Raw genomic sequence first — 199,878 nt, forward strand, 5'->3', positions numbered from 1 at the left:
CGTTAGTTTTTCTAACTTTGCTCCCTCTTCTATCATTTTTTCTATATCAGACAAGTTTCTTTTTATATATCCTAGTTGTTTTTTTGTTCCTTTTCTTCTTTCTTTTTTTGACACACGACGTTTTTTTGCTATGGCTAAGTACTCTTTTCTTGCCACTTCCCTATAAGTCCTCGGCTTTTCTTTCCTTTTCTCTTTTATTTCTTCATACAGCTTATCTATTATTTTTTCTGTTTTTTCTCTGGCATCATTCAATATTCCTATATCCGTTGGATATTTTATATCTGCTGGTGTACAAGTCGCATCTAACAATAACTTTCCTTCATTTTCTTTTTTTTCTGACGCTACACCCGTCGCTTTTTTTCTATTTCTTTATTAATTTTATTTATTAATTCCATTCCTATTTTTTTACGAAAATGAACCATCATTGACGCATTAAATGCTTCTTTGCTACTATAGCTTTCCATTCCTATAAAGTACTGTAAATAAGGGTTCTCTTTTATTTGTTCTACTGTTTCTCTGTCACTTTTTCCTGAAATTTCTTTGATAATTAATGCTCCTAATGCCATTCTAAATGATTTGGCTGGGGCTCCTTTTTTTTCTGTGAAGTTTTTTGCATATTCTTCCTCATATTCTTCCCAGGGAATCATTTTTGACATTTCTATCCAACGATTTTCTTCGTCTAACTGCCCGCCGAACAGATTTTTCAAGTTTTCTGGTGTTTCAATTGAGTACTGTTGCTTTCGGTACATCTGCTTTCTCTCTTCTTAATGCAATGGTTTTGAGGCATTCTACCCTATTTTCGTGCATTCTAGCGGTTCTTAATTCGCCTACTATTTTTCTCCGTAAAGGTTTCAGCTTTTTTCAGCAAGCCCTAAGTAGGGTTGGAACTGTAACCAATTTTGCCAAAATAAAGTATGAGTTTTCTCAAGGGTTGTTTTGTCCTGATGAAATGAAGAAAAGGGACGATTTAAGGAAGTTATAGGAGAAGAATGAAAGAGGGCTAAAGCGTCCAAATTATTTCTCTGCTTAACAAACATTGGATTCCTCCATAATCTAGATCTCGTTCTGAAATACCTAAACAGTCTAGGTCTCTTTAAATTTCATTCTGTCGTTAAAATTCATATAATTCAATACCCAAATATCTGTATTTTTATATGCACTATAGTCTCTAAGTAAATCTACGTTGTTGTCTGATTAAAAGCTGCTGAACATCGAAAAAATATGTTCATTAAATCAATAAAGTCAGGATATTTATCTGTATTTCTAGAATTGTCTAGAAACTTATTAACTTAAGTGCTTCTGAGTTGATGCACTAATTTCTCCGATCAGGTTTATAAACCCTTATCGTATAAAGATTTTTTAAGCTTCACTTACTCTCTAAAGATAATTTTAGAGCATTCAATATTTAAATAAATTATGGTAAGAGTTGGCAAGCAATTATAAAATTTTTTCAGAAATTAGGCGTAGTCATTTAAATATCAGCATAGAATCCAGATATTCGATCATCTCATTTCAGAAATGTATGATTTGAAAGTAAGCTGATTTAGCTTGAGGCTCAGGTTTGTAATGACTTGAAAGATCTGGAAAAATACTTAGATAGCTGGGTTCAAACGCTCTAATTATGTGAGATGAATCTTAAAGTCTTTATTTTCAACAGTTCTAGGCAAACTTTTCTGCTATAGGATCCTGGGGCAACTTTCAGGGATAGACCAGATAGCGAAATTCTCTGGAAACTATAGAGCCTATTCTCAAGTCAACAAACATTAATAATATTCCGATAGATCGATTATTAAGGGTATTTTCATCACTTTGCTAATTATTTTTCTCAAGTATTGTCTAATTTAAGTCCTTTCATGAATTCAAGATTGACCTTTACTTGGGAACAGGCAAAGCAAATGATAGAAGAAGCTATTTTTGCCCATTTTGGTGAATCATTAAAGGAAATTCAATTAAACCTATTACAGGATAGTTGGGATGGCTTAAACTATCAGCAAATCTCTCAAAAACACCATCTTTCTGTTAATTATTTGCGGGGAGATGTTGGGCCAAAGTTATGGCATAAATTGTCAATAGTACTCAAAAAAGACGTTACGAAGACTAATTTTAAAAGTGTCTTAGAACAAATTCATCAAAATCAATTTCAGATAGAAAGTTCTTCTTTCTCAATCGCATCCATCCCATTAACTGATTTTCCCTTTCCTGAAGGTTCTGTTCCGCCCAATTCTCCCTTTTATCAGGAACGTGGAATTGAATCCTTTTGTTATCAGGTTATTCGTCAACCTGGAGCCTTATTACAAGTGCGATCGCCGCAACGGATGGGCAAAACTTCTTTATTAAAAAAAATTCTTGATCAGGCTAAATTAGAATCCTATCAAACCTTATATTTAGATTTGTGGCGTGTTGAACCGCCTATTTTAGTTAACTGGCATCATTTTTTGCAGTGGTTCTGTTTCACCTTAGCCAAAGAATTGCATTTAGAAGATCCTCTATTTTCTGATTGGGATACCAGTATTTGGAGTAGTAGTGATCATTGCAAAAATTACTTTGAAAATTATATTTTACCCAGTTTAGAAGAACCGTTAGTTTTAGCCTTAGATGATTTAGATCAAATTTTCTTAAAAGAAGAAATGATTCATTTTTTTTTAAGGATGATACGAAGTTGGCATGAGGAAGCTAAATCATCAAGCTCTTGGCAGAAATTACGTTTAGTCATTGCTTATTCAACGGCAACGATTCGCTTTTGGCAGATTGATCCTACCCTCTTAAGCCAAGGAGTATTAGTAGAATTAGGGGATTTTCACAAACAACAGATTGAGAATTTAGTTAGGATTCATCAATTATCATTCTCTGACGAAAAAATTAATAGTTTAATGGCAATGCTAGGAGGGCATCCCTATCTCATTAGAATGGCTTTATACCAACTCAAAACTACCGCTCTGAGTTTAGAAGACTTTCTGCAAGAAATTTCTATTTCAGGTGGGATTTATCATCATTATCTGGATCAACAAATACAGATAATCAAGGACTACCCTGAACTGTCGATGGCTTTTAAAAGAATTCTGGCAGCCGATCACCCTATATTACTCAATCAGGCGATCGCCTATCGGTTATGGAGTTTAGGACTAGTTAAAAAACAAGGCCATAAGGTAATGATAAAATATCATTTATATCATCATTATTTTAAGAATCTCAGTTATTTTATCCCGGCCATGACTTAGATTTTATCATTAATTATGGGGCCCATTGCGGACGAATACCAGGTAAGGGCAACTCTTTCAGATCGGGTTGTTTCTGACTTCCTTCTGGTGGTGGAATTAAGAGCCATAATTTACCACTCACCACTGATTCTCCTGAGTCCGTACTTAAACTACTGTTAATTTGATTGCCTCGATTGACTAAAACCTGATCAAATAATAAAGCCAAACTATCTGGGGATAAACTAACTTTAGTGTCTCGATACTCTGGTAAAGCCACTAAGGGGGTGACTTTTTGGCTTTGAAGATCGATTTTAGCGAAATAGGGTCGCTCTTGATAATTTGGCCCTGCCAATAATTCCGTCAGTAAGCAATAGAGTTGACGATTGTTCCCTGTAAACTGACAATTAATAATAGAGCCGTTAGTATTTAATAATTCTTTTTGGACACCACGATTATTGACATAAAATAGCGATCGCTGGTAGCGTTTCTGAGAACTATCGGTATTGTAATTAATCAAAGCTGCCGCCGTGCCATCGGGAGAAAAATTAAGTAATTGACCAAACTTAGGTAAAAAATCGAGCGGTTTAGCATCAGCTTGCAGGGGTAAAATACCAATCCCTTCTCCCCTAGCAACCGCTAAACTTTGACTATCCGGCGCAATTTTAAAATCACCTCCCATCACTTTTAAGGGTGTGGGTTGTTCATCTTCTTTGAGCATCCAAAGATCAAAATCTGCCGGATTCTGACGATTAAGCCGTTGTACAACAATGGTTTTGCCATCAGCCGCAATATCAAATTGATTATTTTGATAATCTTTATTGTCTAAAACCAAAGTTGGTTCAGGGATAGACTGGGAAAGTTGTTCGGGATTAAGCTCTAAACTGTAGAGTTTTAATTGGCGCAAACCTTCAAATCCGAGTGTTTTATCAGCCGCAGAAAATATAACTCGATCGCCCTTGCCATTGAATTTAAAATCGACGACAGTTAAATGACTAGGGGTTAATAATAGCTTTTTTTGTTGGGTTAAATTATAATAAATTAGCCGACCTTGCTCAATGCCTTCTGTACCAATATAGGCAAAGGCGCGATCTCGGCTCCGAAATTCTCCAATGAAAGATTGCATGGTTTTCCCATCGGTGGGACTACCATAAAAATGCTCTTTCGCATCAGTCAATTGTACTTGATATTTTTCACCGTAGGCGATCGGAGCATCTAAGGTATAGGCCAATTTACGGCCAGCCCAACTAAATTTTCCTGCTAGGGGAGGATGAATGACCAAATTTTTTTCTACCGTTTGGTGATCCATGGGCCGATCAAAGGTCAGAATAAAAGCTTTATCGGCTGCCCCTAATTGTCGATCTTGCCAGCTAAAGTCGATCACCTTAGGACGATTTTCTAACCAACAATGATCTTGGTCACGACAAGCTAAATTTCCCCAGACTAACCCTGCCATGACGACACTTAACGCACCGATTAACGTCAGAGCCGCTTTATCAATGGGTTCAGTAATTAGTTTTGAGCTTAGCATTGTCGTCATAAATGGCAGTAGGAGTAGTGAACTAATGTCCATTCAGCTTTAAAGTACATAATACCTGATTATATATTATAGAATACCTCATCGGGAGTTTGATAGTCAAAATTTTTTGAGGTCGATTATTAACTAAATTTACAGCTTTTTTTACCTCTTCTGTCTTAACTATTTTAAAGTTTATCCCTTTGGGAAAAGACTGTCTTAATAGACCATTGTTAGTGTTCCAAATCCGTGGAAATACATCTGAGACAGCCAAATTCAAAGCGGCTGTTAGTCTTGTAAACATCTTTGATAATCTTGTCTCGATCGCCCATGATCAAACGGCTAAAAAGCGTTGAATAACCTCTTGGCTTAATTCTTTGGTCGGGCCTGATGCCACAATTCCACCCTTTTGCATGGCATAGTAGCGATCGGCTTGACGGACAAAGTGCAAATGTTGTTCGACTAAAAGAACGGAAATGCCGGTGGCTTCAATGATACGACGAACAGCCGCCTCAATTTCTAAAATAATGGAAGGTTGAATGCCTTCGGTGGGTTCATCTAAAAGTAATAATTTGGGTTTTCCCATTAAGGCACGGGCGATCGCCAATTGTTGTTGTTGACCCCCACTGAGATCTCCCCCCATACGAGATAACATCGTTTTGAGCACCGGAAACAGATCAAAAATTTCATCAGGAATATCCGCATTTTTAGGACGACCAGAGGGTCTAGCTTCCATGCCTAATAATAAATTTTCCCGAACCGTTAAACGGGGAATGACATCACGACCCTGGGGAACATAGCCAATCCCTAATCTGGCGCGATTATCAGTGGTTTTCGGATTAATATTTGCCCCTTCATAGGTGATTTTTCCAGTACGAGGCTTCAGTAAACCCATAATCGTTTTCAGTAGTGTTGTTTTACCAACTCCATTGCGACCAATTAAACAAACCATCTGGCGATCAGGAATGGTCATATCCACATTTCGTAAAATATGACTTTCACCGTAATAAACATTCAAATCAGAAATTTGTAACATGAACTTTAGGAATTTAATGTTTAATCAGACAAGTGTTGAGAAATAACGAATAAAAGCCTTACATCGCAACTTTTAAGCAGAATAACTTGTTCCTAGCTCTGACTCCAATTTTGTCAGTACCTCTAGCGGGACATTTAAAGCCTTCACTATTGTTTGATAGGCTGTCCATTCTAGATCCTGAGTATCATGACTGCCCAAAATTTGGCGACTTAGACTTAAAATGAGTTGACGTTCTTCTGGATCCGTAATCTCAGCAATCATCACTTCTAGATTGGTGTCAACCCCTTGCAGAAGATAATCCTTCAGTTCTTCCCGTAGTTTAGTCTGTTCTTGGGGATTGTCTGCAAAAACTTGACTTAATTTATCGAGAATAATCTCCATTTCTATTGGCAAAATTTTGCCATCAGCATCGGCAACCGCAGCAATAACGCGAAGCAGTTTAAGTTGATGGGGAGATAAACTGGATTCATGACCTAGATAAACTTCAATGACACGAGCATCATTTTGAACTTCATCCATCGTGCCTTCACATAATACCAAACCTTGATGTAAAACAGTAACTTTTCGCGCAATCTGTCGCACAAATTCCATATCATGTTCAATGACCACAATGGAATGACTTTCCGCTAGTTCTAGCAGTAAGGCTCCCACATTCTCGGTTTCTTCATCAGTTAATCCTGCTACGGGTTCATCTACTAGTAACAGATCAGGGGATTGAGCCACTAACATGCCAATTTCTAAGCGTTGTTTTTCGCCGTGAGACAATAGGGCGGCGGGGAGTTTTGCTTTTGGTGTTAATCCAATGGTTTCTAAGAGACCAACAATACTGCGATGCTCGGCAGCAGAAGCCTTATTAAAGAGGGTTGACCAAACATTTTTGGTTCGATTGACAGCTAGATCTAAGTTTTCACTAACGGTTAAGTTGAGATAGACACGCGGTGTCTGAAACTTACGGCCAATACCTAGACAGGCAATTTTATATTCGGGTGTTTTTCTGATATCTTTGCCTTTAAAAAGTACCCGTCCTTGGGTTGGCTGAACTTTGCCGGTAATAACATCTAGAAAGGTTGTTTTTCCCGCTCCATTAGGGCCAATAATCACCCGTAGTTCGCCAGCATCCATACTAAAGTTAAGCTGGTTGAGGGCTTTAAAACCATCAAAGTTAACGGTTAAATCTTCAATCTCAAGGATCTTAGCTGTCATTTTGTTGATATACAGATAGGGATGGCTTGTCTTTTTTAAGATAGTCTAATCAGAGGATTTTTCGAGGTAATATTAGGGATTAACATACCTCAACTTCCCTGAAAATAAAACTTTTTTCGTTGATACTATCAGATGGGCAGTCATCTTTCTGTGTAAAATGTGGCAGTATTTTGGGACGCGATCGCCGTACTTTCTGAGCGGTACTTTCTGAGCAGTACTTTCTGAATGGCTGGTGATTGAAACCGGTAAACTTCCCAGAACCCCATGATAAAATAGCAAAAGAAGTCAGCAATTCTAAATTTGAAAAATTAGGAAGAGTTAGCCAAGGGAAGTAGGGCTGATTCATTCTCTGGTTTGATTCCTTTTTTGTCTCTCTTCAATCGCTTATGGGGTAAGCAAAGTAAGGTATTTTTAAAAATTTTCAGATATTTATTCTGAGAAATCGCCTTAAAACCTTGCCAGATAAGGATTTGATTGATTGAGATTTGTTAGAATGAATCAGCCCTACCCCCCTCTTGATAATCACGGATATAGCTTGTCACCTTGTTTACTGGAACTCCTGCTAATTTAGCAATTTTTTGATGAGACAATCCCTGACTTTTTAGCCATAAAACTCTACCTGTAAATAATTCGTTGATAGATTATCCTGTTAAACGGTACGATAGGGCTTTCGAGCTCACGTCAGATGTAATCAACGAAAATTTTACAGCAAGATAAAACTTCCATCTTTAGCTGCACTCTAGGATGCGGGTGATTAAACCGACCGTAAGACAACAATCTTTTGTCTTCTTCTGTAAATTCTAACTTAATCATTTCTCAGCCTCTTGACTAATTTTTTTATTTTTATTATATTATCTCTTATTTTTAAAATTCGCAACTTGTGACCGTGTTTAGTATATTTGGATATGTTCCAAGTTTCAGCGCACTTCTTCCGCCGTCGAGGGGCGTAACGGCTATTTATCCGCCCTTCACCATGCCAATCGTGGCTTCACTGAACAGACCTTAACCGTTCTCACCATCATCCCTAATTTTGATCTTCAACGTCACGATGGCACTACTGCTGCCCAACGTCTTTTTGGTAAGCCCTTCCCAAACTTGTTTGCCTCGATTCTTTTAACTATGGGTGACTTACCTCGACCCAGACACTCACGAAAACCTCGGAAGTCCACAACCATTACCCTAACTACTGTCCCTTCTTAAGTTGCTACCCGTTTTTTACTGGCATAGCTTTTCTCCCTTTTTATTTTCATTATATGCTATTTAGATGACTAACAGCTTATTCTCAATAAGTTTTTGCTTAATGACATTAAACTTCTCTACTCTCTAACAAATAACATTTACTGAAACCTTTACTGAGTAAGCTTTTTCCCTTTACGAGAAAAGCATTAAGTTTTGTATGCGGTCGCCCTACTTGTTAATGGCTTATGCTTGACAGCCCACGATCATTCGTCGTTATGATATGCTACCCACATTCAGCACTTTTTAACACTTGATCGATAAGTTCTAGTAATATATCTCTTGTAACCCTTACACTGTAAAGATTAGGACAGAATACCGACCAATTCTTAGTTGTAATAAATTGTAACTAAAATTCTCAGGAAAAACTGATAATTGAAAATCTTTATCAATATGAAGTTCTCAAATGAAGGTTTTTCGTGAAAAGGCTTTTGGGTGGGTTAAAAAATAAAAAGATATATTGAGAAGTGCTGAATGTGGTATGATATTGCTGAACCATAGCGAGGAAAGCCAAGGAGGGTTTAACGGAATGATCAATAAATTTCTTATTCTTATTAAGAGAATTAGTCTCTGCTTTCTATTAATTATCTTATTTTTCACGGTTAACGGACAATCGGCCTGGGCACATAGACCCCACGATGTCGTCACACAATTAGAAATTTCTCCTTCATATAATCAGGATAAAGCCATATTTATTGTCGTCCGCGATAACTTATTTAAATCCACCGATGGTGGAGATAAGTGGACGCGGCTGATTAAGGGATTAGATAATAGTTCTGACTTGGAATCCTTAGCCATCTCTTCCCAAAATCCCAATTTTTTATTAATTTCTTCCTTGGGAAATGGAATTTATAAGTCAGAAAATGGGGGGAGTTCTTGGTTAAAAGTTAACAATGGATTAACTGATTCTAAAGTCGATCTCATCGAAATTTCTCCTCAGTCTGATGCGATTATTTTAGCGGCGGGATATAAAAAAGGACTCTATCGAACCGAGGATGAAGGTAACAATTGGGTTTCGGTTATCAAGGATAATAAAATTACTGCGATCGCCTTTTCTCCTGAGAAGAAAGAACAGGTTTTAGCGGGAGACAATCAAGGAAAATTATCCATTTCTGAGGACGAAGGAAAAACCTGGTCAAACCTTTCGACGCTGAAAAATCAAGGAACAATTACAACCATTGCCATTTCTCCTAACTTCTCAAAAGATAAAACTGTGTTGGTTGGTACGGATAAGGGGGGAGTTTTAAAAAGTGGCGATCGAGGAGTTTCCTTTGTTCCTGTAAATCAAGGTATTACTGATAAAAACATTAGAGATATTGTTATTGTTTCAACGCCGAAAAAAGACTTAGATCTATTTGTTTCTACCTGGAATGAGGCGGTATTTCGCTCAACGGATAGAGGTAAAACTTGGGTTCAAAATAACAAAGGTTTGCTTAAAGAATCTCAAGCGGATGAACTCCATAGTCCTCATTTTGGTAAGATCAGAGTTTCTCCTGCTTTCAACCAAGATCAAACCATTTTCATTGGTGGCTTTAATGGACTTTTTCAATCAACAAATGGTGGTAAAAATTGGCAAGAATTAGAAACCTTATCTAAAGGAACAATTACTAGCTTAGCCATTTCTCCCAACTATCAAAACGACTTATCTTTGGCGTTAGTCACCTACGTAGGAAATATCTATATCAGTCGAGATCAAGGAAAAACCTGGATTTCTCCCCATAAAGGACTAGAAATTCCCCGTTTCACTAACAGTTTTAAGAAACGCAGTCAGGATCCTCGCCGTTTCTTTGATGTTGCTTTTTCTCCTAATTATGAAGCCGATAAAACGCTATTTGCTACGGTTCTCTGGACTAATGTTTTAAAATCAACTAATCAAGGAGAAAATTGGAAAATAATTGCCTTGCCTGATGCTAAGGGTGAGGCATTGCGGGGATTAACAATCGTTGCTTCTCCGAGTTTTGCCTCTGATAAGACGCTTTATACCGGCACTCAATATGGCGGTATTTTTCGTTCGACAGACAGGGGAAAAACTTTTGCCTTCCTTAGCAACGTTGGCAATCAACGAACCAATGAACCTCTCTCTCTAGTAATATCTCCTAATTTTTCCATCGATAAAACCCTATATGCTGCTGGTACTAACGGAGTTTATCAAAGTCTTGATGGAGGAGCAACTTGGAAATCTTTAACTGAAGGAACTCCCCTAAGCCAGAAAAAAAGTATTCAGTTAGCTATCTCGCCAAACTATCAGGCAGACAAAACTCTTCTTGCCGGGACAAATCAAGGTCTTTTTATTACAAAAGATCAGGGAAAAAGCTGGTCAGAAATACAAAGTTCTGCCTATGGTAAAGAAGTTTATGCCAAAGGAGTTGCTATTTCCCCTGATTATAAAAAGGATCAAACCTTTATTATTAGTACCCAAGGCAGGGGATTATTTAAAACTGTCGATGGGGGTCAAAACTTTACGAAAATTGGCGATGATACCATTGAATTAGGTAAGATGAATGCTGTTCCTTCTGCAGGTATTCCCATTCATTTTTCTCCAGCCTACGCTGTTGATAAAACCCTTTATGGCTTTGGTTCAGCAACAACAGATGTTTATAAATCAACTGATAGGGGGAATACTTGGGAGGTGATTTCTCTCCCTCAAGTAAATCATGATAGTTATGATTGGTTGACCTATCTTAGTCTTTGGTTAAAGATTAACCGTCGCCAAGTTACCAAGATTGTGGCAGCTATAGTTGGAGGTTTATTAGCTTATTTCTTGTTTGGCTATCTAAAATTAGAGAAGAAATTACCTATCAGTAAACCCATCGCTAAAGTTGGAGTGGCAATAATTGTATTTGTTGCTATTCTGATTTTATTGTAATTAGGTGCAATGAGGAAATAAAAATGCTTAATCAACTAAGAGACAGAACTTTCGAGAAACTGAACGGCTGGAAATTTTTAATTATTCTATTGTTAACAATAGGGGTATTTTTACGGTTTGCTCATCTCGATGAAAAAGTTTATAGTGCTGATGAAGTCAGAAAGATTTTATGGCTTTCTGGCTATAGTAAGCAAGACTTTATTGAAGAAGTTTTTACAGGAGATATCGTTACTGCTGGAGAGTTAAGAAAATACCAGCACCCTAACTCAGAACGTACTTTCGCTGACTCAATGAAAGTTCTAAAGAGTAATACTGAACACGTTCCCTTACATCATATAGTAACAAGGTTTGGGATGCAATTATTGGGAGGGCATCCATCAGCACGAATTGTCTCAATCTGCGTGAGTTTTTTGTCTTTTCCTTGTCTGTATTGGTTGTGTATTGAGTTATTTGGCTCTCCATTGACAGGATGGATAGCAATTGCTTTGACTGCAATTTCTCCATTCCATATCTTAGTTTCTCAAAATGTAAGTGCCTATACTTTGTGGACAGTAACCACCTTATTATCTAGTGCAGCGTTGCTGAGAGCATTAAGAGTAAAACATAAAAGTAGCTCGCTGATTTATTTTCTTGCTCTAGCTCTGGGATTTTATAGTCATTTATTTTCTTTTATAGTTGCTTTTGGGCAAGGTATTTATGTCTTTGTCATAGAAGGTTTTAAATTATCTAAAACTTTTATTTATTTCCTATTCGCATCTGTACTTGCTTTATTATCTTTTAGTCCTTGGATTATCAATTTTGTTAATAATTTATCTAGAGTCGATGAAGGCACAAGCTACTATAAGCAATTTAAAGTTAGTTTTATTCAGCTTATTATTGCTCTTTACTACAATATTAATAAGGTTTTTATTGACTTTTTTCATCGACAAGGAAAGCTAGAAAATTTACTCCATTTCTTCCTATTTTTGTTAATTATTTATTCACTGTATTTCTTGGTGCGTTATACTGCTAAAAATGTCTGGCTATTTGTCACAATGCTTATCGTCTTAGTTCCAATAGCTCACATTATAGCTAACTTTATTACTCCCTCAGCACTGCATATACAATCCAGATATTATCTCCCTTGTTTTTTAGGTATTCAATTAGCAGTTGCTTACCTCTTAGCTTCCAAAATAGGTTCAAAGTCGCTTCAATTATGGCAGCGCAGTCTTTGGTCTATCATCTTATTGATAATATTCACAATGGGAATTACCTCTGGAACAATTATAATGCAAACCAGAACAGCAGGTCTAGACGACCAGAAAGGAACAGCCAGTGGTCAGAATTTAGAGATCGCTCCTTTGATTAATCAAGCAGAGAAACCTTTGGTTATTAGTGATACAACTCACAGTTTTGTTTTAGCATTAAGTTATCTACTCAAACCTGAAGTTTGCCTTCAGCTATTCCCAAAGAATGATATCCAGCAGTGGCAACAAAGACTAAATTTATCTGAAGATACTCAAGATTTTAGTGATGTCTTTCTTTACTTTCCTAATGATGATTTTCTGAATTTTATCAAGCAAGATAAAAATTTTTACTTGGAATCAGTGCAGGGAAAAATCTATAAAATTGTCAAGAATTAGCTAAGCTAATAGATTCTAATTTTTGTTGTCAGCATAGCTAAAATTGGGTAGCAGCGTAAAGTGGGACACTTTGCTCAGGGTCTTGCCTCGTGAAAATGGCTGTAAGGCTTACTCTGTAGGAGGAAAGCTAAAACCCTTTCAGGGTAAGCTGTCCCGCCTTAAGTTGATACCCCTAAAATTCAATTAATCGACAATATTGAGATAAAATACTTTGACTTTTATTAAAGGCTTGGATCGATTTTTCCGTTAATTCAGGAGAAATTTGGCGATCTAATTGTCTTTCTTTTCTAATAATTTTACCAGCTTTAATATTCTCTGATGAATCGCCAATCCCCCGTATTCCCGTTGTTTTAAGAACTTGATATTTTTCAGAGAAACCTGCCTGAGTTTTTAAGAAACTTTGTAATTCTGCAAAAACTAAATCACTTTTCTTGAGCAGTTGCTCATAAGTAATTAACAGGCTACGCTCTTTACTATTAATAAGTTTGGCATATTGTTCAAGATGGGAGAGACGATTGATATAATAATTAGCTGCTTGCTCCTCAGTTAGATGAGATTTAATATCTAGAATACTTTCCAGAGTCCTTTTTGGTTCTCGCAAAAGAAAAATATTATATAATTTATCTGAGGAAAGAAAATCCTCATTGAGAAATTTATGATCATGTAAGACTTTATCTAAGAGATAGGTATGGTTCATATTCAAGTCACGGAGTCGCCAATAAACCCTGAACATTAACGCTTTGAAATCTTTTTCCGATTCATAATTGAGATGGGTTTCTCCATAGCCGATAATTTCAGGATTAGAATTGAGAATATGAGTCAGGAGGGAAGAGCCAGAACGCATATGACTCAAAACAAAAAGAATTCGATAGGGAGATTCCCTGAATTGGATTCGACAGGGGTTTTTCTGGGTATCAATCCGCAGTTGATAATACTTATAAGTCGCTCTAGTCTGTAAGTCTTTTAGTAATTGATGGAGTCCTGACATTTCCTCGTTCCTCTGAGTTAGGTTGGAAGTATTTTTATATATTAGTATAATAAATTGTCATTAAAAATAAATTTTACGCCTTATGTGAGTTGTCCAAAGGGTTGAACAGGAGTTTGCTCAAAGGTGAGAACATCGATGCCAAAAAGCTGGCGCAACAATATACGTAGCAGGGCAAACGCATCTTATCCGAGTAAAACCTTAAGGAGATAGTCCTCGTCCCAACCAGCGCGTAGCCGTTTATTCTTGATACCAAGTTTCAGAGTATTTTCCTTTGTGAGCAAGTTAAGAGCGATATGGCGTAAGACGGCTAAATTCTCAGGAGCAAAATCCTTACGAATGCGACAAGCATCCTCGTTGAAGGCCAAGTCTAGAACCCAATGTAAAGAGTTTTCTATCAACCAATGACTACGAACAGATTGGGATAATTTTTGAGCATTACTCGGCAGGCTACTGATATAGTAGCGAGTCTCATACTCTGTTTTGTCTTTCAATCGTCTCTCCGCTTTAATCATACAGATGCTCGTCAACTTTGCCCATTTCTCCCCACCCAGCAAAAATTCTGTTTGTTCCATCGTCCAGCAACGGCGAATTTCAATCCGTCCATGTCCCTTGTCTATTGTTTGATGAAAATCATGCTTAATTCCCACAAAATTAACCGATTGAGCATGAGCAAATAATTGTTCAACATCCTCACATAAATTACCTTGATTGCCTTTCAATGCCAAAACATAATCTCCCCCTCGCCCTACTATCTGTTGGGCAATCTTTGTCTGAGTTCCCATGGCATCAATCGTTACGATACAACCTTTGACCTCTAGCATTTTCAGGAGTTTAGGAATCGCCGTGATTTCATTCGATTTGCTTTCCACCTTGCACTGTCCTAGTACTAGACGATTTGCTGTTGCCCATGCACTTACCATCTGAATTGCGCCCTTTCCGTTGGCATTGTCATAGGAGTGGCGAAGGGTTTTGCCGTCAATCGCTATCACTTCTCCTTCACTTACCTCCGCTATACTTTTGACCCAATGCAGAAAACAGTCTTGAAATTGCTCTGGATTCAGACTAGCAAATACACGCGCAAACGTATCGTCGGAGGGGATGCCATTCGGCAATTCCAAAATTTTTTTTAGCCATTGATGTTTAGCCTTGCCGAAACTTTCCATGGCTACCCAACCTTCTGCTCCACAAATGACGGCTAAGATGGCAATCGTTAGAATATCAATGAGTTTATGCCGTTTTGTTCGTTCGATGCGAGGGTCATCTATTTCGGCAAAGTGTTCTACCAGTCTATATTTGGGTCGGAGTTTCATCGCTTTTGTTTTCTATGCACTTTCCCTTATTTTCCCTTATCCATCCCTCTATAATGTTCTTGTATCTGTATCATTTTTAGATGCGTTCGCCCTGACGGTTCCTCCTGACTATGCCAGTCACCCAGAGCATCGCTATCCAGTCATCTACCTGACTGATGGCAACGCGGCTGTTCCGCAAACTGCTCCCTACCAGTTGTTAACCCTGGATCCTATTTATCCAATTCGCTCTTTTATTCAAGTTGGTGTGGGTTATGTTGGTGATGATGCGCCCTACCAACTAGCCCTCAGAGCAAGAGATTTGCTACCACCGGGTGAACCCATCCCCAGAGGAGTCAGCGAGACTTCCATGCAACGTCTGGTGGAACTCGGTATTTTGGACGCTGTGGGTGTGAAACTCTACCTTCACCATCTCCATCATCCAGCGGGCGATCAGTTTTATGCTTTTCTGAGTGAGGAACTGCATCCGCGTCTAGTAGAAACCTATCGAATCGAAACCCACACCGCAGGATTATTTGGCTACTCCTATGGCGGACTTTTCGCTACCTATGTGGCTCTTCGGCGATCGCCTCTGTTCCATCGGATTGGGGTCGGCAGTCCTGGAATCTCGCCCCAGAAATCTAAAATCTTTGAGTTATATCAAGCTGAACTGAACAATGTTACTGATCATACAAACCGATGGCTTCATCTAACCGTTTGTCAATCAGAGTTGATGAACCGCTCCTATTACTACCAATTAGTCGGACAGGGAACGGCAGCGTTACTGCAACTCTTGCGTCAATCGCCCCTTAGAGGGCTGGAGTTTTCCAGTCAGATTATCGAACAGGAATCTCATGCTACGGGCTTTATGCCGTCCTGGTTTAGTTTTCTCCGAACTTGCTATGCCGCCGAGTAATGCTCCTTCATCCCCTCATAATCTTCTCTTCGTTTGGTAATGAATCTGCTTAATTAAAAACGGCGATCGCCCTCAGTGACGTACACAAGTGCCTCAAACCCTTACTAGGACTGGGTTTTATAGATGTGGAAAAAATGCCCCTCTCTAATCCTGAAACCCTTACTGTGTCTAGGTTGCAAGTTAAGTACTGATAAAAGTATTTAAAGAAGTGTCCGTCAGTCAGGCGATCGCCTTCTCAAATCCAACCCTAATAATTCTACTCAAAGAAAAATTCACAGATTGCCTTCTCGAAATCGTCTTATTAGTAGAGAGTCGAAAATCTAAATGCGATCGCTGTTTTGGTTTCGATGTTTCCAGATCAGTTTTTAAAATAAACAATTGTCATTAACCCGCTTTCTTTATCTAAAAGCTCCTGAAAATTATGACAAATTCTAATCTCTCAGAAACCGTAGATAACATTAATATTTTAAATGTAAATATTAGAGAAGTTCTTATCGAAGTTTTACCCGTAGTTTCCCCAGAATTACAACTAGAAATAACTCTTCTATTGCGACAAATTTATCACATTAATTCTTTGATTGAAGAAAAGAATCATTCCTGGGTAATTAATCACTTTAAATTCAATGATAAACGAGCAAAGTTTATTTTATTACTAGAAGACATTAGAAGTATATTAATTGTACTCAAGACAAATAAAGTTAGTGTTGAGTCCATTCGAGAATTTAGGATTAATCTAGAAAAAGAGATTAATTGCGATCGCTATCTTTTTTTGGGAAATATCTTAAATCTATTTATTCATATCTATTACGTTAAGTCAATACCATTCAAAATATTTATAGGCTTATCCGTCACAACCTTGTTTGCGATAATAGCCCTTGTTTTGTCCGCCCAAGAAATTTATAAATTGGACGTTGGTCTTCTGGAAAATCATCTTGAACAGCAGACAAATATTGTAACTTCAGCCCCCCCCTCCGCCTCTCCACTTCCATCCCCTAAGCGTTCTGATAATTTAGTTAGTCCAATTAAAAGAAATAACCCTAGTCGGCGTATTTTGTATTCCTTAGTGTATGCAGCAACAGCAGGAGTATTAGGTAGCGTCGCTAGTATTCTCTTACGAATAATAGACTTTCGAGACCAACAATATGATGATCCCTTTATTCCTTTTTTTATCGGTCTATGCAAGCCTTTAATCGGCCTAATCCTGGGAATTTTCAGCTTTAGTTTAATTAGCTCAAATACGGTTATTAAAATTGATTTTTTAATCACTCAAGATAATAATTCTTCAACCTTGAATGATGATTCTTCAACTTCGATCGAAAACAACATTCGTCATAATTTGTTTATATTTTCCTGTGCCTTTTTAGTTGGTTTTAGCGAAAGATTTGCTTCTGACTTGCTCAAAAAGACAGAATCATCTATTATTGAAAAGAAATCTTAATTGATATTATCTTAGGGAGTAATTACTATGACTACTGCTACAGCTATTCCCACATCTTTAGAGCAAATGGAATCCCAAAATCTGGTGATTTCCCTCGCTGATCTCAAAAAAGATACGGAACTACTTGAAGAAATTCAAACCCGTTTAAAAGCTTTAGGACTTTACTCCAGCAATATTGATGGATTGTGGGGGCCAGGGACAGAACAAGGAGTTGAGCAATTTTGCCAAACCGTTTATCTCAATTCTATGGATACAGGGATTTTTGGAGCTTCTTTTGCAAAAGCTTTATTAGATACCAAGGATATTAATAATCCTGGCCCCTACGGACTCCCAAACTGGTGGCAAAATGGGAATGAAAATGCCCTCGCCCAGGCGATCGCAAAAGAAGCTCATGCCCAGGGAATCACAGACCGAAATCAGATTTGTTACATTATGGCCACCATTCAACATGAAACCGCCGCAACCTATAAACCAATCGCCGAATATGGAGGAGCAAGTCGTCCCTACGCGCCCTATTATGGTCGGGGTTATGTACAGCTAACCTGGAAATATAACTATGCTAAATATAGCGATAAGCTTCATCAAGATTATGTGAGTAATCCTAATGAAGTGATGCAACCTGATGTCTCTTTATTTGTCATTGTTGACGGTATGAAAAATGGTGTTTTCACTGGTAAAACATTGGGGGATTATATCTCTGGAAGTCATGTTGATTTTGTCAATGCTCGACGTATTATTAATGGGACTGACCGCGCTGAATTAATCGCCAGTTACGCTCAACAATGGCAAAAAACAACCTTATTTTAATCTGATTATTATGCTAATTATGCGATCACGCTCTCAAAACCAATGCTGATCATTCTGTAACAACAAATTCAGCAACTTCAGAGGCAATTAGATTGGGACTATCCTTTGCCTCTTGGAGAAACAAGGTAGTGATTTGGTAGCAGTGGTGTTCTAAAAAGACTATAGAAACGCAGGTCACAATCCTGAATAAGAGCTTAAAAATCAAGCTGTCCAATGACGAGCCGTTAAGAATAATCAGGCAAGCAAAGAGCCTCTACAGGTTTACAACACGACTCACAACCCTTAATTATCATAACAACGATAAGTAGTTGTACAAAATTAATTACACAAAAATCAGACTGAAAAGCTTGTATAACATCAAAGTCATGTGTAAATAATTTCGTCTCATTACTTAATATGTCATTGATGATAAACGATTAGTCATTTTACAACACAAGCCCGTGACGAGGATTGAACTCGTGACCTCACCCTTACCAAGGGTGTGCTCTACCACTGAGCCACACGGGCAAAATAGACTATTTAATTGTGGTGGGCCGAGCTGGATTTGAACCAGCGTAGGCATAGCCAGCGGATTTACAGTCCGCCCCCATTAACCACTCGGGCATCGACCCATTTCTGTCACGATTAATAACTATAGCATAAACAAATGACAAGTCAAACACTTTTTTAGGTTGTGAGCAATAAATCTGCCAGGCTCTCTACTTGGGGTCGTAGGCAGTCCAGTTGATCTTGTAAGGGTTGTAGAGCAGCTTCATATAGAGAGACTTTGGTCTGAAGTTGAATAACTTCTCGTTGAAATCCTTGCCAATCCTCTTCTTCCTGGGCGAGGTTTTTCTTTTTATCAGCCTGTTCCACATCCAGATGATGAACCATTTCTTGGATTTGCTGTAGGCTCTGTTGAAGATTGTGAATATCTGCTTCTAGTTTATTGCGCTCTTCGTTCGCCTTACGTTTGACCCCTTCCAAATGATTAATCACTGGATCTAAATTAATGGTCGGCAAATTAGCATCAAAACCGACAATTCCTTGCCGGCGACGTAAAACCCGTAAATGTTGCACCAAAACATCCTGACGCTCTTTTAAATTACGGCGTTGTCCTACAAGGGTTTCATCCAACATGCGTTTGCGCTCTTGTTCCTCATTCATTTCCTCTTCAATGGCAATGCGCTCATAGTCGTTTACCTGAGTGAGTTGGATCTGCAATTCCTCTACAGCTTGGCACTGTAAAGTTAATTCTTCTTCCTGATCATTAACAAAATGAACCAACTTATCAAGATCAGACTGAAGATGTTGAAGGCTTTCTTCTAATTGTCCTAGGGGCATTTTTTCGAGACTGCCGAGATCGATTCTATGTTCAGAGCTACTATCCATACCACCACTAGCTAATCGATAGAGTCGAGTCTGCAAATCTTCAGTCATTTGGAGTTGAATATTTAAACGACGGAGCGTCGTCTGATGATTGCTGAGAACATTTTGCTCAACAGCAAATTGTATTTTGGCCTTTTCCAACGCAATTTGAGTACGCTCTAACTCTTGCCGACAAAGTAGAATAATTTCCCGTTTTTGTCCAAGAGATTGCCCCTGCTGGGCTGCTTGTTGTCGATATTTGCTCAAATCTTGCCAATAGCGGTTAAAGACTTCCTGCTGGGCTTGAGCGGCATTGAGGGCCGTTTGTAACGATTCATTGAGGCTTGCGGCAGCTTCCGGTTGACCGGCAAGACGATTTAGTAAAATTTGGAGTTGTTCACTGTGACTGGGGGCAAGATTCAGCAAATAACCAAAACGATTTTGGAGATCGAGCAGTTGCTGGCGTTCGTACTCTAGCCGATTCCAAGCTAGATCAATTTCTTGTTTTTGTCGCCCCAGTTGCTGTAATTCAGCTTCCTTATCCTCGGCTTCGGCTTCTCGCGTATCCAATTCCATTTCCCGACGGGCCAATTCTTGACTTTGATAGGTCAAGGATTGTTTCCACTGATCGATTTCTTCCTGCTGATCTTTCAGCTTTTCAGAGAGGCGGGACAATTTCTGAAGTTGACGCACCAATTCGGGAGCGGCCGTTTCTGGCGTTCCCTGGAGTTGACGATTGACTAATTGGAGCATCCAGAGAGTTCCCTCATTGACAGATTCCAGACTTTCTGAGGTCAAGAGTTCTTCATTGGGTAGGGCACTCCAGGTCTGATCACTATGTTGGCAGGCAAGAAGTTTGAGTTCCGTCTTCAAACCACCTAAAAAATTCCGTGTTTGCTTTTTAACTTCTGCTAAGTACAGCACGAGAGGCGATCCTAGTTAATGGATTTAGAGGGATGATAGATCGAAGTAGTCGCTCACTCTTTACATTAACTCAATTTTCGGTCAGTGTAGATCTCTTGGCTTCGGAATCCCTAGGACGGTTTTATCGGTCATCTAAAGAAGTTGTCAAGTTAAACTATAGAAAAAGCATCAGACTGATTATGCAGGGAAACCTAGGGGAAATTGATATTCGTAGTATCCTGCAACTGATTGAGCTGGGTCAGCGTACAGGGGAATTGTTTGTTGAAGCCTATCAATCACCCTCCCAAACTTTAGTGCCAGGGGAGAATGCTTGCTGGTTTGTGTTTTTTGTCAATGGTCAAATCGTCTATGCGGTGGATAAAAGTTATGGCCAGCTTAAACGGTTGCGAGATTATCTACGTCGTTTCAATTTAGCTGATCAGATTCAACTCGTGAGTTCGGATCATGGGGTGATCTCGACAACAAACGATCCAGAGTATGGCTATCTGTGGTTACTGCTAGAGAAAAATATTTTGACACCAGTGCAGGCCCGAAACATTATTCAGGGCATGGTGCAAGAGGTTCTTTTTGATCTCCTTAGTTTACGACAGGGAACCTTTATTTTTGAGATGGGAACAGCCCTGGATCCCCCGCTCACTGCCTTTGAAATCTCGCCATTTATTTTACAAATGACGAAGCAGGTACAGGAATGGAAACAGTTTCATCCCTTTGTTCAATCGCCAGACCAAATGATTGCGATCGCCGATCAACCGAAATTGGCCAGCGTCCTCTCGGAAAAACTATATCAACGCTTAATCACCTGGGCTAAAAATAAATCCTCTCTGCGGCAATTATCTCGCTATCTCCATCGGGATCTACCTATGGTCGCTCGCAGTTTAGCTCCTTACATTGAAAGAGGTTTACTTTCTATGATTGATCCTCCTCGACCCGTTAGTCAGCCCAAACCCATTTCTCCCTGGGACACCTATCCCAGCATTACCTTACCCCAGGTGGTCTGTATTGACGATGAGCGGACAGTGGGCAAACAAACAGAGCTGATTCTCAGTCGTCAAGGCTATGTCGTTAGTTATTTTAATGATCCCCTGGAAGCCTTACAGCAACTCTTCCAGCTTAAGCCAGATTTGATTCTGTGTGATATTTCTATGCCCAAGCTAGATGGCTATGAAATTTGTGCCATGCTTCGTCACTCTATCGTGTTTCGCCAAACCCCAATTATTATGCTAACGGGCAAAGATGCTTTTATGGACAGAGTCAGGGCCCACCTAGTGGGAGCAACAGATTATTTGACTAAACCCTTCAGTGAGGGAGAATTACTGCTACTTCTAGAGTCCTATCTTCCGGTACAACACTTGTAAATTGACATCCTCTCCGCCTTAGAACGGCGAAGATTCCTAAACCTCACGATTTAGGTTTCTGCTTCATAGCAACTGCCTCCACCCCCAAGGAGTTTTATTGTCTTATGTTCGCTCCACAGACTATCCCCGCAAGCCCTGCGGTTCCTATGTATTGAAGTCTCAAACCGAGAATTCTTGTCTTTGGTTTTGATTCTAGGGGTGGACTGCCCATTGCCCTATCCTCTTATCCCAGTCTGCCGATTTTTCTTCGCCATTGCCGTTTAAAGCAAGCTTTGGTGTTAGGCTTTATGTCTCCATCGTCTGGGTGGGTCAGTGACCACTAGTATCCTACCAGATAAAGCCGTCCTAGAACGACGGAGTTTCAGACCCAAATTTTTGATGACGAAGAAAAGTTTTTACTAAGTAATTAGGATGTCAATGTAACTACTATTATGGTAGAGAAACAGTTTCAATCCCTTGGCATCGCCCCTGGATCCCTCGCAAGCCGAGCAATAGGAAATTTATGAGCGAAGTTTTGCTTGTCGAAGATAGTCCCGTTCAACGGGAGATGATCGCCGGCATCCTCAAAGATCACGGATGGAAAGTTACCATTGCTTGTGATGGCGTTGAAGCCCTAGAGCAGTTGCAACAATTTAGTCCCGACCTAGTGGTTTTAGACATTGTGATGCCCCGGATGAATGGCTATGAAGTGTGTCGGCGTATTAAGTCTGATCCTAAAACCAAGAATGTTCCAGTGGTGATGTGTTCTTCTAAAGGTGAAGAGTTTGATCGTTATTGGGGAATGCGGCAGGGGGCGGATGCTTATATTGCCAAGCCTTTTCAACCCCTTGAACTGATTGGAACTATTAAGCAACTCCTTCGGGGTTGATCGGACGTGTTTTATCGATCAGGGCAGAGGTAAACAATGGTAGAAGAGCCAGATTTTTTGATCAAAGATCAGTCAGATATTGGGGCTGAATTTCAAACATTGCAGGCCCTAGAGGGGGAATTACATCTGCGCTTTTGTGTGCCCTCCCAGGAAGAATTTGCTTTACCGGCGATCGCCATTCGCGAGGTTATGCAGCAAGCACCGGATCGAATTACACCTATTCCCAATGCTTCACCGTTATTATTGGGCACAATTAACCTACGGGGTCAGATCATTTGGGTGGCAGATCTTGGTCAATTTTTAGGGAATCCTACCCTTTTAAATACGGATCGAGTTGAAATTCCTGTGATTGCCGTCGAAGATCAAGACACGATTCTAGGACTGGCGATCGAATCCCTCGGCGAAATGGAATGGCTCGATACTGAGAAGTTACAAGCCTCCAATAATGTACCTGATCATATTTCTCCCTACGTTCAAGGGGAATGGATACTTAACACTGAAACCCATCAAGTTTTGCGACTGTTAGACTATGTGGCGATTCTGCGCTCGGCTCGCTGGGCTACTTAATCCTTCCTTTGACGCTTCGGCTCACGATACCCCCTTCCCATGTGATAAACCAGACGCGATCCAACCATTGACAACCGACTACTGATTAGGAGACAGGCAAAATGGCATCAGGGAAAGACTATTCCAACCTCTACGGACAAGCTTATGTGGCCTATGGCCAGGGCAATTATGAAGAAGCTGCGTCCTATATCGAAGAAATGGGGGAAGCTTACCCCGATGATCCCAATGTTCTACTCCTTCAAGGTCATATTTATCTGGGCCTAGAACGCTATGATATTGCTCAACAAAAATATGAAAAAGTTCTACAAATCTCTGAACGTCAGGACTTGAGAGACTGTGCGGTGCAATCTCTAGAACAAGTTCAAAGCATTACAGGGGTCGTCATTAAAACAGAAAGTAGAACGGTAGAATCGTCAAAAAACATCGTTAGGACAGGAGAAGAGGAAAAGACCTTATTGCCAGGAATGGGGGAATCGACCTTTGTTGTCTCTTCTGATGTGGCAGCTCAACAATTCCAATTCGGAGAAGTCTTTCCCGCTTTTTCTGATACTAGAGGAGAGAACAATCCCAATATTCCTACCTATCAACCCTGGTTAGGAGAAACCGATCCCGCTCATTTAGACTCGCTCTTGGATCGGGATGCAATTCCGACAGTACAAATCTCTCCTTCCCAACAGAGAGAAAGGGGAGAGGATCTGATGCCGAATCTAGATGAGTTTAATGATGCCTCTTTAGATAATCTTGCTGATTTTGACTTAACCGATATCGCGCCCGAACTACCGGATTCTTCCCTTTTTATGCAAACGGGAGATCTCGGTATGGGGATATCAGCAAGATTAAAAGAAGCTTTTGCGGCTGAGGGATCTCCTACGGTGGCCGCTAGCAGCCCTCCTCCAGGGATGGTCACCTGGTTAAAACCCGATGATAGTCTTGCAGGAGAGATGACAGGCGCTTCTAGTCGCTACGTCAAACCGACGGTAGAAGTGGATCCTGGCTTTTTAGGCTGGTTTGTCAATGCTCCTTTAAAACGAAAACAACTTTATATTGCGATCGCGGCTGGCGTAACTTCTGCTTTAACGGTGTTAGTGGTCAATGGTGTTTCAGGAATGCTTTCTCCTCATCCAGCCACTCCGGCCCCTGTCAGTTCTGAAAAATCGTCCTCAGGGAAAAATACACCGAAAAGCCCCAATGCGATAAAAACAGACGCAAAAACAGGCGGAAATAAGTCTAAAGCCTCAACAGGTTCCTCTTCCCAGGCTCCCCTGCTTCTGGTTGCTCTCTTAACAGGAGTTGCGGCAGCCGGAGTGACTTGGTTAATTAGCAATCTCCTGATTCGTCAAATTAAACGCACCATTGATGATCTTCAAAATCAATTTGACGCTATTTACGAGGGGAATTTTAATGTTCGCGCCCGAATCTATTCAGAGGATGAATTGGGTCAGTTAGCCCAAAGTTTTAACTACATTTCCCAGGTGATTCTGACTGCTACCAGTGAAGCCCAGGAACGGGCCTCTGCGACGGAAAAAGCACGGGAAAAATTACAACGTCAGGTTATTCGTTTACTAGATGATGTAGAAGGGGCCTCACGAGGCGATCTAACGGTTCAGGCGGAGGTAACGGCCGATGAGTTGGGAGCCGTGGCCGATGCTTTTAACTTGACTATCCAAAATTTACGCGAAATTGTTTCCCAGGTAAAACAAGCGGCAAAACAGGTTAACCGCAATTCCACCGATAGTGAATCCTTTGCTCGTAATAATTCCAGCGACGCACTACGAATGGCGGAAGAGTTAGCCGTTACCCTGAATTCCGTCCAGTTGATGACAGAATCGATTCAACGGGTTGCAGAAAATGCACGGGAAGCGGAGGAAGTAGCCCATACCTCCTCTCTCACCGCCTTGAAAGGGGGAGAATCGGTTGAACGAACGGTGGCGGGTATCTTGCAAATTAGAGAAACCGTTTCGGAAACGGCTCGCAAGGTAAAACGGTTAGCCGAAGCATCCCAGGAAATTTCTAAAATTGTGGCGGTGATTTCCCAAATTGCATCTCGTACTAACTTATTGGCGTTAAATGCGTCGATTCAAGCCGCTAGGGCGGGGGATGCGGGTCGAGGCTTTGCGATCGTTGCGGATGAAGTGCGACAGTTGGCCGATCGCTCGGCTAAGTCTTTGAAAGAAATTGAACAGATCGTGTTACAAATCCAAAGTGAAACGGGGTCAGTAATGACGGCGATGGAAGAGGGCATTCAACAGGTTATCGATGTAACCGATAAGTCAGAACAATCTAAACGCGCCCTAGAAGACATTATTGAAGTGTCTAATCGCATTAACACCCTAGTGCGATCAATCACGGCAGATACGGTTAGACAACAGGAAAACTCTAGTGCGGTTGCTCAGGTTATGCAGTCTATTGAGTTAACGGCCCAGGAAACATCCCAGGAATCCCAACGGGTAGCAGGTTCCTTACAATCTCTCGTCTCCATTTCCAGGGATTTACTGACTTCCGTAGAACGTTTCCGCTTAGATCAAGGAACAAAATAAGGCGATATGCCATGAACGACTATCAGCCTTTTAACGGTAATTTACAGATCTGGCTTGAACGATTGGCGGCAGCATTTTTTCTGGGAGGTCAGGTTTTTCTGCATATCCTTCAGGGCAGAATTCATCGTCGCAATACCCTCGAACAAATGAGTATGGTTGGCCCTGCTTCTACCACGATCGCTCTGGTAACGGCGGGTTTTGTAGGAATGGTCTTTACCATTCAGGTTGCCAGGGAGTTCATTCATTTTGGCGCGACAACAACGGTGGGTGGAGTATTAGCGATCGCTCTGGCAAGGGAACTGGCCCCGGTCTTAACCGCAGTGGTAGTGGCGGGAAGAGTTGGCTCGGCTTTTGCCGCAGAAATCGGCACGATGCGGGTAACGGAACAAATTGACGCACTCTATATGCTAAAAACTGACCCAATTGATTATTTAGTTGTCCCCAGGGTCTTAGCTTGTGCCTTGATGTTGCCGATTTTAACCCTGTTAGCCTTGTTAATCGGGATGACAGGAGGCTTGTTTATTTCCTATAGTCTCTATGATATTAATCCCACCGTCTTTTTAAAGTCAGTTCAAAATTTTCTTCAACTGTGGGATGTATTTAGTGCTCTGATTAAATCCCTCATTTTTGGAGCCGTGATTGCCGTGATCGGTTGTAGTTGGGGCTTAACCACGACGGGGGGTGCAAAAGGGGTCGGCCAATCAACGACCACCGCCGTTGTTACTTCTTTATTAGCCGTCTTTATCGTTAATTTTTTCCTGTCCTGGCTGATGTTTCAAGGAACGGGGAATGCCAATGTGGGAGAGGGGTAAAGGCGCGAGAGAAAGGCAATAGACCATTGTTTGCTAGGATTTTGTAGGGGAATGGGTAGCGTTCGGAGTCACCCAAAGTTAAATTGTGTTGAGTGAATCTCAAGTTTTACAACAGATAAGATGCTTAGATCCCAAAACCAACAGGGATCAACGCTGTGATATTTGGATTAGGGATGGTCGGATTCAGTCCTTGGATTTAACTACTATTGCCTTAGACCAATTACCGAGCAACACAGTTTGGATTGATGGTTCTAACTTAATTTTGGCCCCTGGTCTGGTCGATCTTTACAGCTATAGTGGCGAACCTGGTCTGGAAGATCGAGAAACCTTAGCAAGTTTAATGGCCGCAGCCTGGGCGGGAGGATTTACCCAGATCGGCATTTTGCCCCATACCCAACCCGTCCTTGATCAGCCCGCGATCCTGGCCTTATTACAGGATAAATTGGCTCAGTTAAATCAAAAGACCTTGCCTCAAGTTCAGTTTTGGGGAAGTTTAACGTTAGGGGAAAAAGGAGAACAACTGAGTGAATTAGGGGAATTGGCCCAGGCGGGGGTTCAGGGTTTTATGACCCATAAACCGTTAGAAAATTTGGCTCTGTTACGTCGTGCCTTGGAATATTTACAGCCCTTGGGAAAACCCTTGGCTCTGGTTCCTATCAATAGCAGTTTGCAAGACAACGGAGTGATGAGAGAAGGCCCGGCGGCCATTCGCTTAGGGTTGCCCAGTGAACCCGATATGGCCGAAACCACGGCGATCGCCACCATCCTAGAAATGGTAGGAGAATACCGAACCCCTGTACATTTTATGCGGCTATCAACTGCCAGAGGGGTCGATTTAGTCGCCCAGGGCAAGGCCCAACAATTACCAATTACCGCCAGCGTTAACTGGATGCACCTATTATGGAACACTGATCAGCTTGAAAGTTATGATCCCAACTTACGACTGGCTCCTCCCCTTGGCAATGAAACGGATCGTTTGGCCTTAATTCAAGGCCTGAAATCTGGGATCATTGATGCGATCGCCGTTGACCATCGGGCCTACACCTACGAAGAAAAAACCCTCGCTTTTGCTGAAGCTCCTCCAGGGGCGATCGGGCTAGAATTGGCCTTACCCTGTCTTTGGCGAGGATTAGTCACGACGGGAATGCTAACAGCCTTGGAACTGTGGCAAGCCTTGAGTCTTCATTCCTGCCATTGTTGGGGACTAAACAGCGATGAACCAACCGCTAGATATGTATTATTTGATCCCCAAGCCGTTTGGACAGTGGATGGAACAAACCTCAAAACCCTAGGACGTAATACCCCTTATTTAGGACAAACTCTTCAAGGTAAAGTGCAAAATATTTTCCTGGCTCCTCAACCAGAGCGTGTTATCAATCAGCAATTCTAAATTTGCGCTGTAGCAAGGGTTTCAGCCCATATTCCGTACTGATTAAGAGGAAGTAAAAAATAAACTCAGAAATAGCGACGGAATAGACAGGGCTTGCTGAAAAAAAGCTAAAACCCTTATAGAGAAAAGAGTGTAGCCATAAAAACAACGTCAAAGATGCAGGAAAATAAGCTAGAATGAGTCGGAAACCTTGCATCCCTCCCCTCAACAGTATGTATCGCAAAGAACAGTACACAGAAAAAACACTGGAAAACTTCAAAAACCTGTTTGAGGGGAAATTGGACGAAGAAAATCGTTGGATAAAAATGTCAAAAATGATTCCCTGGGAGGAATTTGAAGGAGAATATGCTAAAAATTTCAAAGAAAAAAAAGGAGCACCAGCAAAGTCATTTAGAATAGCATTAGGGGCATTAATCATTAAAGAAATGTTAGGAATAAGTGATAGAGAAACAGTAGGGTGCATCCCACTTAAGATAATACATTGACACTCAAAAGAGGAGAGTGATTGAGATAAGCACATCGTAGCCGAAGAATACGAGAAACATTATGAAGATGCCAACGTGCTCCCGACAATTTAACCCTAGCTCCCACCTGTTTAATCTTAGACTCCACATCACCAGAACCAATCACAATACCAAGCTGTTGATAGTATTGGTAATCAGGGATACGCTGATAATGCTTCGTCAAATAGGCTTGAAAATTCTTTGCCCTCTTGCTTTTGACTCCATCAAACGCATCTATTGCCCTGACTTTTCCCGTTAAGTCCAAAATCCAGCAATGCAAACTTCTAGAGGCTTTATCTGGCAAGGGTTTGAGTAATGATTCTCTTGACAGGAAAAAAATATTCTGAAGCCATCATCCCGCTTATCGTTCAAATTTCAAAAACAAAGGATGAAGGGAGTATGAGACTGTAAAATGGAGAAAATCTTAAAGGGCAGGTCAAAAAATGTTGGAATGGTGGACAAAAAACTTTGCCAGTTGTGAATTGGGAGACGAGAGGCTAAACAATCGTGCCTTCTCGATTGGGAAAAAGTTAAGTGAGGGGTTTGGAAAAGCCTTATCAGAAGTGTTTAAGGGAGGAAACGAGTTAAAGAGGGCCTATGAATTTTTGGGAATCCGAAAACAGACTTTGTCAAGATAATAGAGCCGCACTGTGAAATGACAACTGCCGCCGTAGAAGAATATAAGATAATGCTATCAGTCGGAGATACGACCTTCTTAGATTATCGCAATATCAAGGAAAAAAGGGAAGGGTATGGGCCGACTGGAAAAGGAGGGAATGGATTAATACTGCATAGTGCTTTAGCAATTGAGCCAGAAAAAGGACAAGTATTAGGTTTATTATGGCAAAAACTGTGGAATAGGGAGGTAAAAGAAAAGCCCCCAACAGATGAAACGGCGAAGCAGAAAAAAGAAAGACAGAAAGAACAAAGAAAAGCAGCTCGTCAAAGACCATTTGAGGAAAAAGAATCCTACAAATGGGTAGAGGCTCTAAACACCTGTGAGAAACAGGTAGAAAGTTCAACGAGGGTAATTCATGTATTTGACAGAGAAGGAGATGTTTCAGAAGTCTTTGACTCAGTGCGTCAACTCAAGCATACAGGAGTGCTGGTCAGAGCGTCTCATAATCGTAGTTTAGACAAAAATAGTGAACGACTTTGGCAACATTTGGAATCAGAACCGATTCGTTTTCATCAAGAAATCGAGATTCCGAGTACAGGAAAAAGAAAAGCACGGAAGGTTAAGCTTGCCGTCCGATTTTGCTCAGTTAATCTACGAACTCCCTATCGTTTTGATAATCGTGACCCGTTGAATGTCTATGCTGTTTATGCGACAGAAATCGATTGTCCCGAAGGCGAAACTCCTTTATCTTGGATGCTTCTGACTACAGAAGTTGTTGAGACTATTGAGATGGCTGTCACTATTCTTCGTTGGTACACCTACCGATGGCGGGTTGAAGAATTTCATAAAGTCCTTAAGTCTGGTTGTCAGAGTGAGCGTTATCGACTTGCCTCTGATGGAATGAAAACTCTTTTGGGTTTTTTAAGTGTCATTGCTGTTGAACTTTTACACGTTACTTATCTTCATCGTACCCAGCCCGATGCTCTCGCGATTGAAATTCTTAATCCTCTTCAACTTCAGGTGTTAAAAGCAGCCGCCTCTCAAAAACTTCCCCCTATTTTGACTGTTGCTTGGGCTGTCGAGTCTGTTGCTTTTCTTGGTGGTTATCTTGAACATCGTCGTAAAACTCCTCTCGGTATCCAAGTCCTTTGGCGCGGTTGGTTGAAGTTGCATGACCTTTGCCAAGGCTGGCAGCTTGCAATCCGCACTTAACGGGAAAAGTCAGATCTATTGCCTTGTTCACAAAACCCCGCCACAGTAAATGCTCCACTGCTTCTAGCCGTTTGAGAGAGCCACCCACTTTGAACAGATTCTCCTTGAGATGATACCAATCCAACACCTCTCGTCGTATCAGCCACGATTGAGTGGCGAAACTCTCTACCGCATTCCAGATTGCGGGATGACCATCTCCCAAAAAGGTCACTATTGGGGACAAAGGTTGAACATTGCTCCAATTCTTTAAGCCCTCTGGGTCTTGGAAAAAGGCTTCACAGACATTGCCATGAAGACTCACCAGTTTATAATCTCGCCACTGTCCCCCTTCCTTCTCCTCGCCCCGCAGACAAATCTTTCCCCCATCTATACTGACCCCCGCACTCTCTGACTGAGCTTGAGCTAAGGGCAGTTCTGTCCGTTCTACCAAGCGATGTAAACTGCTATGTCCTACTTTTATCCCCATCAACTCCTCTATATCTTCTTCTGCTTGTTGGTAGGATGTTTTCGCACTGGCTCTTAGACAGCATTTCTCTAAACCTGGACTTAAGACGATTTTTGGCGACACCTTTAGTTTTCTGGCTTGTTTTTGGCTTATTTCCACTTCTCCGACTAGGGTTTTGATTTTTCGCTTGTTTCCAGACCGTTTTTTTCCCCCTTCTGAAAAAAAAACTCCCCCATTGTTGGCCCCACAATTTCTAACATCTGGGTTCTGACTTCTACTTCGATGCTTCCAAAGTCCTTCTGTTTCTCTGGTTCCGTATATTTGCGCAGGATACGGGCTGATTCGGTGAGATGCTGTTTTAACAGTGCTTTTTCTTCTGGGGGAATCGGTAACATACTTTTTTCGCTCATCAGTTTTTTTCCATTTTACCCCAGATTCTATGTACTACTTTATCCGGGATGTACCCAACAGTAGAGCAAATAAAAGAAAATCCGTATTTACAATACTTTATCGAAATAGGGCTTGCTGAAAAAGTCAAAAAACGAAAGAAATGTGGGTTAGGGAAGTATGGACTGAAAAAGCATAGATAACTTATCCTTATGGAAACAAATCAAAATACAGATTTTGTTTAATCTATTGTTCCTTTCTGTCTAAAAAGGTCAACACAAATCACTCCTCACAAAAGAGAGGAAAATTAACACCATTTTTCACAAGAAAAACGACTCTACAACTTTTTACTTTTTGTCTTCTGAACTGGACAGTGGGAAGTTTATGGATGCCAGATAAGGTAATGACTATGCGACGAAAGTAAGCATATCAGGGCTTGGGGAAGAGGCAAGTTTAGCGGTAAGGAATTTAGGCAAAAGCAGACTGGGTGGACTTTGAGGAAAAATCATTTGGGCTTGATGTTGAAGGGCTAGTTGAGCAATCCGTTCACTAGGGTAGGGCTTGCTGAATAAGTATAGAACCCTTGCCAGATAATGCTTTCAAGCATTTTAAAAACGATCAGGTGCAAGGTTATGGCCTTTGGAGGCTCAAAGCCCATGCACGTCGTTGGAAAACTGGGGGTTGAAATTGGAAACTACTCTCTGAAGTCACCATTTTTCGCCTCCTGTGGCATCTAGGTTCGTTTTGTGGACTTTTTCAGCAGACCCTATTTAGGTTATTCATTTTTACTGTTGATTCTATCTAAGACAAGACTCCATTTTAGAACTTTATTGACATTTTTTATCCTTGCCCGAAATCAATGCACAAGTACCGATACTAGCTCGCGTGAACTAGTGCTCCTCTTCGACAACCTGCGGAATGTGGGTTGTATGACGATTTATCAGTTTTTCTAGATGTTCTCGTTCTTTTGCTTCCAACTTTAACTCTTTGGGGGCTAATCGGGGCATGACTTTTTCTCCTATATACCTATATTTATCTTTTTATCGGTTGCCTAATAATAGTATCTTAACTTACGCCTTAGACTACTAGGAAGAATTCGAGACAGCGAGAGAAACTGAGTCGTCAAGAATAAAATCTAAAAGATGATGCCAGCTTTCAAAGAACAGATATTTGGTCAAAGAATATCTTGAAAGAATCCCTTACGAGTGCCGCGTTGGACGCGAATTCTCTGGTAACGTTCATCAACCAAACCTAAAACCGTGTGCAAGAGAAAAGCCAGCAAATTCAGGGTAAGCAAAACAGAGGCGAGGTGTTGTTTACCATGCCCAAAATTATGCTCTAAGTGATAGCCTCGATTTTTGAGAATATTGTGATTCTCGTTCTCAGTACGCCAACGAGTCCGTCCAGCACGACAGACATCAAGAAAGATGTGAGGGGTCAGGGCGAACGCATCTAAAAATGATACAGATGCAAGAACATTATAGAGGGATGGATAAGGGAAAATAAGGAAAAGTGCATAGAAAACAAAAGCGATGAAACTCCGACCCAAATATAGACTGGTAGAACACTTTGCCGAAATAGATGACCCTCGCATCGAACGAACAAAACGGCATAAACTCATTGATATTCTAACGATTGCCATCTTAGCCGTCATTTGTGGAGCAGAAGGTTGGGTAGCCATGGAAAGTTTCGGCAAGGCTAAACATCAATGGCTAAAAAAAATTTTGGAATTGCCGAATGGCATCCCCTCCGACGATACGTTTGCGCGTGTATTTGCTAGTCTGAATCCAGAGCAATTTCAAGACTGTTTTCTGCATTGGGTCAAAAGTATAGCGGAGGTAAGTGAAGGGGAAGTGATAGCGATTGACGGCAAAACCCTTCGCCACTCCTATGATAATGCCAACGGAAAGGGCGCAATTCAGATGGTAAGTGCATGGGCAACAGCAAATCGTCTAGTACTAGGACAGTGCAAGGTGGAAAGCAAATCGAATGAAATCACGGCGATACCCAAACTCCTGAAAATGCTAGAGGTCAAAGGTTGTATCGTAACGATTGATGCCATGGGAACTCAGACAAAGATTGCCCAACAGATAGTAGGGCGAGGGGGAGATTATGTTTTGGCATTGAAAGGCAATCAAGGTAATCTATGTGAGGATGTTGAACAATTATTTGCTCATGCTCAATCGGTTAATTTTGCGGGAATTAAGCATGATTTTCATCAAACAATAGACAAGGGACATGGACGGATTGAAATTCGCCGTTGCTGGACGATGGAACAAACAGAATTTTTGCTGGGTGGGGAAAAATGGGCAAAGTTGACGAGCATCTGTATGATTAAAGCGGAGAGACGATTGAAAGACAAAACAGAGTATGAGACTCGCTACTATATCAGTAGCCTGCCGAGTAATGCTCAAAAATTATCCCAATCTGTTCGTAGTCATTGGTTGATAGAAAACTCTTTACATTGGGTTCTAGACTTGGCCTTCAACGAGGATGCTTGTCGCATTCGTAAGGATTTTGCTCCTGAGAATTTAGCCGTCTTACGCCATATCGCTCTTAACTTGCTCACAAAGGAAAATACTCTGAAACTTGGTATCAAGAATAAACGGCTACGCGCTGGTTGGGACGAGGACTATCTCCTTAAGGTTTTACTCGGATAAGATGCGTTTGCCCTGTAATTGACAGGAACTGACAATCCCTGCCCGTCGGTCTAATATAGGGTAACCAGCAATTCTAAATTTGCGCTGTAACAAGGGTTTCAGGTTTTAGTTCGCGTAATATGGGGTAAAGTTCAACGGGATTAACAAGTTCATTTTACGAGTCTTCCGGCTTTTAGGCACAGTAGTACGTGTAGAATTGCCCCCAAAACCCCCTTTGAAATGTTCTTTAAATCCCTAAAAGCCTTGCTGTGTCTAAAACTGAGAATTGCTGTAGGATAACCGCGTTTATACCCTTGACTACCTTTTTGTGTTTACCTGAGTAAAAGTAATCGATTAACTCAGCCTTGGGAACTGGTATCGTCTGATCAAAGTTGGAAAAAGTTAAGTAGTCATGCAAAATTAATTACCTATACAGACAAGTGCTATAATAGCCTAAATCAAAAGTAATGATACCATATAAAAAATCAAAAAGGAGATGACTATGAAGTTTATTTGTGATTTAAGTTGGGACACAAAGAAAATGCTAGAACGCATTTACAAGCAAAGTAAGCATCATCAAACAAGACAACGTGCAAAGTGCCTTCTATTGAGCTTAAAAGGAACGCCAATAAAAGAGCTAATGAAAATATTTGAAGTAACAAGAAAGACAATTTACAATTGGTTTAGTTCTTGGGAAGAAAATAAATTGTTAGGGCGGTATGAGCGTGCGGGTCGAGGCAGAAAGCCAAAGTTAACAAAAGAACAAGAAAAACAAGTAAAAGAGTGGGTAAAAGAGGATCCTAAAAATCTAAAGAATGTCCAAATTAAAACAGAGAAAGAATGGGACTATAAAATCAGTAAAGATAAAATTAAAAGAACTATAAAAAAGTTTGATATGAGATGGAAAAGAATGAAGAGTGGTCTGAGCAAAAGTGCTGCGGCATAGGAGTTAGAGGTGAAATTACCTAAAATAAAAGAGCTAAAAGAACAAGATGAAAAAGGAGAAATTGATCTGAGATACTTTGATGAAGCAGGCTGGGGAATGAGAGCTTGTATTTCTTATGGGTGGCAAGAAAAAGATGAGTCAGTAATATTAAAAGATGTAGAAGGAAAAAGAATTGATGTAATAGGTGTAATGAACGTAAGAAATGAGTTATATTATGAGCAGCATGAAAAAAATATTAACAGTGAAATGATAATTAGTTTTATTGATAGATTTTAGTGAAAAGATAGAGAAGAAAACAGTATTGTTGATGGATCAAGCAACAATACACACAAGTGACAAAATAATGGAAAAAATAGAAGAGTGGAAAAAGAAAAATCTAGAAATATTTTGGTTGCCAGCTTATTCACCAAAGTTAAATTTAATTGAAATACTATGGAAATTCATAAAATATGAATGGGTAGAAGTAAGTGCGTATGAAAGCAAAAAGAGTTTACGCAATTACCTCACAAAAGTGCTTGAAGGCTTCGGGACTGACTATGTAATTAATTTTGCATGATCACTTATGGTGTAAGGCTTTGAGAAAATAGAAAAATAGTTTAAGACTAGACATCGGCCCGTTTTTATTATACTATTATTATTGTCATTATATCAAAGAAGAAGGAAACAGAAAACAATGTCAATAATCAAAATTTCCCCGCCGCAAGCGGACGGGGTATGGAAAATGTTTTGCTCGCAAACCGACGGTTTTCATTGCAACTTTAATTTTTTCGCTGCGAGCAGCGGGGAATTTACCCGATAGAGATTAAAGAAAAGCTCTATGGAAATCCTGAATGATGTTGGCTTGTGCCAAGAGAAAGAGGATGCCTTATTCAAGACAGCAATTCCAAATTCAGAATGTAGTCCAAGATACAAAAGCCTTGAAGTGCTTACGGTCAAGGGGTTTTGTATCAATATGTGGAATCAGCGTAATGCTCTATTTAGGGCTTGCTGAAAAAAGCTGAAACCTTTACGGAGAAAAATAGTAGGCGAATTAAGAACCGCTAGAATGCACGAAAATAGGGTAGAATGCCTCAAAACCATTGCATTAAGAAGAGAGAAAGCAGATGTACCGAAAGCAACAGTACTCAATTGAAACACCAGAAAACTTGAAAAATCTGTTCGGCGGGCAGTTAGACGAAGAAAATCGTTGGATAGAAATGTCAAAAATGATTCCCTGGGAAGAATATGAGGAAGAATATGCAAAAAACTTCACAGAAAAAAAAGGAGCCCCAGCCAAATCATTTAGAATGGCATTAGGAGCATTAATTATCAAAGAAATTTCAGGAAAAAGTGACAGAGAAACAGTAGAACAAATAAAAGAGAACCCTTATTTACAGTACTTTATAGGAATGGAAAGCTATAGTAGCAAAGAAGCATTTAATGCGTCAATGATGGTTCATTTTCGTAAAAAAATAGGAATGGAATTAATAAATAAAATTAATAAAGAAATAGAAAAAAAGCGACGGGTGTAGCGTCAGGAAAAAAAAGAAAATGAAGGAAAGTTACTGTTAGATGCGACTTGTACACCAGCAGATATAAAATATCCAACGGATATAGGAATATTGAATGATGCCAGAGAAAAAACAGAAAAAATAATAGATAAGCTGTACTGACTTTTCCCGTTAAGTGCGGATTGCAAGCTGCCAGCCTTGGCAAAGGTCATGCAACTTCAACCAACCGCGCCAAAGGACTTGGATACCGAGAGGAGTTTTACGACGATGTTCAAGATAACCACCAAGAAAAGCAACAGACTCGACAGCCCAAGCAACAGTCAAAATAGGGGGAAGTTTTTGAGAGGCGGCTGCTTTTAACACCTGAAGTTGAAGAGGATTAAGAATTTCAATCGCGAGAGCATCGGGCTGGGTACGATGAAGATAAGTAACGTGTAAAAGTTCAACAGCAATGACACTTAAAAAACCCAAAAGAGTTTTCATTCCATCAGAGGCAAGTCGATAACGCTCACTCTGACAACCAGACTTAAGGACTTTATGAAATTCTTCAACCCGCCATCGGTAGGTGTACCAACGAAGAATAGTGACAGCCATCTCAATAGTCTCAACAACTTCTGTAGTCAGAAGCATCCAAGATAAAGGAGTTTCGCCTTCGGGACAATCGATTTCTGTCGCATAAACAGCATAGACATTCAACGGGTCACGATTATCAAAACGATAGGGAGTTCGTAGATTAACTGAGCAAAATCGGACGGCAAGCTTAACCTTCCGTGCTTTTCTTTTTCCTGTACTCGGAATCTCGATTTCTTGATGAAAACGAATCGGTTCTGATTCCAAATGTTGCCAAAGTCGTTCACTATTTTTGTCTAAACTACGATTATGAGACGCTCTGACCAGCACTCCTGTATGCTTGAGTTGACGCACTGAGTCAAAGACTTCTGAAACATCTCCTTCTCTGTCAAATACATGAATTACCCTCGTTGAACTTTCTACCTGTTTCTCACAGGTGTTTAGAGCCTCTACCCATTTGTAGGATTCTTTTTCCTCAAATGGTCTTTGACGAGCTGCTTTTCTTTGTTCTTTCTGTCTTTCTTTTTTCTGCTTCGCCGTTTCATCTGTTGGGGGCTTTTCTTTTACCTCCCTATTCCACAGTTTTTGCCATAATAAACCTAATACTTGTCCTTTTTCTGGCTCAATTGCTAAAGCACTATGCAGTATTAATCCATTCCCTCCTTTTCCAGTCGGCCCATACCCTTCCCTTTTTTCCTTGATATTGCGATAATCTAAGAAGGTCGTATCTCCGACTGATAGCATTATCTTATATTCTTCTACGGCGGCAGTTGTCATTTCACAGTGCGGCTCTATTATCTTGACAAAGTCTGTTTTCGGATTCCCAAAAATTCATAGGCCCTCTTTAACTCGTTTCCTCCCTTAAACACTTCTGATAAGGCTTTTCCAAACCCCTCACTTAACTTTTTCCCAATCGAGAAGGCACGATTGTTTAGCCTCTCGTCTCCCAATTCACAACTGGCAAAGTTTTTTGTCCACCATTCCAACATTTTTTGACCTGCCCTTTAAGATTTTCTCCATTTTACAGTCTCATACTCCCTTCATCCTTTGTTTTTGAAATTTGAACGATAAGCGGGATGATGGCTTCAGAATATTTTTTTCCTGTCAAGAGAATCATTACTCAAACCCTTGCCAGATAAAGCCTCTAGAAGTTTGCATTGCTGGATTTTGGACTTAACGGGAAAAGTCAGATAAGCTGTATGAAGAAATAAAAGAGAAAAGGAAAGAAAAGCCGAGGACTTATAGGGAAGTGGCAAGAAAAGAGTACTTAGCCATAGCAAAAAAACGTCGTGTGTCAAAAAAAGAAAGAAGAAAAGGAACAAAAAAACAACTAGGATATATAAAAAGAAACTTGTCTGATATAGAAAAAATGATAGAAGAGGGAGCAAAGTTAGAAAAACTAACGAAAAAAGAGCAAGAAGAGCTTGTAACGATAGGAAAAGTGTATGAGCAACAGTTAGAAATGTATGAAAAAAAGACAAATAAAGTAGAAAACAGAATTGTGAGTGTAAGCCAACCTCACGTGCGTCCAATAGTGCGTGGAAAAGCGGGAAAAGCAGTAGAGTTTGGAGCTAAAATATCGGCAAGTAATGTGAATGGCTTTGTCTTCTTAGACAAATTAAGTTGGGATAATTACAACGAATCGGGTTCTTCTGGCTTTGCGGTAGAAGATGTATAATAAGATACACTATATGAGGATGGCATCAATGTTATTTTTTCTAGAAAATCTGGTAGATTTGCCAAAGGTAAACATAAGAAATGTGATTCAAGAGGGAAAACAAGCGTTTTTAATACTGAGTTGTCAAGAGGAAGAAGTCAAATGTAATTATTGTGGTAGCTTAACGGATGAATTACATCAGACGAACAGTGTATTAGTAAGGGACTTGTCTATCTCTGGTCAAATGGTATATCTGAAAGTCCCTCGTCGTAAATTTTACTGTAAAGATTGTCAAAGGTTTTTTACAGAAAATCTAGAATTTATGGAAGCCCGTAGGAAATACACAGTGAGGTATGAAGAATATATTTATGGACGAGTAAATGTGAGCAGTGTGGAACAAGTAGGTAGAGAGGAATCTCTATCATGGGATCAAGTGAATGGAATTTACCAACGTCAATGTGAAGCTAAAAAAAAAGATTGGCAAGGAGTAAAACACCTCGGGATGGATGAAATAGCGAAACGAAAAGGTCATCAGAATTTTGTAACAGTGTTAGGAGATATAGAGAAAGGAGAATTAATAGAAGTGATAGATAGTCATCAACAAGATAAAATCATCGAAGTGCTGATGGAGAAAGAATTAGAGGTGAGGGAAGGAGTAGAACAAGTGAGTGTAGATATGTGGGGAGGATTTCCTAAAGTAATAGAAAAAGTATTTCCGAATGCAGTAATTGTAACAGATAGATTTCATGTAATGAAGGCGTTGAATGAAGAATTGAATAAAATCCGTAAACAGACAAAATTGAATGTAAAAATCAAGGGAGAAAAGTGGCTATTATTAAAAAATAAAGAAGACCTAAAAGAGGAAGAGTTAGAAAAACTAGAATTGGTGTTAAAGCAATCTGCTCGTTTGCGTAAAGCGTATGAATATAAAGAGTCATTTAGAGAGATATATGAAAAAGTAAATGATAAGGAAGAAGGAAGATTAAAATTTACAGAATGGTTAGAGAATGCAAAGAGCATTTATACAGATGTAATTAGCACAATTCGTAGGAATTTGGACTCTATTTGTAACTACTTTTTGAGTCGAACGACGAATGGGGCAATGGAAGGCATCAATAATCGTCTTAAACTAATCAAGCGTCAAGCTTATGGATTTATGAACTTTGATAATATGCGAAATCGTTTTTTAGCTTGCTTTTCATGATAAGCTTTAATTATCACTCTTTGTTCAGGAGAACCCGAATCGGGAGATTTACAAGCGCGAATAGAAGAATATAAAAGGGAAACAGGATGTTATCCGGAATCGGTTCATGTGGATAAAATCTATCGAACAAAAGCGAATCGAGCTTATTGTAAAGAAAGGGATATAAGAATGAGTGGTCCCCGATTGGGAAGACCGCCGAAAGAGGTGAGCAAAGAAAAAAAGAAAGAGGCACGCTCAGATGAAAGAGTGCGTAATGCCATTGAGGGTAAATTCGGACAGGGAAAGAGGAAATTTAGTCTTGGTCGAGTGATGGCCAAACTACCTGAGACCTCGGAAACGGTAATTGCGATGAACTTTTTGGTAATGAATCTTTCTACTCTACTTCAGAAGACAAAAAAGAAAACAAAAAGTAAAAAGTTGTAGAGTCGTTTTTCTTGTGAAAAATGGTGTTAATTTTCCTCTCTTTTGTGAGGAGTCAGGGCAAACGCATCTTATCCGAGTAAAACCTTAAGGAGATAGTCCTCGTCCCAACCAGCGCGTAGCCGTTTATTCTTGATACCAAGTTTCAGAGTATTTTCCTTTGTGAGCAAGTTAAGAGCGATATGGCGTAAGACGGCTAAATTCTCAGGAGCAAAATCCTTACGAATGCGACAAGCATCCTCGTTGAAGGCCAAGTCTAGAACCCAATGTAAAGAGTTTTCTATCAACCAATGACTACGAACAGATTGGGATAATTTTTGAGCATTACTCGGCAGGCTACTGATATAGTAGCGAGTCTCATACTCTGTTTTGTCTTTCAATCGTCTCTCCGCTTTAATCATACAGATGCTCGTCAACTTTGCCCATTTTTCCCCACCCAGCAAAAATTCTGTTTGTTCCATCGTCCAGCAACGGCGAATTTCAATCCGTCCATGTCCCTTGTCTATTGTTTGATGAAAATCATGCTTAATTCCCGCAAAATTAACCGATTGAGCATGAGCAAATAATTGTTCAACATCCTCACATAGATTACCTTGATTGCCTTTCAATGCCAAAACATAATCTCCCCCTCGCCCTACTATCTGTTGGGCAATCTTTGTCTGAGTTCCCATGGCATCAATCGTTACGATACAACCTTTGACCTCTAGCATTTTCAGGAGTTTGGGTATCGCCGTGATTTCATTCGATTTGCTTTCCACCTTGCACTGTCCTAGTACTAGACGATTTGCTGTTGCCCATGCACTTACCATCTGAATTGCGCCCTTTCCGTTGGCATTATCATAGGAGTGGCGAAGGGTTTTGCCGTCAATCGCTATCACTTCCCCTTCACTTACCTCCGCTATACTTTTGACCCAATGCAGAAAACAGTCTTGAAATTGCTCTGGATTCAGACTAGCAAATACACGCGCAAACGTATCGTCGGAGGGGATGCCATTCGGCAATTCCAAAATTTTTTTTAGCCATTGATGTTTAGCCTTGCCGAAACTTTCCATGGCTACCCAACCTTCTGCTCCACAAATGACGGCTAAGATGGCAATCGTTAGAATATCAATGAGTTTATGCCGTTTTGTTCGTTCGATGCGAGGGTCATCTATTTCGGCAAAGTGTTCTACCAGTCTATATTTGGGTCGGAGTTTCATCGCTTTTGTTTTCTATGCACTTTCCCTTATTTTCCCTTATCCATCCCTCTATAATGTTCTTGTATCTGTATCATTTTTAGATGCGTTCGCCCTGTGTGAGGAGTGATTTGTGTTGACCTTTTTAGGCAGAAAGGAACAATAGATTAAACAAAATCTGTATTTTGATTTGTTTCCATAAGGATAAGTTATCTATGCTTTTTCAGTCCATACTTCCCTAACCCACATTTCTTTCGTTTTTTGACTTTTTCAGCAAGCCCTATTTAGTGATTGATCAAGTTTGTTTGCAGGTTGCTGACTCTCCAAGAGGCTAAGATTCGAGGAGGAAGTACGAAAAACGTCAGAAATCAGCGAAATCTCTTTTAACTCATAAAAGCGAGATAACGTCTGTATCTTATGTTACTGTTTGAATTTGGAATTGCTGTATTCAAGAAAAACTGTCCTCATTGCTATAGTGAAAAAGTAAAAATACATTCTCATTATCAAACGAAAAGTAACGGGGAACGTAAAATGTTCATTTGTCAAGAATGTAGTTCTTGTTTTGCTGAGACTTATGGTAGCGTAATCGCTGGCTTAGAAACCCCATTAAGTGAAATTGTAAAAGTATTAAAAGCCAGAATGGAAGGAATAGGATTAAATGCAGCAGCCCGAGTATTGGCACTGGTATCGTCTAGCTAGAAGCTACAAACGTTGCAATACGAGAGGTTCAAGAAATCAGGCGAATTTGGAGTAAGTCCTCCCAAGTTAACCCTTTTTCAATTATACCGAGAGCTACAGCAGGAACTTCTCTAGTCGTAAAATGGCTGCGAACAAAGTTATGAACCATCCAGAAAATATCTAGGACTCGCTGTAATCCCACAACAGATTTAGCATAAGTATTTGTACGACGACGAAAGGCGGATAAATAGCGTCGGATAGCACTATTCAATGCCTCAACGTGATTAGCATGAACATCCTTTTCTTCTGGTTTTTCTGTTGTCTCAGGATGCTCAGGTTTCGGAGTTTCTACTTTCTCTAGTTTACCCGCAGAATCTCGACGTTTACTACTCTTATTTTTTAGTCTTACCACAAGACCCTTCGGTAATACTTTGGTGGGACGACCTCGCTTTCCAGTCCTTAATACCCATATTCCGTACCAATTAGAAGAAAATAAATAGGGCTTGCTGAAAAAAGCTGAAACCCTTACGGAGAAAAATAGTAGGCGAATTAAGAACCGCTAGAATGCACGAAAATAGGGTAGAATGCCTCAAAACCATTGCATTAAGAAGAGAGAAAGCAGATGTACCGAAAGCAACAGTACTCAATTGAAACACCAGAAAACTTGAAAAATCTGTTCGGCGGGCAGTTAGATGAAGAAAATCGTTGGATAGAAATGTCAAAAATGATTCCCTGGGAAGAATATGCAAAAAACTTCACAGAAAAAAAAGGAGCCCCAGCCAAATCATTTAGAATGGCATTAGGAGCATTAATTATCAAAGAAATTTCAGGAAAAAGTGACAGAGAAACAGTAGAACAAATAAAAGAGAACCCTTATTTACAGTACTTTATAGGAATGGAAAGCTATAGTAGCAAAGAAGCATTTAATGCGTCAATGATGGTTCATTTTCGTAAAAAAATAGGAATGGAATTAATAAATAAAATTAATAAAGAAATAGAAAAAAAGCGACGGGTGTAGCGTCAGGAAAAAAAGAAAATGAAGGAAAGTTACTGTTAGATGCGACTTGTACACCAGCAGATATAAAATATCCAACGGATATAGGAATATTGAATGATGCCAGAGAAAAAACAGAAAAAATAATAGATAAGCGATATGAAGAAATAAAAGAGAAAAGGAAAGAAAAGCCGAGGACTTATAGGGAAGTGGCAAGAAAAGAGTACTTAGCCATAGAAAAAAAACGTCGTGTGTCAAAAAAAGAAAGAAGAAAAGGAACAAAAAAACAACTAGGATATATAAAAAGAAACTTGTCTCATATAGAAAAAATGATAGAAGAGGGAGCAAAGTTAGAAAAACTAACGAAAAAAGAGCAAGAAGAGCTTGTAACGATAGGAAAAGTGTATGAGCAACAGTTAGAAATGTATGAAAAAAAGACAAATAAAGTAGAAAACAGAATCGTGAGTGTAAGCCAACCTCACGTGCGTCCAATAGTGCGTGGAAAAGCGGGAAAAGCAGTAGAGTTTGGAGCTAAAATATCGGCAAGTAATGTGAATGGCTTTGTCTTCTTAGACAAATTAAGTTGGGATAATTACAACGAATCGGGAGATTTACAAGCGCGAATAGAAGAATATAAAAGGGAAACAGGATGTTATCCGGAATCGGTTCATGTGGATAAAATCTATCGAACAAAAGCGAATCGAGCTTATTGTAAAGAAAGGGATATAAGAATGAGTGGTCCCCGATTGGGAAGACCGCCGAAAGAGGTGAGCAAAGAAAAAAAGAAAGAGGCACGCTCAGATGAAAGAGTGCGTAATGCCATTGAGGGTAAATTCGGACAGGGAAAGAGGAAATTTAGTCTTGGTCGAGTGATGGCCAAACTACCTGAGACCTCGGAAACGGTAATTGCGATGAACTTTTTGGTAATGAATCTTTCTACTCTACTTCAGAAGACAAAAAAGAAAACAAAAAGTAAAAAGTTGTAGAGTCGTTTTTCTTGTGAAAAATGGTGTTAATTTTCCTCTCTTTTGTGAGGAGTGATTGGGTACATCCCGGATAAAGTAGTACATAGAATCTGGGGTAAAATGGAAAAAAACTGATGAGCGAAAAAAGTATGTTACCGATTCCCCCAGAAGAAAAAGCACTGTTAAAACAGCATCTCACCGAATCAGCCCGTATCCTGCGCAAATATACGGAACCAGAGAAACAGAAGGACTTTGGAAGCATCGAAGTAGAAGTCAGAACCCAGATGTTAGAAATTGTGGGGCCAACAATGGGGGAGTTTTTTTTTCAGAAGGGGGAAAAAAACGGTCTGGAAACAAGCGAAAAATCAAAACCCTAGTCGGAGAAGTGGAAATAAGCCAAAAACAAGCCAGAAAACTAAAGGTGTCGCCAAAAATCGTCTTAAGTCCAGGTTTAGAGAAATGCTGTCTAAGAGCCAGTGCGAAAACATCCTACCAACAAGCAGAAGAAGATATAGAGGAGTTGATGGGGATAAAAGTAGGACATAGCAGTTTACATCGCTTGGTAGAACGGACAGAACTGCCCTTAGCTCAAGCTCAGTCAGAGAGTGCGGGGGTCAGTATAGATGGGGGAAAGATTTGTCTGCGGGGCGAGGAGAAGGAAGGGGGACAGTGGCGAGATTATAAACTGGTGAGTCTTCATGGCAATGTCTGTGAAGCCTTTTTCCAAGACCCAGAGGGCTTAAAGAATTGGAGCAATGTTCAACCTTTGTCCCCAATAGTGACCTTTTTGGGAGATGGTCATCCCGGAATCTGGAATGCGGTAGAGAGTTTCGCCACTCAATCGTGGCTGATACGACGAGAGGTGTTGGATTGGTATCATCTCAAGGAGAATCTGTTCAAAGTGGGTGGCTCTCTCAAACGGCTAGAAGCAGTGGAGCATTTACTGTGGCGGGGTTTTGTGAACAAGGCAATAGATGCGTTTGATGGAGTCAAAAGCAAGAGGGCAAAGAATTTTCAAGCCTATTTGACGAAGCATTATCAGCGTATCCCTGATTACCAATACTATCAACAGCTTGGTATTGTGATTGGTTCTGGTGATGTGGAGTCTAAGATTAAACAGGTGGGAGCTAGGGTTAAATTGTCGGGAGCACGTTGGCATCTTCATAATGTTTCTCGTATTCTTCGGCTACGATGTGCTTATCTCAATCACTCTCCTCTTTTGAGTGTCAATGTATTATCTTAAGTGGGATGCACCCGGAGTGATTTGTGTTGACCTTTTTAGACAGAAAGGAACAATAGATTAAACAAAATCTGTATTTTGACTTGTTTCTATAAGGATAAGTTATCTATGCTTTTTCAGTCCATACTTCCCTAACCCACATTTCTTTCGTTTTTTGACTTTTTCAGCAAGCCCTAAATAATTTAAAATTTACACGCTATATGCAGGCATCATTAGCCATCACAACACTAGATAGGGCTTGCTGAAAAAGTCAAAAAACGAAAGAAATGTGGGTTAGGGAAGTATGGACTGAAAAAGCATAGATAACTTATCCTTATGGAAACAAATCAAAATACAGATTTTGTTTAATATATTGTTCCTTTCTGTCTAAAAAGGTCAACACAAATCACTCCTCACAAAAGAGAGGAAAATTAACACCATTTTTCACAAGAAAAACGACTCTACAACTTTTTACTTTTTGTCTTCTGAAGTAGAGTAGAAAGATTCATTACCAAAAAGTTCATCGCAATTACCGTTTCCGAGGTCTCAGGTAGTTTGGCCATCACTCGACCAAGACTAAATTTCCTCTTTCCCTGTCCGAATTTACCCTCAATGGCATTACGCACTCTTTCATCTGAGCGTGCCTCTTTCTTTTTTTCTTTGCTCACCTCTTTCGGCGGTCTTCCCAATCGGGGACCACTCATTCTTATATCCCTTTCTTTACAATAAGCTCGATTCGCTTTTGTTCGATAGATTTTATCTACATGAACCGATTCCGGATAACATCCTGTTTCCCTTTTATATTCTTCTATTCGCGCTTGTAAATCTCCCGATTCGTTGTAATTATCCCAACTTAATTTGTCTAAGAAGACAAAGCCATTCACATTACTTGCCGATATTTTAGCTCCAAACTCTACTGCTTTTCCCGCTTTTCCACGCACTATTGGACGCACGTGAGGTTGGCTTACACTCACAATTCTGTTTTCTACTTTATTTGTCTTTTTTTCATACATTTCTAACTGTTGCTCATACACTTTTCCTATCGTTACAAGCTCTTCTTGCTCTTTTTTCGTTAGTTTTTCTAACTTTGCTCCCTCTTCTATCATTTTTTCTATATCAGACAAGTTTCTTTTTATATATCCTAGTTGTTTTTTTGTTCCTTTTCTTCTTTCTTTTTTTGACACACGACGTTTTTTTGCTATGGCTAAGTACTCTTTTCTTGCCACTTCCCTATAAGTCCTCGGCTTTTCTTTCCTTTTCTCTTTTATTTCTTCATACAGCTTATCTATTATTTTTTCTGTTTTTTCTCTGGCATCATTCAATATTCCTATATCCGTTGGATATTTTATATCTGCTGGTGTACAAGTCGCATCTAACAATAACTTTCCTTCATTTTCTTTTTTTTCTGACGCTACACCCGTCGCTTTTTTTCTATTTCTTTATTAATTTTATTTATTAATTCCATTCCTATTTTTTTACGAAAATGAACCATCATTGACGCATTAAATGCTTCTTTGCTACTATAGCTTTCCATTCCTATAAAGTACTGTAAATAAGGGTTCTCTTTTATTTGTTCTACTGTTTCTCTGTCACTTTTTCCTGAAATTTCTTTGATAATTAATGCTCCTAATGCCATTCTAAATGATTTGGCTGGGGCTCCTTTTTTTTCTGTGAAGTTTTTTGCATATTCTTCCTCATATTCTTCCCAGGGAATCATTTTTGACATTTCTATCCAACGATTTTCTTCGTCTAACTGCCCGCCGAACAGATTTTTCAAGTTTTCTGGTGTTTCAATTGAGTACTGTTGCTTTCGGTACATCTGCTTTCTCTCTTCTTAATGCAATGGTTTTGAGGCATTCTACCCTATTTTCGTGCATTCTAGCGGTTCTTAATTCGCCTACTATTTTTCTCCGTAAAGGTTTCAGCTTTTTTCAGCAAGCCCTAGATATAGACGGAGAAGGAAAGACTATAGTAGTGCGTTTATCAGTGCTTTTGTGCTGCATAAAGAGGCGTACTTTTGTTGATCAGCAGATTGTGATTCCTGAAACCTTTGTGGGGAAGCACTTCTGCTAATCTAGACTTGTTCGTATTAATTAAAATTCTTGTTGCCAAGTACGGAATGTGGGTTAAAAGAAACTTATTGTATGTAAAAAAAATGTTAGATGAGGGAGCAAAATTGGAAAAACTAACAAAAAAGGAGAAGGAAATGATTATAACCATAAAAAAAGTGTATGAACAACAACTAGAAATGTATGAGAATAAGACGAATACAGTAGAAAATAGAATTGTGAGTGTAACGCAACCTCATATCCGTCCAATAGTGCGTGGAAAAGCGGGAAAAGCAGTAGAATTTGGAGCCAAAATATCAGCGAGTAATGTGAATGGCTATGTTTACTTAACTAAATTAAGTTGGGATAATTATAACGAATCAGGAGATTTAAAAGAGCAAATAGAAGAATATAAAAGGGAAACAGGATGTTATCCGGAATCGGTTCATGTGGATAAAATCTATCGAACAAAAGCGAATCGAGCTTATTGTAAAGAAAGGGGTATAAGAATGAGTGGTCCCCCATTGGGAAGACCGCCGAAAGAGGTGAGCAAAGAAAAAAAGCAAGAGGCACGCTCAGATGAAAGAGTGCGTAATGCCATTGAGGGTAAATTCGGACAGGGAAAGAGGAGATTTAGTCTTGGTCGAGTGATGGCTAAACTTCCTGAGACCTCGGAAACTGTGATTGCAATGAACTTTTTGGTAATGAATCTTTCTACTCTACTTCAGAAGACAAAGAAGAAAACAAAAAGTAAGAAGTTATAGAGTCGTTGTTCTTCTAAAAATGGCGGTAATTTTCCTCTTTTTGACGGGGAGTGACTTTTTTTGACCTTTTTAGAACTAAAAGTACAATAGATTAAATAAAACCTGTATTTTGACTTCTTTCTATAAGGATAAGTTATCTGTGCTTTTTCAGTCCATACTTCCCTAACCCACATTTCCTTCGTTTTTTGACTTTTTCAGCAAGCCCTAAATAGAGCATTACATTGATTCTAAATATTGGCATTAAACCCCTTGACCGTAAGCACTTCAGGGATTTTGTATCTTTAGCTACATTCTGAATTTGGAATTGCTGCACGCCCAGTTAAACTTTCGTAGAATCAAAAATTGCTTTTAATGTCTGGGCATAATTTTCGGGATTGTGAAAAGCTTGAAAATCGGCTTGCATGGTTAAGATTTTAGCCTGAATCCCTGAATTATTTGCCACTTCCCAAATTTGGTCAACAATTTCCTGGAGACTTTCCCCTGTCAGAATTAAAGCTTCTAAGTGATATTTTTGCAGAGCCTTAGCCATCCAGGTTGCTGAGGTCACGAGGGGAATTTTACCGGCAATAATGGCCTCGGTGAAGATGCCAGACGTTCTTTCTCGATAGGCTTCGGCATCATAGGGAAGTAAAATAATATGACTTAGGGCCAACCAATGATTATATTGTTCTCGACTGAGGCGATCAGGAATAGTTTTTATGAGAATACTGGATTGCGAAGGATTAGACGTTTGTAACTCTGCACTTTCAGCGGCGACTAAACAAATTTTATTACAGATTTTGTCTCTGTCATGAATAGAGGCTTGATTGAGCCGTTTAATAATTTCCCATCCCTTTTCAGAACGAGGAGAACCGGGCCACCAACAGAGAATTTTATCTGTTACCTCTTCTTGTTTTTCCACAGCATCTTCTCGCCAATCTGTGTGGGGAATGGGCATGACGGTCATGGGAATTTGAAAATATTGGCATAAGGCCGTTTGTAACGGTTCACTATCGGTTAAAAATTGCAAATGTTGAGAGGGTAAACGTTGCTTGATGAAAAAATGGAGAAATTTGTAGAAAGGGCGGGTTTTATCTTGATGCACATCACGCCGATAGAGTAGCCAAACCTGTAGATGCTGACAGGGCATTAACCAAAGGGCGATCGCCAGGGAGAAAAGTTGTAAATGAATAAATCGTTCTAAAAAAATAATCGTCGGGCGATCGCGGTCTAACCCTGGTTGTTGAAAATATTGGGCAATACTGATTCCTAATTTAATCGCTTCTGTAAGTCTCCCTAATTTAGCGATCGCGCTTCCTTCTGCTTCTAAATCCGTTGGCAATAAACAGGGCTGCCAATGACAGGGTAAATGATCGATTTTGGGCGTTTGCGGAGAGATTGCAGGAATCAAAGCTTGGTGTTCCCAGCCTAAAGTTTGCACAGCCTGACAAACCGCTTCATGGTAAGGAATAATATGACCTTCACCTCCCATAAGATTAGGAATCAGAGAGACAAATCGAGGTTGCCCATTATCTTGTTGAGTCATGGTTGAGGAGGCTAACAGTATCACTAATCTGATCAAATACAGGAATGGGGCTGGGATATTGATTTAGACTTGCTAAGGTCTTTTTCCCTCGTCCTGTTAACACTAATAAGGGTTGACAACCTGCTTGCAATGCTGCTTCTAGATCGCTGGGTGCATCACCTAAAAAATAGGAATTGGGGAGGGAAATGTCATATTTTTTGGCCGCCTCAATTAACATTTGGGGGGACGGTTTACGACAATCACAACCCGCTTCAGGATGGTGAGGACAGAGAAAAATATCAGCAAAGGTGACACCAAACGGTTCATAAACTTCTCGAATACGATGGTGAACAGCTTCCACGTCCTCTAGGTTAAAATAACCGCGACCTACTCCCGATTGATTGGTAATTAAAATTAAGTAATAACCGTGATCTTGCCATTGTTTCAGAGCTTGACCGCTCCTAGGGGGAATCTTGACCTGCTCAGGCCGACTTAAATAGGGGACATAATCAATGACCACACCATCCCGATCTAAAAAGAGGGCTTTGTGAGACGAGACGTTGGCAACCATAGCAAGGGACAGTGGGGAAAAACAACCGTTTATTAAACCACTAATTGGGCTTCCCTGGTCTGGGATTTGGCAAAGAGTTGGGCTTCTACCTGTTCACAGATCTGATGATAGGTAATGAGATGAATTTCTTGAATATAGGGAGTATTTTTTTCAGCGACAAAGAGAGGATAATCGACAAATTCCTGGAATAAACCACCGTTATGGCCTGCCATGCCAATGGTAATTAAGTCCATATCTTTAGCTCGTTTGAGTGCGTGAAGAACATTAGAGGATTTGCCAGAGGTGGATAGACCCCAGAGAATATCCCCAGGTTGACCGAGGGCTTCTACCTGTCGAGAAAAGACAATATCAAAACTATAGTCATTGCTCACTGCCGTTAAGATAGAGGCATTGGTTGAAAGGGCGATCGCGGGTAATGCCTGACGGTTGAATTGGAAACGACCCACAAATTCCGCCGCAACGTGTTGAGCATCGGCTGCCGAACCACCATTTCCACAGATCAATAATTTTTTGCCCTTCTTAAATTGTTGGGTAATGATCTCCGTTACTTCGGTGATCGCATGACAGTAAAAGGGGTTGAAAGCATTTTCTAGGCATTGTAGCCGCGTTTGAATCCACTCAGACATTTTAACTCCTCACAAAAAACGGAGAAAGGCAGAACCTTTCCGACTCATCACCACAAAATTTTGACACGATGCCAAATGAATAGTCCTCATTCTAGTCGAGATGGACAAAATTTGACGTAGGTTGCCTGGAATTGACGTTCTAGGGTTTGGGAAAGTTCTCACCTTGATTAGCATACAAAACAGTATTGGGCTAATAATCCCAAAGTGTTTTTTCCCAGTTGGGTGCGCGAATAATGCTCTAATTCATCCCCTTGACATCTTCAACGCCCTAGAAGGAAAGGGTTTTGATCCACATCTTCGATGAGTTGAGCAATAATGTTAGATTAGGCATTGAGTATTGGTTTTCAAAAACTAGGTACTTAACCCTTTGCAAAAAATCAGGAGAATAACAATGTTCTTCCATGCTTCCTACCTTATATTACTTCCTGGTATGGCCTTGATGATGTGGGCTCAATTCCATATTCGCAATACTTACCAAAAATATGCCGCAATTTCCTCTAGTTTAGGCATGACAGGAGCGCAGGTAGCCGACACCATTTTACAGCGCATGGGAGTTCAGGATGTGCGAGTAGAACCCATTGAGGGAGAACTCACAGACCATTATGATCCCAGTGCCAAGGCCGTTCGGCTATCGTCTGGAGTTTATGGTTCCACATCTTTAGCAGCAGCCGCGATCGCGGCCCATGAATGCGGCCATGTGTTGCAGGATGTCCAGGGCTATACACCGATGAACCTGCGGGCGGCCCTGGTTCCGGCAGCCAATTTGGGTTCTAATATTGGCCCGTTGCTAGTGGTTGTGGGACTATTTCTGGGCAGTGGCGGCATCATTTTAAGTAATATTGGTATTGTCGTTTTTCTGGCAGTGATTCTATTTCACCTTGTCACCCTGCCGGTTGAGTTTGATGCCTCTCAACGGGCATTACGCTTGATTAATGATTTCGGTATTTTACAGGGAGAAGAAAATCGGGGTGCTCGTCAAGTTCTCAGTGCGGCGGCCCTAACCTATGTGGCAACGACTTTTTATGCCGTTTTACAACTGCTGCAATTGCTCCTAATGCGCAGAAATTAATCATCATTAACCATGACCTTGAATTCACCTTCCCCCATTATTTTGGATCAAGAACCCTGGATTGATCTGCGTCAATATGATCAGTCCTGGTTCGAGCGGGGGCGGCCTAATGGGTTGATTCTCCTCTGGTGGTTTGTGCAGGCGATCGCTTTTCCCCTGAGCCTGCATTTTGGTCATGGGGTCAGAAATGGCTTGTTGCGCTTATTTGGAGCCAAGATTGGTAAAAGGGTTAAAATTCGTCCTACGGCTCGTTTCACCTATCCTTGGAAGGTCGAAATTGGTGACGATAGTTGGATTGGCGATGATGTCGTTATTTATAGCCTGGACTGGATTCGCATTGGTCGTCAGTGTGTGATTTCACAGAAATCCTACCTCTGTTCCGCTAGTCACGATTTTTCTGACCCCGCTTTTGGTCTTAAACTGGCCGCAATCACCATTGGTAATGGGGTTTGGATTGCTGCGGACTGTTTTATTGGGCCAGGAGTTGAGATTGGGGCCAATACGGTCATTGGGGTGAGAAGTACGGTTTTAAAGAGTATTGATTCTGCTCAAGTTGCCTGGGGCCATCCCTGTCAAGTGCGCTATCCCCGTCAACAGCCCTCAAGGTCTGGTTAAATCCGTCTCAATTATGATAAAACTTCTGATCCTTAGTAATGGCCACGGAGAAGATGCGATCGCCGCTCGGATTGTCGAACAGTTGCTGGCCGCCAATCAGTCATCACCAGCAAGCTGGGAATTAGCCGTTTTGCCCTTAGTGGGAGAAGGTCATGCCTACGCTCATTTGCCGGTATCAATTCTGGGAGCAACTCAAGTCATGCCCTCAGGAGGCTTCATTTATATGGATAGTCGTCAACTCTGGCGCGATCTGCAAGGGGGCTTAATCTCATTAACCGGCAAACAATATAATCTGATTCGCGATTGGGCCAAGTCGGGCGGGAAGATTTTGGCAGTGGGAGATATTGTGCCTTTATTTTTCGCCTGGTTAAGCGGTGCAGAATACACATTTGTGGGCACAGCCAAATCGGAATACTATGTACGGGACGAAAAGGGTTGGTTAGCCCCAAGCTCCTGGTTAACACGACAGTTTGGCTCGGTTTATTTTCCCTGGGAACGGTGGTTAATGAATCGTCCCCATTGTCGGGCCGTTTTTCCGAGGGATGAGTTAACTAGTCAAATTTTGCAATCCTTTTCTATTCCTGCTTTGGCCCTGGGCAATCCCATGATGGATGGTTTGGATCTACCGACATGGCTCCCCTCTGTCACCGAACCCCCTCAACCTCAGAAGATTCTTCTCTTGCCCGGTTCCCGTCCCCCGGAAGCTTTTCACAATTGGGAACTGATTCTCCAGGCCGTTCAAGAGCTTATCGTGTCCCACCAGAATCAAGCATGGTGTTTTTTAGCTGCGATCGCCCCCCATTTATCCCTTGATCCCTTTCAAGATCGTTTATATTCCCAGGGTTGGCAGTGTTTATCCCAGCCTGAATTGCCCGTGCATGATCCCCAGGCTTTAGGTTTTCAACGGGGAGTTAATAAACTTGTTCTTTGCCAAGGGGCCTACGCCGATTGTTTGCATCAATCCCAAACGGCGATCGCCATGGCTGGAACGGCAACTGAACAATTCGTCGGTTTAGGCAAGCCTGTTTTTAGTTTTCCTGGCATTGGGCCCCAATTTACCCCCCACTTTGCTCGTCAACAAAGCTATCTTTTAGGCCCCTCAGTCATTCTGTTAGAAACCCCCCAACAAATTGCTGCCATACTGCCCAAAATCCTAAGCAATTCTACTCAGCTAAAACAAATTCAGGAAAATGGCTTTCACCGGCTAGGTAAACCAGGGGCCGCCGCTCGTATTACCCATCAGCTTGCAAAAATCTGGACTTAATTGCTTAACGTATCTTATTCAAACTATTTCAACCATTCCCAGAGATTTGTATGCTATAGTGAAAGCCGAGACAATTCTGTATCGGTAGCAAATTTGGTTCCACGCATTGACAGGTCTTTCCCGGTCAGCCTTGGCAAGATTCTCTCCGAACGTTCGCTCTCTACATTCCCTACTCTCAACGGAGACAATCTATGTCGATTTATATAGGCAACCTTTCCTACGAGGTCACTGAAGATGACCTCAAATCCGTATTCACTGATTACGGTTCCGTTAAACGGGTTCACCTACCCACGGATCGTGAAACTGGCCGCTTGCGGGGTTTTGCATTTGTCGAAATGAACTCTCTCACTGAAGAAGATTCTGCTATCTCAGCCTTAGATGGGGCTGAATGGATGGGTCGTTCCTTAAAAGTTAACAAAGCTAAAGAACGTGAAGATCGCGGTGGCGGCGGCGGCGGTGGCGGTGGCCGTCGGAACAATCGTTACTAAGTCTTAGTAGTAGTTGATTGTAACATTTTAAAGAATCAAGCTTTATTGGCGTTTGAGTTATTACTCGGCGTAAGAAGCATTATTTAAGGTCTGGTAGTAGAGAAGATTAAAAGTTCTCTCTTTACCTGGCCTTTTATTTTTAAAGATCGCAATCACTTTCTGTTAGTCAATCTCGAACTCAGATAGGGTATTCTGTCTAGAGAAACTAAAAATTAAGAGCAGCAAAAAATTAGGATGGCTAAAGCTTGTATTATCGGTTTGGGGCGTTCAGGAATGGCGGCGGCCAGAGTCTTAAAACGGGATGGATGGGATGTTAGTCTCAGCGATCGCGCTAATCATGAAAACTTACAAACCTTAGGTCAACCCCTAGCGGCCGAAGGGATTACACTCAACTTAGGCCATGCCTTTACCCTCGAAACTGATGATTTGCCTAAGCTGATTGTGGTTAGCCCTGGTGTTCCCTGGGATTTACCGATCCTAGTTCAAGCGAGAGCACAAGGGGTTGAAGTAATTGGCGAATTAGAATTGGCCTGGCGATATTTGCAGGGAACCCCCTGGATCGGCATTACCGGAACCAATGGTAAAACAACCACAACAGCCCTCATAAATGCGATTTTTCAAGCCGCAGGATACAATGCTCCGGCCTGCGGTAATATTGGCTACGCGGCCTGCGAACTTGTGCTGCAAAATCAACGCTTTGACTGGATTATTGCAGAAATTAGCAGTTATCAAATTGAATCTTCCTATCAGTTAGCTCCCAAAATCGGACTCTGGACAACCTTTACTCCCGATCATCTCAATCGGCATAAAACCTTAGAAAATTACTACAATATCAAGGCTTCTTTACTGAAACGTTCCGAGCTTCAGGTTTTTAATGGTGACGATCCCCATTTATTTCAGGTCGGACGAAATCATTGGCCCGAAGCCCATTGGACAAGTGTCAAAGGCAAAGAAGGTCTGCTCTGTGAACCGAGAAAAGGCGTTTATCTAGAAGATAATTGGGTATCGGCTCTGGGGGAATTAATTCTCCCTATTAATTTATTTAAAATGCCAGGCAGCCATAACCAACAAAACTTATTGGTGGCAGTGGCAGCGGCTCGATTGGCCGGTATTGAGAAAAAAGCGATTACTAACGCGCTCCTCAATTTTACTGGTGTTCCCCACCGTTTAGAGCCGGTCTGTACAATTAATGGAATTGAGTTTATTAATGATAGCAAAGCGACTAATTACGATGCCGCAGAAGTGGGTTTAGCATCCGTTAAAGCTCCGGCTATCTTAATTGCGGGAGGGGAAGCCAAAGAGGGAGATGATCATCAGTGGATTGCCCAAATTCGTAAGAAAGCAGCGACGGTTTTATTAATTGGAGAAGCGGCTCCTTTGTTTGCTGAACGTTTGCAATTTCATGGTTATTCAGATTACGAGATCGTTGAAACGATGGCACGGGCCGTTAAGCGAGGGTTGGAATTAGCTCCTCAAAAAGCGGCTAAAGTCGTTCTTTTATCCCCAGCCTGTGCCAGTTTCGATCAGTATCAAAGTTTTGAACATCGGGGAGATGATTTTCGGCAGTTATGTTTGGCTTTAAGGAATTAGACTGGGGTGCAAGTCCAACTTAAGTGAATAGTTGTACCTTTGTGTGGCGTACTGGTGATCGCGAAATTGCCGCTATAGAGTTGGGTAATCCGTTTTGCCAGTATCAGACCCAACCCCGCTCCCTGTTGTTCGTAGAGTTTACGGTCAAATTGCATATAGGCTCCAATCTCATCAATCTGTTGAGAAGTCATCCCGCGTCCTTGATCCTGAATCTCTAGGCAAAAGCGATCGCCCTGACAATAGCTCCGAATCTTGACAGGTGTGCCATCTGAAGAAAATTTAAAGGCGTTATCAATCATCTCCTCTACGACTTTACGGAAGTCCTGATCTGCCATATCAATGGTGGTATTTTCAATGTCTAGAGGCAAATCGATTAGGCGATTTCCTTGTTCTGCAAGCTCTTGGGCAAGCTCTTGGATAATTTCGCTGGTTTCGGTTTTTTGAGCAAGGCGGTATTTCCAAACCTGAATCCGTTCAGGATTCTCCTCTAATAGTTGTAATTCTGCAAAAAGGAGGAAATTTTGGACAAGGCGATAGAGTCTTTTGCCCGAATCCTGAATATCCTTGATTGAAGATAGGATTTCCGCCTTGTTCATCGAATCGTAAAAATCTCTCAAAATTTCTGTTGTGCCCAGAATGCCGTTGAGAGGGGTTAGGAGTTCGTGAGGTAAAGCCCGTGTAATATTTTGGCGGAGTTGATCCATCTCTTGGTGGGCAGCCTGATTAACCGTAACCTGTCTAGCTAGACGAACCGCGATCGCATTGAGCAATTCTTCCAGAGTGAAAGGTTTTGTCAAGTAATCATCGGCTCCTGATTCCATGCCGTGACGGAGATCGGTGCGATCGGCCTTGGCTGTCAAAAAAATAAAGGGAATGCTGCCCGTAGCAGGTAATTGACGCAGTTCTTTTAAAACTCCAAAACCATCTAATCGTGGCATCATCACATCACAAAGAATGAGATCCGGCAAAAACTGTTGGGCTAACTCCACACCAATGAGGCCATCAGCCGCAGTCAAAGTTTCGTAGTCTTCCAGATCGAGAATTGCCTGAATATTTTCCCGAACATCAGGTTGGTCTTCGATAATAAGAATTTTGGTCATCGTATTTTTCGTTTTATTTTTCGGGCATTGCATTATTGAATCAGAGAATAAGTTTGCCCTAATCAAAATCATGTAGCTCTCTCTATTATTATCATCCCATCGGCTTAGAAACGTCAGCGATGAGAACAGATTGGGTAATGTCCTCCGTCAAGCATCTACTGTGTACACACAAGTCGAGTGTAAACTAGAAAAAGGGAAAAACCACTAAAAAGAGGACTGAAAAATGACCAACCCGATACTCATTCACGCTGAACAGGCAAAAGGAAAAGCATTTGGAGACCCACGCTTAGTAAAAAGGGGGCGGAATTGTATGAAGCAATCAGAACAGCAATTCCAAATTCAGAATGTAGCTAAAGATACAAAATCCCTGAAGTGCTTACGGTCAAGGGGTTTAATGCCAATATTTAGAATCAATGTAATGCTCTATTTAGTGATTGATCAAGTTTGTTTGCAGGTTATTGACTCTCTAAGAGACCGAGATTCGAGGAGGGAATGCAAAAAAACTCAGAGATTAGGTCAATATCTCTTGTATCCATAAAAACAAGATCGTGTCTGTATCCTATGTTACCGTTTGAATTTAGAATTGCTGCTCTCAGAACCAGCAATTCTAAATTTAAGGATGGGTAAGGGTTGTAGAAAAAAAGGATAATGGGAAAGGACAACAAGGTAGCCAGAGAGGAAGAAAAGATGCAAGGAACAATCAGTATGACTGGTCTGATAGCGTACTTGGTAGCAAGTATAGAGAAAATGAAAGACCCTCGCCAACCCAGTCCAAATACAACCTACAGCCTAAAAGATGCGGTACTAGGTGGTTTCAGCCTGTTTCTAATGCAATGTGAATCATTCCTAGAACATCAGAGACAACTGCATAGTCGCAACGGTAGGGATAATCTTCAAACTCTATTCGGTGCCATCAAAATACCTAGTGACAATCAAATCCGCAATATCCTGGATAAAATCAAAGCCAATTCGTTATTTGTGGTGTTTAGTGACATTTATCAACTATACTTCAAACGTTCATAATCTGAGATTTATCAAAGCGTTGAAATCGTAAGGTGAGCAAAGAATCAAGCTCCTCCTTATATTTTACGTTAGCATCTTCAAGACATCCTGAAATTGCTGCAGAAAACTGCGTAAAATCTTCATAATATTTTGCGTATAAACACTTCTTTTTCACAAACTTCCACAGTCTTTCAATTAAATTCAAGTTAGGAGAATAAGGAGGTAAGTACAGTAACTCTATTCCTAATGATTCTGCCAACTCCTGCACAATTCGGCATTTTTGATAACGAGCATTGTCTAATACCAATGTAATCGGTATTAATAGTCCTAATTCTGCTATCTTTTCTAGGAGTTCACAAACCTGAGTTCCCGTAATATAAGAACTGTTCGTTACCATAATTACTTCATGGGTAATTGCATTTAATGCTCCTAACACATTAAAACGTTTTCTCCCTGATGGTGACTTAATAAAAATCCTCTTGAAGCACCATATAAAATTTACAAATGCTCCCATTACAAAATCAGAGGCATCTACAAAGAAAACTGCCCTTTTTCCTGCTTTTGCCTCTTCTAGCCTTGGTTCTAGCTCTTTTTCTCTATAGCTATCCTGAGCTTCTACATCTGCTTTTGATGGAATTGTTCCCACCTTTAGACACCTCATTCCTATTGACTTTAAAAATTTTCTGACTTGCGTTGGACTTCTTTTTATTCCCGTTAATTCTTCTATTCTTTTTACTGCTTCATTTATTGTTGCTGGTGGATTTGACTCAAAATATGCCTCAATTGTCCCTTGATGCTCTGTTAACTCGCTTTTCGGGCGATTAAATTTTATTTCTTTTAGTTTTTCTATCCCGCCCTCTTGATAATCACGGATATAGCTTGTCACCGTATTTACTGAAACTCCTGCGAATTGAGCAATTTTTTGATGAGATAATCCCTGACTTTTTAACCATAAAACTTCCATCTTTAGCTGTACTCTAGGATGCGGGTGATTAAACCGACCGTAAGACAACAGTCTTTTGTCTTCTTCCGTAAATTCTAACTTAATCATTTCTCAGCCTCTTGACTACTTTTTCTATTTTTACTATATTATCTCTTATTTTTAAAATTCGCAACTTGTGACCGTGTTCAGTATACTAAAGACCAGAGGAATATTGACTCGGTATGAGGTGTTAGACAAGCAATTACTAATTCCGCTAGATGGCACAGAGTATTTCTCCTCTCAAAATATTCACTGTGAGCAATGTTCCCATCGAACCCATAAAAACGGGACAGTGACTTACTTTCATTCGGCAATCTTACCGGTAATTGTCTCACCTCAGCAAAAAGCGGTAATTAGTCTTGACCCTGAATTTATTACCCCTCAAGATGGTCACGAGAAACAAGACTGTGAGGTAGCAGCGGCAAAACGTTGGCTCCACAGACATCGAGAATTTTTTGACCCGTTCAGCGTTACTATGATTGGGGGATGACCTCTATAGTCGTCAACCGATGTGCGAAGAGGCTCTTCAAAACCACTTTCACTATCTCTTTGTCTGTTTGCCTGAATCTCACCCCACTCTTTATGAGTTTTTGGACTATGCCGAGAAGATTGGAGAGGTTTACTCTTTCCATGAGCGTCGTCGTCATGGTCGCGATTGGCATGATTATCATTATCGTTGGACTTATCACTTGCCCCTAAGAGATGGTTCCGCCGCCCTCAATACTCATTGGTTCGAGGTTACTGTTACTCGCCGTTCTGATGGTCAGGTTCTCTTTCACAACGATTGGATTACCGACCTTTTTCCCCAAGCCGATAACATTGTTGAGTTAGTCAGTGTCGCTCGCTCTCGTTGGAAAACCGAAAATGAGAACCATAATACTCTTAAGACTCAGGGCTACCATCTAGAACACAATTTTGGACATGGTGACCACCATCTTGCTACCTTTTTGCTCACCTTAAATTTACTGGCTTTCTTGTTTCACACCGTTTTACAGCTTTTAGATGAGTCCTACCAACGTATCCGACTACTTTTAGGGGCTCGAAGATGCTTTTTTTCCCATTTACGCACTCTTACTACCTATTTTGTCTTTGATAGCTGGCAACACCTTCTTGATTTTATGCTTGAGCCATTTGACCCTCTACCCGCCACTAATTCCTCCTGATTTTTCAAATTTAGAATTGCTGGATTTGGAGCAATATTTGGGTGAGGGTACAGTCCGACCAAAAGCGATTTCCCCAAGGGACTGTATATTCTGAGTCTTTCTCTGAACTCTTTTAAATTGTCTAGATTCTAGCTTGATTCTAGCTTGTCTAGGATCACTATTTAACCAACCATGTCATCAAGCGGCGATCGCGGCTGTCTTCTAGATTTTTGTAGTAATTTGGATAGGAAAGCAAGGGAAATTCTGCTATTCAATGATTCTTGACCATCTAATTTAACTAAATGAATACAAAGCTCTTACAAACTCCTCTTTTAACCCGCTTACAGTGGTTCATTCTCAGTTTACCGATCGCCGTTTTAGTCCTTTTCATCCTCTTTGCAGCCAGTTGGCAAATTCATCAATGGGGTTTAAGTTGGCTCTGGGCAATTTTTACTATCATTCTGGTTGGCTGGCGTTGGTTATTGGTAAAATGGACGCGATCGCTTCCTGATTCCCTCGCCGAGGCGGTTACAGAATTAGAGCAAACAACGCTAGTTCCCTTAACGGATAATCAGAAGGAAGATCAACGCTTATTAGTCTTAGAAAATAACTTACAAACGATTCTCAAAAACAGTCAACAGGATAAACCTTTTTGGGAAGATTGGCCTACCTTTGGCCAACGTTGTCAGGAAGTTGTAATAGCCGTGGCCCATTGCTATCATCCAGAAGTTAAATATCCTCTGCTCAATATTTATATTCCCCAAGCCTACGGACTGATTCGAGGAACAGTGGATGCTCTTGATCTTTGGTTGCAAAAATTAGCTCCTGTCCTGAACCAAGTTACCCTCGCTCAAGCCTATCAATCCTACGAAATTTATCAAAAAGTTGAACCCTCTCTTCGCAAAGCTTGGCAATTGTGGAATTGGGCCCAATGGTTATTAAATCCTGCTGTTGCCTTGGCTCGTCAATTAAGTCAGAATTCTAGTGATCAGGCAACCCAACAATTAGTCGGTAATTTGAGCCAATTACTGCGAGAAGCAGCCCTCAAAAATCTTAGTCGGCAAGCGATCGCGCTCTATAGTGGGAATCAACTACCCGCCGCTATTTTTCAATCTTCTCCTTTTCAATCTTCCACTCCGACTATTGCCAAAGCTTCGACCCAAACTTTACGGGAACTACTATTAGAGGCTGAATCGCCTGAAACCCTAGAGATTAAACCGGTCAATTTGCTTTTAGTCGGACGAACGGGAGCCGGCAAAAGTAGTTTAATTAATACGCTTTTTCAATCCCAATTTATTCAAACCGATCTTTTACCGAATACAGAAGATTTACAGAAATATCAGTGGCAAATAGCAACAGGAGAAAGTCTCACTATTTGGGATAGTCCTGGTTATGAACAAACTCAGCGTTCTGATCTGCGACAACGCCTTTTAGATTATGCTCAAACTGCCGATCTATTATTGTTATTAAATCCTGCTCTTGACCCTGCTTTACAAATGGATGCGGATTTTCTCAATGATATCTATCAACAAATACCCGATTTACCTGTTTTTGTTCTTGTTAGTCAAGTGGATAAACTACGGCCATTTCGAGAGTGGCAACCTCCCTACGATTGGCAATGGGGCATGAAGACTAAGGAACAATCGATTCGAGAAGCTGTTCAGTATCGTGTTGAACAGTTAGGGAATGTTTGTGAACGAGTTTTACCGATTGTTACTCGTGATCCTGATTTAGGACGACAGGAATGGGGCATTGATGATCTTTCTCTTGCTCTTTTGGCCGCGATCGCTCCTGCTAAACAGATTCGATTAGCCCGCTTTTTAGACAATTTAGAAGCCCGAACCATCGCCGCCGCCCAGATTATTGATCATTATAGTTTTCAGATGACGACAACCCAGGGATTAACCGCCTTGTTAAAAAGTCCGGTTCTACAGTTTATCTCTAGTCTAACTACTGGTTCCCCTACTTTAGCCTATTTACTGGCTGAAAAAATTCCGATTGAGCAACTGCCTTTAGTGATTGGCAAACTTCAGATGGCCTATGATCTTTTCAATTTACTTAATGATCAGACGACAACTTCTTTAAGCTTTAATCTGCTTTCTCTTTGGCCATTACTTCTCGATAATGTTGCTACGCCTGATCGCAATGCCTACGCTTTTGGTCATGCTTTAGTCGAATACTGGACGCGATCGCTGAATCCATCTCAACTGGAAAATCAATACAAAAGTTATTTACCACAATCATGACTCAACTGTAGCTCTATCATGGTTGACAGGGGGTTGACTGTTGAGAGTTTTGTAAAGAATTGTATATGCTTGTACCTTAATACCAAGTATTTAGTGATATGATTTTTGGAGATTAGGCTTTTCCTTGAATGGATTAGTCCGGCGATCGCTCTCATTTGGAGCGTTGTGTGGAAACTTTCTGGCGATCATGATATATGGAAACTTTGCGTATAATACATAGTTATATCGCTCAGGTTAACGATGATGTCGGTTGTTTGTAGCTTGTTATTAATTGAGTATTATGCAAGAGACTAAAACTTTGGTTGGATTGGTTGTAGATGTATCTGGATCAATGGAAACCAGTATTCGTAACGAAGCAGATGGAGAGCTTTCTAGGTTTGAGAGCTTTCAAAGGGCGCTGAATCGTCTTCTTGATGAGGCTCGTAGTGTCCTAAGATCTAGACCAGACAGAGAAAAAAATAGTGCATTAATTGATCTGTTTGTTTATTGCTTTGGGCTTAAGGACAAAGTTATAGAGGTTGCCGATCTACTTGCTCTAATGAAGATGGGAGATACAGGTATACAAGAATCTAAACATCAAGAGCATCAAGAGGAGCAAAATCGAGCTTCTGAATCACGTCGCAGTCTTTCTCAAGATCCATTTCGAGATCTAGAACTTATTGCAAGAGGTTATGGCAGGGACGGATGGGGTGAATGGGCTAGAGATATCTTTACCTATGAACAGGCTCAAGCCTTGGTAGATCAGTTGCGTAATTCTGACAATGCGTCAAAAATGGCAAGTTATCTTCCTGGAGGTTTAGCTGCTCAATTAGCACAAGGAGCTTCAAATGCTGCACAAGGAGTTTCAAAGGTTTTGAATAATATAGGTTTAGGAGGAGCAGCTAGTTTTATTAGTAATACACCTGCGTTCGTTGGTGAGGTAACTGGTATATCATCCTGACTTTTCCCGTTAAGTGCGGATTGCAAGCTGCCAGCCTTGGCAAAGGTCATGCAACTTCAACCAACCGCGCCAAAGGACTTGGATACCGAGAGGAGTTTTACGACGATGTTCAAGATAACCACCAAGAAAAGCAACAGACTCGACAGCCCAAGCAACAGTCAAAATAGGGGGAAGTTTTTGAGAGGCGGCTGCTTTTAACACCTGAAGTTGAAGAGGATTAAGAATTTCAATCGCGAGAGCATCGGGCTGGGTACGATGAAGATAAGTAACGTGTAAAAGTTCAACAGCAATGACACTTAAAAAACCCAAAAGAGTTTTCATTCCATCAGAGGCAAGTCGATAACGCTCACTCTGACAACCAGACTTAAGGACTTTATGAAATTCTTCAACCCGCCATCGGTAGGTGTACCAACGAAGAATAGTGACAGCCATCTCAATAGTCTCAACAACTTCTGTAGTCAGAAGCATCCAAGATAAAGGAGTTTCGCCTTCGGGACAATCGATTTCTGTCGCATAAACAGCATAGACATTCAACGGGTCACGATTATCAAAACGATAGGGAGTTCGTAGATTAACTGAGCAAAATCGGACGGCAAGCTTAACCTTCCGTGCTTTTCTTTTTCCTGTACTCGGAATCTCGATTTCTTGATGAAAACGAATCGGTTCTGATTCCAAATGTTGCCAAAGTCGTTCACTATTTTTGTCTAAACTACGATTATGAGACGCTCTGACCAGCACTCCTGTATGCTTGAGTTGACGCACTGAGTCAAAGACTTCTGAAACATCTCCTTCTCTGTCAAATACATGAATTACCCTCGTTGAACTTTCTACCTGTTTCTCACAGGTGTTTAGAGCCTCTACCCATTTGTAGGATTCTTTTTCCTCAAATGGTCTTTGACGAGCTGCTTTTCTTTGTTCTTTCTGTCTTTCTTTTTTCTGCTTCGCCGTTTCATCTGTTGGGGGCTTTTCTTTTACCTCCCTATTCCACAGTTTTTGCCATAATAAACCTAATACTTGTCCTTTTTCTGGCTCAATTGCTAAAGCACTATGCAGTATTAATCCATTCCCTCCTTTTCCAGTCGGCCCATACCCTTCCCTTTTTTCCTTGATATTGCGATAATCTAAGAAGGTCGTATCTCCGACTGATAGCATTATCTTATATTCTTCTACGGCGGCAGTTGTCATTTCACAGTGCGGCTCTATTATCTTGACAAAGTCTGTTTTCGGATTCCCAAAAATTCATAGGCCCTCTTTAACTCGTTTCCTCCCTTAAACACTTCTGATAAGGCTTTTCCAAACCCCTCACTTAACTTTTTCCCAATCGAGAAGGCACGATTGTTTAGCCTCTCGTCTCCCAATTCACAACTGGCAAAGTTTTTTGTCCACCATTCCAACATTTTTTGACCTGCCCTTTAAGATTTTCTCCATTTTACAGTCTCATACTCCCTTCATCCTTTGTTTTTGAAATTTGAACGATAAGCGGGATGATGGCTTCAGAATATTTTTTTCCTGTCAAGAGAATCATTACTCAAACCCTTGCCAGATAAAGCCTCTAGAAGTTTGCATTGCTGGATTTTGGACTTAACGGGAAAAGTCAGGTATATCATCAGGTATAACAGCACAGTTAAAAAAAGCTGAAGGTTTTGCAGTAGAACTAATAAGGCAGCGTGGTGTAAAAGCTAAGATTTCTACACAAGAAGAAATTCGTCAGAGGGTTAGTCAACGCATAAGACAAAAACTTGATTCTATTGGAAATACAACACTCTCAATCGGTGAAGTTGCAGATACTTGGAGCCAAAGCGATATTTTCCTCCAAAATTTTGAGGACATGATTTATGGTGGCACACCAATGTGTCAAGCACTCAAGGTCGTGAAAGAGCGATTTAGGAAAGAGTTGTTAGGACATAAGGATAAACGAGATTTGGTTTTATTTCTACTATCTGATGGCGAACCGACAGATGGAAATCCTCTCTTGATTGCTAGGGAGATTAAGGCAATGGGTGTGAGTATTATCTGCTGTCTAATTGACAACAAAGATATTATTGATCCACAAATACTATTCAATCAACCAAATCCAAGTTGGAATAATAATGCTTGCTTGATGTTTGAGATGGCATCCGAGATTGAAGAAAAATCACATTTTTCTAGATTTCTGTTAAAAAAAGGGTGGGTTATTAACTCACAAGCCAAAATGTTTGTTCAGTTGAACCACTCCAGGGTTCTAGAGGAATTTATTCAAATCATCCTCAGCCCGTTAAATCAAGATCAAGAAATTTTAGAGCCTACACCACGAGGTCAATAATGAATACATCACAGATCAATGTCTTAGTCGTCTTTGCTAATCCTCGTGGTACAAGCCCCCTAAGACTTAGTACAGAAGATAGGGTAATTCGTGAATCTATTCGCCTTAGTCGATATCGTAACGATATATCTTTAACTATTAGGCACGCTACGACAGTTCATGATCTACGTCGATCTTTGCTAGATGAAGATTTTCAGATCGTCCACATATCTGGGCATGGAACTGGCTCTGGACTGGTGTTAGAGGATGACGCTGGTGGAATATATGTACCTCCACAGCAAGCTCTTGCAGATTTATTTCAAGCATATAAATCTATTCAATGTGTAATTTTAAATGCCTGTTATTCAATTTCTCAAGGCGAGCTTATGTCTCTTGGGATACCCTTCACAATCGGAATGGAGGGTTCAATTGGGTGCGACCTTTAGTTGATAAAAGCTGTTGTAATCAGGGTTCTACAGGGAACCCATATTGATCAAGTTTTGCCCAAAATTGACTCCATCGTTCCTTGGTCAATACCAAAGCTCGTAGGCTCAAAATAATTCCTGCTCCTTTTTCCTTCCATCGCATCCCTGAACAACATAATCGTTGTTTGACCAACGTCTTACAAGCTGCTTCCGTAACACCTGAACCAATCGGATACTTTTTCTCTAAGTATTCAGCATAATCCATTTGATGCTGATGATTCTCGTAATAAGTAATCGCCGCTTGTAGTTTCTCGGTAAGATTCTTAGAATGACTTTTTTCTTCTTTGACTTCTTTCATCAGATTTAGCAGTTCTCCTGCTTTTCCTTTTTCATGCTTGAGTTCTCGACAATTTTCAGTCAACCATTCTTTTTGTTTTGACACGGTATTCGGATGCAACGCTTCTGCCAAGGCACCTAAGTAACCAGAGGCATGATAGAAATCTAATATCTGTTCTTCCGTTTGCTTTTCTAAAAACTTCCAATTTGATTCTGCCCCGTCTGCTATCCCGACCAATGTTGCCTCTGGATAACGGTTTTTCGCTCGCTCAATTTCTCTTTCTAATCTTTCTAGAAAACTCTTTTTTCCATACTCTGGTGCCGCACCTAGATAGATTGTAGGTTGACGTTCGCCTTCACTATCGTATAGGGAAACGGTTCCCACCATTGCTTCACGGTAGCCATCCTCACACATCAGCATACAGGTTCCATCTAATCCTATTCCCACTGTTGCAATTTGGCTATCCTCCTTGGGCGGGGCATAACTCCACGCTTCTTCTTTTGCCTGTACCACACTTCCTACTGCTTCACTCAATCTTTGGATATAGGATAGCGCTACTTTTCTACCATGATTTTCTAATAAATCATTTTTCACCTCTTTGCCTGCCATCCCTGACATTTTTGAGGATACCTGTTTTGCCAATAATGGCGTTGATGTTATGATTATCCTTGCTTCTCTTTCTAAGGGGCAATACGTTTTTCCTCAAAGGTGAACGCTGATATACATGACGATTCACTATAACCTCACCATAAGGTGTTTGATATTCTTTCGGTTGCTCTCCCTTACTCTTCCAGATTTCTTCACCGATTTTTAAGGGTGAACCATCTGTATCTAAATATTTCAAGGCTTCTTTGCTGGCGATGCAACCTACTTCGTTTAAGCCTTTTTGAATATTTATTTCTGTATCCAACATTGAACGACTGAGTTCTAATGTTAGTTCTATTTTTATCTTTGAACCCTCTACATTAATTAGTTTTGCTGTCATCATTGTTTCCTCTTTGTCACTTTTCATCCCATGTTAACACTTTTCTTTTCCTTCATCAACTAAAGGTCACACCCGTTCAATTAGTGATGAGGCTGCTATAGAGTTTTCTAGAGGATTCTATGACGCAATTGGTGCAAAGCGTGGGATAGATTTTGCCTATAATGAAGGTTGTCGGACTGTCAACTTAGCCGCCAAAAACACACAGTTTGTTTCTAAAATCCTAAAAAAAGGCAGAACTTATAGTGCCAATGACCCTAGGGATTCTGAAATTGTATCACTTCCTCCCAGTGGGTCTGTACATTTTAGTGAAGCTAAGGCACTTGTTGGACTAGCTATTGATCTATCGGGTTCAATGGCTGGTAGTATAAGGAATAATACTGGTGGTCAACTAAGCAGATTAGAGAGTTTCAGGCAATCACTTGACAATTTGTTGGCTGAAGCCAAAAATCGTGTTGATGGAAGCCGTGCAAAAGAAATACAGACATCTATTGATTTATTCTCATACGGTTTTGGGCTTCGTACGATAAGCGTTTGTGATTTGTTCTCGCTTATAAAAGCAGGACAAAATGTAATTACGAAAGAAGAGATAGAAGAAATTAAACAGAGATATATTCGTTCTTCACAGGAAAAATATAGTGGCTATGAGGGATTAGGTGATTTGGCTAGACAGTATGGTTTTGGTGGCTTAGTCAATCAAGTTTCTAGTACTGTTCAAGCCAGTGCCGAGACTGAAATACGAAGAAAAATTTTGCTTGAAGTCAAGTCTCGTCTCGAAAAAGAAATTGACAATGTAGGTGATACGACTTTATCTATTGAAGAGGTTACTCACCTTTGGAAAGATAGCGAAAATGCTTTTGAGAATGCCGAGGAGCTAATTTTTGGCAGCACTCCCATGAAAGAAGGTTTGACTGAAGTTTCTAAACGCTTTGAACGGGAGTTGGCAATTCGAGATAAAAATACTACTCCAATTTTATTTATTCTTTCGGATGGAGAACCAACAGACGGTAATCCATTACCCGTTATAGAATCATTGAAGTCTTTGGGTGTAGTTGTAATATCATGCTTTGTAACAGATCAAAATATAGCTAATCCAAGAGTTCTTTTTGGTCAAGCAGAACCTCATTGGAATCAAGGAGCTAGCTTGATGTTTGAAATGTCCTCAACTGTGGAGGATGATTCTACTTTTGCTAAGTTTTTGCTCCGTAAGAATTGGGTTGTGCATCCTAATTCAAAATTGTTTGTACAGGCAAATCATTCAGTTATTCTAGAAGAGTTTATCCGTGTTGCTTTAAGCCCGTTTGAGTGGGTGCGACCTTTAGTTGATAAAAGCTGTTGTAATCAGGGTTCTACAGGGAACCCATATTGATCAAGTTTTGCCCAAAATTGACTCCATCGTTCCTTGGTCAATACCAAAGCTCGTAGGCTCAAAATAATTCCTGCTCCTTTTTCCTTCCATCGCATCCCTGAACAACATAATCGTTGTTTGACCAACGTCTTACAAGCTGCTTCCGTAACACCTGAACCAATCGGATACTTTTTCTCTATGTATTCAGCATAATCCATTTGATGCTGATGATTCTCGTAATAAGTAATCGCCGCTTGTAGTTTCTCGGTAAGATTCTTAGAATGACTTTTTTCTTCTTTGACTTCTTTCATCAGATTTAGCAGTTCTCCTGCTTTTCCTTTTTCATGCTTGAGTTCTCGACAATTTTCAGTCAACCATTCTTTTTGTTTTGACACGGTATTCGGATGCAACGCTTCTGCCAAGGCACCTAAGTAACCAGAGGCATGATAGAAATCTAATATCTGTTCTTCCGTTTGCTTTTCTAAAAACTTCCAATTTGATTCTGCCCCGTCTGCTATCCCGACCAATGTTGCCTCTGGATAACGGTTTTTCGCTCGCTCAATTTCTCTTTCTAATCTTTCTAGAAAACTCTTTTTTCCATACTCTGGTGCCGCACCTAGATAGATTGTAGGTTGACGTTCGCCTTCACTATCGTATAGGGAAACGGTTCCCACCATTGCTTCACGGTAGCCATCCTCACACATCAGCATACAGGTTCCATCTAATCCTATTCCCACTGTTGCAATTTGGCTATCCTCCTTGGGCGGGGCATAACTCCACGCTTCTTCTTTTGCCTGTACCACACTTCCTACTGCTTCACTCAATCTTTGGATATAGGATAGCGCTACTTTTCTACCATGATTTTCTAATAAATCATTTTTCACCTCTTTGCCTGCCATCCCTGACATTTTTGAGGATACCTGTTTTGCCAATAATGGCGTTGATGTTATGATTATCCTTGCTTCTCTTTCTAAGGGGCAATACGTTTTTCCTCCTACTGAACGCTGATATACATGACGATTCACTATAACCTCACCATAAGGTGTTTGATATTCTTTCGGTTGCTCTCCCTTACTCTTCCAGATTTCTTCACCGATTTTTAAGGGTGAACCATCTGTATCTAAATATTTCAAGGCTTCTTTGCTGGCGATGCAACCTACTTCGTTTAAGCCTTTTTGAATATTTATTTCTGTATCCAACATTGAACGACTGAGTTCTAATGTTAGTTCTATTTTATCTTTGAACCCTCTACATTAATTAGTTTTGCTGTCATCATTGTTTCCTCTTTGTCACTTTTCATCTCATGTTAACACTTTTCTTTTCCTTCATCAACTAAAGGTCACACCCGTCTATATATTCTACCTTATATCCACTTAGAGTGATGACAGCTTATCTCCTCGACCAGCAATTCTAAATTTAAGGCGAGGTAAGGGTTGTAGAAAAAAAGGATAATGGGAAAGGACAACAAGGTAGCCAGAGAGGAAGAAAAGATGCAAGGAATAATCAGTATGACTGGTCTGATAGCGTACTTGGTAGCAAGTATAGAGAAAATGAAAGACCCTCGCCAACCCAGTCCAAATACAACCTACAGCCTAAAAGATGCGGTACTAGGTGGTTTCAGCCTGTTTCTAATGCAATGTGAATCATTCCTAGAACATCAAAGACAACTGCATAGTCGCAACGGTAGGGATAATCTTCAAACTCTATTCGGTGCCATCAAAATACCTAGTGACAATCAAATCCGCAATATCCTGGATAAAATCAAAGCCAATTCGTTATTTGTGGTGTTTAGTGACATTTATCAACTACTAAAGACCAGAGGAATATTGACTCGGTATGAGGTGTTAGACAAGCAATTACTAATTCCGCTAGATGGCACAGAGTATTTCTCGGTACTGGTATCGTGTGATCAAAGCTAGAAAAAGTTATGGTGTAAGAGTTTGAGAAAATAGAAAATAACTTACGACTGGACATATTCCCGTTTTTGTTATACTATTATTATTGTCATTATATTAAAGAAAGGGAAAACGGAAAGCAATGTCAACATTGAATAAAAGCTCAATTGACCTCCTAAGTGATATTGGCTTACCTCAAGAGAAAGAGGAAGCCTTATTTCAGAAAAACTGCCCTCATTGCTATAGTGAAAAAGTAAAAATACATTCTCATTACCAAACGAAAGGTAACGGGGAACGTAAAATGTTCATCTGTCAAGAATGTGGTTCTTGTTTTGCTGAGACTTATGGTAGCGTAATCGCTGGCTTAGAAACCCCATTAAGTGAAATTGTAAAAGTATTAAAAGCCAGAATGGAAGGAATAGGATTAAATGCAGCAGCCCGAGTATTCGGCTACGCAAAAACAACAATATTGAATTGGGAAAAGAAATTATCAGGATTACAAGAGACATTATTTTTATACGCCTTAGTGAATGAATTTGTTAAATTAGTAATAGAAGGGGATGAACTATACACAAAAGTTGGAAAAAATAAAGAAGCAAGTGCCTCTGAGGGGTGGACAATCGTGCTCATGGACAGGGCTAGCCGCTTTATTTGGCATTTAAAATGTGGTAAAAAAGAGCAGAAATTATTTCTAGAAGCAATGATGACGGTAGCGGAATTATTTGAAAGGAGTGCAGAATCTCTCCAGTTATTTACAGATGGAGAAAAGCGATATAGTCAACTGCTATTTAATATTTGTCACGAAGTATTAAGGACTGGGAAGCGAGGTCGTCCCACCAAAGTATTACCGAAGGGTATGGTGGTAAGATTAAAAAATAAGAGTAGTAAACGTCGAGATTCTGAGGGTAAACTAGAGAAAGTAGAAACTCCGAAAACTGAACATCCTGAGACAACAGAAAAACCAGAAGACAAGGATGTTCATGCCAACCACGTTGAGGCATTTAATAGTTCTCTACGACGCTATTTAGCCGCCTTTCGTCGTCGAACAAATACTTATGCTAAATCTGTTGTGGGATTACAGCGAGTGCTAGATATTTTCTGGATGGTTCATAACTTTGTTCGCAGCCATTTTACGACGAAAAAAGTTCCTGCGGTAGCTCTCGGTATAATTCAAAAAGGGTTAACTTGGGAGGACTTACTCCAAATTCGCCTGATTTGTTGAACCTCTTGTATTGCAACGTTTATAGCTTCTAGCTAGACGATACCAGTGCCTATTTCTCCTCCCAAAATATTCACTGTGAGCAATGTTCCCATCGAACCCATAAAAACGGGACAGTGACTTACTTTCATTCGGCAATCTTACCGGTAATTGTCTCACCTCAGCAAAAAGCAGTGATTAGTCTTGACCCTGAATTTATTACTCCTCAAGATGGTCACGAGAAACAGGACTGTGAGGTAGCGGCGGCAAAACGTTGGCTCCACAGACATCGAGAATTCTTTGACCCGTTTAGCGTTACTATGATTGGGGGATGACCTCTATAGTCGTCAACCGATGTGCGAAGAGGCTCTTCAAAACCACTTTCACTATCTTTTTGTCTGTTTGCCTGAATCTCACCCTACTCTCTATGAGTTTTTGGACTATGCCGAGAAGATTGGGGAAGTTTACTCTTTCCATGAGCGTCGTCGTCATGGTCGCGATTGGCATGACTATCATTATCGTTGGACTTATCACTTGCCCCTAAGAGATGGTTCCGCCGCCCTCAATACTCATTGGTTTGAGGTCACTGTTACTCGCCGTTCTGACGGTCAGGTTCTCTTTCACAACGATTGGATTACCGACCTTTTTCCCCAAGCCGATAACATTGTTGAGTTAGTCAGTGTCGCTCGCTCTCGTTGGAAAACCGAAAATGAGAACCATAATACTCTTAAGACTCAGGGCTACCATCTAGAACACAATTTTGGACATGGTGACCACCATCTTGCTACCTTTTTGCTCACCTTAAATTTACTGGCTTTCTTGTTTCACACCGTTTTACAGCTTTTAGATGAGTCCTACCAACGTATCCGACTACTTTTAGGGACTCGAAGATGCTTTTTTTCCCATTTACGCACTCTTACTACCTATTTTGTCTTTGATAGCTGGCAACACCTTCTTGATTTTATGCTTGAGCCATTTGACTCTCTGCCCGCCACTAATTCCTCCTGATTTTTCAAATTTAGAATTGCTGATCTCACATCAGCCGTATTTTATACAAACGAGTATAATGGATTACAATTAGAAGCAAAATTTATCAAACGAGAGGTAACTTTGACAGAAATTCCCCGTTGCTCCCTCTGGATTTTGGTGGCACGAACAGATATTCCTTTTCTGATGCACACGATTCCTCATCTGGTGAGGATGAGCAATTTTCCTTTTGAGGAGCGAGTTTTAGCCGTAGACACTGCCCCCTTGACGGGAGAAAAAATCAACCGCCCAGGGATTGGCAGTATGGAGGATTTACGCCAACGTACAGCAGAACTTTTACAGGCAGGGGTAGTAAATCGAGTTGTTGATATTAATTACGACTCGGTTTATCATCAGCGAGTTTATCGCAAACATTTTGGTACTTTCCTGCCTTTTACTCATAATTATAAAGGCTATCCGATTCTAGGGTCAATTTTTACCATAGAAGACTGCAAAAGTGATTATATGTTACATTTTGACAGTGATATGCTGCTATATCAACAAGCGGGTTACTCCTGGATTGAGGAAGGGATGAAACTCATGGCAAATCATCCTGAATTGATGTCAATTCAACCTTTGCCGGGTTCATCGAAGGAGGATGGCACTATCTATCAAAGTGTTCCCTATATAAAAGATGGGGAGGGATTTTGTAAATTCAAATTTTTTGGTAGTCGTACCTATCTCATTAACCGTAAACGATTTGATGAATTATTACCCTTACCCATAGTTTTGCGCCCTTATCGCAATCAGTTGCTCAATCAGTTACCGATAAGTCTGAAAGCTTTCTATAGTAATTTAACTGGCAAGGGAGCTTTTGATTCGTGGGAAATTATGGTTTCTAGAAAGTTAGAGCAATCCCATTATTTTCGAGGAGCATTAAGCAATCCCAAGGCATGGACATTGCATCCAAAAGATCGTAGTATCGAGTTTATTCAGGCATTGCCTCAAATTATTGCCAGAATTGAAGTAGGAGATTTCCCCCCAGAACAAGCTGGTCATTATGATTTAATTTCGGAGCTATGGTATTAAATTAAGGTTCTGTTGACTGAATATCTAAGTACAGGATAAAAAGCTTGAAAAGTATACGAGAAAGGGGTTTCATGGAAGATGAACGTAATGCAAAAAAAACATGAACCAGTAAGTAGCTATGCAAAATGAATTACCCTTTAGATAAAGCTGAAAGCCTTGCTACACAAGGATCGCTACATATAAATAATTTTGTCTAAGCACTTATAACGCCTTGAAACAAGCTCTAAAAACCTATTTGGGATGGCATGGTGCCAGACTCTCCTTCCTAGCCGTGTTCTTACTCGCCCTCCTCAAAGTGAAAACGGTTAACCTTAAAGAATTGGCCCTGGGTTTTGAAGGTCGGGCATTGGTGGATTCTCATAAGTAATGAGACGAAATTATTTACACATGACTTTGATGTTATACAAGCTTTTCAGTCTGATTGGGAGCATCTCACTTATGCCATAAGTATTAATACTTATGGGGCAGAAAAATAAGACTTTGAACTTTATCGAACTTTATCAAAAAAAGAAATGAGAGTATAATAGTCGAGACCCACTTTCCAAAATCTATCCCAATTGAGGAACAATCTCATGTTATCAGTGTTATCAGAAAATGAAAAAAGGATTCAAGAGTTATGTCAAGAGTTGGGAGAATGTCTCTATCAACAATCTCAAGTTAAAACATTTAATAATTTGGGCGAAATAGAGGAGACTGTCAGAGACTTAATGATTCAGTATGTCAACCCAGAAATAGGTATTTTTTTGTCAAAACAAGTACCGAGGAAACCACCGGTCGGATACGAACAGTAAAAAGTATTTTGGGGGAATTGCCCATTACAGAAAAACAAGCGAAGAAATTAGAACTAAAGCCTCGAACTCAGATGAGTCCAATGTTAGAGAAGAACTGTTTGCTACTGAGTGGCGATGAGTCTTATAAAAAAGCAGCTAAGAAAATCCAATCATTGACGGGAATTGCTGTTTCTCACAGTACGCAACAACGCCTTGTACATCCAGGGCAAACGCATCTTATCCGAGTAAAACCTTAAGGAGATAGTCCTCGTCCCAACCAGCGCGTAGCCGTTTATTCTTGATACCAAGTTTCAGAGTATTTTCCTTTGTGAGCAAGTTAAGAGCGATATGGCGTAAGACGGCTAAATTCTCAGGAGCAAAATCCTTACGAATGCGACAAGCATCCTCGTTGAAGGCCAAGTCTAGAACCCAATGTAAAGAGTTTTCTATCAACCAATGACTACGAACAGATTGGGATAATTTTTGAGCATTACTCGGCAGGCTACTGATATAGTAGCGAGTCTCATACTCTGTTTTGTCTTTCAATCGTCTCTCCGCTTTAATCATACAGATGCTCGTCAACTTTGCCCATTTCTCCGCACCCAGCAAAAATTCTGTTTGTTCCATCGTCCAGCAACGGCGAATTTCAATCCGTCCATGTCCCTTGTCTATTGTTTGATGAAAATCATGCTTAATTCCCACAAAATTAACCGATTGAGCATGAGCAAATAATTGTTCAACATCCTCACATAAATTACCTTGATTGCCTTTCAATGCCAAAACATAATCTCCCCCTCGCCCTACTATCTGTTGGGCAATCTTTGTCTGAGTTCCCATGGCATCAATCGTTACGATACAACCTTTGACCTCTAGCATTTTCAGGAGTTTAGGAATCGCCGTGATTTCATTCGATTTGCTTTCCACCTTGCACTGTCCTAGTACTAGACGATTTGCTGTTGCCCATGCACTTACCATCTGAATTGCGCCCTTTCCGTTGGCATTGTCATAGGAGTGGCGAAGGGTTTTGCCGTCAATCGCTATCACTTCTCCTTCACTTACCTCCGCTATACTTTTGACCCAATGCAGAAAACAGTCTTGAAATTGCTCTGGATTCAGACTAGCAAATACACGCGCAAACGTATCGTCGGAGGGGATGCCATTCGGCAATTCCAAAATTTTTTTTAGCCATTGATGTTTAGCCTTGCCGAAACTTTCCATGGCTACCCAACCTTCTGCTCCACAAATGACGGCTAAGATGGCAATCGTTAGAATATCAATAGACATCTCCAAAAACTGGAAAGCCTAGTCTAGCAAGCAGTGTAGCTAAATCTAGACTCAGTAGACTTCTTGGTACATAGACGAGTTTACAGGGCTTTCAGACCTCCAAATTCAATTCTGGCAAAAAACAATGACTCATCTTTACCTCAATTACCTGCCCTGATTCGCTACATTTTATAATGCTTAATATCAGCGCATTTATCCTTAGTCTCACCAATCCACATACTGTTGAGATTAATGACTTATATCTTCCCTTTCTTAGTCTAAATTTTTCTTGCATCACTTTGAATACTTTGAGCAATCGAATCATATGTTCAACCACTACTCGTCGAGACGATAACCAACTATTTCTTTCTTTTTCTTCTTTGCTTAATTCTCGCCCCTTTGGTTTCTTTTTTGGTGTTGTTAATTGGAATTCTCCCTCGTAGGCTTTATCACCTAGAAAGCCTTGTTCTTGATGGAATTTAGCCAATCTTTGACGTAATATTTGTACATCGCTCTTTGAACCTATTTCTCCTATCACAACATCCACAATCTCCTTGATTTTTGGGCAAATGATTATTTGGCTTTTTGAGGTATGCCTTTTTTGTTTACCTGAGTAGTATGGTTTTTGTGCCTCCTGCCCTAAAGGTCTTTCTACTGGTTGTTCTGTCGCATCCACTATTAGTTCATGTTGGATTAGCTCCTCTTTAACTTTTTCTATTTCTTCTGGCAACTTTTTTAGTTGTTCAAATAGACTTGCTGGTAAATTTTCTCCGAATAGTGACTGCCAATAATTGAATATATTATGGGCAGACGATTCACTTATTTCAAACATTATTCCTAGTAGCTGAAAGGTCGGATAATGCCTTAAGTAAACTAGCATTAAAACTATTTGCTCCTCCTCTGATAATTTCGGTTTATTTCCACCACCTGCTTTAATCAGTGTGGTTTTGCTTTCTTCAAATTCTTTTTTAAGTAATTTGCCATAGGTTATAAGCTCTAATAATTTTGGGTACTCTATTCCTAACAACCTCTTTGTTTCTTGAGGCTGTTTTTGAATATAAGCCCACATATAGATGTATTCAGGCATAGTTACTCCTGTCTAAATTTCTATGATTATAGCATATTTGTCGATTTTATAGTATTATGGAGATGTCTAATGAGTTTATGCCGTTTTGTTCGTTCGATGCGAGGGTCATCTATTTCGGCAAAGTGTTCTACCAGTCTATATTTGGGTCGGAGTTTCATCGCTTTTGTTTTCTATGCACTTTCCCTTATTTTCCCTTATCCATCCCTCTATAATGTTCTTGTATCTGTATCATTTTTAGATGCGTTCGCCCTGCTTGTACATCGCTATCATTTTGAAGAATTACCCTCTAACACAGAAGTCGAAGAAATTAGCATAGATGGTGGGAAGGTACGACTCAGAACTCCCAAGGGAGAACCCTTAATTTGGCGTGATTATAAAGGAGTCAGTTTTCATCAATTGGGGGTAGCTGCCTTTTTTCAAGATAACTCGGCTTTATTAGATTTGGTTAATTCTCAAATTTTGGCTAAGCCTTTAATTTGTTTGGGAGATGGACATGATGGTATCTGGAACTTATTTCGTGAGATAGGACAGAAACATGAGCGAATTGAAATTTTGGACTGGTATCACTTAATTGAAAACCTCTATAAAGTTGGGGGGTCATTCCAGCGAATTGAGGAGGTCAAGTCTTTTCTTTGGACGGGTGAAGTGGATGCCGCTATCTCCTGTTTTGAGGGATGGTCAGAGCCTCAAGCTGAGAATTTTATCATTTATTTAAACAAGCATAAACATCGGATTGTCAATTATGGTTATTTGCAGGCAGAGGGCATTTCTATTGGCTCTGGCTCTGTCGAATCTCAAGTTAAACAAATTGGTCATCGTCTTAAAATTACTGGTGCGAGTTGGAATTCTGACAATGTACCACAAGTCCTTCGTCATCGCTGTTCCTATTTAAATGATTACCTTTTTTGACTCTTTCATTTACCTCGTTAAGTATTTCTACTTATTGCAAAGGTGAGATGCTCCCCAAAAGCTCAAGCTATTCGTAGCATAATCACAACTAAATACTTTAAAGAGGGCGGGCTTGATATCCCCCTTGAAGCAGCTAAGGGTATTCGCATTATTGGGCCCTCTAATAAGGAAGATCTTTGGGATCCAGTTTCGTTTGCGTTAGGAGACTACAAAAACTCCATTGTTCGTCCGGTGCTTAGTTGGTTAAATAGTATAAATTGGCAGGCTATCTTTGGCTGGTTTGTGGGGGGAGTGCAATTCCTGTTCACGTTTAACTGGCAAACGTCTGATGAGGAATTTGAGCAGGCGATCGCGGCGGCGGAGCTTTCCTGGTATGGACAACTAGGTGAAACATTAGGAGTTGCGGCGGGGTGGTTTCTTTGCGGAGTAGTGCCTAGCTTGCTCATTGGGACGGTCAATGAGGCGATGATGCTCCATGTCTTACAAGATGTAAGTGGGGCTTGCTGAAAAAAGCTGAAACCTTTACGGAGAAAAATAGTAGGCGAATTAAGAACCGCTAGAATGCACGAAAATAGGGTAGAATGCCTCAAAACCATTGCATTAAGAAGAGAGAAAGCAGATGTACCGAAAACAACAGTACTCAATTGAAACACCAGAAAACTTGAAAAATCTGTTCGGCGGGCAGTTAGACGAAGAAAATCGTTGGATAGAAATGTCAAAAATGATTCTTTGGGAAGAATATGAGGAAGAATATGCAAAAAACTTCACAGAAAAAAAAGGAGCCCCAGCCAAATCATTTAGAATGGCATTAGGAGCATTAATTATCAAAGAAATTTCAGGAAAAAGTGACAGAGAAACAGTAGAACAAATAAAAGAGAACCCTTATTTACAGTACTTTATAGGAATGGAAAGCTATAGTAGCAAAGAAGCATTTAATGCGTCAATGATGGTTCATTTTCGTAAAAAAATAGGAATGGAATTAATAAATAAAATTAATAAAGAAATAGAAAAAAAGCGACGGGTGTAGCGTCAGAAAAAAAAGAAAATGAAGGAAAGTTATTGTTAGATGCGACTTGTACACCAGCAGATATAAAATATCCAACGGATATAGGAATATTGAATGATGCCAGAGAAAAAACAGAAAAAATAATAGATAAGCTGTATGAAGAAATAAAAGAGAAAAGGAAAGAAAAGCCGAGGACTTATAGGGAAGTGGCAAGAAAAGAGTACTTAGCCATAGAAAAAAAACGTCGTGTGTCAAAAAAAGAAAGAAGAAAAGGAACAAAAAAACAACTAGGATATATAAAAAGAAACTTGTCTGATATAGAAAAAATGATAGAAGAGGGAGCAAAGTTAGAAAAACTAACGAAAAAAGAGCAAGAAGAGCTTGTAACGATAGGAAAAGTGTATGAGCAACAGTTAGAAATGTATGAAAAAAAGACAAATAAAGTAGAAAACAGAATTGTGAGTGTAAGCCAACCTCACGTGCGTCCAATAGTGCGTGGAAAAGCGGGAAAAGCAGTAGAGTTTGGAGCTAAAATATCGGCAAGTAATGTGAATGGCTTTGTCTTCTTAGACAAATTAAGTTGGGATAATTACAACGAATCGGGAGATTTACAAGCGCGAATAGAAGAATATAAAAGGGAAACAGGATGTTATCCGGAATCGGTTCATGTGGATAAAATCTATCGAACAAAAGCGAATCGAGCTTATTGTAAAGAAAGGGATATAAGAATCTGACTTTTCCCGTTAAGTCCAAAATCCAGCAATGCAAACTTCTAGAGGCTTTATCTGGCAAGGGTTTGAGTAATGATTCTCTTGACAGGAAAAAAATATTCTGAAGCCATCATCCCGCTTATCGTTCAAATTTCAAAAACAAAGGATGAAGGGAGTATGAGACTGTAAAATGGAGAAAATCTTAAAGGGCAGGTCAAAAAATGTTGGAATGGTGGACAAAAAACTTTGCCAGTTGTGAATTGGGAGACGAGAGGCTAAACAATCGTGCCTTCTCGATTGGGAAAAAGTTAAGTGAGGGGTTTGGAAAAGCCTTATCAGAAGTGTTTAAGGGAGGAAACGAGTTAAAGAGGGCCTATGAATTTTTGGGAATCCGAAAACAGACTTTGTCAAGATAATAGAGCCGCACTGTGAAATGACAACTGCCGCCGTAGAAGAATATAAGATAATGCTATCAGTCGGAGATACGACCTTCTTAGATTATCGCAATATCAAGGAAAAAAGGGAAGGGTATGGGCCGACTGGAAAAGGAGGGAATGGATTAATACTGCATAGTGCTTTAGCAATTGAGCCAGAAAAAGGACAAGTATTAGGTTTATTATGGCAAAAACTGTGGAATAGGGAGGTAAAAGAAAAGCCCCCAACAGATGAAACGGCGAAGCAGAAAAAAGAAAGACAGAAAGAACAAAGAAAAGCAGCTCGTCAAAGACCATTTGAGGAAAAAGAATCCTACAAATGGGTAGAGGCTCTAAACACCTGTGAGAAACAGGTAGAAAGTTCAACGAGGGTAATTCATGTATTTGACAGAGAAGGAGATGTTTCAGAAGTCTTTGACTCAGTGCGTCAACTCAAGCATACAGGAGTGCTGGTCAGAGCGTCTCATAATCGTAGTTTAGACAAAAATAGTGAACGACTTTGGCAACATTTGGAATCAGAACCGATTCGTTTTCATCAAGAAATCGAGATTCCGAGTACAGGAAAAAGAAAAGCACGGAAGGTTAAGCTTGCCGTCCGATTTTGCTCAGTTAATCTACGAACTCCCTATCGTTTTGATAATCGTGACCCGTTGAATGTCTATGCTGTTTATGCGACAGAAATCGATTGTCCCGAAGGCGAAACTCCTTTATCTTGGATGCTTCTGACTACAGAAGTTGTTGAGACTATTGAGATGGCTGTCACTATTCTTCGTTGGTACACCTACCGATGGCGGGTTGAAGAATTTCATAAAGTCCTTAAGTCTGGTTGTCAGAGTGAGCGTTATCGACTTGCCTCTGATGGAATGAAAACTCTTTTGGGTTTTTTAAGTGTCATTGCTGTTGAACTTTTACACGTTACTTATCTTCATCGTACCCAGCCCGATGCTCTCGCGATTGAAATTCTTAATCCTCTTCAACTTCAGGTGTTAAAAGCAGCCGCCTCTCAAAAACTTCCCCCTATTTTGACTGTTGCTTGGGCTGTCGAGTCTGTTGCTTTTCTTGGTGGTTATCTTGAACATCGTCGTAAAACTCCTCTCGGTATCCAAGTCCTTTGGCGCGGTTGGTTGAAGTTGCATGACCTTTGCCAAGGCTGGCAGCTTGCAATCCGCACTTAACGGGAAAAGTCAGATATAAGAATGAGTGGTCCCCGATTGGGAAGACCGCCGAAAGAGGTGAGCAAAGAAAAAAAGAAAGAGGCACGCTCAGATGAAAGAGTGCGTAATGCCATTGAGGGTAAATTCGGACAGGGAAAGAGGAAATTTAGTCTTGGTCGAGTGATGGCCAAACTACCTGAGACCTCGGAAACGGTAATTGCGATGAACTTTTTGGTAATGAATCTTTCTACTCTACTTCAGAAGACAAAAAGTAAAAAGTTGTAGAGTCGTTTTTCTTGTGAAAAATGGTGTTAATTTTCCTCTCTTTTGTGAGGAGTGATTTGTGTTGACCTTTTTAGACAGAAAGGAACAATAGATTAAACAAAATCTATATTTTGATTTGTTTCTATAAGGATAAGTTATCTATGCTTTTTCAGTCCATACTTCCCTAACCCACATTTCTTTCGTTTTTTGACTTTTTCAGCAAGCCCTAAGTGAGGAAGCTTTTGACGAGATCACAGGAGAATTAAGCGCACTATTGCAGATGGGAGCCAGGCAACAAATGAACAAAGCGGCGGCTCATTTATTTATGGGAATAAGAGCTTTAATTAAAAGGGCTGCTAATGGCGATGCTGACACCTTGTTAGGGAGGGGCTATTGATTTAGTTTTTAAGGCTTTTCCCAATGTGAGAGAAGCAGCCAAGACTTGGGGGAATAAGGGGAATAAGCCTTGGACAATTGCCGGAGCTATTCAAGATAGTATAGAATCGTTACCTGAGGGGAATTTAAAGGAATTTGTAGAAGAATTTGTAGATGCTTTAGGAGAATCTTGTATTAATGCTGGTTATGTAGTCGCTGGCGGTGTTGATAACTTTATAATGGAACAAAAACTAGCAAAAAGGCAGCAATTAGGACAAGAAAGGGTAGTAGAAGTTTTGTTAAATAGAAACGATCCAAGCTCTAAAATTATTGTCGCGGGTCCAGAGGAATTTATTAAGCAAAGTCTGATTACACAGAAAAATAATTATCAAATGCTAAAAGAAAAAGACTTGGGTTTACTAGTGGGCGGTGAACCCATTGCTAACACCATTACGACTCCTGGTTTGCCCTACATGAAGTTTATCTTCTCAAGTGACAAGAATAAAAAGAAAGACCCAACATATATCAATATCTATAACATTGACCGCACAAAAGTAGATAATTGGAACACGCTTAAAATGGCAGTCGGGGGCGAAAATGGCTATTATTGGGGGCCTTATTTGGTAGAGGCAATTTTACCAGACAATAATCCTATAAGATGTTATGCCCGAACTGAGGATGAAGGCATAGATTTAATTGAAGGCTTACTGCAATTTTCCAAGGCTGAACAGGATTATGAGAAAAATATTTGGAACTCTAAACACGAAATTAAAAAAGGAAGTCGAAAAAAATATGATAAAAAAAGCTACAAAACCCCTAGACAAGCTTTTCCTTGGGAAGTTGTGATTGTCAACCAAATGGCGATCTTAAATGAAGAGAACGGCATTGCAACTCGATCAGGGATTTATACAAGCAATGAAGCTAAGATTCCCCTTTACCGTGAAACAAAACCAGATAACTTTGAGAAGACCATACAGGAACTATTTACAACCCCAGGGCCAAACGGCTAATAATACTGGGGATATTTTAATAGATACTCCCTCAAGTCGTTGAGTTGATCCAGAACATCGTCTTTAGAAATATTTAACTGTTTAGATAATCGTCGCACTAGATTAGCGTTAGGCGCGTACTGGAAGGTTTTACCTAATCGCCACTTTTTTCTAGCCAGTCGCTTGCGTGTTTTTCCTTGCAGTAGGTTGTAGAGAGTGGACTGCTTTTGATTCATTTCAGTACGCACTTAATTTCTGGGCGTACGCCCATTCATTGGTGTCAACTTAAGCCAAAATGCCTACTCACAAAAGATTAGCCTAAAAGCAGGCGGAAGTAAGAGTAGGCTGAAAAAAAGGTTAGTATATAAAAAAGTGAGCAAAAAACAAATGGCAAGACAACATCCTCGGAGAAAAGGAAACCCAGACTTACGTCGTAAGATAAATCAGCCAGGGGTAGAAATCCCTGAAATAACAAAAGAGTTGTTTGAATTACTAGAACCCACAATGTTTACACCATTAAAATATTTACAGGGAACTCATGAGAAAATGATGAGAGATAGGGTATTAAATTTACCAGTAATGGTGGCATTAGTGTTAAGTATAGTGTATCGTCAAATAGCGGGTATAAGTGAAGCGGTAAGACTGTTAGAGGAAGAGGGATTGCTATGGGTAGCATCATTAAAAGTAAGCAAACAGGCAGTATCAAAAAGAATGATGAATGTGCCAGCCGAAATATTTGCAATATTACTAAAAGGAGTGTTAGAAAAAGCAGCCGAAAAAGGGAAGAAGCTCCAAGTAGGAGAAAAATGGGAAAAAATAAGAGAAAAGTTTAGTGCAGTGTGGATAGCAGATGGCTCAACGCTAGAGCAGATAAGGAAAAATATGAAAATAAGTAAAGAAGAAAAGAGTAAATTGGGGGGTAAAATAATGATGGTAGTGGAAGCCTTTACCCAAAGACCCGTTACTTTATGGTACACAGAAAATGATAAATCAAATGATAAAATATGGTGTGAAGAATTGGCAGCTAAATTACCAGAAAATGGTTTAATTCTCGTAGATATGGGATTTTTTAGCTTTGTGTGGTTTGATTTGTTAACAGAAGCTAAAAAGTTTTTTCTAACCAGATTTAGAGCGGGTACATCTTACAAAACCAAACAAGTATTGTCTCAAGGTAGTCATTACAGAGATGAGATTATCATTATGGGAAATTACCGTTCTAATCCTTGCAAGCATCCGGTGAGATTAGTCTCAGTATTATGGGGAACAATCTGGTATCAGTATTTAACAAATGTGTTGTCTCCCGAACAACTGTCCGCCGAAGAGGTCTGTGATTTATATCGAAGACGATGGACAATCGAAGAAGCCTTTTTATTAACGAAAAGACTTTTAGGACTAGCCTATTTATGGGTAGGTAATAAGAATGGTGTCCAAATCCAGATTATTTGCACTTTGATTTTCTATACGGTCTTAAATCAATTGGTAGGGGAAGTGGCGATTGCTCTAAATCAACCGAAAGAAAAAATCTCAGTAGAGATGGTGTTTCGGAGTCTATACTATGTAGCGAAGGCTATTGCTAGAGGAGAAAAGCCTGATACAGTAACCTATCTGGCTGAACGTGCTAAGTTATTTGGTTTGGTCAAAGCTGAGAGAAAGCGACATCGAGAAAAGGCCGCTCTCAATCAACAAATTTGGGAACCCATTCCTTTAAGTTGACACGGATGACGCCCATTATACCCCTAATAGTGTTCTAGTGGTTGCTTTTTGGGGGTTGCAAGTGTCATGATTTTTAGAAGAATCACAGACTAATCAAGTTCTTCTTAAGGAGATTTTTATCATGGCTAAAATTACGAATTTAACCTTTGAACAGCTTAATGATGAATCAGCAACCCCCGTCTTTGCTTACGCCTCTGGTAATGTAACTGTCAGCTTAACCGCATTAACAGGAGAAACCTATACCGGATTAACTGACCCCAAGGTTGTTAAAGCCGTTTGGAATTTAATGGAACTTGGGGAAAAAGCTCAAACCACCGTTAATTTAACGGCTGCTGATGGCGACGAATTAGCAGCCTTTAGTGCACAAGGAATGGGGACTTTTGACCCTGCGACCTATCAACTCCCATTATCTCGCTCCCTTCGTGCTCAAATCGAAGCTGATCCAACAAATCTTCAAGGTCAATAACCCACCTTCGTCTTTTTTTGACATCAAATCTAATAACTAATTCAATCCTCAAGGGATAAAATAATGGCTAAAACTACTGTTCCTAATAGCGTTAAATGCTACGTTACCCTACAACATGGGCCGGGATCGCTACTTTATGGCTATCGTACTCGTCACAAAATTTTTACTACGTTAAAAGTAGAGCTTGGAATTACTGAGTCAAAAACAACTGTAGGGGTTATTTACGGTATTAACTCTCCCAAACCCCACAAGGTAACTAAAATTAATACGGCTGGCGGTTATTCCACAATGTCAAGCTGGGCAAGCGACGCGCAGGCCAAAGCACTACGAGCCAATGACGATTATATGGTACGTCCACCCCAAATTGCAACAAGGGGGATTAGCAGTTCAGCGAACTTTAAAACTGTTTACGTTGAACTCCCTGGGGTTGGTGGTACAACCATTAAATATGCGTGGAATATGCAAAAAGACTTATTTAATGACACAACGGCTGCCGTTACTACAAATTTAGGCATCAAGGCTGTTTCAGCAAATGACATTCCTGAGTTAATTTGGGGGGCCAACGACCCTAAACCTCCCAGGGCAAGCAAACGAATTAATGGAAGGGTTCGTGCAACCTTTATTAGTCCTAAACTCTCCATTATTGAAAAAGCACAAAATGCCGGTTGGAGTGTAATGCTTGGGGCTTGGGAAACAATTGATGATACAGCACCTTAAAACTTAACATGAGCAATCTTATTCTTCCAGATGCAAATCATCCAGATTTTTTCCCTGTTTATTATGACATCTTAAATAAGGGAAAATCTGATGGTGAACGATATAATTTCATCGTTCCTGCCAATAATAACGGGCTGGCTATTCCTGTCACTGATAAAATTTTAGATGAGTATTTTGGTGATCAAGAGTATGAAGCACGTCAAGCTGAAATTATTAGGGAAGAACAAGATTTGCTTTTAGTTCTTCCAGGTATTTTATGGGATGACTAATCATGCCTCAATGGGTTGAAAATAGCCTGATTATAGCCTCTAAAGATTGGCAATTCTCCCAAACAATTCAAGGGGATTATGTTCGCATCACTCATGAAATTTATAATCCCCCCGATCCTTCCGATCCAACTTGGCTTCCTTATCCTTGGTATGGTTTGATTGCCCAGGCTGAATACAATCCCTTTACGTTAATGGGGGTTCGTCGTCTTTACCCTAGTTTTAATCGCGGTGGTCAAATATTCTTTTGGGTACATCCCGGATAAAGTAGTACATAGGGCTTGCTGAAAAAAGCTGAGACCTTTACGGAGAAAAATAGTAGGCGAATTAAGAACCGCTAGAATGCACGAAAATAGGGTAGAATGCCTCAAAACCATTGCATTAAGAAGAGAGAAAGCAGATGTACCGAAAACAACAGTACTCAATTGAAACACCAGAAAACTTGAAAAATCTGTTCGGCGGGCAGTTAGACGAAGAAAATCGTTGGATAGAAATGTCAAAAATGATTCTTTGGGAAGAATATGAGGAAGAATATGCAAAAAACTTCACAGAAAAAAAAGGAGCCCCAGCCAAATCATTTAGAATGGCATTAGGAGCATTAATTATCAAAGAAATTTCAGGAAAAAGTGACAGAGAAACAGTAGAACAAATAAAAGAGAACCCTTATTTACAGTACTTTATGGGAATGGAAAGCTATAGTAGCAAAGAAGCATTTAATGCGTCAATGATGGTTCATTTTCGTAAAAAAATAGGAATGGAATTAATAAATAAAATTAATAAAGAAATAGAAAAAAAGCGACGGGTGTAGCGTCAGAAAAAAAAGAAAATGAAGGAAAGTTATTGTTAGATGCGACTTGTACACCAGCAGATATAAAATATCCAACGGATATAGGAATATTGAATGATGCCAGAGAAAAAACAGAAAAAATAATAGATAAGCTGTATGAAGAAATAAAAGAGAAAAGGAAAGAAAAGCCGAGGACTTATAGGGAAGTGGCAAGAAAAGAGTACTTAGCCATAGCAAAAAAACGTCGTGTGTCAAAAAAAGAAAGAAGAAAAGGAACAAAAAAACAACTAGGATATATAAAAAGAAACTTGTCTGATATAGAAAAAATGATAGAAGAGGGAGCAAAGTTAGAAAAACTAACGAAAAAAGAGCAAGAAGAGCTTGTAACGATAGGAAAAGTGTATGAGCAACAGTTAGAAATGTATGAAAAAAAGACAAATAAAGTAGAAAACAGAATTGTGAGTGTAAGCCAACCTCACGTGCGTCCAATAGTGCGTGGAAAAGCGGGAAAAGCAGTAGAGTTTGGAGCTAAAATATCGGCAAGTAATGTGAATGGCTTTGTCTTCTTAGACAAATTAAGTTGGGATAATTACAACGAATCGGGAGATTTACAAGCGCGAATAGAAGAATATAAAAGGGAAACAGGATGTTATCCGGAATCGGTTCATGTGGATAAAATCTATCGAACAAAAGCGAATCGAGCTTATTGTAAAGAAAGGGATATAAGAATGAGTGGTCCCCGATTGGGAAGACCGCCGAAAGAGGTGAGCAAAGAAAAAAAGAAAGAGGCACGCTCAGATGAAAGAGTGCGTAATGCCATTGAGGGTAAATTCGGACAGGGAAAGAGGAAATTTAGTCTTGGTCGAGTGATGGCCAAACTACCTGAGACCTCGGAAACGGTAATTGCGATGAACTTTTTGGTAATGAATCTTTCTACTCTACTTCAGAAGACAAAAAAGAAAACAAAAAGTAAAAAGTTGTAGAGTCGTTTTTCTTGTGAAAAATGGTGTTAATTTTCCTCTCTTTTGTGAGGAGTGATTTGTGTTGACCTTTTTAGACAGAAAGGAACAATAGATTAAACAAAATCTGTATTTTGATTTGTTTCCATAAGGATAAGTTATCTATGCTTTTTCAGTCCATACTTCCCTAACCCACATTTCTTTCGTTTTTTGACTTTTTCAGCAAGCCCTACATAGAATCTGGGGTAAAATGGAAAAAAACTGATGAGCGAAAAAAGTATGTTACCGATTCCCCCAGAAGAAAAAGCACTGTTAAAACAGCATCTCACCGAATCAGCCCGTATCCTGCGCAAATATACGGAACCAGAGAAACAGAAGGACTTTGGAAGCATCGAAGTAGAAGTCAGAACCCAGATGTTAGAAATTGTGGGGCCAACAATGGGGGAGTTTTTTTTTCAGAAGGGGGAAAAAAACGGTCTGGAAACAAGCGAAAAATCAAAACCCTAGTCGGAGAAGTGGAAATAAGCCAAAAACAAGCCAGAAAACTAAAGGTGTCGCCAAAAATCGTCTTAAGTCCAGGTTTAGAGAAATGCTGTCTAAGAGCCAGTGCGAAAACATCCTACCAACAAGCAGAAGAAGATATAGAGGAGTTGATGGGGATAAAAGTAGGACATAGCAGTTTACATCGCTTGGTAGAACGGACAGAACTGCCCTTAGCTCAAGCTCAGTCAGAGAGTGCGGGGGTCAGTATAGATGGGGGAAAGATTTGTCTGCGGGGCGAGGAGAAGGAAGGGGGACAGTGGCGAGATTATAAACTGGTGAGTCTTCATGGCAATGTCTGTGAAGCCTTTTTCCAAGACCCAGAGGGCTTAAAGAATTGGAGCAATGTTCAACCTTTGTCTCCAATAGTGACCTTTTTGGGAGATGGTCATCCCGCAATCTGGAATGCGGTAGAGAGTTTCGCCACTCAATCGTGGCTGATACGACGAGAGGTGTTGGATTGGTATCATCTCAAGGAGAATCTGTTCAAAGTGGGTGGCTCTCTCAAACGGCTAGAAGCAGTGGAGCATTTACTGTGGCGGGGTTTTGTGAACAAGGCAATAGATGCGTTTGATGGAGTCAAAAGCAAGAGGGCAAAGAATTTTCAAGCCTATTTGACGAAGCATTATCAGCGTATCCCTGATTACCAATACTATCAACAGCTTGGTATTGTGATTGGTTCTGGTGATGTGGAGTCTAAGATTAAACAGGTGGGAGCTAGGGTTAAATTGTCGGGAGCACGTTGGCATCTTCATAATGTTTCTCGTATTCTTCGGCTACGATGTGCTTATCTCAATGGGTGTGACCTTTAGTTGATGAAGGAAAAGAAAAGTGTTAACATGGGATGAAAAGTGACAAAGAGGAAACAATGATGACAGCAAAACTAATTAATGTAGAGGGTTCAAAGATAAAAATAGAACTAACATTAGAACTAAGTCGTTCAATGTTGGATACAGAAATAAATATTCAAAAAGGCTTAAACGAAGTAGGTTGCATCGCCAGCAAAGAAGCCTTGAAATATTTAGATACAGATGGTTCACCCTTAAAAATCGGTGAAGAAATCTGGAAGAGTAAGGGAGAGCAACCGAAAGAATATCAAACACCTTATGGTGAGGTTATAGTGAATCGTCATGTATATCAGCGTTCACCTTTGAGGAAAAACGTATTGCCCCTTAGAAAGAGAAGCAAGGATAATCATAACATCAACGCCATTATTGGCAAAACAGGTATCCTCAAAAATGTCAGGGATGGCAGGCAAAGAGGTGAAAAATGATTTATTAGAAAATCATGGTAGAAAAGTAGCGCTATCCTATATCCAAAGATTGAGTGAAGCAGTAGGAAGTGTGGTACAGGCAAAAGAAGAAGCGTGGAGTTATGCCCCGCCCAAGGAGGATAGCCAAATTGCAACAGTGGGAATAGGATTAGATGGAACCTGTATGCTGATGTGTGAGGATGGCTACCGTGAAGCAATGGTGGGAACCGTTTCCCTATACGATAGTGAAGGCGAACGTCAACCTACAATCTATCTAGGTGCGGCACCAGAGTATGGAAAAAAGAGTTTTCTAGAAAGATTAGAAAGAGAAATTGAGCGAGCGAAAAACCGTTATCCAGAGGCAACATTGGTCGGGATAGCAGACGGGGCAGAATCAAATTGGAAGTTTTTAGAAAAGCAAACGGAAGAACAGATATTAGATTTCTATCATGCCTCTGGTTACTTAGGTGCCTTGGCAGAAGCGTTGCATCCGAATACCGTGTCAAAACAAAAAGAATGGTTGACTGAAAATTGTCGAGAACTCAAGCATGAAAAAGGAAAAGCAGGAGAACTGCTAAATCTGATGAAAGAAGTCAAAGAAGAAAAAAGTCATTCTAAGAATCTTACCGAGAAACTACAAGCGGCGATTACTTATTACGAGAATCATCAGCATCAAATGGATTATGCTGAATACATAGAGAAAAAGTATCCGATTGGTTCAGGTGTTACGGAAGCAGCTTGTAAGACGTTGGTCAAACAACGATTATGTTGTTCAGGGATGCGATGGAAGGAAAAAGGAGCAGGAATTATTTTGAGCCTACGAGCTTTGGTATTGACCAAGGAACGATGGAGTCAATTTTGGGCAAAACTTGATCAATATGGGTTCCCTGTAGAACCCTGATTACAACAGCTTTTATCAACTAAAGGTCGCACCCATCTCAATCACTCTCCTCTTTTGAGTGTCAATGTATTATCTTAAGTGGGATGCACCCTATTCTTTTTCCCGTCTAACTTATACCTCGCACGGCGATAATTTGCGTTTTTTAGTTTAGCCCCCCTAGCCCCCAACTTTGGGGGGAAACATTCTCTATTTATGGGTTTCAAAGTCCCCCAGTATTGGGGGATTCAGGGGGCGAAAATCTATAATCTATGACCGTGCCAAGTATAGCAATTAATGACAGAAGAATTGCAATCAAAGGACAGACTAAATGGGGCTTGCTGAAAAAGTCAAAAAACGAAAGAAATGTGGGTTAGGGAAGTATGGACTGAAAAAGCATAGATAACTTATCCTTATGGAAACAAATCAAAATACAGATTTTGTTTAATCTATTGTTCCTTTCTGTCTAAAAAGGTCAACACAAATCACTCCTCACAAAAGAGAGGAAAATTAACACCATTTTTCACAAGAAAAACGACTCTACAACTTTTTACTTTTTGTCTTCTGAAGTAGAGTAGAAAGATTCATTACCAAAAAGTTCATCGCAATTACCGTTTCCGAGGTCTCAGGTAGTTTGGCCATCACTCGACCAAGACTAAATTTCCTCTTTCCCTGTCCGAATTTACCCTCAATGGCATTACGCACTCTTTCATCTGAGCGTGCCTCTTTCTTTTTTTCTTTGCTCACCTCTTTCGGCGGTCTTCCCAATCGGGGACCACTCATTCTTATATCCCTTTCTTTACAATAAGCTCGATTCGCTTTTGTTCGATAGATTTTATCCACATGAACCGATTCCGGATAACATCCTGTTTCCCTTTTATATTCTTCTATTCGCGCTTGTAAATCTCCCGATTCGTTGTAATTATCCCAACTTAATTTGTCTAAGAAGACAAAGCCATTCACATTACTTGCCGATATTTTAGCTCCAAACTCTACTGCTTTTCCCGCTTTTCCACGCACTATTGGACGCACGTGAGGTTGGCTTACACTCACGATTCTGTTTTCTACTTTATTTGTCTTTTTTTCATACATTTCTAACTGTTGCTCATACACTTTTCCTATCGTTACAAGCTCTTCTTGCTCTTTTTTCGTTAGTTTTTCTAACTTTGCTCCCTCTTCTATCATTTTTTCTATATCAGACAAGTTTCTTTTTATATATCCTAGTTGTTTTTTTGTTCCTTTTCTTCTTTCTTTTTTTGACACACGACGTTTTTTTGCTATGGCTAAGTACTCTTTTCTTGCCACTTCCCTATAAGTCCTCGGCTTTTCTTTCCTTTTCTCTTTTATTTCTTCATACAGCTTATCTATTATTTTTTCTGTTTTTTCTCTGGCATCATTCAATATTCCTATATCCGTTGGATATTTTATATCTGCTGGTGTACAAGTCGCATCTAACAATAACTTTCCTTCATTTTCTTTTTTTTCTGACGCTACACCCGTCGCTTTTTTTCTATTTCTTTATTAATTTTATTTATTAATTCCATTCCTATTTTTTTACGAAAATGAACCATCATTGACGCATTAAATGCTTCTTTGCTACTATAGCTTTCCATTCCTATAAAGTACTGTAAATAAGGGTTCTCTTTTATTTGTTCTACTGTTTCTCTGTCACTTTTTCCTGAAATTTCTTTGATAATTAATGCTCCTAATGCCATTCTAAATGATTTGGCTGGGGCTCCTTTTTTTTCTGTGAAGTTTTTTGCATATTCTTCCTCATATTCTTCCCAAAGAATCATTTTTGACATTTCTATCCAACGATTTTCTTCGTCTAACTGCCCGCCGAACAGATTTTTCAAGTTTTCTGGTGTTTCAATTGAGTACTGTTGCTTTCGGTACATCTGCTTTCTCTCTTCTTAATGCAATGGTTTTGAGGCATTCTACCCTATTTTCGTGCATTCTAGCGGTTCTTAATTCGCCTACTATTTTTCTCCGTAAAGGTTTCAGCTTTTTTCAGCAAGCCCTAAATGGGAAACCAACACAGAATGGCATGTCACCGTTTGGACTCCCTTTACTCCTATTGATGCCACTCTTAGCCTTGAAGCAGGACAGCAGCTTGAACTCACCCCAGCCACTATTGACGCGATCGCCACAAAAGTTTTTGAACTTTCATCAGGAGGTTAAATAGCAATTTGCAACTTTTATGACTCAGCTGTAACAGCCGGATCAGGCAATGGAGTTCCCCAAGGAATTTTTATTCCCCCGTCCGATCTTCCAGGGTTTAATGGTAGTGAATTTACGGATACTTCTGAAATCACGAAAGAAGGAAAAGCTATCTATGCTTTACTCAATGCAGTGTATAAAAATACAGCAACTACGCCCCCCTTGGGGTTTGCATCTATAGTAAAAAGCAATCCGCAAGGCACAGGAGTCAACCAGTCAACTGAATCTATTAGTCTTACCTTTCAATGGATTCAGGACTTATCAAATAAAACGACTTATGCCCCTCCTTTGCCGACTATTGGCACTAATGCAGGGCTTGGGGGTTGCTCACTTGAACAGATTTTTCCTGATTGCTTAAAAATCGCTAATGAAGGGGCTATTCCTGGGGCTGGCATTCTATTACTTGCCTCTGACATTGCCCTCTATGGCGGCTCTCACCCCTCAACAATTAGCGTTGATGCTAGAGATTGGATAGCAGGATTATTTGGTTTGCTGATCGCAAATGCAACCCTAAGAACTACCAGTATAGCTAGTGCAATTACGAACAAAACCAACGCCCTAACAACCAAGGTGAACGGCTTGCAATTTCCGGCTAGTTGGTATGATGCAAATAGCCCGTTAACTGGTCTTTTAGCAGGGGATATTCCCCATTACAGGATTATCCAGGATAGTTTTTCTATCACCTATGAGTATATTAACGATCCCATTGCTCAAACGTTTGAAGTTCGAGTCGCAACGGCTTGAGGATTAATTCTTATGCAAGAAAATGAATCAATTACCGCCATCGTTTATGCCATAAGATCGGACGTTCAATTAATCTCGCACCAACTAAAAAGCCTTGCCGGTGATATTGATTCTTTAAAAGCATCGACTAAAGTTGATGAAGAGGAGACCAAAAAAAAATTTGCTCAAATTTTAACGGATTATACTCGATTAGAAACCCAGTTTGGGATAGCGCGACTTATTATAACTGGACTAACGCTGTCCATACTAGCGATAGTCGGTACCCGCTTATGGACTGTAATGACTATCGATTTTTCAACTTACAATCAAACCCGTCATCAAGTAAAATAATAAGAGGTTTTATGGATTATTTCTTCATTTTTTCGCTTCATTTTGACCGTGACAAAGGATTAGATCAGGGACGATTATCTATTAATTCTTTGTCTAAAGGAACAGTGCAAATCTTTGTTGCCACAAGCTCTCAGGAAAATTCTCAACAGCCAGAAAGCTTTCACAAGAAAGGGGGCTTGCTTCCCCCTCAATATCGTTGTGGGCTTCCATTCTGGAAGGTTAATTTGATTCCTATAGCCATGAATGCAGTCAAGGGAGTAGAAGGGGCTTTTTACGTTATTTCACCCCATACCGTGACAACAGACAAGGGTGGTGTAAGGGGTGATTTTGGGATTCATCGTGATGCCAATGCCCCAGGTTCTCTCGGCTGTATTGTGCTTTCCGGCGATCGCTTCTCTGCTTTTGAGGCGGCGGTCAAAAAATTGGTTGCTCAGGGAATTAAAGAGGTTCCCTTGTTCGTTCAGTATTCTTAAAGTTTTTAATTTTAGGCCAGATTTAGGCCACTTTAGGCCGTAGGCCAATTTAGACAACTTCTATCGGTAGCGTTTTGGGGCTGAACCCCTCACTACATATAGGTCTTAGTAATGCCAGGAGGCGGAATTGAACCGCCGACACGAGGATTTTCAGTCCTCTGCTCTACCAACTGAGCTATCCCGGCTTATTTTCACTGCTTTATTAGCGTAGCAAAAAAATTTATCCCTGGCAAGTCTTAGCTTGAAAATTTTTCTAAACGGAGCTAAGGGGGTGATCCTTGAGGTTGCAATAGGGACGGGCAAAGCTTAGAGGCGATTCTAGGGCATGGCGTGCTAAAAAAGCGTGATCAGCCATCAATGGCCAGATGGAACCGTCATAGACGAGATGGCCTCGACTCAGTACCAAACTGCGATCGCAGAGTTCAAGGGCCAGATCTAAATCATGGGTAGCAATCAATTGGGTAACAGGCAACTGAGCTAAAAGTTCAATTAACTGCCGTCGGGAACGGGGATCGAGTTGGGCAGAGGGTTCGTCTAAAACCAAAATTTGGGGCTGCATGGCCAATACACCCGCGATCGCCACCCGCTTTTTTTCACCACCGGAGAGGTGTTCAGGATTACGGTGAAGATAGTGATCCGGATCGAGATTAACGGCTTCTAGAGAGTCTCGAACAAGGCGATTGAGGATGGCCCCCTTTACCCCTAAATTTTTGGGGCCAAAGGCAATATCCTCCTCGACCGTTGGCATAAACAACTGATCATCGGGATTTTGAAAGACTAAGCCAATCCAAGCACGAATACGGGTAAAATTGGCTGGAATCACCGCAGATTGGTTCACCCAAACCTTGCCACTCTGGGCTTGCAATAAACCATTGAGATGAAATTGTAGGGTCGATTTGCCGGAACCATTCGCTCCGATCAAAGCAACCTTTTCACCCTCGTTAATGCGGATATTGATATCCATGAGAGCTTGAGTGCCATCAGGATAGGTATAGTTTAGGTTTTCAACGCAAAGACAACTCGTCATTCTGATTAAGAGATTTCCCGTTATCCCTAAGAGGACGCGGTTTCCGCTTCTTGAATTTCTGATGCCTGAACTTCCTCTGGCAAATGTAGATCATTTAATAAATGCAAAATGCGATCGCCCCGTTCGAGGGAAGTATCTTCTAAAAAGGCAATTTCTGGGGTTCTGCGTAGTCGCATTCTTTGTCCCAATTCTCGACGAACAAAGGGGGCTGAGGAACGCAAACCCTCCATGGTTTCGGTTTTAGCTTCGGGCGTGCCGTAAATACTGACAAAGATTTTGGCGTGTTGCAGATCACCAGAAACCTCCACCTCAGTCACGCTTACCATACCGGCTCCAACCCGATCATCTTTGATATCGTAGAGCAACATTTGACTGACTTCCCGCTTAATCAGTGAAGAGACACGGGAAACGCGACGACCTGTAGCCATAGTATTTTGCTCCCTACTGTTTATGTAAATTTTAGGTAAATTTTAGGTAAATTCTGAGGGCTAGTTTGATAATTTTTGACCCTACACTGTTGTTAATCCTAACATGGCTTTCAGGGTAAAAAAGAGAAAGAGGAAGACACCGACTAAAATGCCGACCAGGGCGATCGCTGAAATAGGATTTTTGAGTAGCGGTTTTAACCAACCAAAAAAAGAAAAGAAAATTCCTAGGCTAAAACTAATCAAATAACGGGGATAACGGGCAATGTTGTCTAAAAATTCTCCCATGAGGGCTTTCCCTTGGCTCCACAGCTACATAGAACATCATTAGTGTTAACATTTATTGAGCCATTCGACAAGGGGCAGTGTTGATCAGATCGCACCTTCGATAAACACAGCAACCCTTCCTGAGCAGAGCATTTTGGAAACCATGAAAGATGATCGATAGTAATTGGATTTTACTTTTCGGGGGTTTGATTTCAGGCTTATTAGCAGGTTTGTTGGGCATTGGGGGAGGAACCATGCTAGTTCCTCTTTTAGTTGCCCTTCATTATTCGCCGTTACATGCTGTCGCCACCAGTAGTTTATCGGTGTTAATAACGTCGCTGTCCGGTAGTCTGCAAAATTGGCGTATGGGCTATTTTGATCGAAATCGTGTTTTAGGATTAGGCTTACCAGCATTAGTGACTTCCCAACTAGGGGTTTATTTAGCTGGTCGTTTTTCTGCGGCTCTATTGCTTTATGGTTTTGGTTTGCTATTAATGGTCAATCTATTTCTGATTCGTCTGCGTCAAGGATTAGAAAAACAAGCTAATTCCCCATCTCCTCCAACCTCCGCATCTCCCCCAGTCTCCGCATCTCCCCAATTTCTAACCCTAGCTCGTATCGGAACAGGTGGTATAGCAGGACTATTAGCCGGTTTATTTGGGGTTGGCGGTGGAGTTATTATGGTTCCGTTGCAAATGTTACTTTTGGGTGAACTGATTAAGGTAGCTATTCAAACCAGTTTAGGGGTGATTATTATTACCGCGATCGCCGCCGTTTTAGGCCACACCGTTCAGGGCAATGTTTTATATTATCCAGGCTTTTTGTTGGGAATTGGTGGCTTAATCGGGGCCCAAATTAGCACTCGTTATTTACCGAAATTACCCAATCAGTTGATTGCTTTTAGTTTTAATGGCTTGCTAATTATCTTAGCAATTTACACTTTTTGGCAAGCTTGGCAACGCTCTCAATAGGTGGCAATATGCGATCGAAATCATTGTAATGTACTGTTTTTGGATTGGTAGGCGATCGCCTTCAAAAATTGTCACGAGCATTTCCGCCTGAGTAGCGCAAGAAAGCCGGTTAGCTAGTTCGATGGGAAGCCCCACGCTCTACCGACAGGTGAGCGATGGGATGAAAGTCGAGTTAATCGAGTGGCTCAATGCCGCGAAGATTAACAAGAAGTGTTATTATTTGGACAAGGCAATAAAGAACCTGATTGCCATAAGGGTTGATTTCCTTCCCGTAAGATGTCTGATAAGCCTCTGATTGTTGGCACTTCTTCAATGAAGAAGATTCGATCAATAACAAGCGACTCCTTTGCATGGTTCAAATAGGATGAAAAAGAAATTTCAAAAAGTGGGGTTGGGCATCGTCTCACTATAAAACGCTCCAGTCCAGTTCCATCGTAGAACGACTTTCTGGTGGGAGAAGCCCCCAATGTACCGCCTAAGCGGTTAGTGCTGGGAGTATGTCACGTTTTTATCCTCGTTAAAACAAATATTCTATGGCAACTACGACAATTTTTTCTAATGCGCCTGAGATCCAGCCCGATGATTATTGCGTACTTGGATTAGCAACCTGTTACCTGAAAGAAGATGGTGAGTTTCATGCCGTTGATGTCATTGAACCTATTCCTTCCGCAGCCCTAGAAGCAATTTTAAAAGGGGTTCCTACGTCCTTTCGTTGGGCCAGGGCGATACCTGTCAAAGCGGCGATCGCGGTAGATACCCCCCAGAAATTGGCTGAATTTCCTGAAACGGCTCAATTTTGCGATGATTTTGTTCCTAGAGTTTTGGCAACGGTTCGTACCTATAAAACCCGTCCCCAGGCCCAGAGCCATATTCCCATCGGTAGCCAACGCGAGGATTTCAACTATTCCCTGGAAAGGAAGCGGGTTTTAAATGCAACCCATGTTGTCCGTACCGAAGATAATGTTAAACAGCATCCCCATACCCATCAAACGCTCTAGGAGGTTAATATGCTAAAGCTTTACGGTGCTCCCTTTAGTCGAGCCGCAATTGTGCAATGGTATCTGGAAGAATGCGAGATTGCCTATGAGTATGTCCTGATCGATCTCAAAAATGGAGAACATTTACAGCCAGCCTATCTTCAGATCAATCCTTTTGGTAAGGTTCCAGCGATTGTCGATGAAGAAGTCACCCTTTGGGAATCTGGGGCAATTTTACTTTATCTCTGGGAAAAGTACAGTCCCGCGGCCCCAACCCTAACAGAAAAGGCGATCATTGAGCAGTGGGTCTTATTTGCCAATTCAACCCTGGGCAATGGTCTCTTTTTAGAACAGAACCGCGCCAAGGAAATGCCCCGTTTGTTAACCGCACTCAATAGTCTCTGGGAAAAGCAACCCTTTTTGCTCGGCGATCGCTTTACGGTGGCAGATGTGGCCGTCGGTTCTATTTTGGCCTATGTACCGATCATGCTCAAAATTGGGTTTGAAGACTATCCGGCTGTCGCTGATTATGTCAAACGTCTAGCAGAACGCCCAGCTTTCCAAAAGACAATCGGTAATCGCCCTGGTTAATCGAACTCCACTCCATAAGGCAAGGGGGAAATCTGCGCCAATCTCAAGCAGCAATTCCAAATTCAAATGGTATAAATAGGGCTTGCTGAAAAAGTCAAAAAACGAAAGAAATGTGGGTTAGGGAAGTATGGACTGAAAAAGCATAGATAACTTATCCTTATGGAAACAAATCAAAATACAGATTTTGTTTAATCTATTGTTCCTTTCTGTCTAAAAAGGTCAACACAAATCACTCCTCACAAAAGAGAGGAAAATTAACACCATTTTTCACAAGAAAAACGACTCTACAACTTTTTACTTTTTGTCTTCTGAAGTAGAGTAGAAAGATTCATTACCAAAAAGTTCATCGCAATTACCGTTTCCGAGGTCTCAGGTAGTTTGGCCATCACTCGACCAAGACTAAATTTCCTCTTTCCCTGTCCGAATTTACCCTCAATGGCATTACGCACTCTTTCATCTGAGCGTGCCTCTTTCTTTTTTTCTTTGCTCACCTCTTTCGGCGGTCTTCCCAATCGGGGACCACTCATTCTTATATCCCTTTCTTTACAATAAGCTCGATTCGCTTTTGTTCGATAGATTTTATCCACATGAACCGATTCCGGATAACATCCTGTTTCCCTTTTATATTCTTCTATTCGCGCTTGTAAATCTCCCGATTCGTTGTAATTAGGGCTTGCTGAAAAAAGCTGAAACCTTTACGGAGAAAAATAGTAGGCGAATTAAGAACCGCTAGAATGCACGAAAATAGGGTAGAATGCCTCAAAACCATTGCATTAAGAAGAGAGAAAGCAGATGTACCGAAAGCAACAGTACTCAATTGAAACACCAGAAAACTTGAAAAATCTGTTCGGCGGGCAGTTAGACGAAGAAAATCGTTGGATAGAAATGTCAAAAATGATTCCCTGGGAAGAATATGAGGAAGAATATGCAAAAAACTTCACAGAAAAAAAAGGAGCCCCAGCCAAATCATTTAGAATGGCATTAGGAGCATTAATTATCAAAGAAATTTCAGGAAAAAGTGACAGAGAAACAGTAGAACAAATAAAAGAGAACCCTTATTTACAGTACTTTATAGGAATGGAAAGCTATAGTAGCAAAGAAGCATTTAGTGCGTCAATGATGGTTCATTTTCGTAAAAAAATAGGAATGGAATTAATAAATAAAATTAATAAAGAAATAGAAAAAAAAGCGACGGGTGTAGCGTCAGAAAAAAAAGAAAATGAAGGAAAGTTATTGTTAGATGCGACTTGTACACCAGCAGATATAAAATATCCAACGGATATAGGAATATTGAATGATGCCAGAGAAAAAACAGAAAAAATAATAGATAAGCTGTATGAAGAAATAAAAGAGAAAAGGAAAGAAAAGCCGAGGACTTATAGGGAAGTGGCAAGAAAAGAGTACTTAGCCATAGCAAAAAAACGTCGTGTGTCAAAAAAAGAAAGAAGAAAAGGAACAAAAAAACAACTAGGATATATAAAAAGAAACTTGTCTCATATAGAAAAAATGATAGAAGAGGGAGCAAAGTTAGAAAAACTAACGAAAAAAGAGCAAGAAGAGCTTGTAACGATAGGAAAAGTGTATGAGCAACAGTTAGAAATGTATGAAAAAAAGACAAATAAAGTAGAAAACAGAATCGTGAGTGTAAGCCAACCTCACGTGCGTCCAATAGTGCGTGGAAAAGCGGGAAAAGCAGTAGAGTTTGGAGCTAAAATATCGGCAAGTAATGTGAATGGCTTTGTCTTCTTAGACAAATTAAGTTGGGATAATTACAACGAATCGGGAGATTTACAAGCGCGAATAGAAGAATATAAAAGGGAAACAGGATGTTATCCGGAATCGGTTCATGTGGATAAAATCTATCGAACAAAAGCGAATCGAGCTTATTGTAAAGAAAGGGATATAAGAATGAGTGGTCCCCGATTGGGAAGACCGCCGAAAGAGGTGAGCAAAGAAAAAAAGAAAGAGGCACGCTCAGATGAAAGAGTGCGTAATGCCATTGAGGGTAAATTCGGACAGGGAAAGAGGAAATTTAGTCTTGGTCGAGTGATGGCCAAACTACCTGAGACCTCGGAAACGGTAATTGCGATGAACTTTTTGGTAATGAATCTTTCTACTCTACTTCAGAAGACAAAAAGTAAAAAGTTGTAGAGTCGTTTTTCTTGTGAAAAATGGTGTTAATTTTCCTCTCTTTTGTGAGGAGTGATTTGTGTTGACCTTTTTAGACAGAAAGGAACAATAGATTAAACAAAATCTGTATTTTGATTTGTTTCCATAAGGATAAGTTATCTATGCTTTTTCAGTCCATACTTCCCTAACCCACATTTCTTTCGTTTTTTGACTTTTTCAGCAAGCCCTATTTAATTTATTCACTTAGGAGAGTAAATCTATGTCACTAGTAAAACCTACGATAACGATGTATCAGGTTTTTGATGAAGCAGGCGATTGGATAGGGTTTCTCCCCCGCTCTTTCTCTAAGCCCTTGCAAATGGGAGAGGAGATGTTTGATGAGTTTAGCCCTCGGATCTGGCAAGTTGTCAGCGTTAAGGGCGTAAAAGTTTTAGTTTCTCCTTGCTAAATCGCCCATTTATTTAATTTATTCACTTAGGAGATACGAAAATGTCTAATCAATTAAAATACGGCGACAAAATAACCGTAACAATGACCCCAGGACTAGAGCTTGATATTGCCGAAATACTGAAAAAATGGGTCGTTCACCTCTCACAACAAAAAGATATTGACTTAGACCGTGAACAATTCCAGACAATGAAAGAAATTATTCGTACCTTAGCCATATCAGGGGATGTTCAATCAGGAACATAAGCGCGATCAAATTATCCTTGGAGTAAAACAATGCCTTTAATCACCATTCAAATTGATACCGACAAAATCACGAATGAGAGCAATGATGATGAGGAGTCCGAGGCGGAAAAAGTCTGTGTAATCATTGGACAACTCACCCTCCTTCTGAATGATTTTGTTGATTTTGATTATCGAAACAACCGCAAATTAGTTGATAGCTATTCGGCTGTATTTGGGACTTACACTTACACAGAAAATGAAACGGATTAATCGCCCATTTATTTAATTTATTCACTTAGGAGATAACAATGCTCAAAAAAACAAAAATTATATCCAGCCAAGGATACAATTCGGCCTCTCAACGTCTAGTCTTTGTCAATTTCTCTGATGATCTGGGCTGTTATTTTGTGACTTTAATTGAGGCATCTCAAGGGGACAAAGTAAAATTATGTATGACCATGCGGGAATCAAGGGAGATTGCTGAATCTTGGTTAACTCAATCAGGGACATAGGCGCGATCACTGCCCAAATATCGTCTGAAGATCGTAGTAGTCGAATTGCCGACATATTTAGCCACATTTACCGGCGAATCCTTCGCTAGAATCCTCTCAGTGATGAAAGTGTGTCTCATCTGCTTAGGGTTGCGATATTCAATCTCTGGCAAGCTATTTAAGACCTTTCGCCATACCCGATTAGCAAAATTATGCCAGTCTAAAAATTTTCCTTTTGGAGACGGGAAAATTAAATTATTAGATTTTTCTGGTAAAGCCGCGATCGCCCGATCATTAAGGGTGATCGTTCTCTTTTTCTGGGTTTTGAGCTTGCTCCCAAATTCACCATCCGAAAAAGTGGAATGAAAGGTTAAACGCTTTCCCCTTAAATCTTTCCACTCCACCGCGATCGCTTCCGATGGACGACAGCCCGTAAAAAAACAAAATTTAACCAACGGCGCATAAAACGGAAAATCCCGCTCAAACGCCTCAATAATCAAGTCTCTCTCCGTGACTGTAAACGGGTTAATCTCGCTATCCTCATCAGTCTTTACCTTGACCTGTTGGGGCATTTTGGCAAAGGGATTGACCTCAATCAGCCCAGAAATTAAAGCCCACTCACAGCAAGCATTAATTTGGGTCAAAATTTTATGAGCTTGTGGCTGTGGTTTCCTTGCATTAATCCAGTCCCTGATACTGGCAGCCTCGCTTAATTGGGTAGTCGGTAAATTTTCCAGAAATTTCATCCGCCGCCCAAAATCGATTTTTAGGGTAGTAGGGGCAATCATGGGAGTTTTAAAAGTTTTGTACTTTTCCCATAAATCCTTAAGGTCATGGCCTGATTGCTTGTCTCGCAATTCCTTCAAAGCCTGGTTAGCCGCATCAATGCCCTTCTGAATAGAAGCAGTGGGGCCATACTTCGCTAAAGTCGGGTCAAAATTTCCCGTTCGCAGATCCCCTTCAATTTGAGCGGCGATCGCCTGGGCAGCCTTAAGGTCATCAGGGTTATCGAATTTCCCCCCAGGGATAGGAGTGAAATTAAAAGTCGAACCACTCACCCGAAACCTAATACGAATGCTTCCATTATTGTTGAATGGCTTAATTTCCTTCATGGCACTTTGTCTAAACGTCCTCTGCTCAGATCATGCCCTATCCCACTCCAAAAGTGGCCTAAAATTAGCCTAAAATAAAAAACTCTCAGAATCTAAAATCCTGAAAGCCTTGTAAAATCTATATTTCTGTGATTTTTGAGCGAGTCCTGAAAATCCTCGTGCGTTCGGGCCAAGGAGGATGTCAATAAGGGCACAATAAACACACCTATTTTATGAATTTACACCGAATAGATAAACCCTTGATTGTTTGTGTCAGAACTGTTAAAAGTGTTCTTTGAGAGCATATACGACTTGGATTTGTTCTGCGACTGTCATATCTGGAAAGAGGGGTAAGGATAAAACTTCTTTAGCGACCTGTTCCGTATGGGGTAAAGATCCGACTTGATAACCTAAAGGCAGATAAATGGGTTGGAGATGAAGGGGAATGGGATAATAAACCATTGAGATCACCCCGTCTGCTTGCAGCTTCTCCCTCAGCCTGTCTCGTTTTGAGCGTGTCTCCGTGCCATCATCTACAACGCGAATCGTATATTGATTCCAAACGTGCTTACCGCCGCTAATTTCCCCCGGCAAAATGAGATTGGGGAGGGGCTGAAGTAGCTCGGTATAGTGTTGAGCTAAGTCGCGGCGTTGTTGGTTCCAGTCTTCTAAGTGTTTAAGTTTAATTTTTAAAATGGCAGCTTGTAGGGCATCCAATCGACTATTAATGCCGATCGCCTCATGGTAATAGCGTTGACGACTGCCATGTTCTTTGAGCATCCGAATGTTGGCGGCCAGATCGGGATCTTGACAGGTTACGGCCCCACCATCGCCACAGCCACCTAGATTTTTGGTGGGAAAAAAGCTAAAGGCCCCAGTTTTTCCCCAGCTACCGACCCTTTTTCCTTGCCATTCGGCCCCCGTTGCCTGGGCACAGTCTTCAACAACGGCAAGATTATATTTTTCGGCGATCGCCATGACCTCGGTCATATTCACCGGCTGTCCAAAGAGATGAACAGGAATAATTGCTTTCGTTTGGGGTGTAATAGCTGCTTCGATTAATTGGGGATCTAGATTAAATGTGGCAGGGTCAATATCAACAAAAACAGGTTTCGCCCCCGTCAAGGTAATGACTTCCGCCGTTGCAAAGAAGGTAAAGGAAGCGGTAATAACCTCATCATTTGGCCCAAGATTGAGGGCTAAGAGCGACAAATAGAGCGCGTCAGTGCCAGAATTACAACCGATCCCATGCTCTGTCCCCACATAATCAGCAAATTGTTGCTCAAAGTCACTAACGACAGTGCCACCGATATAGTATCCAGAGCGAAGTACTGCCAGTGCGGCCAGGTTAGCTTCGGCTTCAATGGACTGATACTGACGGGCTAGATCGACAGGGGGGATCTTATTCACGCGATTTTATAGGTCTCTGGTTGTAAAAAAACTGATCTGAATTAATTAATTCATCAAAACAAATTTTTGACCAAATGGGAAGACGGGAGAGAGGGGATGGGGAGAAGGGGATGGGGAGAAGAGGAGGGGGGGATGGGGAGAAGAGGAGATGGGGAGGAAACAGGCAGTTTAGTCGTTGGCTTTTTTTGGAACTAGGCTTTGAATGACGAGTTGAATGGCTAAGAGGATTAGACCGATCGCCACAAAGCCAAAAATAAAGGTGGCCATGGAGGCAACACCTAAAACTAAAGTTCTGACGGCTGAACCGATGCGTTGTACGATTTGATTTTGGGAAAGAATGGGTTTCGTGGCAAAGGTAATGGCGATCGCACTGGTCAGGGAATAAAGTCCCCAAGCCAGGGCAGCCGAGATGCTGGATCCCAGTAAACAACGCAAGGGGGTGACATCTTTTTTGGGATCGGTGGTTGGAGGGGCGGGTTCGGTCATGGTGGGAGAGAGATGGGGGGACTGGGAAGATGGGGAAGACTTGGGAGATTAGGGGGTTACTTGGATGCCGGTACTGGTTAAGCGGGCGATCCAAAAGTCTAGGTCGGGGTCAGCTAGGTTGGTCTGGGCAATATCTCGTACCTGTTGTGCTTCCACGAGAGAAGAACAGAGGGTAAAAACCGTTGGCCCTGAACCGGACATCATGGTTCCCAATCCTCCGGCGGCGGCGAGGGTTTTTCGCAATTGGGCAACGGGTTCATAATGGGGCAACACCACTTTCTCCAGGTCATTGTGCATGAGTTGGGCAATTTTAGGGCCATTTTTGTGGAGGATAGCTTGTACTAAATCCCCTGAATGGATTTGATGGGTACGAGACTGACGGACTTCGTTTTGAGGGAGATAATGTTGGCCATATTGTTGACGATAGGTTTGGTAGGCCCAGGGGGTCGAAACGCTAATGCTTTTGGATTTGGCTAATACCACCCACAAATTATCAAGATCCGGCAGAGGATCTAATTGTTCACCCCGACCTGTGGCGATCGCCGTTCCCCCCGCAATACAGAAGGGTAAATCTGAGCCAAGTTGAGCGGCCAAAGATTGCAATTCAGGCAAGGTCAGTCCCAATTCCCAGAGCAAATTGATCCCCACTAACACGGCGGCTCCATCGGTTGATCCTCCAGCTAATCCGGCAGCAATCGGAATATGCTTATCGAGATAAATATCCACCCCGCCATAGTTCGCAAAAACCTTGGGAAAACTTTTTATCATCAGGTTAGCGGCTCGATAGGCTAAATTTTCTTGATCCAGGGGAACCTCAGGATGTTGACAGGAAAGGCGAATATTATCCGTCCCATTGGAGCGAATTTGTAATTGATCATTGAGGTCAATACTTTGTAAAATCATGACCAATTCATGATAACCATCAGGGCGATCGCCAAGAATTTCTAGATAAAGATTAATTTTGGCCGGAGCTAATAAGGTATGGGTGTGCATTTTAGTAAAATGGATTAGGAACTGGACAGTGCGAAGTTTATGGATGCCAGATAAGGTAATGACTATGAGGACAAAGTAAGCATATCAGGGCTTGGGGAAGAGGCAAGTTTAGCGGCAAGGAATTTAGGCAAAAGCAGACTGGGTGGACTTTGGAGAAAAATCATTTGGGCTTGATGTTGGAGGGCTAGTAGTCAGTCAAGGTAGAACTGATGGATAAAGCCGCTTGAGTTTGATGCGAGCATCATCAGTGGTAAATTGCCAATCAATGGTACGCAATTGTTCATTTCGGTGTTTTTCCCAAGCAGCAATTTCATTGTTGAGAGTTGAGAGTTGAGAGTTGAGAGTTGAGAGTTGAGAGTTGAGAGTTGAGAGTTGAGAGTTGAGAGTTGAGAGTTGAGAGTTGAGAGTTGAGAGTTGAGAGTTGAGAGTTGAGAGTTGAGAGTTGAGAGTTGAGAGTTGAGAGTTGAGAGTTGAGAGTTGAGAGTTGAGAGTTGAGAGTTGAGAGTTGAGAGTTGAGAGTTGAGAGTTGAGAGTTGAGAGTTGAGAGTTGAGAGTTGAGAGTTGAGAGTTGAGAGTTGAGAGTTGAGAGTTGAGAGTTGAGAGTTGAGAGTTGAGAGTTGAGAGTTGAGAGTTGAGAGTTGAGAGTTGAGAGTTGAGAGTTGAGAGTTGAGAGTTGAGAGTTGAGAGTTGAGAGTTGAGAGTTGAGAGTTGAGAGTTGAGAGTTGAGAGTTGAGAGTTGAGAGTTGAGAGTTGAGAGTTGAGAGTTGAGAGTTGAGAGTTGAGAGTTGAGAGTTGAGAGTTGAGAGTTGAGAGTTGAGAGTTGAGAGTTGAGAGTTGAGAGTTGAGAGTTGAGAGTTGAGAGTTGAGAGTTGAGAGTTGAGAGTTGAGAGTTGAGAGTTGAGAGTTGAGAGTTGAGAGTTGAGAGTTGAGAGTTGAGAGTTGAGAGTTGAGAGTTGAGAGTTGAGAGTTGAGAGTTGAGAGTTGAGAGTTGAGAGTTGAGAGTTGAGAGTTGAGAGTTGAGAGTTGAGAGTTGAGAGTTGAGAGTTGAGAGTTGAGAGTTGAGAGTTGAGAGTTGAGAGTTGAGAGTTGAGAGTTGAGAGTTGAGAGTTGAGAGTTGAGAGTTGAGAGTTGAGAGTTGAGAGTTGAGAGTTGAGAGTTGAGAGTTGAGAGTTGAGAGTTGAGAGTTGAGAGTTGAGAGTTGAGAGTTGAGAGTTGAGAGTTGAGAGTTGAGAGTTGAGAGTTGAGAGTTGAGAGTTGAGAGTTGAGAGTTGAGAGTTGAGAGTTGAGAGTTGAGAGTTGAGAGTTGAGAGTTGAGAGTTGAGAGTTGAGAGTTGAGAGTTGAGAGTTGAGAGTTGAGAGTTGAGAGTTGAGAGTTGAGAGTTGAGAGTTGAGAGTTGAGAGTTGAGAGTTGAGAGTTGAGAGTTGAGAGTTGAGAGTTGAGAGTTGAGAGTTGAGAGTTGAGAGTTGAGAGTTGAGAGTTGAGAGTTGAGAGTTGAGAGTTGAGAGTTGAGAGTTGAGAGTTGAGAGTTGAGAGTTGAGAGTTGAGAGTTGAGAGTTGAGAGTTGAGAGTTGAGAGTTGAGAGTTGAGAGTTGAGAGTTGAGAGTTGAGAGTTGAGAGTTGAGAGTTGAGAGTTGAGAGTTGAGAGTTGAGAGTTGAGAGTTGAGAGTTGAGAGTTGAGAGTTGAGAGTTGAGAGTTGAGAGTTGAGAGTTTCCTTGTCAGGAATACGACGGCAGGGCAAACGCATCTTATCCAAGTAAAACCTTAAGGAGATAGTCCTCGTCCCAACCAGCGCGTAGCCGTTTATTCTTGATACCAAGTTTCAGAGTATTTTCCTTTGTGAGCAAGTTAAGAGCGATATGGCGTAAGACGGCTAAATTCTCAGGAGCAAAATCCTTACGAATGCGACAAGCATCCTCGTTGAAGGCCAAGTCTAGAACCCAATGTAAAGAGTTTTCTATCAACCAATGACTACGAACAGATTGGGATAATTTTTGAGCATTACTCGGCAGGCTACTGATATAGTAGCGGGTCTCATACTCGGAACTGGTATCGTCTGATCAAAGTTGGAAAAATTTATGGTGTAAGGCTTTGAGAAAATAGAAAAATAGTTTAAGACTAGACATCGGCCCGTTTTTATTATACTATTATTATTGTCATTATATCAAAGAAGAAGGAAACAGAAAACAATGTCAATAATATTAAAGAAAAGCTCTATGGAAATCCTGAATGATATTGGCTTGTGCCACAGCAATTCCAAATTCAGAATGTAGCTAAAAATACAAAATCCCTGAAGTGCTTACGGTCAAGGGGTTTAATGCCAATATTTAGAATCAATGTAATGCTCTATTTAGTGATTGATCAAGTTTGTTTGCAGGTTACTGACTCTCTAAGAGACCGAGATTCGAGGAGGGAATGCAAAAAAACTCAGAGATTAGGTCAATATCTCTTGTATCCATAAAAACAAGATCGTGTCTGTATCCTATGTTACCGTTTGAATTTGGAATTGCTGCTTGTGCCAAGAGAAAGAGGATGCCTTATTCAAGAAAAACTGTCCTCATTGCTATAGTGAAAAAGTAAAAATACATTCTCATTATCAAACGAAAGGTAACGGGGAACGTAAAATGTTCATTTGTCAAGAATGTAGTTCTTGTTTTGCTGAGACTTATGGTAGCGTAATCGCTGGCTTAGAAACCCCATTAAGTGAAATTGTAAAAGTATTAAAAGCCAGAATGGAAGGAATAGGATTAAATGCAGCAGCCCGAGTATTCGGCTACGCGAAAACAACAATATTGAATTGGGAAAAGAAATTATCAGGATTACAAGAGACATTATTTTTATACGCCTTAGTGAATGAATTTGTTAAATTAGTAATAGAAGGGGATGAACTATACACAAAAGTTAGAAAAAATGAAGAAGCAAGTGCCTCTGAGGGGTGGACAATCGTTCTCATAGAAAGGGCTAGCCGCTTTATTTGGCATTTAAAATGTGGTCGAAAAGAGCAGAAATTATTTCTAGAGGCAATGATGACGGTAGCGGAATTATTTGAAAGGAGTGCAGAATCTCTCCAGTTATTTACAGATGGAGAAAAGCGATATAGTCAACTGCTATTTAATATTTGTCACGAAGTATTAAGGACTGGAAAGCGAGGTCGTCCCACCAAAGTATTACCGAAGGGTCTTGTAGTAAGACTAAAAAATAAAAGTAGTAAACGTCGAGATTCTGAGGGTAAACTAAAGAAAGTAGAAACTCCGAAACCAGAACATCCTGAGACAACAGAAAAACCAGAAGAAAAGGACGTCCATGCCAACCACGTTGAGGCATTTAATAGTGCTATCCGACGCTATTTAGCCGCCTTTCGTCGTCGTACAAATACTTACGCTAAATCTGTTGTGGGATTACAGCCCACATTCCGTACATAAAAAAAGAACAAAGAAAATAAGAAAAGTCATTATGACAAAAGATAATACTGACAAGTAGTAGCCCCAAAAAAGCGCAAAATCCTCTCTCGCTCAAGCGTTAGATTGATTATTTGGGGACAATTATCCAGTACAACCCAATGAACTCCTCTCAACATCTGAAAAATCCAACGCAGTGTCGGACGCTGAGTCGGCTTTCCCAACTGATTAGGCACAGTCTCCTCCTGCTCTGCCAGAGCCAGTCTCAGTTTACGTTGTCCCAAGCTGTACACCAGTAAACACAACACCATGATGAAACTCAATGCCATAATCCGCTCAGGGGTTTTGAGAAAAACACTGGACGCCAAAAACAGAGGGTCTTTAAGGAAGCGAAAACCTCGCTCTACCCCTTGCTGTTGCTTGTAGTGGACAAGCAGTTGCTCATCGCTCAAAGAGTCTCCATCTAGCTGATTCGTCGCCAAGACAAAACGTCCTGCTGCCCGCTCTGAAGCTTGAACTTTCGCACTATTGAGGCTGAAAGTGGCTTGGGCATGATAGCTACGACGAATGGGCTGTTCATGGGGACGGGGTTTACCTCGATGACCGTAATGACATTTTTCGACGACAGTTAGGTCTTGAAGAAGATGCCATTCTAAACTCTTCTCCCATCGGCTCAGGGCGGTTAAAGCATCCTCCCGACAAGCAAATTCCTGACGCTGTAATTGTTCTAATTGTCTTTGAGCTTGAGCCGTTGCTTTCTCTGTCTTCTTCGTCAGTTGTTTGAGGTCTAAAGCTTTTTTTTGCTCGCTATCTACCACTATCCAACGTTGTTTGACTCCCCCATATTCACTTTCTAAGGAGGTAAGACGATAGCCCTCTAAATCAGTTGTGATGAATTGCTCCGAGGCTAATTGACTGACCGCATCCTGCACTTCTCTAATCGTTTTCGGCACAGAACATAACCAGTATATGCCGGTTAACTTTTGCAAGTTATCGGCACTGTATAAGGCTGAATCTGCTATATACAAACCATCGAATTGCCACTGCTCATTGAACTTTTTCAAGAGTTTAGCAAACTCTTTTTTATCACTTTGATTGCCATCTCCTAATTCGAGAAAAGCGGGAATGTCGCCATCCCCCCAACAGACTAGATTCAAGACAAATTGTTTCAAGTCTGGTCGCTTATCCTTTGAATAGCCATGAGTGATATGGATTATTTGGCTTTCTTTGTCTTCTCTCTCCACCGATAATTTATATTCCCCTTGTACCGATAATGAACTGGAGTCTAAATGGGAACTTTTCATCACTATTTTGAAGATTTCTACGGCTTTTAGACAAATTCCGAGAAACAAACGGCTGATGCCGGCCATAAAGATTAAATCTAAGACTCTCCCTAAACGGTCATCATTCAGGTCGCTGGCTTTTATTCCTTTTCCTAAAAGATGTTCTACTGGTTTATCTTCAAAAAAACGACTGAACAAATATAAAGGAGAGTTGATAAAGCCTAAGCCATTGAGAATCATCGCTTTCACTACCAGACCCGCACTGATTTTAGCACGGTCATTTTCTCCTAGTTGTTCATTGATATAATCCACGGGTGCGACCTTTAGTTGATGAAGGAAAAGAAAAGTGTTAACATGAGATGAAAAGTGACAAAGAGGAAACAATGATGACAGCAAAACTAATTAATGTAGAGGGTTCAAAGATAAAAATAGAACTAACATTAGAACTCAGTCGTTCAATGTTGGATACAGAAATAAATATTCAAAAAGGCTTAAACGAAGTAGGTTGCATCGCCAGCAAAGAAGCCTTGAAATATTTAGATACAGATGGTTCACCCTTAAAAATCGGTGAAGAAATCTGGAAGAGTAAGGGAGAGCAACCGAAAGAATATCAAACACCTTATGGTGAGGTTATAGTGAATCGTCATGTATATCAGCGTTCACCTTTGAGGAAAAACGTATTGCCCCTTAGAAAGAGAAGCAAGGATAATCATAACATCAACGCCATTATTGGCAAAACAGGTATCCTCAAAAATGTCAGGGATGGCAGGCAAAGAGGTGAAAAATGATTTATTAGAAAATCATGGTAGAAAAGTAGCGCTATCCTATATCCAAAGATTGAGTGAAGCAGTAGGAAGTGTGGTACAGGCAAAAGAAGAAGCGTGGAGTTATGCCCCGCCCAAGGAGGATAGCCAAATTGCAACAGTGGGAATAGGATTAGATGGAACCTGTATGCTGATGTGTGAGGATGGCTACCGTGAAGCAATGGTGGGAACCGTTTCCCTATACGATAGTGAAGGCGAACGTCAACCTACAATCTATCTAGGTGCGGCACCAGAGTATGGAAAAAAGAGTTTTCTAGAAAGATTAGAAAGAGAAATTGAGCGAGCGAAAAACCGTTATCCAGAGGCAACATTGGTCGGGATAGCAGACGGGGCAGAATCAAATTGGAAGTTTTTAGAAAAGCAAACGGAAGAACAGATATTAGATTTCTATCATGCCTCTGGTTACTTAGGTGCCTTGGCAGAAGCGTTGCATCCGAATACCGTGTCAAAACAAAAAGAATGGTTGACTGAAAATTGTCGAGAACTCAAGCATGAAAAAGGAAAAGCAGGAGAACTGCTAAATCTGATGAAAGAAGTCAAAGAAGAAAAAAGTCATTCTAAGAATCTTACCGAGAAACTACAAGCGGCGATTACTTATTACGAGAATCATCAGCATCAAATGGATTATGCTGAATACTTAGAGAAAAAGTATCCGATTGGTTCAGGTGTTACGGAAGCAGCTTGTAAGACGTTGGTCAAACAACGATTATGTTGTTCAGGGATGCGATGGAAGGAAAAAGGAGCAGGAATTATTTTGAGCCTACGAGCTTTGGTATTGACCAAGGAACGATGGAGTCAATTTTGGGCAAAACTTGATCAATATGGGTTCCCTGTAGAACCCTGATTACAACAGCTTTTATCAACTAAAGGTCGCACCCTAATCCACTAGACCTAGTTCATCAACTATCGCCGCGATTATTCCTAAATGGTCGAGATTTTTAACGTTTAATTGGGTCATTTTCTCTTGGGTTTATTAGCTTTTTTATTTTAACTATTCTGTAGCCATTTTTGAATCTATTTTTATTTTTTCAAGACTAGTACGGAATACGGGCTCTAACACAGAAGTCGAAGAAATTAGCATAGATGGTGGGAAGGTACGACTCAGAACTCCCAAGGGAGAACCCTTAATTTGGCGTGATTATAAAGGAGTCAGTTTTCATCAATTGGGGGTAGCTGCCTTTTTTCAAGATAACTCGGCTTTATTAGATTTGGTTAATTCTCAAATTTTGGCTAAGCCTTTAATTTGTTTGGGAGATGGACATGATGGTATCTGGAACTTATTTCGTGAGATAGGACAGAAACATGAGCGAATTGAAATTTTGGACTGGTATCACTTAATTGAAAACCTCTATAAAGTTGGGGGGTCATTCCAGCGAATTGAGGAGGTCAAGTCTTTTCTTTGGACGGGTGAAGTGGATGCCGCTATCTCCTGTTTTGAGGGATGGTCAGAGCCTCAAGCTGAGAATTTTATCATTTATTTAAACAAGCATAAACATCGGATTGTCAATTATGGTTATTTGCAGGCAGAGGGCATTTCCATTGGCTCTGGCTCTGTCGAATCTCAAGTTAAACAAATTGGTCATCGTCTTAAAATTACTGGTGCGAGTTGGAATTCTGACAATGTACCACAAGTCCTTCGTCATCGCTGTTCCTATTTAAATGATTACCTTTTTTGACTCTTTCATTTACCTCGTTAAGTATTTCTACTTATTGCAGAGGTGAGATGCTCCCTGAATAAATACAAGGGAGAATTAATAAATCCTAAGCCATTGAGAATCATGGCTTTAACCACCAGACCCGCACTGATTTTCGCACGGTCATTTTCTTGTAACTGTTCATTGATATAATCCACTAGACCTAGTTCATCAACTACGGCCGCGATTATTCCTAAATGGTCGAGATTTTTAACGTTTAATTGGGTCATTTTCTCCTCGGTTTGTTAGCTTTTTTATTTTAACTATTCTGTTGCTATTTTTGAATCTATTTTTATTTTTTCAAAATTAGTACGGGATATGGGTTACAGCGAGTCCTAGATATTTTCTGGATGGTTCATAACTTTGTTCGCAGCCATTTTACGACTAGAGAAGTTCCTGCTGTAGCTCTCGGTATAATTGAAAAAGGGTTAACTTGGGAGGACTTACTCCAAATTCGCCTGATTTCTTGAACCTCTCGTATTGCAACGTTTGTAGCTTCTAGCTAGACGATACCAGTGCCTTTGCGAGAGCCCAGTCATAAAATTGTCTTCCACTTCACCCCCAAGCATTGCTCTTGGCTCAATCAAATTGAGATGTGGTTCAGTATGCTGATGAGTAAGTTACTCAGACGAGGCAATTTCATGAGCAGAGAACAGCTCAAAACTCGCATCCTTGACTTCATTGATTACTTTAATCGCACTATGGCTAAACCCTTCAAATGGACTTATCAAGGCAAGGCATTAAAGCAATGATAAACGGTCGCTCTATTCCCGCCCAAGCCTACTAGTAGTCAGTCATCCTTGATTTGATGGGTAAAAAGTGTGAGAATGGGGAAGACCTAAACATTCAAGAGAAATCATGGCTAAAAAAATACATAGTTGCTCTGGAGCAAGAAGAAAGAAAAGAATTGGAAAGTATAACAACCAAGAGAACACCAGAAAAAAGATGATCCAATGATTATAGCGGTTTGGCAAAGATTTCCACAAACCATTTTTTGAGGCTAGTGGTCTGTCAAGCTAAAGATTGTGAATTTGAAGGAAAATGGAGAGGCTATTCATTACCTCAACAGATATCGTAATAAGTAACCATGCTCAAGACCTATATTGTCCGATTAAGTCAAGAAGAACGTCAGACCCTAAAAGATTTGGTATCCATCGGGAAAGGAGCGGCTTACAAAATTAAGCACGCCAATATTCTGTTAAACATTGATGTGAATGGACAAGGATGGACGGATGAGGAAGCTGCCGCCGCCTTTAGTTGTCACCGTAACACAGTCGCCAATCTCAGGGAGCGATTGGTCAATGAAGGTGTGGAGTCAGCATTAAGCCGCAAGCCCCGCAAAACGCCGCCTCGTCAACCGATTATTGATGCTGACTTTTCCCGTTAAGTCCAAAATCCAGCAATGCAAACTTCTAGAGGCTTTATCTGGCAAGGGTTTGAGTAATGATTCTCTTGACAGGAAAAAAATATTCTGAAGCCATCATCCCGCTTATCGTTCAAATTTCAAAAACAAAGGATGAAGGGAGTATGAGACTGTAAAATGGAGAAAATCTTAAAGGGCAGGTCAAAAAATGTTGGAATGGTGGACAAAAAACTTTGCCAGTTGTGAATTGGGAGACGAGAGGCTAAACAATCGTGCCTTCTCGATTGGGAAAAAGTTAAGTGAGGGGTTTGGAAAAGCCTTATCAGAAGTGTTTAAGGGAGGAAACGAGTTAAAGAGGGCCTATGAATTTTTGGGAATCCGAAAACAGACTTTGTCAAGATAATAGAGCCGCACTGTGAAATGACAACTGCCGCCGTAGAAGAATATAAGATAATGCTATCAGTCGGAGATACGACCTTCTTAGATTATCGCAATATCAAGGAAAAAAGGGAAGGGTATGGGCCGACTGGAAAAGGAGGGAATGGATTAATACTGCATAGTGCTTTAGCAATTGAGCCAGAAAAAGGACAAGTATTAGGTTTATTATGGCAAAAACTGTGGAATAGGGAGGTAAAAGAAAAGCCCCCAACAGATGAAACGGCGAAGCAGAAAAAAGAAAGACAGAAAGAACAAAGAAAAGCAGCTCGTCAAAGACCATTTGAGGAAAAAGAATCCTACAAATGGGTAGAGGCTCTAAACACCTGTGAGAAACAGGTAGAAAGTTCAACGAGGGTAATTCATGTATTTGACAGAGAAGGAGATGTTTCAGAAGTCTTTGACTCAGTGCGTCAACTCAAGCATACAGGAGTGCTGGTCAGAGCGTCTCATAATCGTAGTTTAGACAAAAATAGTGAACGACTTTGGCAACATTTGGAATCAGAACCGATTCGTTTTCATCAAGAAATCGAGATTCCGAGTACAGGAAAAAGAAAAGCACGGAAGGTTAAGCTTGCCGTCCGATTTTGCTCAGTTAATCTACGAACTCCCTATCGTTTTGATAATCGTGACCCGTTGAATGTCTATGCTGTTTATGCGACAGAAATCGATTGTCCCGAAGGCGAAACTCCTTTATCTTGGATGCTTCTGACTACAGAAGTTGTTGAGACTATTGAGATGGCTGTCACTATTCTTCGTTGGTACACCTACCGATGGCGGGTTGAAGAATTTCATAAAGTCCTTAAGTCTGGTTGTCAGAGTGAGCGTTATCGACTTGCCTCTGATGGAATGAAAACTCTTTTGGGTTTTTTAAGTGTCATTGCTGTTGAACTTTTACACGTTACTTAGGGCTTGCTGAATAAGTATAGAACCCTTGCCAGATAATGCTTTCAAGCATTTTAAAAACGATCAGGTGCAAGGTTATGGCCTTTGGAGGCTCAAAGCCCATGCACGTCGTTGGAAAACTGGGGGTTGAAATTGGAAACTACTCTCTGAAGTCACCATTTTTCGCCTCCTGTGGCATCTAGGTTCGTTTTGTGGACTTTTTCAGCAGACCCTACTTATCTTCATCGTACCCAGCCCGATGCTCTCGCGATTGAAATTCTTAATCCTCTTCAACTTCAGGTGTTAAAAGCAGCCGCCTCTCAAAAACTTCCCCCTATTTTGACTGTTGCTTGGGCTGTCGAGTCTGTTGCTTTTCTTGGTGGTTATCTTGAACATCGTCGTAAAACTCCTCTCGGTATCCAAGTCCTTTGGCGCGGGGGTGCGACCTTTAGTTGATAAAAGCTGTTGTAATCAGGGTTCTACAGGGAACCCATATTGATCAAGTTTTGCCCAAAATTGACTCCATCGTTCCTTGGTCAATACCAAAGCTCGTAGGCTCAAAATAATTCCTGCTCCTTTTTCCTTCCATCGCATCCCTGAACAACATAATCGTTGTTTGACCAACGTCTTACAAGCTGCTTCCGTAACACCTGAACCAATCGGATACTTTTTCTCTATGTATTCAGCATAATCCATTTGATGCTGATGATTCTCGTAATAAGTAATCGCCGCTTGTAGTTTCTCGGTAAGATTCTTAGAATGACTTTTTTCTTCTTTGACTTCTTTCATCAGATTTAGCAGTTCTCCTGCTTTTCCTTTTTCATGCTTGAGTTCTCGACAATTTTCAGTCAACCATTCTTTTTGTTTTGACACGGTATTCGGATGCAACGCTTCTGCCAAGGCACCTAAGTAACCAGAGGCATGATAGAAATCTAATATCTGTTCTTCCGTTTGCTTTTCTAAAAACTTCCAATTTGATTCTGCCCCGTCTGCTATCCCGACCAATGTTGCCTCTGGATAACGGTTTTTCGCTCGCTCAATTTCTCTTTCTAATCTTTCTAGAAAACTCTTTTTTCCATACTCTGGTGCCGCACCTAGATAGATTGTAGGTTGACGTTCGCCTTCACTATCGTATAGGGAAACGGTTCCCACCATTGCTTCACGGTAGCCATCCTCACACATCAGCATACAGGTTCCATCTAATCCTATTCCCACTGTTGCAATTTGGCTATCCTCCTTGGGCGGGGCATAACTCCACGCTTCTTCTTTTGCCTGTACCACACTTCCTACTGCTTCACTCAATCTTTGGATATAGGATAGCGCTACTTTTCTACCATGATTTTCTAATAAATCATTTTTCACCTCTTTGCCTGCCATCCCTGACATTTTTGAGGATACCTGTTTTGCCAATAATGGCGTTGATGTTATGATTATCCTTGCTTCTCTTTCTAAGGGGCAATACGTTTTTCCTCAAAGGTGAACGCTGATATACATGACGATTCACTATAACCTCACCATAAGGTGTTTGATATTCTTTCGGTTGCTCTCCCTTACTCTTCCAGATTTCTTCACCGATTTTTAAGGGTGAACCATCTGTATCTAAATATTTCAAGGCTTCTTTGCTGGCGATGCAACCTACTTCGTTTAAGCCTTTTTGAATATTTATTTCTGTATCCAATATTGAACGACTTAGTTCTAATGTTAGTTCTATTTTTATCTTTGAACCCTCTACATTAATTAGTTTTGCTGTCATCATTGTTTCCTCTTTGTCACTTTTCATCTCATGTTAACACTTTTCTTTTCCTTCATCAACTAAAGGTCACACCCTGGCGCGGTTGGTTGAAGTTGCATGACCTTTGCCAAGGCTGGCAGCTTGCAATCCGCACTTAACGGGAAAAGTCAGATTATTGATGGAGAGGTAGAAGCAAAACTAATCGCCTTACGTTGTGGAGAACCGCCTGCTGGTCAAGCCCGTTGGACATTGAGGTTACTAGCCGACAAGGCGGTCGAGTTAGAAATTGTGCCAGCAATTAGTCACGAAACCGTGCGTCAAGTGTTAAAAAAAACGAACTAAAACCTCATCTGCGACAGATGTACGTGATTCCACCAGAAAAGAGTGCCGAATTTGTGTCTAACATGGAAGATGTTCTAGAAATTTATCACCGACCCTATGACCCCAATTGTCCAGTGATTTGCATGGATGAGCAACCTATACAATTGGTCAAAGAAACCCGCCTTCCTCTACCAGCCAAACCTGGACAGCCAGAGGCGCATGATTACGAATATGAACGCAATGGAACAGCCAATATCTTTATGTTTACAGAACCCTTGTCTGGGTGGCGAAAGACAGTTGTCAGTGAACGTAGAACATCGGTTGACTGGGCAACAGAAATTAAGAATTTACTCGATAACGACTATGCTGATAACGACAAAGTCATTTTAGTATGTGATCAGCTAAATACTCACAAACTTGCCTCACTATATGAAGCATTTGAGCCTTCCACGGCTCGTCGTCTAGTCGAACGGTTGGAAATTCACCATACCCCAAAACATGGCAGTTGGCTTAATATTGCTGAAAACGAGCTGTCCGCAATGACTCGGCAATGCCTAGCTCGTCGAATTCCAGATCGGGAAACTTTAGAGCAAGAAACAACGGCTTGGTACACTCAGCGCAATCATTACCCAAAAGTCGGTAGATTGGCAATTCACGACGGCTGAGGCTCGTATCCGTCTCCATTGGTGTCAACTTAAGCCAAAATGCCTACTCACAAAAGATTAGCCTAAAAGCAGGCGGAAGTAAGAGTAGGCTGAAAAAAAGGTTAGTATATAAAAAAGTGAGCAAAAAACAAATGGCAAGACAACATCCTCGGAGAAAAGGAAACCCAGACTTACGTCGTAAGACAAATCAGCCAGGGGTAGAAATCCCTGAAATAACAAAAGAGTTGTTTGAATTACTAGAACCCACAATGTTTACACCATTAAAATATTTACAGGGAACTCATGAGAAAATGATGAGAGATAGGGTATTAAATTTACCAGTAATGGTGGCATTAGTGTTAAGTATAGTGTATCGTCAAATAGCGGGTATAAGTGAAGCGGTAAGACTGTTAGAGGAAGAGGGATTGCTATGGGTAGCATCATTAAAAGTAAGCAAACAGGCAGTATCAAAAAGAATGATGAATGTGCCAGCCGAAATATTTGCAATATTACTAAAAGAAGTGTTAGAAAAAGCAGCCGAAAAAGGGAAGAAGCTCCAAGTAGGAGAAAAATGGGAAAAAATAAGAGAAAAGTTTAGTGCAGTGTGGATAGCAGATGGCTAAACGCTAGAGCAGATAAGGAAAAATATGAAAATAAGTAAAGAAGAAAAGAGTAAATTGGGGGGTAAAATAATGATGGTAGTGGAAGCCTTTACCCAAAGACCCGTTACTTTATGGTACACAGAAAATGATAAATCAAATGATAAAATATGGTGTGAAGAATTGGCAGCTAAATTACCAGAAAATGGTTTAATTCTCGTAGATATGGGATTTTTTAGCTTTGTGTGGTTTGATTTGTTAACAGAAGCTAAAAAGTTTTTTCTAACCAGATTTAGAGCGGGTACATCTTACAAAACCAAACAAGTATTGTCTCAAGGTAGTCATTACAGAGATGAGATTATCATTATGGGAAATTACCGTTCTAATCCTTGCAAGCATCCGGTGAGATTAGTCTCAGTATTATGGGGAACAATCTGGTATCAGTATTTAACAAATGTGTTGTCTCCCGAACAACTGTCCGCCGAAGAGGTCTGTGATTTATATCGAAGACGATGGACAATCGAAGAAGCCTTTTTATTAACGAAAAGACTTTTAGGACTAGCCTATTTATGGGTAGGGAATAAGAATGGTGTCCAAATCCAGATTATTTGCACTTTGATTTTCTATACGGTCTTAAATCAATTGGTAGGGGAAGTGGCGATTGCTCTAAATCAACCGAAAGAAAAAATCTCAGTAGAGATGGTGTTTCGGAGTCTATACTATGTAGCGAAGGCTATTGCTAGAGGAGAAAAGCAGGGCAAACGCATCTAAATTCTAGACTCCTTATCTGATAAGCCTTTCAGCGTTTCATAAAAAATCAATCATGATCTCGAAAACCCTTATCCAGCCTACCTTTCAAAAATAAGATGCGTTCGCCCTGAGGAGAAAAGCCTGATACAGTAACCTATCTGGCTGAACGTGCTAAGTTATTTGGTTTGGTCAAAGCTGAGAGAAAGCGACATCGAGAAAAGGCCGCTCTCAATCAACAAATTTGGGAACCCATTCCTTTAAGTTGACACGGATGACTATTAAATGCCTCAACGTGGTTGGCATGGACGTCCTTTTCTTCTGGTTTTTCTGTTGTCTCTGGATGTTCTGGTTTCGGAGTTTCTACTTTCTTTAGTTTACCCTCAGAATCTCGACGTTTACTACTCTTATTTTTTAGTCTTACCACCATACCCTTCGGTAATACTTTGGTGGGACGACCTCGCTTTCCAGTCCTTAATACTTCGTGACAAATATTAAATAGCAGTTGACTATATCGCTTTTCTCCATCTGTAAATAACTGGAGAGATTCTGCACTCCTTTCAAATAATTCCGCTACCGTCATCATTGCTTCTAGAAATAATTTGGTTCTCCTGAACAAAGAGTGATAATTAGAACTTATCATGAAAAGCAAGCTAAAAAACGGTTTCGCATATTATCAAAGTTCATAAATCCATAAGCTTGACGCTTGATTAGTTTAAGACGATTATTAATTCCTTCCATTGCCCCATTCGTCGTTCGACTCAAAAAGTAGTTACAAATAGAGTCTAAATTCCTACGAATTGTGCTAATTACATCTGTATAAATGCTCTTAGCATTCTCTAACCATTCTGTAAATTTTAATCGCCCTTCTTCCTTCTCATTTACTTTTTCATATATTTCTCTAAATGACTCTTTATACTCATACGCCTTACGCAGACGAGCAGATTGCTTTAACACCAATTCTAATTTTTCTAACTCCTCCTCTTTTAGGTCTTCTTTATTTTTTAATAATAGCCATTTTTCTCCCTTAATTTTTACATTCAACCTTGTCTGTTTACGGATTTTATTTAATTCTTCATTCACCGCCTTCATTACATGAAATCTATCCGTTACAATTACTGCATTCGGAAATACTTTTTCTATCACCTTCGGAAATCCTACCCACATATCTACACTCACTTGTTCTACTCCTTCCCTCACCTCTAACGGTTTCTCCATCAGCACTTCTATTATTTTATCTTGTTGATGACTATCAATTACTTCTATTAATTCTCCTTTTTCTAGGTCTCCTACCACTGTTACAAAATTCTGATGACCTTTTCGTTTCGCTATTTCATCCATCCCCACGTATTTTACCCCTTGCCAATCCTTTTTTTACTTCACATTGACGTTGATAAATTCCATTTACTTGATCCCATGATAGAGATTCCTCTCTGCTTACTTGTTCCACACTGCTCACATTTACTCGTCCATAAATATATTCTTCATACCGCACCGTATATTTCCTACGGGCTTCCATGAATTCCAGATTTTCTGTAAAAAACCTTTGACAATTTTTACAGTAAAATTTACGACGAGGCACTTTCAGGTATACCATTTGACCAGATATAGACAAATCCCTTACCAGTACATTGTTCGTCTGATGTAATTCATCTGTTAAGCTACCACAATAATTACATTTGACTTCTTCCTCTTGACAACTCAGTATTAAAAATGCCTGTTTCCCTTCTTGAATAACATTTCTTATGCTTACCTTTGGCAAATTCAGGAGATTTTCCAGAAAAAATAACATTGATGTCATCCTCATATACTGTATCTTATTATACATCTTTTACCGCAAAGCCAGAAGAACCAATAATTTCTGCTCTTTTCGACCACATTTTAAATGCCAAATAAAGCGGCTAGCCCTGTCCATGAGCACGATTGTCCACCCCTCAGAGGCACTTGCTTCTTCATTTTTTCCAACTTTTGTGTATAGTTCATCCCCTTCTATTACTAATTTAACAAATTCATTCACTAAGGCGTATAAAAATAATGTCTCTTGTAATCCTGATAATTTCTTTTCCCAATTCAATATTGTTATTTTCGCGTAGCCAAATACTCGGGCTGCTGCATTTAATCCTATTCCTTCCATTCTGGCTTTTAATACTTTTACAATTTCACTTAATGGGGTTTCTAAGCCAGCGATTACGCTACCATAAGTCTCAGCAAAACAAGAACTACATTCTTGACAAATGAACATTTTACGTTCCCCGTTACCTTTCGTTTGATAATAAGAATGTATTTTTACTTTTTCACTATAGCAATGAGGACAGTTTTTCTTGAATAAGGCATCCTCTTTATCTTGGCACAAGCCAACATCATTCAGGATTTCCATAGAGCTTTTCTTTAATATTGACATCGTTTTCTGTTTCCTTCTTCTTTGATATAATGACAATAATAATAGTATAATAAAAACGGGCCGATGTCTAGTCTTAAACTATTTTTCTATTTTCTCAAAGCCTTACACCATAAATTTTTCCAACTTTGATCAGACGATACCAGTTCCTCCCCTTCACTTACCTCCGCTATACTTTTGACCCAATCGAGAAAACAGTCTTGAAATTGCTCTGGGTTCAGACTAGCAAATACACGCGCAAACGTATCGTCGGAGGGGATGCCATTCGACAATTCCAAAATTTTTTTTAGCCATTGATGTTTAGCCTTGCCGAAACTTTCCATGGCTACCCAACCTTCTGCTCCACAAATGACGGCTAAGATGGCAATCGTTAGAATATCAATGAGTTTATGCCGTTTTGTTCGTTCGATGCGAGGGTCATCTATTTCGGCAAAGTGTTCTACCAGTCTATATTTGGGTCGGAGTTTCATCGCTTTTGTTTTCTATGCACTTTTCCTTATTTTCCCTTATCCATCCCTCTATAATGTTCTTGTATCTGTATCATTTTTAGATGCGTTCGCCCTGCCTTATTCAGCCTACCTTTCAAAAATAAGATGCGTTCGCCCTAATTGATGACACGCTCTAGGAACATTACCGAAAGGGTAACTCATTTAAAATCCCCATAAAGTTGAGTATAATAAGATAAAATTTCCTCTAAATAAATCTTTTCCTGAGCAGGTAAATTTTGAGGATAGTGAATTTCTAATGCCTCCACCTGACTTTGGCTATAGTCAAAATGGGGCGAAGATTGACTCATTAGCTGAACTTCGACTGCTGATACCTGTTGGAGATGGGCTGTAATTTCTCGATAAACGGCTAGGGGTAAATTGTTAAAACTTACCTTTTTTTTACATATTACTAAGGCATTTAGATTAACAGACATCATTGAAATAATATTATGATTTAAGGGCTGGGTTGAAGCTCTCTAAAACGTTGATAAGTGGATGGTTGGGTTGTTGGCTGGTCAATAACTTCGGGCGATGAAGGTGAATTATTAGGAGGACTTGAAGTAATAGGGTTAGTCCCAGGGGGGGTAGGGAAGAATTAGACGGTAGATTATTCTGCGTGGGTAGATTAGAAGATTTTGCAGGTGGGTTTTGAGTCGTTATCGGTAGGAGTACTTGAACGGGTGGAATATTATCTTGATTAATTGCAGGCTGACAAAGTTTGTCCAGACTATAGGATTTTAACCAATAGGTCTGAATAATGCAAGCAGGTGAACCTAAATAGTTTCCTGTTTCCGTAATTAATGGAAAATTTCTATTAAAAAAGGAAGCATTTTGTGCTGAACTTAGTGACACTGGCAAACTACCAAGGATTAGAGTCATCAAAAATAGATTCCACTTCATTAATGTTACCTCCAATTCATAAACTTAACATAGATATCTTTCGCCTCTCTTCCGCGAAGTTTGGGTACTTCAAAATCAAATTCAATTCTTTGACCTGGCTCCAGGGTAGCGTCAGATTCATTAATTTTATTCCAGTTTACGTCTAAAATATTGTTAGTTTTAGCGTCTTGAATTTGAACTTTAACTTCATTGAAGCTAATTGCCTTTTTACTATCATTGCAGAGGGTTCCAAATAGTCGCCTTGAAGTACTGTCATCTTTTTCTCCAACTTTTACCTTGTCAAGACTAACTTTATCCAGCATTAACCCTCGAACTAGACCAAAACCGTCGGGGCCTTGAGGACGAGTAACAATTTCTCGATCAGAAGCACTTTCTGACTTAATAACAACAGGTTTATCTCCAATTTTTCGAGATACTATTTTTCCATATTGTTGAAGGACAACTGACTCATTTAAGGTATCAATAGCGACGACTTTAACTTTTCCTTGAGATAGCATTGCCCCTGGCTGAACTGTAATTTCTAGAGATTCTCCGTGAGGTAAAAGGATCGCAGCAGGAGTATTCCGAAATTTAATAATCCCAGACACTACAACCCCCTGAGCATCCTCAGGCTGAATGTTATTAAACCCAGAGATTTTTTGAACAATCTGTTGATCTGGCGATTGACCACTACAAAAAGTTCCAACTCTCTGTTCTTTAGGTTTAACTTGAGGTTTAGAAGCTACTAAAACACCAGTTTTGGAGAAATTTGAGCCTTTTTGTATTGTTGAGTTAGAGAGTTGATTTCCCGCCCCCTCTTTAATTCCTCTTCTATCCACAGAGCCAAGATTTGCAGAAGTTTCTGCTTTACCAGATTCTCCTGACGGTGAAGTGGATGGCAATGTGTCGGGCTTGACTAAGACGTTGATCCCTATGAGAGCAAAGGGGTTAGTGCGTCCTGACAGAATTTCTTGACGGCGTCTAGTGGGATTGGTAGAGGGAATAAGACCTATCACTTTCGGATTGGAAGGTGAGGCTTTGGGCGATGGTGAAGCGGCCGCTTGAGGACTGGGAGGCGAAGGAATAGGGGGGGGAGCGGTGGTATTGGGACTCATACTCGGACTGAGCGAAGGAGGAGCTTGATTTTCACTAGGAGATCCACACCCTCCGTTCAGGAGCGTTAATGTACTGATCAAAATAATTAACGAAGGTCTTTTCTTCATAGGGGATTGGAGGCATTAACCAAAGAAGAGCGGCAGGGTGAGGAGTGGGGGAAAGGGCGATCGCTGGAGATGGCGGTGATTCCCATTACGATCTTAAAGCCAGACTTCCTACTGGCCAAATTTTTGTCATTATTTTTCTACCTGTAAATAATTCGTTGATAGTTTATTCCGTGAAACGGCACGATAAGACTTCCACAATCGAATTAGACATAAATCAACGAAAAATTTACAGCAAGAAATTATCTCTCCGATCGCCGATCAGTATGTCTCCGTCTCAAACGCGATCACATCACTAATTTTAATTCTGTTCTCAAGAGCGATCATTTTTATCTTTAAAATGTTGTTTTGCCTATTGTCAATCCAACCGACGAAGCGGCGATCACCTACAATGAACCTACAATAAAAATTATTGTCCTGTTAATCTGCTATGACGACGACACCGAAAACCACTATCACCTATAGCCTCGAAGACATCCTCGAACGTATTGAGGACAAGATAGAAGCACGTTTCGAGAAGATGGATGCACGTTTCGAGAAAGTTGATCGTCAATTAACGGAGATGAATCAACGGTTAACGAAACTGGAAGTGGGACAGGCTGAGTTGTCGGGGAAAATTAAAGCCTTAGAGGGAAAAGTGGATGGACTTGGTAAACGCTTGGATAATCAAGAGTTTTTGAATCGTGGGGTAGTGGTGGCAGTTTTAGCGGCTTTAATTGCGGGGGCAGCAAAGGTGTTTGGATTCTTACCCAAGGGTTGATTTTTGAGTTGAAGGACTTGAACGGCGATCGCCAATCAGTATGTCTCTGTCTCAAACGAGATCGCCGCCTCATAGTTTAGGTTGTCTTTGTAAAGGATAAAATGGAGGAGCAACATTGAAATCAAGCCTATGACAATTCGACAGCCCCGCTATAGCAAAGAAGAATTTGCCCAACGAGGTAACGCAATTTATGAAGCCCAAGTGCGATCGCAGGTCGAAGCAGGAAATCATGGCAAAATAGTTGCTATTGATATTGAGACTGGAGATTTTGAGGTAGCAAATTCGCCGATGTTAGCTGTTGATCAACTTTATGAACGTAAACCTGATGCTCAACCTTGGGTGATTCGCATTGGACATAGAGCCGTCTTCCGTTTTGGCAGTCGTACACTGAAGAAACCCTTATGATGTTCGGTATCGTCAATAATAATTGTGAAGCAGTTATCAAGGTTGTAGTCGGTCGTATCGGCTCATCTAAAATAGCAGTTGATGCTGTCATTGATACAGGATTTACCAGCTTTTTGTCTTTACCGCATTCTGTCATCGCCGCTCTTGCCTTACCTTGGCATTATCGAGATATTGGTACATTAGGCGACGGGAGCGAAGTTGTTTTTGAAATATACAAAGCTTCTGTGATTTGGGATGGTCAGGAGCAAATTATTGACGTGGTGGCTTCTGATGCAGAACCGTTAGTGGGGATGGGTTTGTTGTATGGTTTTAAGCTTCAGATTGAGGCAATTGAAAGCGGGTGTGTTACCATTGAAGTCTTGAATTAGTGCGATCGCCACTCTTGTACATCAATTTTAAGGAGGCTAACTATGTCAGTAACTTACGTTTCACAGAAGATTAAGTCTAAAACTTTGGAGACAATTACAGAGATAATAATTGAGGGTAAAAAACTGGAAATTCTCACGGACAACCAATTAGGGATTCAGGAAATAAAGGTTATTAATGATGGAGAAGTCATTAATGTTATGACTGATGCTGTTCAGTTATCTGATTATGAAAATAAGATTTTCGATGCAGTTATTCAGTCTGGGATTCCTGAAAATCTAATTCAATTGGCTAATTCTTTGAAGTTTCAGTCTACGGTTGATAGTGTAGATAATTCTTCTTCTATTCAGGCTATTGTGAGTACGATAGATGGAACAAGGGTATTGGAGATTGCTCTGTTTATTGAGAATGATGAGAGTCGAAATGTTGAAGTTTCATTTAATGATAGTAAATGGAATATAGCGGTTAATCAGGACGATAAAAATTTGGTCAAGTATGCTCGAATTTTGAAATATAAATTGTCAGCAATTCCAGAAAAAGTATTCTCTATTAATTTTGAGCAGTTATTGTTAGTTTCTGAGTTGGGTAAACCGATTATGGAAACACCGCTTAAGGATATGATCGAGTCTTATGTTGAATATCCTAATTTTCCACCCTTAACTCCTGATGATGGCGAATATAGAGAATGGAGATATGATTATGATATACCCTCTAAATGGCCAAAAGAAAGAAAATATCTATACGAAAAGAAACAAAAAGAGCTTTTCTTTAAAATAAGACATTCCAAGTGTGACAAGTCTACTTATGGGTATTATGTGCATTAGAGAACACCAGAAAAAAGATGATCCAATGATTATAGCGGTTTGGCAAAGATTTCCACAAACCATTTTTTGAGGCTAGGAAGGCGATTAATCCGTGCTTCAACCTTTTCCATCCCAGCCTTGCTCAGCTTCACTCCTGTCTCATAAACTTTTTCTATCAGTTTCACTACAGGATTTTGACCCCTGAATGTTAGCGTTTTAGCAAAATTAAGCACGGTTTCAACCGTATCCAGTAAACTTCCATTCCAATGTTTTTCTAACCAACCAAAACAACGCTCTATCGGATTATACTTGCTGTGATACGGCGGATAATAAGCCAATTGTATATCTAGCTTTGACGGGGTGTGACCTTTAGTTGATGAAGGAAAAGAAAAGTGTTAACATGAGATGAAAAGTGACAAAGAGGAAACAATGATGACAGCAAAACTAATTAATGTAGAGGGTTCAAAGATAAAAATAGAACTAACATTAGAACTCAGTCGTTCAATGTTGGATACAGAAATAAATATTCAAAAAGGCTTAAACGAAGTAGGTTGCATCGCCAGCAAAGAAGCCTTGAAATATTTAGATACAGATGGTTCACCCTTAAAAATCGGTGAAGAAATCTGGAAGAGTAAGGGAGAGCAACCGAAAGAATATCAAACACCTTATGGTGAGGTTATAGTGAATCGTCATGTATATCAGCGTTCACCTTTGAGGAAAAACGTATTGCCCCTTAGAAAGAGAAGCAAGGATAATCATAACATCAACGCCATTATTGGCAAAACAGGTATCCTCAAAAATGTCAGGGATGGCAGGCAAAGAGGTGAAAAATGATTTATTAGAAAATCATGGTAGAAAAGTAGCGCTATCCTATATCCAAAGATTGAGTGAAGCAGTAGGAAGTGTGGTACAGGCAAAAGAAGAAGCGTGGAGTTATGCCCCGCCCAAGGAGGATAGCCAAATTGCAACAGTGGGAATAGGATTAGATGGAACCTGTATGCTGATGTGTGAGGATGGCGACCGTGAAGCAATGGTGGGAACCGTTTCCCTATACGATAGTGAAGGCGAACGTCAACATACAATCTATCTAGGTGCGGCACCAGAGTATGGAAAAAAGAGTTTTCTAGAAAGATTAGAAAGAGAAATTGAGCGAGCGAAAAACCGTTATCCAGAGGCAACATTGGTCGGGATAGCAGACGGGGCAGAATCAAATTGGAAGTTTTTAGAAAAGCAAACGGAAGAACAGATATTAGATTTCTATCATGCCTCTGGTTACTTAGGTGCCTTGGCAGAAGCGTTGCATCCGAATACCGTGTCAAAACAAAAAGAATGGTTGACTGAAAATTGTCGAGAACTCAAGCATGAAAAAGGAAAAGCAGGAGAACTGCTAAATCTGATGAAAGAAGTCAAAGAAGAAAAAAGTCATTCTAAGAATCTTACCGAGAAACTACAAGCGGCGATTACTTAGGGCTTGCTGAAAAAAGCTGAAACCTTTACGGAGAAAAATAGTAGGCGAATTAAGAACCGCTAGAATGCACGAAAATAGGGTAGAATGCCTCAAAACCATTGCATTAAGAAGAGAGAAAGCAGATGTACCGAAAGCAACAGTACTCAATTGAAACACCAGAAAACTTGAAAAATCTGTTCGGCGGGCAGTTAGACGAAGAAAATCGTTGGATAGAAATGTCAAAAATGATTCCCTGGGAAGAATATGAGGAAGAATATGCAAAAAACTTCACAGAAAAAAAAGGAGCCCCAGCCAAATCATTTAGAATGGCATTAGGAGCATTAATTATCAAAGAAATTTCAGGAAAAAGTGACAGAGAAACAGTAGAACAAATAAAAGAGAACCCTTATTTACAGTACTTTATAGGAATGGAAAGCTATAGTAGCAAAGAAGCATTTAATGCGTCAATGATGGTTCATTTTCGTAAAAAAATAGGAATGGAATTAATAAATAAAATTAATAAAGAAATAGAAAAAAAAGCGACGGGTGTAGCGTCAGAAAAAAAAGAAAATGAAGGAAAGTTATTGTTAGATGCGACTTGTACACCAGCAGATATAAAATATCCAACGGATATAGGAATATTGAATGATGCAAGAGAAAAAACAGAAAAAATAATAGATAAGCTGTATGAAGAAATAAAAGAGAAAAGGAAAGAAAAGCCGAGGACTTATAGGGAAGTGGCAAGAAAAGAGTACTTAGCCATAGCAAAAAAACGTCGTGTGTCAAAAAAAGAAAGAAGAAAAGGAACAAAAAAACAACTAGGATATATAAAAAGAAACTTGTCTCATATAGAAAAAATGATAGAAGAGGGAGCAAAGTTAGAAAAACTAACGAAAAAAGAGCAAGAAGAGCTTGTAACGATAGGAAAAGTGTATGAGCAACAGTTAGAAATGTATGAAAAAAAGACAAATAAAGTAGAAAACAGAATTGTGAGTGTAAGCCAACCTCACGTGCGTCCAATAGTGCGTGGAAAAGCGGGAAAAGCAGTAGAGTTTGGAGCTAAAATATCGGCAAGTAATGTGAATGGCTTTGTCTTCTTAGACAAATTAAGTTGGGATAATTACAACGAATCGGGAGATTTACAAGCGCGAATAGAAGAATATAAAAGGGAAACAGGATGTTATCCGGAATCGGTTCATGTGGATAAAATCTATCGAACAAAAGCGAATCGAGCTTATTGTAAAGAAAGGGATATAAGAATGAGTGGTCCCCGATTGGGAAGACCGCCGAAAGAGGTGAGCAAAGAAAAAAAGAAAGAGGCACGCTCAGATGAAAGAGTGCGTAATGCCATTGAGGGTAAATTCGGACAGGGAAAGAGGAAATTTAGTCTTGGTCGAGTGATGGCCAAACTACCTGAGACCTCGGAAACGGTAATTGCGATGAACTTTTTGGTAATGAATCTTTCTACTCTACTTCAGAAGACAAAAAGTAAAAAGTTGTAGAGTCGTTTTTCTTGTGAAAAATGGTGTTAATTTTCCTCTCTTTTGTGAGGAGTGATTTGTGTTGACCTTTTTAGACAGAAAGGAACAATAGATTAAACAAAATCTGTATTTTGATTTGTTTCCATAAGGATAAGTTATCTATGCTTTTTCAGTCCATACTTCCCTAACCCACATTTCTTTCGTTTTTTGACTTTTTCAGCAAGCCCTAATTACCGGATTGTGTTGTATTGCCACTAGGGCTGACATATACAGCACGGCACGCACCCTTGCTCGTCCACCGATAATACGTCGTTTTCCTCGCATTTACCCACTGTCACAGTTCATGGGAGCAATTCCCACTAGACTCGACAGTTTCTTCAATGGTAGCTCTCCTAATTCTGGCAACATTGATAGCAAGGTCACGGCCGTTACTCTGCCCACTCCAGGTACACTGGTTAATAGCTCATACTGCTTTTTACTCTCTTCGTTGTCTTGCCGCAGTTGGTCTATCTGCTCATCCATTCCTTTTATCCTTTGTTTGAGCCATTGAATATTAGTCTCAATGTCAGCTTTCGCCGTGCTACTACGAACACTGTGCGCTCGTTTTTGTTCACTGTTTAGCATTTCCACTAACTGACTACGACGATTGACCAAATCGGATAAAGCTACTTGAGATTCTGATGCTAACGGTTTTGGGCTTGGTTGCAAGGCTTCTCCAAAATGGGCTAATACCTCGGCATCTATTTTGTCCGTTTTCGCTAGACGACCTGATGCCTTGGCAAAATCTCTGGCTCTTTTGGGATTAATCACTGCTACCTTGAATTCCTCTTTTTGCAGCTTGTGAGCCACTCCTCTTTCCATTCCTCCTGTTGATTCGATGATGATTAACTCAATTTTGTATTTTTTGAGTTGTTCGCTTAATTCCTGCCAGCCTGACTCTTGATTGGTTACTTGCAAAACCTTATTCGCTGGACGTAAAGCTATGTCCAACTTGGCTTTGCTGACATCTATACCAACCCATTGGCTTGCTACTTGAGTTTCCATGCTTTTACCCCTTTACTTTGAGTTTTTATCTTCATTACTCGACCTTGTTCACTACGGGTTCGAGACCCTCTCGATTTTTCGAGTTTTTGAAGGATTGATGAGTGGCGACCTAGACTAAATCTCGGCTTTTATAACCAAGGGGGAATCGGTCTACCACTCTTCCTTTAAGATACAAGGGGGCTCAAACCTCAAAGCGTGTCTTTTTTCAAGATGTGTGTACACAGTAGCCTTGATAAAGTGGGTGTCCGTAGGACGGGGGGAGCTTATTGATTTTAAGAACCATCTACCTTTGACACTCTCAGGTCTGAAGACACTGAGATTCTTGAATAGCCCAAAGTTTGAGCCTCAAAGGTGTAGTCAAAGCACCTCTATCACTCAAAACAACTACCTCGCGGTGCTGCCATTGTGTTTACCTTTCTTTTTTTGCTTGTTTTCAGAGTCCATCACTCAGCCAGTTTGGTACGCTCCCCCACCTGCCATTGCTTGCCATTGTCTGTGTCACCTCTCAATAGGCTTACTCGATTAGCTGGGATTTCACCACACTAGGAGGGTTCAATGCGTAGATAGTTGGGGTGCGACCTTTAGTTGATAAAAGCTGTTGTAATCAGGGTTCTACAGGGAACCCATATTGATCAAGTTTTGCCCAAAATTGACTCCATCGTTCCTTGGTCAATACCAAAGCTCGTAGGCTCAAAATAATTCCTGCTCCTTTTTCCTTCCATCGCATCCCTGAACAACATAATCGTTGTTTGACCAACGTCTTACAAGCTGCTTCCGTAACACCTGAACCAATCGGATACTTTTTCTCTATGTATTCAGCATAATCCATTTGATGCTGATGATTCTCGTAATAAGTAATCGCCGCTTGTAGTTTCTCGGTAAGATTCTTAGAATGACTTTTTTCTTCTTTGACTTCTTTCATCAGATTTAGCAGTTCTCCTGCTTTTCCTTTTTCATGCTTGAGTTCTCGACAATTTTCAGTCAACCATTCTTTTTGTTTTGACACGGTATTCGGATGCAACGCTTCTGCCAAGGCACCTAAGTAACCAGAGGCATGATAGAAATCTAATATCTGTTCTTCCGTTTGCTTTTCTAAAAACTTCCAATTTGATTCTGCCCCGTCTGCTATCCCGACCAATGTTGCCTCTGGATAACGGTTTTTCGCTCGCTCAATTTCTCTTTCTAATCTTTCTAGAAAACTCTTTTTTCCATACTCTGGTGCCGCACCTAGATAGATTGTAGGTTGACGTTCGCCTTCACTATCGTATAGGGAAACGTTTCCCACCATTGCTTCACGGTAGCCATCCTCACACATCAGCATACAGGTTCCATCTAATCCTATTCCCACTGTTGCAATTTGGCTATCCTCCTTGGGCGGGGCATAACTCCACGCTTCTTCTTTTGCCTGTACCACACTTCCTACTGCTTCACTCAATCTTTGGATATAGGATAGCGCTACTTTTCTACCATGATTTTCTAATAAATCATTTTTCGCCTCTTTGCCTGCCATCCCTGACATTTTTGAGGATACCTGTTTTGCCAATAATGGCGTTGATGTTATGATTATCCTTGCTTCTCTTTCTAAGGGGCAATACGTTTTTCCTCAAAGGTGAACGCTGATATACATGACGATTCACTATAACCTCACCATAAGGTGTTTGATATTCTTTCGGTTGCTCTCCCTTACTCTTCCAGATTTCTTCACCGATTTTTAAGGGTGAACCATCTGTATCTAAATATTTCAAGGCTTCTTTGCTGGCGATGCAACCTACTTCGTTTAAGCCTTTTTGAATATTTATTTCTGTATCCAACATTGAACGACTTAGTTCTAATGTTAGTTCTATTTTTATCTTTGAACCCTCTACATTAATTAGTTTTGCTGTCATCATTGTTTCCTCTTTGTCACTTTTCATCTCATGTTAACACTTTTCTTTTCCTTCATCAACTAAAGGTCACACCCGATAGTTGTTCCTACTCACACCTAAATTATAGCGCAAGGGGAATTTATTCCCCTGAGTCGTTTTTCCTCTCAGGTCTAAAGACGCTGAGTTTCCAAACTCCCATCCTTTTCTTATGACTATTAACTATGATGATCTGCAAGAACCCTTTAATAAGTTCTCAACCCTAGTTGAATTACTCCGTTATCGGGCAAGCACTCAACCTGAACGCATCGCCTATATTTTCCTGCGCGACGGAGAGACCGAAGAAGCTTGTTTAACCTATGGGGAACTGGATCAAAAGGCTAGGGCGATCGCTGCTCATTTACAATCCTTTGAAGCACAAGGAGAAAGGGGTTTATTGCTCTATCCCCCAGGACTGGAATTTATTTCAGCCTTTTTTGGTTGTTTGTATGCAGGAGTCGTCGCCATTCCCGCCTATCCACCCCGACGCAATCAAAACCTATTACGTTTACAGGCGATTATTGCTGATTCTCAAGCTCGATTTACTTTTACCAATGCTGCCCTCTTTTCCAGTTTGGAAAACCAATTGACTAAAGACCCTGAATTAGCAGCGATGAAATGGGTCGTTACCGATGAAATTGACCATCGCCTCAGTGAAGATTGGCAAGAACCGACCCTAGAAAAAAACAGTCTAGCTTTTCTACAGTACACCTCTGGTTCAACGGGAACACCGAAAGGAGTGATGGTCAGTCACTATAACTTATTGATTAATTCAGCCGATCTAGATCGCGGTTGGGGCCATGATCAAGACAGTGCGATCGTGACTTGGCTACCGACGTTCCATGATATGGGTCTGATTTATGGGGTTATTCAGCCTTTGTATAAAGGATTTCTCTGTTACATGATCTCGCCTGCCAGCTTTATGGAACGCCCCTTACGTTGGTTACAAGCCATTTCCGATAAAAAAGCCACCCACAGTGCCGCCCCTAACTTTGCCTATGATCTTTGTGTACGGAAAATTCCCCCTGAAAAACGGGCCACGTTAGACCTGAGCCGTTGGCGGATGGCTTTAAATGGGGCTGAACCCGTCAGAGCGGAGGTACTGGAAAAATTTGCGGAGGCTTTTCAAGTTTCTGGTTTCAAGGCAACGGCCCTTTGTCCTGGCTACGGTTTAGCAGAAGCTACCCTCAAAGTTACCGCCGTTGCGTATAATAGTCCCCCTTACTTTTATCGAGTTCAGGCCAATGCCCTAGAAAAAAATCAAATTATTGCGGCCACTGAAACAGATACCAATGTGCAAACCCTAGTGGGCTGCGGCTGGACAACGATTGATACCAAAATTGTTATTGTTGATCCCGAAACCTTAAAGCCTTCTTTACCTGAAATTGTCGGCGAAATTTGGGTGTCAGGGGCAACGATCGCCCAGGGTTATTGGGGAAAACCCCAGGAGACCCAGGAGACCTTTCAAGCCTACTTAGCCGATACAGGAGCAGGCCCTTTTCTACGGACAGGAGACCTGGGTTTTATCAAAGACGGTGAATTGTTTGTCACAGGTCGGCTTAAGGAAGTTATTCTCATTCGAGGCCGCAATAATTATCCCCAGGATATTGAATTAACCGTACAAAATAGTCATCCTGCCCTGCGTCCCAGTTGTGGAGCTGCCTTTACCGTTGAAGTCAAGGAGGAAGAACGGCTCGTGGTGGTTCAGGAAGTTGAGCGCACCTGGCTACGCAAGATAGATACAGATGAGGTAAAAAGAGCCATTCGTAAAGCCGTCGTCCAGGAATATGATTTACAGGTTTATGCGATCGCGCTGATCAGGACTGGCAGTTTACCGAAAACCTCTAGCGGTAAAATTCAGCGTCGTAGCTGTCGGGCCAAATTTTTAGAGGGAAGTCTGGAGATTGTGGGCCAAGAAAATTCCTCAACGGGAACTTAATGTGTTAAGTTTTTATGTTAGTTAAATCCCCGACGATTTTTTTGTATTCACTTAAATCTAAAGTTCTTTGGTTTTAGAACACCTGGAAAGTTAGTTTCATTTCAAATAAAGTAAATCGAGTTTAATGTCCAAAGACACCCCAAACGAGAAAGAACAACCGACCCTAACTGAAATTCAAAACTGGTTAGTGGCTTACATGACAGAAATGATGGAAGTGGACGAAGATGAGATTGATCTGAGCGTTCCTTTTGATGAGTATGGTCTGGATTCTTCTATGGTAGTTGCCTTGATCGCCGATCTAGAGGATTGGTTAGGACGAGATTTAGATCGTACTTTGATCTACGATTATCCAACCCTAGAAAAGTTAGCTAAACAAGTCAGTCAATCCTAACATTTTTGCCGATTTATGCTAGAAAATTTTGATTTTCTGAAATAAATAGTTTAAATTTAGAGTGTGTTTATTTGAGCAGAAATTCTGCACTCACAGAAAGGTCAAAGTTAATTATTCTCTGGAACAATAAAAGCTATGAATACCATTCAAGACTCCAAGACCATGCAGGAAAATTCTCCCATCTTAAATCAGTCAACTCCAAGACCTCTCAAACTGAATAATACTAATTATCGTCACAATCTCGAATCTGACTATACCGAAAAAATTGAAGCCCTTGAAAAAAGCTTTGATTATGCCAGTAATAGTGAGCATCTATGGGGAGATCCCGAACTGTCAATTTTGTACGGAACGCCTCTTTATGAGCAAGCTTCCGATTCTCAAAAGTTAGCTCTCAATCATTTATATTGGGGGGCGCAGTATGATTACACTGCTGCTAGTGAAGCAAGTACAATTAACTACAATCAGGTGACGGCTGGTGTCTTTGCGAAAGTCGGTGGCTATGATTCCCTTTGCTCAACCTTAGAGCATGAAAGCGATCAAGAAAAGTACCATATTCATGCCTTTCAAAATATTGGTAGTAAAACAAAAATTGCTCTGTTAGGAAAACAAGCTTTAAAACTGAAACCTAATAAAAATGCTGCTGGCAAGGCTGGTAAAAGTAAAAAAATAACCTCGAAAGTGGGAGAACAAATTTTAAACCTTAGTTCGGTTTCCTCCTACTCGGAATTACAATATAAGAGTTTACGTTCTTTAAGTAAAACTCTGATCAAAAACTCATCAGAGTATTATTCTTCCCATTTACTAGAATTAGAAGAAAAAGGTATATTTCTAAATGCTTCTAATAAAGGTTATTTTGGGGTGGCAAATCCTCAGTTTTTGCTCCAGTTTTTTGCCTTCCATTGGGGTAGTTCTCCCTTTTTAGCCTGTCAACACTATACCTATCGTTTAACGGGTAATATGAGCTTAAAAAGTCACGAACATAAATATTCTCGTTATTTCAGAGAATTGGAAAGAAAGGAAGCATTTATTCCCGTTCCTACGGCAGTTTCTCATTATCATCTTTTAGATGAGGCGTTTCATACCACGACTTCCCAATTGATCGGTCGTGATTTGTATAAGGAGTTTTCTAAGCCGACAGCCTATGAGCAGTTTATTGGAAATTTGGTTTTCTATAGGATGCAAAGAGGATTTTTAGGAAATTTATCAATGGGAATGGTTTCTATTTTTCGAGAAGATGCTTCTTTCCTGTCCTATTACGATAAAATTCTGCGATCGCCTTTATTTGGAATGTCAGAAGAAGAGTCCCTCTATTGGCTAGAGAAATGTTTGTGCCAAGAGCATGACGGCTTTGATGTGCAAGTTAAGTATCATCAAAAAATGCTTAAGAATATGCTACGTTTAACCGATAATTTGGATTACCTATGGCCCGTTAACCGTGAAATGCAAATAATGAAAGCGGGGGGTTCCATTGACCGAGCGATCGCCAATAATGTTAAGGCTTTTCGTCAATTCAAAGAAACGGTAAATGCTTAAATTAGGACAATCGCAGTAAGGACTCTTTTCTATGGAACCCATCGCAATTATTGGTATTGGTTGTCGTTTTCCAGGGGCTGACAATCCAGAGGCTTTCTGGCGACTCATGCGAGATGGGGTGGATGCGATCGCCGATATTCCCCGTGAACGTTGGGATATTGACAATTTTTATGATTCTACACCCGCTACCGCGAAAAAAATGTATAGTCGCCAGGGTGGTTTTTTGAAAAACGTAGATCAATTTGATCCGCAATTTTTCCGAATTTCTCCCCTAGAGGCCAACTATCTAGACCCTCAGCAAAGACTACTACTAGAAGTCGCTTGGGAAGCCTTAGAAAATGCGGCGATTGTACCTGAAACCCTAGCGGGTAGTAAATCAGGGGTTTTTATTGGTATTAGTGATGTGGATTATCATCGCCTGGCTTACCAAAACTCTGCTAATTTAACGGCCTATGTGGGTACAGGCAACAGCACCAGTATTGCGGCTAACCGTTTGTCCTATGTATTTGATCTGCGTGGCCCCAGTTTGTCCCTAGATACGGCTTGCTCTTCTTCCCTCGTCGCCGTTCATCTGGCCTGTCAGAGTTTACAAAATCAAGAATCCAACCTCTGCTTAGTGGGAGGAGTTAACCTCATTTTGTCGCCAGAGACAACCGTTGTTTTTTCTCAAGCCAGAATGATGGCTCCCGATAGTCGCTGCAAAACCTTTGATGCTAGTGCCGATGGTTATGTGCGCTCTGAAGGCTGTGGGGTGGTGATCCTTAAACGCCTAGAGGATGCCATTAAGGATGGCGATCGCGTTTTAGCGGTGATTAAAGGTTCGGCAGTGAATCAGGATGGTCTGAGTAATGGACTGACTGCACCCAATGGGCCTGCTCAACAGGCGGTCATTCGTCAGGCTTTGGAAAATGCCCAGGTAGAACCCTCCAAAATTAGCTATATCGAAGCTCATGGCACGGGGACAGAATTAGGCGATCCGATCGAAGTTAAATCCCTCAAAGCAGTTCTCGGAGAAGGGCGATCGCTCGATCAAACCTGTTGGCTGGGTTCCGTTAAAACCAACATCGGTCATTTAGAAGCGGCGGCAGGAATTGCAGGTCTGATTAAGGTCGTTCTCTCCTTACAGCACCAAGAAATCCCTCCTAATCTCCACTTTAAAACCCTTAATCCCTATATTTCCCTAGCTGAAACAGCCTTTGCCATTCCCACTCAGTCCCAACCCTGGCAGATCAAACCCAATTCTTCGGGTGAGAACGGTGTCGAACGACGTTTAGCAGGGATTAGTTCCTTTGGTTTTGGGGGGACAAATTCCCATGTTATTGTCAGTGAAGCTCCTGTTATTGCTCAGAAAGATCAAGAAATTGAGCAGAAACCCCTTGAACGTCCCTGGCATTTATTAACTTTATCCGCCAAGAATGAAGAAGCCTTAAAAGCGTCAGCCGACCGCTATCAACAGTATTTAGCGAATCATCCTGATATTCCCCTGGCTGATATTTGTTTTACCGCTAATAGTCGGCGATCGCATTTTAATCATCGTTTAGCTTTAGTGGCTAAAAATACCCTAGAAATGGGACAGAAGTTAGAGAATTTTTGCAGTCTAGAAAAGAAAACAGAAACTAAGAATTCTAAAAAAAGAAAAAGCCCTAAAATTGTCTTTTTATTCGCAGGTCAGGGTTGCCAATATGTGGGCATGGGTCGTCAACTGTACGAAACCCAACCAACTTTTCGGAAAACCCTAGATCGCTGTGCTGAAATTTTGCAACCCCATTTAGATAAACCCCTCTTAGACATTTTTTATCCCTCTGACCTAGACCCTGAAAAAGCGAGTTTTTATTTAGAGCAGACTGCCTATACCCAACCTGCTTTATTCGCTCTGGAGTATGCCCTAGCAGAGTTATGGCGTTCCTGGGGAATTGAACCAGCAGTGGTAATGGGTCACAGTGTGGGGGAATATGTCGCGGCTACTGTGGGAGGAGCCTTAAGCCTGGAAGACGGACTAACGCTAATTGCCAAGCGGGGAAAACTGATGCAGTCTCTCCCCAAGGAAGGTGCAATGGCCGCAGTCTTTGCCTCGGAAGATCGGGTTAAAGCCGCCATTCAGTCATATAAGACGGACGTGAGTATTGCCGCTATCAATAGCCCAGAAAATATCGTTATTTCAGGAAAAGCGACGGCGATCGCCCAAATTATTGTTCATTTAACCGCAGAAGACATAGAAGTCCGTCCTCTGAAAGTTTCCCATGCCTTTCACTCGCCTTTAATGGAACCGATTTTGGATTCCTTAGAACAGGCGGCCAATCAAGTTTCCTACCAACCTTTACAAATTCCCTTAGTAACCAATTTAACGGGGGAGATACTAGCAGAGGGAGAAACACTAGATGCTCGTTACTGGCGCAATCAAGCAGAAAAGCCTGTACAATTCCTAGCGGGCATTCAAACCCTGATAGAGCAGAAATTTAATCTCTTTTTGGAAGTCAGTCCCAAACCGACTTTATCTCGATTAGGTCAACAATCTAGCCAAGAAAAATCAGCTACCTGGCTATTTTCCCTAGCTCCTCCCCAGGAAAACTGGCAAAGCTTGCTAAATAGTTTGGCGATTCTCTACGATTCCCAGGGAGCCAAAATTAACTGGGAAGGCTTTAATCGAGATTATCCACAAAACTTACTGACTCTACCGACCTATCCTTTCCAACGCCAACGCTATTGGCTTGCAATTGTAAAACCGACCTCGCAGGAAATAAACATGACCCTCAATGCCCTTGACTCTCAAGCCGTCCTCGCCGATCAACGACAACAAGAAATTCTGGTCACGTTACAAACCTTAGTTGGGACTTTACTGCAAATGGCCCCTGCTGATGTTAATGTGCATACGCCTTTTTTGGAGATTGGGGCAGATTCCATTGTCATGGTTGAGGCAGTCAGACGGATTGAAAATACCTACGGCGTTAAAATTGCCATTCGTCAGTTATTTGAGGAGTTATCAACCTTAGAGGCTTTAGCAATTTATTTGGCTCAGAATCTGGCTACTGATGTTCAGACTGCTCCAGCTAATACCGAGATAGCTTCTGCCTGCTCCAATAACCGATCGCCCAATGGGTTGGTGAGTCCTAACAGCAACGGCTTTCACAGCCAGACGGCTTCGACCGTCTTTTCAGCAGTGGCCCCGCGTGAGAGTGTGGGAGGAGTAGGGGGCATGGGAGGAATGGGAGGAGTTGAAGTTCCTCAAGTTTTCGTACCACAGCCAAATAATGTACCCGCAACGACATCACAGATGGCTAGTTCTGCTTTGGAAAGCATTATGAGTCAACAGTTGCAATTGATGGCCAAACAGCTAGAAGTTTTGCAAACAGCCAATTTTACTCCTGCGATCGCCGCAAGCCCAGAAAATAGCCCATCTCCCATCACTCCAGTTAAAGTCAACACACTTCTCACTCCTCCTACTCCCCCAACACCTCCCCCTCTCCCCCTCTCCCCCTCTCCCCAACCTAAAATTACCGCCACTCCCTGGGGGCCGAAAAAACCACCGACGGGAGGATTAACAAGCCAACAACAGCAACATCTGGACGAATTAATTACCCGCTTTACTGAGCGTACAAAAACTTCTAAGCAAATTGTGCAACGCGATCGCTCTGTTGTGGCGGATAGTCGAGCTTCTGTTGGGTTCCGTATGTCCATTAAAGAAATGCTCTATCCCATTGTGGCCCAACGTTCTCAAGGATCAAGAATTTGGGATGTAGATGGCAATGAATATATTGATATGACGATGGGGCAAGGGGTAACGTTGTTTGGCCATCAACCCGATTTCATTATGTCGGCCATACAAAGCCAACTCAGCGAAGGGATTCACCTTAGTCCGCGATCGCCGATCGTAGGAGAAGTGGCCGCCCTAATTTGTGAACTCACGGGAGCCGAACGAGCTTGTTTTTGCAACTCTGGAACCGAAGCAGTGATGGCCGCTATCCGTATCGCCAGGGCCACAACCGGTCGCAGTAAAATTGCCCTCTTTGAAGGCTCCTATCACGGTCATGCGGACGGAACTCTAGTCAGAAAGCAAATAATTGACAACGAATCCCGTTTCTTTCCCCTGGCTTTAGGCGTTCCCCAAAGTATTTGCTCAGATGTAGTGGTATTGGACTATGGCAGCACCGAGGCTCTGGATTATTTACAAAACTATGGACAGGATTTAGCCGCCGTATTGGTAGAACCAATCCAAAGTAATAATCCCCTGTTACAACCAACACAATTTCTCCAAAGTCTGCGACAAATTACCAGTCAAACGGGAATAGCCCTGATTTTTGATGAAATGATTACGGGTTTTCGATCGCACCCAGGAGGAGCGCAAGCTTTATTTGGAGTACAGGCGGATATTGCCACCTATGGCAAGGTGATTGCGGGAGGAATGCCCATTGGAGTCGTCGCGGGTAAGGCCCGTTATCTAGACAGTATTGACGGGGGAATGTGGAATTATGGCGATAAATCCTATCCTGGGGTGGACAGAACCTTTTTTGGGGGAACCTTTAATCAGCATCCTTTAGCAATGGTGGCGGCTAGGGCTGTCCTTACCCATTTGAAGGAGCAGGGGCCAGGTCTGCAACAACAATTAAATGAACGCACCAAGTCCTTAGCTGATACTCTCAACCAGTATTTTCAAGCAGAAGAAGTTCCCATTAAAATTGAACAGTTTAGTTCCTTCTTCCGTTTTGCCCTGGCAGGCAATTTAGATTTACTTTTCTATCACATGGTAGAAAAAGGCATTTATGTCTGGGAATGGCGTAAACATTTCCTTTCGACAGCCCATAGTTCAGCGGATCTTGCTCAATTTGTCCAAACGGTTAAGGATAGCGTCGCGGAATTGCGTCAAGGAGGTTTTCTCCCCGCAAAAAAGCCTTCCTGGTCAGTTCAAACGCCTCAATTAAGCACCAACCTCGTTGAACCAATTGCCATTAATAATAGCCTTGTCTCTAACCCTGTTTCTACTAATGCTATTCGGGCAACGACCAGGCAAGGATTGGTTGATCCCCCCCTAACCCCCCTTGATAAGGTAGGAGAGTATTGTTCTGTTGACAGTAAGTTAGGGCAAAAAAGTGGTTCTCAAGCCCGAAAAACCATGCAGCTCAGTCTGTACTATTTCGGTAGCTATGAAGCAGAATTTAACCCAAATAAATACAACTTGCTGTTTGAAGGGGCTAAATTTGGCGATCGCGCTGGTTTTACGGCTATTTGGATTCCTGAACGTCATTTCCATGCTTTTGGCGGATTTTCTCCCAATCCTTCAGTTTTGGCTGCCGCTTTAGCTAGGGAAACTAAACAGATTCAACTGCGATCGGGCAGTGTGGTTTTACCCCTACACCATTCGATCCGAGTGGCTGAAGAATGGGCCGTAGTGGATAATCTTTCCCAGGGTCGCGTCGGTATTGCCTTTGCATCGGGTTGGCATTCCCAGGATTTTGTGTTGGCTCCCCAGTCCTTTGGTCAGCATCGAGAACTGATGTTCCAAGAAATTGAAACCGTCCAGAAACTTTGGCGGGGAGAAGCGATCGCCGTGCTAGACGGTAAGGGTCAAATGGTAGAGGTAAAAACCTATCCCCAACCGATGCAGTCCCAATTACCGACTTGGATCACCATTGTTAATAATCCCGATACCTATGTCAGAGCAGGGGCGATCGGAGCAGGTATTTTAACGAATCTCATGGGACAAAGCGTTGAAGATTTAGCCCGCAATATTGCCCTTTATCGTCAATCTTTGACAGAGCATGGTTATGATCCCGCATCGGGAACGGTGACAGTCTTATTGCATACCTTTGTTGGGAATGATTTAGAACAAGTTCGAGAACAGGCGCGTCAACCCTTTGGCCATTACCTCACCTCTTCCGTCGGACTCTTACAAAATATGGTCAAGAGCCAGGGCATGGAAGTGGATTTTGAACGCTTAAAAGAAGAAGATCGGGAATTTCTCCTGGCTTCTGCCTATAAACGCTATGTAGAAACCAGTGCTTTAATCGGCACACCTGAATCTTGTTGTCAGATCATTGATCATTTGCAGTCCGTCGGTGTGGATGAAGTGGCTTGTTTTATTGACTTTGGAGTAGATGAACAGACGGTTTTGGCTAATTTACCCCATCTCCAGACCCTGAAGGAATTATATCAACCTCATATCCGCCCTTATCCAGGAAAATTAGAGGGTGATCAAAATCTCCCCCCTTATCAAGGGAAATTAGAGGGTGATCAAAATCTCCCCCCTTATCAAGGGAAATTAGAAGGTGATCAAAATCTCCCCCCTTATCAAGGGAAATTAGAAGGTGATCAAAATCTCCCCCCTTATCAAGGGGGGTTAGGGGGGGATCACATCCCTCTCACTGAAGCCCAACGACAACTTTGGATTTTGGCCCAATTAGGAGAAAACGGCTCTGTTGCCTATAACCAATCGGTGACTTTGCAATTACGCGGCCCTTTAAATCCAGTCGCTATGACCCAGGCGATTCAACAAATCAGCGATCGCCACGAAGCATTAAGAACCAAGATTAATGCCCAGGGAGATAGCCAAGAAATTCTGCCCCAGGTAGAGATTAACTGTCCCATATTAGACCTCGGCACCGACCAACAACAGCAATGGTTAAAAGCAGAAAGCCAAAAACCCTTTGATTTGAGCCAAGGTTCTCTCGTGCGTTGGCATCTACTCAAACTAGAACCAGAATTACATTTATTAGTATTAACAACCCATCACATTATTGCCGACGGTTGGTCAATGGGGGTAATCCTTCGAGAATTGGGAGAGTTATATTCGGCTAAATGTCAGGGTGTTAGTGCCGCTCTTAAAACCCCTAAACAGTTTCGGGAATTAATCGCCTGGCAAACCCAGCCTAGCCAACGGCAAGAACTGAAAAAACAGGAAGCTTATTGGTTAGCGACTCTCACTAATCCCCCAGTTTTGAATTTACCCACTGACCAACCGCGTCCAGCTTTACCCAGTTACCAAGCTAATCGTCAAAGTCTGATCCTAGATAGTCAATTTACGGAAAAATTAAAGCAATTTAGTCGAAAAAATGGCTGTACCTTACTGATGACCCTGTTATCGGTTTATAACCTTCTTATTCATCGTTTGACGGGACAGGATGACATTTTAGTGGGTTTGCCTGCTTCTGGACGCGCCCTTTTAGACAGTGAAGGCATGGTGGGTTACTGCACCCATTTTTTACCCATTCGCAGTCAATTAGCAGGTAATCCCAGTTTTGCCGATTATCTCAAACAAATGCGCGGGGTTTTGTTATCGGCCTACGAACATCAGGACTATCCTTTTGCCTTATTACTGAGTCAACTTAATTTGCCCCACAATACCAGTCGCTCTCCTTTAATTGATGTCAGTTTCAATTTAGAGCCAGCGATTAGCCTACCCAAAATGAGGGGATTAGAGGTTAGCTTACTGCCTCAACCGATTAGTTTTAAGGATCGGGATTTGCATTTAAATGTGACAGAAATGGGCGGAGAAGCTCTGATTGACTGTGACTACAATACGGATTTATTTAAGGATGAAACAATTCAGCGTTGGTTAGGTCATTTCCAAACCTTACTTGAGTTAGTGGTTAATGATCCCCAACAAAATCTGCGGCAATTGTCCTTATTAAGTCCTGCTCAACGACAACAGTTATTAGTGGATTGGAATAATACCAAGACCGATTATCCTCAAGATCAGTGCATTCATCAATTGTTTGAAGCGCAAGTTGAACGGACTCCTGATGCGATCGCGGTGGTATTTGAAAACCAACAGTTAACATACACTGAGTTACATGGTCGAGCAAATCAGTTAGCCCAGTATTTACAAACGTTAGGAGTTGGGCCAGAAGTTTTAGTTGGCATTGCGGTAGAACGTTCTTTAGAAATGATTGTCGGATTATTGGGGATTCTTAAGGCGGGAGGAGCTTATGTGCCTCTCGATCCAGACTATCCCCCTGAACGGCTTCAGTTTATGTTAGAAGACGCTCAAGCTCCTTTTTTGATTACCCAACGATCTTTATTAGCAATATTACCTCCCTCTCAAGCGACTCTAATTTGTTTAGATGACATTCAAGCTGAGGTTTCTCAATATTCTCAAGATAATCTTCAAAACAGATTAACTGGTTCTAAGTTAGCGAATGTGATTTATACTTCTGGCTCTACGGGGAAACCCAAAGGGGTGATGGTTGAACATCGCGGCTTGCTTAATTTAGCGATCGCTCAAATTCAAACTTTTGCAGTTCATAATCACAGCCGTGTGTTGCAATTTGCTTCCTTTAGTTTTGATGCTTGCATTTCAGAAATTTTAATGACCTTTGGTTCTGGAGCGACTCTTTATCTTGCTTCCAAAGATTCTTTATTGCCAGGTCAACCGTTAATTGAATGCTTACAAAAGAATGGAATTACCCATGTTACTTTACCACCTTCGGCCTTAGGGGTTTTACCGAAAGAACCGTTACCCGCTTTGCAAACTTTAATTGTGGCGGGTGAAGCTTGTTCTCCTGATTTGGTTAAACAATGGTCAGTCGGTAGAAACTTTTTTAATGCTTATGGCCCGACAGAAGCGAGTGTTTGTGCATCTATTGGACAATGTAGCAAAGCGGATTGGAATCAGATCAAGACCGATTATGCCCAGGATTTCTGTATTCATCAATTGTTTGAAGCGCAAGTTGAACGGACTCCCGATGCTGTGGCAGTGATATTTGAAACCCAACAATTAACATACGGGGAATTAAATCAGCGAGCTAATCAGTTAGCCCATTATTTACAAAGTTTAGGAGTTGGGCCAGAGGTTTTAGTTGGCATTGCTGTAGAACGTTCTTTAGAAATGATTGTCGGATTATTGGGGATTCTTAAGGCGGGAGGAGTTTATGTCCCTATTGATCCAGACTATCCCCCTGAACGGCTTCAGTTTATGTTAGAGGATAGTCAAGTTTCTCTGCTCTTAACACAACAGCATTTACTGCCATCTTTTTCTCAGTCTTCAGAGACGGCTACTGCCAAGATTATTTGTTTGGATAGCGATGACCAAACTATTGCCCAGACCAAGAATGTCAATCCCGAAAATTCAGTTACAACGAATAATCTTTCCTATATCATTTATACTTCTGGTTCGACAGGTAAACCGAAAGGGGCGATGAATACTCATCAGGGCATTAGTAATCGCTTGTTATGGATGCAAGAAGCTTATCAATTAACCGCAGAAGATTGTGTTTTACAAAAGACTCCTTTTAGCTTTGATGTTTCAGTGTGGGAATTGTTCTGGCCCCTATTAAACGGAGCGCGTTTAGTTTTTGCCAAGCCGAATGGTCATAAAGATGCCAGTTACTTAGTCAAGCTTATCCAAGAGCAACAAGTAACAACATTACACTTTGTTCCTTCCATGCTACAGGTTTTTCTAACAGAAAAAGACGTAGAAAATTGTACTAGCATCAAGCGAGTAATTTGTAGCGGTGAAGCTCTCTCCTTAGAACTTCAAGAACGTTTTTTTGCCCGTTTAACCTGTGAATTACACAATCTCTATGGCCCAACCGAAGCCGCGATTGATGTCACGTTTTGGCAATGTCAATCCGATAGTAATTTGAAAACAGTACCTATTGGTCGGCCGATCGCCAATACCCAAATTTACATTTTAGATGCTTATCTTCAGCCAGTGCCTATCGGGGTGATAGGAGAATTACATATTGGTGGAGTTGGCTTGGCACGAGGTTATTTAAACAAACCTGAGTTAACGGCTGAAAAATTTATTCCTAATCCGTTTGATCCCCCCCTAACCCCCCTTAAAAAGGGGGGAGATGAGAGCAATAAAACTCTTAAAAAGGGGGGAGATGAGAGCGATGAAACTCTTAAAAAATGGAGAGATCAACTATCAAAACTCTATAAAACGGGAGATTTGGCTCGTTATTTACCCGATGGCAACATTGAATATGTAGGACGCATAGATAATCAGGTCAAAATTCGCGGTTTTCGGATTGAATTGGGGGAAATCGAAGCGGTTTTGCTTTCCCATCCCCAGGTACGAGAAGCGGTGGTTTTGGTGAGTGACAATGATCAGCCTGAAAATCGGGCTTTGGTAGCCTATGTTGTGGTTACTGATCCTGCTTTTACGACTCAATCATTACGAGAATTTGTTAAACAGCAAGTTCCCAACTATATGGTTCCAGACCATTGGCTGATCCTCGAAAATTTACCGTTAACCAGCAATGGCAAAATTGATCGCCGTGCTTTACCGTTGCCCAATCCAGAGTTACATCGTTCGGTAGATTATGTGGCTCCAGATAATCCTACCCAAGAGGCGATCGCGACTATTTTTGGTCAAGTTTTAAAACTAGAAAAAGTAGGAATTTATGATAACTTTTTTGAGATCGGCGGTAATTCTTTGCAAGCCACTCAAGTTATTTCACGATTACGAGAAAGTTTTTCCCTAGAGTTGCCCCTACGTCGCCTATTTGAACAACCGACTGTGGCGGATTTGGCTTCGGCTGTAATAGAAATTCAGACTACTTTACAAAAATTACAAACCCCTATTGATCATTTATCAGGCGATCGCGAGGAGATTGAACTATGAAATCCATTGAAACGTTTTTGTCAGATTTAGCCAATCAAGATATTAAACTCTGGATGGACGGCGATCGCTTGCGTTGTAATGCGCCCCAGGGCGTAATGACCCCAGACATTCAGACAGAACTCAAAAACCGTAAAGCAGAAATCATTCAATTTCTTGAGCAACTGGGTTCAGAGGAGCAAATTAACCCTAGAACCATTCTTCCGATTGCCCGTGATACCAAATTACCCCTATCCTTTGCCCAGGCGCGACTTTGGTTTCTGTATCAACTAGAAGGAGCAACGGGAACCTATAACATGACGGGGGCCTTGAGTTTAAGCGGTTCTCTCCAGGTAGAAGCTCTCAAACAAGCTCTAGGAGCGATAATCCAACGTCATGAGCCATTGCGTACCAGTTTCCAACCAATTGACGGTGTTCCAGTTCAGGTGATTGATCCCAATCCGATTTGGGAATTATCGATCGTTAATTTGGAAGGAAAGGAAGCCGAGGCAGAAAAATTAGCCCAGGCAGAAGCCCAAACGCCTTTCGATTTAACCAAGAGTCCTTTACTGAGGGTAACGCTCTTAAAGTTACAGCCTGAAAAGCATATTTTATTAATTAATATGCACCATATTATTTCCGATGGCTGGTCAATCGGTGTTTTTGTTCGTGAATTTTCCCATCTCTATAGGGCTTTTGCTATGGGAGAAGCACCGACTTTGCCTGATTTACCAATTCAGTATGCAGATTTTGCCGTTTGGCAGCGACAGTGGTTACAGGGTAAGGTTTTAGCGGCTCAATTGGAATATTGGAAGCGACAATTAGCGGATGCTCCTCCCCTATTAGAACTGCCCACAGATCGCCCTCGTCCTGCCATCCAAACCTTTCAAGGCAAAACAGAAAGATTTCAGCTAGATATTAAGCTGACGCAACAATTAAAAGCCTTAAGTCAACAGTCGGGTTGCACTTTGTTTATGACTTTGTTGGCTGCTTTTGGGGTAGTTTTATCCCGTTATAGTGGCCAGACTGATATCGTGATTGGTTCAGCGATCGCCAACCGTAATCGTCGAGAAATTGAGGGATTAATAGGCTTTTTTGTCAATACCCTGGCGTTGAGATTAGATTTATCAGAAAAACCGAGCTTTGCGGCTTTCTTAAAACAAGTACAGACGGTTACTCAGGATGCCTATGAGCATCAAGATTTGCCCTTTGAAATGTTAGTGGAAGAATTGCAGCTAGAGCGCAAATTAGACCGTAATCCCCTTGTACAGGTGATGTTTGCCCTACAAAATGCGACTAATGAAGCCTGGAATTTACCTGGTTTGACCATTGCAGAAATGTCTTGGGAACTTGATCCTGCTCGTTTTGACCTAGAGGTTCATCTGTCAGAGGTTAACGACGGCATAGCTGGATTTTGCTGCTACAACATTGACCTATTTGATGGGACAACGATCGCCCGTCTATTAGAACATTTTCAGAATATACTCAAGGCGATTATTGCTAATCCTCAACAATCGGTGGGCTTATTACCTTTGTTGTCGGAACAGGAACAAAAGCAACTTTTAGTGAATTGGAATCAAACTCAGGCCGATTATCCCCAAGATAAGCTTGTTCATCAGTTATTTGAAGTTCAAGCGGCAAGTCAACCAGAGGCGATCTCGGAGAGATCCGCTACGCGGTGCGCCCTCATTTTTGAAGATCAAGTTTTAACCTACGGAGAATTAAACCATCGTGCTAATCAATTAGCTCATTATCTTCAATCGTTAGGGGTGATTAAGGAACAAATCGTCGGGGTTTATCTTGAACGTTCCCTAGAGATGGCGATCGCATTTTTAGCTATTCTTAAAACAGGAGCCGCCTATCTCCCCATTGATCCTGAATATCCCCCAGTACGCACCCAATTCATTCTCGAAGATACTCAAATTTCAATCCTATTAACCCAAGCAGAACTGGCAGAAAAATTTCCCAAAAATCAGGCGAAAGTTATTTACTTAGACCGAGACTGGTCACAAATTGCTTACCAACCACAAACCAACCCAGACCTCAAGGTACAAACTAGCGATCTAGCCTATTGCATCTATACCTCTGGTTCCACAGGGCAACCCAAAGGGGTACTGATTTCCCATCAAGCTCTACTTAACTTGATTTTCTGGCATCAACAAGCGTTTAAGATTAGTTCCTTAGATAAAGCCACCCAAATGGCGGGTATTGCTTTCGATGCAACGGTTTGGGAATTGTGGCCCTATCTCACCGTAGGAGCCTCTATTAATCTGGTTCCCCAAAATATTCTGCTCTCACCGACAAATTTACGGGATTGGTTGCTGAATCAAGAAATTACCATTAGTTTTGTGCCAACGCCTGTCGCTGAAAAATTACTAGTCTTAGATTGGCCGAATCATTCTTGCCTAAAAACCCTGTTACTGGGGGGTGACAAACTTCATTTTTATCCTGCTGCGTCCCTTCCCTTTCAGGTGGTTAACAACTATGGCCCAACGGAAAATACAGTGGTTGCCACCTCTGGACTGGTCAAATCACCAACGTTTGATCGCTTTTCGGCCCCGACTATTGGTAAGGCGATCGCCAATGTCCAAATCTATTTATTAGACCAAAACTTACAACCTGTCCCCATTGGTGTACCAGGAGAACTACACTTAGGCGGGGCGGGTTTAGCACGGGGCTATCTCAATCGTCCTGAGTTAACGGCTGAAAAATTTATTGCCAATCCTTTTGATCCCCCCCTAGCCCCCCTTAATAAGGGGGGAGAAGAACCATCAAAACTCTATAAAACGGGAGATTTAGCGCGTTATCTGCCCGATGGCAGCCTGGAATTTTTGGGACGCATTGACAATCAGGTAAAAATTCGCGGTTTTCGTATCGAAACAGGGGAAATCGAAGCAGTTTTAAGTCAATATTTCCTATTAGCTGGCAATGTTGTCGTTACCAGGGAGGATAGTGCGGGGGATAAACGCCTTGTGGCTTACCTGGTTCCCGCCCTGCAAAATGAGGCCCTACCAGAGCAATTAGCTCAATGGCAAAGTGAATACATTAGTGATTGGCAAAGTCTCTACGAAAGAACCTATAGTCAAGGGCAAGACAGCCTAGCCGACCTAACTTTTAATATCACGGGTTGGAATAGCAGTTATACTCGCCAACCGATTCCTGCTCCAGAAATGCGAGAGTGGGTAGAAAACACTGTCAGCCGTATTTTGGCTTTCCGACCAGAGCAAGCCTTAGAAATTGGCTGTGGTACGGGCTTATTGCTCTCCAGGGTGGCCAAGCATTGTTTGGAATATTGGGCAACGGATTATTCCCAGATGGCGATTCAGTATGTTGAACGGGTGTGCAGTGCCGTTGAAGGTTTAGAAAAGGTTAAGTTACGCTGTCAAACAGCAGATAATTTTGAGGGCATTGCCCAGCATACCTTTGATACCATCGTCTTAAATTCGATTATTCAATATTTTCCCAGTGTGGACTATCTATTGGAGGTACTGAAAGGAGCGATTAATGTCATTGGCGATCGCGGTCAGATTTTTGTCGGGGATGTGCGTAGTTTACCTTTATTGGAGCCGTATCACGCTGCTGTCCAGTTAGCCCAAGTCTCTGACTCCAAAACCGTTGAACAATGGCAACAACAGGTGCGCCAAAGTGTGGCAGGCGAAGAAGAACTGGTTATTGATCCGACTTTTTTCCTGGCTTTAAAACAACATTTTCCCCAAATTGCCTGGGTAGAAATTCAACCTAAACGGGGTTTGGCTAATAATGAGTTAACCCAATTTCGCTATGATGTCACTCTCCATCTAGAATCTATTAATAATCAACCATTACCAATCAGCGAACCAACAGTAATTACCTGGTTTAATTGGCAACTTGATCAGCTTTCTTTGGCTCAAATTCAAGATCAATTGTTGACCAAAAAACCTGAATTATTGGGGATTCGTGGTATTCCTAATCAGCGAGTCGAACAGGCTCTAAAAATTTGGGAATGGGTAGAAAATACGCCTGAAGTCGAAACGGTTGAGCAACTCAAAAAAATCCTAGCCCAACAAGTAGATACAGGTATTAATCCTGAACAGGTTTGGCAATTAGCCGAATCTCTCGGTTATACTGCTCATCTGAGTTGGTGGGAAAGTGGTCAAGACGGTTCCTTTGATGTCATTTTTCAGCGCGATTCAGAGTCAGAAGCGGAGAAGGTCTCAAAAGATTGGACAGTTTCAAAGCTTGCTTTCTGGGATGACAAACCTATTAAAACAAAACCCTGGAGTGATTACACCAATAATCCTCTGCGCGGTAAATTAGTCCAAAAGTTAGTGCCTAAAGTACGGGAATTTCTGCAACAAAAGCTACCCAGTTACATGATTCCCCAGGCGTTTGTTTTGCTTGATTTCCTTCCCTTAACTCCTAATGGTAAGGTGGATCGTAAAGCTTTACCTTCTCCTGATGCGGCGACCCGTAATCTGGCTAACAGTTTTGTTTTACCCCGAAATCCCATTGAAGCTCAACTCACTCACATTTGGAGTGAGGTTTTAGGATTGGAACGCATTGGCATTAAGGACAACTTTTTTGAATTGGGAGGTCATTCTCTGTTAGCTACTCAGGTGTTATCGCGGATTAATTCAGCCTTTGAACTTGATCTTTCCGTACAAATTATGTTTGAATCGCCCACGATCGCGGGTATTGCAGGCTATATTCAAGCGGTAGATTGGGTCGCCCAGGATAGAACCGATAGCTCCTTAAATAATGAAAATACTGAGGTAGTGGAGTTCTAAATTATGACGAAAACGATTGTTGAATTTGTCTGTCATCTGAGCAGTTTAGGTATTACTTTAGAAGAGAATGAAAACCGCCTACGCTGTCAGGCTCCTGAAGGTATTTTAACTGCTACCCTCCGTCAAGAAATTGGCGATCGCAAGCCTGAATTACTACAATTTTTACAACAGGCTAAACAGTCCAAAACAGCCTATCAGTTACCGATTCAACCTGTCGCTAGGGACGGCCATTTACCCCTCTCTTTTGCTCAACAGCGTCTATGGTTTTTACACCATCTTTCCCCTGATAGTCGTTCCTACAATACCCTGGAAATATTGCAAATCCAGGAGCATCTCAATCTAACGGTGTTAGAGCAGAGTTTGGGAGAATTAATTAACCGCCATGAAATTTTTAGGACAACATTTCCCACTGTTTCAGGAGAACCTATTCAGGCGATTAGTCCTCCTGGTTCTTTTCGTTTAATAATTGAGAATTATCAAGATTTATCCCCCAATGAACAATCGGCCAAAATTCAACAAGTAGCAGAATGGGAAGCAGGACAAACTTTTGATTTAGCGGTAGGGCCACTCATACAGTTTAAGTTATTACAATTGAGTCTCCAGAAGTCGGTACTGTTGTTGAAAATGCACCATATTATCTATGACGGCTGGTCTTTTGGTATTTTAATTCGAGAGTTATCGGCTCTATACGAAGCCTTCCTAAAAAACTTAGCAAATCCTCTGGCCGCGTTGTCTATTCAGTATGCAGATTTTGCGGTTTGGCAACGTCAATATCTCTCAGGTGAGGTCTTAGATAAACAACTTAATTATTGGCAAGAACAGTTAGCAACAGTCCCTCATATTCTCACTTTGCCAACGGATCGGTCTCGTCCTGCGATGCAAAGCTTTCGGGGGGGAGTTGAACATTTTCAACTGGATCAAAATACCACTCAAGGTCTCAAACAGTTAGGTCAAGAACGTGGGGCGACTCTCTTTATGACTTTGTTAGCTGCTTTTGGAGTCTTGCTATCTCGTTACAGTCATCAATCCGATCTACTGATCGGTTCACCGATTGCTAATCGTAATCAAGCGGCGATCGAACCCTTAATTGGTTTTTTTGCTAATACTTTAGCCCTAAGAATTAATTTATCTGAAAACCCTAATTTTTTAGAGTTATTAGAGCAAGTTAAACAAACTACTTTAGCAGGTTATGTTCACCAAGACCTCCCCTTTGAGATGTTGGTAGAAAAGTTGCAACCAGACCGTGATTTAAGCAGAAATCCCCTGGTACAGATAATGTTTGCTCTCCAAAATACACCCCAAGATACCTGGAATCTGTCTGGCTTAAGTATTGAAAGCTTACCATTATTAGTAGAAGAAATCGTCAAATTTGATCTAGAAGTAAACTGCTGGGAAACTTCAGAAGGCTTGGCAATGGACTGGGCTTATAGTAGAGATTTATTTGATACTTCGACGATTGTAAGAATGGGAGAACATTTTCAAAACCTACTTCAAGCGATCATACTTAATCCAAAAACCAGAGTTGAAGAATTTTCTTTCTTAACGGACAAAGAACTTCATCAATTATTAGCATCTTGGCATAATACTAAGATTGATTATCCTCAAGCTCAGTGCATTCATCAATTATTTGAAGCGCAAGTTGAACGGACTCCCGATGCTGTGGCGGTCGTATTTGAAAACCAACAGTTAACATACACTGAGTTAAATTGTCGAGCCAATCATTTAGCCCATTATTTACAAGCTTTAGGAGTTGGGCCAGAAGTTTTAGTTGGTATTTCGGTAGAACGTTCTTTAGAAATGATCGTCGGCTTATTAGCCATTCTCAAGGCGGGAGGAGCTTATCTTCCTCTTGATCCAGACTATCCCACTGAACGTCTTCAGTTTATGTTAGAAGACAGTCAAGTTCGTTTTTTGATTACGCAACCTTCTTTATTAGAAAAATTGCCTTCCTCTCAGGCTACTCTTATTTGTTTAGATGACATTCAATCTCAGGTTTCTCAATATTCTCAAGATAATCTTCAAAACGGATTACATGTCTCTAATTTAGCTAATGTTATTTACACCTCTGGTTCTACAGGTAAGCCTAAAGGAGTAATGGTTGAACATCGCGGCTTGGTTAATTTAGCGATCGCTCAAATTCAATCTTTTGCAGTCCAGAATAACAGTCGTGTCCTACAATTTGCTTCCTTTAGTTTTGATGCTTGTATTTCAGAAATTTTGATGACCTTTGGCTCTGGAGCGACGCTTTATCTTGCTCCAAAAGATGCTTTGTTACCAGGTCAACCTTTAGTTGAACGGTTAGAAAAGGATGAAATTACCCATGTTACTTTACCGCCTTCGGCCTTAGCGGTTTTACCGAAGGAACCGTTACCAAACTTACAAACGTTAATTGTGGCGGGTGAGGCTTGTTCTCTGGATTTGATTAAACAATGGTCAGTTGGTAGAAACTTTTTTAATGCCTATGGGCCAACGGAAGCGAGTGTTTGTGCCTCGATTGGACAATGTTATCAAGATGATTTAAAGGTGACTATTGGTAAGCCTATCAGTAATGTCCAGATTTATATTTTAGATTCCCATTTACAGCCCGTTCCTATCGGAGTACCAGGAGAGTTATACATTGGCGGAATAGGAGTTGCGAGGGGTTATTTAAACAGACCTGAGTTAACTGCTGAAAGGTTTATTCCCAATCTGTTTGATCCCCCCCTAACCCCCCTTGATAATGGGGGAGATAAATTTGGAGAAAACTTTGATAAGGCTGAAAAACTATCATCAAAACTCTATAAAACGGGAGATTTAGCTCGTTTTCTCAATGATGGCAATATTGAATATTTAGGACGCATTGATAATCAAGTAAAATTTCGGGGTTTTCGCATTGAATTAGGGGAAATTGAAGCCGTTCTTAGTCAATGTTCTGAGGTTCAATCCACTGCGGTGATTGTGCGGGAAGATACTCCAGGTGACAAACGCTTAGTTGCCTATGTAGTTCTTGCTCCCAATTCCCAGGCAACTATTGGTGAACTCCGTCAATTCTTGGCTAATCAATTACCTGCCTATCTCGTTCCTAATACCTTTGTTATTTTAGATAGTTTACCGTTAACTCCTAATGGAAAATGCGATCGCCGTTCCTTGCCTGCGCCGAATGATCAAGCCAGAAAAAATATTCAAAAAATTGCCCCCCGTAACTTAGTGGAATTGCAATTAACTCAAATCTGGTCAGAGGTTTTAGGCATTAATGATCTTAGTGTTGAGGAAAACTTTTTTGAATTGGGAGGTCATTCTTTATTAGCGGTTCGTCTAATCAGTTGCATTGAACAAAAGTTAAGCAAAAAGTTACCTTTAACCAGTCTTTTTCAAAATGGAACGATCGCCAGTCTAGCCCAATTACTAACTCAGGAAACGACTCAGCTAACCTATTCACCCTTGATCCCTATTCAATCTCAAGGAAATAAAGCACCATTTTTTGCCGTTCATCCCATTGGCGGTAATGTGCTTTGTTATGCAAACTTAGCTCATTATTTAGGAACGGAACGGCCTTTCTATGGATTGCAAGCATTAGGACTACAGGAAACCGAAAAACCTCTAAGCTCGATTGAAGAAATGGCGACGGTTTATGTTAAAGAAATACAAACTATTCAAGCCTCTGGCCCCTATTATCTAGGAGGATGGTCAATGGGAGGCGTGATAGCCTTTGAAATGGCACAACAATTATCGTCACAAGGTCAAACAGTGGCTTTATTAAGCTTAATAGATAGCTATTCTCCTATTTTGCTTAATTCAGTTAATACTGAAGAAAATTACTCTGAGTCACGGCTAGAAGAGATTAATGAAAATCTAAATATTGTCTATTCTTTTGTCAGGGATTTAACGGGAATGTTTAATCAGCCAATTCCTTTCTCTGAAGATGAACTCTCTCACCTTACACCCGACGAATTACTAGCTCATTTTCTAACTTGGAGTAAACAGACGAATTTTTTACCGCCAGAACTCGGAGAGGATCAAATTAAAAATTGGTCTGTAGTTTTTCAGACCAACCGACAAGCTCTGTTCAACTATTCCCCTAAAACTTACCCAGGCAAAACCATTTTCTTCGGTGCAGAGGAAAGTTCTCTTAAAAATCCTGGTTGGCATGAGGTAATTAATGACTTAGAATCTCAATGGATTAGTGGAGATCACTACAGTTTGATTAAAAATCCAATCCTTGCTGAAAAATTGAATAGCTACTTACAGCAAGTTGCGCTGTGATAACCGACAAATCTCCGTAGGGACATAATATATTATGTCCTTACCCCGTAAGGTATTTAACCCCAAATTGCTGTAACTTAAAATTTTCTGAAAATACCTGATTATCCTTTAAAATAATCCATAGAATCCTGTAACAGAACAAACATGACAACTCAAGCAGCTTCTAGTCCTAATGCACTTGCTTCTTTTAACCAGTTTTTAAGAGATGTAAAGGCGATCGCCCAACCCTATTGGTATCCGACTGTCTCGAATAAAAGAAGTTTTTCTGAGGTTATTCGTTCCTGGGGAATGCTATCACTGCTCATCTTTTTAATTGTGGGATTGGTTGGTGTAACAGCTTTTAATAGTTTTGTGAATCGTCGTTTAATTGATGTCATTATTCAAGAGAAAGATGCGTCTCAGTTTGCTAGTACATTAATTGTGTATGCGATCGGCTTGATTTGTGTAACACTGTTGGCAGGATTTACAAAAGACATTCGTAAGAAAATTGCCCTAGACTGGTATCAATGGCTAAACACTCAGATTTTAGAGAAATATTTTAGTAATCGTGCCTATTATAAAATCAATTTTCAATCTGACATTGATAACCCCGATCAACGTCTAGCCCAGGAAATTGAACCGATCGCCACTAACGCCATTAGTCTCTCCGCTACTTTCCTAGAAAAAAGCCTGGAAATGCTAACTTTTTTAGCGGTGGTTTGGTCAATTTCCCGACAGATTGCCATTCCTTTACTTTTTTATACTATTATTGGTAATTTTATTGCTGCCTATCTAAATCAAGAATTAAGTAAGATCAATCAGGCGCAACTGGAATCAAAAGCGGATTATAATTATGCCTTAACTCACGTTCGGACTCATGCAGAATCTATCGCTTTTTTTCGAGGAGAAAAAGAAGAACTAAATATTATTCAGAGACGCTTTAAAGAAGTCGTAAATGATACGAAAAACAAAATTAATTGGGAAAAGGGCAACGAAATTTTTAGTCGGGGTTATCGTTCCGTCATTCAATTTTTTCCCTTCTTAGTGCTCGGGCCTTTATATATCAAAGGTGAAATTGATTATGGGCAAGTCGAGCAAGCTTCGTTAGCTAGTTTTATGTTTGCATCAGCCCTCGGAGAACTGATCACAGAATTTGGGACTTCGGGACGATTTTCGAGTTATGTAGAACGTTTAAATGAATTCTCAAATGCTCTAGAAACTGTCACTAAACAAGCCGATAATGCCAACACAATTAAAACGATAGAAGAAGATCATTTTGCCTTTGAACACGTTACCTTAGAAACCCCTAACTATGAACAGGTCATTGTTGAGGATTTATCTCTTACGGTTCAAAAGGGTGAAGGCTTACTAATTATTGGTCCCAGTGGTCGGGGCAAAAGTTCTTTATTAAGGGCGATCGCTGGTTTATGGAATGCTGGTACTGGACGTTTAGTGCGGCCTCCCTTGGAAGAAATTCTCTTTTTACCCCAACGTCCCTACATTATTTTGGGAACCTTACGTGAACAATTGCTGTATCCTCTAACCAATCGTGAGATGACCAATACCGAACTTCAAGAAGTATTACAACAGGTCAATTTACAAAATGTGCTCAATCGGGTGGATGATTTTGACTCTGAAAAACCCTGGGAAAATATTCTTTCGCTAGGTGAACAACAACGCCTAGCCTTTGCCCGACTATTAGTTAATCCTCCCAGTTTTACCATTTTAGATGAGGCGACCAGTGCTTTAGATCTAACCAACGAGGGTATTTTATATGAGCAATTAAAAACTCGCAATACAACTTTTATTAGTGTGGGCCACCGAGAAAGTTTATTCAATTACCATCAATGGGTTTTAGAACTCTCTGCCGATTCTAGTTGGCAACTCTTAAGCGTTCAGGACTATCGCCTTAAAAAAGCGCAAGAGATGTTTACTAATGCTCCTAATAGCAATTCGATCAAGTCCGATATTACTATCAATAATAAGTCGGAAGATCAAGAAATAGTCCATCCTCTTGAAGGACTTTCTCATCAGGAAATGAAACTGTTAACAGACTTATCGCTCTCTAGCATTCGTAGCAAAGCTAGTCGAGGAAATCCGATTACAGCCAAAGATGGTTTTAATTACCGTTATGACAAAAATCCTCAGATATTAAAGTGGCTCAGAACCTCACCTTAAGAGATTCTAACGAAGGGGCGATCGCTTGACAAGGTTGATTTTAGGTTCTGGAAAGGTTTTTTGTGTCATATTTTTGGACGGCTAAACACCTGAATTTATTATACTCTGCTAAATTGCATCAAAACACCTCGTAATTGCATAGGAATTTTCGCTACTGCAATGTTCGCTGTCGTAATTTATTTCTGTCTAAGACGGTGAACATTCCTATCAAAGTCAAATCTTGCTCGTTAAGTAAACGTTTGAGATGCTGATAGGGTTCTTCGGGAGTAAGCGGTTGATAACGGAAGTAAATAACTCCCATAGGTTTTGGTAATAATCGCCGAAAAATTAATTCTCCATAATCTCGATCAAAGGTCAGAATAATTCTATTTTCTCGAACGGCTCTGGCAAGGACTTCAATATCTGGTATTCCAGGAGAGTCTTCCATAATAGAAGTAATATCTAAACCAATATGACGCAATTTTCTAACACTTAATAAAGGAAAATTCTCATTTGCTAAAAACTGCATTAACTGGCCTCACGAGAGATGGGTAGTGGATATAAAGTCAGATCTCGTATGGATTCGCTGGCAAATGCAAAAATAGCTTTTAGGGAATCAGGAGTGAGGGTAGGATAGTTTTCTAAAATTTGTTGTTCTGTCCAACCGACGGCGAATAATCCTAAGATAAATTCTACGGAAAGTCGGGTTCCTTTAATGACGGGTTTACCGACTAATATGTTTGGATCAGAGTGAATATAAGTTTCCCAATTCATTATTGATGGCTCCTTATTTAGGGGACTTAGGGACGATAGTTTGGTTTTTTAAGTTCAGGAAAAGGCTAATTCTTTTTGCTCAATCGGATGGTGATATAAAACCATTAACTGATTTTGATTTAAGGTCTCTAGGGCATAGGCGCGTCCATTGAGGTCACTAAATTCGACTTCAAAAACATCGGGTTCATAAACTTCGACAATGGTTCCAACTTGACCGCGATAAAGTTGGCAATGGGGAATATTTTCTAAGAGGGCAACAACATCTAATAGTTTCATAATTATATTTTCCCTTTTTGGGGAACGATATAATACCAAATCCGTTCTGTGAAACATCATTAATATTTTGTAGGGGTTTGGTTTCCAAATCCATAGAGTGTAAGACTTGGAGACCAAGCCTCTACCTTAAATTAAAACGGAAAGTCGGGTTCCTTTAATGATAGGTTTGCCGACTAATATATTTGGATCGGAGTGAATATAACTTTCCCAATTCATTTTAACCGTCTTTAAATTGCAGTAATCCCATTAATAAATTGCGGTTATAAATTTTACTTTGCCATCTTTAAGATCGATGCGCTTTAGTAGCTCTGCGGATGAGCTTGCATCGGCGAGGAGACGATCGCCTTGTAATGCGACCCAGCGACCTTGATATTGTTTGCGATTTGCTTTGATCCAGTTTTGGCTTAGTGCTGTGTTGGGATCGGGCGATCGCTTGACAAGGTTGATTTTAGTTTCTGGAACGGTTTTTTGTGTCATGGTTTTGGACGGCTAAACACCTGATTTTATTATACTCTGCTAAATTGCATCAAAAAGCCTCGTAATTGCATTAGGTATTTTCGCTACTGTTCAGAGTGGATAGGGTGCGACTTTTAGTTGATGAAGGAAAAGAAAAGTGTTAACATGAGATGAAAAGTGACAAAGAGGAAACAATGATGACAGCAAAACTAATTAATGTAGAGGGTTCAAAGATAAAAATAGAACTAACATTAGAACTAAGTCGTTCAATGTTGGATACAGAAATAAATATTCAAAAAGGCTTAAACGAAGTAGGTTGCATCGCCAGCAAAGAAGCCTTGAAATATTTAGATACAGATGGTTCACCCTTAAAAATCGGTGAAGAAATCTGGAAGAGTAAGGGAGAGCAACCGAAAGAATATCAAACACCTTATGGTGAGGTTATAGTGAATCGTCATGTATATCAGCGTTCACCTTTGAGGAAAAACGTATTGCCCCTTAGAAAGAGAAGCAAGGATAATCATAACATCAACGCCATTATTGGCAAAACAGGTATCCTCAAAAATGTCAGGGATGGCAGGCAAAGAGGTGAAAAATGATTTATTAGAAAATCATGGTAGAAAAGTAGCGCTATCCTATATCCAAAGATTGAGTGAAGCAGTAGGAAGTGTGGTACAGGCAAAAGAAGAAGCGTGGAGTTATGCCCCGCCCAAGGAGGATAGCCAAATTGCAACAGTGGGAATAGGATTAGATGGAACCTGTATGCTGATGTGTGAGGATGGCTACCGTGAAGCAATGGTGGGAACCGTTTCCCTATACGATAGTGAGGGAGAACGTCAACATACAATCTATCTAGGTGCGGCACCAGAGTATGGAAAAAAGAGTTTTCTAGAAAGATTAGAAAGAGAAATTGAGCGAGCGAAAAAACGTTATCCAGAGGCAACATTGGTCGGGATAGCAGACGGGGCAGAATCAAATTGGAAGTTTTTAGAAAAGCAAACGGAAGAACAGATATTAGATTTCTATCATGCCTCTGGTTACTTAGGTGCCTTGGCAGAAGCGTTGCATCCGAATACAGTGTCAAAACAAAAAGAATGGTTGACTGAAAATTGTCGAGAACTCAAGCATGAAAAAGGAAAAGCAGGAGAACTGCTAAATCTGATGAAAGAAGTCAAAGAAGAAAAAAGTCATTCTAAGAATCTTACCGAGAAACTACAAGCGGCGATTACTTATTACGAGAATCATCAGCATCAAATGGATTATGCTGAATACTTAGAGAAAAAGTATCCGATTGGTTCAGGTGTTACGGAAGCAGCTTGTAAGACGTTGGTCAAACAACGATTATGTTGTTCAGGGATGCGATGGAAGGAAAAAGGAGCAGGAATTATTTTGAGCCTACGAGCTTTGGTATTGACCAAGGAACGATGGAGTCAATTTTGGGCAAAACTTGATCAATATGGGTTCCCTGTAGAACCCTGATTACAACAGCTTTTATCAACTAAAGGTCGCACCCAGTGGATATAAGTTTCCCAATTCATTTTAATTCTCCTTAAAAAGTTATGATCCTCCCAATCCTCCTCATCACCCCCATCCTCCCCATCCTCCCCATCCTCCCCAATCTCCCCCTCACCCCGTCCCCAAAGCCTCCAAAACTTCGTCAACGGTTATGCCGAAAAGTTGGGCTAGAGCTTCTAAAATGCTGGGGTCTTGGGTAGTTTGATAAAGGCGAATTAAGGCTGGAATAGAAAAGGTTTCTAGGTTATATTGATCGTTAAATTCAGCCAAAATAGATAAGGCTTGCAGGAAGTTTGTTTTTGCTTCTGGAAACTCCTCTAATTCTTCAGCAACCCTGCCCAACTGGTGATAGGTCATTGCTTGGTTATAGCGATCGCCGAATTCAACAAAGATAGCGATCGCCTGTTGATAGTTTTTTCTCGCTTCTGCATACTCTCTCAATTCCTGGGCAACCCTGCCCAACTGGTGATAGGTCATTGCTTGGTTATAGCGATCGCCGAATTCAACAAAGATAGCGAGAGCCTGTTGATAGTTTTTTCTTGCTTCTTCATACTCTCTCAATTCCAACGCTACAGTTCCCAACTGGCCATAGGTTCCTGCTTGGTTATAGCGATCGCCGAATTCAACTTTGATAGCGAGAGCCTGTTGATAGTTTTTTCTCGCTTCTTCATACTCTCTCAATTCCTGAGCAATAGCACCCAAATTGTGATAGGTTCTTGCTTGGGAATGGCGATCGCCGAATTCAACAAAGATAGCGAGAGCCTGTTGATAGTTTTTTCTTGCTTCTTCATACTCTCTCAATTCCAACGCTACAGTTCCCAACTGGCCATAGGTTCCTGCTTGGTTATAGCGATCGCCGAATTCAACTTTGATAGCGAGAGCCTGTTGATAGTTTTTTCTCGCTTCTTCATACTCTCTCAAGAAATATTCAACATTGCCCAACTGGTGATAGGTTCCTGCTTGCTCATAGCGAAACGCTTCGCTACTGGGTAAACCCAGACCGCCGAATTCAACTTTGATAGCGAGAGCCTGTTGATAGTTTTTTCTCGCTTCTTCATACTCTCTCAAATGCTCAGCAACCATGCCCAACTGGTGATAGGTACTAGCACTCCATATTTTCTTATCTCGTTCTTCTGTTTTGCTTAGAACTTGATAGGATTCTAAAGTTATCTCAAAATAGTGCTTGGCCTGTTCATATTGCGTTAGGTCTTGATAACTTGTAGCGAGACGATGTAAAGCAAAGCCAATTTGATAACCTAATTCTCCTTGTTTAAATTCTTGAGAATAGTTTTCAAGACTATTACATACTGATTGAGCAGAAACATTTTTACTTTGAACATCATTAATCAACTCAAAATATTTATACAAACAAAAGAAAACATCAATACTTTCTTGATTGGCCAAACAAATTTGCAACGCCTGATAAAGATTTTCATACTCCAACCGACAAAAGAAAATTCCTAACTGTCGTTCCTGTGGCTCCTTCGATTCCATTAACTGATTATAGATATCTGCTAAACCTTGATAATAATTCTTAAAACCCGCTTGCAGAGCCTCACGAGTTGCTTTATCTAATGCGTTGAGTTTTGTCTTCAAAAAATAGGGAAAAACAGGTTGAATCGTTAATAATTCCTGTTCTTCGTCCATTGGTTCCAGTAAACCCCAATGAATCGCTTCTTGAATGGCCTCATCAAACAACGAAAAATCGTAAGCCTGAAACGGCTCTAATTTCCGTAATTCTTCAGCATAACCCGCAATTCCAAACCGAACAATAAACCCACTAAAAGGAGCCAAACACAACAACAACCGTTGCGCCTCCTGGGACAAATTACTGTGGGAATACTCCACACATTTCAAAATACTCCTGGTGCGATCCTCACTGCCCGTATCCAAATCCACATCCGCCGCTTGCAATGCCGTCAACACCTCCCCAGGCGACTGACGCGACAAATTCGGCAACACCACCTCCATCGCCAAGGGATAACCCGCTAACACCTTTAACAAACGCCCAAAATCAGCATCTTTCAACAAATCCTCCGCCCGACTCCTCGCATGACGCGCCAAAATCTCTTTCGCCAAATCCGTCCGCGCCTCTGGATCTAAACCCCGCAAACCATAAACATTACCCCGAATCACCAGACCTAGCCAACCCTCATCACTGCGCGACCCCAACAAAACCCGCGACTTACCGCCCACCAAGCGCGACAGAAAATCCCGTAACTTTTCCTGCTCCGTAGCATTTAACGTATTGGGAATCGCCAGAGGTTCCCCCGTCACCGACTCCAAATTATCCAAAATCAAAACACCATTGGCAGAACGCAACCAGGTCACCAACTTTTGCATCTGGGCCAAACCATTCATCGCCTGAAAACGACCCATCTCAAAACGGTCATAAACCTGTGATCCAATCGCAAACAAAATTTGATCCAACGTCCAAGCCCGCTCATCATAGCCAAAATAGAAAATATGATCCGCAAAATGGGTTTTCTGCCACCATTCCCGCAAAAAATTCAGCAACGTCGTTTTACCCGTACCGCCCATCCCCTGCAATAACAAGACATTGTGACGATATAACCCCTTCTCAATGCGAAGAATATCCAAATCCCGTCCCACAAAACTATATTCAGGCGGATTAAATCGAAATTCCCTTGCTAACGACTCAAAATAATCTTCTTCTTCTTTTTGATCCTTAAAGTCTCGCAAATTAAAATTCACTGGCTGATTGCTATAAACTACTGGCAAAAGCCAATCTTCTAACTTAATAGACTGATTAAAATAGGCCCGCCGTTCCTTGACATTAAACAATTCCAATCGTCCTAAGCGAATCGCTTTTTCTATGGTTTCACCACCAAACAACGCCTGATAGAGATCACGGATCAACATCGCCGCCGCCGTCACCGTGACGCTGTAGCCCATCGCCACCACCATCTGCATCCCCGCCGCCATCAAACGACTCCCCAAACTCGTTTCCCGATAATCCTCTGCTTGCTCTGCCTGACTGCCCAACTGCTTACCCGACTGACAAGCATTGAGAATACAAACAGGAATGCGCTTACCCGTCAACAAATTGGCCAATTCCGTCGCTTCCACTAAATCCGCCTGATCTTCTTCCTCCCCTTCCATCGCTAAAAACGCTTTAACCCCTGCATAGGGAGAAATGGCCTTGCGTCCGTAGCGTTGCTTAAAAACCAGCCGATTTTCTGCCCCTGACTCTGACCGATTAAACTGCTCATAGCTCAACAAAGCCCCATGCGCGTCAAAATGAATGAGGTGATAATAACCCGCTCCTTTTGCCTCTAAATGTTTCGATAACGCTTCAAAGGTCGCAGGCCGCAACAAATCCACCTTGACCCGTAAGTTTCCCTGTTCCAAAGCCTCTAACAAAGGACGAGAAATGGTGCGATAGGCCACATCATTACGGGAAGGCCGCGCCGTTACCAACAATAAATTAATCGTCGGAGAAACTGCCACTTCTGCCGCGATCGCTGTCGGTTGAGAACTTTTGCGAATCATCACCGCTTCCACTGCCAAGGGTTTCGGCAAATCTGGATCGCGTAAGGCTTCCCAATGAAGGGCCTGAAAGGCTGGATTAAGGCTTTCGATCTCAATGCGTAACGTCCCTAAATTTCCCCGTAATTTCTCATATTCTGTATAAGCTTTGCGATTACCAAAAACCTGCTCAAATAAGGCTTCACCGTAATTTTTAATACTTTCAGAAACCTGATTGGCCTTGACCGTATCCAACATCGGAAACCGTAACCACTCCTCAAAGTACCATTCCCAACGTTGTTCATCCACCGCCGCTAGAGGATCATGAATGGCGATCGGAAAATTTACCCGATGGTCAAAACTCAGAGTCGCAGTAAACCCCGCTTCAGTGGGCTGTTCTTCGCGGATAGTGATGATCGGCATGGTTTTGTGTTATCAATATTGAAATCGCCAACATTTCAGTTATTCTAACGTTTTGTCGGATTAGTGAGAATGGGTAAAAATAAAGAAAGTCGCAAAAAACTGGCAGGACAGCATCAAGCTTTAGAAGAACATCTAGAGAAACTGGCAAAAGAAAAATTGAAGCCAATTGAAAGCCAGGATCAAGGTTTAATTGCCCATTGGGAAAAAACGGTGGCAAATTGTCGCCAAAATATTGCAAAGTTAGAAAGGAGATTAAGTCAATGACTACAATCTACAAAAAACCCTTTGACCGATTAGAAATCTTTCTGGATGAATATCAACCCCAGTTAGAAAAAGCTCTCGATGCTATCAAAATTATTAAAAATACCGATCCTGATTCAGAAGAATTTTCCCAGGCGATCGCCGATCTTCATGTTTGCTCTACAATTTTGGAACCCTATTCAGAAGGAATGGTAGAAGCCTTGGATCAATTTACCGAAGATAGACCCGATCAGTAAACCAAAGTCAGCAATTTTTATTGTAGGGACATAACACTGTTATGTCCTGAGCGTGACACGGATAATTCCTGACCATTACACAGAATCAGGTTTAATATATTCACAAAAAATATTGATGCCAACTTTGAGAATATACAACACAATCACAGTCGCGATCGCGGGATCAGTCGGCAGGCCAGCAGAACTTACAACCGCCACAATTAAACCCGTTAAAAGCGGCGCACTGGTGGGGTTTTTACTGTATTCCTTGACCTGATTTTAAAAACCTTCATCCCCACACAATTCTTGCCGAAGCACTGTTAGATTGCCAAATAGACCTACTGCCAAAAGCCTGTTTGCCATACTTTTCTGTCCAAAGTTGTTCAAAACTGATTTCAAAATTGCCCTGATTGCTATCCAAAGTTTAAAATAGCATTGCTAATTTTGATTATACCAAACCGCGATCGCCGCCTGATGGATCGTTTGCCAGGGCTGATGATGTTGACGGGCTAATTGAGCACAATCTTCAAATTCGGGTTGAATATTGAGAAGATTGCCAACCTGATCGTAGGCGACTTTGAGGGAAACGACACCGTAGGGAGTCTGAATAGAGTGAAATTGTCGGTTTAGAATCGAGCGCGTTTGTTGAGAGAGACGAATGCCTAATGTTGTAGTTTCTCGAAAAATTAGATTTTGGCAGGGAATTACTTTGTCGGGATGGCAAATGACCGTTAATAAAACGCCAGGACGAGATTTTTTCATCGCGATCGCTGTTGTAAAAACATCCAAGGCCCCCAATTCAAATAATCTGCTAAACAAATAACCGATCGCCTGGGGATTGAGATCATCACATTGAGTTTCCAACACCGCAATCGTTTCCTGTTTGCCTAAGGATGCTTCTAGATTCTCTGGAAAAATTGTCTCCGATTCCCCTAACCAAAGTCGTAAAATATTAGCCGTTGAAAAATCTTTGCTACCGGCTCCCAATCCCATGGTTTTTAACTGCATAGGAGGAACTGGGCCAAAAGATTCGGCCAACGTCACTAAAATGGCTGCTCCGGTTGGTGTGACTAGCTCTTGCTCAATACCATTGCTATAGATTGGAACGGGCCGGGTTTCCCACAGTTTTAAAACGGCTGGAACCGGAACCGGTAAACGACCATGAGCCGCCCAAACCGTTCCCCCTCCGGTGGGTAAAGCCGAGCTATAAATTTTGTCGAGGTTTAAATAATCCAAACCCAAACAAGTTCCCACAATATCAACGATCGCATCTACGGCTCCCACTTCATGAAAATGTACTTTTTCTGGCGCAATACCATGCACTTTGCCCTCAGCGATCGCCAACTGTTCAAAAATCTGCAAACTCCACTGCTTGGCCCGTTGGGGAATATGAGCCGCTTGAATTAAATGGATAATGTCAGGTAAGTGACGATGTTCGGCATGGTGGTGATGGTGGTGGTGTTCAGATTTCTCAGGCTCCTGCCGCAAATCAACATGAACCTGGGTTGCCGCTTGCCCTTGACGTTGTACTGTTTCAGACCAAAGATGATATTCATCCCCCAGTCCTAATTTCTGCAATTGTTCTTTCAGATAGGATAATGGTACACCGGCATGAACTAAGGCACCGAGGCACATATCCCCAGAAATGCCAGTGGGGCAATCAAAATAAGCTATGCTAGTCATATTATGGTGACTTTTTATTCTCTCCATCATCAAACCCCCCAATCCCGTAGTGTCAGCAGCATTTGTGAGGCCCTACAGCGCGGGGCTGTCATGCTTTATCCCACTGATACGGTCTATGCCATTGGCTGTGACTTGAATAACAAGACCGCGATCGCCAAGGTACGACAATTGAAGCAGTTATCTAATGATAAACCCTTGACCTTCCTTTGTTCTTCCCTCTCCAATATTTCTGAATACGCGATCGTCCAGGATCAAGCCTATCGTCTTATGCGACGGTTAATTCCCGGCCCCTATACTTTTTTACTGCCAGCTACCAAATTGGTTCCCAAGCTGGTGATGAGTCCTAAACGGAAAACCACCGGCATCCGTGTACCAGATAATCCCATTTGTCAGGCCATTTTAGAGAATTTGGGTAATCCGATCATTTCAACCTCAGCCCATCTGCCGGAACAAGACGAACTAAGTAAATTAGAGAAAGCGGAGTTATTTGATATTTTTGAGAAGTTAGTTGATATTATTATTGATGATGATCAGGATACGGGCTATCAGGTTTCCAGCATTTTAGATCTAACCAACGATGAACCACAACTGGTTCGTAAAGGATTAGGTGCAGAAGAACTTGATAATCTTTTGGTTTTTAGTTAATGCTCAATCAATCATGAATATTATTTCTACAAAAATTCCTGATGTTTTTATTATTGAACCTCGTATTTTTGGCGATGAGCGTGGTCTCTTTTTTGAGAGTTACAGTGAAAGAGTTTTTGCTGAAAAAACAGGTATCTCTCCCCACTTTGTTCAAGACAATCATTCGTTGTCCTTAAAAAATGTTTTGCGTGGCTTACATTATCAGATCCAAAAGCCTCAAGGGAAGCTGGTTCGGGTTATTGCTGGAGAAGTGCTAGATATTGCAGTGGATATTCGCCGCAGTTCTCCCACCTTTGGCCAATGGGAAAGTTGCCTATTAAGTGGGGAAAATAAACGACAGTTTTGGGTTCCCGAAGGTTTTGCTCATGGTTTTGTCGTTTTATCCGATCAGGCTGAATTTCTCTATAAAACCACTAATTACTATGCACCCCAATATGATCGCACTATTCGTTGGAACGATCCTGATTTAGGGATTGATTGGCAATTACGAGAAGAGCCTATTTTATCGGCAAAGGATCAAGCCGGTTGTTTTTTTAAGGAAGCTGAAGTATTTGACTAAAAATCATCTTTCAGGCTCCCATCCCAGAATATTGTTTTAAGCCTTTATGCCATAGCCAACGATTAATCACAAACACAATCAAGAGCCATCCTCCTACCACCAATAGACTCTTACCAAGATTAATGGGTAAACCGACGAGCACTGCGGCGGGGAAGTAAACACCATAGGGAAAAGGCGTTAATAGTACCCATTCTTTAACCGCAGGTGGAAAGGTTTCTAGGGGAGCAATCATACCTGACAAAAAAATATAAAACAAAAACCAAAGATCTTGAATCGCACTGGCCCGTTCTGTCCAAAAAGCAAACATGGCAAAGGTATATTGAATCAGGAAATATAAACTAAAGGACAGCATAATTCCCAAAATCCCTAAGAACATTTGTCCGAGGCTGGGAATCCAAAAAGCTTGGGGATAGAGATTGAAGAAAAGGACGGTTAAAATAATAATTAAGGGGAAGCGGGTTACTTTTTCCGCTAGGTGACGGCCCACATAATGCCAAACTGGATCAAGGGGTTGTAGGAGTTTAAAAGATAAAATACCTTGAAGTACTTCTTTTTCAAATTCCCAAATCACCCAAATATTAGTAAATTGTCTGACGATAAAAACAGCAAAAAAATAGCGAGCAAACTCAGTACTACTTAAATTAAAGTTACCGCTATTGGCTGCCTGTATCCATACTCCCATTAAAATAATCGGTAAAGAGCCGGATAATATCCAGAAAAGAATTTCTGCCCGATATTCGAGCATTTGGGCATAGTAAACAACCAGAAGCGTGCTAACTTTAGAGAAAAACCATTGCATGGGATAAATAGGGAATTTGATTGCCAGTCAATTTGTCGTTAGTGTTAGCTAAGTAGTGAAGACATAGTCTGTCAACCCTAATAGCTCGTTATAATCCTTTTTCAGAATCTGAGTTGAAGAACAGTTTGGACAAGAGAGACGTTTTGATTTAAATTCTTGTGTCATAAAGCTAGAATTATAAATCATAGACCAAAATATAACTTGCTGTAAATTTTTCGTTGATTATGTCTGATGTTATCACGGAAGTCTTATCATCCCTTTTGACAGGAAAAGCTATCAACGAATTATTTACAGGTAGATTTTTTTTGATGATAGTCTCCTTTTGCTTTTCCACTGACGCACCACATTTTGGGCATTTTTCCATCCTTAAATCTACTATTTCATCTACCCGACCAAACCCGTTTCTGGTTTTACCCACATGGTCGTACTTTGGACCTCTTTTTTTTCCTTTTTGACCGAAGGTTTTGGCGACTTTCTTTTTGTAACCGTCACTGCTTGGGGGCTGAGAGCTATTTTCACTCGTTCTTTGGTTAAGCTTTTTCAGCTTTTCTTTCAACTTTTCTATCTCTTTCTTTAACTCTACCAATTCTTTTCTCAGCTTTTCGTTCTCTTCTTTTTCTTTCTGATAATCTTCATACCAATCTTTTGCCACTTCTTTTTGCCATGGCATTTTCACTTCTTCTTGGTTTAAGTCTGGAATTGGGTCTAGTTTTTTCATAGTCTCCCTATTCTAACCTGTCTTTTTAACCGCCTTTCCTTTCTTCATTATTCTTTACTTTTTTTATTTGCTTCTCATTCTCAATAATTTCCCTCTTTATTGCAGTGACTAATTACAAATCGTTTTAATCCAATTTCCCTTTTTTAAGTTTAAAAACAGCTATGGGAGTGAGCATATTTTCAGGTAAGGATTCTGACTCGTGGTGATGATGATGGTGTCCGTGAGTATGATCGTGGTGATGGGAATGATTGTGATCATCTTCCCTTTCTCGATAGGCATTTTCGATCGCTAAAGGAACACCGTGAGGCGTATTTAAAACTGCTTGATGCCAGAGTTCTAATTGTTTTTGATAGGTTTCCCAATCCGTTAACCCCCGTTCCATACATAATCTTTCTAGGGCATTTAACCAGTGACTATAGTAAGTATCGCCGCGATCGCGATCGCCCTTTGCCTGGGCATTTTTAATTTCCTGACTAAAAATTTCTACCCATTCAGAGCAACTTAAAAAGCCTTGTTTAATCAGTAAATTCCCGATCGCAAAGGCTTCGGCTTCCCAGGAATCTTTAAAAATGGGTTGGCCATCATCTTTAAGTAAAGGGGGAATCGGTTCTTGGGTTAAATCTTCCAGAATGGGATCGAAAGTAGTCATAATTTTAAAAAAGAACTTGATTGGTTAATTCTGTAGGGGCGTAAGGCTTACGCCCAATCACTTATATTATTAACAATTAAGCTAATTTAATATAGGGTTCAAACACATCCGCATAGACAACCGTACGTTTATCTACAAAGTCTTCACCCCAAATATCTTTCCCTTCAAACCGCACACTATAAAGAGGTGTATAAAACTTTTGTAAACCACGACAAGCAATATCAGGATAGGGGCCGTAATATACCCCTTGAAATTCAATTTGCCCTTTATCATTACGTTTTTCTTCTGCTAAACCGTAGTAAGCAACCACCGTTCCCACCTTGCCACGAAAGTAGGGATATTCCCGCGTATGGCCTGTGGATAATTGATTAATACATTGCACGAGATCGCCGACTTTAAATTTAGTTTTAGCTCCAATTGCACTAATGGAACCGACCTTAGCGGGATCATATTGTTCAGATTGATATAACCCTTTTGCATCGGGACGACCAGCACCAGGCACAGCTTCTTTAAAGGCTTGATCACGAATGGTTTTGGCACGTTTTTGAGCAGCAGCAGTGGTAATTTTTCGAGCTTCCATTTCGGTTAAAGAAACCCCTAATTTATCTCCATATACGGTGATTAAAAGACATAACGTTTCCAGCCACAAAGCATCGTAAGTGCTATTCATATAGTCACGGGGATTCATGGTTTCTCGACCCCAACGAGCCGCATCCAAGCCCCAAAAAGGAACAGGTTGCCCTGGTTTTAATCCTTTTTCAAAAATGGTACTGAGGGTAGCAAAGATTGCGCCAAGTTGACCTTCCCATTCTTCTAGCCAGGCTTGATCATCGGGTTGATCTTTAAAGGGAATTTTGCCGTAGCCCGTCCAGCCTGCGTTGTAATGTGGCCCTTCCATAATTGTTACTCCTGCATTAAAGATTAAAAGTTCGACTTAGGATTCATCGGCTAAAAGTTCATTAAGAATTTCTTCTGTTAAGCCATTTTCTTGTGCTTTTTTACCGATCCGTGCCATTAAACTGAGTAAATCATCTTCCAACGATAGCACCTCCTCAAACCAGGCGTTATTCATACAAAATTTCTGCTCCTAACATGGCATTGCGCGTTACCCGTTTCCGTAATTCGTTTTCACTTAAATTTGCCCAAGCTTTCGGCATTTCAGGAATCACAAAAAAACGTACCTCTGAGTTAGAATCCCAAACCCGTAATTCATCAATTTTAGCAGTGTAATCTTTAAACTGTTTCAAATGATCCGATTTTCCTTTGTGGGCATCTTCCGCAAATTCTACTAACACCCCAAAAGGATCAGAGACGCTACGGGCGCGATATTGTTGAGATTTGTACCACATGGGTTGAGTTCCCAAAAGAGCTTGGGGATAACAGGAACAGACCGTACAGGTGACAAGATTATGAACAAAAATGGTTTTGCCATTTTCCTGTTGTTCTCCGTTGGCAAAAATACGGATATATTCGCCTTCGGGGCCAATGGTTAAACCAAAGGTAATTTGATCACTGAGATAGGGTTTTCCTGTGTCGGGATTAATGGTATTAAAGAAGAAATCTCGAATCAAAATGGCTGCTTGAAAAGGTTTTTCCTCTGGGGGAGCTAATAACTTGGCTTTCCATTCGGGATTTTTCCAGGCATGGGCAACAACGGCGGCTCCGAAATGAGGGCCAACCACTTTTTCATAGTAGTTAACAAAGCCTTGCACTCCTTCTTCACTGACAATTTTTTTCTCAATGAGCAATTGTTTAATTGCCAGCACTCGCTCTTTTAAGGGGGGAAGTACGACTTCTGTATCACCATCAGGCGTTTTAAAGGTCGTGTCTGCAATAGGAGAACCGCCGTGCATGGCCCTTGAGTCGTCAGGAGTTACTCCCTCTTTACCAGGAGTTTCGGCACTGACATCTTCTAAAAGCCCTTGACCAGCTACCGTTGCGGCTCCTGCGGACAATCCTGCTAATCCGACATTTTGTAAGAATTTACGGCGAGAAGCATTGTTTTTTTGTTCGTTATTTTGTTGGTCAGGGGAGAGATTTTGAGTCATAGTGAATAATTAATAGTTGATAGTGGATAATTGATAATTAATAGAAATTCAAAAATGGAGGCTTTGAAGATCAATTTGGGCAAAATTTTTAGTAGGGGCGAATTGCGTTCGCCCATTGAGTGACGAAAAGAAAATCAAATTGCGATCGCCCGTTGGTCAACTAAAAGAAATAAGAGGTTTTTAATTGCCAAATCCAGATTGGGGCATTGCTATTATTATTTTCGGGATGAATAACAACTAAAAAGCCTGGTTGCAGCGAAATGTTATTGTTAACATTGTATTTATAAGCGGCTTCAATATGCCAAGCTGTGTCACCTTCTGGCTGTAATCCAGGGCTAGTTTGGGCAATGACTCGATAGGGATTTCCGACCATCAAAGAACCGATATTTCCTTCCCCAAATAGATCAATTAAGGACAGACCAAAATTCCATTCAAAAATGGTGGCACTGTCTCCCCGATTGACGTTAAAACTTGGGTTTGGTTGTTCCGCATGGGCAAAGGCAAAACCTATATCTCCCGTAAAGGCCAATTCCGGCATGGCTCGCCAGCCAAACCCAAAGGTGGTGTGATCGGCAGAGGTGGCGATGGAAGCAGGGGCAGGGCCTGGATTACCAAAGGCCCCAGGCGGGATAAAATTGGTTCCAAAAGGCTGATCGGCATACAAACTACCCGTTTGACCGGATACCGCAACCCCTGGCCCCGCAGGATTATAGGAACGGACATAAACCAAGGTCATACCCAGGTTATCGGTCGGAAAGTAGCTCAACTGAGCGATCGCCGCATTACCGCCATTAAAAAAGCCTGTTTGGGGATCACCGCTATTAAAATCACCGTAGAAGCCTGCGCCTAAAGATAATTGATCACTAAATTTATAGTTAGCCGCAACCCCTGGACGAGCTAAGGTTTGATAATAAATGGGGTCAAAACGGCCAAAACGACTAATGGAAACCGTATAGGGGGCAAAAATGGCAAAAGGTTGAGTTGAAGTTAATAATTCCCCTGAAACTTCTCCGCCAACGGCATCAATAAAAACGGAAAGATTCTCAAAGGGACGGAATTTATAAATTAAATCGGCGATCGCTAAACTATTATTGTAGGGCGGGGCATCAAAGGACAAGCGACTCATATAGGTTCCTGTCACATTCGTGGTAAAACCGGCGATCGAAGAACTAAAGGGCGTTAAATTACTTGTCCATAAATCCACCGATAAACTATCAGTTCCACTAAAACTAGTAGTTAAAGATAATAAACTAGAATATTGCAAGGTTGCTTGACGTTGTAATGGGGCCGCCGGTCGTAGGGTTTTAATTCCTTGATCAGTAATAATGTTACTCGTTGCTGCTTCTGCTCCCGTTGCTCCTGCCACATACATGGTAGTCGCGCCAAATAATTTAGTCGTCGTAGAAAATTGATGATCTTCGAGATAGGAAACCCGACTTTCCAGGTTATCAACCCTTGTTCCCATTGCCGCTAATTCTGCTTCAAAGTCTTGGGCTAATCGTTTTAATTTATCTAAATCTTCGCGTAATACTGCCACATTTTCCTGAAGTAATCGCTCCATTGTATTCATACAGGCATTTAGCCCCGCCGCAAATTCCCAACGGGACAGGGCGCGGTCACGAAGTGTGCCTTCGGCAACGCCTCTAAAGGTACGATCAGGATAACCGACAATACAGCCATAGCGTTCCACTAAACTTTTAAGAGCTTCATAGGCCCAAGCAGTGGGTTCCACATCCCTTAATTCGTTGACATTGGTAACTTGAGATAGGTCATTGTTACTGACTTGAAAGCCTTTGGGTTGTCTAGTTTTTTGGATTTGTTGTAAAAGTTGCTGACGGTCGGGATCAAGACTATTGCTTGCAGGTTTACTTGATTCCGACGCGGTAAGATTTGACGGCGTTGTTTCCGAAATAATAGGAGAAAGATCATCGGCGATCGCTAATTCTGTCTGTAACATCGCGGCAGATAAGCTCATGCCCAGGCAACCGAACATCAGGGGAAATATTTTTACCGTCTTAATTACTAAATTTTTCATAAACTTGCTCCTCACACAATCTAAATAAAAAAAGGGATGAGTTTATGATAATGCTCTTCCCAGTAAAATTTTCTTAGCTTAAATAATCGGGCCGTTTACTGTTTAAATTCAGTAACATTTCCTTTGCCATCGGTATTACAATAGCCATCCGTTTTTTTGCCATCTCTTGTGACCACCCAATTAAAAGATAAGCCATTTTTTTTGATATCCTTTAAATCAATGTCTCCCTTGTCAATGGATTCCTTAAAAGTTTCTCCCAAGGAAACGCTTACGTCCGACATGGGAACACTAAATTGCTCCACCGCTTTCATTTTGCAATTTTGTCCCCCTTTTTGTATTAATCCGTTCATGGTTTGGGCAAAGGCGGCTTGAGGAGCGAGACCCAAGCCTAGGGAAAGCAGTACAAAAGCCGTGATCGTGCCTGGCATTAAATTTTTCATGATGTTACACATCCTAACGGTTGCGAATTGGATTAGGGAAAAAACCGTTGAAGGCTCTATCAACCGTATAGTAACTAGTCTATAGTGGCTGTCTGTTCGGGGCTATCCTCTTTACGACAATGAAACTTAAGTTTTGTCGTATTTTGGACAAAAGACGATATAAAGTGTTTACGGGCTTTTTTACTATCTTTCTTCTTTTCTTCAATGAATACTGAGTTATTGCCTCCTTTAGATCGAACTCCCCTGCTTGAAAGTGATAATTATGAAGAAGCGGAAATGATGTTGACACAGTTAATTGGCCCTTGTAAAAGTGAATTTTTAGAGCCTCATTCCTATTTTTTAACTCGTTATTATTATGCCTCATTTTATCAGTCATCAATGGTTTATTTGCAGTGGCAGGGAGCGCAAAAACTAACTCGAAATCAACCGGATGAAATCTATGTTTTTTATTTGCCTATAGAGGGTATTATTAGAGAAAAAATTAACCAATTGGAACCAATATTATCTTCTGAAAAAGTGGTCCATTTTTTTACTCCTCAACAAAATTTAGTCGGTGAGATTAGTTCTCAAGGTCAAGGTATTTCTGTCTGTATTCCTCGTCAAAGATTACAACAAGAAATGGCTAAATTATTAAATAATTCGGTCAATTCATTAATTTCTTTTCAGCCCGAAGTTGATCTAACTACTGTCTTTGGTAACAGTCTCAAGGAACTTATTTTATTTTCTTGGCAAGCTACGGCCCAAAATTCTCTTTTTTTACCACAATTAGAACAAACTTTATTGACAGGATTACTGCAATATCATTCCCATAATTATTCTGCGGTTCTTCAAAGAAAGGAGGGAATACTAGGCGATCGCCAAGTCTATTTAGCCAAAGAATTTATGAGAGCGAATTTACAAAAACCGATTAGTTTAGGCGATATTGCTTTAGCGATCGGAGTGAGTGGGCGATCGTTACAGCGATCTTTTGCTAAATATTGTGGTTGTTCTCCCATTGAATTTCTGCGACAGGCACGCCTGGACAGTTTACATCAGGAATTAAGTCAAGGAATACCCCTACTAGGAATTAGCGATTTAATGCTCAAATATCAGTTTAGTCATTTGGGGCGATGTAGCCAAAGTTATCACCAACGCTTCGGAGAATTACCTTCAGAAACTGTTCATAAAAATAGGGTCGATTCTGATTCCGCATGAGTTTGTGTCTTTCCTTTGTTTCTGAAGACTTCTCACCCAAGGATCTCGTCAACGAAAGGTCTTAAGTATTGTCTTCTGTCTCTTGTCCATGAATTTTGAAAGGGGGATAAAGCAAACTTTTTTTAATCAAGATTTAATCAAAATTTAACCATGTCTCAATACAATCAAATACATAATAAATCTGTCGTGGTCAGGTCTCTAATTAATTAGGAGTCCACTAATTTTGCTATTGTACTCAAAATGTGATCGATCCTAACTTATTGCTCTTATTTCAAAAATTAAGATGTGTTAGGTTAACTGAAAACAGCCAGTAAGATAAGTCATTAAAATCATGAAAAAATATTCCTATCGTGCAATCAGTTTTGCGTTCATCCTGGCGATCGCGCTTGGCTTAAATAGTTGTGGCGGCGACAACCAAAAAGCGACGGAAAACACTGTCGGCATTACCCTTCCTTTTAAGGACACCATTCGGCCTGTTGGTGCAGGGGCATCTTTTCCAGCCACTTTGTATAAAAACTGGTTTGTACTGTTAAATCGCGCGGTTCCTCAACTCCAATTTGATTATCAATCTGTGGGCAGTGGAGCTGGAATAGAACGTTTTACCAGTAATATTATCGATTTTGGCGCAAGTGACATCGCGATGACAGATGAACAAATTGCTAGGGTCAAGCGAGGCGTTTTGATGTTACCGATGACGGCAGGAAGCATTGTTCTCGCCTACAATTTGCCAGAGGTAAAGAACCTAAAATTATCCAGGGAAGTTTATGTGGATATTTTCCTAGGCAATATTACCAATTGGAATGATCCTAAAATTGCCAAGATAAATCCTGGAGTGACTTTCCCTGATCGACTTATTGCTGTAATACACCGTTCTGATGGAAGTGGCACAACGGCAGTTTTCACTAAACATTTAAATGAGATTAGTCCCGCTTGGGCAAAAGCGATCGGGACAGGAACAGCAGTACAGTGGCCAACGAGGAAAGGACGATTTATTGGGGGGCGGGGAAATGAAGGAGTTGCGGCTTTAGTGGGACAAACTCAAGGGTCAATCGGTTTTATGGAATATGGCTTTGCTACCAAAGGTAATTTAAGCATGGTATCCTTAGAAAACAAAGCGGGTAAATTTGTTGCTCCTTCTAATGAATCGGGTTCGGCAACTCTTTCCCAAGTCGAATTACCCCCTAATTTACGGGCATTTATTACCGATCCTCCTGGAGAAGCATCCTATCCCCTTGTTACCTATAGTTGGATGTTGTTATATAAAAAATACGACAATCCTAATTTGGCGATCGCAATGGAAGCAATGATTCAATTTGGCCTAACCGAAGGACAAAAACAAGCGGCACAATTAGGTTTTATTGAATTACCCCAGAACGTCAAAGAACGAATTGCGGCGGCGGCGGATGAAATTACCCCTGATTTTAAAATCACGCTTCCTCCTAAATAACAGAAACTTGGCGTTAAAGTCCCCCTTTTTAAGGGGGATTTAGGGGGATCAATCCTCACTTACATAATGCTTTGTAGGGACATAATATATTATGTCCTTACTCTATACGCAATTGAGCGATAAAATGCGGTATAAAATATAAACCAAAAAATGATTAGAGGGGGCTTTTCTCCCTCTATTTTTAACTTCATATTGAGACTCATTTATGTTTGAAACGGTTTTTTGGAATGCTTTTATCGCTGGGATTATTAGTGCTTGTTCCATGCCCCTCGGAGCCGTGACTGCCCTGACTTTTCCCGTTAAGTCCAAAATCCAGCAATGCAAACTTCTAGAGGCTTTATCTGGCAAGGGTTTGAGTAATGATTCTCTTGACAGGAAAAAAATATTCTGAAGCCATCATCCCGCTTATCGTTCAAATTTCAAAAACAAAGGATGAAGGGAGTATGAGACTGTAAAATGGAGAAAATCTTAAAGGGCAGGTCAAAAAATGTTGGAATGGTGGACAAAAAACTTTGCCAGTTGTGAATTGGGAGACGAGAGGCTAAACAATCGTGCCTTCTCGATTGGGAAAAAGTTAAGTGAGGGGTTTGGAAAAGCCTTATCAGAAGTGTTTAAGGGAGGAAACGAGTTAAAGAGGGCCTATGAATTTTTGGGAATCCGAAAACAGACTTTGTCAAGATAATAGAGCCGCACTGTGAAATGACAACTGCCGCCGTAGAAGAATATAAGATAATGCTATCAGTCGGAGATACGACCTTCTTAGATTATCGCAATATCAAGGAAAAAAGGGAAGGGTATGGGCCGACTGGAAAAGGAGGGAATGGATTAATACTGCATAGTGCTTTAGCAATTGAGCCAGAAAAAGGACAAGTATTAGGTTTATTATGGCAAAAACTGTGGAATAGGGAGGTAAAAGAAAAGCCCCCAACAGATGAAACGGCGAAGCAGAAAAAAGAAAGACAGAAAGAACAAAGAAAAGCAGCTCGTCAAAGACCATTTGAGGAAAAAGAATCCTACAAATGGGTAGAGGCTCTAAACACCTGTGAGAAACAGGTAGAAAGTTCAACGAGGGTAATTCATGTATTTGACAGAGAAGGAGATGTTTCAGAAGTCTTTGACTCAGTGCGTCAACTCAAGCATACAGGAGTGCTGGTCAGAGCGTCTCATAATCGTAGTTTAGACAAAAATAGTGAACGACTTTGGCAACATTTGGAATCAGAACCGATTCGTTTTCATCAAGAAATCGAGATTCCGAGTACAGGAAAAAGAAAAGCACGGAAGGTTAAGCTTGCCGTCCGATTTTGCTCAGTTAATCTACGAACTCCCTATCGTTTTGATAATCGTGACCCGTTGAATGTCTATGCTGTTTATGCGACAGAAATCGATTGTCCCGAAGGCGAAACTCCTTTATCTTGGATGCTTCTGACTACAGAAGTTGTTGAGACTATTGAGATGGCTGTCACTATTCTTCGTTGGTACACCTACCGATGGCGGGTTGAAGAATTTCATAAAGTCCTTAAGTCTGGTTGTCAGAGTGAGCGTTATCGACTTGCCTCTGATGGAATGAAAACTCTTTTGGGTTTTTTAAGTGTCATTGCTGTTGAACTTTTACACGTTACTTATCTTCATCGTACCCAGCCCGATGCTCTCGCGATTGAAATTCTTAATCCTCTTCAACTTCAGGTGTTAAAAGCAGCCGCCTCTCAAAAACTTCCCCCTATTTTGACTGTTGCTTGGGCTGTCGAGTCTGTTGCTTTTCTTGGTGGTTATCTTGAACATCGTCGTAAAACTCCTCTCGGTATCCAAGTCCTTTGGCGCGGTTGGTTGAAGTTGCATGACCTTTGCCAAGGCTGGCAGCTTGCAATCCGCACTTAACGGGAAAAGTCAGGTGACTGCCCTATTCTGGAAGCCTAAAAATCGAGTTCTGGCTTTTTTGATTGCCTTTGGAGGAGGAGCATTATTGGGGGCTGTGACCATCGATTTAATCGGAAGTGCAAAAGAAAAGGGACATCTTTTAGAATTAATTATTGGATCAATTATTGGTAGTTTATTCTTTACTTTTGTGAATCAAATGGTGAATAACTCAGGTGGATTTTTACGCAAACCCTCGACCACATTAGCCTATCTCACGCAACAAGAAAGTCGTCGCTTTGAAGAAAAAATTAGTCAATTAAAACGCCTAGAAATTTTTCAAGATTTACCCCAACAATGGCGACAAAAATTAGCTGAATGTCTGCGATTTGCCCATTATGCAAAAGGCACTACTTTATATCGTCAAGGTGATCCCAGCGAAAGTCTTTATATTATTGATCAAGGCAAAATAGATCTATTAGACCCCCAAGCGGGCTTGACTCCCTTTAAACATTTGGTAACGAATGATATTTTCGGTAAATTAGCTTTTTTTACGGGATCTCCCCACCAAACCGTTGCTGTCGTTGTGGAAGATACTCAATTAGCGGTTTTGTCTCGTTCAGATTTTGAAGAATTATTAGAAACTTCTCCCTATTTATTGGAAATAACTAAGAAAATGATTGAAGGTGAAGAAATCGCTGATTATCTGCAAAAATATCAAGGATTAGACAAAAATCAAATTCAAACCTGGGTCAATTTAGCCAGGGAAAAAATTCATCAAGACAGAAAAATTCCTAGCGCAGTCAAAATAGAGCAGAAAGAAGCAGAATTTCTGAAATTAGCCCGTCAAATTCGTCGATTCCCTGTTTTTAGCTATCTACCCCAGGAAGATCTAGAGGATATTGCCGCTCGTTTAATCTATCGGCACCAAGCAACGGGTCATATTTTTTTCCAACCGAGTGAGGTTGCCGATTACCTCTATTTTGTTGAGCAGGGAGAAGTTGAAGTTTTCTATCCCAGTCATCTCAATCAGCCTTCTTTGCTGTTAACATCTGGGGATGCTTTTGGGGAATTAGCCTTTATTACGGGTTTAACTCATACAGTGACGGCGATCGCCAAAACAGAGGTAACGGTTTGGATTTTAAAAAAACAAGACTTTGAAGAGATGTTGCAACAGTCGGAAAGTTTAGAAAAGAGCATCAAGATCTTTTTAGAAGATCCCCGTCTCCAGAATTATCTCCAAAAAAGACAGGGTTTCGAGCCGACTAAAGTGACAGATTGGGTAAAACAAGCCCTCGAAAGTATGAATGCCGGTCGGTTAATTCCTTCAGCGACAATGATGACAGAAATCGTTAAGGAACATCAGAATGCACCCATGTCGATTTGGCTAGGCTTGCTGATGGATGGTATTCCCGAAGCTCTAACCATTGGGGCGCATTTGGCAACTCAGCCCTTGAGTAATTCACTTTTAGCAGGACTATTTATCGCCAACTATCCCGAAGCATTATCCAGTTCCAAAGGCATGAAAGAACAAGGTTTTTCGATTCCCAAAATTTTGGTCATGTGGACATCGATCATGCTATTAACAGGGATTTTGTCGGCGGTGGGTAGCGTGGTGTTTGCTGATGTGCCAGAATCAGTTATTTCCTTATTGGAATCGATGGCGGCGGGAGCGATGTTAACCGTGATTGCAGAGACGATGGTGCCAGAAGCCTATGGTAAGGGAGGTTCCATTGTGGGATTATCGAATTTACTGGGCTTTCTTGCCATTATTGTGATAAAAAGCCTGGAATAATTGTAGAAATTAGTGGTTAGTATTAATGTCCATCAAGCTCGATTTTAGTTACTGTGAATTCCAAAAAAAAGCAAAGGGAATCGCCCTTTTTTTATTAACATTGGCTTTGGTCGTTTGTTGGGAAATGTCATCACCTGCCCAGCCTTCTCTTTCTCCTTCAACAACCCGTTTTACTTTGGGGCAATCCAGTCCCCGAATTTTTTCCGTAGGGGACATTGAATTTGCCTCTGTGCATTTAGATGGATTTGCTTTATTTCAGATTGCTTCTCCACACTTTTCTCCCTCAGAAGCAGAGCTAAATGATAATTTATCGCCCATTCAAAGACGAGTTCAACGGATTGAAGCGAATCTCTATCATTTGGTTAATCTAGGCTTCGATCCCAAGACCCTAGATGTTAGGCCGTCTATTCTGAATAACTTAACGGTGATTGTTGCTTCTGATAACGCGGATTTAGCCCAGCAGGTTATTCTCACGGTGACTGAAATCGATGCCCAAATTGATCCGTCTTCGGTGGAGGAGTTGGCGCAAAGATGGAGTCAAATTATTCATACCGCCTTGATTGAAGCTCAACAAACTCGTCAGCCCGAAGCTCGCAAACGTCAAATTCTTACGGTGACAGCGATCGCCTTGGGCATGGTTTTACTCAGTGTATTATTAATGCGATCGCAAAAGTTCTTGAAAAAACGTTTTCGTACTTTTCAAAAAAAACTAAAGGAAGAAATTGCATCGGTATCAGATCGTCCATCCCAGGGAGAAAGCTTGAATGGCAATCTATTCCCCCAACCCCAGACTCTTTTGGCCGCTTTTCGCAAACAAGCCAACCTCCAGCAAAAGTTAACACTGAATATTTGGCTCAGAAGACTCGAACGCATAGGGCTATTGTCCATTTGGTTTGGGGGAATAACGATGATTTTGTATGTATTTCCCGAAACTCGCTTAGGAGGACGGAGTTTATTATTGATTCCGTTACGAATTTTTATTATTTGGCTAGTTTTAACTTTTATGAGCCTTTTAGTCAATTTTTATGTCAATTACAAATTGCAAGAATGGGTTGAAGAAGCCGATCTTTTTTCCGAGAACTACCAACGACGACTCCTGCGAGTTCCTACCCTATTAGACGTTTCACGAGGAATGATTAGCTTTTCGTGCTGGTGTCTCGGAATTATCTGGTTTTTGGCTTGGAAGGGGGCTTTTCCCAGTTCTTTGCTGACAGGAGCGGGTTTAATTGGTGCGGCTCTGACTTTCGCATTTCAGAATTTATTAAAAGATTGGATCAATGGCATTCTCATTATTACGGAAGATCAATATGCGGTCGGTGATATGTTGGAATTTCAAGGATTCATAGGAATAGTGGAGAATATGAGTCTGCGAGCGACCCAAATTCGCCTTGGCACGGACGGACGCTTGATTACGATTCCCCACAACCAAATACTTGTCGCCCACAATCTCAGTAAAGATTGGTCGCGGGTCAATTTCATGATTGAAGTTGCCTATGATACCGAAGTCAATTCTGCGATCGCGTTAATGGGAGAAGTTGCCCAAAAAATGGCAGTTGATCCCCAATGGCAAGAAGATATTTTAGAACCCGTTAGCGTTATTGGGGTAAACCAGGTTTCCCATGCAGGGATTGAATTAATGATGCGAATTACGGTTAAAAGACTGCGCCAATGGGACGTAGAAAGAGAATTCCGCCGTCGTCTTAAGTTAACCTTTGATGAGCAGGGGATTCAAATCGGTATTCCCAAACAAACGCTTTCTTTCTCCGATCCCGACCTGAAAGAGAAATTTCCCCCAACGGATGCGATCGCGGATTAATTGATAATTGATAGTGAATAATGGATAATTATCCATTGTCAATTGTCCGTTAAAAATGCGATCGCTAAAGAAAAATTTGATTTCCAACTAGATTTTTATTGTTTTTATATTTACAATATTCGGTAATAATTTTTTGATGGCTTAAGCTATTTATCTCTCCTATGAAACAATCTTCTCCCCCCCCCCCCCCCCCGACTATCGCTAAAACCCTTGCCCTGAATGGGTTTGCGACTTTATCTTTGTTAGTTGTAACCCCTGCCCAAGCCATTACCGTGATTGATACAACCTCCAGTTGGAATGGTACGAGTACTATTCAGCCTTTCGGTGGTAATGGTGCAACCGCGACCTATGGTCAAACCTTTACAACCCCTACCGTTGAGAATGTTTTGAATTCCTTTTCCTTTATTTTAGGGAATACTCTGAACGGAAACCCAATCACCTTTCAGGGCTATGTGGCCCAGTGGGACGGAGCGAAGGCAACAGGCCCCATCCTTTATCAGAGTGCGGATCAGACTTATAGTGGAGGCGGGTTTCAAACCTACACTTTTAATACGGGTTCCCTCGCTCTCACCCCAGACCAAAAATACGTTCTTTTCCTGAATGCGTCTAGCTCCTTTGCTACGTCAGGTAACACACAACAAGCTTTGATCTTTGGTAGTGGAACCTATTCGGGCGGTGATTTTGTGTTTTACAACAATGGTGCTAATTTTGGGGCATTGACAACCACAAACTGGGACGGTCAAGAAGGTTCTCGTGGCGATGCAGCCTTTACAGCTTCCTTTAGCTCGTCTGTCGCCGTACCTTGGGAAACGGATGCTCTACCCGTTTTTGGTAGTACGGTTCTCTTTGGTTTAGGCATTTGGGGTAAACGCAAACTTGCCCAAAAGAAAACCAACAAAAAAGACTAAAATCCTAACCACTGCAAAATTTACACCAAAATACCCCAACAAGCTCCTAATCGGTCAATTTTTCCTGAAGGAGCTTTTTTGCATTTTCAGAAATCCTTATTTTTTAAGCAGTTTATACTGACACATACTCCCAGCTTAATCGGAAATTGTAGCATTTTTCTTCGGATTCTAAAATAATCTACAGTGTGGACACATTGGAATAAAAATTAAAACTGTGATCGCCCTTAAAAACTTAATTTTCTTCCCAAAAATCTTCATTTAAAGTTGTTTCTACACTCTGAGAATAGGGACAGTGATCGGGAAAAGAAACCTGACGATATTCTTTGCGAACTGTTTTTAATGCTATTTCCCAAGCAACAATAAAGCTATCGTCCCATCTTGTTTTCAGACTCGGTGCCTCTCTGAGTAAAAGTTCTAAAGCATTACGTTGGTTGCGAATAGTACGTTCCCAACCATTATAGTCATCGGGAAGATCAACATAAAGACGTTTTAATAAATGCTCTAACAAAACCATTAGACGAGATATTAATTCCTTTTTTTGAGAAATCCCCAAGGATTCTACCTCCTCAATTAAATTGTCAATATCTAGGTTTTTAAAGTCACCGTTTTTGAGTTTGTTGACGGTATCTTCTACCCACAGTAAGATGTCTTGCTCATAGAGTGAAGTTGTCATAGTGATTCCTTAAAAAGACTATATAGATCACTGAAAACCCTTATAACTTCAACGCAGACGAAACGCGATCGCTTTTTTGAGGTAAATAGTGGATTTATGGGCCAATCGCCCAATTACCAATTTCTAGGCTCAAAATCGGGATTATTTAAAATCGAAACAGCCTCCCCCGCCTGAGCTAAAACAAATAAACCTTGACGATAGGCATATTTATCTGCTCCTTCTTCAATCTCAATGCCTGCAACGGCTCCATATAGTTGCTTCTGGGCATATTCAGGGAAAAATTCTCGAAATCGCCTGAGATCATCCATTAAATCTTTGACATCATTAACGCCCAAACTACTTTTCACTTCCACCACTAAAACATGATTTTCATTGGTTACAAGCACATCAATTTCTAGGGTTTGTCCATTCAAGCGTTTTTTCATCCGTTGACTGACTTGATGAACGGGAATTCCTCGCTTTAAAAAGAGAGTCTCACAGGCAGGAGCAACCATATTTTCCACAAAACGCCCCCATTTGCCTCCGAGATCGCCAATTTGTTTGTTAACCTCGCGGATTCTGCGATCTGTTTCCTGGGATTGTTCCCTGAGTAGGCGGTCAGTTTCTTGAGATTGTTCCTTTAATAGACGTTCTGTTTCTTGAAAACGTCGTTCTGTTTCTTTTTGGGCGGTGGTTAATTCGGCGAGTAATCGCCACACATCATCAGCAGTTGTTGTCATAATCTAAATTTCCATCAATTTTTCTACTTACAATTTTATCTTGTTAAAATGCGATCGCCCTTCCCTCTCTCACTTAGAACAAAAGCGATCGCCCTTCCCAAAAGAGAAAAAACGCGATCGCCCCCTTTCCGCCTCAAGCAGGTTAAAGATATCGTTACCAGAAAAATGGGTAAAAGCCTCGCCCTTCTAGAGCGACTTCCAGAGCAACTCAATGTTTTATCTGCAATCTTTTGTGATAAACTAGGGGAATGATAGTCAGAGAAGCCAAACTACTGAACGGAGCAAAAGAGCAATACCAATCTCTTGATGAAGCTATCCGTACCGCGCAATTTATCAGGAATAAAGCGGTCAGGTATTGGATGGATAATCAAGGGGTAGGTAAAGCCGATTTGTATGTGCTATGCAAAGAATTAGCCAAGGAATTTCCTTTTGCGAAAAAGTTAAATTCGGCGGCTCGTCAAGCTAGTGCGGAACGTGCTTGGGCTTCTATCTCTAGCTTCTACAGTCGTTGTAGAAAAGGAGAAAAGAAAAAAGGCTATCCCCAGTTTAAAAAACATTGTCGCTCTGTAGAATATAAAGTCTCAGGATGGAAACTATCTGATGATTGCATGAAAATTGCTTTCACTGATGGTTTTAATGCTGGCTCCTTTTCCCTATATTGCAACAAAGAAACGAGAGAAGACCTGTTTCGGCTAAAGATTAATCGGGTTCGAGTGGTGAGAAGAGCAGATGGGTATTATGCTCAGTTCTGCTTTGACGCTGACCGCAAAGAACAAGGGGAATATACCGGTAATGTTGTTGGTTTGGATTTGGGATTAAAATATTTCACCAAAGACCAAAACGATAATGCCGTAATCTATCCCCAGTTCTTAAGAAAATCTGAGCGTAAACTAAAAAAGGCTCAGAAACGATTAAGCAAAAAATTCGTGAAAGGGGCTAAACCCCAATCCAATAACTACGATAAAGCACGAAAAAGACTGGGTAAAACCCATCTTAAAATTCAACGCCAACGGAAAGATTGGGCAATTAAGCAAGCCCGAAACGTGGTGGCATCTAACGATGTCGTGGTGTATGAAGATTTAAAGGTGTCGAATATGGTCAAGAATCATCACTTGGCTAAGTCAATTTCTGATGCTAGTTGGTATCAATTCACCCAGTGGTTAGACTACTACGGGAAAATCTGGGACAAGGCAGTGGTGGCGGTTTCACCTCACTACACTTCTCAAGATTGTTCTAATTGTGGGCATCGGGCGAGAAAGTCGTTAAGTACCAGAACTCATTCTTGTCCCAATTGTGGAATAGAAATTTGTCGTGATACAAATGCGGCAATTAACATCCTTAAAAAGGGAATGGGAATTCTGGGAATGGAATGGCAAAACAGTACCTTTGGGCAAAAGGAATCTGCCTCGGAAGAGGGAAAGCATAGGGAGAGAACCATCTCTATCATTGAAGGGAAACCAACAATCGTAAGTGGATCTCTGTGAACTATGAATAAGAATCCCCGTCGTTCACGCAGGGGAGTATGTCAAAATCTTTAATTATTCTAACGATGGGTTCAATCCCTTGTTACACTAGAATTTTAGTCTCGTTTTTAATGGCGAGCGGTCTGCATCAAGAAAAAATAAAGATAAACAAGCTATGGTAACAACGCTCCAAAAGCCTGAATATGACGAAATCCGTCAGGGTGTAAAGGTTCCTGCCAAGGAAACCATCCTAACCCCCCGTTTCTACACCACCGACTTTGACGCGATGGCGAAAATGGATATCTCGATCAATGAAGACGAGCTAGATGCCATCATTCAAGAGTTTCGAGTTGATTACAATCGCCATCATTTCGTGCGAGACGAGCAATTTCAGCAATCCTGGGATCATATTGATGGCAAAACCCGCAGCTTGTTCATCGAATTTCTTGAACGTTCCTGTACGGCTGAATTTTCGGGCTTTCTCCTCTACAAGGAATTGAGCCGCAAACTCAAAGACATCAATCCTGTCTTAGCAGAGGGATTCCAACTCATGTCCCGCGATGAAGCCCGTCATGCTGGGTTTCTCAATAAAGCCATGACCGATTTTGATCTCTCTTTAGATCTCGGCTTTTTAACTCGCTCGCGTAGCTATACCTATTTTGAGCCTGAATTTATTTTCTACGCCACCTACCTGTCTGAGAAAATTGGCTACTGGCGTTATATCACCATTTATCGTCATCTTGAAGCCCATCCTGAAGATCGGGTCTATCCCATCTTTAACTTTTTTGAGAATTGGTGTCAAGACGAAAATCGTCATGGAGATTTCTTTGATGCCGTCATGCGGGCCAAGCCTCAAATGCTGGATCAACCGCAAACCTGGTGGCAAAAGTTAACTGCTTTTCCCCGTTCCTTTTCGCAAAAGGCTTGGAGTCGTTATTTGATGGTGACGCTGGTTTCGCCAGTACTCTGGTGTCGTTTCTTTTTACTGTCAGTTTTTGCCACCATGTATCTCAATGATACACAACGGGCTGATTTTTATGCGTCTATTGGCTTAGAAGCACGACAGTACGACAAAGAGGTGATTGCCAAAACTAATGAAACGGCCGGTCGGGTATTTCCGGTTATTCTAGATGTTGATCATCCTGAATTTTATGCTCGCTTGGAAACCTGTGTGAGCAATAATGAGAAATTACGGGCGATCGATGCGTCTAATCAACCTACCTGGCTAAAAGGATTACAGAAATTTCCCATTTTTCTATCTAATGGCTGGCAATTCTTGAAACTTTACTGGATTAAGCCCATTCCTTCTGAGGAGTTAGCTCGTTCCTTTGGTTTCTAAGATCATCACCACAACCCTAATGAATTTGATGGCTTCCGTTGCTGAATGAGTGGCGGAAGTTTTTTCTTTAAACAGGAGTGCGATCGCCGACAGACAGACGAGTCCGGGTTGAACGAGGTTTGCTGGCTTCCGGTTGATCTTCTGATTGTTCTAAGCAAAGAAGGGGAATCGGTTTACTATTTTCATCCCAGCTAAGGTTCACTAAACTGCCTTGAATGGAAGGATGCCAACGATGCTGCTGAATACTATGGGCTAAAAACACTTCAATACATTCCACAATTTGCTTCACCGTTGCCGAACTAGATTGAATCGGCAGTTTGCTCAGTTTAAGTTGAAAGCGAAATAAAACGCCGGAATGCCATTGTTCTTCTACGCCTTCAATGTCGTAAATAATCTCAAATGTCTCATCAACTTGTAGATTACTATTACTCACTTTTCCTCCTAAGGTGGGTCGTAGAGAAGCACTAATTAAGTTCGTTACCTTGTTTTGAATCTGGTTAATCACAATATAGTGAAAAACCTCTTCATCCATTCTCATGCGAATATAGTCTAGACCAATACGACGGGCATAAAGCAGATCGGGAAGACTTTCCCAACGCTGACAACCTTCAATCGCTAGATCGAGTTGTTGCTGAAGTGCCTGATTCCGGGCGATCGCCGACTCTAAGGCCTGTTGTTTTTTCTGACACTGTAATTTGCACCAAAGACCGACAACAATTAATATTCCCCCCAATCCCAAAGAAGAAAACATCCAGGGGGAAGGCGGCACGGCAGGGTTGGCAGTAACAGGAGAGTCTGAAAAAGAAGGATCGAGGGTTTCCGCTAAAATAGGCGTAGAGGAGACAAGGTGAGTAGCCATAGGCTAAGAAACAAGGTGAGAGTTCTCAATTTCAATATGCCCAGATTTTTTAAGAAAATGATTACATACTCCAGATTTTTTTTATTGTCAAGGTATTTGCGCTCAATATCCCGTATGTTTACGGACAATTCTCAGAACAGTTTTCCTGGTTTAGTCGCCAATCAACTCTTGGATAAAACTAGACTTCAGCCTTTAGGCCTATTGCTTGCCCTGATCATCGCGATCGCCCTGCCCACTGCTGATGGCCAAGCCGCACCCGTGAATCCCTCTCGCTCTCCTAATCTGACCCCTGTGGCTCAACCCTCTCCTCCCCCTGCCCTGCTACAAGCCACCATTCAAGATCTGGCTCGACGCACTAAAATCCCTGTCAAGCAAATTCAAGTTAAATCAGCCACTACCAAAACCTGGCCCAATGGTTGTCTGGGACTGGCTCGTAAGGAGGAGATGTGTACTCAGATGTTAGTTTCTGGTTGGCAAATTATTTTGGGACATGGCCAACATACCTGGCGTTATCGGACTGATCAAACGGGTAAAAATTTAAGGTTAGAATCTTAGTCTTGAAACCTTCTGTTCTTTTCACTTTTTTCAATTTGTTTTAACCGTTCTTCATAAAAATAATAATGCTGCATAGCTTTATTCCAGCCCATCGTTTTTTTCCCTATTTAACCTGGACAGAAATTCGAGATTTACCCGATAAAACCAATACCGTCATCATTCAACCCCTGGGAGCGATCGAACAACATGGCCCTCACCTGCCATTGGTCGTGGATGCAGCCCTTAATTTAGGGGTATTAGGTAAAGCTTTGGAAGACTTAGATCAACACATTCCGGCCTATAGTCTTCCTTGTTTATACTATGGCAAGTCTAATGAACATTGGGGTTTTCCCGGTACGATCGCCCTTTCCGCGCAAACAATGTTGTCAATGTTAGGGGAAATAGCCGATAGTCTCTACGTGGCTGGCTTTCGGAAATGGATTTTGTTGAATGGTCACGGTGGTCAGCCCCAGGTCTTGGAAATTGCAGCACGAGACATACACCAAAAATACCCCGATTTTCTGGTTTTTCCTCTCTTTCTCTGGCGGGTTCCTAACCTGGCAGCGGAATTATTAACGCCCATGGAATTAGAATTGGGTATCCATGCTGGTGATGCTGAAACCAGTTTGATGCTTTCCCTGTTACCCGATCAGGTCAAAATGGAGAAAGCGATCAGGGAATATCCTCAGAATTTGCCCTCCCATAGTTGCTTATCAATGGAAGGAAAGTTGCCCTTTGCCTGGTTAACTCAAGAACTGAGTCAAAGTGGTGTTATGGGGGATGCGACCACTGCAACCAAAGAAAAAGGCGATCGCCTCCTAGCGTCCCTGGCTCAGAGTTGGCAACAAGTGATCAAGGATGTCTATGAATTTCAGCAACCGACTTTATCCTAAAAGTTAGGATTAGAAGACATTATCTGGCAAGTATCACTTCGGCTCACCGTCTCTGTTGACTCAACTTAATCTAGCTATTCAGGGCTTAGAAAATGGCAATCTTCATATTCTCCTCAGACAATTGGCGATCGCTTTCTGATTTCAACATTAAGAGTTAATTCGTGATCAAATTCCTGTTCAATGTCTATAATAAGCTTACAAACTATACTATAAGAGGTTCAAATGGTTGTTGCACTGCCAGAGGCGCACTCCGTAACCGCTAAGCCCATCACGGCTGAAGAATACCTTGCCAAGGAAGAATTGGCCGAGGAAAAAAGTGAATTTATTAATGGAGAGATTATCCAAATGGCGGGAGCATCGGCAAATCATAATCTTCTAACGGGGAAAGTTCATGCTCGTTTATTGTTGGCATTAGAAGACTTAGGTTATACCGTTTTTATGAGTGATATGAAGCTCTTGCCGCCTCATTTTAAGAACTATTTTTACCCTGATGTGATGGTGATTAAGGATGAACCTTATTTTACCGATGCGAAACAAACGGCAGTTACCAATCCTTGTTTCATTGCAGAGATATTATCAGCTTCAACGGAAGGATTTGATAAGAATCAGAAATTTAGTTTTTATCGTACTATTCCAGAATTACAAGAATATCTCTTAATTGATCAGTCAGCTTATCGCGTGGAATTGTATCGTAAAGTCGGCGATCGCCAATGGTTATTAACAGAATTATGCGGTCAAGCAGAAGTCATTAGGTTAGAATCTGTAGCAGTAGAAATTACCCTAGCTGATTTGTATAAACGGGTAAATTTTATTGAAACTTTTCAGCCTTAAATTTTAGCATGGCTACCTATCACTGGAATTGGTTAATTTTCTTTGAAGAGGTCGCAACGGGCGGCGAAAAATATTATCAATGGCTCCTGGCGGGGCTGGGTTGGACTGTCGCCACTTCTCTCAGTGCCTGGCTTTTGGCTCTGATCCTAGGAACCGCGATCGGGATTATTCGCACCACTCCGCTCAAAGGATTGCTGATACTAGCAGATGCCTACGTGGAACTCTTTCGCAATATCCCTCTGATCGTGCAAATGTTTTTATGGTTCTTTGTACTGCCGGATATTCTGCCCGACCGTTTGGGAGATTGGATGAAACAGGAAATGCCCCTACCCGAATTTTCGACAGCAGTGCTGAGTTTAGCTTTTTTTACCTCAGCGCGGATTGCAGAACAGGTGAAGGCCGGAATTTTATCGCTGCCAACGGGTCAAAAAGGGGCCGGATTAGCGATCGGTTTTACCCTACCCCAGGTCTATCGTTATGTTCTGTTGCCCGTTGCTTTTCGGATTATGATTCCCCCACTGACCAGCGAGTTTATGAATATTTTTAAAAATTCTTCGGTGGCTTTAACAATTGGTATGTTAGAACTGACCGCAGTGGCTAAACAAATGAATGAATATACCTTTCAAGGTTTTGAAATTTTTACGGTGGTGACGCTGCTCTATATTGCGATCGCCTTAATGGCCAATCGTTTCATGGCTTGGATTGAAAACAAGGTGAGAATTCCAGGCTATTCCCAGGAGCATTAAATACAGATGAATGATTTTGACTTTGAAGTTATTACGCGATCGCTGCCCTATCTCTGGAAGGGAATGCAATATACCCTCACCTTAACCTTAACGGCTATGGCTGGGGGCGTGATTTTTGGCTCCCTATTAGCCCTAGCTAGACTATCGGGAATAACGGTATTAGAGAGGAGCGCGAGTTTGTATGTTAATCTCATGCGTTCCATTCCCTTGGTATTAGTTATCTTTTGGTTTTATTTTCTTGTCCCCTTACTTGGTCAATGGTTAACCGGAGCCGAAAACCCCATCACGGTTGGCCCCGATCAAACAGCACTGATTAGTTTTACCCTATTTGAAATTGCCTACTATTGTGAGATTATTCGCGCTGGCATTCAATCTATTCCCAATGGTCAAACGGCGGCAGCTAAAGCGATCGGTTTTACCTATCCCCAACAAATGCTTTATGTGATTTTGCCCCAGGCTTTTTGGAATATGTTGCCAGTCCTCTTAACTCAAACTATTGTCTTATTTCAGGATACCTCTTTGGTTTATGTTATCTCAGGCACGGACTTTTTAGGAGCGGCCTCGAAAGTGGCTCAACGGGACAGTCGATTGGTGGAAATGTACAGTTTTGTCGCAGTCGTTTATTTTATAATCAGCTTTACTTTATCTAAATGGGTTAAGCATTTCCAACAAAAAATAAGCCTGACTAGATAGTCTTAACAACAAAATGGGTATGGTCTGGGTTTAATTTCGTATAACCCTAACCCACAAGATAACAGATCAGTGATCAAAATTCGATTTTTGTGGTATATTTTTATTCAACTTAAGAGAAATTTTAAAATTAGGGAGCGCAAATTAGATGCAACCTTTAACGGTGACATTTCATCTAGCCGACTCAATTGTAAAGGGGCTTACAGACGGAACATTAGAAAGAGTCGGAGGAATTATCCGTCATGTATCAACGAAGCAAATCGTCGTTTGGTTACGGGAAATTCCTTCACACGCTGTTTCACTGGGAGATCCTTTCACTGGAAGTCTTAATTTATTAGTTTCTGGGGCTAAAACACTTGCGACAATAGAAGGTTTTGCCGATGTTAAAGAGCAAATTAGCGGTGTTTCACAACAAATAATGTCTGTTCAACAAGGATTACAGCAAACTCAAAGTATTCTACAAATTACATCGGCGGCAAGTATTATGAACTTGGGCGTTTCAGTAATGAGTTTTGCTGTGATCACTCACCGTCTTAATGAAATGGAAAAACGTTTAAAGAAAGCAGAAGCTTTGTTAAGTAAAATTAATCGAAAAATTGATCTAGGTTTTTATGCTAACTTCCATGCCGCAGTCAAACTAGCTATTAATGCTTTTAGCATGAATAAAGCCGAAAATCGTATTAGTAGTGCTCACCAAGCGATTAATCGTTTTCTAGAAGCCGAAAAAATATATCAAGATTTGACTGAAAAAGAATTAGATTTACAAAGTCAGATTGCTAATGAATATTTATTGACTTTAGCTTTAGCTTATCTTGCTGAAGTTCGTTGTCATCTGGAACTTGAAGAATATCCAACAGCTTTACAACGTTTTCAGGAAGGCTCACAAGTGCTGAAAGAGCTTATTCAAAGATATGTCGATCTTTTATTAACTAGCAATCCTGCAATTTATCTATCTCCTCAATTTAAAGGGCAAATTGATTTACAAAGGCTTACTAAGATTTATCAGTGGGCTAATCCAAATTTAGATGAAAATGCTGTATTTGAAATGCAACGTGATAATTTTAGTGAACTTATTAAAGATCCTGATAAATGGGTTAAATCTTTACCTCAAGCGATTGTAAGCAAAGAAGAGGTACAAGGATGGATGTTAGTTGGGCCTAGTAATGATGATATCAAAAAAGAGGCTTGTAAACGTCTTCCTCAAGTGCTAGAAGTTGTTGAGTCAATGATTGAAACAGATAGACGATTTGAATCTTATCAGGCAGAAGTAAAAGCTATCCAAAATTTTGGTATCTCTTTTCACGAGTGGATGCGGTTGGAACCGCCAGATCCTCAACCGGAGCAAGCTACTTTTATGTATATTATCCCATTTGACCCCTTGGTAATCGATTAGAAATTTTATTTTAATCGTAATACATAATAATTATTTTGGTTGAATACTTTTTGCTAATTGCGATCACCGCTCTTAATTGGTTAGCTTGACAATTTGTTGCGTTTTTGAAACTATTCTACAAAAATAATGGCAACTTTCATATTAGCATGGGATAATTAGATTTGAGCATAAATACTCAAGGGCAAAAACACTAAGGTGTTTTGAGAGGTAGAAATGTCTAGAAATATGTCTAAGTTATCTTGGCAAAAAGAAAGTTTTACGTTACTATTATCCAGCCTTATTATTTATGGCTTAACTTAAAAACGCCTCAAAAGCACTTTGCTTAGCGTTTATTCAGTTGTATTATCCAGACTTATTTTGTACAGCGTAGAATCACCCTCATGATTGAGCAATCCCTTTTCAAGTTAATGGCGTGATGATTAATATTATGACTTCTCTTCCTCGCTCTTCAGTGTCTTCTGCTTCATCTCTTAACGGCCATTTAACGGCCGATCTAACGCCAGTACTGGCTCTTAAGGAACTGGTGGCGAGTCTATATCGGGAACAAAATAAGATCCAAAATCTGTTAAGTTCTCTCGGATTTGCTCTTCGCAGTTTTAATAATCTTAATCAGTTTTTAGAATTGACCCCCTTGATGGCTGCTAGGGTCACAGATGCTGATGGTAGTGCTTTAATTTTATTTAAAGGGCCAAACAAAATCGCTCTCGAACAAATTCATGGTCAAGTGCAACGTTTAACACGAGAAATTCGACGGGCGATAGAAGAAGTACTACAAACTTATAATGTAATCAGTGAGGATCGAACTATTCTTAAACATCCCAGTAGTTTAGATGAACAACTCCGTTTAGCTCTTGGTTCCACTATTCGTCTCTATAGCACACCGATTTTAGTCAAAAATGAGGAACGGGGCCGGATCTATGTTTTTAGTGAAGATCCGCAATATGTCTGGACACAGACTCGCCGTAAACTGTTGCAATTAGTGGCTGATCAAACCGCAGTGGCGATCGCCAATAGTGAATTAGCGTCGGAGTTAAGATCAAAAGAACGACAGGATCGGGAACTGGAAATTGCCTCAGAAATCCAAGAACGATTACTACCGCGTCAATGTCCGCAGATTGCCGGAGTGGATTTGGCTGCTCGTTGTCAGACGGCCAATCGGGTCGGGGGAGATTACTATGACTTTATTCCCACCAATTATGATCAGTTGCGTCATGATAACTGGCAGGATATGGATAGTACAAAAGTCGTTCCCTGGAGCATTGTCATTGGAGATGTGATGGGGAAAGGGGTTCCGGCCGGTTTAATTATGACCATGACTAGGGGGATGTTACGGGCTGAAGTTTTAAATAGGCACAGTCCGGCTCAGATTTTGCAGCACCTCAATCGGGTCATGTATGCGGATTTAGATAACTCTCATCGCTTTGTTACTCTGTTTTATTCTGAGTATGATCCTCAAACCAGATTACTGTCCTATAGTAATGCGGCCCATAATCCACCGCTTCTTTGGCGATCGCAAAACCAGAGCATTGAGCCGTTAGATACCGAAGGCTCCCTCATTGGCTTGGATATCCTTTCCGATTATGAGGATGCCCAGGTCTTGTTACAATTAGGGGACGTTTTGTTGTATTACACCGACGGTTTAACCGATGCGGTCAATGGCAACGGCGATCGCTTTGATGAAAAAAACCTACGGCGAATTTACCAGGAAGCTTGCTTGCAATATCACCATGCCGAGGAAATCCTGGACTATATCTTTACTCAAGTGCAGCAATTTATTGGGTCAGGAAATAATCATCAAGATGATATGACCTTGGTCGTTATGCGGGTAAAATCATGGTCGTAGGGTTTTTTACGGAGTTCAGTGATATGGTTCTTTTTGATAGTTCGATTTTGAGTGTTAGTGGTTTGGTCGGGATGGGGGATCATTCTTCCTGGAACTTGATGACCGATCAGGTAATGGACAGTATTACCTTCCTTGCTCAAAATATGAGTGAAATCAAAAAAATTGATATCATTGGTGATTTTCAAAAGTCTTTCAAGCATTTTATTGAATCCGGTCAGGTGTGGGCCTTGGGAATTGGCATTGTTTTAGGTTGGATTTTCCATAGTTTTCTGGGTTCTTAAGGAAGACTGGGAGACTGGGGGACTAGGAGACTGGGGGACTGGAAAATCGGCTCAGTCTTACCGAAGAAAAGCAAACTAGTGTTAAGACTTCATAAATTTCCCTAACGTTACTCTCAAAAATCTAATTATTACTTAACGAAAAAGGTCAAGGCTTACTGTGACAACTGCAAAAAAAACCTGGAGCGATCGCTTTGAAGGCTCATTACATCCTTCTATTGTTTTGTTTAATGCCAGTATTGGCTTTGATATTGAGTTAATTGAATATGATTTAACCGGTTCCATTGCCCATGCCAAAATGTTAGCCCACACCGGGATCATTTCTAGCGAAGAGGCAGAACAGTTAACCCAGGGATTAGAACAAATTCGCCAAGAATATCGAGAAGGGAATTTCAATCCCGGCGTTGATCAGGAAGATGTACATTTTGCTGTGGAACGGCGATTGACGGAAATTGTCGGCGATGTGGGTAAAAAACTGCATACGGCTCGCTCCCGTAACGATCAAGTAGGAACAGACGTTCGACTTTACCTCAGGGAACAAATTGATCAGATTCGGATCAAACTACGGGATTTTCAGCAAGTCTTGGTTACGTTAGCAGCAGCCCATGTGGAAACCTTAATTCCTGGCTATACCCATTTACAACGGGCTCAACCGGTCAGTCTAGCCCATCATTTACTGGCCTATTTCCAAATGGCCCAACGGGATTGGCAACGCTTAGGAGAAATTCGCGCTCGTACTAATGTTTCGCCTCTGGGATCGGGAGCTTTAGCCGGAACCACTTTTCCCATCGATCGCCATTTCAGTGCTAACTTACTGGGGTTTGAAGGAGTCTATGCCAATAGTTTGGATGGAGTCAGCGATCGCGACTTTGCCATTGAGTTTCTGAATGCGGCCAGTTTGATCATGGTACATCTCAGTCGGTTAAGCGAAGAAATGATTCTTTGGGCCTCCCAGGAATTTAGTTTTATTAGCCTCACCGACAGTTGCGCTACGGGGTCAAGTATTATGCCCCAAAAGAAAAATCCCGATGTTCCCGAACTCATCCGAGGAAAGGCAGGACGGGTGATTGGTCATCTGCAAGGTATGTTGGTTCTAATGAAAGGTTTGCCTCTAGCCTATAACAAGGACTTACAGGAGGACAAAGAAGCTCTTTTTGATGCGGTTAAGACTGTCTTAGTGTCCCTCGAAGCGATGACCATTCTGTTAGAAGAAGGCATTATCTTCCGTCAAGAAAGATTGGCTCAAGCCGTTGCTGAAGACTTTTCCAATGCCACCGATGTGGCCGATTATTTGGCGGCTAAAGGGGTTCCTTTCCGTGAAGCCTATAATTTAGTGGGTAAAGTGGTTAAAACCAGTCTCGCAGCCGGAAAGTTACTTAAAGATCTCACCCTAGAGGAATGGCAAGCCCTCCATCCCGCCTTTGAAACTGATATCTATGCCGCGATCGCCCCTCAACAGGTGGTAGCTGCCCGCAATAGTTACGGTGGAACAGGTTTTGAACAGGTTAAATTTGCAGTAGAACAAGCCCAGAGTATTCTAAATGCCTAAAATACTAACTTATTCAAGCTAATTCTAGCTGTTAACTTGTTAAACAAAAAACAATTAACCCTAATTGACATCAATCTAAAAAACAATGAGTTTTACCATTAATTTATTAGATAACTTGGACTATGATGAAGCCGAAACACAACTAGAAGGCTACATTGAAGAAGTGACTGAAAAATTTCTCCAGTCTCCAGAAGGAATCGATCACGCTAAAACCTATCCAGAAGTTGGTAATTGGATCTATTATTTTATGAGTTATGGTTATCGATACGAGGCGTTTACCCCTTCAAAAATGACCAAGAACAACGTTGAACTAGTCATGGAAAGCTTGTTACCACGCAAGGTTAGCATCTTCAACAAATCTGACGCGGATGACGCAATTCCTGAACTAGTCGCCTTTTGGTCTTTTTTAGAGCGGGAATATCAGCTTAAACAGGCGAAAAGCATTATTACTTATTTATTGAGTATAAAGGCCAAGTTTCCTGATTGGATGATGGATCCGGCTCGTGGTGGTTTGGCTAAGAGCTTTTTGATGGGGGGAATGGCAGCTGGATTCGATATGACAAGCCAAGAGGGAATGAACGAATTCAAAGACTTGTATAATGCTCAACTACGCGGAAAAGCGGGAAAACCAGAAGACAAAAAAAAGGGATTTGGCACTTGGACTCAAACTAAGCATAAGTCTCCACGACGCAAGAAAAAATAAGTTAATCTAAATCTAACATTTCTTAGTGATCGGATTATGTATGCTTCAAGTACAGAGATATGCTAAAGCCTTTCTCAAGGTGGCTTTCCGTCATCCGATTACGGGAACAACCATTATCCCCATTCTCCCTGATGGCCGGATTGTCTTAATTCAACGACGAGATACGGGACAATGGGGCTTGCCAGGGGGATTAGTCGATTGGGGAGAAGAGTTGTTAAGTACTGCCCAACGAGAGTTAAAAGAGGAAACGGGGCTGAATTTCTTGAAAATCCAGCGTTTAGTGGGAGTCTATTCTGCTCCTGATCGTGATCCCCGAATGCACTCTATCTCCATTGTTATCGCGGCCCAGGTGGAAGGAGAGGTAAAAACAGAAGACTCGCTGGAAGTTATGGATGTTAAGGCTTTTACACGGGAAGAACTGCCATTAGGAAATTTGAGCCACGATCATGATCGCCAATTAAATGATTTTTTGGCGGGAGCGATCATTGTTGCCTAACAAACCTTAATCGTCCTGGGGAAAACGTTCCCATAAATCAGTTATTTGTCGCAAACTCTGATGGTCTCCATTCCCTAAAATGAGATGATCTAAGACCGGAATTTGTAAACACTGCGCTCCCTGTAGCAATAATTCTGTTAACTGAAGATCTTCTGGACTAGGTTCTAGACTGCCGGAAGGATGATTATGGGCCACAATCAATTTGGTTGCTCCTTGTTTAATCACTTCTCGAAAAATTTCACGGGGATGAATCAGGGTTTCTGTGGCTGTGCCAATGGTGATTACACGGGTCGCTAAAAGGCGGTTTTTGGTATCTAGCATGACGATCGCAAAATGTTCCTTGGCCTGCCACATTAATTCCAAACTTAAGGCTGAGGCGGCGGCTCCTGGACTATCGATGACCACACGTTCTAGCGGACGGGTTTGAAAGACGCGTTTACCCAGTTCAACGGCGGCCAAAATCGTTGTCGCTTTTGCCGGGCCAATGCCAGGGAAGTTCATTAACTCCTGGGGATGAATTTCTCGTAGCACATCGAGGGGATCGCGCCGATCTTGCCCTAACTGATGCAAAATATGCTGTCCTAAACCAACGGCAGATAGTTTACCTTTGCCTTGACCCGTTGCCAACAAAATGGCTAATAATTCCGCACTGGAAAGGTGTTTTGCTCCTAAACTGAGTAAACGTTCCCTAGGGCGTTCAGTGGTCGGTAAATCAGCGATTCTCAGGCTATAGGTCATGATAAGCTCAACTCTTGAGGTGAAATCAGTTAAAATGCGATTTTACGATACTTGTTTACCGATTTATTTTCTGCGAAAAGCGATCGCCGCTCTGATTAGCTACCACTGACAAATATTGTGTCGTCCTGTTGCTGACCTA

General features: G+C 41.0%; 156 protein-coding genes, 3 tRNA genes and 36 pseudogenes (1 of these 195 running past the window's edge). 123 read left to right on the forward strand and 72 right to left on the reverse strand.

The window, feature by feature from the left end; genetic code table 11:
* Positions 1-749, reverse strand: a pseudogene (locus tag KA717_39100) (IS5 family transposase); it reaches 588 nt to the left of the window's first position.
* Positions 750-1,865: 1,116 nt separating this feature from the next.
* Between KA717_39100 and KA717_39105 the strand changes: the two are divergent.
* Complete coding sequence (locus KA717_39105; GenBank protein ID UXE61307.1) at positions 1,866-3,218, forward strand: AAA-like domain-containing protein; 1,353 nt, start codon at positions 1,866-1,868, stop codon at positions 3,216-3,218.
* A 13-nt stretch (positions 3,219-3,231) separates the two neighbouring features.
* Here KA717_39105 and KA717_39110 read toward each other — a convergent pair whose 3' ends face one another.
* The 4 genes and pseudogenes from KA717_39110 to urtD form a co-directional block, all read right to left on the reverse strand.
* Positions 3,232-4,725 carry an Ig-like domain-containing protein gene (locus KA717_39110; protein UXE61308.1) on the reverse strand — a complete coding sequence of 498 codons (1,494 nt, stop codon included), beginning with the start codon at positions 4,723-4,725 and terminating at the stop codon, positions 3,232-3,234.
* A 68-nt stretch (positions 4,726-4,793) separates the two neighbouring features.
* Positions 4,794-4,951 (reverse strand): annotated as a pseudogene (locus KA717_39115) (IS30 family transposase).
* Between the two features lie 93 nt (positions 4,952-5,044).
* Positions 5,045-5,746 (reverse strand): urea ABC transporter ATP-binding subunit UrtE, encoded by a 702-nt coding sequence (gene urtE, locus KA717_39120; GenBank protein UXE61309.1) that lies wholly within the window; start codon positions 5,744-5,746, stop codon positions 5,045-5,047.
* Positions 5,747-5,818: 72 nt separating this feature from the next.
* The gene (gene urtD, locus KA717_39125; GenBank protein ID UXE61310.1) at positions 5,819-6,949 is read right to left on the reverse strand and encodes an urea ABC transporter ATP-binding protein UrtD; all 1,131 of its coding nucleotides are present in this window, start codon (positions 6,947-6,949) and stop codon (positions 5,819-5,821) included.
* 903 nt (positions 6,950-7,852) lie between these two features.
* Between urtD and KA717_39130 the strand changes: the two genes are divergently transcribed.
* The 3 genes from KA717_39130 to KA717_39140 all read left to right on the forward strand — a co-directional run bounded on the left by KA717_39130 (position 7,853) and on the right by KA717_39140 (position 12,673).
* The gene (locus KA717_39130) at positions 7,853-8,149 is read left to right on the forward strand and encodes a DUF6399 domain-containing protein (GenBank protein ID UXE64922.1); all 297 of its coding nucleotides are present in this window, start codon (positions 7,853-7,855) and stop codon (positions 8,147-8,149) included.
* A gap of 496 nt (positions 8,150-8,645) precedes the next feature.
* Positions 8,646-11,051 (forward strand): hypothetical protein, encoded by a 2,406-nt coding sequence (locus KA717_39135; GenBank protein UXE61311.1) that lies wholly within the window; start codon positions 8,646-8,648, stop codon positions 11,049-11,051.
* 23 nt (positions 11,052-11,074) lie between these two features.
* Positions 11,075-12,673, forward strand: a complete 1,599-nt coding sequence (locus KA717_39140) for a glycosyltransferase family 39 protein (GenBank protein UXE61312.1) — start codon at positions 11,075-11,077, stop codon at positions 12,671-12,673.
* A 172-nt stretch (positions 12,674-12,845) separates the two neighbouring features.
* Here KA717_39140 and KA717_39145 read toward each other — a convergent pair whose 3' ends face one another.
* Together KA717_39145 and KA717_39150 are read right to left on the reverse strand one after the other, a co-directional pair.
* On the reverse strand, positions 12,846-13,661 hold the full coding sequence (locus tag KA717_39145) for a sulfotransferase (protein ID UXE61313.1): 816 nt from the start codon (positions 13,659-13,661) through the stop codon (positions 12,846-12,848).
* Between the two features lie 182 nt (positions 13,662-13,843).
* Positions 13,844-14,971 (reverse strand): ISAs1 family transposase, encoded by a 1,128-nt coding sequence (locus tag KA717_39150; GenBank protein UXE61314.1) that lies wholly within the window; start codon positions 14,969-14,971, stop codon positions 13,844-13,846.
* A 346-nt stretch (positions 14,972-15,317) separates the two neighbouring features.
* On the opposite strand from KA717_39150, the gene KA717_39155 reads away from it, so the two are divergent.
* The 3 genes from KA717_39155 (at position 15,318) to KA717_39165 (ending at position 18,108) form a co-directional block, all read left to right on the forward strand.
* The gene (locus KA717_39155) at positions 15,318-15,863 is read left to right on the forward strand and encodes an alpha/beta hydrolase-fold protein (GenBank protein UXE61315.1); all 546 of its coding nucleotides are present in this window, start codon (positions 15,318-15,320) and stop codon (positions 15,861-15,863) included.
* Positions 15,864-16,284: 421 nt separating this feature from the next.
* Positions 16,285-17,301 carry a hypothetical protein gene (locus KA717_39160; GenBank protein UXE61316.1) on the forward strand — a complete coding sequence of 339 codons (1,017 nt, stop codon included), beginning with the start codon at positions 16,285-16,287 and terminating at the stop codon, positions 17,299-17,301.
* 27 nt (positions 17,302-17,328) lie between these two features.
* On the forward strand, positions 17,329-18,108 hold the full coding sequence (locus KA717_39165; protein ID UXE61317.1) for a peptidoglycan-binding protein: 780 nt from the start codon (positions 17,329-17,331) through the stop codon (positions 18,106-18,108).
* 435 nt (positions 18,109-18,543) lie between these two features.
* On the opposite strand, the gene KA717_39170 is transcribed toward KA717_39165, so the two are convergent.
* From KA717_39170 to hmpF, 3 genes are all read right to left on the reverse strand, one after another.
* Positions 18,544-18,615, reverse strand: a tRNA-Thr gene (locus KA717_39170).
* Positions 18,616-18,634: 19 nt separating this feature from the next.
* Positions 18,635-18,719: transfer RNA gene (locus tag KA717_39175), tRNA-Tyr, on the reverse strand.
* A gap of 55 nt (positions 18,720-18,774) precedes the next feature.
* Complete coding sequence (hmpF, locus tag KA717_39180; GenBank protein ID UXE61318.1) at positions 18,775-20,379, reverse strand: pilus motility taxis protein HmpF; 1,605 nt, start codon at positions 20,377-20,379, stop codon at positions 18,775-18,777.
* A gap of 179 nt (positions 20,380-20,558) precedes the next feature.
* Between hmpF and KA717_39185 the strand changes: the two genes are divergently transcribed.
* The 7 genes and pseudogenes from KA717_39185 to KA717_39215 all read left to right on the forward strand — a co-directional run bounded on the left by KA717_39185 (position 20,559) and on the right by KA717_39215 (position 28,363).
* Positions 20,559-21,734: a response regulator gene (locus KA717_39185; GenBank protein UXE61319.1), complete on the forward strand. Its 1,176-nt coding sequence runs from the start codon at positions 20,559-20,561 to the stop codon at positions 21,732-21,734.
* A 502-nt stretch (positions 21,735-22,236) separates the two neighbouring features.
* Entirely contained in the window at positions 22,237-22,602 is a 366-nt protein-coding gene (locus KA717_39190; GenBank protein ID UXE61320.1) for a response regulator, read from the forward strand.
* A gap of 36 nt (positions 22,603-22,638) precedes the next feature.
* The gene (locus KA717_39195) at positions 22,639-23,169 is read left to right on the forward strand and encodes a chemotaxis protein CheW (GenBank protein ID UXE61321.1); all 531 of its coding nucleotides are present in this window, start codon (positions 22,639-22,641) and stop codon (positions 23,167-23,169) included.
* Positions 23,170-23,270: 101 nt separating this feature from the next.
* Positions 23,271-25,706 carry a methyl-accepting chemotaxis protein gene (locus KA717_39200; protein ID UXE61322.1) on the forward strand — a complete coding sequence of 812 codons (2,436 nt, stop codon included), beginning with the start codon at positions 23,271-23,273 and terminating at the stop codon, positions 25,704-25,706.
* A gap of 11 nt (positions 25,707-25,717) precedes the next feature.
* Positions 25,718-26,518 carry an MlaE family lipid ABC transporter permease subunit gene (locus KA717_39205; GenBank protein ID UXE61323.1) on the forward strand — a complete coding sequence of 267 codons (801 nt, stop codon included), beginning with the start codon at positions 25,718-25,720 and terminating at the stop codon, positions 26,516-26,518.
* A gap of 88 nt (positions 26,519-26,606) precedes the next feature.
* Entirely contained in the window at positions 26,607-27,908 is a 1,302-nt protein-coding gene (locus KA717_39210; protein UXE64923.1) for a dihydroorotase, read from the forward strand.
* 212 nt (positions 27,909-28,120) lie between these two features.
* Positions 28,121-28,363: pseudogene (locus KA717_39215) on the forward strand (IS5/IS1182 family transposase).
* Positions 28,364-28,376: 13 nt separating this feature from the next.
* On the opposite strand, the pseudogene KA717_39220 reads toward KA717_39215, so the two are convergent.
* Positions 28,377-28,577: pseudogene (locus KA717_39220) on the reverse strand (hypothetical protein).
* Between the two features lie 277 nt (positions 28,578-28,854).
* Here KA717_39220 and KA717_39225 point away from each other — a divergent pair.
* Together KA717_39225 and KA717_39230 are read left to right on the forward strand one after the other, a co-directional pair.
* Complete coding sequence (locus KA717_39225) at positions 28,855-29,049, forward strand: transposase (protein ID UXE61324.1); 195 nt, start codon at positions 28,855-28,857, stop codon at positions 29,047-29,049.
* 17 nt (positions 29,050-29,066) lie between these two features.
* Positions 29,067-30,242 (forward strand): IS4 family transposase, encoded by a 1,176-nt coding sequence (locus KA717_39230; protein ID UXE61325.1) that lies wholly within the window; start codon positions 29,067-29,069, stop codon positions 30,240-30,242.
* Between the two features lie 612 nt (positions 30,243-30,854).
* Here KA717_39230 and KA717_39235 read toward each other — a convergent pair.
* Both KA717_39235 and KA717_39240 read right to left on the reverse strand, forming a co-directional pair.
* Positions 30,855-31,097: a hypothetical protein gene (locus KA717_39235; GenBank protein ID UXE61326.1), complete on the reverse strand. Its 243-nt coding sequence runs from the start codon at positions 31,095-31,097 to the stop codon at positions 30,855-30,857.
* Positions 31,098-32,159: 1,062 nt separating this feature from the next.
* Positions 32,160-32,494 (reverse strand): annotated as a pseudogene (locus tag KA717_39240) (ISNCY family transposase).
* A 112-nt stretch (positions 32,495-32,606) separates the two neighbouring features.
* Between KA717_39240 and KA717_39245 the strand changes: the two are divergent.
* The 3 genes and pseudogenes from KA717_39245 (at position 32,607) to KA717_39255 (ending at position 36,308) form a co-directional block, all read left to right on the forward strand.
* The gene (locus KA717_39245) at positions 32,607-33,734 is read left to right on the forward strand and encodes an ISAs1 family transposase (GenBank protein ID UXE61327.1); all 1,128 of its coding nucleotides are present in this window, start codon (positions 32,607-32,609) and stop codon (positions 33,732-33,734) included.
* Between the two features lie 481 nt (positions 33,735-34,215).
* Positions 34,216-35,215: pseudogene (locus tag KA717_39250) on the forward strand (IS630 family transposase).
* Positions 35,216-35,762: 547 nt separating this feature from the next.
* A pseudogene (locus tag KA717_39255) lies at positions 35,763-36,308 on the forward strand (transposase).
* 12 nt (positions 36,309-36,320) lie between these two features.
* Here KA717_39255 and KA717_39260 read toward each other — a convergent pair.
* Together KA717_39260 and KA717_39265 are read right to left on the reverse strand one after the other, a co-directional pair.
* Positions 36,321-37,496, reverse strand: coding sequence for an IS4 family transposase (locus tag KA717_39260; GenBank protein UXE61328.1), 1,176 nt, complete (start codon positions 37,494-37,496; stop codon positions 36,321-36,323).
* 17 nt (positions 37,497-37,513) lie between these two features.
* Positions 37,514-37,708, reverse strand: coding sequence for a transposase (locus KA717_39265; protein UXE61329.1), 195 nt, complete (start codon positions 37,706-37,708; stop codon positions 37,514-37,516).
* Positions 37,709-37,908: 200 nt separating this feature from the next.
* On the opposite strand from KA717_39265, the pseudogene KA717_39270 reads away from it, so the two are divergent.
* From KA717_39270 to KA717_39280, 3 genes and pseudogenes are all read left to right on the forward strand, one after another.
* Positions 37,909-38,367: pseudogene (locus KA717_39270) on the forward strand (IS5/IS1182 family transposase).
* Between the two features lie 58 nt (positions 38,368-38,425).
* A complete protein-coding gene (locus tag KA717_39275) occupies positions 38,426-39,580 on the forward strand; it encodes an ISL3 family transposase (protein ID UXE61330.1) in 1,155 nt (384 codons plus the stop codon).
* Positions 39,581-39,616: 36 nt separating this feature from the next.
* Positions 39,617-40,003: pseudogene (locus tag KA717_39280) on the forward strand (transposase).
* A gap of 68 nt (positions 40,004-40,071) precedes the next feature.
* Here KA717_39280 and KA717_39285 read toward each other — a convergent pair.
* Positions 40,072-41,199, reverse strand: a complete 1,128-nt coding sequence (locus KA717_39285; protein ID UXE61331.1) for an ISAs1 family transposase — start codon at positions 41,197-41,199, stop codon at positions 40,072-40,074.
* A 393-nt stretch (positions 41,200-41,592) separates the two neighbouring features.
* On the opposite strand from KA717_39285, the gene KA717_39290 reads away from it, so the two are divergent.
* On the forward strand, positions 41,593-41,874 hold the full coding sequence (locus KA717_39290) for a hypothetical protein (protein UXE61332.1): 282 nt from the start codon (positions 41,593-41,595) through the stop codon (positions 41,872-41,874).
* Positions 41,875-41,902: 28 nt separating this feature from the next.
* Here KA717_39290 and KA717_39295 read toward each other — a convergent pair whose 3' ends face one another.
* The gene (locus KA717_39295) at positions 41,903-42,265 is read right to left on the reverse strand and encodes a hypothetical protein (protein ID UXE61333.1); all 363 of its coding nucleotides are present in this window, start codon (positions 42,263-42,265) and stop codon (positions 41,903-41,905) included.
* Between the two features lie 210 nt (positions 42,266-42,475).
* On the opposite strand from KA717_39295, the pseudogene KA717_39300 reads away from it, so the two are divergent.
* The 3 genes and pseudogenes from KA717_39300 (at position 42,476) to KA717_39310 (ending at position 45,055) form a co-directional block, all read left to right on the forward strand.
* Positions 42,476-43,800, forward strand: a pseudogene (locus KA717_39300) (IS5 family transposase).
* A gap of 146 nt (positions 43,801-43,946) precedes the next feature.
* The gene (locus KA717_39305; GenBank protein ID UXE61334.1) at positions 43,947-44,189 is read left to right on the forward strand and encodes a hypothetical protein; all 243 of its coding nucleotides are present in this window, start codon (positions 43,947-43,949) and stop codon (positions 44,187-44,189) included.
* Positions 44,177-45,055 carry an ISKra4 family transposase gene (locus KA717_39310; GenBank protein ID UXE64924.1) on the forward strand — a complete coding sequence of 293 codons (879 nt, stop codon included), beginning with the start codon at positions 44,177-44,179 and terminating at the stop codon, positions 45,053-45,055. Before KA717_39305 ends, KA717_39310 begins: the two co-directional genes overlap by 13 nt.
* Before the next feature lie 458 nt (positions 45,056-45,513).
* On the opposite strand, the pseudogene KA717_39315 reads toward KA717_39310, so the two are convergent.
* Positions 45,514-46,850: pseudogene (locus KA717_39315) on the reverse strand (IS5 family transposase).
* Positions 46,851-47,153: 303 nt separating this feature from the next.
* Between KA717_39315 and KA717_39320 the strand changes: the two are divergent.
* A pseudogene (locus KA717_39320) lies at positions 47,154-47,843 on the forward strand (transposase).
* Between the two features lie 319 nt (positions 47,844-48,162).
* Here the strand turns inward: KA717_39320 and KA717_39325 are convergent.
* From KA717_39325 to gmhA, 3 genes are read right to left on the reverse strand one after another with little or no spacing between them, the layout of a single operon-like run.
* The gene (locus KA717_39325) at positions 48,163-49,368 is read right to left on the reverse strand and encodes a hypothetical protein (GenBank protein ID UXE61335.1); all 1,206 of its coding nucleotides are present in this window, start codon (positions 49,366-49,368) and stop codon (positions 48,163-48,165) included.
* Entirely contained in the window at positions 49,352-49,918 is a 567-nt protein-coding gene (locus tag KA717_39330) for an HAD family hydrolase (GenBank protein ID UXE61336.1), read from the reverse strand. Before KA717_39330 ends, KA717_39325 begins: the two co-directional genes overlap by 17 nt.
* A gap of 32 nt (positions 49,919-49,950) precedes the next feature.
* Positions 49,951-50,544 carry a D-sedoheptulose 7-phosphate isomerase gene (gene gmhA / locus KA717_39335; GenBank protein ID UXE61337.1) on the reverse strand — a complete coding sequence of 198 codons (594 nt, stop codon included), beginning with the start codon at positions 50,542-50,544 and terminating at the stop codon, positions 49,951-49,953.
* 442 nt (positions 50,545-50,986) lie between these two features.
* Here gmhA and KA717_39340 point away from each other — a divergent pair, with 442 nt between their 5' ends.
* The 5 genes from KA717_39340 to murD all read left to right on the forward strand — a co-directional run bounded on the left by KA717_39340 (position 50,987) and on the right by murD (position 55,570).
* Positions 50,987-51,613, forward strand: a complete 627-nt coding sequence (locus KA717_39340; protein ID UXE61338.1) for a zinc metallopeptidase — start codon at positions 50,987-50,989, stop codon at positions 51,611-51,613.
* Between the two features lie 12 nt (positions 51,614-51,625).
* Positions 51,626-52,228 carry a hormogonium polysaccharide biosynthesis acetyltransferase HpsU gene (gene hpsU / locus KA717_39345; GenBank protein UXE61339.1) on the forward strand — a complete coding sequence of 201 codons (603 nt, stop codon included), beginning with the start codon at positions 51,626-51,628 and terminating at the stop codon, positions 52,226-52,228.
* Positions 52,229-52,241: 13 nt separating this feature from the next.
* Entirely contained in the window at positions 52,242-53,492 is a 1,251-nt protein-coding gene (locus KA717_39350) for a lipid-A-disaccharide synthase-related protein (GenBank protein UXE61340.1), read from the forward strand.
* A 191-nt stretch (positions 53,493-53,683) separates the two neighbouring features.
* Positions 53,684-53,980 carry an RNA-binding protein gene (locus tag KA717_39355; protein UXE61341.1) on the forward strand — a complete coding sequence of 99 codons (297 nt, stop codon included), beginning with the start codon at positions 53,684-53,686 and terminating at the stop codon, positions 53,978-53,980.
* 234 nt (positions 53,981-54,214) lie between these two features.
* A complete protein-coding gene (gene murD, locus KA717_39360; GenBank protein ID UXE61342.1) occupies positions 54,215-55,570 on the forward strand; it encodes a UDP-N-acetylmuramoyl-L-alanine--D-glutamate ligase in 1,356 nt (451 codons plus the stop codon).
* On the opposite strand, the gene KA717_39365 is transcribed toward murD, so the two are convergent.
* Positions 55,567-56,670 (reverse strand): response regulator, encoded by a 1,104-nt coding sequence (locus KA717_39365; GenBank protein ID UXE61343.1) that lies wholly within the window; start codon positions 56,668-56,670, stop codon positions 55,567-55,569. The two genes, murD and KA717_39365, sit on opposite strands and share 4 nt — an antisense overlap.
* 648 nt (positions 56,671-57,318) lie before the next feature.
* Here KA717_39365 and KA717_39370 point away from each other — a divergent pair.
* Positions 57,319-57,693, forward strand: a complete 375-nt coding sequence (locus KA717_39370) for a hypothetical protein (GenBank protein UXE61344.1) — start codon at positions 57,319-57,321, stop codon at positions 57,691-57,693.
* Here KA717_39370 and KA717_39375 read toward each other — a convergent pair.
* Positions 57,680-58,723, reverse strand: coding sequence for an IS630 family transposase (locus KA717_39375; protein UXE61345.1), 1,044 nt, complete (start codon positions 58,721-58,723; stop codon positions 57,680-57,682). The two genes, KA717_39370 and KA717_39375, sit on opposite strands and share 14 nt — an antisense overlap.
* 67 nt (positions 58,724-58,790) lie before the next feature.
* Here KA717_39375 and KA717_39380 point away from each other — a divergent pair, with 67 nt between their 5' ends.
* The 4 genes from KA717_39380 to KA717_39395 all read left to right on the forward strand — a co-directional run bounded on the left by KA717_39380 (position 58,791) and on the right by KA717_39395 (position 62,982).
* Positions 58,791-59,144 carry a hypothetical protein gene (locus tag KA717_39380; protein UXE61346.1) on the forward strand — a complete coding sequence of 118 codons (354 nt, stop codon included), beginning with the start codon at positions 58,791-58,793 and terminating at the stop codon, positions 59,142-59,144.
* Positions 59,134-59,817, forward strand: a complete 684-nt coding sequence (locus tag KA717_39385; GenBank protein UXE61347.1) for a hypothetical protein — start codon at positions 59,134-59,136, stop codon at positions 59,815-59,817. The genes KA717_39380 and KA717_39385 overlap by 11 nt, the downstream gene beginning before the upstream one ends.
* A gap of 281 nt (positions 59,818-60,098) precedes the next feature.
* Positions 60,099-62,042, forward strand: coding sequence for a 50S ribosome-binding GTPase (locus tag KA717_39390; protein ID UXE61348.1), 1,944 nt, complete (start codon positions 60,099-60,101; stop codon positions 62,040-62,042).
* A gap of 271 nt (positions 62,043-62,313) precedes the next feature.
* The gene (locus tag KA717_39395; GenBank protein ID UXE61349.1) at positions 62,314-62,982 is read left to right on the forward strand and encodes a hypothetical protein; all 669 of its coding nucleotides are present in this window, start codon (positions 62,314-62,316) and stop codon (positions 62,980-62,982) included.
* A 9-nt stretch (positions 62,983-62,991) separates the two neighbouring features.
* Here the strand turns inward: KA717_39395 and KA717_39400 are convergent, their stop codons facing one another.
* Both KA717_39400 and KA717_39405 read right to left on the reverse strand, forming a co-directional pair.
* A complete protein-coding gene (locus KA717_39400) occupies positions 62,992-64,167 on the reverse strand; it encodes an IS4 family transposase (GenBank protein ID UXE61350.1) in 1,176 nt (391 codons plus the stop codon).
* Between the two features lie 17 nt (positions 64,168-64,184).
* Positions 64,185-64,379, reverse strand: coding sequence for a transposase (locus tag KA717_39405; protein UXE61351.1), 195 nt, complete (start codon positions 64,377-64,379; stop codon positions 64,185-64,187).
* 431 nt (positions 64,380-64,810) lie between these two features.
* Between KA717_39405 and KA717_39410 the strand changes: the two genes are divergently transcribed.
* Positions 64,811-65,284, forward strand: a complete 474-nt coding sequence (locus tag KA717_39410) for a VWA domain-containing protein (GenBank protein UXE61352.1) — start codon at positions 64,811-64,813, stop codon at positions 65,282-65,284.
* Complete coding sequence (locus tag KA717_39415) at positions 65,284-65,709, forward strand: CHAT domain-containing protein (protein UXE61353.1); 426 nt, start codon at positions 65,284-65,286, stop codon at positions 65,707-65,709. The genes KA717_39410 and KA717_39415 overlap by 1 nt, the downstream gene beginning before the upstream one ends.
* Positions 65,710-65,728: 19 nt before the next feature.
* Here KA717_39415 and KA717_39420 read toward each other — a convergent pair.
* Positions 65,729-67,010: pseudogene (locus KA717_39420) on the reverse strand (ISKra4 family transposase).
* Positions 67,011-67,437: 427 nt separating this feature from the next.
* Between KA717_39420 and KA717_39425 the strand changes: the two are divergent.
* Positions 67,438-68,376, forward strand: coding sequence for a VWA domain-containing protein (locus KA717_39425; protein ID UXE61354.1), 939 nt, complete (start codon positions 67,438-67,440; stop codon positions 68,374-68,376).
* On the opposite strand, the pseudogene KA717_39430 reads toward KA717_39425, so the two are convergent.
* Positions 68,349-69,628: pseudogene (locus KA717_39430) on the reverse strand (ISKra4 family transposase). The gene KA717_39425 and the pseudogene KA717_39430 sit on opposite strands and share 28 nt — an antisense overlap.
* Before the next feature lie 178 nt (positions 69,629-69,806).
* On the opposite strand from KA717_39430, the gene KA717_39435 reads away from it, so the two are divergent.
* The 7 genes and pseudogenes from KA717_39435 (at position 69,807) to KA717_39465 (ending at position 74,494) form a co-directional block, all read left to right on the forward strand.
* On the forward strand, positions 69,807-70,274 hold the full coding sequence (locus KA717_39435) for a hypothetical protein (GenBank protein UXE61355.1): 468 nt from the start codon (positions 69,807-69,809) through the stop codon (positions 70,272-70,274).
* A gap of 118 nt (positions 70,275-70,392) precedes the next feature.
* The gene (locus KA717_39440) at positions 70,393-71,472 is read left to right on the forward strand and encodes an IS1 family transposase (GenBank protein ID UXE61356.1); all 1,080 of its coding nucleotides are present in this window, start codon (positions 70,393-70,395) and stop codon (positions 71,470-71,472) included.
* A gap of 113 nt (positions 71,473-71,585) precedes the next feature.
* A complete protein-coding gene (locus tag KA717_39445) occupies positions 71,586-71,783 on the forward strand; it encodes a hypothetical protein (GenBank protein ID UXE61357.1) in 198 nt (65 codons plus the stop codon).
* Entirely contained in the window at positions 71,773-72,456 is a 684-nt protein-coding gene (locus KA717_39450) for a hypothetical protein (protein ID UXE61358.1), read from the forward strand. Before KA717_39445 ends, KA717_39450 begins: the two co-directional genes overlap by 11 nt.
* Positions 72,457-72,558: 102 nt before the next feature.
* Positions 72,559-73,503, forward strand: coding sequence for a hypothetical protein (locus KA717_39455; GenBank protein UXE61359.1), 945 nt, complete (start codon positions 72,559-72,561; stop codon positions 73,501-73,503).
* A 211-nt stretch (positions 73,504-73,714) separates the two neighbouring features.
* Positions 73,715-73,861 (forward strand): annotated as a pseudogene (locus KA717_39460) (IS4 family transposase).
* 223 nt (positions 73,862-74,084) lie between these two features.
* Positions 74,085-74,494: pseudogene (locus KA717_39465) on the forward strand (ISKra4 family transposase).
* 16 nt (positions 74,495-74,510) lie between these two features.
* Here the strand turns inward: KA717_39465 and KA717_39470 are convergent.
* Together KA717_39470 and KA717_39475 are read right to left on the reverse strand one after the other, a co-directional pair.
* Positions 74,511-75,551: pseudogene (locus KA717_39470) on the reverse strand (ISAs1 family transposase).
* Between the two features lie 97 nt (positions 75,552-75,648).
* Positions 75,649-76,605, reverse strand: a complete 957-nt coding sequence (locus KA717_39475) for a transposase (GenBank protein UXE61360.1) — start codon at positions 76,603-76,605, stop codon at positions 75,649-75,651.
* Positions 76,606-76,875: 270 nt separating this feature from the next.
* Between KA717_39475 and KA717_39480 the strand changes: the two are divergent.
* The 7 genes and pseudogenes from KA717_39480 to KA717_39510 all read left to right on the forward strand — a co-directional run bounded on the left by KA717_39480 (position 76,876) and on the right by KA717_39510 (position 82,485).
* Positions 76,876-77,532 (forward strand): annotated as a pseudogene (locus tag KA717_39480) (ISKra4 family transposase).
* Between the two features lie 42 nt (positions 77,533-77,574).
* The gene (locus tag KA717_39485) at positions 77,575-78,039 is read left to right on the forward strand and encodes a hypothetical protein (protein UXE61361.1); all 465 of its coding nucleotides are present in this window, start codon (positions 77,575-77,577) and stop codon (positions 78,037-78,039) included.
* Between the two features lie 112 nt (positions 78,040-78,151).
* Positions 78,152-79,269 (forward strand): annotated as a pseudogene (locus KA717_39490) (IS5 family transposase).
* Between the two features lie 200 nt (positions 79,270-79,469).
* Positions 79,470-79,664, forward strand: a complete 195-nt coding sequence (locus KA717_39495) for a transposase (GenBank protein UXE61362.1) — start codon at positions 79,470-79,472, stop codon at positions 79,662-79,664.
* Between the two features lie 17 nt (positions 79,665-79,681).
* Entirely contained in the window at positions 79,682-80,857 is a 1,176-nt protein-coding gene (locus KA717_39500; protein UXE61363.1) for an IS4 family transposase, read from the forward strand.
* Positions 80,858-80,860: 3 nt separating this feature from the next.
* Positions 80,861-81,121 (forward strand): annotated as a pseudogene (locus KA717_39505) (transposase).
* A 401-nt stretch (positions 81,122-81,522) separates the two neighbouring features.
* Positions 81,523-82,485 carry a hypothetical protein gene (locus KA717_39510; GenBank protein ID UXE61364.1) on the forward strand — a complete coding sequence of 321 codons (963 nt, stop codon included), beginning with the start codon at positions 81,523-81,525 and terminating at the stop codon, positions 82,483-82,485.
* Here the strand turns inward: KA717_39510 and KA717_39515 are convergent.
* Entirely contained in the window at positions 82,482-82,700 is a 219-nt protein-coding gene (locus KA717_39515; GenBank protein UXE61365.1) for a hypothetical protein, read from the reverse strand. The genes KA717_39510 and KA717_39515 overlap by 4 nt on opposite strands.
* A gap of 151 nt (positions 82,701-82,851) precedes the next feature.
* Here KA717_39515 and KA717_39520 point away from each other — a divergent pair, with 151 nt between their 5' ends.
* The 9 genes and pseudogenes from KA717_39520 to KA717_39560 all read left to right on the forward strand — a co-directional run bounded on the left by KA717_39520 (position 82,852) and on the right by KA717_39560 (position 90,065).
* On the forward strand, positions 82,852-84,177 hold the full coding sequence (locus tag KA717_39520; protein ID UXE64925.1) for an IS4 family transposase: 1,326 nt from the start codon (positions 82,852-82,854) through the stop codon (positions 84,175-84,177).
* A gap of 121 nt (positions 84,178-84,298) precedes the next feature.
* A complete protein-coding gene (locus KA717_39525) occupies positions 84,299-84,643 on the forward strand; it encodes a hypothetical protein (protein UXE61366.1) in 345 nt (114 codons plus the stop codon).
* 63 nt (positions 84,644-84,706) lie between these two features.
* Positions 84,707-85,360 carry a hypothetical protein gene (locus KA717_39530; protein ID UXE61367.1) on the forward strand — a complete coding sequence of 218 codons (654 nt, stop codon included), beginning with the start codon at positions 84,707-84,709 and terminating at the stop codon, positions 85,358-85,360.
* Positions 85,361-85,368: 8 nt separating this feature from the next.
* Positions 85,369-85,629 carry a hypothetical protein gene (locus KA717_39535; GenBank protein UXE61368.1) on the forward strand — a complete coding sequence of 87 codons (261 nt, stop codon included), beginning with the start codon at positions 85,369-85,371 and terminating at the stop codon, positions 85,627-85,629.
* 2 nt (positions 85,630-85,631) lie between these two features.
* Positions 85,632-85,892, forward strand: a complete 261-nt coding sequence (locus tag KA717_39540) for a hypothetical protein (GenBank protein UXE61369.1) — start codon at positions 85,632-85,634, stop codon at positions 85,890-85,892.
* 134 nt (positions 85,893-86,026) lie between these two features.
* Positions 86,027-87,363 (forward strand): annotated as a pseudogene (locus KA717_39545) (IS5 family transposase).
* Positions 87,364-87,636: 273 nt separating this feature from the next.
* Positions 87,637-87,879 (forward strand): hypothetical protein, encoded by a 243-nt coding sequence (locus KA717_39550; protein UXE61370.1) that lies wholly within the window; start codon positions 87,637-87,639, stop codon positions 87,877-87,879.
* The gene (locus KA717_39555) at positions 87,867-88,724 is read left to right on the forward strand and encodes an ISKra4 family transposase (protein UXE64926.1); all 858 of its coding nucleotides are present in this window, start codon (positions 87,867-87,869) and stop codon (positions 88,722-88,724) included. The genes KA717_39550 and KA717_39555 overlap by 13 nt, the downstream gene beginning before the upstream one ends.
* A 59-nt stretch (positions 88,725-88,783) precedes the next feature.
* Positions 88,784-90,065 (forward strand): annotated as a pseudogene (locus KA717_39560) (ISKra4 family transposase).
* A 537-nt stretch (positions 90,066-90,602) separates the two neighbouring features.
* Here the strand turns inward: KA717_39560 and KA717_39565 are convergent.
* Positions 90,603-91,939, reverse strand: a pseudogene (locus tag KA717_39565) (IS5 family transposase).
* Positions 91,940-92,393: 454 nt separating this feature from the next.
* Between KA717_39565 and KA717_39570 the strand changes: the two are divergent.
* The 3 genes from KA717_39570 to KA717_39580 are packed head-to-tail and all read left to right on the forward strand — an operon-like array spanning position 92,394 to position 93,808.
* Positions 92,394-93,005, forward strand: coding sequence for a hypothetical protein (locus KA717_39570; protein UXE61371.1), 612 nt, complete (start codon positions 92,394-92,396; stop codon positions 93,003-93,005).
* Positions 93,006-93,017: 12 nt separating this feature from the next.
* A complete protein-coding gene (locus KA717_39575; protein ID UXE61372.1) occupies positions 93,018-93,335 on the forward strand; it encodes a hypothetical protein in 318 nt (105 codons plus the stop codon).
* Between the two features lie 11 nt (positions 93,336-93,346).
* The gene (locus tag KA717_39580) at positions 93,347-93,808 is read left to right on the forward strand and encodes a hypothetical protein (GenBank protein UXE61373.1); all 462 of its coding nucleotides are present in this window, start codon (positions 93,347-93,349) and stop codon (positions 93,806-93,808) included.
* A gap of 112 nt (positions 93,809-93,920) precedes the next feature.
* On the opposite strand, the gene KA717_39585 is transcribed toward KA717_39580, so the two are convergent.
* The 4 genes from KA717_39585 to KA717_39600 form a co-directional block, all read right to left on the reverse strand.
* Positions 93,921-93,993: transfer RNA gene (locus KA717_39585), tRNA-Phe, on the reverse strand.
* 68 nt (positions 93,994-94,061) lie between these two features.
* Positions 94,062-94,835, reverse strand: a complete 774-nt coding sequence (locus KA717_39590; GenBank protein UXE61374.1) for an energy-coupling factor ABC transporter ATP-binding protein — start codon at positions 94,833-94,835, stop codon at positions 94,062-94,064.
* 26 nt (positions 94,836-94,861) lie between these two features.
* Positions 94,862-95,263, reverse strand: a complete 402-nt coding sequence (rbfA, locus tag KA717_39595; protein UXE61375.1) for a 30S ribosome-binding factor RbfA — start codon at positions 95,261-95,263, stop codon at positions 94,862-94,864.
* An 81-nt stretch (positions 95,264-95,344) separates the two neighbouring features.
* On the reverse strand, positions 95,345-95,548 hold the full coding sequence (locus tag KA717_39600; protein ID UXE61376.1) for a DUF751 family protein: 204 nt from the start codon (positions 95,546-95,548) through the stop codon (positions 95,345-95,347).
* Positions 95,549-95,781: 233 nt separating this feature from the next.
* Between KA717_39600 and KA717_39605 the strand changes: the two genes are divergently transcribed.
* The 3 genes from KA717_39605 (at position 95,782) to KA717_39615 (ending at position 98,066) form a co-directional block, all read left to right on the forward strand.
* Positions 95,782-96,498: a sulfite exporter TauE/SafE family protein gene (locus tag KA717_39605; GenBank protein UXE61377.1), complete on the forward strand. Its 717-nt coding sequence runs from the start codon at positions 95,782-95,784 to the stop codon at positions 96,496-96,498.
* A gap of 533 nt (positions 96,499-97,031) precedes the next feature.
* Positions 97,032-97,496: a hypothetical protein gene (locus tag KA717_39610; GenBank protein UXE61378.1), complete on the forward strand. Its 465-nt coding sequence runs from the start codon at positions 97,032-97,034 to the stop codon at positions 97,494-97,496.
* A 9-nt stretch (positions 97,497-97,505) separates the two neighbouring features.
* Positions 97,506-98,066, forward strand: a complete 561-nt coding sequence (locus KA717_39615) for a glutathione S-transferase family protein (protein ID UXE61379.1) — start codon at positions 97,506-97,508, stop codon at positions 98,064-98,066.
* Positions 98,067-98,350: 284 nt separating this feature from the next.
* Here the strand turns inward: KA717_39615 and KA717_39620 are convergent.
* Positions 98,351-98,734: pseudogene (locus KA717_39620) on the reverse strand (transposase).
* Positions 98,735-98,858: 124 nt separating this feature from the next.
* On the opposite strand from KA717_39620, the pseudogene KA717_39625 reads away from it, so the two are divergent.
* The 4 genes and pseudogenes from KA717_39625 to KA717_39640 all read left to right on the forward strand — a co-directional run bounded on the left by KA717_39625 (position 98,859) and on the right by KA717_39640 (position 101,138).
* Positions 98,859-100,196, forward strand: a pseudogene (locus KA717_39625) (IS5 family transposase).
* Between the two features lie 259 nt (positions 100,197-100,455).
* Positions 100,456-100,644 (forward strand): hypothetical protein, encoded by a 189-nt coding sequence (locus KA717_39630; GenBank protein UXE61380.1) that lies wholly within the window; start codon positions 100,456-100,458, stop codon positions 100,642-100,644.
* A gap of 41 nt (positions 100,645-100,685) precedes the next feature.
* Positions 100,686-100,889 (forward strand): hypothetical protein, encoded by a 204-nt coding sequence (locus KA717_39635; protein ID UXE61381.1) that lies wholly within the window; start codon positions 100,686-100,688, stop codon positions 100,887-100,889.
* Positions 100,890-100,919: 30 nt separating this feature from the next.
* On the forward strand, positions 100,920-101,138 hold the full coding sequence (locus KA717_39640; GenBank protein ID UXE61382.1) for a hypothetical protein: 219 nt from the start codon (positions 100,920-100,922) through the stop codon (positions 101,136-101,138).
* A gap of 226 nt (positions 101,139-101,364) precedes the next feature.
* Here KA717_39640 and KA717_39645 read toward each other — a convergent pair whose 3' ends face one another.
* From KA717_39645 to KA717_39665, 5 genes and pseudogenes are all read right to left on the reverse strand, one after another.
* Positions 101,365-102,471 carry a tyrosine-type recombinase/integrase gene (locus KA717_39645; GenBank protein ID UXE61383.1) on the reverse strand — a complete coding sequence of 369 codons (1,107 nt, stop codon included), beginning with the start codon at positions 102,469-102,471 and terminating at the stop codon, positions 101,365-101,367.
* A gap of 261 nt (positions 102,472-102,732) precedes the next feature.
* Complete coding sequence (locus KA717_39650; GenBank protein ID UXE61384.1) at positions 102,733-103,860, reverse strand: DegT/DnrJ/EryC1/StrS family aminotransferase; 1,128 nt, start codon at positions 103,858-103,860, stop codon at positions 102,733-102,735.
* 168 nt (positions 103,861-104,028) lie between these two features.
* Positions 104,029-104,346, reverse strand: a complete 318-nt coding sequence (locus KA717_39655) for a DUF3082 domain-containing protein (GenBank protein UXE61385.1) — start codon at positions 104,344-104,346, stop codon at positions 104,029-104,031.
* A gap of 48 nt (positions 104,347-104,394) precedes the next feature.
* Positions 104,395-105,339, reverse strand: a complete 945-nt coding sequence (gene ispE / locus KA717_39660; protein ID UXE61386.1) for a 4-(cytidine 5'-diphospho)-2-C-methyl-D-erythritol kinase — start codon at positions 105,337-105,339, stop codon at positions 104,395-104,397.
* A 1,747-nt stretch (positions 105,340-107,086) separates the two neighbouring features.
* Positions 107,087-107,383: pseudogene (locus KA717_39665) on the reverse strand (ISAs1 family transposase).
* Positions 107,384-107,851: 468 nt separating this feature from the next.
* On the opposite strand from KA717_39665, the gene KA717_39670 reads away from it, so the two are divergent.
* Complete coding sequence (locus KA717_39670) at positions 107,852-108,760, forward strand: IS1 family transposase (GenBank protein ID UXE61387.1); 909 nt, start codon at positions 107,852-107,854, stop codon at positions 108,758-108,760.
* A 29-nt stretch (positions 108,761-108,789) separates the two neighbouring features.
* Here KA717_39670 and KA717_39675 read toward each other — a convergent pair whose 3' ends face one another.
* A complete protein-coding gene (locus KA717_39675; GenBank protein ID UXE61388.1) occupies positions 108,790-110,331 on the reverse strand; it encodes an IS1634 family transposase in 1,542 nt (513 codons plus the stop codon).
* 74 nt (positions 110,332-110,405) lie between these two features.
* Here KA717_39675 and KA717_39680 point away from each other — a divergent pair.
* Together KA717_39680 and KA717_39685 are read left to right on the forward strand one after the other, a co-directional pair.
* Positions 110,406-111,687: pseudogene (locus KA717_39680) on the forward strand (ISKra4 family transposase).
* Between the two features lie 217 nt (positions 111,688-111,904).
* A pseudogene (locus tag KA717_39685) lies at positions 111,905-112,519 on the forward strand (ISKra4 family transposase).
* 17 nt (positions 112,520-112,536) lie between these two features.
* On the opposite strand, the gene KA717_39690 reads toward KA717_39685, so the two are convergent.
* Positions 112,537-112,767 carry a DUF4277 domain-containing protein gene (locus tag KA717_39690; GenBank protein UXE61389.1) on the reverse strand — a complete coding sequence of 77 codons (231 nt, stop codon included), beginning with the start codon at positions 112,765-112,767 and terminating at the stop codon, positions 112,537-112,539.
* 857 nt (positions 112,768-113,624) lie between these two features.
* Here KA717_39690 and KA717_39695 point away from each other — a divergent pair.
* The 4 genes and pseudogenes from KA717_39695 to KA717_39710 all read left to right on the forward strand — a co-directional run bounded on the left by KA717_39695 (position 113,625) and on the right by KA717_39710 (position 115,676).
* Positions 113,625-113,924: a helix-turn-helix domain-containing protein gene (locus tag KA717_39695; protein ID UXE61390.1), complete on the forward strand. Its 300-nt coding sequence runs from the start codon at positions 113,625-113,627 to the stop codon at positions 113,922-113,924.
* A gap of 184 nt (positions 113,925-114,108) precedes the next feature.
* The gene (locus KA717_39700; protein ID UXE61391.1) at positions 114,109-114,303 is read left to right on the forward strand and encodes a transposase; all 195 of its coding nucleotides are present in this window, start codon (positions 114,109-114,111) and stop codon (positions 114,301-114,303) included.
* A 17-nt stretch (positions 114,304-114,320) separates the two neighbouring features.
* A pseudogene (locus KA717_39705) lies at positions 114,321-115,232 on the forward strand (IS4 family transposase).
* 222 nt (positions 115,233-115,454) lie between these two features.
* A pseudogene (locus KA717_39710) lies at positions 115,455-115,676 on the forward strand (IS4 family transposase).
* A 15-nt stretch (positions 115,677-115,691) separates the two neighbouring features.
* On the opposite strand, the pseudogene KA717_39715 reads toward KA717_39710, so the two are convergent.
* Positions 115,692-116,973 (reverse strand): annotated as a pseudogene (locus KA717_39715) (ISKra4 family transposase).
* Positions 116,974-117,069: 96 nt separating this feature from the next.
* Between KA717_39715 and KA717_39720 the strand changes: the two are divergent.
* The 4 genes from KA717_39720 (at position 117,070) to KA717_39735 (ending at position 119,287) form a co-directional block, all read left to right on the forward strand.
* Positions 117,070-117,294, forward strand: a complete 225-nt coding sequence (locus KA717_39720) for a helix-turn-helix domain-containing protein (GenBank protein UXE61392.1) — start codon at positions 117,070-117,072, stop codon at positions 117,292-117,294.
* A 17-nt stretch (positions 117,295-117,311) separates the two neighbouring features.
* Positions 117,312-117,938 (forward strand): IS630 family transposase, encoded by a 627-nt coding sequence (locus KA717_39725; GenBank protein ID UXE61393.1) that lies wholly within the window; start codon positions 117,312-117,314, stop codon positions 117,936-117,938.
* A 116-nt stretch (positions 117,939-118,054) separates the two neighbouring features.
* The gene (locus KA717_39730) at positions 118,055-118,540 is read left to right on the forward strand and encodes a hypothetical protein (GenBank protein UXE61394.1); all 486 of its coding nucleotides are present in this window, start codon (positions 118,055-118,057) and stop codon (positions 118,538-118,540) included.
* 24 nt (positions 118,541-118,564) lie between these two features.
* On the forward strand, positions 118,565-119,287 hold the full coding sequence (locus KA717_39735) for an IS4 family transposase (protein ID UXE61395.1): 723 nt from the start codon (positions 118,565-118,567) through the stop codon (positions 119,285-119,287).
* A gap of 211 nt (positions 119,288-119,498) precedes the next feature.
* Here KA717_39735 and KA717_39740 read toward each other — a convergent pair whose 3' ends face one another.
* From KA717_39740 to KA717_39770, 7 genes are all read right to left on the reverse strand, one after another.
* Positions 119,499-119,906, reverse strand: coding sequence for a hypothetical protein (locus KA717_39740; GenBank protein UXE61396.1), 408 nt, complete (start codon positions 119,904-119,906; stop codon positions 119,499-119,501).
* Positions 119,903-120,604: an ISL3 family transposase gene (locus KA717_39745; GenBank protein ID UXE61397.1), complete on the reverse strand. Its 702-nt coding sequence runs from the start codon at positions 120,602-120,604 to the stop codon at positions 119,903-119,905. The genes KA717_39740 and KA717_39745 overlap by 4 nt, the downstream gene beginning before the upstream one ends.
* Positions 120,597-121,055, reverse strand: coding sequence for a transposase family protein (locus KA717_39750; GenBank protein UXE61398.1), 459 nt, complete (start codon positions 121,053-121,055; stop codon positions 120,597-120,599). Before KA717_39750 ends, KA717_39745 begins: the two co-directional genes overlap by 8 nt.
* A gap of 39 nt (positions 121,056-121,094) precedes the next feature.
* On the reverse strand, positions 121,095-121,664 hold the full coding sequence (locus tag KA717_39755; protein ID UXE61399.1) for a hypothetical protein: 570 nt from the start codon (positions 121,662-121,664) through the stop codon (positions 121,095-121,097).
* A gap of 86 nt (positions 121,665-121,750) precedes the next feature.
* The gene (locus tag KA717_39760; GenBank protein UXE61400.1) at positions 121,751-122,131 is read right to left on the reverse strand and encodes an ISAs1 family transposase; all 381 of its coding nucleotides are present in this window, start codon (positions 122,129-122,131) and stop codon (positions 121,751-121,753) included.
* 176 nt (positions 122,132-122,307) lie between these two features.
* Entirely contained in the window at positions 122,308-122,586 is a 279-nt protein-coding gene (locus KA717_39765; protein ID UXE61401.1) for a hypothetical protein, read from the reverse strand.
* A 468-nt stretch (positions 122,587-123,054) separates the two neighbouring features.
* Entirely contained in the window at positions 123,055-123,930 is an 876-nt protein-coding gene (locus KA717_39770) for a hypothetical protein (protein UXE61402.1), read from the reverse strand.
* A 748-nt stretch (positions 123,931-124,678) separates the two neighbouring features.
* Here KA717_39770 and KA717_39775 point away from each other — a divergent pair.
* The 4 genes from KA717_39775 to KA717_39790 all read left to right on the forward strand — a co-directional run bounded on the left by KA717_39775 (position 124,679) and on the right by KA717_39790 (position 126,603).
* On the forward strand, positions 124,679-125,008 hold the full coding sequence (locus tag KA717_39775) for a DUF4164 domain-containing protein (GenBank protein ID UXE61403.1): 330 nt from the start codon (positions 124,679-124,681) through the stop codon (positions 125,006-125,008).
* Positions 125,009-125,137: 129 nt separating this feature from the next.
* Positions 125,138-125,413 (forward strand): hypothetical protein, encoded by a 276-nt coding sequence (locus KA717_39780; protein ID UXE61404.1) that lies wholly within the window; start codon positions 125,138-125,140, stop codon positions 125,411-125,413.
* Entirely contained in the window at positions 125,410-125,781 is a 372-nt protein-coding gene (locus tag KA717_39785) for a clan AA aspartic protease (GenBank protein ID UXE61405.1), read from the forward strand. Before KA717_39780 ends, KA717_39785 begins: the two co-directional genes overlap by 4 nt.
* 42 nt (positions 125,782-125,823) lie before the next feature.
* Positions 125,824-126,603: a hypothetical protein gene (locus KA717_39790; protein UXE61406.1), complete on the forward strand. Its 780-nt coding sequence runs from the start codon at positions 125,824-125,826 to the stop codon at positions 126,601-126,603.
* Between the two features lie 77 nt (positions 126,604-126,680).
* Here the strand turns inward: KA717_39790 and KA717_39795 are convergent.
* Positions 126,681-126,935, reverse strand: a pseudogene (locus KA717_39795) (ISAzo13 family transposase).
* 52 nt (positions 126,936-126,987) lie between these two features.
* Here KA717_39795 and KA717_39800 point away from each other — a divergent pair.
* The 3 genes and pseudogenes from KA717_39800 (at position 126,988) to KA717_39810 (ending at position 129,510) form a co-directional block, all read left to right on the forward strand.
* A complete protein-coding gene (locus KA717_39800) occupies positions 126,988-127,416 on the forward strand; it encodes a hypothetical protein (protein UXE61407.1) in 429 nt (142 codons plus the stop codon).
* On the forward strand, positions 127,382-128,050 hold the full coding sequence (locus KA717_39805) for a hypothetical protein (GenBank protein ID UXE61408.1): 669 nt from the start codon (positions 127,382-127,384) through the stop codon (positions 128,048-128,050). Before KA717_39800 ends, KA717_39805 begins: the two co-directional genes overlap by 35 nt.
* Before the next feature lie 122 nt (positions 128,051-128,172).
* A pseudogene (locus tag KA717_39810) lies at positions 128,173-129,510 on the forward strand (IS5 family transposase).
* 216 nt (positions 129,511-129,726) lie between these two features.
* Here the strand turns inward: KA717_39810 and KA717_39815 are convergent.
* Both KA717_39815 and KA717_39820 read right to left on the reverse strand, forming a co-directional pair.
* Positions 129,727-130,554 (reverse strand): annotated as a pseudogene (locus KA717_39815) (IS110 family transposase).
* A 604-nt stretch (positions 130,555-131,158) separates the two neighbouring features.
* Positions 131,159-132,440: pseudogene (locus KA717_39820) on the reverse strand (ISKra4 family transposase).
* A gap of 187 nt (positions 132,441-132,627) precedes the next feature.
* Here KA717_39820 and KA717_39825 point away from each other — a divergent pair.
* The 7 genes from KA717_39825 to KA717_39855 all read left to right on the forward strand — a co-directional run bounded on the left by KA717_39825 (position 132,628) and on the right by KA717_39855 (position 158,017).
* A complete protein-coding gene (locus KA717_39825) occupies positions 132,628-134,394 on the forward strand; it encodes a fatty acyl-AMP ligase (GenBank protein ID UXE61409.1) in 1,767 nt (588 codons plus the stop codon).
* Positions 134,395-134,518: 124 nt separating this feature from the next.
* Positions 134,519-134,785 carry an acyl carrier protein gene (locus tag KA717_39830; protein UXE61410.1) on the forward strand — a complete coding sequence of 89 codons (267 nt, stop codon included), beginning with the start codon at positions 134,519-134,521 and terminating at the stop codon, positions 134,783-134,785.
* Between the two features lie 135 nt (positions 134,786-134,920).
* Positions 134,921-136,318, forward strand: a complete 1,398-nt coding sequence (locus KA717_39835) for a hypothetical protein (protein UXE61411.1) — start codon at positions 134,921-134,923, stop codon at positions 136,316-136,318.
* A 31-nt stretch (positions 136,319-136,349) separates the two neighbouring features.
* The gene (locus KA717_39840) at positions 136,350-146,876 is read left to right on the forward strand and encodes an amino acid adenylation domain-containing protein (GenBank protein ID UXE61412.1); all 10,527 of its coding nucleotides are present in this window, start codon (positions 136,350-136,352) and stop codon (positions 146,874-146,876) included.
* Positions 146,873-151,618 (forward strand): amino acid adenylation domain-containing protein, encoded by a 4,746-nt coding sequence (locus KA717_39845; GenBank protein UXE61413.1) that lies wholly within the window; start codon positions 146,873-146,875, stop codon positions 151,616-151,618. Before KA717_39840 ends, KA717_39845 begins: the two co-directional genes overlap by 4 nt.
* Before the next feature lie 3 nt (positions 151,619-151,621).
* Positions 151,622-155,860 (forward strand): amino acid adenylation domain-containing protein, encoded by a 4,239-nt coding sequence (locus KA717_39850; GenBank protein ID UXE61414.1) that lies wholly within the window; start codon positions 151,622-151,624, stop codon positions 155,858-155,860.
* A 144-nt stretch (positions 155,861-156,004) separates the two neighbouring features.
* Positions 156,005-158,017 carry an ATP-binding cassette domain-containing protein gene (locus tag KA717_39855; protein ID UXE61415.1) on the forward strand — a complete coding sequence of 671 codons (2,013 nt, stop codon included), beginning with the start codon at positions 156,005-156,007 and terminating at the stop codon, positions 158,015-158,017.
* A gap of 151 nt (positions 158,018-158,168) precedes the next feature.
* On the opposite strand, the gene KA717_39860 is transcribed toward KA717_39855, so the two are convergent.
* The 4 genes from KA717_39860 to KA717_39875 all read right to left on the reverse strand — a co-directional run bounded on the left by KA717_39860 (position 158,169) and on the right by KA717_39875 (position 159,523).
* Positions 158,169-158,525: a DUF5615 family PIN-like protein gene (locus tag KA717_39860; GenBank protein ID UXE61416.1), complete on the reverse strand. Its 357-nt coding sequence runs from the start codon at positions 158,523-158,525 to the stop codon at positions 158,169-158,171.
* Complete coding sequence (locus KA717_39865) at positions 158,525-158,770, reverse strand: DUF433 domain-containing protein (GenBank protein UXE61417.1); 246 nt, start codon at positions 158,768-158,770, stop codon at positions 158,525-158,527. The genes KA717_39860 and KA717_39865 overlap by 1 nt, the downstream gene beginning before the upstream one ends.
* Positions 158,771-158,824: 54 nt before the next feature.
* A complete protein-coding gene (locus tag KA717_39870; GenBank protein UXE61418.1) occupies positions 158,825-159,046 on the reverse strand; it encodes a DUF4926 domain-containing protein in 222 nt (73 codons plus the stop codon).
* A gap of 246 nt (positions 159,047-159,292) precedes the next feature.
* Positions 159,293-159,523: a hypothetical protein gene (locus tag KA717_39875; protein UXE61419.1), complete on the reverse strand. Its 231-nt coding sequence runs from the start codon at positions 159,521-159,523 to the stop codon at positions 159,293-159,295.
* Between the two features lie 176 nt (positions 159,524-159,699).
* On the opposite strand from KA717_39875, the pseudogene KA717_39880 reads away from it, so the two are divergent.
* Positions 159,700-160,981 (forward strand): annotated as a pseudogene (locus KA717_39880) (ISKra4 family transposase).
* 147 nt (positions 160,982-161,128) lie between these two features.
* Here the strand turns inward: KA717_39880 and KA717_39885 are convergent.
* A complete protein-coding gene (locus KA717_39885; protein UXE61420.1) occupies positions 161,129-164,929 on the reverse strand; it encodes a tetratricopeptide repeat protein in 3,801 nt (1,266 codons plus the stop codon).
* A 63-nt stretch (positions 164,930-164,992) separates the two neighbouring features.
* Here KA717_39885 and KA717_39890 point away from each other — a divergent pair, with 63 nt between their 5' ends.
* Both KA717_39890 and KA717_39895 read left to right on the forward strand, forming a co-directional pair.
* A complete protein-coding gene (locus KA717_39890; protein UXE61421.1) occupies positions 164,993-165,193 on the forward strand; it encodes a hypothetical protein in 201 nt (66 codons plus the stop codon).
* On the forward strand, positions 165,190-165,426 hold the full coding sequence (locus tag KA717_39895; GenBank protein UXE61422.1) for a hypothetical protein: 237 nt from the start codon (positions 165,190-165,192) through the stop codon (positions 165,424-165,426). Before KA717_39890 ends, KA717_39895 begins: the two co-directional genes overlap by 4 nt.
* A gap of 417 nt (positions 165,427-165,843) precedes the next feature.
* Here the strand turns inward: KA717_39895 and larC are convergent, their stop codons facing one another.
* Positions 165,844-167,088, reverse strand: coding sequence for a nickel pincer cofactor biosynthesis protein LarC (larC, locus tag KA717_39900; GenBank protein ID UXE61423.1), 1,245 nt, complete (start codon positions 167,086-167,088; stop codon positions 165,844-165,846).
* Positions 167,089-167,091: 3 nt separating this feature from the next.
* Here larC and KA717_39905 point away from each other — a divergent pair, with 3 nt between their 5' ends.
* Positions 167,092-167,733: a threonylcarbamoyl-AMP synthase gene (locus tag KA717_39905; GenBank protein UXE61424.1), complete on the forward strand. Its 642-nt coding sequence runs from the start codon at positions 167,092-167,094 to the stop codon at positions 167,731-167,733.
* A gap of 13 nt (positions 167,734-167,746) precedes the next feature.
* A complete protein-coding gene (gene rfbC, locus KA717_39910) occupies positions 167,747-168,292 on the forward strand; it encodes a dTDP-4-dehydrorhamnose 3,5-epimerase (protein UXE61425.1) in 546 nt (181 codons plus the stop codon).
* A 10-nt stretch (positions 168,293-168,302) separates the two neighbouring features.
* Here the strand turns inward: rfbC and KA717_39915 are convergent, their stop codons facing one another.
* The 8 genes from KA717_39915 to KA717_39950 all read right to left on the reverse strand — a co-directional run bounded on the left by KA717_39915 (position 168,303) and on the right by KA717_39950 (position 174,981).
* Positions 168,303-169,091 (reverse strand): ABC-2 family transporter protein, encoded by a 789-nt coding sequence (locus tag KA717_39915; protein UXE61426.1) that lies wholly within the window; start codon positions 169,089-169,091, stop codon positions 168,303-168,305.
* Positions 169,092-169,266: 175 nt separating this feature from the next.
* On the reverse strand, positions 169,267-169,809 hold the full coding sequence (locus KA717_39920) for a DUF6444 domain-containing protein (GenBank protein ID UXE61427.1): 543 nt from the start codon (positions 169,807-169,809) through the stop codon (positions 169,267-169,269).
* Between the two features lie 124 nt (positions 169,810-169,933).
* Positions 169,934-170,458, reverse strand: coding sequence for a nitrile hydratase accessory protein (locus KA717_39925; GenBank protein ID UXE61428.1), 525 nt, complete (start codon positions 170,456-170,458; stop codon positions 169,934-169,936).
* A 76-nt stretch (positions 170,459-170,534) separates the two neighbouring features.
* Positions 170,535-171,356, reverse strand: coding sequence for a nitrile hydratase subunit beta (locus KA717_39930; protein UXE61429.1), 822 nt, complete (start codon positions 171,354-171,356; stop codon positions 170,535-170,537).
* A 36-nt stretch (positions 171,357-171,392) separates the two neighbouring features.
* The gene (locus KA717_39935) at positions 171,393-171,530 is read right to left on the reverse strand and encodes a hypothetical protein (protein ID UXE61430.1); all 138 of its coding nucleotides are present in this window, start codon (positions 171,528-171,530) and stop codon (positions 171,393-171,395) included.
* Positions 171,523-172,506: a nitrile hydratase subunit alpha gene (locus tag KA717_39940; protein ID UXE61431.1), complete on the reverse strand. Its 984-nt coding sequence runs from the start codon at positions 172,504-172,506 to the stop codon at positions 171,523-171,525. Before KA717_39940 ends, KA717_39935 begins: the two co-directional genes overlap by 8 nt.
* Before the next feature lie 160 nt (positions 172,507-172,666).
* Entirely contained in the window at positions 172,667-174,541 is a 1,875-nt protein-coding gene (locus KA717_39945) for an iron uptake porin (GenBank protein UXE61432.1), read from the reverse strand.
* A 95-nt stretch (positions 174,542-174,636) separates the two neighbouring features.
* Positions 174,637-174,981 (reverse strand): hypothetical protein, encoded by a 345-nt coding sequence (locus tag KA717_39950; GenBank protein ID UXE61433.1) that lies wholly within the window; start codon positions 174,979-174,981, stop codon positions 174,637-174,639.
* Positions 174,982-175,200: 219 nt separating this feature from the next.
* Here KA717_39950 and KA717_39955 point away from each other — a divergent pair, with 219 nt between their 5' ends.
* The 7 genes from KA717_39955 to KA717_39985 all read left to right on the forward strand — a co-directional run bounded on the left by KA717_39955 (position 175,201) and on the right by KA717_39985 (position 183,992).
* Complete coding sequence (locus tag KA717_39955; GenBank protein ID UXE61434.1) at positions 175,201-176,175, forward strand: helix-turn-helix transcriptional regulator; 975 nt, start codon at positions 175,201-175,203, stop codon at positions 176,173-176,175.
* A 331-nt stretch (positions 176,176-176,506) separates the two neighbouring features.
* Positions 176,507-177,622 (forward strand): phosphate ABC transporter substrate-binding protein PstS, encoded by a 1,116-nt coding sequence (gene pstS / locus KA717_39960; protein UXE61435.1) that lies wholly within the window; start codon positions 176,507-176,509, stop codon positions 177,620-177,622.
* A gap of 487 nt (positions 177,623-178,109) precedes the next feature.
* Positions 178,110-178,304 carry a transposase gene (locus KA717_39965; GenBank protein UXE61436.1) on the forward strand — a complete coding sequence of 65 codons (195 nt, stop codon included), beginning with the start codon at positions 178,110-178,112 and terminating at the stop codon, positions 178,302-178,304.
* A gap of 17 nt (positions 178,305-178,321) precedes the next feature.
* On the forward strand, positions 178,322-179,497 hold the full coding sequence (locus KA717_39970; GenBank protein ID UXE61437.1) for an IS4 family transposase: 1,176 nt from the start codon (positions 178,322-178,324) through the stop codon (positions 179,495-179,497).
* A complete protein-coding gene (locus KA717_39975; GenBank protein ID UXE61438.1) occupies positions 179,457-181,268 on the forward strand; it encodes a cyclic nucleotide-binding domain-containing protein in 1,812 nt (603 codons plus the stop codon). Before KA717_39970 ends, KA717_39975 begins: the two co-directional genes overlap by 41 nt.
* Before the next feature lie 124 nt (positions 181,269-181,392).
* The gene (locus KA717_39980; protein ID UXE61439.1) at positions 181,393-183,084 is read left to right on the forward strand and encodes a mechanosensitive ion channel family protein; all 1,692 of its coding nucleotides are present in this window, start codon (positions 181,393-181,395) and stop codon (positions 183,082-183,084) included.
* Between the two features lie 161 nt (positions 183,085-183,245).
* Positions 183,246-183,992, forward strand: a complete 747-nt coding sequence (locus KA717_39985) for a hypothetical protein (GenBank protein UXE61440.1) — start codon at positions 183,246-183,248, stop codon at positions 183,990-183,992.
* Positions 183,993-184,224: 232 nt separating this feature from the next.
* Here the strand turns inward: KA717_39985 and KA717_39990 are convergent, their stop codons facing one another.
* Complete coding sequence (locus KA717_39990) at positions 184,225-184,665, reverse strand: DUF29 domain-containing protein (protein UXE61441.1); 441 nt, start codon at positions 184,663-184,665, stop codon at positions 184,225-184,227.
* Between the two features lie 113 nt (positions 184,666-184,778).
* Positions 184,779-185,384, reverse strand: coding sequence for a DUF3782 domain-containing protein (locus KA717_39995; GenBank protein UXE61442.1), 606 nt, complete (start codon positions 185,382-185,384; stop codon positions 184,779-184,781).
* Positions 185,385-185,632: 248 nt separating this feature from the next.
* On the opposite strand from KA717_39995, the gene KA717_40000 reads away from it, so the two are divergent.
* A complete protein-coding gene (locus KA717_40000) occupies positions 185,633-186,868 on the forward strand; it encodes a transposase (GenBank protein ID UXE61443.1) in 1,236 nt (411 codons plus the stop codon).
* A 154-nt stretch (positions 186,869-187,022) separates the two neighbouring features.
* Positions 187,023-188,186 carry a magnesium-protoporphyrin IX monomethyl ester (oxidative) cyclase gene (acsF, locus tag KA717_40005; protein UXE61444.1) on the forward strand — a complete coding sequence of 388 codons (1,164 nt, stop codon included), beginning with the start codon at positions 187,023-187,025 and terminating at the stop codon, positions 188,184-188,186.
* 67 nt (positions 188,187-188,253) lie between these two features.
* Here acsF and KA717_40010 read toward each other — a convergent pair whose 3' ends face one another.
* Positions 188,254-189,045 carry a hypothetical protein gene (locus KA717_40010; protein UXE61445.1) on the reverse strand — a complete coding sequence of 264 codons (792 nt, stop codon included), beginning with the start codon at positions 189,043-189,045 and terminating at the stop codon, positions 188,254-188,256.
* A gap of 114 nt (positions 189,046-189,159) precedes the next feature.
* Here KA717_40010 and KA717_40015 point away from each other — a divergent pair, with 114 nt between their 5' ends.
* The 11 genes from KA717_40015 to KA717_40065 all read left to right on the forward strand — a co-directional run bounded on the left by KA717_40015 (position 189,160) and on the right by KA717_40065 (position 199,001).
* A complete protein-coding gene (locus KA717_40015) occupies positions 189,160-189,600 on the forward strand; it encodes a hypothetical protein (GenBank protein UXE61446.1) in 441 nt (146 codons plus the stop codon).
* Between the two features lie 65 nt (positions 189,601-189,665).
* On the forward strand, positions 189,666-190,472 hold the full coding sequence (locus KA717_40020; GenBank protein UXE61447.1) for a creatininase family protein: 807 nt from the start codon (positions 189,666-189,668) through the stop codon (positions 190,470-190,472).
* A 222-nt stretch (positions 190,473-190,694) separates the two neighbouring features.
* A complete protein-coding gene (locus KA717_40025) occupies positions 190,695-191,303 on the forward strand; it encodes a Uma2 family endonuclease (protein ID UXE61448.1) in 609 nt (202 codons plus the stop codon).
* An 8-nt stretch (positions 191,304-191,311) separates the two neighbouring features.
* Positions 191,312-192,049, forward strand: a complete 738-nt coding sequence (locus tag KA717_40030) for an amino acid ABC transporter permease (GenBank protein ID UXE61449.1) — start codon at positions 191,312-191,314, stop codon at positions 192,047-192,049.
* A gap of 6 nt (positions 192,050-192,055) precedes the next feature.
* Positions 192,056-192,742 (forward strand): ABC transporter permease subunit, encoded by a 687-nt coding sequence (locus KA717_40035; protein UXE61450.1) that lies wholly within the window; start codon positions 192,056-192,058, stop codon positions 192,740-192,742.
* A 145-nt stretch (positions 192,743-192,887) separates the two neighbouring features.
* A complete protein-coding gene (locus tag KA717_40040; GenBank protein ID UXE61451.1) occupies positions 192,888-194,132 on the forward strand; it encodes a hypothetical protein in 1,245 nt (414 codons plus the stop codon).
* Positions 194,133-194,559: 427 nt separating this feature from the next.
* The gene (locus tag KA717_40045; GenBank protein ID UXE61452.1) at positions 194,560-195,975 is read left to right on the forward strand and encodes a PP2C family protein-serine/threonine phosphatase; all 1,416 of its coding nucleotides are present in this window, start codon (positions 194,560-194,562) and stop codon (positions 195,973-195,975) included.
* Positions 195,966-196,256, forward strand: a complete 291-nt coding sequence (locus tag KA717_40050) for a hypothetical protein (GenBank protein ID UXE61453.1) — start codon at positions 195,966-195,968, stop codon at positions 196,254-196,256. Before KA717_40045 ends, KA717_40050 begins: the two co-directional genes overlap by 10 nt.
* 157 nt (positions 196,257-196,413) lie before the next feature.
* Entirely contained in the window at positions 196,414-197,802 is a 1,389-nt protein-coding gene (gene argH / locus KA717_40055) for an argininosuccinate lyase (GenBank protein UXE61454.1), read from the forward strand.
* Positions 197,803-197,887: 85 nt separating this feature from the next.
* On the forward strand, positions 197,888-198,505 hold the full coding sequence (locus KA717_40060) for a hypothetical protein (GenBank protein UXE61455.1): 618 nt from the start codon (positions 197,888-197,890) through the stop codon (positions 198,503-198,505).
* A gap of 40 nt (positions 198,506-198,545) precedes the next feature.
* Positions 198,546-199,001, forward strand: coding sequence for an NUDIX hydrolase (locus KA717_40065; protein UXE61456.1), 456 nt, complete (start codon positions 198,546-198,548; stop codon positions 198,999-199,001).
* A gap of 6 nt (positions 199,002-199,007) precedes the next feature.
* Here KA717_40065 and radC read toward each other — a convergent pair whose 3' ends face one another.
* On the reverse strand, positions 199,008-199,739 hold the full coding sequence (radC, locus tag KA717_40070) for a DNA repair protein RadC (protein ID UXE61457.1): 732 nt from the start codon (positions 199,737-199,739) through the stop codon (positions 199,008-199,010).
* Between the last annotated feature and the right edge of the window lie 139 nt (positions 199,740-199,878).

Origin of the sequence: Woronichinia naegeliana WA131, from assembly GCA_025370055.1 — a bacterium.
Lineage (GTDB): Bacteria > Cyanobacteriota > Cyanobacteriia > Cyanobacteriales > Microcystaceae > Woronichinia > Woronichinia naegeliana.

Bases quoted from the DNA above. Each gene is read 5' to 3' on its own strand.
- KA717_39110 (UXE61308.1), bottom strand. From the start codon at position 4,725: ATGCTAAGCTCAAAACTAATTACTGAACCCATTGATAAAGCGGCTCTG.
- urtE (UXE61309.1), bottom strand. From the start codon at position 5,746: ATGTTACAAATTTCTGATTTGAATGTTTATTACGGTGAAAGTCATATT.
- urtD (UXE61310.1), bottom strand. From the start codon at position 6,949: ATGACAGCTAAGATCCTTGAGATTGAAGATTTAACCGTTAACTTTGAT.
- KA717_39140 (UXE61312.1), top strand. From the start codon at position 11,075: ATGCTTAATCAACTAAGAGACAGAACTTTCGAGAAACTGAACGGCTGG.
- KA717_39145 (UXE61313.1), bottom strand. From the start codon at position 13,661: ATGTCAGGACTCCATCAATTACTAAAAGACTTACAGACTAGAGCGACT.
- KA717_39150 (UXE61314.1), bottom strand. From the start codon at position 14,971: ATGAAACTCCGACCCAAATATAGACTGGTAGAACACTTTGCCGAAATA.
- KA717_39155 (UXE61315.1), top strand. From the start codon at position 15,318: ATGCAACGTCTGGTGGAACTCGGTATTTTGGACGCTGTGGGTGTGAAA.
- KA717_39160 (UXE61316.1), top strand. From the start codon at position 16,285: ATGACAAATTCTAATCTCTCAGAAACCGTAGATAACATTAATATTTTA.
- KA717_39165 (UXE61317.1), top strand. From the start codon at position 17,329: ATGACTACTGCTACAGCTATTCCCACATCTTTAGAGCAAATGGAATCC.
- KA717_39185 (UXE61319.1), top strand. From the start codon at position 20,559: ATGCAGGGAAACCTAGGGGAAATTGATATTCGTAGTATCCTGCAACTG.
- KA717_39190 (UXE61320.1), top strand. From the start codon at position 22,237: ATGAGCGAAGTTTTGCTTGTCGAAGATAGTCCCGTTCAACGGGAGATG.
- KA717_39195 (UXE61321.1), top strand. From the start codon at position 22,639: ATGGTAGAAGAGCCAGATTTTTTGATCAAAGATCAGTCAGATATTGGG.
- KA717_39200 (UXE61322.1), top strand. From the start codon at position 23,271: ATGGCATCAGGGAAAGACTATTCCAACCTCTACGGACAAGCTTATGTG.
- KA717_39205 (UXE61323.1), top strand. From the start codon at position 25,718: ATGAACGACTATCAGCCTTTTAACGGTAATTTACAGATCTGGCTTGAA.
- KA717_39225 (UXE61324.1), top strand. From the start codon at position 28,855: ATGTTGGAATGGTGGACAAAAAACTTTGCCAGTTGTGAATTGGGAGAC.
- KA717_39230 (UXE61325.1), top strand. From the start codon at position 29,067: ATGACAACTGCCGCCGTAGAAGAATATAAGATAATGCTATCAGTCGGA.
- KA717_39235 (UXE61326.1), bottom strand. From the start codon at position 31,097: ATGAGCGAAAAAAGTATGTTACCGATTCCCCCAGAAGAAAAAGCACTG.
- KA717_39245 (UXE61327.1), top strand. From the start codon at position 32,607: ATGAAACTCCGACCCAAATATAGACTGGTAGAACACTTTGCCGAAATA.
- KA717_39260 (UXE61328.1), bottom strand. From the start codon at position 37,496: ATGACAACTGCCGCCGTAGAAGAATATAAGATAATGCTATCAGTCGGA.
- KA717_39265 (UXE61329.1), bottom strand. From the start codon at position 37,708: ATGTTGGAATGGTGGACAAAAAACTTTGCCAGTTGTGAATTGGGAGAC.
- KA717_39275 (UXE61330.1), top strand. From the start codon at position 38,426: ATGTTATTTTTTCTAGAAAATCTGGTAGATTTGCCAAAGGTAAACATA.
- KA717_39285 (UXE61331.1), bottom strand. From the start codon at position 41,199: ATGAAACTCCGACCCAAATATAGACTGGTAGAACACTTTGCCGAAATA.
- KA717_39290 (UXE61332.1), top strand. From the start codon at position 41,593: ATGTTACTGTTTGAATTTGGAATTGCTGTATTCAAGAAAAACTGTCCT.
- KA717_39305 (UXE61334.1), top strand. From the start codon at position 43,947: ATGAGCGAAAAAAGTATGTTACCGATTCCCCCAGAAGAAAAAGCACTG.
- KA717_39325 (UXE61335.1), bottom strand. From the start codon at position 49,368: ATGACTCAACAAGATAATGGGCAACCTCGATTTGTCTCTCTGATTCCT.
- KA717_39330 (UXE61336.1), bottom strand. From the start codon at position 49,918: ATGGTTGCCAACGTCTCGTCTCACAAAGCCCTCTTTTTAGATCGGGAT.
- gmhA (UXE61337.1), bottom strand. From the start codon at position 50,544: ATGTCTGAGTGGATTCAAACGCGGCTACAATGCCTAGAAAATGCTTTC.
- KA717_39340 (UXE61338.1), top strand. From the start codon at position 50,987: ATGTGGGCTCAATTCCATATTCGCAATACTTACCAAAAATATGCCGCA.
- hpsU (UXE61339.1), top strand. From the start codon at position 51,626: ATGACCTTGAATTCACCTTCCCCCATTATTTTGGATCAAGAACCCTGG.
- KA717_39350 (UXE61340.1), top strand. From the start codon at position 52,242: ATGATAAAACTTCTGATCCTTAGTAATGGCCACGGAGAAGATGCGATC.
- KA717_39355 (UXE61341.1), top strand. From the start codon at position 53,684: ATGTCGATTTATATAGGCAACCTTTCCTACGAGGTCACTGAAGATGAC.
- murD (UXE61342.1), top strand. From the start codon at position 54,215: ATGGCTAAAGCTTGTATTATCGGTTTGGGGCGTTCAGGAATGGCGGCG.
- KA717_39365 (UXE61343.1), bottom strand. From the start codon at position 56,670: ATGACCAAAATTCTTATTATCGAAGACCAACCTGATGTTCGGGAAAAT.
- KA717_39370 (UXE61344.1), top strand. From the start codon at position 57,319: ATGGGAAAGGACAACAAGGTAGCCAGAGAGGAAGAAAAGATGCAAGGA.
- KA717_39375 (UXE61345.1), bottom strand. From the start codon at position 58,723: ATGATTAAGTTAGAATTTACGGAAGAAGACAAAAGACTGTTGTCTTAC.
- KA717_39390 (UXE61348.1), top strand. From the start codon at position 60,099: ATGAATACAAAGCTCTTACAAACTCCTCTTTTAACCCGCTTACAGTGG.
- KA717_39400 (UXE61350.1), bottom strand. From the start codon at position 64,167: ATGACAACTGCCGCCGTAGAAGAATATAAGATAATGCTATCAGTCGGA.
- KA717_39405 (UXE61351.1), bottom strand. From the start codon at position 64,379: ATGTTGGAATGGTGGACAAAAAACTTTGCCAGTTGTGAATTGGGAGAC.
- KA717_39410 (UXE61352.1), top strand. From the start codon at position 64,811: ATGATTTATGGTGGCACACCAATGTGTCAAGCACTCAAGGTCGTGAAA.
- KA717_39415 (UXE61353.1), top strand. From the start codon at position 65,284: ATGAATACATCACAGATCAATGTCTTAGTCGTCTTTGCTAATCCTCGT.
- KA717_39435 (UXE61355.1), top strand. From the start codon at position 69,807: ATGGGAAAGGACAACAAGGTAGCCAGAGAGGAAGAAAAGATGCAAGGA.
- KA717_39440 (UXE61356.1), top strand. From the start codon at position 70,393: ATGTCAACATTGAATAAAAGCTCAATTGACCTCCTAAGTGATATTGGC.
- KA717_39475 (UXE61360.1), bottom strand. From the start codon at position 76,605: ATGTGGGCTTATATTCAAAAACAGCCTCAAGAAACAAAGAGGTTGTTA.
- KA717_39495 (UXE61362.1), top strand. From the start codon at position 79,470: ATGTTGGAATGGTGGACAAAAAACTTTGCCAGTTGTGAATTGGGAGAC.
- KA717_39500 (UXE61363.1), top strand. From the start codon at position 79,682: ATGACAACTGCCGCCGTAGAAGAATATAAGATAATGCTATCAGTCGGA.
- KA717_39515 (UXE61365.1), bottom strand. From the start codon at position 82,700: ATGAATCAAAAGCAGTCCACTCTCTACAACCTACTGCAAGGAAAAACA.
- KA717_39520 (UXE64925.1), top strand. From the start codon at position 82,852: ATGGCAAGACAACATCCTCGGAGAAAAGGAAACCCAGACTTACGTCGT.
- KA717_39525 (UXE61366.1), top strand. From the start codon at position 84,299: ATGGCTAAAATTACGAATTTAACCTTTGAACAGCTTAATGATGAATCA.
- KA717_39530 (UXE61367.1), top strand. From the start codon at position 84,707: ATGGCTAAAACTACTGTTCCTAATAGCGTTAAATGCTACGTTACCCTA.
- KA717_39535 (UXE61368.1), top strand. From the start codon at position 85,369: ATGAGCAATCTTATTCTTCCAGATGCAAATCATCCAGATTTTTTCCCT.
- KA717_39540 (UXE61369.1), top strand. From the start codon at position 85,632: ATGCCTCAATGGGTTGAAAATAGCCTGATTATAGCCTCTAAAGATTGG.
- KA717_39550 (UXE61370.1), top strand. From the start codon at position 87,637: ATGAGCGAAAAAAGTATGTTACCGATTCCCCCAGAAGAAAAAGCACTG.
- KA717_39575 (UXE61372.1), top strand. From the start codon at position 93,018: ATGCAAGAAAATGAATCAATTACCGCCATCGTTTATGCCATAAGATCG.
- KA717_39580 (UXE61373.1), top strand. From the start codon at position 93,347: ATGGATTATTTCTTCATTTTTTCGCTTCATTTTGACCGTGACAAAGGA.
- KA717_39590 (UXE61374.1), bottom strand. From the start codon at position 94,835: ATGACGAGTTGTCTTTGCGTTGAAAACCTAAACTATACCTATCCTGAT.
- rbfA (UXE61375.1), bottom strand. From the start codon at position 95,263: ATGGCTACAGGTCGTCGCGTTTCCCGTGTCTCTTCACTGATTAAGCGG.
- KA717_39600 (UXE61376.1), bottom strand. From the start codon at position 95,548: ATGGGAGAATTTTTAGACAACATTGCCCGTTATCCCCGTTATTTGATT.
- KA717_39605 (UXE61377.1), top strand. From the start codon at position 95,782: ATGCTAGTTCCTCTTTTAGTTGCCCTTCATTATTCGCCGTTACATGCT.
- KA717_39610 (UXE61378.1), top strand. From the start codon at position 97,032: ATGGCAACTACGACAATTTTTTCTAATGCGCCTGAGATCCAGCCCGAT.
- KA717_39615 (UXE61379.1), top strand. From the start codon at position 97,506: ATGCTAAAGCTTTACGGTGCTCCCTTTAGTCGAGCCGCAATTGTGCAA.
- KA717_39630 (UXE61380.1), top strand. From the start codon at position 100,456: ATGTCACTAGTAAAACCTACGATAACGATGTATCAGGTTTTTGATGAA.
- KA717_39635 (UXE61381.1), top strand. From the start codon at position 100,686: ATGTCTAATCAATTAAAATACGGCGACAAAATAACCGTAACAATGACC.
- KA717_39640 (UXE61382.1), top strand. From the start codon at position 100,920: ATGCCTTTAATCACCATTCAAATTGATACCGACAAAATCACGAATGAG.
- KA717_39645 (UXE61383.1), bottom strand. From the start codon at position 102,471: ATGAAGGAAATTAAGCCATTCAACAATAATGGAAGCATTCGTATTAGG.
- KA717_39655 (UXE61385.1), bottom strand. From the start codon at position 104,346: ATGACCGAACCCGCCCCTCCAACCACCGATCCCAAAAAAGATGTCACC.
- ispE (UXE61386.1), bottom strand. From the start codon at position 105,339: ATGCACACCCATACCTTATTAGCTCCGGCCAAAATTAATCTTTATCTA.
- KA717_39690 (UXE61389.1), bottom strand. From the start codon at position 112,767: ATGACCCAATTAAACGTTAAAAATCTCGACCATTTAGGAATAATCGCG.
- KA717_39695 (UXE61390.1), top strand. From the start codon at position 113,625: ATGCTCAAGACCTATATTGTCCGATTAAGTCAAGAAGAACGTCAGACC.
- KA717_39700 (UXE61391.1), top strand. From the start codon at position 114,109: ATGTTGGAATGGTGGACAAAAAACTTTGCCAGTTGTGAATTGGGAGAC.
- KA717_39720 (UXE61392.1), top strand. From the start codon at position 117,070: ATGACCTTTGCCAAGGCTGGCAGCTTGCAATCCGCACTTAACGGGAAA.
- KA717_39725 (UXE61393.1), top strand. From the start codon at position 117,312: ATGTACGTGATTCCACCAGAAAAGAGTGCCGAATTTGTGTCTAACATG.
- KA717_39735 (UXE61395.1), top strand. From the start codon at position 118,565: ATGAAAATAAGTAAAGAAGAAAAGAGTAAATTGGGGGGTAAAATAATG.
- KA717_39740 (UXE61396.1), bottom strand. From the start codon at position 119,906: ATGATAAGTTCTAATTATCACTCTTTGTTCAGGAGAACCAAATTATTT.
- KA717_39745 (UXE61397.1), bottom strand. From the start codon at position 120,604: ATGGATGAAATAGCGAAACGAAAAGGTCATCAGAATTTTGTAACAGTG.
- KA717_39750 (UXE61398.1), bottom strand. From the start codon at position 121,055: ATGTTATTTTTTCTGGAAAATCTCCTGAATTTGCCAAAGGTAAGCATA.
- KA717_39755 (UXE61399.1), bottom strand. From the start codon at position 121,664: ATGTCAATATTAAAGAAAAGCTCTATGGAAATCCTGAATGATGTTGGC.
- KA717_39760 (UXE61400.1), bottom strand. From the start codon at position 122,131: ATGAAACTCCGACCCAAATATAGACTGGTAGAACACTTTGCCGAAATA.
- KA717_39765 (UXE61401.1), bottom strand. From the start codon at position 122,586: ATGATGTCTGTTAATCTAAATGCCTTAGTAATATGTAAAAAAAAGGTA.
- KA717_39775 (UXE61403.1), top strand. From the start codon at position 124,679: ATGACGACGACACCGAAAACCACTATCACCTATAGCCTCGAAGACATC.
- KA717_39780 (UXE61404.1), top strand. From the start codon at position 125,138: ATGACAATTCGACAGCCCCGCTATAGCAAAGAAGAATTTGCCCAACGA.
- KA717_39785 (UXE61405.1), top strand. From the start codon at position 125,410: ATGATGTTCGGTATCGTCAATAATAATTGTGAAGCAGTTATCAAGGTT.
- KA717_39790 (UXE61406.1), top strand. From the start codon at position 125,824: ATGTCAGTAACTTACGTTTCACAGAAGATTAAGTCTAAAACTTTGGAG.
- KA717_39800 (UXE61407.1), top strand. From the start codon at position 126,988: ATGAAAAGTGACAAAGAGGAAACAATGATGACAGCAAAACTAATTAAT.
- KA717_39805 (UXE61408.1), top strand. From the start codon at position 127,382: ATGTCAGGGATGGCAGGCAAAGAGGTGAAAAATGATTTATTAGAAAAT.
- KA717_39825 (UXE61409.1), top strand. From the start codon at position 132,628: ATGACTATTAACTATGATGATCTGCAAGAACCCTTTAATAAGTTCTCA.
- KA717_39830 (UXE61410.1), top strand. From the start codon at position 134,519: ATGTCCAAAGACACCCCAAACGAGAAAGAACAACCGACCCTAACTGAA.
- KA717_39835 (UXE61411.1), top strand. From the start codon at position 134,921: ATGAATACCATTCAAGACTCCAAGACCATGCAGGAAAATTCTCCCATC.
- KA717_39840 (UXE61412.1), top strand. From the start codon at position 136,350: ATGGAACCCATCGCAATTATTGGTATTGGTTGTCGTTTTCCAGGGGCT.
- KA717_39845 (UXE61413.1), top strand. From the start codon at position 146,873: ATGAAATCCATTGAAACGTTTTTGTCAGATTTAGCCAATCAAGATATT.
- KA717_39850 (UXE61414.1), top strand. From the start codon at position 151,622: ATGACGAAAACGATTGTTGAATTTGTCTGTCATCTGAGCAGTTTAGGT.
- KA717_39855 (UXE61415.1), top strand. From the start codon at position 156,005: ATGACAACTCAAGCAGCTTCTAGTCCTAATGCACTTGCTTCTTTTAAC.
- KA717_39860 (UXE61416.1), bottom strand. From the start codon at position 158,525: ATGCAGTTTTTAGCAAATGAGAATTTTCCTTTATTAAGTGTTAGAAAA.
- KA717_39865 (UXE61417.1), bottom strand. From the start codon at position 158,770: ATGAATTGGGAAACTTATATTCACTCTGATCCAAACATATTAGTCGGT.
- KA717_39870 (UXE61418.1), bottom strand. From the start codon at position 159,046: ATGAAACTATTAGATGTTGTTGCCCTCTTAGAAAATATTCCCCATTGC.
- KA717_39875 (UXE61419.1), bottom strand. From the start codon at position 159,523: ATGACACAAAAAACCGTTCCAGAAACTAAAATCAACCTTGTCAAGCGA.
- KA717_39885 (UXE61420.1), bottom strand. From the start codon at position 164,929: ATGCCGATCATCACTATCCGCGAAGAACAGCCCACTGAAGCGGGGTTT.
- KA717_39895 (UXE61422.1), top strand. From the start codon at position 165,190: ATGACTACAATCTACAAAAAACCCTTTGACCGATTAGAAATCTTTCTG.
- larC (UXE61423.1), bottom strand. From the start codon at position 167,088: ATGACTAGCATAGCTTATTTTGATTGCCCCACTGGCATTTCTGGGGAT.
- KA717_39905 (UXE61424.1), top strand. From the start codon at position 167,092: ATGGTGACTTTTTATTCTCTCCATCATCAAACCCCCCAATCCCGTAGT.
- rfbC (UXE61425.1), top strand. From the start codon at position 167,747: ATGAATATTATTTCTACAAAAATTCCTGATGTTTTTATTATTGAACCT.
- KA717_39915 (UXE61426.1), bottom strand. From the start codon at position 169,091: ATGCAATGGTTTTTCTCTAAAGTTAGCACGCTTCTGGTTGTTTACTAT.
- KA717_39920 (UXE61427.1), bottom strand. From the start codon at position 169,809: ATGAAAAAACTAGACCCAATTCCAGACTTAAACCAAGAAGAAGTGAAA.
- KA717_39925 (UXE61428.1), bottom strand. From the start codon at position 170,458: ATGACTACTTTCGATCCCATTCTGGAAGATTTAACCCAAGAACCGATT.
- KA717_39930 (UXE61429.1), bottom strand. From the start codon at position 171,356: ATGGAAGGGCCACATTACAACGCAGGCTGGACGGGCTACGGCAAAATT.
- KA717_39935 (UXE61430.1), bottom strand. From the start codon at position 171,530: ATGAATAACGCCTGGTTTGAGGAGGTGCTATCGTTGGAAGATGATTTA.
- KA717_39940 (UXE61431.1), bottom strand. From the start codon at position 172,506: ATGACTCAAAATCTCTCCCCTGACCAACAAAATAACGAACAAAAAAAC.
- KA717_39945 (UXE61432.1), bottom strand. From the start codon at position 174,541: ATGAAAAATTTAGTAATTAAGACGGTAAAAATATTTCCCCTGATGTTC.
- KA717_39950 (UXE61433.1), bottom strand. From the start codon at position 174,981: ATGAAAAATTTAATGCCAGGCACGATCACGGCTTTTGTACTGCTTTCC.
- pstS (UXE61435.1), top strand. From the start codon at position 176,507: ATGAAAAAATATTCCTATCGTGCAATCAGTTTTGCGTTCATCCTGGCG.
- KA717_39965 (UXE61436.1), top strand. From the start codon at position 178,110: ATGTTGGAATGGTGGACAAAAAACTTTGCCAGTTGTGAATTGGGAGAC.
- KA717_39970 (UXE61437.1), top strand. From the start codon at position 178,322: ATGACAACTGCCGCCGTAGAAGAATATAAGATAATGCTATCAGTCGGA.
- KA717_39975 (UXE61438.1), top strand. From the start codon at position 179,457: ATGACCTTTGCCAAGGCTGGCAGCTTGCAATCCGCACTTAACGGGAAA.
- KA717_39980 (UXE61439.1), top strand. From the start codon at position 181,393: ATGTCATCACCTGCCCAGCCTTCTCTTTCTCCTTCAACAACCCGTTTT.
- KA717_39985 (UXE61440.1), top strand. From the start codon at position 183,246: ATGAAACAATCTTCTCCCCCCCCCCCCCCCCCGACTATCGCTAAAACC.
- KA717_39990 (UXE61441.1), bottom strand. From the start codon at position 184,665: ATGACAACTTCACTCTATGAGCAAGACATCTTACTGTGGGTAGAAGAT.
- KA717_39995 (UXE61442.1), bottom strand. From the start codon at position 185,384: ATGACAACAACTGCTGATGATGTGTGGCGATTACTCGCCGAATTAACC.
- KA717_40000 (UXE61443.1), top strand. From the start codon at position 185,633: ATGATAGTCAGAGAAGCCAAACTACTGAACGGAGCAAAAGAGCAATAC.
- acsF (UXE61444.1), top strand. From the start codon at position 187,023: ATGGTAACAACGCTCCAAAAGCCTGAATATGACGAAATCCGTCAGGGT.
- KA717_40010 (UXE61445.1), bottom strand. From the start codon at position 189,045: ATGGCTACTCACCTTGTCTCCTCTACGCCTATTTTAGCGGAAACCCTC.
- KA717_40015 (UXE61446.1), top strand. From the start codon at position 189,160: ATGTTTACGGACAATTCTCAGAACAGTTTTCCTGGTTTAGTCGCCAAT.
- KA717_40020 (UXE61447.1), top strand. From the start codon at position 189,666: ATGCTGCATAGCTTTATTCCAGCCCATCGTTTTTTTCCCTATTTAACC.
- KA717_40025 (UXE61448.1), top strand. From the start codon at position 190,695: ATGGTTGTTGCACTGCCAGAGGCGCACTCCGTAACCGCTAAGCCCATC.
- KA717_40030 (UXE61449.1), top strand. From the start codon at position 191,312: ATGGCTACCTATCACTGGAATTGGTTAATTTTCTTTGAAGAGGTCGCA.
- KA717_40035 (UXE61450.1), top strand. From the start codon at position 192,056: ATGAATGATTTTGACTTTGAAGTTATTACGCGATCGCTGCCCTATCTC.
- KA717_40040 (UXE61451.1), top strand. From the start codon at position 192,888: ATGCAACCTTTAACGGTGACATTTCATCTAGCCGACTCAATTGTAAAG.
- KA717_40045 (UXE61452.1), top strand. From the start codon at position 194,560: ATGACTTCTCTTCCTCGCTCTTCAGTGTCTTCTGCTTCATCTCTTAAC.
- KA717_40050 (UXE61453.1), top strand. From the start codon at position 195,966: ATGGTCGTAGGGTTTTTTACGGAGTTCAGTGATATGGTTCTTTTTGAT.
- KA717_40060 (UXE61455.1), top strand. From the start codon at position 197,888: ATGAGTTTTACCATTAATTTATTAGATAACTTGGACTATGATGAAGCC.
- KA717_40065 (UXE61456.1), top strand. From the start codon at position 198,546: ATGCTTCAAGTACAGAGATATGCTAAAGCCTTTCTCAAGGTGGCTTTC.
- radC (UXE61457.1), bottom strand. From the start codon at position 199,739: ATGACCTATAGCCTGAGAATCGCTGATTTACCGACCACTGAACGCCCT.